Genomic DNA, 227,684 nt, shown 5'->3' with positions numbered 1-227,684 from the left:
GAAGTCGGAGGCATAGGCCAGCAGGTAGTTGTGGACCCGCTGATCGTCCGGCACCGGGCCATTGGCCTTGAACCAGGTGTAGCGAAGGGGCTCGTGGACATCCGGGCGAATGGGGTCCACCAGGGTCACGGGGCGAATTTCGATGGGCTTCTCGCACAGGATCTTGTCCCGCAGGGCCGCCGGGATCAGCTGCTCGTAGGGACGCACCAGCTCCAGCTCGCTCTTGAGCTGCTCGGGAGGCGTGATGCCGCCCGGCATCTTCGCCTGGTGCTCGAAGCCCTCGGCTTCCACCTGGAAGGAGGCGTTGAGGTAGAAGATGGGCTTGCCATTCTGGATGGCCTTGACCCGGCGGGTGGAGACGGTCTGGCCGTCGCGGATGTTCTCCACGTCGTAGACGATGGGCTTGTTGGCATCCCCGGGGCGCAGGAAGTAGGAGTGGAAACTATGGACCTGGCGGTCGCTTGCCACCGTCTGCTTGGCGGCTGACAAGGCCTGCCCCATCACCTGTCCGCCAAACACGGATCGCAACCCGAGATCCTGGCTCTGGCCCCGAAACAGGCCCTCCTCGATCTTTTCGAGCGCCAGCAACGCCAGCAGCTCATCCAGTACCTTGCTCATTGGTTTCTCCTGTCTTTGTGCGCGAAAGGCTAACAAGCCCGTCCCGACAGGGCAACCATCCTGATGCACATCCCCGTCTGCAACCACCTCCCCTTCAAAAAAGGGAAGTGTATGACGCTTTCCAGCCCGTACAGAGGGCACTCTGGCCCCCTCCCCTGGCAAGGGGAGGGCTGGGGTGGGGTCAGACGCGATCAAGCCATGCCCGAATAGAGACAACCACCCCAGGTAGATTCTCCATCACCTCCCTGTTGCTAAATCTCAGTACCGTCAGCGACAGGGCCGCCATGTAGGCATCCCGTCGCTTGTCATGACGCAAACCCCGCATGTCGAAATGGCTGTCGCCATCAACCTCAATGACCAACAACCGCTCGGGGCAGTAAAAATCCGCAATGTATGGGCCTATACCTTGCTGACGGCGAAACTTGACTCCGAGTTGCCCAGCCCGAAGCGCCTGCCACAATCGCCGTTCAGGCTCTGTTGGATTGTTTCGCTGTTCACGCCGTTTATCCAGCGTGGCCTCGCGGTTGAAAACACGAACTGGCTTCTCGTTCATGACAGTATTCCTCCGACTATGACCCCTGTCAGCATAACAACTACTCACCCCCTCCCAGCCTCCCCCTTCAAAAGGGGGAGGAGCTTGTCTGGCCCTTTCTCTCCCCTGTGCGATTCAGTCTCAAGGAGCCCGGCAGGAACAGAAAACAAAAAAGCCCGCACCTTGGGGTGCGGGCTTGTGGCGTGTCCGGGGCGAGCGGCCCGTGGTGGCGGCTTACTTGCTGCCGGTGCCGGAATTGCGGGTGGAGGAGGTCGGCTTGCGACGGGCGGTGGTGGCACGGGCGCGCGGCTCCTTGCCCTGCATCTCCTTGTGGCGCTTCACGGCGCGACGGATCTGGGCGGCCTGCTTGTGACGGGTGCTCTTGCCATCCTGCTGCAGATCGACCTTGGATTCGGTCTCGTTCGGCAGGTTGACCAGGCCGCGCAGGTAGTTCACCTCGGGCAGTTTCAGCTCCTGCCAGCCGCCGCGGGGGATGCCGCGATCCAGCTTGACGTCGCCGTAGCGGATACGCATCAGGCGGCTCACCTGTACTTCCTGGGACTCCCACAGGCGGCGCACTTCCCGGTTGCGGCCCTCGGTCAGGGTGACGTTGAACCACTGGTTCAGCCCTTCACCGCCGGCCGGCTTGATCTTGTTGAACTTGGCCATGCCGTCTTCCAGCTGCACGCCCTTGCGCAGGCGCTGCAGCATGGCTTCGGTGATCTCGCCAAAGACCCGCACCGCGTATTCCCGCTCCACTTCGTGGCTCGGGTGCATCAGCCGGTTCGCCAGCTCGCCGTCGGTGGTGAACAGCAAGAGGCCTGAGGTGTTGACGTCGAGGCGGCCGACCGCTATCCAGCGGGCGCCATCCATCTTGGGCAGACGATCAAACACGGTGGGACGTCCTTCCGGATCGTGGCGGGTGCACATCTCCCCTTCGGGCTTGTGGTAGGCCAGCACGCGGCAGATCACTTCCTCTGCGGCGCGGGTCTTGACCTGGTGGCCATCCACCCGGATCACGGCGTTCACTTCGACGCGATCCCCCAGCGTGGCGACCTTGCCATCCACGCTGACCCGACCTGCGGTGATCAGGGCCTCCATCTCACGACGGGAGCCTTGACCCGCGCGGGCCAATACTTTTTGCAGTTTTTCACTCATCGGGTTTACCTGATTGTTGATCGCTGCCCGCCGACATCGCGGACAACCTTGGCTCTTGTGAGAAGGCCCCGTTGGCCTCCCCACCATGTTCATGCTCAGCACGGCCTGCCAGAGGCTGACCGTCACCGCCCTCGCCCGGCATGAGCGACAAGGGGGCCTGCAGCTCGGGATCCAGCTCGGGGAGCTGCTCCAGACTCTGCAGGTTGAAATAGTCCAGAAATTCACGGGTGGTGGCGAGCAGCTCGGGGCGACCCGCCACCTCCTTGTGGCCGATGCTGCGCACCCAGCCACGCTCCTTGAGGGTGTTGACGATCTGGCTCGACACCGCCACCCCGCGGATGGCTTCTATCTCCGCCCGGGTGATGGGCTGACGATAGGCAATCAGCGTCAGCGTCTCCATCACGGCGCGGGAATAACGGGGAGCCCGCTCGCTCCACAGGCGCGACAGCTCCTCGGCATACTCCTGGCGGGCCTGGAAACGCCAGCCGGAGGCCACTTCTTTGAGCTCGACCCCCCTCTCGCTGTAATCCTGTCTGAGCTCTGCCAGCAGCAGCTGGACATAGCGGCCGGTGACCGGGTAGTCCGAGAGCACGCTGCCCTTGATTTCGCTCACCGTGAGGGGACGCCCCGCCACGAAGATCGCCGCCTCGATCAGGGTCTTCAATCGTTCAGCAGGCAGCGCCACGGTGGACCTCCCGGGTCCACGCCCCTGGCGCCGCACCTCGCTCAGTGTAGATGCTCATGCTCCTCCCCCTTCCCCTGACTGGCCAGGGCAAAATGGATGGGGCCCAGGGGCTCCGCCTGCAAGATCCAGATCAATTGTTCCTTGCACAGCTCCAGCAGGGCCAGGAAGGTCACCAGCACCCCCATGCGCCCCTCCTCGGCTCGCAGCACCTGCTCCAGGCGCAGGGTCTGGCCCAGGGAGAGCATGGCGAGGATCTCCGCCATCCGTACCCGGGTCGGGATCTGCTCGCGGCGGATCTGGTGATGTTCAAAATGAGTCGCGCGTTTTACCACACTTTGCATGTAAAGGGCGAGTTCAACCAGAGAAACATCGGGCGCCAATGGCTTCAAGGCACCAAAATCCGGCGCCATGGCGGCGGCGACGAAGATCTCCCGCTCCACCCTCGGCAGGGCATTGACCCGCTCCGCCCCCAGCTTGTAGCGCTCGTACTCCTGCAGGCGACGAATGAGGGTGACGCGAGGGTCTTCTCCCTCCTCCTCGTCTTCCAGCTCCGGGGCCTTGGGCAGCAGCAGGCGGGACTTTATCTCCGCGAGCCAGGCCGCCATCAGCAGGTATTCCGCCGCCAGCTCGAGGTTGAGCCCCTGCATCAGATCCACGTACTCCATGTACTGGGCGGTGATCTGCAGGATGGGCAGGTTGAGGATGTCGAGCTGCTGGCGCCGGATGAGGTAGAGCAAGAGATCCAGCGGCCCCTCGAAGGTGTCGAGAAACACCTCCAGCGCATCGGGGGGGATGAACAAGTCCTGGGGCAGCTCATGGTAGGGCTGCCCCAGCACGGTGGCGATGGGCGGGGGAAGGGAAGCCTCCCCCGTCGTGCCCGCGGGGGTTGTCAGCGCGGGCACGGGGTCGGCAAGATCACTCAAACGGCGTCGGATCCCCGGCACCGCGGCGACGCAGCACGGGCTCGTCGTCGGAGAAATCCACCACAGTGGTGGGCTGCTCGCCCAGATACCCGCCGTTGACCACCAGATCCAGCTGCTTGCCGAGCTTGTCGGCAATCTCCTCGGGGTCGAACTCCGCCATCTCGGAGCCCGGCAGGATCAGAGTGGTGGAGAGCAGCGGCTCACCGAGGGCCTCGAGCAAGGCCAGTGCGATGTTGTTGGCCGGGACCCGGATGCCGATGGTCTTCTTCTTCTCGTTCATGAGGCGACGCGGCACCTCCTTGGTGGCCTTGAAGATGAAGGTGTAGGGTCCGGGGGTGTTGTTCTTGACCAGCCGGAAGGCGGTGTTGTCCACCTTGGCATAGGTGGAGATCTCCGAGAGATCACGGCACACCAGGGTGAAGTCGTGGTTCGGCTCGATGCGACGGATGCGGCAGATGCGCTCCAGGGCATCCTTGTTGCCCATCTGGCAGCCCAGGGCGTAGCCGGAGTCGGTGGGATAGACGATGACGCCGCCGTTTTGCAGGATCTGCACCGCCTGGCTGATGAGGCGAACCTGGGGATTGTCGGGATGTACGTAAAAATGCTGACTCATATGCTCTTCTCGCGATAGGGGGCACGCTCGTTGCCCGCTTCATGGTCAAGGGCCCCTTGGCCCATGACACTACCTTAACCTGTTTGACGCAGACTCGCCTGCATCAAAGATGCCGGCCCGGGGGGTCAGCGGCTGGCCAGCAGGCCCGCATGCTCCTCGGGGGTGAGCCCGAAATGACCGGGGTGACCCAGCCACAGCGGCATCCCCTCCTTGGGGAGCCAGAGGTGGCGGCCAAGCTCGGTCCAGTTGGAGGGGAAGTGAAAATCGGACCCCACCGAAATATAGAGATCGTGCTCCCTGGCCCACTGGCCGAGATTCGCCCGCTCCTGGGGGCTCTGCTGGGGCAGGGAGACCTCCATGGCATCCCCCCCGACGGCCTTGAAGGCCACCAGCAGCCGCTTGATCCACTTGGCGGTGAGATTGTAGCGGCTCGGGTGGGCCAGCACCGCCAGCCCGCCTGCGGCGTGGATGGCCTCAATGGCCTCCCCCATCCCGGGCCACTCGGCGGGCACATAGCCCTTGTTGCCCCGGCTCAGGTACTTCTTGAACACCTTCTGCATATTGTCGGCCACCCCGCGCGCCACCAGCACCCGGGCAAAGTGGGCCCGGGTCACGGCGGCGTCACCGGCAAGCTGCTTGGCCTCTTCATAGGTCCCCGGGATGAGGCACTTCTCCAGACGACGCCCGATTTCCTCGGCGCGCGCCTCCCGGCGAGCCCGCTGCCCTGCCAGAAAGGCGAGCAACTGGGGATTTTTCTCGTCCACCCCGAGGGCCACGATGTGGATCTCGTGATGCTCCCACCCGGTGGAGATCTCCACCCCGCTCACCAGGCGCAGTGGCAACTGGTCGGCCGAGATGGTCTGGCGCACCTCCTCAAGCCCGTCGAGGGTATCGTGGTCAGTGACCGCTAACACCTCCACCCCTTTTTCGGCGGCGCGGCGCACCAGGTCGGCGGGGCTCAGCACCCCGTCCGAGGCGGTGGTGTGGCAATGCAGATCGAATCTCATCGGCGTGTTTCGCTCTTGTTTGGGACCTGCCTGGAAAAGGCCGGCAAAAAAGCGACTTGACTTGGCCGCGGCTTTATCGTTTTCTGTAGGCACTTCATTGCAAACATCTTTTTACAGGACTCAATCTCATGCAAGCGACTTCCATCCTGACCATCTGGTGGTGGCACACTCCCTGACATGCGGGCGTGTGGTCGTTGCTGTACCTGTAATCTGACAGCAAGTTAAGAACCCAAAGAAAAAGCCCGCTGACCCCAGCGGGCTTTTTTATTATCCGGCAAATGGACCTGTGATGAAACCGACAATTCAGAGAAGCACACTGACATGGCGATGGCGAACTCGCTGACGTGACCCGAACCCGACCCATTTTCAAGAGAGACAGCGCCATGACCATCGGTGACACACAACACATGCAAGGGAAGGCATTATGACAGGCAACAAGACCCGTTTGCCCCTGGGCGAATTCGATACCATCCGGCTCAATGCCCCCTATGTGACAGACCCCCTGGCACTCTATACCCGACTCTGCCAGGACAGACCCAACAACCTGCTGCTCGAATCGGTGGAGATCGACTCCAAGGCCGGCACCCAGAGCCTGCTGCTGGTGGACGCCTGCCTGCGCATCGAGTGCCGCGGCCGCGCCGTGCAGGTGCGCCCCCTCGGCGACAACGGCGCAGCTCTGCTGCGCCTGCTGGAGCAGCGCCTGCCCGCCGTCATCACCCAGACCCGGGTGGCGGACGAGCTGCACCTCGACTTCCCGGCGTCCGATCGGGAACTTGACGAAGACAGCCGCCTCAAGGGCAGCAGCGTGCTGGACGTGCTGCGTACCCTGCAGCGGGAGCTGCAATGCCAGCAGGGCAAAGAAGCCCTCTTCATGGCGGGCAGCTTCGCCTACGACCTCATCGCCTCCTTTGAAGACTTGCCCGAGGTGCCAGAGGGGAGCAACGACTGCCCTGACTACTGCTTCTATGTGGCCGAAACCCTGATCACCATCGATCACATCAAGCAGAGCACCCAGTTGGTGGCCTGCCTGTTCGGCGGCGAAGAGGATGAGCAGCTGGACGCGCGCTACGCCCGCCTGACCGCTCGCCTCGAGTCCTTCAAACAGGCCTGTCAGCAGCCGCTGCCTGCGCCGCAGGGCACGGCGCCGCTGACCGGCGCCCTGGCCGTCGACAAGGGGGACAAGCAGTTCTGCGCCGAGGTCGAGAAGCTCAAGGGCTTCATCCGCCGTGGTGACATCTTCCAGGTGGTGCCGTCCCGCAGCTTCTCCCTCCCCTGCCCGGATCCCGTCGCCGCCTATCGCCGCCTCAAGCAGACCAACCCCAGCCCCTACATGTTCTACGTGCAGGACGAGGGCTTCACCCTGTTTGGCGCCTCCCCCGAGAGCGCGGTCAAGTTCTGCGCCAACAGCCGCCAGGTGGAGATGTACCCCATCGCCGGCACCCGCCGCCGTGGGCTCAACCCGGACGGCAGCATCAACCTGGATCTGGACGGCCGCATCGAGCTGGAGCTGCGCCAGGACGAGAAAGAGGTGGCCGAGCACCTGATGCTGGTGGATCTGGGCCGCAACGACATCGCCCGCATCTCCGCCCCCGGTACCCGCTACGTCAAGGATCTGCTCAAAGTGGATCGCTACAGCCACGTCATGCACCTGGTCTCCCGGGTGGTGGGCACCCTTCGCGACGACCTTGACGCCCTGCACGCCTACCAGGCCTGCATGAACATGGGCACCCTGACCGGAGCCCCCAAGCTGCGCGCCAGCGAGCTCATCCGCATGGTGGAAGGCAAGCGTCGCGGCAGCTACGGCGGCGCCGTGGGTTACCTGAACGGCGCAGGGGAAATGGACACCTGCATCGTCATCCGCTCCGCCTTCGTGAAAGAGGGGGTCGCCCATGTCCAGGCCGGCGCCGGGGTGGTCTATGACTCCAAACCCCAGGCCGAGGCGGACGAGACCCGCGCCAAGGCGGCGGCCGTGCTGGCCGCCATCGCTGCCAGCCATGGCACCTCCCTGCAGGCCCTCAGCGCCCAGCAGGAACAACACAAGGACGTGAGCCATGACTAACATCTTCCTGCTCGACAACTTCGACTCGTTCACTTACAACGCTTTGGCCGACCAGTTCCGCACTTCGAAGGAGCAGTCCCATGACTAACATCTTCCTGCTCGACAACTTCGACTCGTTTACCTACAACCTCGTCGACCAGTTCCGCACCCTGGGCTACCCGGTGCGCATCTACCGCAACAGCCTGCCTGCGAGCCGCATCATGCAGGAGATCGACGCCTGCGAAGGGGACGCCGTGCTGGTGCTCTCCCCGGGGCCGGGCGCTCCCCATGAGGCGGGCTGCCTCATCGACCTCATCAAGCTGGCCCGGGGCCGGGTGCCCATCCTCGGCATCTGCCTCGGTCATCAGGCCCTGTGCGAAGCCTACGGCGGCACCGTCGGGGCGGCGGGGGAAATCGTCCACGGCAAGCGCTCCCTCATCGAGCACAACGGCCATGGCGCCTTCGCGGGGCTGCCGAGCCCCTTGCCGGTGGCCCGCTACCACTCCCTGGTGGCCACCTATGTGCCACAAGAGTTGCAGGTGATTGCCCACTATCAGGGCATGCCCATGGCCATCGAGCAGCGTGACGAGCGGGTGCTGGGCTTCCAGTTCCACCCGGAATCCATCATGACCAGCGAAGGGGCCCGCCTGCTCACCCAGGCCCTCGCCCATGTCACCCGTCCAGAAAGCCACGTGCGGTAAGGAAGAGACCATGCATCAACATCTCAATACCCTCTATCAGGGTCAGTCTCTCACCCGCGACGCCGCCCGCGATGCCTTCGGCCAGGTGGTTCGTGGTGAAGTGGATCCCATCGTGCTCGCGAGCCTTTTGACCGCCCTCAAGATCAAGGGGGAGACCCCGGAGGAGATCGCCGGCGCCGCCGAGGCGCTCTTGGCCGAAGCCCGCGACTTCCCGCGCCCGGACTATGCCTTCTGCGACATCGTCGGCACCGGAGGGGACGGCCTCAACACCATCAACGTCTCCACCACCTCGGCCCTGGTGGCCGCCGCCTGCGGCCTGAAAGTGGCCAAGCACGGCAACCGCTCGGTCTCGAGCAAGTCGGGGTCGAGCGATCTGCTCGATAAAATGGGCATCAAGCTCGACATGAGCCCGGCCCAGGCCCGCCGCTGCCTGGACGAGCTCGGGGTCTGCTTCCTGTTCGCCCCCCAGTACCACGCCGGGGTACGCCACGCCATGCCGGTGCGCCAGGCCCTCAAGACCCGCACCCTGTTCAACGTGCTGGGGCCGCTCATCAACCCCGCTCGCCCCAGCTTCCAGCTGATGGGGGTCTATGCCCCCGAGCTGGTGCGCCCCATCGCCGAAACCCTGCTGGCACTCGGCCTGAAAACCGGTATGGTGGTGCACGGCGCCGGTCTCGACGAGATTGCCATCCACGGCCCGACCCAGGTGGCGGAGATCCGCGACGGCGAAATTCGCGAGTACTTGCTCACCCCGGCGGACTTTGGCCTCGACACCTACCCGGTCAGCGCCATCCAGGGCGGTGAGCCCGAGGAGAACCGCGCCATCACCGCCGCCATCCTGGAAGGGCGCGGCAGCCCGGCCCACAACGCCGCCATCGCCGCCAACGTGGCGCCGCTCCTGGTGATGGCGGGCGAGGCCCCGGACTTTAGGCAGGCCGCCGCCCGGGTGCTGGCGGTGCTGGCAAGCGGCCAGGCCGCCCTCCTCGCCCGGGATCTCGCCACCCTGAGCCATCAGGAGGCATGATGTCAGCCACCACCACCGCGTGCCCCAGGGGCACTCACCCAGAACGCCCGACGGGCAACAGCCAGCTTCGCAAGGATAACGAGATGTCAGATGTCATTGCTCCCCACGCCTTTCTGAACATGGCCTCCATCAGCCAGACCATTCTCGGCAAGATCGTGGCGGCCAAGCAGGAGTGGGTCGCCGCCCACAAGGAGAGCCAGCCCCTGGCGAGCTTCCAGGACGCGCTGACCCCAAGCGATCGGGATTTCGAGGGGGATCTGCGCAAAGGCTCCACCCGCTTCATTCTGGAGTGCAAGAAGGCCTCCCCCTCCAAGGGCTTGATCCGCAACGACTTCAGCCCGGAGGCCATCGCCGACATCTATGGCCACTACGCCACCGCCATCTCGGTGCTGACGGACGAGAAGTTCTTCCAGGGGGATTTCGCCTTCCTGCCCCGGGTACGCGGCCGCGTCCAGCAGCCGGTGCTCTGCAAGGACTTCATGATTGACCCCTATCAGGTCTATCTGGCCCGCCACTATCAGGCGGACGCCATCCTCCTGATGCTCTCCGTGCTCACCGACGAGGGGTATCGCGCCCTGTTCAACGTGGCGAAAGAGTTGGGCCTCGGGGTGCTCACCGAGGTGAGCAACGAGGAGGAGCTGACCCGCGCCATCGACCTCGGCGCCCCGGTGATTGGCATCAACAACCGGGATCTGCGGGATTTGAGCGTCGATCTTGCCCGCACCCGGCAGCTGGCGGCCAGGATCCCGGGGGATCGGGTGGTGATCAGCGAATCCGGCATCAACCACCGCGCCCAGGTGGCGGCCTTGCGCCACCACGCCAAGGGCTTCCTGGTGGGATCTTCCCTCATGGCGGAGCCGGATCTGGAGGCCGCGGTGCGCAAGCTCGTGCTCGGCCAGAACAAGGTGTGCGGCCTGACTCGTCCCGAGGACGCCGCCGCCGCCCATCAGGCGGGCGCCGTGTTCGGCGGCCTTATCTTTGTGGCGAAAAGCCCGCGCTACGTGGACATTCCCGCCGCCCGCGCCGTGATGGCGGGTGCGCCGCTCTCTTACGTCGGGGTGTTTCGCAATGCCCAGCCCGCCACCATCGCCAAGACGGTGGATGCGCTGGGGCTCGCCGCCGTGCAACTGCACGGGGATGAAGATGCCGCCTATGTCGAGGCACTGCGCGCGCTGCTGCCGGCAGGCTGCCAGATCTGGAAAGCGGTTGGAGTCACAAGTGGCGAGTCCCTGCCCGCCCTAGACTACCCGGCGGATCGCCTGCTGCTGGATACGAAAGTCGGCAGCCAGAGCGGCGGCACCGGTCAGGCGTTCGACTGGACTCTTCTGGCCGGGCTCGACAAGAGCAAACTGATGCTGGCAGGGGGGCTCAACCCCGACAACGCCCTCGAGGCCGCCCGGGTGGGCTGTCTCGGCCTTGATTTCAACTCCGGGGTGGAGAGTGCCCCGGGCAGGAAGGATGCCCACAAGCTGACGGCCGCCTTTGGCGCCCTGCGCCAACTGTGAGCGCCCCCGTGACTCATTCAACGAATTAATGAACTGCGTTTGCCCATAAGCACAAGGAATAATGTATGACCCTGCTCAATCCGTTTTTTGGTGAATTTCGTCGATGACATGTATGTGCCCCAGCCATACGCCTCAGCCCGCCAAGGCTCATACCTGATCTCAATTGCAGAATGTAAAGGAAGATAACCATGACCCTGCTCAACCCGTTTTTTGGTGAATTTGGCGGTATGTATGTGCCCCAGATCCTCATCCCCGCCCTGCTCCAGCTGGAGAAGGCCTTCGTCGATGCCAAGGATGATCCGGCCTTCGTCGCCGAGTTTCAGGCGCTCCTGACCGAGTACGCCGGTCGCCCGACGCCGCTCACCCTCACCCGCAATTTGACCCAGGGCACCAAGACCCGCCTCTACCTCAAGCGTGAAGACCTGCTGCACGGCGGCGCCCACAAGACCAACCAGGTGCTGGGTCAGGCCCTGCTCGCCAAGCGCATGGGCAAGCACGAGATCATCGCCGAGACCGGCGCCGGTCAGCACGGTGTGGCCACTGCGCTGGCCTGCGCCCTGCTCGGCCTCAAGTGCCGGGTCTACATGGGGGCCAAGGATTGCGAGCGCCAGAAGCCCAACGTGTTTCGCATGAAGCTGATGGGTGCCACCGTGATCCCGGTGCACTCCGGCTCCAGCACCCTCAAAGATGCCTGCAATGAGGCACTGCGCGACTGGGCTGCCAACTATGAAACCGCCCACTACCTGCTCGGCACCGCCGCCGGCCCCCACCCCTTCCCCACTATCGTGCGGGAGTTCCAGAAGATGATCGGGGAAGAGGCCAAAGCCCAGTGCTTCGAAAAAGAAGAGCGCCTGCCGGATGCGGTGATCGCCTGCGTTGGCGGCGGCTCCAATGCCATCGGCATGTTTGCGGACTTTATCGATGAGCCTTCCGTGCGTCTTATCGGCGTCGAGCCGGGTGGTCACGGCATCGAGAGTGGCGAGCACGGTGCGCCGCTGGGTCACGGCAGCAAGGGGGTCTTCTTTGGCATGCACTCCTTCCTGATGCAGGACAACCAGGGCCAGATCCAGGAGTCCTACTCCGTCTCGGCAGGGCTGGACTTCCCCTCCGTCGGCCCGCAGCACGCCCACCTGGCCGCCATCGGCCGCGCCGAGTACCCCTCGGTGACCGACAAGGAGGCGCTGGACGCCTTCCAGGAGCTGGCCAAATCCGAAGGCATCATACCAGCGCTGGAGTCCTCCCACGCCCTGGCCCACGCCCTCAAGATGGCCCGCAGTGAACCGGAAAAAGAGCAGGTGCTCATCGTCAACCTCTCCGGCCGTGGCGACAAAGACATCTTCACCGTTGCCGACATCTTTGAAAAAGAAGGAACCTTGTCATGAACCGTTACGCACAACTCTTTTCCCGTCTGGACAAGGCCAATCAGGGCGCCTTCGTGCCCTTCGTGATGCTGGGTGACCCCACCCCCGAATTGTCCCTGGCCATCGTCGATGCCCTGGTCGAAGGGGGCGCCGACGCCCTCGAACTCGGCATTCCCTTCTCCGATCCGGTGGCAGACGGCCCCACCATTCAGGGTGCCGCCCTGCGTGCCTTTGCCAGCCACACCACCCCGGACGACTGCTTCGGCCTGCTCGCCCGCATCCGCGCCAAGTACCCACAGCTGCCCATTGGCCTCCTGGTCTACGCGAACCTGGTCTATGTGCGCCACATCGACGGCTTCTACGAGAAGTGCCAGCAGGCAGGGGTGGACTCCGTGCTGGTGGCGGACGTGCCGGTGCAGATGTGCGAGCCCTACAAGGCGGCCGCCGACAAGTTCGGCATCGACAGCATCTTTATCGCCCCGCCCAACGGCGATGCCGAGACGCTCAAGGCTGTTGCCGAGCTGGGCTCCGGTTACACCTATCTGGTGAGCCGCGCCGGCGTGACCGGTGCCGAGACCAAGGCCGGCATGCCGGTGGAGGGCCTCATCAACACCCTGCGCGAGTTCAACGCCCCACCCGCCCTGCTCGGCTTTGGCATCAGCGAACCGGCCCAAGTACGTGAAGCCATCGCCGCTGGCGCCGCCGGTGCCATCTCGGGTTCGGCCGTGGTGAAGATCATCGAGACCCACCACCAGAACCCGGAGCATATGCTCACTCGTCTGAAAGAGTTTGTGGAAGGGATGAAAGCCGCGACCAATCGATAGGGGACGGCATTGGTCAAATGCCATTGGCCGTGTCTACAGAAAAGGGAGCCTGATAGGCTCCCTTTTGTTATCCGGCGTCAGCGGTTTACTCCTCTGTAGGTCTGATTAGCGAAGCGTAATCAGACGTTCGCGGAATTGATGCTGATGCTATGGCGCGGCTCCGCCACGCAGGACACGAGGGCGCCGCCCTCGACGGGGTTTCGCCCGCAGCTTCGCGGCTGGGGCGAGTGACTTTGGAAAGACCCAAAGTCACCAAAGGTCTTCTCCCCCGCTTATTCGCCCGACTGACGTCGGGTACCTTCGGCTCATCCTCTTGTCCAACGGCACGCGCCGATGGGCCTTTGGCCTCCGCCATCCATGGCTTCGCCCAAAGCCCGCTTCGAACATCCATGTTCTCGCGCCAAATCGGGTCGAGCTGTGCTCGCCCTTTCCCGATTTTGCCCATGGCCCAGCGCCGCTCGCTCGGCATCCTGCCTCGCGGCCTGGACAAGAGGGCTCGCCTCAGCGAATAAGAGGGGGATCAATACCGTGCCAACCCACAGCCCCGTCTAACAGCAGATACACTCCCTCTCCCCTTGGGAGAGGGCTGGAGTGAGGGGGTGGTGCATTTCCAGCCAAGCAAGTTGCTCACTTAGCGCACGCCTTAATGACTAATTTATTGATCCAACACAGATTCCTGCCAAGACACGCTTCTCAACGCGCCACTCTCCCCCTTAAGATACCCGAATGACAATCAACCTCTCGGGCACACCATGAAAGCGATTGTTGCTATCTCGCGGGTTAATAACAGCGGACTGGGGGCTGGAACTCAGGGGCGGTAGCTTTGCCCACAGTTGCCATAGTCAACACCTTTCCTGTGTTTTGACACTTTGGAAAAGCCTGAGCAAAAAAAAAGCCGTGAATAGATGAAGATGTCAGAGGCTGGTCAGTAATATTGTGATTTAAATTGAATTTTTCTTGGTAGCTATCAGGACAAAGCTGAGTTATATGGAAAGCTCTGCTATCGGATTAGTACCACCTCCCATCTAATAACTTTTTGGTTAAATTATTTCAGTTAGGAGATATAACTCTATGGCAGTAGAACGAGTTGAAGCAATTAAAACAACATATAATGGTATTGAATACCGTTCACGAACAGAAGCTCGCTGGGCTGTTTTTTTTGATGGCATCGGAGTGAAATTTGAGTACGAGAAAGAATATGTAGAACTGTCAAATGGTCAAAAATACCTACCAGACTTTTTTCTTCCTGAGTTCAATGCATTTTTTGAGGTGAAGCCAAATTCAGACGCGATAGTAACTGAGGAATGTGTAAAAGCTCGTCAGCTTTCTCAGGATCTGGCTGATGAGCATATTAATGTTTGGTTAGCTACTGGTGGTCCATCAGAACAAAATGGAAATGTGATACCACTAAACCACTGGGATTTGTCAGATGACATTGAGCATATTCTATCAGTCAGAGAAAACCGCTATATGTTTTATCAGGACCGTAGAGATGAGGGTATCTACTGGCTATATGCTGTGGACTATACAGATACTATGAGATCTGCATACTATATTGGTGGTTGGGGAACTGAAACGGATCATATGAAAGAGCCAATGATGTTTGGTCAGGTTCAGGCTGCCTATAAACACGCTCGAACATATCTGTTCTAAAACCAATAAAAATAAACTTTTTAAGAATGATTCGCAACGTCTGGCATTTCCATTATTCCTTGCATTTTTGTGTTTAAGGTAGCCTGCTGAAGCTTAGAAATTGAGTTGCTCACACCTTAATATGCGTTATGTGACAGAGAAATCATCAGATTAAACAGAGAGGTAAAATGTCATTTAATATTGAAATACCTATTTTAGATAGTATCAAAACTATAACAGTTGACGCAGGCTCGTCTGTAATGATTGTAGGGGCAAATGGAGCTGGAAAAACACGACTAGCTGCTTACATTGAAGAATCAATGGGTGATAAAGCACATCGAATTGCAGCACATAGAGCGTTATCTCTCAATCCGAGCGTCACTAAAGTTAGTGAACGTCAAGCCCTTAAAGCTTTAAAGATTGGCAGTGATGGTGATTGGGCTCAAATGATACATCGAAAAGGTTCGCGTTGGGGAGATAATGCCCCAGTTTCACTGCTTAATGATTTTGATTACTTGCTGCAGGCACTGTTCGCAGAACAAACAAATAGATCTTTAGATACTCATAAAAAAGTTAGATCTGGCGACTACAGCGAAGCTATTGCTACAAAATTTGAGATATTATCTGAAACTTGGCAAGAGTTATTACCCCACAGAGAGTTGCACATAAGTGGTGATAATATTCAAGCCTCTATACGAGGAACTGACAGCTTGTATTCAGCTAGAGATATGAGTGATGGTGAACGTGCAACATTCTATATTTTAGGACAGGTACTTGTTGCTGATGAAGGCTCATTGTTGATTTTTGATGAGCCTGAGCTTCACATCCATAAATCGATCATGTCTAAACTTTGGGATAAATTGGAAGCATTGCGTCCAGATTGTGCATTCTTATTTATAACTCATGATCTAGAATTTGCATCAAGTCGAGTGGCGGATAAGTATGTTATTACTTCATACAACCCTCAACCTTATTGGGTCATAAATAGCGTTCCTAAAGATACTGGTTTTGATGAGCAATTAGTAACACTGATAATGGGAAGTCGTAAGCCAATTCTATTTATTGAAGGTAGCTCTAATAGTCTTGATATAATGACATATCGCAGTTGCTACCCTGAATGGACTGTTATTCCTCGCGGTTCTTGCGAGCAAGTGATTCATTCTGTTGTGACTATGAGACAAAACTCAGAACTGACTCGAATTTTATGCTCTGGTATTGTTGATGCTGATGACTACAGTCGCGAGGATATTGAGTACCTAGATGGGCTTGGTATCAAATCAATACCGGTATCAGAAATTGAAAATATTTTTTTACTGCCTCCCGTGAGTCAAGCAATCTTAAAATTTGAAGGCTACTCTGGATCGGATCTTGAATGTAAATACAACATGTATAGCGAAGCAATATTTAATAATATCAAATCAGAGCAAATAAATGATGTGGTTTTAAGGTACAGCAGGCGACGTATAGACAGAAACCTAAAAAAAGTTGATTTAAGTAGCGCATCCTCAGTTGAGGAGCTGTCGTCAATTCTAGATTCGAAGCTATCAGAATTAAATATTTCGGCTATTTCTGACTTCAAGAAAAAAGAAATAGATAACGCCATTGAAAATAAAGATTTGTATACCTTATTGAAGCATTTTGACAATAAGGGCTTACTGGCATTAGCTGCAACTAATTTAAAAGGTTGCAAGTTAAGTAACTTTGAACAGTGGTTGTCAAGGATACTGAGTCAGCAAGGTAACAATGCAGTCAAAATGGCAATAAGACAACAATTGCCGAACTTAGATGCAAGATAATATCACCTAAAAACCACTTCCAGTTGAATTCATAACGTGTGCCGAATTGGCTATCTCTCAGCCATAGCACACGTTTACTAACAAAACAAAAATCAGGACACCCACCTTTCTGAGTAAGACGTTGCATAGCCAAGCCACAAAAATATGGGTGTCCCAGTAATTTCTCCATCTGACCCTGGCGGAATGACAAATATAAATCGAAAAACAAAACGATTGGCCATCATCTGCACCTTCCTGTTTCTGATCCGACTCGAATTTCGCGCCTTTGGTTATGACCTGCTTTATCACAATCCAAATGAACCCTACGGCATATCGGATTTGATTGAAGGAATGTTAACCCTCATTTATCTGGTGAGCTTGGGTCTCTGCATAATGCATGCATTGCGGGTATTGCTCCGGCACTGGGATCTAGGTGCCTTTGGGGCTTCAGCCCTGCTAGCTCTCTGTGCCGCCCAGTGGCATAGCTATGACTATCTTCATCACTTGGCCGCCAGTCTCAGCAACCCCTAGGACCCCTTCCCCACACCCGCCATCCCATCAATACCAGCATCAATACAATCCCCGGCAGCCAGACCCAGTAGAGCTCGGAGAGGATCACCGCCTCACCTCGGGCGGTGAGATAGGCCTCCAGCTTGAAGGGGGCAACCCGGATCAGCTGCCAGGGGGCGAAGAAGCGCTCGTCAAACCACGGCCAGAGCCAGCCAACCCCCTTGCCGCCAGTGGTGAGGGAATCGAGCAGGCTGTGGGAGAACAAAGAGACCAGACGGTGGAATGTTTTGAGTATTCCTCTGAACAGACAGGCTTGTCACCATTCATGGCTCAAAGCGCTTGCCATGGGTATCCATCTTACGCATCATTCACCATTTATAGAGTCATACGAAAACGGAATGGTGATGAAAAAAGGGTTATTCCTGCTTTTAATGCTGTTGCAAGCACAAGTTTTAGCCGAAGGCGCACCTCTGAAAGCCAAAGACCCGCTCGATTTTGTTCCCAAGGGATATGTCGTCTTTGAGAAAATCGAGGGGGATTTAAACAAGGATGGCCAGAGTGATATGGTCATCGTCATCAAAGGCACTGACAAGCGCAATGTCATTGTTGACGAATACCGTGGTGAGCTGGATCGTAATCGGCGAGGTCTTATCATCGCGTTCAATAAGGGGGATCACTATGAGCTGGCGCTCGATAATCCAAGCTGTTTCTCCTCGGAGAATGAAGATGGTGGTGTCTATTTTGCCCCTGAGCTTTGGGTCTCCGTAGAGAAAGGGATCTTGCAGATCCACTATGGCCATGGACGTTATGGTTACTGGTCTTACAAATTCAGATATCAGAACGCCGGTTTCGAATTGATTGGCTACGACCTGAGTGAAAACCGCGGCCCCCTCGTCGAGCGGGTGACGAGCATCAACTTCTCGACCAAGAAAATATTAATAAAGGAGAACATCAATCAGAATGCGCAAGAAGATGGTGACGAGATCTTCAAGGAAACCTGGAAACGATTCACCTTGCCAGCACCGTTTACCCTAAAAACGGTTGCTGACTTTGATGGTTTTTACTATGACAAACTGTACAAAATCATTTTCTAGATACCTTGCAGGGTATCTGGATGCAAAAAATAAAGATATGAGACACTGTGAATCCAAGCAAAAGTAGCGTATGCCAAGGCTTTGTGTGAATTTGTACATACAAGGAACCGCAGTGAATAAAAACAAATTATCCAATTACTGTCAAGCGCAGTGATAGTTCAGGAAACCAGAGAATGAGAGAGTTGATCCAACGGATTGGTGAGATGGAAAACTGCAAGGTATTGCCACCTTCAGGCATTCCTGACATGGATATTCCAGATGATTTAAAAGAATTTTATTCACTCTGCGGTGGTGTCATTCTTTTTGAGGCAAGTGACTATTGTTTCAAAATCTCGACACCAGCAGAATTAATCCCTGCGAATCCATCTATACTGCCTGAAGGATATGAGCAAGACATACCCAAAGATGATATGTCCAATGATTTCTATATCATCGCAAGAAATGGCCCTGAACAAGCAATAAGCATAAATCTCGGGTATTCTCAATTTGGCTACTGTTACGATAGCTTCTGGGACCTCCATGCAACGAGTGATTCCCCCATAATCGCATACAGTTTCACATCGCTCTTGAATAACTTGGTCAAAAATAAAGGTTCTTGTCTTTATTGGCTCAATTCAAGCTTTGTTAGTTTGGGGTACTTATATGGCTAGGCGCTTTACAAGGGCTAGCAAACGACAGGGTAACGCCAATTAACATACTGGCAAACAGGTGAGGCCGGGAGCATGTGCCCACAGCCAAAAGTACCGACATATCGCACACCCGCCTTGCTGAGCAAGGCGCTGGATAGCCAGAACACAAAAGATGGGTGTCTACGTTTTTGATTTTCGACTCCCATAGGGATACAGCTGCAATCGCTGCATCACCCCGCCAGATCGACGCCCTTTCGCTTTCCTGCTTGTTGCCAATCACGGCATCGTTGTCGCCTCGCTCGACGGAAGTCGGCAGGAGCGAAGGGGCTTTTTTCATACATCTGCTCACTCAGCAGCCCGCTTAAAACAATAATTTTTCACTAATGTATTGAAGCTAATAGTATTTTTCTCCCCCCCTCTTCCCATGACCCGATCAGAGCCCTTATGATAGCCAAACGACAATCCCTCTCTCGGGAGAAGGCCATGACAGCGATTGTTGCTATCTCGCAGGTTAACAGCAGCGAACTGGGGGCTGGAACTCAGGGGCGGTAGCCTTGCCAGGATTGTGGCGCCAGACTCGAAAAAGATGGCGCTCAATGCAGGTTCAACCACTGCAAGGGCTTCGATTTCGACCAATAATCCGGCAACATAGCCGGGACTTTTTCATCGTATCGAGATCTGAGTGTGACCAAGACTCCAATTCTGCTTTTAGTCGGCCGCGACGATTGGCAAAGAGATGAAGCATTGAACCAGGCCCTGCTGACCAGATTGAGAAAAAACAATGTCGACATTCGTTGGGAGGATCCAGCGGCCAGCTTCATTTTTTCATTCAGAAAATGGGTAAAACGGCTCCGTCTTCTTCCAAAACGCCTGGAACGATTACATCTTCGGGCGGCACAGGTACTCTATGGTATCTTGCACCCATCGTATTTTTCCTATCTGTATCACAGGAAAGACAACGCTGTGTTATCTCGTTGTGATTTTCTCAAGAAGACAATCAGCAGCCAGGGTATCGCTGAACGTGTCATCGTGCTTGCACGCTCTTCAGGTGGACGGGTGTCATCATTGATCGCCGATGAACTGGGTCTCAAGAAAATAATTTGCCTGGGCTACCCTTTCAAACATCCTGATTCGCAGGATGAGCCAGAACGTTATCAGCATCTGGCACATCTCCAAACTCCCATGCTGATTATCCAGGGTGTTCATGATGAATATGGTGGTCTGGGTATAGAAGATCACTACCCTCTCAGTGAGAATATTCAGATTTCTTATTTTGATACGAATCATAATTTCACTGTCGATGATGCCACCATCACCCGATTGGTTGATGCCATTGAAAACTACTCGGGTTTGGTGAAACGGTCTTGATATTTATAAACAGATGCATGTGTTGAGACCAGGGACGGTTTGAAACAGGCGGGATAATCAGTTCACCTGCCTATTGACCAGAGGTGGTTCTTCTTTGATGATGAGACCACTTTTTTATTATTACCTCCTTTCCGGCTAATTACTATTGAGGTATTCTTGAAAAGTGAAGGATGCCCAATCTGTGGCTTTACAGATATAACCGTGTTGAATGAGTTTAATTACACCACGTTTGATATTTGCGAATGTTGTGGTGCCGAGTCAGGTTTTGATTATGATCAACACTCCACACCTGAGCATTTTTCCAAGATCCGTCATCAATGGGTTGAAACAAAAAAATTGCGCATGGTGGGGGAGTAAAAAATCGATTCCATTAAACTGGGGTCCAAAAAAGCAAATGGCGCTTGCCAACATTGAGATGTCTCTGTAGCAGCCAGTTGTTGGCAAACCATGCAGCACACCACTCACCAAAAACCGGCACTTGAAAACAGCCACGGGTTCTATATTAACCATTGAGAAAATATGAGCTACCGACTCACTGAAAAGGAAATGCAAAACGTCCTTGCTCTTCCGTCGACAGAGCGTGTCATGCATTTCATCAAACGCGTCGCAGACCAGGAGTCTGCCTGGGGATTGCGTGCATCTGACGGCTGGGTGTCTGGCGATATTGATGGTTGTGGCAAGCCAGCATTTGCCATCTGGCCTCACCCTGAATACGCCAGCGTATGTGCCACGGGTCCTTGGTCAACGGCGAAACCTGAGATCATTGGCCTGGACGACCTGATAGGCGAGTGGTTGCCTGAAATGTCCAGACTGGGCATTCCGCTCGCAATATTCCCCACCCCTCAGGACGCCGCTGTGACCATGACGGCACAAGCGTTATCGGCAGCCCTGGCATATGAGCTGGAAAACTACTAGGTGTCAGCGGTCACCCATTCCTGTCGGGCTTCTCATAACGGCGCCTGAACTCGGACCTCAGCAGATAAAAGAAAAGGAGCATCTTTTGAACCCAGACTACCTTGAAACCGGCAAACAGTTTTTTGTTGGGTGGGGGACATTGATGCTAATCAATGCTGTCCTCGCCCAAGGGAAGAATCGTAGCGGTTTGGCCTGGTTTTTTATTTCATTGCTGCTAGGCCCGGTTGCAACATTGATATTGGCTCTGGTTCCAAAAAGAACAGAAAGTCAATGACAAGACATGCTTTAACCATGATGCCTTTCAATTTTTTGATAACAGGTGGATCATGTAGCGATTCATTTTTATCAATTTGGCAGGCTCTAAAAATCAGTCAATATGCTTGGAAAAAACAAATTATATCGCTGTGAACTGGCGCTATATGAATTTTCCTGGTTGATGTTCATGTTTGCACCGCAATCCAGGCCGTGTATCAATCCCTCACCATGAATATATTTCCATCAGACATATTCGGATATCCCGGTACGGACCTGGTATCTGATGGTGCGCTCATGCTCTCAATCTGAGGCTCATCAAAAATGAACCCCCTTTTTCTATCCGAAAGACATCCTGTTTCCCATAAGGCGGCCATTCTTGCTGATGAAGGAACTTCGGTCTGGCTCTACATGACAGACTCCGGGTCTGATTACCCTGCAGCGGACTGTTGGCTGCTCAATACGGTACCATCCCCTGAACATCTGAATGAGTACTGCGGCAACAACGCACCGCCGGCAATCCTCAAGTTTGTTGTTCCTGGTAGTGAAGGTGATGCGCCCCTCGAAAGCGATATTGAGCTGCGTTGGGCGCCTGACGGTCATTCCGTCGCCCTGTTGGTCAAGGGTACGCCACTGGGGTTTATTGCACAGGGAAACAAACATGGCTACAGCAAGAATCTGGTGACTGCCAGCCCGTTTGGCATGCCATTTGAACAAGAGCTTTATGAGCGGTTGTTCCCATGATCACTCTTGTCTTGTCGGCCTGTCATTCAAGACGTTCATAGCCTTCACTGGTCTGGATTGAACACCCCATCTTGCCAACAGGTCGGGCAATATTGCAGCCAAATCCCCAACACAGAATCTGCCGCAGAAGAAATTTCTGTTATGCATGTTGACCGTGAGATAGGTTGCCGCCGCTGGATATAACACGCCATAACATAGAATCTGAGAAGGCAAAATGGACAATCTGGAAAAAATCAAAAACCTTATTCCGCTATGGTATGCACAAAGGAAGTGGGCTGAAGAGCTGCTTGTACGTGTTTTTCATCTGGCCTCCGCAGAGGAAATATTGGAGCCAAAGCATAGGGGAAGCATGACCATACCAGGGACTCATTGGGTCTATCGTACTCATGGTGTTGGTGTCGATATATACCGAACTGCTTCTGTCGGTGGAATAGACTTTGATTTCAACAAGCCAGATCCCGACGAATGGCGCTTAAAAATATTCTTTGAAAAACAGTACAATGAAGGCAACCTCTCTTTCACCGCGTACCGCGAGCTGTATGAGGACGAAGAACTGCTTGACCGCGTTATAAAAATGGCGCTTGACAGGTGATCTACAACACCTGTCGTTTATCAAACCCATATCTGGTTTTAGTGGGTCGTGTCACGACAGGGCGGCGTAGATTTCCCGGGCAAGGTGTCATTCGATCGGGAGGATAATGATGGACATTCGACATAGAGAGCCCGTCAAAGAGTATGTTATCAAGGCAGGCATGACGTCTGTTTCGAACAATTCCAAATGGAATCGTCTTTTTGCGTTGCTGCATCAGAGCAACAGGTTCTTCCAATACCGGCGAACGGATCTGGATGGTTCCACATTTCCAGAAGATGGCAAGAGCTATACACCAGAACTGGCCCAATATTGGGGCAACTTATGGACCATGGAGTTCCTGGACGTCCTGGCATACCAGGCTCACTCCAGAGGGGCATTGCTGGCACCGGATATTGAAGATTTCACGGATGAAGCGATTCATATTGCGAGCCAGGCCGGTGTCAAATTTACCATGCTGGAGCGTGGTATCCGGGTCTGGGGCTATGTGAGAAAAGAGAGCCATCCCTTTTTCGTCTGCATGCACAACCAGTCTCTACAGGCGCAGCGGCAGGACCACTGCGCGAACTAGCGTACTGTGTTGACCCTTATTTTTCTGCATTGCGCAAACGACTTGCGCCCCAAAAAGAGCGACGAATGTCTTGGTGCAAATACATGCCCTACACAGGGTTGTGTCACTGGACATATCAACCATCGTCACCACAACTGATGTTGCAGGTAAAACAATATGCTCGATGAAATACAGCTGGCATTTACGCCAGACAATGTAAAACAGGTTTTGACATGGGGCGCCCATCCAGAAAGTGCACCTCATCATCATGAGTCCATTGCTCACTGGTGTGAGGCTTTCTGGAACAAATACGCTGATATAGATGCCCCCGCAGAGATTGATGCCGTGATGCCCATACTCGCGGAGGTAGAATCGAACTGGGATATCCACGTTGCGTTGAATAAAGAGTCTGCCTCCATGCCTGCTGAATGGTTTGTCGCATGGTTATCTCAACTACCGGAGTGACAAGGCAACTCCCCGTCAGGCCGGAATCGCAAAATAGCACCTCGTGACAGAATAGGGAGCCGGAAGAAGATGACCCATCGTTGAATCACACCAACTGGCATGGCTGATTAACGCAGCGAAAGGCTCGCGACAAGCGCCTGATCCTCCATATTTCGCATCCAATAAGTGAATCGCCCCATGATAAGAACACTTATCCAACTTCTGTTGACACCGCTTCTGGCGGTTGCCTTCCTCTATCTTTGCAGCCTGCCGGAGGATCTCTATTTCGACCCGCCGCTCTTAAGCTATGTCGTCATGTTTCTTGTCACTCTGGCTGGCACCACCTATGGCAGGATCAAGGCCTGGCGCGCCTCCTGACCGACCTCATCACAGATTCTCAAGGCTGCGCAGACGCAGCCTTGAGCCCATGGCGGGCATTGCCTACAATGACCCACTTTTTATCACTCTCAGGTAAATAAAATGAGCGACAACAAACCTGCACTGCCCGACCGTCTGGCGGCCAACCCGCGCAGCCCGCACCATGTGGCGGAGTGCTTCGAGCACGAGATCGGCATTCGCGTGAACGGCAAGGAGCGCACCAATGTCGAGGAGTACTGCATCAGCGAAGGTTGGGTGAAGATCCCCTCCCCCAAGGCCAAGGATCGCTACGGCAACCCCATGCTGATCACCGTCAAGGGCACCGTCGAGGCTTTCTACGCCTAAGCGGCCCTGACCGCGCGCCCCGCCGGGCCCGCCGCCATGCTGTTCAGAACACCGGCCTTGCGCCGGTGTTCTGCTGTTAAGGGCGGCCCAGGGTTACAGGCACCTCTCTTTCTTTGCTCTCTGTTGCCTTCCTGTTTCTTCCTTTCCTTCCCTTTCTTTCGCCTTTTCCTTTTCATCTGGGCCCTGATCCGGCAGGCGAGCCGCCTTTGGCATCCAGGCAGGGCGACGCTCTTGTCATCCCTGCCGGTTTACCCAGGCCATCACCGCCCCACTCACCCTCGGGAGCGCGACTTGCCGCCCTGCCAGCGTTGCAGCGCAGCCCCCGCCAGCACCAGCAGGATGCCGAGCAGATCGCTCGCGGCCAGCCGTCCGGCCAGGGCATCGAGCAGGGCGCCCCCCGCCAGCTGGCCCGTGACGATGAGCAGGGCGCAGGCCAGGGCGCCGATCCGGCCGATGGCCCAACTGCTGATGGCGACAAACAGCGCCCCCAGCACCCCGCCGAGCAGCAGCCAGGGATCGAGCCCGGCGAGCCGCTCCCAGGGTGCCCCTTTGAGGATGAGCAGGGCGCCGAGCAGCCCGAAGCCGAGCAGGTGGTTGGCAAGGGACGCCGTCATGGCGCCCCGGGCGCTGGCGAGGCGGCCGTTGAGGGTGCGCGACAGGCTCACCGCCACGCCGTTCAGCAGTCCCAACAGGATCAGAAGGGTCATGGTGTTTCTCCTAGCCGAGCACGATAAACAGGGCGCTGGCCATCACCAGCAAGGCGGTGAGCAGTCCCATCAGGATCAATATGGTCACGGTGTTTCTCCTAGCCGAGCACGATAAGCAGGGCGCCGGCCATCACCAGCAGGGTGGCGAGCGCGTCCTTTCCCGAGGGGCGGCGGCGAGCCAGTCCGAGCCAGCCGAGGCCATCGCACAGGGCACCAAACAGCAGTTGGCCGAGCAGCAGCAGGGCCAGGGTGCCCGCCATGCCGAGGGGCGAGTTGAGGCACAGGGCCGCCAGCACCACGGTGAGCGCCCCCGGCAGACCGCCGAGCCAGGCCCAGGGCGGGGCCGCCTCCGGCGTCGGGGGCCTTGGGGAGAGCCACCACAGGAGCCCGGCCACCAGGCTGCCGACCCCGTGGGCCAGCCAACTTGCGAGCCAGGGGTCGGTGGCGCGGGACAGGGCGCCGTTCTGGGCGATCATCAGCGCCAGCAGCAGGCCGGCGGCGAAGGCGGCCAGGGCACCCAGGGTCTGGCCAAGTGTCTGGCCGAGGGCGGGGCGGCCGGGGCCGCGGTCAACAAGCGGGGGGATCATGGGGTTGCTCCTTGGTTGAACTGATGAGCAGGGTAAATTGTTTTTGATTTGGGGATAATCTACCCTCCTGGAACAACATTGTTTCCATAACGAGAACAACATGAACCAGGAAGCCTTCGCCCTGCTCCCCGCCTTCGTCGCCGTGGTGGAGTCGGGCACCTTCTCCGGCGCCGCCCGTCAACTCGGCCTCAGCAAGTCGGTGCTGAGCAAGAAGGTGAGCCAGCTCGAGCAGGCCCTCGGCTGCCAGCTCCTCTATCGCACCACCCGCTCCCTCACCCTCACCGAGGCGGGGGAGCGCTACTTCGAGACGGTGCGCCATGCAGTGCGCCTGGCCAGCGACGGGGAAGATGCCATCGGCGCCCTGCAATCGGCCCCCCGCGGCCTGCTGCGGGTGACGGTGCCTATGGTCTATGGCCGGCGCCACATCGCTCCCCTTGTCCCCGAGTTTCTCGCCCTCCACCCCGAGGTGCAGTTGCAGCTGGAGATGAGCGACGCCCGGCAGGATCTGGTGGCCGAGGGGTTCGACGTGGCGGTGCGCATCGGCGAGCTGGAGGATTCGAGCCTGGTCGCCCGCCGCCTCGCCCCCTGTCTCAGCACCCTGTGCGCCGCCCCCGCCTACCTGGCACAGGCCGGCACGCCCCGCATCCCGGCGGATCTCGAGCGCCACAACTGCCTCTTCTACTCCCTGTTTCGCGGCGGCACCCAGTGGCGGCTGCACGGGCCCGAAGGAGAGGTGGCCATCACCCCCAGGGGCAATTTCGAGGTCAACAACAGCGATGCCATCCACACCGCGCTGCTGGCGGGGCTTGGCATCGGCAACATGCCGGACTTCATCGTGGCGCGGGATCTCGCCATCGGGCGGCTGGTGCCCGTCCTGCCAGACCATGCCCTGCCCGAGCACGGCATCTGGTGCGTCTATCCCAAGCGCCGCCACCTGCCCGCCAAGGTGGAGGCCTGGCTGGCCTTCCTGCAGGCGCGTCTGGGGCTGCGCTGAGGGGGGCATCGGGATAACCGGAACGGTTCACGTTTTTTTCATCGGGAAGGGAGTAGAGTAGGCAGCAAACCAAGCATCTGTTTTTATTGGAAAAGCATTCAGGGGACGAGCCACGGCATCGCGCCCCGCACCCCACAGGGAGCCCCATGATGAAGAAAACCGCGATTGCCCTGACCCTCACCAGCCTGCTGACGCTGCCGCTCGTTGTCTCATCCGATGCCTGGGCCGCCCCGGTGCGCTCCCTGCAAAAGGAGCAGAATTACGAGCAGTTCATCAGCAAGCGCCAGGTGGTGGATCAGCTGCTGGCAGACGCCGCCCGCATCTTCCACTCCCCCGCCCGGGTCTCCGATGCGGGCTTTACCGCCAAGATGCCGAGCAACATGGAGCAGGTGACCACCCTGCTGCTGGAGGCCCACCAGCTTGAGCCCTATCGCACCGATCTGCTCATCTCGGCGGCCAACGCCCAGATCTACAACGGCAACGTGGACAGGGCCATCGCCCTGTTCGAGCAGGCCCTCACCGCCGCCCCGGACGATCTGGACATCAACACCTATCTGGCCACCTGGCAGCGCTTCAAGGGCAACCAGGCCAAATCCGATGGCTACCTCAAGCGGGTCGGCGAGCTCAATGCCGGTCGCGCCGCCGACTTGCAGCGGCTGTTCGCCACCGTGGACAGGGTGGTCGCCACCCCCCTCAAGGAACGTCAGGGACGGGGCGAGAAGAAGGGGCGCCGCGCCATCGTCACCCTGGGCTATGCCCTCAATCCCGATGGCTCCATGCACGACATCCTGCTGGGACGCCTCGAGACCACCCGCGCCCTGGCCCAGGCCGATCCGGCGGCCCTCGTCATCCTCACCGGCGGCGTGCCCCAGAACCGCCAGACCGAGGGCAAGCTGATGGCGGACTGGCTGGCGAAAAAGGGCATCGACCGCTCCCGCATCATCGAGGAGAACTACGCCACCAGCACGGTGGAGAACGCCCTCTACAGCGGCTATGCCCTCGCCCGCCACGAGATTGAGTTCGCCACCCTGGTGAGCTCGGCGAGCCATGTGCGCCGGGGCCAGACCCTGCTGGAAATAGCCTGCTGGCAGAGCGGCCCGGCGAACATCCGCATCGACAGCGTCGCCTACCCGGACAAGCCCCTCTCGGCCCTGGCCAAGGCAAGCCCGGAGGAGCTGCTTGGCATCTACCGGGACGCCCTGCGTACCTATGGCCTGTGGAGCTACCGCTCGGCCCCGCTGGTGGAGCGCTGATCCCCCGGCCCCGCCACCCTGGCGGGGCCTTTTCCTCTCTTCCCCCTGCCAGTCACTGCGCCCCCTGGGGGCTAGCCCTTGGCCCCTTGCGCCAGCCACCCGATAGACGGCGGGTGAGCAAGCTATCCACTTTCTGGCATATCTCAATCAGATCATTGATTTACCGTTCTTTTTCTAAGAACCAAACGGCATGAGAGCACCCTTCTCGTTCCTTCGCCCCCGGGGATGTTCAGATAAAGATGTGGCTTCCAACACCCCCAACAAGGAAGTGCATCATGACAGCAAAAGGCATCTCTCTGTGGCTCGCGGCCTCCATGCTGCTCGGCCAGTCCGCCCAGGCCCTCGACGTCACCGTGGCCTACCAGACCTCCGCCGAACCTGCCAAGGTAGCCCAGGCCGACAACAGCTTCGCCAGGGAGAGCGGCGCCACCGTGGATTGGCGCAAGTTTGACAGCGGCGCCAGCGTGGTACGGGCGCTCGCCTCCGGCGACGTGCAGATAGGCAACATCGGCTCCAGCCCCCTGGCAGTGGCGGCGAGCCAGAATCTGCCCATCGAGGTGTTCCTGCTCGCCTCCAAGCTCGGGGAGTCCGAGGCCCTGGTTGTGAAGCAGGGGCTCGCGAAACCCGAGGATCTCGCGGGCAAGCGCATCGCCGTGCCCTATACCTCCACCACCCACTACAGCCTGCTGGCGGCCCTCAAGCACTGGAACGTCGACCCCGCGACGCTGCAGATCGTCAACCTGCAACCACCGGCCATCATCGCCGCCTGGCAGCGGGGCGACATCGACGGCGCCTATGTCTGGGCCCCCGCCCTCAACCAGCTCACCAAGGAGGGCAAGGTGCTGACCGACTCCGCCCAGGTGGGTGACTGGGGGGCGCCGACCCTGGACGTCTGGGTGGTGCGCAAGGACTTTGCCAAGGCCCACCCCGAAGTGGTGCAGGCCTTCGTGAACAGCACCCTGGCCGCCCAGCGTGACTACCTGGCCAACCCCGACGGCTGGCTCACCAAGCCGGACAATCTCGCCAAGCTGGCCAAGCTGAGCGGCGTTCCCGAGGCGGACGTTCCCGCGCTGGTGAAGGGCAACACCTACCTCGATGCGAAGGCCCAGAGCGCCGAGCTCGGGCGCCTCGTCAACCAGACCATCATCGACACCGCCCGCTTCCTCGAGAGCCAGGGCAAGGTCGCGAACGCCGCCTCGGACTACCGCCAGTTCGTGACCGATCGCTTCGTGAAAGCCGTGGCCCAGTAAATCCAAGGAGACGACCATGCTGCTGCTCTCTCATGTGTGCGCCGAGTACGCCGGCAGGCGGGTGCTCGACAACATCAACCTCTCCCTGTCCGAGGGGGAGCTGATGGTGGTGCTGGGGCCCTCGGGCTCGGGCAAGACGACCCTCCTCAACCTGGTGGCGGGCTTCGAGCCTTGCCACCACGGCCAGATAAGCCTTGAGGGCAAGCCGGTCACCGGCCCCGGCGCCGAGCGCGGCGTGGTGTTCCAGAGCGAGGGGCTGCTGCCCTGGCGCAACGTGCGAGACAACGTGGCCCTCGGCCTGCAGCTGGCGGGTGTGCCCAGTGCCGAACGCACCGAACAGGCCCAGGCACTGCTGCGTCAGGTGGGGCTGGAGGGGGCCGGCGATCGCGCCATCTGGCAGCTCTCCGGCGGCCAACGCCAGCGGGTCGGCATCGCCCGGGCCCTGGCCACCCAACCCCGCCTGCTCCTGCTGGACGAGCCCTTCGGCGCCCTGGACGCCTTCACCCGGGAGCAGATGCAGACTCTGCTGCTGCGCCTGTGGCACGAGCACCGGCGTCAGGTGCTGCTCATCACCCACGACATCGAGGAGGCCATCTTCATGGCCACCGATCTGGTGCTGCTCTCCCCCTCCCCCGGGCGGGTGACGGAGCGGCTGACCCTGGATTTCGGTCGCCGCTTCGCCGCCGGGGAGCCCTGCCGCAGCATCAAGTCCGATCCGGCCTTCATCGAGCGCCGTGAATACGTGCTGGAACGGGTGTTCGCAGAGCGGGAGGCCTTCGCATGACTCTCGCCCTCGCCCGGCAACGGGATCTCACCCACGCACGGGCAGCGGGCTGGCCCCTGTCCCGCCGCCTGACCCTGAGCCTCGCCACCCTGATCGTGCTGCTGGCCCTGTGGTGGCTGGTGGCCCACTTCGGCTGGGTCGACCCCCTGTTCCTGCCGCCCCCACAGCGGGTGTTGGCACAGCTCATCACCATCGCAGGCCCAACGGGCTTTATGGATGCCACCCTGTGGCAACACCTGGGGGCCAGCCTGGGGCGCATCCTGGTGGCGCTCGCTGCCGCGGCGTTCTTTGGCATCACAGTGGGCATCGCCATGGGGCTCTCCCCCACGGTGCGCGGCGTGCTGGATCCCCTCATTGAGCTCTACCGCCCGGTGCCGCCGCTCGCCTACCTGCCACTCATGGTGATCTGGTTTGGCATCGGCGAGACCTCCAAGGTGCTGCTCATCTATCTGGCCATCTTCGCGCCCGTGGCCCTGGCGACCCTGGCGGGGGTGCAGAGCGCCAACGCGGTGCGAGTGCGGGCGGCCCAGGCGCTGGGCGCATCCCGGTCCCAGGTGCTCTGGCACGTGATCCTGCCAGGAGCCCTGCCGGACATCCTGACCGGGCTTCGCATCGGGCTCGGGGTGGGCTGGTCCACCCTGGTAGCGGCCGAGCTTATCGCCGCCACCCGGGGGGTGGGCTTCATGGTGCAATCCGCCGGCGAGTTTCTCGCCACCGACGTGGTGCTGGCGGGCATCCTGGTGATCGCCCTGATCGCCTTCGTACTGGAACTGGGCCTGCGCGCCCTGCAGCGCAGGCTCACCCCCTGGCATGGAGAAGGACAATGAGCCACAGGCTGACCGCTTTCCTTCGCCCTCCTTTCCTATTGGCATCGGGCCTTCACGCCCCCAGACATGGAGCAAGACCATGACCGACAAGTTGACCATTACCCCCCTCGGCCCCCACATCGGCGCCGTCATCGCCGGCGTCAATCTGGCCGAGCCCCTGAGCCAGGGGCAGTTCGAGCAGCTCCATCGCGCCCTGCTCAAATACCAGGTGCTGTTCTTTCGCAACCAGCCCATCACCCCGCGAGCCCAGCGGGCGCTGGCGAACCGCTTCGGGGATCTGCACATCCACCCCGTCTACCCCCACACGGAGGAGGCCGAGGAGATCATCGTGCTCGATACCCACGACGACAATCCGCCGGACAACGACAACTGGCACACCGACGTGACCTTTATCGAGACGCCCCCGGCACTGGCCATTCTGGCCGCCAAGCAGCTGCCCCCCACCGGGGGGGACACCCTCTGGGCCAGCGGCATCGCGGCGCTGGCGGCCCTCTCCCCGCCCCTGCAAACCCTGCTGGCAGGACTGGAAGCCGAGCACGACTTCACCAAGTCCTTCCCGGCCCATCGCCATGATGACAGCGAAGAGGCGCGCCAACGCTGGCAGGCAGCCGTGGCCCGTCACCCGCCCCTGCGCCACCCGGTGATCCGCACCCATCCGGTGAGCGGCCGTCAGGCCCTGTTCGTCAACGAGGGGTTCACCACCCGGCTGCCCGGGCTGCCCCCCAAAGAGAGCGAGGCCCTGCTCGGCTTTCTGTTCGAGCACATCACCCGCCCCGAGTTTCAGGTGCGCTGGCGCTGGCAGGAGAACGACATCGCCATCTGGGACAACAGGGTGACCCAGCACTATGCCAATGCCGACTACCTGCCGGCCCGCCGGGTGATGCACAGGGCCACCATTCTCGGGGACAAGCCCTTCTGGCGCCCGGGCTGAACGTCCCCCATGGAGAGCGACCATGAGATAACGCCCAGCAAAAAGCCCGCCGGCTGGCGGGCTTTTTCATCATCTGACGGGCCTGGGTGTTGCTATCGGCCCTTGCGCTCCGGCCACCAGGGTGAAGCCCCGATGGCCGGTCTCAGCCCTTGAGCTCCAGCACGGTGGTGAAGCCCCCGAAAATCATGCGGGCGCCGTCAAACGGCATGGTCTGGTGCAGGGGATTGGCGGGGTCCATCCTGGGGTCCTGCATCATCTTGCCCATGGCGTCGTCCCGCACCGCCTTGCTCGGCCACTCCACCCAGGAGAAGACCACGGTTTCATCCTCCCTGGCCGCCACCGCCCGGTAAAAGTCGGTCTGCTTGCCGTGAGGCACGTCGTCCCCCCAGCACTCCAGCACCCGGGTGGCGCCGTATTCGAGGAAGATGGGGTCAAACTGCCCCGCATGATCGATCAGGGCCTGCTTGTTGGCCGTCGGCACGGCGAGCACGAATCCGTCCACGTATGACATCAGAGGTTCCTCCTGTGAGTGAGGATCTCAGCATAGCAGCCGCCCTTCAGCCCGCGCTCTGCACCGCCCCGCGCAGCCCGCCATCACAAAGAGACCAGCCGCTCCAGATCGCTGCGGGTCAGGCGCTTGCTGTCCACCTTCACGTAGAGGGAGTGCTCCTCGCGCACCAGCAGCACGTCGCTTACCCCCTCGCAAGCGCGGATCCGCTGTTCCAGGGCCGGGGTGGCCTCGACCCCTTCCGGCAACACGATGCGCAGGCTGCTCACATAAGGGGGCTCGGCCATGGTGAGGCTCACCCCGAGCCAGGCGAGGGCCAGGGCGGCGCAACCGCCAAACACCAGGGGGCCGCCCCCCAGGCTGTAGAGCAGGCCGCCGAGACTGCCGCCGATGGCGACCCCGAGGAACTGACTGGTGGAGTAGATCCCCATGGCGGTGCCCTTGTAGCCCGGCGGGGACTCCTTGCTGATAAGAGACGGCAGCAGCGCCTCCATCACGTTGAAGCCGATGAAGAAGAGCTGCAACCCGGCGAGCAGACCCCACAACTGCTGGCCGCTCTGCCAGAGCACCAGCTCGGCGGCCAGCATCACCACCACGCACCCGATGAAGACCCGCTTCATCTGGCGGTGCTTCTCGGCATAGATGATGAAGGGCACCACGCTCACGAAGGCGATCAGCATGGTGACCAGATAGGCCTGCCACTGGCTGTCACGGGGCAGGCCCGCACGTTCCAGCAGGGGCGGCAGGGCCACGAAGCTCGACATCAGCAGGGTGTGGACGCAGAGGATGCCGAGGTTGAGTTTGAGCAGGCGAGGGTTGGTGAGCACGGTACGAAAGCTGCCTCGCACCATGGCGGACTCGCGATTTTGCAGGTGGGCCGCCGGGGTCGGCACCACCCAGAGCACCATGGCGATGGCGGCCAGGGCCAGCAGGGCGATGAGCCAGAAGAGGCCGGACAAGCCCAGGGCATGGGTGATGAGGGGGCCGGTCACCATGGCGATGGCGAAGGTGATGCCAAAGCTCACCCCGATGAAGGCCATCGCCTTGGTGCGATTCTGCTCCCGGGTGAGATCCGACAGGAGCGCCATGACGGCGGCGGAGATGGCGCCGCTCCCTTGCAGGGCGCGCCCGACGATGACCCCCCAGATGGCGTCGCTCAGGGCGGCGATGACGCTGCCAAGGGCAAACATCAGCAAGCCGCCGACGATGAGGGGCTTGCGCCCCACTTTGTCGGAGAGCAGGCCGAAGGGGATCTGGAACAGGGCCTGGGTCATGCCGTAGATGCCGATGGCAAGCCCGATGAGCGCCTCGGAGGCGCCCGCCAGGGACATGCCGTAGGTGGTCAGCACCGGCAGCACCATAAACATGCCTAGCATGCGCAGCGAGAAGACGGAGCCGAGCGCCCAGGTCGCGCGTCGCTCGCCCCTCGTCATGGTGAAATCATTCATGAGGGCCTCGATGAGTCAAAAAGAAGAGGGAAAGAAAGGGGTGACAGGCGCCCGGCCGCCCCCGAAAAATCGGCGATGCCCCTTGCAGGGCGGCGCCCATAATAGCAGAGCCGGGAAGATTCCCGGCTCTGGATTTCATGCATTTCAGGGGTGCAGTTCACACTATCAGGGCAGCATGCTCACCAATACAGGCGCTGCGTCCGGCTGGAAGTCCACCGACATCATCACGCTCAGGCAAGTAATGGTGACGATGGAGAACATGAACAGCTTGCGCGCCCAGAGGGAGTCGTCCACCGCCGCCTTGTAGCCCGACAGCGCCATCCCCAGCCACCAGACGCTCACCGCGGTGGCCACCACCAGATACTTGTACCCGGCGTAGCCGCCGAGGAACAGCATCAGGGTCGGCACCATGAACGCCAGGATGTAGAGGGTGATGTGGAGCTTGGCCACCGGGATCCCCTTCACCACCGGCAGCACCGGGATGTTGGCAGCCTGGTAGTCCTTGAAGCGGAAGATGGCGATCGCATAGGAGTGCGGCATCTGCCACAGGCTGAAGATCGCTAGCAGGATCAGGGCCCCCGAGTCGAACTGCCCGCTCACCGCGCAGTAGCCGATGACCGGCGGCGCGGCGCCGGAGAGGCTGCCGACCAGGGTGCCATAGACCGAGTGGCGCTTCATGTAGAGGCTGTAGACCCCCACATAAACCAGGAAGCCCAGCACCGCCAGCAAGGCGGCCAACGGATTGGCCGCAAAGTAGAGCAGTGCAATGCCCGCAACGCCCAGCGCCGTCGCATACCAGAGGGAGACACCGGGGGCGATGAGCCCCCGCACCAGGGCGCGGTTCTTGGTGCGCTCCATGATGCAGTCGATGTCCCGGTCGATGTAGTTGTTGAACACGCAACCGGAGGCCACCACCAGTGACACCCCCACCATGGTCAGGATGAACAGGGGCACATCCAGGCTCCCCTTCGAGGCCAGCAGGAATCCCCCGATAACCGAGATGAGGTTGCCGAAGATGATGCCCGGCTTGGTCACTTGCAGGTATTGCTTCATCATCATCAACCCGCTCAGTGAACCATCATGTTGATGTTGAGGTTGTACATGATCCACAGGGAACCCACGACCACGATGGCGATGATGAGCACGGTAAAGACCAGTGCCACCAGGTTCCAGCGCTCCTCGGAGGAGGTGTTCATGTGCAGGAAGTAGACCAGGTGTACGAAGATCTGCACCACCGCCATGGCCACCACGGTGCCGAGCACCACGGCGTGGGAGGCGGAGCCGTCCATCACCATCCAGAACGGCACGGCGGTCAGGATGAGTGACAGCACGAAGCCGATCATGTAGGACTTGACGCTGCCGTGGCTGGCGCCGTGATTGTCAACGGAATGACTCATTTACATGACCCCCATCAGATAGACCACGGTGAAGACGCAGATCCATACCACGTCGAGGAAGTGCCAGAACAGGCTCAGGCACATCAGGCGAGTGCGGTTGCGCTCGGTCAGCCCCTTCTTGGTGATCGACACCATCATCACGATGATCCAGACCAGGCCGCTGGTCACGTGGAGACCGTGGGTCCCCACCAGGGTGAAGAAGGCAGAGAGGAAGCCGCTGCGATCCGGGCCCGCCTCGTGCACGATCAGGTGATGGAACTCGTAGATTTCCATCGCGATGAAGCCGGCACCCAGCAGGAAGGTGACGAACAGCCAGGTGTTGACCGCCGCAATCTTGTTCTTGTTCATGGCCAGCATGCCGAACCCGAAGGTGATGGAGCTCAGCAGCAGCAGCATAGTTTCGGCGAACACGAACGGCAGTTCGAAGATGTCCTTGCCGGTGGGGCCGCCGGCAGTGCCGTTGACCAGGACCGCATAGGTCGCGAACAGGGTCGCGAACAGGATGCAGTCACTCATCAGGTAGATCCAGAAACCGAATACCTTGGTGGCACCGGCATCGTGGTGCCCATCCTCATGGGCACCGTGAGAGTGATGTAGTACGTCAGTCGCCATGGAATTAAGCCACCTTGTTGATGTTGTCGAAATGCTGACCTTCGATGCGCTCGATCTCGTCAACCTGTACGTAGTAGTCCACATTGTCGTTGAAGCTGTGGATGATCCAGGTGGCGATCATGCCGATGAAGCCGGCGATGGCCATCCACCAGATGTGCCAGATCATGGCAAAGCCGAACACCACGCTGAAGGCGGCGATGATGACACCGGCACCGGAGTTCTTCGGCATGTGAATGGGGGCATACTGGGCAGGCTTCTTGTAAGCGCTGCCGTCAGCCTTGGCTTCCCAGAAGGCGTCCAGACCGGTGACCTTCGGCTCGATGGCGAAGTTGTAGAACGGCGGCGGAGAGGACGTCGCCCACTCCAGGGTACGGCCACCCCAGGGATCGCCGGTCAGGTCGCGGTTCTTCTCGCGGTCGCGGATGCTGACCACGATCTGGATGACCTGGCACAGCACGCCCAGGGCAATCAGACCGGCGCCGCAGGCGGCGACCACCAGCCAGCCGTGGAACTCGGGATCGATGTTCTGGCTGACACGACGGGTCATGCCCATGAAGCCCAGCACGTAGAGCGGCATGAAGGCCACGAAGAAGCCGGTGATCCAGCACCAGAAGGCACGCTTGCCCCAGACGTCATCCAGCTTGAAGCCGAACGCTTTCGGGAACCAGTAGGTGATACCGGCGAAGCAGCCGAACACCACGCCGCCGATGATGACGTTGTGGAAGTGGGCGATGAGGAACAGGCTGTTGTGCAGCACGAAGTTGGCGGCCGGCACGGAGAGCAGTACCCCGGTCATGCCACCCACGGTGAAGGTGATGATGAAGCCGACGGTCCACAGCATGGGCGAGGTGAACTCGATGCGACCGCGGTACATGGTGAACAGCCAGTTGAAGATCTTCACCCCGGTCGGGATGGAGATGATCATGGTGGTGATGCCGAAGAAGGCATTCACGTTGGCGCCGGACCCCATGGTGAAGAAGTGGTGCAGCCACACGATGAAGGAGAGCACGGTGATCGCCACGGTCGCCCACACCAGGGAGGTGTAACCGAACAGCTTCTTCTTGCAGAAGGTCGCCACCACTTCGGAGAAGATCCCGAACACCGGCAGCACCAGGATGTACACCTCGGGGTGACCCCAGGCCCAGATCAGGTTGATGTACATCATCATGTTGCCACCCATGTCATTGGTAAAGAAATGGGTACCCAGGTAGCGGTCTGCGGTGAGCAGGGCGATGGTGACGGTCAGGATCGGGAAGGAGGCGATGATCAGGATGTTGGCACACAGGGCGGTCCAGGTGAAGACCGGCAGGCGCATCATGGTCATGCCAGGGGCACGCATGCGGATGATGGTGGCGAAGAAGTTCACGCCGGTCAGCAGGGTCCCCAGACCCGAAATCTGCAGACTCCATATCCAGTAATCGACCCCGACCCCGGGACTGAACTCCAGCCCCGACAAGGGCGGATAGGCCAGCCAGCCGGTCTGGGCGAATTCACCGACCCCGAGGGAGACGTTGATCAGCACCACGGCCGCGGCGGTGAACCAGAAGCTCAGGTTGTTCAGGAAGGGGAAGGCCACGTCACGGGCACCGATTTGCAGCGGCACCACGATGTTCATCAGACCGATCACCAGCGGCATGGCCACGAAGAAGATCATGATGACGCCGTGGGCGGTGAAAATCTGGTCGTAGTGATGGGCATTCAGGTAGCCTTCGCCACCCCCGGAGGCGATGACCTGCTGGCCACGCATCAGCACGGCGTCGGCAAAGCCACGCAGCAGCATGACCATGCCCAGAATGAGATACATGATACCGAGGCGTTTGTGGTCGACCGAGGTCAGCCACTCTTTCCACAGATATTGCCACTTGCCGTAGTAAGTGATGAGACCGGCGATGGCCAGGCCCCCCAGAATGATACCGGCTATCGTGACCATGATGATGGGTTCATGGTACGGAATAGCCTCGAGTGTCAATTTTCCAAACATCGATTATTCCTCGGATCCTGCTTTCACACTCTTGTCGGCCGACATGGCCATGTGTCCGGCATGGGCGTCATGGTTCATGGCCTGGTTCTCCATGGCGTCCTCTTGCGAGGCCTCATGGTTCATCCCTTCGTGGTCCATGGCACCCGCTTTCGGGGCGGCGTCATGGTTCATGGCCTCGTGGTTCATGCCCTCGTGATCCGCGGAGCCCGCAGCCGGGGTGGCGTGACCACCATGGGACATGCCGCCCATGAACTTGTTGATGATGTTGACGAACAGCTTGGGATCGGCGCTGGCGAAGTACTCCACCGGGTGGTTTTCGCTCTTCTTGGCCAGGGCATTGAACTCATCCATGGTGCTCAGGGCCTTGGAAGAGGCCTTCACCTTGGCTACCCAGGCGTCGAAACCGGCTTGGTCCTGGGTCGCGATGGCCTTGAACTTCATGCCGGAGAAACCGGCACCGCTGTAACCGCCGGAGATGCCCTTGTACTCGCCCGCTTCGTTGGCAATCAGGTGCAGCTTGGTCTGCATGCCGGCCATGGCGTAGATCTGGCCGCCCAGTTGCGGGATGAAGAAGGAGTTCATCACGGTGTCGGAGGTCACCCGGAAGTTGACCGGGGTGTTGACCGGGAAGGCCAGCTCGTTGACCGACGCAATGCCCAGCTCCGGATAGACGAACAACCACTTCCAGTCCAGGGAAATGACATCCACCTGAACCGGTTTGACGTCCGATTCCAGCGGCTTGTAGGGGTCGAGGGAGTGGGAAGTTTTCCAGGTGATCACCGCCAGGATGACGATGATGATGACGGGTACAGTCCAGACGACTGCCTCAATCTTGTTGGAGTGGGCCCAGTCCGGCGCATAGGTGGCACTGGTGTTGGACGCCCGGTATTTGTAGGCGAACGCCACCGCCATGACAATCACGGGCACCACCACGATCAGCATCAAGCCGAGTGCGGTGAGTATCAGTGACTTCTGCTCCATACCGACCTGCCCCTTGGGGCTCATCAGTGCCATGTCGCAGCCACTCAGCAAGCTGGCGGTCGCGAGCAGCAGCAAAGCGCCCAAGCCCCTCTTCACATCAAAGAGTCTCATGCAATGTCCTCATCTTTTGAAGGCTTATTGGTATAAAAAAATGCAGCATTTTATTGCATCAGACCGGCATGTGAACAACATGAAAAATTAATCCCAAAAATGTTCAAAAGGTGATGGAAAGCGGTATCAGATGTTAATCCCTTGACAATGACCAATTTATTCAAGTTACACCGCGGCAATTCATCTTCCGTTAATCTCTCGTGCCACCAAAAGTGACCACCAATTAACCAAAAATATCCATTTGGTCTGTTTTTAACCCGCCATTATGATCAAAAAAGAGCCATACAGCCCCTTTTCGACTCACAGGTCATTTCTCCACGCCTTGATCTGGATGGGTATTTTTCGGAGAAGATTAAAAAAATAATTAATCAAACAAATGTATGATTAACTTCCCATCCCCCGACAACGGTCGCAACCCCTGGCGCCAGAAGGCACACTTCGTAACAAAACGGGCCCTTGTGCGGGCCCGTTGACAATCGTTTTCTCTCCCTCACTCGGAGTCGGAGTCAGGAGTGATCATGTTCCATCCGGGTCGCCACGGCGATCCGGTTCCAGGCGTTGATGGTGACCACCTGCACCAGACACTGGGCCAGCAGGGTTTCCCCCAGTTGGGCCAGCGCCGCCTCATAGGTCTGCGTCGTGAGCCCCTTGTCGGCAATCAGGGTCACCTCGTCGGTCAGGGCCAGCACCGCCCGCTCCCGGGCGTCGAACAGCGGCGACTCCTGCCAGGCGGCCAGCGCCAGCAGACGCTGGGCGCTCTCCCCGTGCTTCATCGCCACGTCGGCGTGCATCTCGATGCAGTAGGCGCAGCCGTTGATCATGGAGGCGCGCAACTTGATGAGCTCCTTGAGCGACAGGGGAATGTCGGTGCCCCCGAGGTAGGACTCGAGGCCCATCATGGCCGAGACGGCGGCGGGCACCTGGTTGGCGAGCTGGATACGGTGTGACATGGCAAGACTCCTGTGATGGACCCCGGATGGGGCGGTGAGCTGATTGTTCACTTTTTCATTGTTGATTAGAATATCGTCATAACCTGCAACAATTTTGCGTTTATCGCAAAGGTGAATCCATGCTGGATCGCATCCGCATCCTGGCCCAGGTGGTGGAATCGGGCAGTTTCTCCCGTGCCGCCCGCGCCCTCAACCAGGCCCCCTCCTCCGTGACCCGTGCCATCGACGCCCTGGAGCAGCAGCTCGGGATCCCGCTCTTCAAGCGCAGCACCCGCCAACTGGTGCTGACCGAGCAGGGCGCCTATTTTCTCGCCCGCTCCCTGCCCCTGCTGGAGGAGGCGGATCAGCTGGTGCAATCCCTGCAACCCCTCTCGGTGGCGCCAGAGGGGCCGCTGCGGGTCTCGGTGTTCGAGAGCTTCGGCGCGTCCTGGCTCTCTCCCCGCCTGCCCGACTTCCTCGCCCGCTACCCCGGGGTGCGCCTGGAGGTTGCGCTGGACAACCGCATGGTGGATCTCGATGCCGAGAACGTGGACGTGGCGGTGCGCATCGGCAAGCCCGCTGACAGCAGCCTGCACACTCGCCATCTGCTCACCAACCGCTCGCTGCTGGTCGCCTCCCCAACCTATCTGGCCCGCCATGGCGAACCCGCCCATCCCGCCGAGCTGGCCCACCACAACTGCCTCATTCGCGGCCATGGGCGTCAGCGCCAGCACTGGTACTTCCAGCAGGGCACGGAGCGCGAGAAGGTGGCGGTGCAGGGCAACCTCGCCTCGGTCGGGGGCACGCCCCTGCTCTGCGCCGCCCTCGCGGGGTGCGGCGTGCTGCTGCTGTCGAGCTGGATGGTGCAGCAAAGCATCGACGAGGGCACCCTGCTGCCGCTGCTGCCAGAGTGGCTCGCCTCCCCCTACGAGGATCGCCAGGACGAGATCCACGCGGTGTTTCGTGGCGGCCGCTTTCTCAAACCCCAGACCCGCGCCTTCATCGACTTTCTGGTCGAGGCGATCAGGCCCCTGCAAGGGCCGCGCTGACCGCAACAGAGCCTCCTGGCGAAACCCTGAAAACGCAGACGCCGGGCACAGGGCCCGGCGTCTGGAAATGAGGGTCGCCACGGCGACCGCTCAGCGTGATTTTCGCCCGTCAGGGCTCGGGGAGAGCCCCCGGTAATCCCCGTAGGGGAAGATGTTGCGCAGGCGCTGGGCCACGGGCTCGGGGATGGAGCGGGAGAAGACCAGCCTCACCCCGTTGCCGTCCCGCAGGCCCAGGATGCGCCCGCGCACCGGCTCATGGTGCAGGATCTGGGTCGCCTGGGTCACAAAGCGCGGCGGCACCGAGCCCCGCTTCACCACCACCTTGCCCGGCGCGAGCCGGACCTCGAACAGGGCACCGCGCCCCAGCGTCATCAACCACCCGATCAGGGCTATCGCCACCAACAGAGACAACCAGGCCATTGCGTCTTCCTCCCGTCAACCCGATGTTCGCCAGTATAACCGGGGGCGCCTCACCATGACCCGGCCGCCATCACGCTTTCACTCACTGCCGGGCCTTATCGGCGCCCCTTGCCCCAGGCCACCAGGGTATCCCGATAGAGGGCGAGCAGGGCCTGATCCCGCACCGCGATCCCGACCTGCTGGGCCGGGCAGTCGGCCCACTCGTCATGGGGATGGCGGGTGTCGTCAAACTTTTGCAGGGTATGGCCGATGGCGGGCCCCTCGGTGATGACCCGCACCGGCCCCTTGCGCAGGGTGAACAGAGCAGGATCGATCACATAGGCGATGGCGGAGGGATCGTGCACATGGCACCCCGCCATGCCGATGCGCTCGGAATAGAAGCGCAGGTAGAAGCGGCTGACATCCCACAGGAAGCGGCCCGGCTCCCCCGCATCGTCCCGCAGGGCATCCAGATAGTCGGCGGTGAAGATGCTCTGCTGGGTGACGTCGAGCCCGATGATAACCAGGGGCCAGGGGGCGGTGAAGACCCGGTCCGCCGCATCGGGATCGTCGTGGATATTGGCCTCGGCATAGGGGGTCACGTTGCCGCGATGGCCGTTGACGCCAAAGGCGCCGCCCATCACGACCACTTCTTTCACCAGGGCGGCTACCTCGGGGGCCGCCTCGAGCGCCAGCGCCAGGTTGGTGAGGGGCCCGATGGTCACCAGGGTGATCTCGCCGGGATGGGCCTTCACTGTCTCGACGATGTATTGCCAGGCCGGGCGGGGATCCGGGATGAGGGTCACCTCCCCCGCCTGGACGTCACCAAAGCCGCTCGGGCCGTGCACCACCGTCGTCGGCCCCACGGGCTCGCGCAGCAGCGGCGCGGCGGCGCCCTGGGCCACGTCCGCCTTCATGCCATATTTTTGCTTGAGCCAGAGGGCGTTGCGGGTGCCGTTTTCGATGGTGGCATTGCCAAACACCGTGGTGATGGCGAGCAGGTCAATGGCGGGGTGCGCCTCGGCAAACAGAATGGCCATGGCATCGTCGATGCCGGGATCGGTATCCAGAATGATCTTGTGGGTCATGGGTCCTCCGTGAAACGAGCTGCCAGTGTAGCGGGCCCTCGCCGCTTTGACAGCACCGGGATCACAACCTCGGGGTTTCCTTTGCATCAGGCATGCTGGCGGGACCACTCGCCCCTGGGGTCAGGGCTGGGGGTCATTCGGAAGGGGCGACCACCGCCTCCTCTCCCCTGGCGGTGCGTTTCAGTTGCCCCATGAATTGCTTGAAATGGGGAAGAAACCCCTTGAACAGCTCCTCTTTGCGATGCTGCATCATGACTTCGCCAAACAGCTTCAACCCGACGATAAACGCCTGATGTTCCTGCTCCGACATGGGCAGCTTCCCCTTGCTGAGCGCCAGGATGGCAAAGATGTCGTCGTGATTCTGGCAGTCGAACTGCAACGGGGGCACATCGCGGTCCAGCGCCTGGACCTGTACACGATAGGTGTGTGGCATCTTTCATCTCCTCTCGGGCTGGGCTTTTGCTCATATGGTTGATAAAATCAATTAAACCCGTTTAAGTTGACTTTATCAACCATGAAGTTATCAAACCGCCTCTTCCGGATCCTCGATCAGTACAAAATCGCCATGACGCAGCATTTCCGGGCACAGCAGATCGCCCTTAGCCCCCTCCATTACAAGGTGCTGCAACTGATCCATGCGCTGGATCCCGCCACGCCGCAGCTCATCGCGCAGCGGTCGGGCCGCGACAAGGCGCAGGTGACGCGCCTGCTGCAGGAGATGGAGAAACAGGGGCTCATCGAGAAGCGGCCCCATCCCACTGACAGACGCAGCATCTGTCTGGCCTTGACCCCGCTGGCCTGCGAGCGGGTCAACCAGGGGGAGCAGGAGGCCGCACGGCTCGACGAACGGCTGTGTTCCCTGCTGACGCCGGCGGAGATAGCGCAGTTGCAGCAACTGCTGGACAAGATAGAAAAAGGGCTTGAGTCGACCGATTAGGGTCAGCGTCAGGGGGGCCGCTGCCTGATTTGTGGTCAACCAGCGCGGCCTGCGCTGGCGGCGCCTTGTGAGCCACTCCCGGAGATGGTATCACTGGCCCTACTCTCCCCTTCCCGCCGAGGCGCCATCGTGATCACCCTGATTAAAGAGTCCGACCAGTTGAAAATGCCCTGGAAGAACAGGCAGGGCACCACGGCCCAGATCCTGATCTCCCCCCCTGGTTCGACCCTGGACAAGCTCGACTTTGACTATCGGCTGAGCTCGGCCCCCATCAAGGAAGCAGGGAGTTTCTCCCGCTTTCCCGGCTACCAGCGCATCCTGCTGCCCGTCAGCGGTGCCGGTTTCGTGCTCAACGGCCACCCCTACGCCACCTTCGAGGCAGCCCACTTCAGCGGGGATGACGAGACCCGCTGCGAGCTGCTGAAAAAAGAGGTGACGGATCTCGGGCTCATCTACCACCCGGCGCGCATCAGCGCCAACGTGCGGGTGCTGAACCTGCCCTTCCCCCTCAGCCTCACCCTGGAGACGGACAAGTGCTACCTCTGCCACCTGCTGGAGGGCCAGCTCACCGTGCAGGGACAGCAGGTCGCACCGGGCGAGACCCTGGTGGTGCAAGGGGAGGAGAGCATCCGCTTCGAGTGCGGGAAGAAGACCACCCTCGCCTTCTTTACCCTGCAGCCCAAGCAAGCCGCCGTTTAACGCCGGGGGGCACGGCCCCCGCTGTCGAGGCAGGCCTGCATGGTGTCATAGGGGGTATAGTGCCTGGTGCGGCTGTAGTAGGTGCTGCCCTTGGGGTGACAGATGCCGCTCAGGCTCTTCTTCACCGGGGGCTCGGCGGCCAGCGCGATCGCACACAGCAGCATCAGGCAACAGCCAAGCATCCATTTCACTGCATTCATGCTCTCTTTTCCGAAGGGGCGTAGGCGGGCCACTGGCCCATTTGCGGCCTATTCTACGCCGCTCATCCCCTTGCCACCCCAGACCAGATCATGAAAGCACTGCGACGCAGCGCAAGCGAAGACAAAAAAGCCGGGACCCTCCCGGCTTTTGCTTGTGCTGGCGGCGACACGACCCTTGGCACTACCCCACCTTGAAGCTGCCCTTCATCAGGGCGAAGTGGCCCGGGAAGGAGCAGAAGAAGGTGAGATCCTTGCCCGCCAGGCCGTCGGTCTTGAAGGTGACGCTGGTGCTCTCGCCGCCCCCCACCAGCTTGGTGTGGGCCAGGATCCTGGGGTCATCCTTGGGCAGGTAGTCGTGATCGACCCCGGCGCTCATGCCGGCGGTGGCGATGGCCTGATAGTTGGCGGTGTTGGCCAGCACCCAGTTGTGGCCCATGTTGGCCACCGGCAGCTTGCCCGTGTGATTGAGGGTCACCGTCACCTCCTTGCAGGTGGCCGGCACGCTCATCGCCGTCTGGTTGAACTGCATGGCGTCATTGCCTTCGATCACCAGTGCGCACTCGTCGGCCAGGACCGGGGTGGCGAGGGAGCCAAGAAGCAGCAGGGTTAACACCTTTTTCATCACGTTCTCCTTTGATTGACGAAGGATGACAGCACAGGCATCTCGCCCCCGTGGGCGCGACCCGCAAAGATGCTGTCAGGATCGATCTTCATTGTATTCAAATGTCACCGAAGGACGACCGCTTTTGGGCCAGCCTGCGGGCCCGGTCACTTCTTTTCTCCCGACCCCGGGCCCAAAGCGGGTTGATCAAATTCCCCTCCGGCTTAATTATTTGCGGCCTTCCCGCCCACGGCCACTCGCCAGCACCACAGCCGTTGGCTAAGCTGCTCCCCCGTCGATGACTCCCGCGAGAATGAGAGATGAAGTTCCCCTTTGCGCCTGCGCTGGCGCGCACCCTGCTGCTCTCCCTGATCCTGCTGCTTGGCGCCTGCCAGCCGGCCCCGACCCAGACCCGCATCCAGGGCAACACCATGGGCACCTATTATGCGGTGACCCTGAGCGACCCCTTCCCCGGCGGACAGGGGGCTCTGCAACAGGAGGTGGAGGCGCTGCTGGCACGCCTGAACAAGGAGATCTCCACCTATGATCCGGGCTCCCTCATCTCCCGCTTCAATCAGGGAACGGGGCAGCCCCCCCAGGTCATCCCGGCCACCATGGCGAAGATTGTGCAACAGGGGATTGACGCCGGGCACCTCACCCGGGGGGTTCTCGATGTCACCGTGGGCCCCCTGGTCAATCTGTGGGGATTCGGGCCGGACAAGCGCCCGGTCAGGCGGCCCGGCGCAGAGCAGATCGCCAAGGCGCGGGAGCGGGTCGGCATCGACAAGCTCACCCTGACCCCCGAGGGGGATCACTTCCTGCTCGGCAAGGCCATCCCAGACCTCTATCTGGATCTCTCCACCCTGGGCGAGGGGGCAGCCTCCGACGAGATAGCCGGGCTGCTGGAGCAAAAAGGGGTCCACAACTACCTCATCGAAGTGGCGGGGGCGGTGCGCAGCAAGGGGCACAACGACAAGGGCAATCCCTGGCGGGTAGCCATCGTCGAGCCCTCGGACAGACCGGGCGCCATCGAGGACGTGGTGACCCCGAACGGCATGGCGGTGAGCACCGCCGGCAGCTATCGCAACTATTACGAGCTCGACGGCAAGCGCTACTCCCACATCATCGATCCCGCCACCGGCGAGCCCGTGACCCACAAGCTGGTCTCCGCCACCGTCATCACCCCCACGGCCCTGGAGGCCGATGCCCTCGACACCGCCCTCATGGTGATGGGCCCCGAGCGGGCGATGGCCTTTGCCAGGGAGCACAAGCTGGCGGTCTATCTCATCGAGAAGACCGCCACGGGCTTTGCCGCCAGCCACACCCCCGAGTTTGCCCCCTATCTGGTGCGCAAGCAGCCCTGAATGACGAGGCCCCGCAGTGCGGGGCCTCGTTCACTGACCGCCTATTCGATGGGGATGCGGTGGGGCGCGGGGCTGGCCGCCTGCTTGGGCAGGCGCAGGGTGAGGATGCCGTTGTCAAAGCGGGCGCTCACCTGCTCTGGCGACACCTCCACCGGCAGCTCGACGCTGCGCGACACGCTGCCATAGTAGCGCTCGCTGCGCAGGGCCCGTTCATCCTTGTTCTGGCTGTCAAACTGGCGGATCTCCGCCTTCAGGGTCACCAGCTTGCCGTGCACGTCCACGTGGATGTCCTCCTTCGCCACCCCGGGCAATTCCGCCTGCAGCAGGTAGTCATCCCCGCTCTCCCGCAGATCCAGCTTGATCTGGCTGGGCAACGGGTCCCCGTGCAGGGGGCGGATGTAGAAGCCGGAGGCCATGTCGTGGAACAGGTCATCAAACAGGCTGGTGCGACTCGGTAGCAAACTCATCTGATCCCTCCTTGTGAGCGGGCAAGGGAGCAGACGGGCACCCTGCCCTCTGCTGCCTCCCGCATGCTGACGCTCTTCAAGTCTAAAAACCGGGACAGCGCCTGCCAGTGCCAACTCGCCTTCCCTTGACCGGGATCAAAGGCAAGACACCCTTTTTTTCACCCAAGGTCTGCGGGAAAAACCGGGGCCCCTCCCCATGTGCAATTGCCTGCCTGCGGACTTTGGTGGCACACTTCTCCCACCAGCCCGTAGCGCCTTGATGCCAGACAGATGCAGACACCGGACTCCGTACCCGAGAAGAAACCCCAGCCCAAGCCCAAGCGCATCCTGCTGGTCAACGAACAGCGTTCCTTCCAGATGATGATGAAGGCGATGCTGATCAACATCGGCATCAACCGCATCACCTACACCAACTCCGCCGACGAGGCGCGCCGCCGCTGCCAGAAAGAGAGCTTCGACATCTATCTGCTCGACTATGAGCTGGGGGCGGGCGAGAACGGCCGCCAGTTGCTGGAAAGCCTGCGGGATCAGCAACTCATTCCGCCCCAGAGCGTGGTGATCATGGTCAGCAGCGACGGCTCCCGCGCCATGGTGCTGAGCGCGCTGGAAGCCGAGCCCGACGAATACCTGATGAAGCCCTTCTCCCAGGAGCAGTTCTCCTTTCGTCTCAAACGCGCCCTCGCCCGGCGCCAGGCGCTGGAGAGCGTCTTCAGCGCCCTCACCCGGGACGATCTGCCCGCCCTGGTGGAGGCCTGTGCCAAACAGGCGGACGCGGTGCCCCGCTTTGCCAACTTCTGCCGCTGCCTGCAGGCCGACACCCAGCTCAAGCTGGGCCAGGCCAAGGAGGCTCGCAGCCTGATGCGCCAGCTGCTGGCGGGGCAGGAGAACAGCTGGGCTCGCCTCACCCTGGGCAAGGCGTGCCATACCCTGGGTCTGCACGAGGAGGCGGTAAGCCACCTGCAAGCCACCCTGAAACACACCCCCCTGATGGTGGAGGCTTACCTCTGGCTCGCGGAGTCCCTGCTGGCGCTGGGCAATGACGAGCAGGCCCAGCAGGAGCTGCGCCGGGCGGTGGACATCTCTCCCCAGTCGGTGCAGCTCTCCCGCCGTCTGGCGGAGGTGTGCCTGCAACGGCACGACTACGCCCAGGCCAAGGACGTGCTGCTCGCCCTCATCGACTTGTCGCGCAACTCGATCCACCGCACGCCGCATTATCTCGGGGCCTATATCCAGACCCTCACCTTGTACGCCCTCAACAGCAACGACGGCTACCACATCGCCAACCTGCAAAAGCAGGTGAACTCCGCCCTGTCGCGCATCCGCGACTCCCTGATGATGTCGGAGTTCAACTACCCGGTGTTCGAGCAGATCTGCCAGGCCCGGGTGCGCATCGCCCTGGGGGAGCTGCTCAAGGGCAAGAAGATGCTCTATCGCGCCAACCAGAACTGGCTGGACGAGCCCGCCACCATGCCTCCGGCTCTCCTTGGCGAGACCATACTCGCCCTCTATCAGCTCGGGGAGTTCGAGTACGCCGAGAGCCTGCAACCCCTGCTGGCGGAGGATGAGGATCGGCTGCTCACCACCTGCATCCAGGTAACCCGGGATGACAAGACGGTGCAGGAGCGGCGCCAGCGCTATCAGCAGCTCAACGATCTGGGCATCAAGGCCTATCAGGCCGGAGAGCTGGAGCAGGCCCTCGGCCACTTTCGCGAGGCCCTGCGCCGGGCGCCCGCCAATACCGGCGCCGCCCTCAACAAGATCCAGGTGCTGCTGCAACTCATGCAGAAGAACCGCAAGAGCCCGGAGTTTGGCGCCGAGTGCAAGGAGACCCTGGAGGTGCTGGAGGGCATCCCCCTCAACCCCGCCCAGCAGGAACGTTTTCGCAAGCTGCGCCAGGAATATCATCAGCACAGCTGATATCCCCCCTCCTCCCCTCACCTATGCTGATACTGACTCAGGGAAGGGAGGGGCAACACCATGGCAATGTGCCGATACCTGGTGGCCGATGGCCGCCACTGCACCGAAGAGGCAGGGGATCATGATCTCTGCCGCTGGCACGACCCCGCTGCGGCCCACAACACCCCTGATACCGCCGAGGCGCTGGAGCGCTATGTGCGCCAGGGAGGCCTGTGCCACGGCCTGCAACTGGCCCGCGCCGAGCTGGCGGATCTCAACCTGGTGAACAGGCAGGGTCCGGAGGGATTCTTGCTGGAGCAGTGCAACCTCTATCGCGCCAACCTGCGAGGGGCACACCTCTATGGCATTCGCATCAAGGGCGGCAGCCTGATGAAGGCCGATCTGAGCGAAGCGAACCTCCATTGCGCCACCCTCGACGACGTCAACCTGCTCGGCATCCGCTGGAAGAACACCCGCCTCGACAACCTGGAGACGGGCAAGCGGCTGATGCAGGACAGAAAGGGGCGCCGCGAGCGGGACCCGGCGCAGGCCCGCGTCTGGTTCAAGGAGGCGGAGGAGACCTACCGGGATCTGCGCAAGGCCTCGGAGGCCCAGGGCATCTTCACCATGTCCGGTCGCTACATCCAGCAGGAGCTCACCATGCGCCGCCTGCAGATGCCGTTCTGGTCCTACCGCCGCTTCGCCTCCTGGATAGTGGATCTCTTCTGCGGCTACGGCGAGGCCCCCATGCGGGTGGTACTCTTCTCCCTGCTGCTCATCGTCATCTGCAGCATTTTTTACTTCTTCTGCGGCCTCAACTTCGCGGGCACCTACCTCATCTATCGCCCGGACGCCCCCCTGGAGCAGAACGCCATCTTCCTGATGGAGTGCCTCTACTACAGCGTGGTGACCTTCACCACGCTGGGGTATGGGGACTTCACCCCGGTGGGGTTGTCGCGGATCTTCGCCGCCTTCGAAGCCTTTACCGGCAGCTTCACGCTGGCGCTGTTCGTGGTGGTGTTTGTCAAGAAGATGACCCGCTAGAAACCTGTCCACTATCTTGCTGGGAAGCCGCTTCCAAGGCTCATGTGCTGCTCGCTTATGTGTCGCTAGGCGCTTCCATGTATATACACTCAGGTTCCTCTGCTGCGCGTCACCTTGCTGACAGACTCTCGCGACAGATCGTGAACAGATTCCCGAGCCGCTGCGCCAGTCACAGCCCCCGAACTTGCATCCATCGCGGATTCCTAGTCCAATAAGCGACGAACAAAAACGACATGAGCACCCCGAACATGAAGATCATCTCTTTCAATATCAATGGCCTGCGCGCCCGTCTTCATCAGTTGCAAGCCCTTATCGACAAGCACCAGCCGGACGTGATCGGCCTGCAGGAGATCAAGGTGCACGACGAAGCCTTCCCGGTCGCGGATGTGGAGGCCATGGGCTACCACGTGGTCTTCCACGGCCAGAAGGGGCACTACGGGGTCGCCATCATGAGCAAGCAGGCTCCCATCGAGGTGCAAAAGGGCTTCCCCACCGATCCGGAAGATGCCCAGCGCCGCATGATCATGGCCAGCTTCAAGCGGGAAGACGGCTCCGTCATCAAGGTGATGAACGGCTACTTCCCCCAGGGGGAGAGCCAGGATCACGAGACCAAGTTCCCGGCCAAGCAGAAGTTCTATGAAGACCTGCAGCACTACCTCGAGACCCACCACACCCCGGACGACCAGATTGCGCTGATCGGGGATATGAACATCTCCCCCACGGATCTCGACATCGGCATCGGCGAGGCGAACCGCAAGCGCTGGCTGCGGGATGGCAAGTGCTCCTTCCTGCCCATCGAGCGGGAATGGATGGAGCGCCTCAAGGGGTTCGGCCTCACCGACACCTTCCGCGCCGCCAACCCCACCGAGTGCGAGCGCTTCTCCTGGTTCGACTACCGCTCCAGGGGCTTTGACGAGAACCGGGGCCTGCGCATCGACCTCATCATGGCCTCCGACGCCCTCAAGGACAAAGTGACCGAGACCGGCATCGACTACGAGCTGCGCGGCATCGACAAGCCCTCGGATCACGCCCCAATCTGGACCTGCTTCGCCTGATCCCCACGTCAGGCTCGCCCTCGCCAAAAGAACCTGCCCCCGCCCATGCGGGGGCTTTTTTTGTTCACTGCCCCGCCCTTTCTTAATCCATGTCAATTCCCAGGCAGACGGCGCTTGCCAGGCCTTGACCTTCTCCTTTCGGCAAGGTTTAGATTCGGCCCATCCGTCACGGGGAAACCACCCATGCTCTCATCGAGATTGCCCACCACGTTCATCGCCCGGCTGTTGCTGGGGCTGATGCTCGTCTGCAATCTCACCCTGTGCATCGGCTGGCATGGGGCGGCCACCGCCCTGCCAAGTGACGCATCCGCATCCATCCTGACTCCGGCGCAGTCCCCTTTGTCTCATGGACTGCACCAGAGCGAGCCTGTGCAGCACTCCGCCATGAACCAGGCCGACACAGCCTCCCTCTCCTGCCACGGCGGCCCCCAGAGTGAGGCGGCCCCGCCCGGGGAGGAGTGCCAGATGCAGAGCGGCGTCTTCGGCGCCACCAGTGCGCCGCCCCTGCTGGGCCTGCTGCTGTCACTGCTGCTGCTTCCTTTGCTGTTGCTCCCTTCGTGGCGCCTCGCCCCCCTGCTGGACAACTGGTTGCGGGATCCCTTCCTGCGATCCCGCGGTACCCACCCTCCCTCCTGGCCGCGCCGACACCTGATGTTGTCGGTGCTGCGCCACTAGAACGATCTTCTCTCGCGGCAACAGCAAGCCTCGGCTTGCCCGTTTTCTGCCGCCTTGCCTGACCCTGCGCCCTGGCCAAACCGGCCCGCTCGCAGGGAGCCGTGCGCGCTGACACAGCTGCGCCCCGTTTGCCGTCTCGTGGTGATGCCCAGCCAGCGCACACCACCACACTGGCGGCCTGACAGAAGAGAAGAGATACCATGTCATCCACCCCCGTTACCCGGTCTGCCTGCACGCAGCCGTGCCAGCCCTCCCTTCGCCTCCCGCGCACCGGAGGCTTGTCATGAACAAGACACTGTTGATGTCCGCCCTGCTGCTGGCCTTCGGCGCCGGCGGCGGCTACTGGGCCGCCAAACAGACCACCGCTGGCCCCGCTGCCAAGGAGAAGACGCCGCTCTACTGGGTCAACCCCATGGATCCACGCGACAAGCGCGATGGCCCCGCGAAGGACAACATGGGGATGGACTTCATCCCCGTCTATGAGGAAAAACAGGGCGGCTCACCCGGCACCGTCACCATCAGCCCCGAGATCCAGCAGAACCTGGGGGTACGGCTCGCCAAGGTGGAGAAGCTCCCCATCCACCAGCAGATCGAGACGGTGGGTTACGTCGGTTATGACGAAGACAAGCTGGAAGCCGTCAACGCCCGCATGGCGGGCTGGATCCGCACCCTCGCCATCAAGAGCGAGGGGCAGCAAGTGAGCAAAGGCCGCCTGATTTACGAGCTCTACGCCCCGGATCTGGTCAACGCCCAGCACGAGTATCTGCTGGCTCTCAACACCGCCAACCCCCTGCTGCTGCGCGCCGCCGAGGGCAAGCTCAAGTCCCTGCAGGTACCGGCGGATCAGATTGCGGCCCTCAAGGGCAGCCGCCAGGTGCAGGAAACGGTGCGCATCTATGCCCCGAGCAGCGGCTATGTCTCCGAGCTGAAGGTGCGCGAGGGCCAGTATGTGGAGCCCGCCGCGGCGCTCTTTAACATCAGCACCCTCAAACAGGTGTGGGTGAGCGCCGAGGTGTTCGAGCGCCAGGCCGCCCAGCTGAAGGTGGGCGATCCGGTCACCATGACCCTCGACTATGCCCCCGGCCGCCGCTGGCAGGGCCGGGTCGATTACCTCTACCCGACGCTGGATGCCACCACCCGCACCCTCAAGGTGCGGCTGCGCTTCGCCAACCCGGACGAGTTTTTGAAACCCAATATGTTCGCCAAGGTGACGATTCAGGCGGGTAAGGGAGAGCCGCAATTGGTGGTACCGAGCGAAGCGGTGATCCGTACCGGCAGCCAGGACCGGCTGGTGCTGGCGCTGGGGGATGGCAGCTTCAAGTCGGTGGCCATCACTCTGGGCCCCCAGTTTGGCGACAAGGTGGCCATCAAGGCAGGGGTAGAGGCTGGGGACAGCATAGTCAGCTCGGCCCAGTTCCTGCTCGACTCCGAATCGGCCATCGATTCTGACTTTCAGCGCATGACGGCGGTGCGCCCCGCCCAGGTGTGGACTCAGGGCGAGGTTGAAAGTATCGATCTGGCCAACCGTACCCTGATGGTCTCCCACCAGCCCATCCCCGAGTGGCAGTGGCCCGCCATGGAGATGGAGTTCACCGTGGCCGAAGGGGTCGATATCAGCAAGCTGGCCGAGGGGCAGACCCTGCACCTGCAGGTGATGCAGGAGGGGGATGAGTACCGCATCACCACCATCCATCAGGAGCAAGCGCCGACAAGTGGCGACACAGCCAAGCCAGCAACGGATGAGATGCAGAAGATGGAAGGCATGGATCATAGCCAGCATCAGATGACGATGCCCGAGATGGAGAAGAAGTCATGATCCCTGCCATCATTCGCTGGTCCATCGGCAACCGCTTTCTGGTGCTGCTATTGACCCTCATGCTCACCGCCTGGGGGCTCTGGTCGGTCAAACAGACCCCGGTGGACGCCCTGCCGGATCTCTCCGACGTGCAGGTGATCATCAAGACCTCCTATCCGGGCCAGGCGCCCCAAGTAGTTGAGGATCAGGTCACCTACCCGCTCACCACCGCCATGCTGGCGGTGCCGGGGGCCACCACGGTGCGCGGCTACTCCTTCTTCGGCGACTCCTTCGTCTATGTGCTGTTTGACGACAACACCGACCTCTACTGGGCCCGCGCCCGGGTGCTGGAGTATCTGAGCCAGGTTGCGCCCAACCTGCCCGCCTCAGCCCGCCCCCAGCTCGGCCCCGATGCCACCGGGGTGGGCTGGGTCTATCAGTACGCACTGGTGGACAAAACCGGCAAGCATGACCTCAGCCAGCTCACCTCACTGCAGAACTGGTTCCTCAAGTACGAGTTGCAGACGGTGGACGGGGTCTCCGAGGTCGCCACCGTGGGCGGCATGGTGCGCCAGTATCAGGTGCGGGTCGATCCGGACAAGCTGCGCGCCTACGGCATCCCGCTCTCCCTTATCGAGACCGCCATCAAGCAGGGCAATCAGGAGACCGGCGCCTCCGTCATCGAGATGGCGGAAGCGGAGTACATGGTGCGCTCCAACGGCTATCTGAAAAGCGTCGAGGATCTGAAGCAGATCCCGCTCGGCACCAATGTGCGCGGCGCCCCGCTGCTGTTGGGTGACGTGGCGGATGTAGTCACCGGCCCCCAGAGCCGGCGCGGTCTGGCCGAGCTCAACGGCGAAGGGGAAGTGGTGGGCGGCATTATCGTCATGCGCTACGGCGAGAATGCCCAGCACACCATCGACGGGGTCAAGGCGCGGCTCGCCCAGCTGAAGAGCAGCCTGCCGGAAGGAGTAGAGATCGTCACCGTCTACGATCGCTCCGACCTTATCCAGCGCGCCATCGACAACCTCTCCGGCAAGCTGGTGGAGGAGTTCGCGGTGGTGGTGCTGGTCTGCCTCGCCTTCCTGTTTCACCTGCGCTCATCTCTGGTGGTGCTCATCTCCTTGCCCATCGCCATCCTGACCGCCTTTATCGTGATGCACCTGCAGGGGATCAACGCCAACATCATGTCGCTGGGGGGCATCGCTATCGCCATCGGCGCCATGGTGGATGGCGCCATCGTGATGATCGAGAACGTCCACAAGCACATGGAACGGGAAGCATTAACGGACAAGAACCGCTGGCGCATCATCACCGAGGCGAGCATCGAGGTGGGGCCCGCCATCTTCTTCTCCCTGCTGATCATCACCATCAGCTTCCTGCCGGTGTTCGCGCTGGAGGCGCAGGAGGGGCGGATGTTCCACCCGCTCGCCTACACCAAGACCTACGCCATGGCGGCGGCCGCCGGGCTCGCCATCACGCTGGTGCCGGTGATCATGGGTTACTTCATCCGTGGCAAGGTGCTGGCGGAGCAGGCCAACCCGCTCAACCGCTGGCTGAGCCAGGGCTATGTGCCACTGCTCAAGGCCGTCTTGGCCCGCCCGAAAACCACCCTGGCCATCGCCGCCGTGGTGACGGTGGCGGGCTTCTGGCCGCTCAAGTACCTGGGCTCTGAGTTCATACCGCCGCTGGATGAGGGGGACATCATGTACATGCCCACCACGGCGGCCAATATCTCAGTGGGCAAGGCGCGGGAGATTTTGCAGCAGACCGACAAGCTCATTCGTACCGTGCCCGAGGTGCAGAACGTGTTCGGCAAGGCGGGGCGCGCCGAATCGGCCACCGACCCCGCCGATCTGGTGATGATGGAGACCAGCATCCAGCTCAAGCCCCGCGATCAGTGGCGACCCGGCATGACCCCGGAGAAGCTGAAAGAGGAGCTGGATTCCCTCATCCGCTTCCCCGGCCTCACCAACGCCTGGGTGCCCCCCATCAAGACCCGTATCGACATGCTGGCCACCGGCATCAAGACCCCGGTGGGCATCAAGATAGCGGGGCCGGATCTCAAGGTGATCCAGCGGCTCGGCCAACAGCTTGAGCAAGTAGTCGGCAAGGTGGAGGGAGCCTCATCGGTCTACGCCGAACGGGTGGCCGGTGGCCGCTACGTCAAGGTGGATATCGACCGACTGAAAGCGGCCCGTTACGGCCTCAACATCGCCGATGTGCAGGCGGTGCTCGCCACCGCAGTGGGCGGCATGGAGGTGGGCCAGACCATCGAAGGGCGCGAACGTTATCCCATCAACCTGCGCTATCCCCAGAGCTATCGCGATTCGGTGGCGAGCCTCGAGCTGCTGCCGTTGGTGACCCCGAGCGGGGCGCGCATCGCCCTGGCGGACGTGGCCCGGGTTTACATCAGCGATGAGGCGCCCATGCTGCGCAGTGAAAACGCGCGCCTCAACGGTTGGGTCTACGTCGATATTCGTGGCCGCGATATCGGCTCTTTTGTAGCTGAGGCCAAGGCAGAGGTGGGCAAGCAGCTGGTGCTGCCGACGGGCTACGCCCTCACCTGGTCCGGCCAATATGAGTACATGGAGCGGGCCAAGGCGCGCCTCGCCTACGTGGTGCCGCTCACCGTCGCCATTATCGTACTGCTGCTCTATCTGGCGTTTCGCCGCTTCCAGGAGGTGTTGCTCATTCTCACCACCCTGCCGCTGGCGGTAGTGGGCGGGATCTGGACCCTCTGGCTGCTGGACTTCAACCTCTCGGTGGCGGTCGGGGTGGGCTTTATCGCCCTGGCAGGCGTCGCGGTGGAGACCGGCGTCTTGATGCTGGTCTACCTCAACCACGCCTGGGATGACCTCGTCGCCTGCGGCAAGCCGGACCAGGCGGGCCTGCACCGGGCGGTGATCCACGGCGCCGCCCTGCGCCTGCGCCCCAAGATGATGACGGTAGTGACCATCATTGCCGGCCTGTTGCCCATCATGTGGAGCCAGGGCACCGGCTCCGAGGTGATGCAGCGCATCGCCGCCCCCATGATTGGCGGCATGGTGACGGCACTGGTGCTGACCCTGCTGGTGCTGCCTGCGGCCTATTACCTCTGGCGCAGCCGCAACCTGCCTGCTTATCAACAATCCGAATGACCCGATTTCCCAACCCTTTTCGACTGAACGATTGAAGGAAAACACCATGAACTACAAGACGCTGACCCTGACATTGCTGCTGGGCCTTGCCACCCACACCAGCCTGCAGGCAGAGGAGATGATGAACCACCAGGGGCACGACATGGCGCAAATGGAGGGGATGAACCATGAGGGCCACGACATGGCCGCCATGCAAACCGAGCAGACCCTGATCAAGGGGACCATCACCCGCCTCGATGCCGCCAACGGCAAGGTCGGCATCAAGCATGAGGCCATCGCGAACCTCAAGATGCCAGCGATGACCATGGTCTTTCGGGTGGCCGATCCGGCCCTGCTCAAGGATCTGAAGGTGGGGGATGCGGTGCGCTTTCACGCCGAGAACCCGGCCGGCAAGCTCACCGTGACCGCCATCCAGAAACAGTAAGCAGACTGATTTCAGTAAAAGACGGCGGGATTATCCCGCCGTCTTTATTTATGACATCACAACATGTGGCTCTGTCAGCCACGAATATGCGCGATAAAGGCGTCGATCTGCTCGCGGGTGCAGGCGGGGTTCATAAAGACCGCCTTCTCCCCGGCGATATAGGAGTACTTGCCACGCTCGTCGTATTCCGAGTGCGCCACCGCCTCCACCCAGTTGGTGTAGAGCCCCACCTTGCCGCGTCCCTTGAACAGGCTGCGGTGGTACTCGGTGTTGCGGGCCAGCCGCGCCTTGTAGGCCGCATCCGGGCTGCGGGCCAGCTCGAAGGCGAATTCGGCTTCCGGGTCCTGCACCCACTCGGGGTTGTAGATCTTGAAGCCGACACTGGGCCCCTGATTCTCCTGGGCCACCAGCTTGACGTTGCCGAGCTGGCTTAACCGGAAGCGGAAATAGTTGGCGTTTTGCAGGCAGTGGGCCAGCACGGTGCGATACCCCTCCACCCCCAGGTAGTTGAGGGCCGCATAGGCACCGAACAGGCCGCTCGCCCCACGGGAGCACTCGATGGTGGATTGCAGGTGGGTCTGACCCTGGATGTCCCGCTCAAAGTAGGAGAAGTTCTCCGGATCGTTCTCCATCGCCTTGAGATCGCTCTGCTCTTTTATCATCACCAGGCTGGAGGTGTAGGGCACATAGCCCCACTTCTGGAAGTCCACGGTGAAGGAGTCGGCGTATCTGAGCTAGGCGAAGCGGCTCACGTTGCGCGCGATCCCCGCCAGGGTGGCGGCGTTGATGGCGAGCGGGTTGGCGGCAAAGTCGTAATCCAGGAAGAAGATCATCGACCAGCCGATGGCGGCGTCGACGTGGATGTGGGGCCTGACCGCCACCTCGAAGCGCTCGCAGAGGCGATCCCGCAGCTCGACCACGGGTTTGACCCTATCCACCCCGAAGGTGTCGGTGGTGCCCATGGTGAGCATGATGGTGGGCACCACGTGATGAAGGGCAAAGCAGGCGGTCAGGGTACGCTCGAGGTGGTCGAGATCGATGTCGTTGTTCTCGCCGACCTGGATGCGGATGGTCTTGTTCTCGATGTCCACCCCGAGCAGGGAGAGGTTGGTGATGTTGGAGTAGTGACCGCCCTGGGAGTTGATGATGCGGTAGTCCTGATAATGGCCTAGCCCCTTGTGCTTGGCCTGTGGCAGGCTCTTGCGGATGCCGAGCAGGTAGCCGTAGAGGTTACAAAACGTCCCCCCCTGGGTGAAGATGCCGGTGGCGCGGGCCGGGTCGTAACCCGCCAGCAACGCTATCTGGCGCACCACCTTCTTCTCCAGCTCCTCCGCCACCCCGGCGTATTCGGAGTAGACCAGGTTGGGGTTGGCCAATATGCCCATCTGGGCACCATAGATGGCGGGATCCGCCGACATGGTGATGACGTTCTCGACGCTGGAGGGGTTCTCCCAGTCCTTTGACAAGGCGCCGGCAAACAGCAGCTCGGCCATGGGCTCCCCCGGCGTGCGCATGGTGGCTGGCACCGGCATGGTCTCGCAGAGATCCGCCAGACGGGCGCGGCCATCGGGCCAGGCAGTGAGCCGCGAATCCGGCGCCAGTCCACGGGCGCGAAACTCGTTGAGGGTGGCAAAGCCGGGCTCGCGAAAGACCGGCCAGAGATCGGGATTGCGGGAGAAGAAGTGGGCTTTGACGGTGGCAAAACGGCGGGCGAATTCAGGGGAGACGGCGTTGACGCCCTCATCTTTCAGATAGACCAAGTGATTCATTTTTATACCATTGATACTGCTGAGGTGCGGTTTTTATACTCCAGTGACACCTCTATCAACAGAGACAATAACTAATGATCTGCCCTACTTTTTGTCATGTTGGCGCCCTGACGGGCGCCGTGCCCCCTCTCCCCTCTTTTCCCCTGTTCATCTTGTGATCCTGGGCATGGGCAAGGTCAGCGCAGGGCGGTCAGCAGCCATGCCGAAAACCCTTCCAGCTCGGGGTTGGCCGAAAACGTCGCCCGCCACTGACGCAACAACTCGTCGATGGCCTCGGGACGATATGCCACCCCGGGCAGGCGTGCGGCCAGGTCATCCAGGGGCGCAGGGTCCAGGGTGTCACTGAATATCTGTGCCCGTCCTATCACCCCCTTTTCCACGTCGAAATGAAGCTCGACCCCGCCCCAGGGGAAACGCTCCTCCAGCAGGTGGCTGAAGGCGGGAGCATGGCCGAAGTTCCACTCCCAGCTGCGTTGGCGGGCAAAAGTCTCGGCAAAGCCGGGCAGGTCGGGCATCCGCTCGGGGGAGATGTGCTCGGGCGGCACCACCTCACCGTAATGGGCAAAGAAGGCGTCGCACAGGGCCTGCACCACCTGCTCATGACCCAGGCCAGGCAACAGCTCGCCAAGGTTCGCCACCCGGCTTCTCACCGAGCTGATACCCTTGGCCGCCAGCTTCTTGGGGTCGGGATTGAGGTAGTGGGCGAGGCGGCCGAGGTCAGCGTCCAGCAGCAGGGTACCGTGGTGAAAACCGCGATCATGGGTCTCCCGGTAGGCCGAACCCGACACCTTGCGATCCCCGTCCGGGGTCGCCACCAGCAGGTCGTTGCGCCCGGAGGCAAAAGCACTCACACCGAGCCTGGCGAGGGCATCAATGACGATGGTGGTGGAGACGCTCTTGTCATAGCCGGGCTTGCCCGCCATGAAGGTGAAACAGCTGTTGCCAAGGTCGTGGAACACGGCGCCGCCCCCGCTGCTGCGCCGGGCCAGGGTCACCCCGTCCTCTTCCATGCGGCGGGTGTTGCACTCCTTCCAGGGGTTCTGGGCCCGGCCTATCACCACCGTATTGTCGTTGCGCCACAGGAACAGCACCCGCTGGGCCGGGTCCATCTGGCGAAAGATGCACTCCTCCACCGCGAGGTTGAACAGGGGATCGTGGGAGTCGGAGAGCAGCAGGCGCAAGGAAGACATGACAGGACCTTCTCGGGAAACAGGAAACGGATGACTACCATACCACCCTGAACGAAGGAAGGCGTCCCCCGACCGCCACAGGTCGACACCCGATACGGACAAGAGCATCAACTTCTGATACGACAGGAGAAGATAAGAGGGAATTGCCGAAAACACGCAGTTTGTCATTAACAGGCGAGAAGAGAGGCGGCAGCCATCCCTCCTGGAATGATACCTAATGCCCTTTTCACCGGCCGGTGACGAGTCAACAAGGTTTCAAAATGAGCCGTGACGCCCATTGACGTGATGAATGACACAAAAATGACTTTTAATGCCTCCCGCGCCCCATCTTATTGGGGCTTGCTCCCCTTGCGAATAACAGGAAATTGTTTGACTCTAGCCAGAAGAGCACCTCCCGAGAGAACAGCGGTATGACGGAGTCCGATGCATCTCGCCAGCCTGTACGCTGGCTTCTGCCCTTCTGGGTGATGATTGCCACCCTGACCACGGCTCACCTCAGGGCGGATGAGCGCGTCATCCTGCAGCTTCCCTGGCAGCACCAGTTCCAGTTTGCCGGTTACTACGCCGCCATCGCCAAGGGGTTCTACCGGGAGGCCGGCCTGCAGGTCACCCTGCGGGAGGCGGGGCCGGGCACCGACGTCATCAATGAAGTCACCACGGGTCGCGCCCAGTTCGGCATCCGCGGCAGCGATCTGCTGCTGGCCCGGGCAGCAGGTCGCCCTGTGGTGGTGCTCGCCGCCATGTTGCAGCACTCCCCCCTGATGCTCATCACCCTGGAGCGGCCGGATATCCAGACCCCGGGCGATCTGGCCAACAAGCGGCTGATGCTCGACCCCGGCTCCAACGAGCTGCTCACCTACCTGCATCGCTACACCCGCAGCCGGCAGTGGGAGACCCTGCCCTACGAGCGGGGGGTACAGGCACTGCTGAGGGGCCAGGCGGACGTCATCAGCGCTTACAGCACAACCGAGCCCTTCACCCTGCAGCAACAGGGCATTCCCTTCCGGGTGTTCAGCCCCCGCGACATCGGTTACGACTTCTACGGAGACAACCTCTTCACCTCGGAGAGTGAGGTCATCAACCAGCAGGAGCGGGTCCAGCGCTTCTTGCAGGCCAGCCTCAAGGGGTGGCGCTATGCCATGGATCATCCCGAGGAGATGATCAACCTGATCCTGGAGCACTACCCCAGCGGGGCCGGGCGCGAGGCGCTCGCCTTCGAGGCCCGTGAAACCCGGACCCTGATGCAGCCCGACATCATCGAGCCCGGTTACATGCAGCAGGATCGCTGGCAGCAGATCGTCCGCACCTACCAGGAGGCCGGGATGATCAAGGCGGTGCCCAACCTCACCTCCTTCCTCTACAACAGTACCCAGGCGAGCCTTCGTCAGCAGCGCCAACTGCTCGACAGGAGCGTGGCCATCGCCATGCTGATCTCTTTCTCCCTGCTGGCACTGCTCGGCGTCTTCCTGCACCTCTATCTGCGTCTGCGGGAAGAGGCCAGTGACCGACAGCGGCTCACCCGGGAACTGGCCCAGCGCGAGCAGCACTACCGCTTCGTGGCGGAGAACAGCGGCGACGTGATCTGGACCATGGACACCAATAGCCTGCGTTTTCGTTACATCAGCCCCGCCATCGCGTCCCTGAGCGGCTATGAGCCCGCCGAACTCTTTGCCCTCTCCCTGCGCCAGCTGCTCCCCGATGAGTCCTGGAAACAGCTTCGCGACGGCATCACCGCCTCCCTCGAGGCCTGGCAACGGGGGGATCATGGGCAGACCCGGTGCGTCATCCACTCCCAGCTGCGCCACAAGCAGGGTCATCTGGTGGCCATCGAGACGGTCACTACCTTGCATGGCAGCGCCAGCACAAGACCGGACGCCATTTTGGGGGTGACCCGGGATGTCACCGAACGTTCGGCCCGGGAGGAGATGATGCGCCGCCTCGCCTTCTATGACCCCCTCACCGGCCTGGCCAACCGCCGCCTGCTGCAACAGCGGCTCAAGGAGACCCTGGAGCAGGCTCCCCAGCAGCCCCTGGCCCTGGTCTTCATCGATCTCGACCACTTCAAGCCCATCAATGACACCTTCGGCCACGAAACCGGCGACCTGCTGCTCAAGCTGGTGGCCGAGCGCATGGGGGAGTGCGTCAGGGAAGAAGATCTGGTGGCACGCCTTGGGGGGGACGAATTCGTGATCATGCTGCCCGATACGGATGCCTCAGGCCTCGCGGTCGCCGACAAGCTGCACCACTGCCTGCATCACCCCTTCCAGCTTGAGCAGCAGGCGCTGCGCATCTCCGGCAGCATAGGGGTCGCCCTCTATCCGGATCACGGCACCGACCCCAAGACCCTGATGCACCACGCCGATCAGGCCATGTATCAAGCCAAGCACCATGGCCGGGGCAGGGTCTGCCTGTTTTCCTCCGGGCAGGAGCCCCTCCCCGGCACCCTGCAATGGCAGCCCGCCCACGCATGCGGCCACCCCCGTATCGATGCGGACCACCGCCAGCTCTACCTGCTGGCCAACCGCTTGCTCGAGCACATGCAGGATCCCGGCATCCATCCGGATGCCTTGCTGGCAGACATGGCGCAGATATTCGAGGTAGCGCGCCAGCACTTCCTCCTCGAAGAGCAAGTCCTCGCGCAATACGGCTATGAGGAGCTGGCGGCCCATCGCCAGGAGCACCAGCATCTGCTGAAAAAAGCCGGTCAGCTGATGGCGGCCGCACAGGCGGGCACCCTTGGCAACGATGCCCTGCTCAACTTCATCATCCAGGAGCTGGTCGTGGGTCACATGAGCCAGGCGGATCGCCGTTATTTCCCCCTGATGAAAACCTGCGATGCCCGCGAGGCGGTGTGATGCCAGAAAACAGGGGGCACGTGCCCCCTGTGTTTACCTCTGACTTCGGCGAACGAGCAGGCTGTAGTAGAGCAGCGGGATCACCACCAGGGTGAGCAGGGTGGAAACCAGGATCCCGAAGATAAGGCTGATGGCGAGGCCATTGAAGATGGGGTCATCCAGGATGAAAAGCGCCCCTATCATGGCCGCCAGCGCCGTCAGCATGATGGGTTTGGCTCGCACCTGCGCCGCCTCGATCACCGCCTGCTCGAACGCCACGCCACTCGCCCGCTGCTGCTCGATGAAATCCACCAGCAGGATGCTGTTGCGCACGATGATCCCGGCCAGGGCGATCATCCCGATCATCGAGGTGGCGGTAAACTGGGCCCCCAGCAGGGCATGACCCGGCATCACCCCGATGAGGGTGAGCGGAATGGGGGCCATGATGATGAGCGGCACCAGATAGGAGCGGAACTGGGCCACCACCAGCAGGTAGATGAGGATCATCCCCACTCCGTAGGCTAGCCCCATGTCGCGGAAGGTCTCGTAGGTTATCTTCCACTCCCCGTCCCACAAGAGCGCCACCTCCCCCAGCTTGTCGGGCTGATGCACGTAATACTGTGGCAGCGAGATGTCGGCACCGGCGGCAAACATGCCGTAGAGCGGGCTGTCGGCATGGCCGCCCATGTCAGCCACCACCATCACCATGGGCTGCATGTTCTTGTGCATGAGGTAGCTGGGGGCCACCTCGTCACGACGGCTCACCAGCTCGGAGACCCGCACCAGCTGGCCGCTCTGGCTGCGTACCTTGAGAGCCAGGATGCCGGTCAGATCCCGCTTGTCACCGGGGGCGAGCTCGATGCGGATCGGTACCGGATACTTGGCGCCTTGCCCCTGCAGCCAGCTGGCATCCTGATAACCCACGCCCCCGTTGAGGGTCGCCACCAGATCCCCGAGATCGACCCCGAGCAGGGCCGCCTGGGCGCGATCCACCACCAGCCGCCACTTGGGCTGAAGGTCGGTCAGATAGATGTCCACGTCCACCAGGTCCGCCGTGGCCACGAAGCGGGCCTGTACGGCGCGGGCAGCGGCTTCACGGGCGGCCTGCGTCGGGCCATACACTTCCGCGACGATGGGTGACCAGACAGGCGGTCCCGGGGGCACCTCCACTACCTTGAGGTTGCCCCCTGCCGCACTGGCGATGGCCTGCAAGGGCGCACGCACCGACCGGGCAATCTCATGACTGCTGCGATCCCGTTCATGCTTGTCCACCAGATTGACCTGGATGTCCCCCACGTTGGCGCCGCTGCGGATGAAGTAGTGGCGCACCAACCCGTTGAAGTTGATGGGGGCGGCGGTGCCGGCGTAGATCTGGTAATCCTTCACCTCGGGCACCCTGGCAAGCTCCCGACCCACCGCCAGCAGGGTGCGCTCGGTCTGCTCCAGGGTCGCCCCCTCCGGCATGTCGAGCACCAGCTGGAATTCAGACTTGTTATCAAAGGGGAGCATCTTGAGCACCACCCACTGCACCACCGGCATGGCGGCGGCGCCCGCTACCAGCAGCAGGATGGCCAGCCAGAGCTTGTGTCTCGCTCTTTTGGCACCCGCCCCCATCAGGAAAGGGGTCATCAGACGGTGAAAGAGCCCGGCCTTGGCCTCCCCGTGGGCGACATGCCCCTCGCGCTTGAGCAGGTGATTGGCCAGCCAGGGGGAGAAGATAAAGGCCACCAGCAGGGAGATAAGCATCCCCATGCTGGCATTGATGGGGATGGGGCTCATGTAGGGGCCCATCAGGCCACTGACGAAGGCCATGGGCAGCAGGGCCGCGATGACGGTCAGGGTCGCCAGTATGGTCGGCCCCCCCACCTCGTCCACCGCGCCCGGAATGAGATCCTTGAGGGACCCCTTGCCCAGGCCGCGATGGCGGTGGATGTTCTCCACCACGACGATGGCGTCATCCACCAGGATGCCGATGGAGAAGATCAGCGCAAAGAGGGACACCCGGTTGAGGGTAAAGCCCCATGCCCAGGAGGCGAACAGGGTCAGTGCGAGGGTGATGACGATGGCGACCCCCACCACCAGCGCCTCGCGCCACCCCATGCTCACCAGCACCAGCAATACCACCGCCGTGGTGGCAAAGATGAGCTTGCCGATGAGGGTGTTGGATTTGGTCTCGGCGGTGACGCCGTAGTCACGGGTCACCGTCACCTCGACGCCAGCCGGGATGAGCCGGTTCCTGAGGCTCTCGACCCGAGCCTCCACCCGCTTGGCCACCTCCACCGCGTTCTGCCCCGGCTGCTTGCCGATGGCCAGGGTCACCGCCGGGTAGCTGGCTTGCCCCTGCCCCATCCAGCTGCGCTGGACCGGGGTCTCTTCCCCAAGCGCCACCCGGGCCACCTCACCGAGATAGACGGGCTTGCCGTCGTGCAACCCCACCACCAGCTCCCGGGCCTCCTGCTCGCTTTGCAGGAACTGCCCCACCTGCACCTTGATTTCCCGGTTATCCTGCACCACGGCCTGCTCGCTGCCCACCCGGTTGGCGGCCGAGAGACGCTGGCTAAGTTCGCCCCAGCTGATGCCATGGGCGCTGAGGGCCGCCGGGTCCGGCATCACCCGCAGCACGGCGCGCTGGCCCCCCAGGCTGTAGATGTCCCGGGTACCGGGAATGCGCTTGAGTTCGGTCTCCAGCTCGTGGGCGACCCGGGTCAGATCGGGGGCCCCCAGTTGCTTGCTCCAGAGGGTCAGACTGACGATGGGCACATCATCGATCCCCCGGGGTTTTACCAGTGGCTGACCGACTCCGATCCCCTGTGGCAACCAGTCGCGGTTGGAGTCGAGCTGGTTGTTGAGATCCACGATGGCCTGCTCCCGGCTCACGCCTACCTTGAACACCACCACCAGCAGGGCACCATCGGGTTGGGAGAAGGAGTAGAGGGTATCTATCCCCTTTATCTGGGAGACCACCTGCTCGGCAGGGGTGGTGACGAGGGATTCCACCTCTGCCGGGCTGGCCCCCGGGAAGGGAATGTAGACGTCTGCGAAGGTGACATCGATCTGGGGCTCCTCCTCCTTGGGGGTCACCAGCACGGCAAAGAGGCCGAGCAAGAGCCCCACCAGCGCCAGCAACGGGGTGATGGCCGAGCCCTGAAACAGGGCCGCCAGCCGACCCGCCGGCCCCAGGCGGCCATGGCTGCCGTTCAGATCGCTACTCATGGGGCACCTCCTGTTGACGGGTCCAGGCATCGGGGGCCAGGGTGTCACCGCCCTTGAGACCCGCCAGGACCTCGCACAGCCCAGCCTCGCAGTGGCCGACCCGCACCGGGGTCAGGGCCCAGCCCTCCCCCTCTTTGAGGTAGACGCCGTTGAACTCCCCCTGCCGCAGCAGGGCGGGCTCCGGCACTTGCAACACCTGACGCTCACCCTGTTTGAGCTGCACCTTGAGCCACATGCCGGGCAGCACCCCTGTCGTGTTCGGCGGCAGATCGAGGCGCAGCCGGAAACTGTGGCTCTGGCTGTCGGCGTAGTTGAAGCAGGTCAGCTTGACGGGAGTCACGGCCTTGCTACCGGGCAGCAGCACCTGCACATCCGACGGCTGGCCGGCGAGAGCCAGCGCGGACTGGGGCAGCTCCAGCTCCACCCTCAGCTCGCCAAGGGAGAAACCGGATAGCAGCGGCGTACCGGGGGCCACCGTCTCCCCCAGCTCCACCAGCCGCCTGGTCACCACCCCGGCGTAGGGGGCGAGGATACGGGTATAGCCGTAGGCTTCCCGGGCCTGGATGAGGGCGGCCTCGGCGGCATTGACCTCGGCGCGGGCGGCCCGATCCGTTGCCTGGGCGTTGTCGAGCTGGGCCCGGGTGATCACCCCCTTGGCGATGAGGGCCTGATAACGGGTGAGCTGGCGCTCGGCCTCCACCTGCTGGGCCTGGGCCCTGGCCACCCGCGCCTCGGCGCCGGTCACGGCGGCAGACTGCTCCTTGCCGCTTATCTCGAGCAGGGGCTGCCCGGCCTGTACCTCGTCGTTCACATCCACCAGCATGCGGGAGACGCGGCCACTGGTCTGGGCCGCGACCGTCCCCTGATGAATGGCGCTCACGGTACCGCTCAGGGTGAGCCAGTCGGTGACGCGCTGCGGGGTCAGCGTCAGCGGCCCCTTGGCCTCCTCGGCCGCCACCAGGGTGGATGTCATGACCAGCAGGGTGGTCACCAGCAACCGGATTGTGTTCATCATGATTCTCCTTCCCTGGCTCATGGGCACCTTGAAAACTCAGGCAATACGGTGCTGGCGAGCCTTCTCCAGCACCCTGTTCCAGACCTTGTCCACCAGCAGGATCCCGGCCGCCATGGCCCCGATGAACAACAATATCATGGGCTGTCCGCTGGAAATGAGACTCAAGGCAGGCCCTGGACAGATGCCGACCAGGCCCCAACCGATCCCGAACAGTGCGGCCCCGCCAATCAGGCGGCGATCCAGCACGGGAGCGGGAACCCGGGCCATGGGTTCCCCCAGCAGGCTCAGGGGACGGGGTTTCACCAGCAGGAAGTAGCCCGGCATGAAGACAGCCAGGGCCCCTCCCATCACGAAGGCCAGGCTGGGATCCCAGGCACCGGCCAGATCGAGAAACCCGGTGACCCGCGCCGGATCCATCATTCCGGAGAGGGCCATTCCCAGCCCGAACAACAGACCCGCAAACACACTTGTCAGCAATTTCATGGCAATCAACCCGTCAAAACATGTGGTGAGTAAAGAACACGGTCGCCACGCCCATCCCCATAAAGGTGAGCGTCGCCACCACGGAGCGCGTCGACAGCCTCCCCATGCCGCAGATGCCGTGACCGCTGGTGCAGCCATTGCCAAGACGGGTGCCGATGCCCACCAGCAGGCCGGCCAGCAGCACCACGGGCCAGCCGGGCAAGGCATCAAAGGCGGGCATGGTGGCCCAACCCAGGGTCAGCGCCAGCCAGGCCCCCAGTCCCAATCCCAGCAGAAACAGCACCCGCCAGGGGGTCTTGTACTGCATTGCACCGGCCAGAATGCCGCTGATCCCGGCCACCCGGCCGTTGAACAACATCAGGATCAGGGCCGAGAGCCCCGCCAGCATGCCGCCCCCCAACGAGAGCAGCCATTGGCTTTCCATCATCGAATTTCCTCATCTGAGTGACAAAAATGGGTTTGCAGCGCCGCCAGCACATCGGCCGCCGCCTCGCTCACCAGGGAGTAGTAGATCTGCTGGGAGACTTTGCGCGAGCGGATAAGGCCCTGGCGCTTCAATACCGACAGTTGCTGGGAGAAGGCCGACTGCCCGAGCTGGCTGTGGGCCAGCAGCTCCCCGACCCCCTTCTCCCCTTCCACCAGCTGGCAGAGCACCATCAGGCGTTCGGGATGAGCCAGCGCCTTGAGCAGGCCGGCGGCGGCTGTCGCATGTCGGTTCATCTCGTCGAAGTGGCTCATAAGATTAAATTAGCAATTGCTGATATTTGTTCTATTGTATAAAACAACTCTAAATTAGCAATCACTAAACAAAAGGAGACGAGAAATGACCGTCGATAACGGAGTCAGAGTGGTCGCAGGTGGCATGTTGCTGCTGTCGCTGCTGCTCACGGCCTGGGTCCACCCGGGCTTTGTCTGGTTGAGCGTCTTTGTCGGGGTCAACCTGATCCAGAGCGCGTTCACCGGGGTCTGTCCCGCCGCCGCCGTGCTCAGGCGAATGGGGCTCAAATAGGCAGGCGGACATATTGGCTCACAGGAGCCGTGTAATAGAGCGGAGGCTCATTATGGCAACCATCATCATCATCGGGGCAGGGTTGGGGGGCATGTCGGCCGCCTACGAGCTCAAGGCCGAACTCGGCAAGCAGCACGACGTCATCCTGGTGAACGACAAACCTGACTTTGAATTCAACCCTTCGAACCCGTGGATTGCGGTCCGGTGGCGAGAGCGCAAGGATATCTCCCTCCCCATAGAGCCTCATGTGAAGAAGAAGGGGATCCGCTTCATCCACGCCGCCCTGACCGGGTTGCAACCCCTCGAACAGCAGATCCGCCTCTCCGATGGCCAGCACCTGCACTACGACTTTCTGGTGCTCTGCACCGGCCCCGCACTCGCCTTTGAAGAGGTGCTGGGAGCAGGCCCGACGGCGGGCGGCACCGCCAGCGTCTGTACCCTCTCCCACGCAGAGGAGTGCCTGCACAGTGTCAACGGGCTGCTCGACGAACCGGGTCCGGTGATCGTCGGTGCCATGCCCGGCGCCTCCTGCTTCGGCCCGGCCTACGAATACGCCTTCATCCTCGATCGCCACCTGCGCGACAAGAAGGTGAGAAAGGACGTGCCCATGACCTTCGTCACCAGCGAACCCTACATCGGTCACCTCGGCCTCAACGGCGTGGGGGATTCCAAGGGCATGCTGGAGAGCGAGCTGCGCATGCGCGACATGCAATGGATCTGCAATGCCCGCACCGTGGCGGCCAGGGATGGGGTGATGACGGTGGAGGAGCTGGATGAAGATGGCAACGTCAAGCGCACCCACAGCCTCCCCTACAAGCATGCCATGATGCTGCCCGCCTTCGCCGGCATCAGCCCCTTGCGGGGCCTCGAGGGGCTGGTCAATCCCCGCGGGTTCGTCATCGTCGACGAACACCAGCGCAACCCTGTCTTCCCGCAGATTTACGCCGCCGGGGTCTGCATCGCCATCCCGCCCCAGCACAAGACGCCGGTTCCGACCGGGGTGCCCAAGACCGGCTACATGATCGAAGCCATGGTGCGCACCCTGAGCCACAACATCAAGGCAGAGCTGGACGGCCAGCCCCCGGTCACCCGGGCGGTGTGGAATGCCATCTGTCTGGCGGACATGGGGGACACAGGGGCCGCCTTCGTGGCCATGCCGCAGATCCCGCCGCGCAACGTCGCCTGGTTCAAGAAAGGGAAGTGGGTCCACCTGGCCAAGATAGCGTTCGAGAAGTATTTCCTGCACAAGATGCAGGTGGGCGACACCGAACCCATCTATGAAAAACTGATGCTCAAATACCTGGGCATCGACAAGACCCGGTAACCCCCCAAGGGCCCGCCGGTGAAGGGAAGAGGGCTCCCTTCACCGGTGCTTTCATCTCTTTTTTATTATGTTTCAATATGTTGCTATCAAAGGCTCGGGGTTTACCCAGGCCGCCGTATCGGCTACCATGTCGCCTCTTTATCACTAGCGGAGACCATCGGTGGGCAACTCATCAAGTGACAGACGCACGCCGACCCTCGTCGTCGGCACCCTGGTCGCGAGCTAGCCGCAGGTTTTTCTCTGCCGCGACTCGCCACCCTGCGAGAAGTGGATCCCTCTTTTCCCCGCTTTTCACACTTGACGTCAGGTGACGCGGACTCATCCCCCGACACCTTGCCTGCATAGTTTCTGCTTCCCAAAAGGAGGCTGCTATGCGCTTGATTTCAAACAACCCTGTCGCTGACAAATCCCCTTCCCTGCTGAGCAGACTGGGGCGGGGCCTGCGACCACTCTGGCAACGTGGCAGACGACGTCAGCACCTCTATCGGCTGCACATCCGCTGCGAAGACAGAGCCGACATGGAGCAGGTGCTGGCGGCGGTGAGCCACACCCTGCAGCCGGCCGGACTCAGTCCTCTGCAGTCCCTGAAGCCCGGGCGCGGTGAAGGCCGCGTGCTGGTGCTGAGCCTCTACTGCACGCCGCCCCAGCGCCGCTATCTGGTGCAGTTCATCCACCAGGTCGGGGCTGTCCACCCGGTACGCTGGGAACTGCGCCCCCGCGCCGGGGGCGACGCCACCAGGCATTGACCCTCGAATGAGGCGAGGTCCTTCCCGGGCAACCGTGAAGGGCCTGTACCCTGTTCTGCGCCATCCCGCCCCGTCAGGAGGCGGGTCGCGCCCTTGCATTCACCACGATGTCGACCTTGCCCCCCATCTCTCACACAACCCGGGGGAGCAGGCTGGTCGGCATCCCCAGGAGGAGACCCTTCATGAGAATGTGGCAACAACTCGATTTTCTCGCCCTGCTCGACACCCTGGCCAGCCTGCTGCTCGCCTTCGTGCTGGGCAGCCTGGTCGGCCTGGAGCGCCAGTACCGCCAGCGCACCGCCGGTCTTCGCACCAACGTGCTGGTCGCCGTGGGGGCGGCCCTGTTCGTCAACCTGGCCCAGCGCATCTATGACCTGCATGGCGGCAGTTACGGGGTCGTCCACGTGGTGGCCTACATCGTCTCCGGCATCGGTTTTCTCGGCGCTGGCGTCATCATGCGGGAATCCGGTAACATCCGGGGCATCAACACAGCAGCCACCCTGTGGGGCGTCGCCGCGGTCGGGGCCGCCTGCGGCGCCGGGTTCGCCCTGGAGGCCATCCTCGGCGCCCTCTTCGTGCTGGCCGCCAACACCCTGCTGCGCCCCCTGGTCAACCAGATAAACCGTGACCCGGTGGACAACATGGACACCGAAGTGACCTATCACGTGACCGCTCTCATCGGCCGCGCTCACCAGAAGGAGGTGCTGCCCTGGCTCGAGCAGATGCTGGAGCAGGCCCACTACCCCCTGAGCGAACTCGACATCACCCCCTTCGGCGATCAGGATCTCGAGATCTCGGCGGCGCTGCTCGCCACCGCCATCGATGGCACCAAGCTCGATGCCCTGATGAACACGCTCGGGGAGCACCCTCACATCAAGCAGATCTTCTGGCGAGCCAGCATTACCGATTGACGCCCTCATACCAGTCGCAGCACAAAAAGCCCCGCCGGAACCGGCGGGGCTTTTTCACAGGAAAGGGAAGCCGTGTGCCTAGCGGCGGCTGCGCCAGCGCACCCTGGGGTTGATGACCTGGGCGGTCTGGGCTGGGGGATTGCCCGCGATGAGTTGCTGCATCATCTCGAAGGCGGCCCGGGCCAGGGCCGGGCAATCCTGGGCCACGGAATCGATGCGCATGGGGATGCAGTCGAGCAGATCGTGATCGTCGAAGGTACACAGGCGCATGCCGGTCTCCATCAGTTCCGCCTCGTTGAGGTAGCGCAGCACCCCCTCCAGCAGGGTGAAAGAGGCGGTAAAAAGCCCCTTCGGCGGTGCCCCGAGTTCGTCCACCAGCTCAGACATCAGCTGATAACCCGAGCTCGGCTGGTAGTCACGGTGGCGGACCCGGTCTGAAGTGGCCTCCAGCCCGGCCCGGTGCAATCCGAGCTCGTAACCCGCCAGCCGGTGGCGGCTGGGGGAGAGATCCAGCAGACCGCCGAAGTAGTAGATCTCCTCCCCGCAATCCTCGGCCATCTCCTGCACCAGCTCGGCGGTAGCCTTGCAGGCGTCCGAGATCACCATGGGCAGGCGCGACTCACCGATGTGGCGGTCGAGCTGCACCACCGGCAAGCGGTCGTGGATGCGGGCATAGATGTCGTCACTGTGGCCGCTGGAGGCGACGATGAGGCCATCCACCTGGCGGCTGATGAGGTTGTCCACCACCCGCTGCTCCAGGGTGGGGTCATCCTCGGAGCAGGCGATGAGCAGCTGGATCCCCGCCTCCCGACAGCGGGCCTCCAGGGCACGGGCGATGCTGGCGAAGCCGAAGTTGGTGAGATCGGGGATCACCAGCCCCCAGGTGTAGCTGCGCACCTCCCGCAGGGAGCGGGCGTGGATGCTCGGCTGATAGTGGCACTCGTCCGCCACCGCCTGGATCCGCTTGCGGGTATCGTCGGCGATGCGGTATTCCGCACTCTTGCCGTTGAGCACCAGGCTGGCGGTGGCCTTGGAGACCCCCGCGAGCGTGGCTATCTGGGCAATCGTGATCCGTTTCTTCTTCTCCACCTGACCTCCCGGCACACTGAGACCGGGCTATTGTACTAGGCAGGTCGCCAGCGGCCAGTGATCGAGGCAAATTTTGCTGCCATCACCACCACAACGTGCGGAAAGTACTGGGTTTTCGCCGGGGAAGTAACGGGTCGACAAGCTCTGGCGCCCGCCATCGACGAAGCACTCCAGGCTGGAGCGGTCACACAAGACGGTGATCTTGCCCCCAAGCCAGGGGGCGCTTCGCTCCTCCCACTCCCCGCTCTGCCAGTTCTGGCGACGCAGGACAAGACGCCCCGGCTGCCACACCAGCTCGACCACGGCCCCGAACCCGATGCGCCCTTCACCGCACAGCACCAGATCGAGCCAGGCCGAGTCGATGGCCAGGGCAGGCAGCTCATCCGGCGCCCCCTCGAAGCGGGTCTGCTCCCCTTTCAGGGCGCCCAGCTCTGCCACCGGCCGCTGGCAGAGCCACTCATCCTGCCAGAACAGCTCCCGCGGGCAGCTCATCTGGTGGATCCAGCCGTGCTCGAGAGTGGGCTGGCTCATCTCGTTCTCCTCCGGCAACCCCAGCCAGCCGAACAGCAGGCGCCGCCCCTGGCTATCCTGGGTAGTCTGGGGGGCATAGAACTCGAATCCCCGGTCCAGCTCGTGGAAGGACCCGTGGGCGAAATGCGTCCCATCGAAGTCACCCGCCAGCCAGCCGCACTGGTAGAGGTTGCGATAATCCTCTCCCTGCGGGGCAATCCCCTGGGGGCAGCTGATCAGCACATGGCGATCTCCTAGGGGGAAGAGATCCGGACACTCCCACATGTAGCCAAACTCCCCGAGACCGCCGCGCCCGCTGCCGGCGATGGGGCCCACCAGCGTCCAGGCATCCAGGGTATCACCGCGATAGAGCAGCACCTCACCCCGATCGTCCAGGGTGCGGGCCCCCAGCACCATCAGCCACTGCCGACCGTCGTGCCACACCTTGGGGTCGCGCACATGGCCGCTGTAGCCTGCGGGCAGGTCCAGCACAGGTCCCAGCTTGGCAAAGCCCCCCGCACCGTCGGCGCGGGCCAGACACTGGTAGGCGGTGCGGCTGCCGTCCGGGTATTTGACGTTGCCGGTGTAGATAAGGGTCAGACGCCCCTGCTCGTCGCTCACCGCCGAGCCCGAATAGCAGCCGTGGCTCTCATAGGCCTCGGTGGGCAGCAGCGCCACCGGCTCGTGCTGCCAGTGCAGCAGATCGGTGGAGGTGACATGCCCCCAGCCCTTGTTGCGGTGCTCGCAACCGAGCGGGTTCCACTGGTAGAAAAGATGGTAGCGCCCGTCGTGCTCGATGAAGCCGTTGGGATCGTTGAGCAGCCCCACCGGGGCTGCCAGATGCCAGCGGGGCCGATGGGGATCGGCCGCCGCCTTGAGCTGTCCGGCCAGCAGGGACCGGACAACCAGGTTCAGGAGATGGCTTTCCTTCATCACTCCACCTTGTACTTGAGCAGGTAGGAGGCGGCGAAAGCGGCGCCAAAGGCGATCACCAGACCGATGACGTAGTGGATGAGGCTCATGGGCTGGACGATGGCCATGCCCGGGATGCCGGTCAGGCCCACCGCCGTCATGCCGACCTTGGCCGCCACCACGTAGGCGCCGCCGCAGGCCCCGCCGAACAGACCGGCCAGGAAGGGCTTGATGTAGCGCAGGTTGACCCCGAAGATCGCCGCCTCGGTGATGCCGAGCAGGCAGGACATGGCCGCCGGCACCGTGATGGCCTTGATCTTCACATCGCGGGTCTTGAAGTAGACCGCGAGGCAAGCCCCACCCTGGGCCACGTTGGCCATGGCCCAGATGGGCAGCAGGAAGTTGACGCCGATGGCAGGGTTGGCCAGCAGCCCCGCCTCGATGGCGTGGAAGCTGTGGTGGATGCCGGTGATGACGATAAGGGAATAAGTCCCGCCAAACACCAGACCCGCCAGCCAGCCTGCCTGCTCATAGAGGGCGCTCAGACCGAACGAGATGCCATCCCCCAGCACCCGCCCGGCGGGGCCGATGAAAAGCAGCGCCACGAAGCCGGTGATGATGACGGTCAAAAACGGGGTGAGGATGAGATCCAGGGCGTCAGGGATGCGCTTGCGCAGCTGCTTCTCCAGGTGGGACATGAACCAGACCGCCAAGAGCACCGGGAAGACAGTGCCCTGGTAGCCGATCATGGCGACATCCAGGCCGAAGAAGTCCATGGTCTTGAAGCCCCCGGCCACGCCCCAGGCGTTGGTCAGGGCCGGGTGGGTGAGGATGCCGCCAAGGGTCGCCCCGAGGTACGGATTGCCGCCAAACTCCCGCGCCGCCGTAAAGCCGATGAGGATCGGCAGGATGATGAAGGCTGCCGAGCTGAACATGTCGAGCATGACGAACAGGGCGCTGTCGGCGTTGACCCAGCCGTAGGTGCGCACCATGCCGAGCAGCCCCATCAGCAGGCCGGAGGCGACGATGGCCGGAATGATGGGCACGAAGATGTTGGAGAGGGTCCGCGCCAGACGCTGGGCCACGTTCAGCTTGGCCGTCGCCATGTCGGTCAGCTCCGCCTTGCTGGCGGTGCCGGTCCCGGTCAGGGTGACGAACTCCGCATAGACCTTGTTGACCAGGCCGGTGCCAAAAATGACCTGGATCTGGCCGGCGTTGCTGAAGCACCCCTTGACCCCCTCCAGCTTGTCGATGGCGGCCTTGTTCACCTTGCTGTCGTCCGCCAGCACCAGCCGCAGCCGGGTGGCGCAGTGGGCGGCGCTGACGATGTTATCCTTGCCCCCGAGCAGGGGCACCAGATCCTGGGCTATCGCACTGATATTCATATTCTTCCTCTTATGACCCGCCACGCTGGCGGGCCCTTGTCACATGAGAGTAGGGGCTGTCGAGCCGGGCTTCTAGCCGCAGATCAACGGCCGCTTGCGCCTGATCGCAAAAATTCATCCAGCCGGGTGCGGGTGGGCAGTGCCGTCATCGCCCCCTTGGCGGTGGTGGCGAGCGCCCCGCAGCCGTGGGCCTGAGCCAGAATGGCGGGCAGCTCGGCCAGCGTCGGCAGCGAGGTCCATTCGGCCAAGGCCGCCAGCAGCCCGGCGACGAAGGCGTCCCCCGCCCCCGTGGTATCGAGTGGCGTCACTTTGGGCCCCACCCACTCCAGCAACTCGCCACCCAGACGGGCCACCACGCCCCCCGCCCCCCGGGTCACCAGCACCAGGGCCGGGCCTGAAAGAGTGGCGAGCCCCGCCGCCAGATCGTCCAGACCGCTCAGCAGTTGCAGCTCCTCCACGGAGAGCTTGACCACGTCTGCGAGGGCCATGGCCTCGCGCACCACGGGCAGCATCTCGGCAGGGTTGCCCCACACCTCTGGCCTCAGGTTGGGGTCGAAGCAGACCCGCCCCCCGACGGCCCGAATGGTCGCCATGGCTTGCAGGCAACTGCTGCGCACCGGCTCGTTGGCGAGCGCAATGGAGCAGGTCAGCAGCCACTGCCCGGCCTGGAAGACCGGCAGATCGGCATGGCTCAGGAACTGATCGGCGCTCGGGCGCACCATGAAGGTGAAACTGCGCTCCCCCGCCTCATCGAGATCCACCAGTACCGTGCTGGTGCGATGGGCCGGATCCAGGATCAGGTGGCGAATGTCGACCCCCTCCCTGGCCAGGGTCTCCCCCATGAAGCGGCCGAAGGGATCCGCGCCGACCCGGCCAATGAAGGCCGACTCCCCGCCGAGCCGAGCAACGCCCACCGCCACGTTGGCCGGTGCGCCACCCGGACACTTGAGGTAGTGCTGCTCCCCTTCCGGGATCAAGTCCACTACCGCATCCCCCATTACCCACACACGATTCGTCACCTTGTTGCTACTCCACTGCTGCACAGGATTTGCCGGGGTCAGCCCCGGGTTCTGGGTCCGCATTATCAGCTAAACCGTTTTAGCTAACCAACAGATCCCGGGGCCGCCTGCCATTTTTGTGATCGGGATAACGAACTAGAACCAGGTTTCCATCTGCACGCCAAAGTTCCACTCGCCCCCGGCGGTGAAGTTGCTCTGGCCCATGGCATCGGAGCTGGCGTAGTTGTCGAGCTCGGAGGACCAGTCCATCCAGGTGGCGAACACCCGAAGCTCGGGCCGCTCGAAGAAGCCGGCGGTCTGCGCCTTGAAGGTCGGCGCGAAGGTGAGCTTGGTGAAATCGCCGCTCACCGCCTGACGACCCTTGTAGCCCTTGGGATCGAGGTCCATGTACTGCCAGGTCGCCTCGTAAACCAGCTCGACGTTCTGGCTCAGCACCTGGGCCAGGCGGCCATTGAGGGTCACCCAGCGGTACTCGTCCCCTTTCACGTAACGATCCTGGCTGTGCTCGGCCAGCAGGGCCGGGGCCACACGCCAGCGGGGCGCAAGATCGGTGGCGCCAAACACGGCGACCCGCACCGCATCGGCATCCGGCAGCAGCTCGCTGTCGGAGCCCAGCCCCTTGAGCTCGGCACCCAGACCGTGGCCATACAGCACCGCCGCCTTGGAGAAACCGGGGTTGATGCCAAAGAAGCTGTCGGCGTGGTAGGCCACCAGGGTGTGGGCACCCTTGTTCGCCGCTTCGCTGCCCGCGCCGCCGTCGTTGATGCGCACCTCGTTGTCCTTGGCGGAGAGGCCGTTCAGCATCCACTGCCAGTTGCCAACGCGGTTGTTCATGGTGAGGATGTAGCTCTCGATGTCGGAGAGACCGCTCGCGCTGATGTCGCCGTAGTCGCGCCCGTAGAGGGAGAAGTTCGCCTTCCAGCTGTCGGCCAGCTGCACGTCGTAGACGCCGCCGCCGGTACCGGCCAGGAAGACCACGTCCGAGTCGAGCCAGTGGATGTCGAAGTTGTCCCGGTCAAAGCGCTTGCCCGCCCAGAGCACCGAGTGCTGGAAAGGACCGCTGAAGCTCGCCAGATCGCCGATTTCGGCAAACACCTGGCGGGTGTTGAGGCTGGAATCGCTGGCGGTCCAGTCGTTGCTGGTCTCCACCCCGTCCGCCAGCATCAGCTTGTAGCGGGCCCAGCTGCCATCGTCGAAGGTCTGGGTCTTCAGCAGGTTGGCCTCCATGTAGGTGTCATCCTCGTTGCCAAGGCGACCCACGGCGCCGCCCACCGAGCCCGCCGGGGTGATGTAGGGGCCGCCGCGGCCACCATTGCCGTTGCCGTTCACCAGCAGGCCCGAGCGGGCATAGCCGTGGAACTCGAAGCCCTGGGCCCCGGCGGTCTGCTTGTCCACCTTCTCGCTCTGAGCCTTGGCCACCACGGCCGTCTCGCGGGCTTCGTTTGCCTTGCTCTGGGCCTCATCGGCCCGCGCTTCGGCAGCGGTGGCACGCGCCTCGGCCGCCTGCACCCGCGCCTCCAGCGCCGCCAGACGAGCCTCGATACCACCATCCGCCGCCCACAGCGGGCTGCTCATTCCCAATCCCAGCGCCACGGCCAGCGCCAACTTGCTCTTGAACATCGTCATCGTCCTCACCTGTCTTCTGTCGCCCGTCCGGGCTCTGTTGTTGTTGACGAGCCGAGGATAGCTAAACCGCTTTAGCTTACTCAATACGCCAGCTAAACCGTTTCAGCAGGAGTGTGAGCGGGATAACATTTGTACAGGGGGAATTGGTGGAAGTTGTGAGGAGGATCCCTCATCGGGATCCACTCAATAAGGGGGGATCCAGGCCAGATGGCGGGCAAAAAAAAAGCCGGCACATCCGTGCCGGCTTGGGTAACGCGGGTCGCGTTTATTTGGTCAGGTCGTCGAAGAAGCGTTTCACCCCTTCGAAGAAGCCTTCCGATTTCGGCTTGTGGGTCTTGGCAGCGGCGCCGCTGAAGGAGTCGTCCAGCTGGCGCAGCAGATCTTTCTGGGTCTCGGTCAGCTTGACCGGAGTCTCGATCACCACCTTGCACATCAGATCCCCTACCTGGCCGGAGCGCACGGACTTGACGCCCTTGCCCCGCAGGCGGAACAGCTTGCCGGTCTGGGTCTCCGGGGTCACCTTGAGCTTGACCCGGCCATCCAGGGTCGGCACTTCAATCTCGCCGCCGAGCGCCGCCGTGGTGAAGCTGATGGGCACTTCGCAGTAGAGGTCGTTGCCGTCACGGACGAAGATCTCGTGCTCGCGCACATGAACCTGTACGTAGAGATCCCCCGCCGATGCGCCGGTTTCCCCCGCTTCCCCTTCGCCGGAGAGACGGATGCGATCCCCGGTATCGACCCCGGCCGGGATCTTGACCGACAGGGTCTTGGTCTTCTGATAGCGCCCTTCCCCATGGCACTTGCGGCACGGATCCTTGATGATCTTGCCGCGACCGTGACAGTGGGGGCAGGGCTGCTGCACCGCGAAGAAGCCCTGGCGCATCTGCACCTGGCCGGAGCCGTGGCAGGTGGGGCAGGTCTGGGCCTGGCTTCCGGTATGGGCACCGGAGCCGTTGCACACTTCGCAGTGGACCTGGGTCGGGATCTTGATCTCCTTGGAGACCCCACGCACCGCCTCTTCCAGCGTCAGCTCCATGTTGTAGCGCAGATCGGCGCCACGGGCCGGGCCGCGACGACCGCCCCCGCGACCACCGAAGATGTCGCCAAACACGTCGCCAAAGATGTCGCCGAAATCGGCACCACCGCCAAAGCCGCCGTGGCCGCCACCCTGGCTCGGATCCACCCCGGCATGACCGTACTGGTCATAACGGGCACGCAGGTTCTCGTCGGTCAGGACCTCGTAGGCTTCCTTGACCTCTTTGAACTTCTCTTCAGCCCCGGCATCACCCTGGTTGCGATCCGGGTGATACTTCATGGCCAGACGCTTGTACGCCTTCTTGATCTCGCGCTCGTCGGCACCTTTCGACACCCCGAGCACTTCGTAGAAATCGCGCTTCGACATACTCATCCTGTTGCTATATCAGCAGTTACGCAGACGGGCGTTGGTTACCCAACGCCCGTAAATTCATTGACGAATCTGCTCACACTCTTACTACGAAGCCGTGATCAAGGCTCATGTGCAGCTCGCTTGTTTGTAACCAAGAGTGCTCATGTATTCACATACACTCCGGTTCCTGCGCTGCTCTTTACCTTGCTGACGGCCTCTCGCGACAGACCGTGAACAGATTCTGAGCCGATGGGCGAAGCGGACTTCGCCCATCCGGGTCGGGCTTACTTCTTGTCGTCTTTCACTTCTTCGAACTCGGCGTCGACCACGTCGTCGTCAGCCTTGGCAGAAGAGGAGGACTGACCGGCGTCAGCACCGGTGGCGCCTTGCGCCTGAGCCTGCTGCTGGGCAATTTCCATCAGCTTCTGGGACGCTTCCAGCAGCGCTTGCTGCTTGGCTTCGATGGCAGCCTTGTCGTCACCCTTGATGGCGGATTCCAGCTCGCTCAGGGCAGTCTCGATCTTGGTCTTCTCGTCGGCAGGCAGAGCTTCACCGGCTTCGGTGACCTGCTTGCGCACGGAGTGGACCAGACCGTCAGCCTGGTTGCGGGCCTGCACCAGCTCTTCGAACTTTTTGTCCTCGGCCGCGTTGGCTTCGGCTTCGCGTACCATGCGTTCGATCTCGTCATCAGACAGACCGGAAGAGGCCTGGATGGTGATCTTCTGCTCCTTGTTGGTCTCCTTGTCTTTGGCGGAGACGTGCAGGATGCCGTTGGCATCGATGTCGAAGGTCACTTCGATCTGCGGCAGACCGCGCGGTGCCGGGCGGATGCCTTCCAGGTTGAACTGGCCCAGGGACTTGTTGTCGCTGGCGCGCTTGCGCTCACCCTGCAGCACGTGAATGGTCACGGCAGACTGGTTGTCTTCGGCGGTGGAGAACACCTGGGACTTCTTGGTCGGAATGGTGGTGTTCTTCTCGATGAGCGCGGTCATCACGCTGCCCATGGTCTCGATCCCCAGGGAGAGCGGAGTCACGTCCAGCAGCAGTACGTCGGTCTTGTCACCGGACAGTACGGCACCCTGGATGGCAGCACCCATGGCCACGGCTTCGTCCGGGTTGACGTCTTTGCGCGGCTCTTTACCGAAGAAGTCGGCCACGGTCTTCTGAACCAGCGGCATACGGGTCTGACCGCCCACCAGGATGACGTCGTCGATCTCGCCAACCGCCAGACCGGAGTCTTTCAGGGCGACACGAACCGGCTCCAGGGAGTCTTTCACCATGTCTTCCACCAGGGATTCCAGCTTGGCGCGGGTCACCTTGATGTTCATGTGCTTCGGACCGGTGGCATCTGCAGTGATGTACGGCAGGTTGACGTCGGTCTGCTGGGCAGAAGAGAGCTCGATCTTGGCTTTTTCGGCGGCATCTTTCAGACGCTGCAGGGCCAGCTGGTCGTTGCGCAGGTCAATGCCCTGCTCGCGCTTGAACTCGTCAACCAGGTAGTTGATGACGCGGTTGTCGAAGTCTTCACCACCCAGGTGGGTGTTACCGTTGGTTGCCAGCACTTCGAAGGTGGTTTCCCCTTCGACTTCGTCGATCTCGATGATGGAGATATCGAAGGTACCGCCACCCAGGTCGTATACAGCAACCTTGCGCTCGCCCTTGACCTTGTTGACGCCGTAGGCAAACGCAGCCGCAGTCGGCTCGTTGATGATGCGTTTTACATCCAGACCAGCGATGCGACCGGCATCCTTGGTGGCCTGACGCTGGGCGTCGTTGAAGTAGGCCGGTACGGTGATGACGGCTTCGGTCACCGGCTCGCCCAGGTAGTCCTCGGCGGTCTTCTTCATCTTTTTCAGCACTTCGGCAGAGATCTGCGGCGGTGCCATCTTCTTGCCTTTCACTTCAACCCAGGCGTCACCGTTGTCGGCCTTGGCGATGGCGTACGGCATGATTTTCAGGTCACGTTGTACTTCGTCATCTTCGAAACGACGGCCGATCAGACGCTTGATGGCGAACAGCGTGTTCTTCGGGTTGGTGATGGCTTGGCGCTTGGCCGGCTGACCAACCAGGATTTCGCCGTCATCGGCATAGGCAATGATGGACGGAGTAGTACGGTCGCCTTCCGCGTTCTCGATCACGCGAGCATGGTCGCCATCCAGAATAGCGACGCAGGAGTTGGTAGTACCCAGGTCAATACCGATGATTTTACCCATTTGACGAATCTCCAAATACTTTGAATAAACTGGCGAGGGGCTCGCCTTGATACGTTAACGGCTAGGTGGGGCCTGCCACTGTGGCTTTCAAGCTCCCGGCATCAAATTTTTTGTGCCGCCGTGGCCTTGCAACCTATATGGGGTCTCAAGTCGGCGCTTCAAGTCCGGCCCTGAAAAAACCTGCATACAGGCCACCTGACAGCCAAATGACGCCAGACACGTTTTCTGGCGCCACATCCAACAAAAAGCCCGCCAAGCGGCGGGCTTGGTGAGAACAGCGTGATCAGTCAGCGGACTTGGAGACCATCACCATGGCCGGGCGGATGACGCGGCCGTTGAGCTCGTAGCCCTTCTGCATCACGGCGATCACGGTGTTCGGCGCCACGTCGGCACTGGGCACCATGCTCATGGCCTGGTGGGCATTGGGGTCGAACGGCTGGTTGGTCGGGTCCAGCGCCACCAGGCCGAACTTGGCCACGCCGCTCTGCATGGATTTCAGGGTCAGCTCGACCCCTTCAATCATCGGCTTGAGGGTGTCGTTCTCCTTGTCCGCCAGCTCGATGGCGCGCTCCAGGTTGTCCAGCACCGGCAAGAGCTCTGCCGCGAACTTCTCCAGTGCAAACTTGTGGGCTTTCTCCACGTCCTGAGCGGCACGGCGACGCAGGTTCTCCATCTCGGCGACGGCGCGAATGGCGCGCTCGCGCTCTTCCAGGGAGGCCTGCTGGGCCGCCTCCAGCTGGGCCTCCAGCTCGGCGATGCGGGCCTGTTCGGCTGTCACTTCACTGTCTACATCGGTCGGCTCGACTGGCTGGGCTTCCACTTGCTCCATCGCTTCAACCTTTTGTTCTTCGTGGCTCATGACATCTCCAATATTCAGGGGTTGCGTGTGAGGGTGGCTGGCGTTCAGACAAGCGACACGCGCCAGCAGACCCTGTGTTGGCGCTATTATGGGGACACAGCCCCGGCTTTCAAGGGGAAAAGGGCAGATCGGGCACAATGGCGCCCATCCGCGTGCCAGGCAGCCCCTTTTCGGGGCCGATTGCACCAACCGCCACGGAGGCAGACAAATCCCCGGCAAAGCGCGGTATACTCCCCCCAAGACTCTCCCAGACCCGATAACCTATGGATTCTCCGTTCAAAACCGTTGCCCTCATCGGCAAGCCCCATCACGAGGGGGCCAACCAGACCCTGACCGGCCTGTATCAGTACCTGACCAGCCGCGGCTTTCGTGTGCTGCTGGAGAGCCGGGTGGCCCATACCCTGGGGCTGCTCGGGGAGAACGTGATGGATCTGGTGCAACTCGGCGAGCAGGCGGATCTCGCCATCGTCGTCGGCGGTGACGGCAACATGCTGGGGGCCGCCCGGGTGCTGTCACGGTTCGATGTGGCGGTGATCGGGGTGAACCGGGGCAACCTCGGCTTCCTGACCGATCTCTCGCCCCAGGATTATCTGCTGCCCCTGGAGCAGGTGCTCTCGGGTCACTTCAAGAGCGAGCATCGCTTCCTGCTGGAGGCCGCCGTCTATCGCCACGGGGAGCGCAAGTCGAGCAACCTCGCGGTCAACGAGGCGGTGCTTCACCCGGGCAAGATCGCCCACATGATCGAGTTCGAGGTCTACATCGACGGCAGCTTCATGTACAGCCAGCGCTCGGACGGCATCATAGTGGCGACACCCACCGGCTCCACCGCCTACTCCCTGTCGGCAGGGGGCGCCATTCTCACCCCCAAACTCAACGCCATCACGCTGGTGCCCATGTTCCCGCACACCCTGAGCAGCCGCCCCATCGTGCTGGATGCCGACAGCGAAGTGCGGCTGCTGGTCTCGCCGGACAACCAGGACGACGCCATGCAGGTGAGCTGCGACGGCCAGGTCACCCTGGCGGTCCACCCGGGGGACGAGATCCTCATCAAGAAGAGCAGCCACAAGCTTCATCTGGTGCATCCGCTGGATTACAGCTACTTCCACGTGCTGCGCAACAAGCTCGGTTGGGGCAGCAAGCTCTTCTAGCCAGGCAACACCGGTGGCGAGGGTCTACCCCTCGCTGCTTTCGACCAGCCGAGGCAGTGCCGGCTCGAATGCCAGATGAACCCCGTTTCTCCCCGCTTCCTTCACCCGGTACATGGCAGCATCGGCTTTGGTCAGCATCAGTGCCAGGTCAGCCTCGGCACTGGCGCACACAACCCCCATGCTCACCGTGACCCCCTCGCACGGCAGGCAGGCCCCCTGCCGGGAGCCCGTCTCTATCTGGCGGCGGATCCGGTCACAGATGTCGTGGGCCATCTGGCCGCTCACGCCCCCCATGATGATGGCGAACTCCTCGCCACCGATGCGCCCCACCAGATCATCCTTGCGTACCTCGGCCACCAGCACCCCGGCCACATAGCGAATGACTTCATCCCCGCAGCCGTGACCAAACTGGTCGTTGACCCGCTTGAAGTGATCGATGTCCAGGACCACCACGCAGCGCGTCTGGCCAGGCGTAGCCCCCTCTCCCTGCCTGAAGAGGCCGCGCCGATTAAGCACCCCGGTGAGGGGATCCCGCTCCGAGAGCGCCAGCAATGCCTCCTCCGTCTCCACATAGGCCACCAGAGGCAGCAGCAACACCGAGCCGATAGTCAGCACCATGTGCATGAAGAAGATGAGATCGAGCCAACCTCCGCCCCCCATCCGCCCTTCGACTCCCAGCAAGAGCAGCCCCCCCTGGCTCAGCAGGATGGTGAAATGCAGCAGGTAAATGAGCGCCACCGCATGGAGCACCCGCTTCTGTTGCCGGCCGAGAGAGACGATGAGGCAGGCGCACCACAGGTACAACATCGACTCCATCAGAGCCAGCACAATGCGCACGGGGGCGAGGCTGGACAACCCCAGATAGAGCAGCAGCAACACCGCCACGCCTCCCCCCACGGCACGGGGATGCCATGCGCGCTCGTAAAGCGCACAAAAACCGGCGAGCAACAGCAGGATGCTCATGAGCGAGACCAGGCCGCCGACCCGGATGCCCAGCGCCGGATACCCTCCCAATACCCCCAGACTGAGCAGCAGGATGGAGAGGGAGAAGAGAAAAGCGGAGAGGGACCAGTACAGAAAGTTGCCTCTACCTGGCTTCAGGGAGTGGATGAACAGCATGATCAGCCCCGACATCAGGTTGATTGCCAGGGAGATCAGCAGCAGGGTCGGGGTATGGATCATCGTGACGCATCCTTGCGAAGAGGTCTGTGCGCAGCCCAGGCTCAACCAGGACTGGTTCGAGTGTGTCTCAGCCAGCCACTCACCACAAGAGAGCGCCTCAAGGTGGCTTCTCGCATCGCCTCAGCCCATGCCAGGTACGCAGGTTGATTTTGCAAACCATCGGATCGGCGTCACACCCATGCCGCGGCCTTGACACCCTTGCCCTCCTCCTGTTTCGCAAAAATCCTCCCTGCCCACTTTACTGTATATAAGACCAGTATATACTGGATGCATACACAGTAATGTTGACCCATACAGGATGAGACCATGCTGACCCAGCTGACCGTCAACAACTTCGCCATCGTCAAGTTTCTCGAGCTCGATCTGCAACCGGGGATGACCTGCATCACCGGGGAGACCGGGGCGGGCAAATCCATCGCCATCGATGCTCTGGGGCTGTGCCTGGGGGAGCGCGCCGAAGCCAGCATGGTGCGCCCGGGCAGCGACAAGACCGAGGTGAGTGCCCGCTTCCTGCTGGAGGGTAATCCTGCCGCCCGGGCCTGGCTCGCCACCAACGAGCTTGAAAATGACGGTGAGTGCATCGTCCGGCGGGTACTGTCCGCCGAGGGGCGCTCTCGCAGCTATATCAACGGGGTTCCCGTCCCCCTCGCCCAGCTAAGGAACCTGGGTCAACTGCTGGTCAACGTCCACGGTCAGCACGCTCACCAGATGCTGCTCAAACCCGATTACCAGCTCGCCCTGCTGGACGGCTACGCCGGTCATCATCTGCTCCTCGACGATGTGCGCCGCCACTACCAGCAGTGGCGCCAGTTGCAAAACGAGCTCAACCGGCTCAAGGCCGAGCAGCAGCAGCGGGAAGCCCGCCGTCAACTCATCGAATACCAGGTGCAGGAGCTGGACGAATTTGCCCTTCAGCCGGGAGAGTTTGAAGAGATTGAAGAGGAGCATCAGCGGCTCGCCAATGGCACCGAGCTGATGCAGGAGTGCGGGTATTGCCTCGATCTGCTTTATGACAATGAAGAGACCACCATCGCCGGTCTGCTGCAGACGGCGGTGGACAGGGCCGAGACCCTGGTCGGCATGGACAGCCGGCTTGGCAACGTGCTCGGCATGCTCAACGAAGCGCTGATCGGCGTACAGGAGAGCCACAGCGAGCTGCGCAGCTATCTCGACCGGCTGGAACTGGATCCAGAGCGCTTCAACGAGCTGGAGAGCCGCCTCTCCAAGGCCATCAACCTGGCACGCAAGCACCATGTCAAACCGGCGGAGCTGGCCCACTACCATCAGGAGCTGGCCGCCGATCTGGCCCGCCTCAACTCCGACGAAGAGCGACTCGAGGGGATGGAGGACGAGCTGGCCTCGGCCCGCCAGGCCTTCGTGCAGGCCGCCGAGGCCCTGAGCCAGAGTCGCCAGCGCTATGCCGAGGAGCTGGGCGCGAAGGTAAGCGCCAGCATGCACGAACTGGCGATGCCAGATGGCCGCTTCGCCATCGAGGTGCGACCCGATGCCCAGAGCAGCCTCTCGCCCCTTGGCATCGATCGGGTGGAGTTCATGGTCACCACCAACCCGGGTCAGCCCATCCAACCCCTTGGCAAGGTGGCTTCTGGCGGCGAGCTGTCGCGTATCAGCCTCGCCATCGTGGTGATCAGCGCCCGCAAGATCTCCACCCCGACCCTTATCTTCGACGAAGTGGATGTGGGGATCAGCGGCCCGACCGCCGCCGTGGTGGGCCGCCTGTTGCGCCAGCTCGGCGAATCCACCCAGGTGATGGTGGTCACCCACCTGCCCCAGGTGGCAGGCAAGGGTCACCAGCACATGGTGGTGAGCAAACACACCGACGGCAAGACAACGGAAACCCAGATGCAGGCGCTCACCCCGGGCGCCCGGCTCAACGAACTGGCCCGCCTGTTGGGGGGCGATCAGATCACCGACAACACCCTGGCCAATGCCCGTGAGTTGCTCGCAAGCTGACCACGGGGCGGGCGGGACATCCTCCCGTCCATGTCGCCCCTTTTAGATTGACCGAGTCATCATCGCGGTAGCCATTTGAAGCCTCTTGCCGACGGCGCCGGCCTGGTTGACCGATGCCGTGAACCGCAAGCAAGAAAGAGGGGCTGCCCTGGCTAATCCGCGGCAAGTGTCTTGATGCTCAATCTGAGCCTGTCAGCCTGGTCATCACCCAGTCGGGCTTCCATCGCCATGGTCAGAACGCCACTCATCTTCGTTGCACTCATTCATATATCGAACGGACCCACTCCTTCATTTTCCATTCAACTCAGTCTGTTATGATGATGTAAACGGACTCGGTACCTTCAGTTGCCATCGACAGAAGATGACGCTTGATGCAAACACACCGGGTTCGTTTGAGCTGACATTTCGCGGGAAGGGAGGATGGGAGCGCGCTTCCGCCGTCTGACCCGCACCTGCCAAGGAGAACTGCTTATGAGCCCGACCAATATTGTGCTGTTGCTGGAAGGCAAGGATTACGAGCAGGAGACACTGGCCAAGGCGAGCCGTCTGGCACAAGGGCTGGGCGCCAACCTGACCTTGTTGCACCTGACCCACAGCAGCAAGACCCGTCGCAATAGTCTGTCCCTGTCACAAGAGGAGCGCAGCGCCCAGGGCACCCTGGATGCCAAGGCGATCATCAGTGAACTCATCACCCAGCTGTCTCATCCGGTGGATTACCAGTGTCTGGTGGTGGATGACGTGGTGCCGGATCTCCAGTGCTGGCTGGCCGCCCACCCCGCCGACCTCTTGCTGGTCGGCAGCCGTCATCACTGGATGGAGGGCTCGCTGGCCCGCCTGCTCCTCTACAAACTGCCCCTCGATATCCAGATCTGCCACGAGCCTCACGCCGCCTTGCTCAAAGCCGTCGGTTGACGCCACAAGACCCGCTCCCTGAGCGGGTCTTCTTGTTTCAGACGCCCCGCCGTCATCCTCCCCCAGCTTGACCTCCTCCACTGCGTCAACGCCAGAACCACACGACTTCTTACACATTGCTCGCTTCTTTTTGAGGGCCATTTGCTGCACGATATGGCCCTTGCACGCCTTCGCTCGTTTCGTTCAGGTGATAAATGAAAGCTCTTCGAAAACCCGGCAAGCTCGCCCTGCTCGCCCTTGTGCTGATCCCTCTCGTCACCTGGCTGGCCTGGCCAGGCAACACACCGGACCCGGTACTGACCGCAACGGTAACCCGCCAGGATGTGGAGCAGACGGTGCTCGCCAGTGGCGTACTGCAGGCCATCGAGCAGGTGGATGTGGGGGCCCAGGTCTCGGGTCAGGTCACCTATCTCGCGGTGGAAGCGGGTCAACAGGTCAAACAAGGAGAGCTGCTGGCGGAGATCGATCCCCTGATCGCCCAGAACAACCTCAAGACCGCCGAGGCGGAGCTGGCCAGCCGCCGCGCCCAGCTCAAGATCAAGCAGGCACAGCTCAAACAGAACGAGCTTGCCTGGCGCCGCCAGCAGCAGATGTTTCGGCAGGAAGCGAGCTCTCGTGCGGATCTGGAGAGCGCCGAAGCCCAGCTTGCCGTCACCCGGGCCGAGTTGCAAAGCGCCCAGGCCGACATCGACAACGCCATCATCAAGGTGGAGCGCGCCAAGACGGAGCTCGGCTACAACCGCATTCAGGCCCCCATGGATGGTACCGTCGTCTCCATCGTCACCCGGCAGGGGCAGACCCTGGCCGCCAGCCAGACGGTACCGACCCTGCTCAAGCTCGCCAATCTCGACACCATGACGGTCAAGGCCCAGATCTCCGAAGCGGACGTCACCCGTGTCAAGGCGGGCATGCCGGTCTATTTCACCCTGATAGGGGATCCGGATACTCGCTACCACGGTACCCTGCGCACGGTCGAGCTGGCCCCCACCAACATCAATGAGCAGACGGCCAGCACCATGGCCACCAGCAATGCGGCCATCTACTACTATGCCCTGTTCGATGTGCCCAACCCCGGCCATCAGTTGAGGGTCGCCATGACGACCCAGGTCACCATCGTACTCGGCGAGCGCAAGCAGGTACTGGCCATTCCCCAGACCGCCCTCGGCAAGAAGACTGGCGACAACGAGTACGAGGTCAGCCTGCTCAAGGCAGGGGACCAGAGAGAGATCCGCCGCATCAAGACCGGCATGAAGGATGACATCAAGATTGAGGTGGTGAGCGGCCTGACCGAGCATGAGAAGGTGATCCTGGAGCAGGGCAAGCCGGCCCTGCACGATGAAGGGGAGATGGAGCCGTGAGCGAGCCCCTGATCCGTCTCAAGGGCATCGAGCGGCGCTACCAGAGCGGAGAGCACGAAGTGACCGTGCTGCACCCGCTGGATCTCGCCATCGATGCCGGGGAGATGGTGGCCATCGTCGGCGCCTCCGGCTCCGGCAAATCGACCCTGATGAACCTGCTGGGCTGCCTCGATCACCCGAGCGGCGGCCAGTATCTGTTTCGCGGCCAGGATACCGCGACCCTGGATGCCCTCTCCCTGGCACGGCTGCGCTGCCACCACTTCGGCTTCATCTTCCAGCGCTATCACCTGCTGCCCCATCTGGATGCGGCCGCCAACGTGGAGATCCCCGCCATCTATGCCGGCACTGCCCGCCTTGATCGCCAGGCCCGAGCCCGCACCTTGCTGACCCGCCTGGGACTGCAGGATCGCAGCCACCACAGACCCGGCCAGCTCTCCGGCGGTCAGCAGCAGCGGGTCAGTATTGCCCGGGCGCTCGCCAACGGCGGCGAGGTGATCCTGGCGGACGAACCCACCGGCGCTCTCGACAGCCAGAGCGGCAAAGAGGTGATGGCCATCCTCAAGGAGCTGCACGCCCAGGGCCACACCATCATTCTGGTGACCCACGACATGGCGGTGGCAAGCCATGCGGATCGCATCATCACCCTGCGTGACGGGCGGGTAGTGGAGGACAGCGGCCATCGGGCGACCGATGACAACGCACCCTCCCCATCCGGGGCGCCGGCCCACCCGCTGCCAGGTGATGGCAGCCAGTTGGCCCCTCCCCCTGTCGGGCAAGATGCACAGGGCACAGGCGCCGCCGTCCGCACCGCAAGCCGGGGCTGGGATCGCTACCGGGAGGCGGGGCGCATGGCCCTGCACGCCATGCTGGCCCATCGCATGCGCACCTTCCTCACCATGCTCGGCATCATCATCGGCATCGCCGCCGTGGTCAGCGTGGTGGCGCTGGGTCAGGGGGCGCGCGCCAAGGTGATCGACGACATCAACGCCATGGGCACCAACACCATCGACATCTTCCCCGGCAAGGACTGGGGAGACGAGAAGGCCGCCAGCATCCAGACCCTGAACGAGCGGGATCTCGACGCGCTGCTCGGCCAGCCCTATCTGGAGGGGGCCAGCCCCCAGATAGCGACGTCGGGCCAGCTTCGCTATCGCAACAAGACCAGCAGCGGCAGCGTGATCGGGGTCGGCAACGACTTTTTCCGGGTCAAGGGGATGACGCTCACCCAGGGGCGCCTGCTTGATGAGCGGGACATCCGAAACCGGACGGCAGTCGCCGTGGTGGATGGCAAGACCATAGAGAGCCTGCTCGGCAAGGTGGACCCGGTCGGCCAGGTGGTGCTGGTCGGCACCCTGCCGGTGCGCATCGTGGGGGTGGTCACCCAGGAGACCGGCTTTGGCCGCAGCAGCCAGTCGGTCAATGTCTGGCTCCCCTACAGCGCCGTCATGAGCCGTCTCCTCTCCCAGCAGCACTTCACCCAGATCACCATCCGGGTCAAGGACGGCGTCCAGCCCGCCCTGGCCGAGCAGGCGGCAGTCGCCCTGCTGACCCAGCGCCACGGCGTGAAGGACTTCTTCACCTTCAGCAGCGACAGCATCGTCAAATCGGTGGAGAAGACCACCGCCACCCTGACACTGCTGGTCTCCGCCATCGCGGTGATCTCCCTCATCGTCGGCGGCGTCGGGGTGATGAACATCATGCTGGTCTCGGTGGTGGAGCGTACCCGGGAGATAGGGATCCGCATCGCCGTCGGCGCCCGCCAGTCCGATATATTGCAGCAGTTCCTCATCGAGGCGGTGATGGTCAGCCTGCTGGGGGGGCTGCTCGGTATCGGCCTCGCCCTGCTCATCGGCGCTCTCTTCTCCCTGCTCGTGGAAAGCTTCCAGATGCGCTTCTCGCTCTTCTCCATCCTGATGGCCTTCGGGTGCTCCTCCCTCATCGGGATCCTGTTTGGTTACCTGCCCGCCCGCAATGCGGCCAGGCTCGATCCGGTGGAGGCACTGGCGAGGGAATGACGATGCACAACCTATCAAGGCTCGGGCTAAGCCTGATGCTCACCGCCAGCCTCGGTGCCTGCAGCCAGCAGAGCACCTATCACAGACCCGATCTCGACGTGGCGCCAGCATGGCAGCAGGAGAGCCGGGGTCTCACCGCGCAGCAGGCTGGCCCCTGGTGGCAGGGATTCCAGGATCCCGCACTCGATCGCCTGGTCGAGGCGGTGCTGGCCGCCAACCCGGACATGCGGGTGGCCGGGCTCAAGCTCAAGAATGCCCTGCTCGGCGCCGATCTGGCTGACACCAACCTCACCCCCTCGGTCAGCGCCAATCTCGGGGCCAGCGGCACCAAGAACATGAAAGATGGCAGCGCCAGCAGCAACCTGGGCCCTTCCCTCAACCTCAGCTACGAAGTGGATCTCTGGGGCAGACTGGCCGCGGCAAGGGATCAGGCGAGCTGGGAGGCACAGGCCAGCGAACAGGATCTGGCCGCCACCCGGTTGCTGCTCATCGGCAAGACCCTGGAGCAATACTGGCAACTGGCCTACCTCGGTTCGGCCATGACCCTGGGCACCCAGCAACTGGCCAATCTGGAGCGCATTGAACGCCTGACCCGCGCCAAATACGAGGCGGGCGCCGTGACCCGACTCGATCTGGTACAGGCCAGCCAGCAGAAGGCGGGCAAGCAGGCGGAGCTCGCCACCCTCACCCAGCAGCGGGCACAGGCGGGCAATGCTCTTCGCCTGCTGCTGGGCCGCAGCAGCGGGCCGCTCGCTGACGCTCCCGACGCCCTGATCATGGGCCCGATCCCGTCCGTGGCGGCCGGCATCCCCGCCGATGTGCTGGCGCGGCGCCCCGACGTACGGGCCGCCGAGCTGCGCCTTCGCAAGACCCTTGCGAGGGGAGACGAGATCCGCACCGGCTTTTATCCCACCCTGAGCCTGACCGGCGGTGCCAGCACCACCTCGGATACCCTGACCCAGGTGCTGCAAAATCCGGTTGGCACCCTGGGCGCCACGCTGGCGCTCCCTTTCCTCGAGTACAACAAGACCCGGCTCTCCATCGCCAGCGCCGACATCGACTACCAGATTGCCGAAACCGAGTTTCGCAAGCAGCTCTATACCGCGCTGCTGGAAGTGGAGGATGGCCTGGCCGCCCGTCAGCAAGGGGATCAGCGGCTGCGCTATCTGGAGCAGCAGAGGGCCTATGCCCGGGAGGCCGAGAGGCTGGCAGGCGCCCGTTTCCTGGCCGGAGCCACCGGGGTGCAACCCTGGCTGGATGAGCAGAACCGCCTGTGGGATGCCGAGCTCGCCCTGCTGGCACAGCAGCAGGCCCAGCTCAACAACATGGCAGGCATCTATCGGGCGCTGGGGGGAAGCGATCGAACCTGACCCAGGCAGAGAGTGTGGGATCGCGATGGACATCCCGAGGAGGTCAATCGCGACCCATTCTGCCCACAAACCAATTGATAATAGTTTTCATTTCATCAAGAATGGGCGCCATCATCAGCCAGGAGTATGCCCATGTCTCAACCCGCCCCGGCCAATCGCCCCCGCCTGCTCACCGTCAAGCATGTTCAGGATGTGAGCCCGCACCTGCGCCGAATCTGCCTGACCAGCCCCGAGCTTGTGGACTACCCCTTCAGCTGTGGCGGTGCTCATGTCAAGATCATGCTGCCCCGACCGGATCAGCGCGAGATAGTGTTGCCCACCCCCACCGACAAGGGGCCTCGCTGGCTCGATCCCGCCCAGAAACCCGTCATTCGCACCTTCACCATACGCGCGTTTCGCCGGGAGGCGCTGGAGCTCGACATCGACTTCGCCCTGCACGGCGAGGCCGGCCCCGCCAGTCGTTTCGCCCTGCACGCCAAACCGGGTGACAGGCTCGCCATCTCGGGCCCGGGTGGTCCCTACCCCATGCTGCAAACGGCCGAGCACTATTACATGGCGGGGGATCTCACCGCCCTGCCCGCCATCAGCGCCATGGTGGAGGTGATGCCGGCCCATGCCCTCGGCCATATCGCTCTGCTGGTCCCCCATCAGGACGACGTGCAGGATCTGTCGCTGCCGGCCGGCGTCGACCTGCGCTGGTTCGTGGGCAATCCGGAACAGGCCGCGACCCTGGTGGCGCATTTCACCGCCCAGCCTATGGTCGCCGAGGGGAGCTATTTCTGGTTTGGCGGGGAAGAGAGCCTGGTCGTGCCGCTGCGCCGCCACGTCAGACGCGCCCTGGATGCCGAGCGCCAGCGGGTCTACGCAGTCCCCTACTGGCGCAGCGGCAAGGATGAAGACGCCTACCACCAGGACAGGCACGCCGTGATGGACAGCTGACCCCCTCTTTATCTTGTGACTGGCGGGCTTCTTCCCTCGGGGAGCGGCCTGCTTTTTCTGCGGTTCCCCCGCCATCGTTCTCTCTCCCCCCATCTTCGCCTGGCGATTTCATTGCACTTGCATTTGAGACAAACACCAAGATAATGACAATCATTCTCAACAACTACGATGAGCCGTGAATCTGTCTGCTCCCAACAGGATGCCGCATACGGGTTCCCCATCGCACACATGCACAGCAAGGTAACTCCAGATGGCAGTTTTGAATTCGGTCATGCGCGCCTTCGCCATAGAGGCGCTACCCACCCCTGCCGAGCTGCTGGCGCAGCACCCCTGTCCGGCCGACATGGCCCGGCACATCGACAACCAGCGCCATCAGGCACGCCGGATCCTGGCAGGTGAAGACGATCGCCTGCTGGTCGTGATTGGCCCCTGCTCCATCCATGATCCCGTCGCGGCCCTGGACTATGCCGGACGGCTGGCACGACTCGCCACCGCCTATGAAGACAGCCTTCAGATAGTCATGCGAGCCTATTTTGAAAAGCCGCGCACCACGGTGGGCTGGAAGGGGCTGGTCTTCGATCCGCACCTGGACGGCAGCAACGACATCAATCGGGGATTGCATCTGGCACGCCAGGTGCTGCTCGACATCAATGGACTGGGGCTCGCCACCGCCACCGAATTCCTCGACACCACCAGCTTTCTCTATCTCGCCGATCTCGTCAGCTGGGGCGCCATCGGGGCACGCACCACGGAGTCTCAGGTCCACCGGCAATTGGCCTCCGCCCTGCCCTGCCCCGTGGGATTCAAGAACGGTACGGACGGCAATATCCGGGTCGCCATCGATGCCATCCAGGCCAGTACCGCCTCCCATCTCTTCACCGCCCCCGGCAGCCAGGGCGGCATGGTAGTGATCAAGAGCGAAGGCAATCCCGACGGCCATATCATTCTGCGTGGCGGCACCCTGCCCAACTACCACCAGAGCGATGTGGCGGAGGCAGCAGACCGCCTCACCCGCCAGGGACTCCCCCCTCGCCTGATGGTGGATTGCAGCCATGGCAACAGCCAGAAGCTGCACACGAACCAGCTGAAGGTCGCCAAAGAGCTCTGTCGCCAGCTGAGCGAAGGGAGCCAAGCCGTCGCCGCCGTCATGGTCGAGAGCTTCTTGCTGGGAGGAAACCAGAAACCGGCTCCTCTGGGTGAACTGCAATACGGTCTGTCAGTGACCGATGCCTGCCTCTGCTGGGAAGAGAGTGAACACCTGCTTGCCATGCTGGCAGAGGCGGTCCAGGCCCGTCGCCGCACCCGGAGAAAATACACACACGCCGTTCAGTCTGAACTCGGACAACCCGTCATCTAGCATTCGGTTTATTTGTTTGCCACCAATTGGTGTCTGCCTCATCCGCACATTGTCCGGCATCGTGCGGATATATCGCAGAAGAGCGGTGTCAAACAGACCATAAATAGAGGGGATAAATTAATAGGCGGTGGGCGTCATGCATCAGCATGAAAAAGAGACGGGCCGCTCAGGCATACAGATGAGGATCCACCGCCGCTATTTCATTCTGTCACAGCAGGTATCCATGATCGTTTCTCACAAGGGACGAAGAAACACGGGCTGTATGAGTCCTCAGTGCGTATAAGTGGCGAGGTGGCGTGGAAGATGATGCGCCAACTTTATTGGGCACATGATGGTTATGGCTATTCCAGACGAGGCTCTCCAATTAACCGGAGTAACCTGCGCAATTGGGTTTTACTGCGACATCCTCTGAACCCTGAAAATAATAATGCCGCCCTGCAGGCGGCATTATCGAGATCCGGATCCGGCGATCAGATCAGGAAATCGTTCAGATCCTTGCCCAGCGCAACTTGCTCGGCGATGGCCTTGGGCATACGACCCTGACCGGTCCAGGTCTTCTCCTGACCGTCTTCCTGGTACTTGTATTTCGCAGGACGGGGAGCACGCTTGCTCTTGGTGGTGCCCGCCGCAGCCGGAGCCGCCACGCTGCCGATCAGCTCACGGGGATCGATACCAGCCTGTTGCAGCATTTCGGTGAATTCATTCAGTTTGCGCTGACGCTCTTCCTGTTCGGCACGTTCCTGTTCAACGGACTCGGCACGCTCGTTATATACCAGGTCAAACTTTTCTTTCGCTTCTTGCAGTTGCTCAAACGGCAGTTCACGAATGGCAGCGCGCAAGCTGCGAATGTTCAGCAGAACCTTCAGAAACTCGTTCATTACTTCCTCACAGAATTATTTTTGTATGTCACAGGGATAACACGATTTGAGAATAGCATGCCCATTGGATAACAACATAATGTTTTTATACCATCCGGCAGCGCGCTGACACCATATGGACATTATTCACCGTGGTTAATTCCCTGCCTGATACTTATTGGGAATACCCTCACGGACTTTATTTTCTATTTTCCCCGGTTAATCTCTGGTTCACCTCATCCGTTGCACACGCTGTTATCTCTTACCCGCGACGCTCTGCGCCAAGTCATTTAGCAGCAGTGCCGGCCCTTATTGTACAAATAGTGCGCTCATGGGCATCACCTTCGCGGACAATAAACCAGGTCCCGTTTCAGGATGCCCCTTGCGCCTGATCCTGTATCCAGCGGATGAATGCCTGGATCTTGGGACACTGGCGATGAGGGAGGGTCGCCAGGTAATAACGCGGCTCGCAGCGCACCGCCATATCCGGGAAGGGCATCACCAGCGCTCCGCTCGCCAGCGCCTGGCTTGCCAGCTGCCTGCGCCCCATGGCGACACCGGCGTGGTGGGTGGCGGCAAGGATCGCCAGATCCGCTCGATCAAATCCCATGTGTGACGAGCAGGCCTCCAGGGAGAGATGCCAGTGGCTCCCCCAGGTGCGCCACTCGTCGCTGTCGGTGTCCAGGCCCCAGGCCTGCCTGTCATGGAGCAGGCGGCACTGCTGCAGATTCCCCACCTCCCCCATCAGACCGTGGTCGCTGGCGTATTGAGGGCTGCACACCGGCACCATGTATTCATCCATCAGGGGGTGGATGGCCAGGCCCGTCGGGGTTCTGGCATCGAAGTTGAGGGTCAGATCGATGCCGTAGCCGTGCAGGTTTATGTGCTCGTTGCCCGTCAGCAGGTTGAGCTCGATGTGAGGATGCAGACGGGAAAAATCGGCGAGCCTTGGCACCAGCCAGCACTGGGCGATGGAGGGGCGCGAGTGCAGCGTCAGGGAGCCCGACAGCGCCTGCTCCCTGATCTCCAGCACCTCCTGATTGATGAACTCCAGGGAGGAGGTGAGGGCCCAGAAGATGCGCTGCCCCTCCGTGGTCAAGGCCACCTTGCGGTGAAAGCGCTGGAACAGCAAAAAACCGAGCGCCTCTTCCAGGGCCGAGATGCGGTGGCTCACCGCGCTTGGGCTCAAGGAGAGCTCGTCGGCGGCGAGCGCAAAGGAGCCGTGGCGGGCCGCCGCCTCGAAGGTGTGGAGCCTGGCGAGCTGATGGCTGCTGAGCAGCTTGCTCCTCACCCCCGGGTGCTCATCGCGTTGCATGGTTGGGCCTCCCTCTCTTTTATCTGGCAGATGATACCAGAAGGGCGAGGTTTGCATTCACCAGGAAGACTCAACTCACCCGTATGCGAAGACACAGCAAGGTAGATGACCATTTGCATCAACTGGGCTCATCCAAGCGACGCGTTTTATCATTTGTCACGGCAACGCTGGTGCCATTCAATGGGATGATTCCGTCACCACCCCGAGAGGCTTTCATGACACACACCGACATTGCCGGGCTCATCGCCCGCTTCCCCCTGCTCGAACCGCTGATCGCCCTCACCCCTGTGACCTGGTTCAATCCGGGGGCCACCTCCCTCGCGGAAGGATTGCCCCATGTGGGGCTCACCCGGCACGATGTGGCCGCCGCCTCCGCCCGGCTCGCCCGCTTCGCCCCCTACCTGTGCGAGGCCTTCCCCGAGACCCGCACCAGCAACGGCATTCTGGAGTCCGAGATCGCCGCTATTCCGGCGATGCAGGCTACGCTCAATCAGCGCTACGAGGTTGAGGTCACCGGTCGACTGCTGCTGAAAAAAGACAGTCACCTGCCCATCTCCGGCTCCATCAAGGCGCGCGGCGGCATCCACGAGGTGCTGGCCCATGCCGAACACCTGGCCATCCAGGCTGGGCTGCTGCGCGAGACGGATGACTATCGCACGCTGTTCTCGGACGACTTCCGCCACTTCTTCGGCCAGTACAGCATCGCGGTGGGGTCGACCGGCAACCTCGGCATGTCCATCGGCATCATGAGCGCCCGCCTCGGCTTTCGCGTCACCGTCCACATGTCGGCTGATGCGCGGGAGTGGAAGAAGCGCAAGTTGCGCGAACATGGCGCCATCGTGGTGGAATACGCCGAGGATTACGGGGTGGCGGTGGAGCAGGGACGCAAGGAAGCCGAGCGCGATCCCAACTGCTTCTTCATCGATGACGAGCACTCCCGCACCCTGTTCCTCGGCTATGCGGTGGCGGGCGAGCGGGTGAAAAAGCAGTTCGACGAGATGGGCATCAGGGTGGACGCCGACCATCCGCTCTTCGTCTACCTGCCTTGCGGCGTCGGCGGTGGCCCCGGCGGGGTGGCCTTTGGTCTCAAGCTGGCGTTTGGGGACAACGTGCACTGCTTCTTCGCCGAACCTACCCACTCCCCCTGCATGCTGCTCGGGGTCCACACCGGGTTGCACGATGCCATTGCGGTGCAAGACCTTGGCATCGACAACCTCACCGCCGCCGACGGCCTCGCGGTGGGACGCGCCTCCGGTTTTGTCGGCCGCGCCATGGAACGCCTGCTTGCGGGCTTCTACACCCTGAGCGATCAGGAGATGTACGACCTGCTGGGGCTCCTGGCCCGGGATGAAGAGATCCGGCTCGAGCCCTCGGCACTGGCGGGCATGGCAGGCCCCTGGCGAGTGGCCACCAACCTTGAGTGGCAGAGTGGGCAGGGACTGGATGCTGCCAAGATGGCCGGGGCCACCCACCTGGTGTGGGCCACCGGCGGCGGCATGGTGCCCGCCGAGGAGATGGAAAAATACCTGGCCTGCGCCCGGATCTGATCTTTTTTTCGCCCCCGTGACCCGCCGACCTGGCGGGTTTTTCTACTGCGAGATCAGCAAGATGGCACCTCAGTCCTCGCCACCATGACACAGACGGCCAGACTGCTGGACAGCCTGATTTGTCATCCAGCCCCACTGACTGGTTATTTTGTGATACGATAGAGACCGTTTTTTGACATCTGCGCCCCGTTGTCCCCTTTTTCCGGTGAGATAACCACCGGATCCGGCGACCAACACCTGCCGGGCGCAGCACAACATGTGCCCAGTTCGAATCGCTCCTGCGCGACCTTGACGCCAGGAGCACTCCCCTCTGGGCACCTTAGATAAGGAGATCGGGCGATGAAACAATATCAAAGCTGGTTGGGACAATATCTGATGAGCCGCCGTGACGGAGACCACGCCATGGCATCCGAGCTCGCCAACTCCATCTGCGAATTCTGGCAGGCCCGTGGAGATGAGGCCGAGACCAGCAAATGGCAGCAGATCTACGAGCAGCACGTGGAAAAAACCACCTGACGACCTGCTCTCCTCCATAAAAAAACCGGCGCTCATGGCGCCGGTTTTGCATTTCAACGACCCGGATCACATCTGGTCGATCATGTCCTGGGCGAACTGGGAGCAGGAACGCAGGGTGGCTCCTTCCATCAGACGCTCGAAGTCATAGGTGACGGTCTTGTTGGCGATGGCCGCTTCCATCCCCTTGACGATGAGGTCAGCCGCCTCGGTCCAGCCCAAGTGGCGCAGCATCATCTCGGCAGAGAGGATGAGGGAGCCCGGGTTGACCTTGTCCTGGCCAGCGTATTTCGGCGCGGTGCCGTGGGTGGCTTCGAACAGGGCAACGCCATCGCCGATGTTGGCGCCCGGCGCGATGCCGATGCCGCCGACCTGGGCCGCCAGCGCGTCGGAGATGTAGTCACCGTTGAGGTTCATACAGGCAATGACGTCATACTCGGCCGGACGCAGCAGGATCTGTTGCAGGAAGGCATCGGCGATGACGTCCTTGACGACGATGGTCTTGCCGGTCTTCGGGTTCTTGAAGGAGCACCAGGGGCCGCCGTCGATGAGCTGGGCATCGTACTCTTTCTGGGCCAGGGCATAGCCCCAATCCTTGAAGGCACCCTCGGTGAACTTCATGATGTTGCCCTTGTGCACCAGGGTCACGGAGTCGCGATCGTTGTCGATGGCGTACTCGATGGCGGCACGGACCAGACGCTCGGTACCGGCCTTGGACATGGGCTTGATGCCGATGCCGCAGGACTCGGGGAAGCGAATTTTCTTCACGCCCATCTCGTTTTGCAGGAAAGCAATCACCTTCTTGGCTTCATCGCTGTCTGCCTTCCACTCGATGCCGGCGTAGATGTCTTCGGCGTTCTCGCGGAAGATCACCATGTCGGTCAGCTCGGGGTGCTTGACCGGGCTCGGGGTCCCTTCGTAGTAACGGACCGGGCGCAGGCAGACGTAGAGGTCCAGCTCCTGGCGCAGGGCCACGTTGAGGGAGCGAATACCACCGCCGACCGGGGTGGTCAGCGGGCCCTTGATGGCCACGCAGTATTCACGAATGAAATCCAGGGTTTCGGCCGGCAGCCAGGCACCTTCGCCATAGACATGAGTCGATTTCTCGCCGGTATAGATCTCCATCCAGGCGATCTTGCGCTCGCCTTTGTAGGCTTTCTCGACCGCAGCATTCACCACATTCAACATGGCCGGGGTCACGTCCACACCGATACCATCCCCTTCGATAAACGGAATGATGGGATTGTGGGGAACCTGCAGCTTGCCGCTGGCATCGACTGTGATTTTCTGGCCCTGGGTCGGGATAACTACTTTGCTTTCCATCGGCATCTCCTAACTTCCGTTTGTTATCAATCTGATCGTTGCGCGCGGCCATCTTAAGCCCATCCATTTGCATAATCAAATAGCGGGCGTGCATGTCAGACCATAGTCGGGGAGTGGATCACAGTGCGCCTGAGGATCCCCTACTCCCTCGCCGCCCTCTGGTCCTGACGAGGCGCAGGCCCCGTCCATCCGGGCCTCTTCCTCTAGTGATGACAGCGTCTCCCTGCCCTCGCCGCCCCGAAGGAGCCTTTCCCCCAAATCCCGTTCGCCTTTACATCGTCGTAACCCCTTTGGCGAGGCAAGGCGCGCCGGGGGACAGGCTGCCGGATCCGGACTAGGCTCTTTGCCAGTGATCGGGGCGCCCGGGGCGTGGCCGGTCATGAAGAGAGCACGACAACAAGGAGAACACCATGTTTATCGTCACCAACCGGATGGTCAACGAGCAGGGCAAGACCCCCAGCGAGATCTTTGGCGAAAAACCCGCAGAGGGCCCCAACGAACTGCGCCTCGCCGAGGCCCGGCGTCAGGGCAAGCAGTGGCAGCTGGACCTGCTGCCGGATCAGATCACCGCCGAGATGGCCGCCAGCGTCGGCCTTGACCCCGACCTCCCCCACCCGGCCAGCGCCTATGTGGCGCGCAAGCTGCTGGAGCGCTGCGCCGGGACCGGCAGCACGGCCAAGCAGAAGCTCAAGACCGGCAAACACCTGCTGCTGTTCGTACACGGCTTCAACAACGATCTTGACGATGTGCTGGAGCGGGCCGCGGGGCTCGAGGCCCGGTACGGCGTCGAGGTGCTCTGCTTCAGCTGGCCCGCCAATGGCGGCGGCGCCCGGGGTGTGCTGAGCTACAAGAGCGACAAGCGCGATGCCCTGGCCTCGGCCGGGGCCCTTGACCGGGTGCTGGAGAAGATGAAGGGGCTGCTCGACGAGTTCAACGGCCAGTATGTGACGCAACTGGAAGAGAAAGCCCAGAAGAAGTTCGCCGACAACGGCGAGGCCTGGGATCGCTACTTTGCCAAGGAGGTGAACAAGCGCTGCCCCTTCACCATCAACCTGCTGCTGCACAGCATGGGCAACTACCTGTTCAAGCACCTGCTGGGCAGCACCACCTACCACGCCAACCAGCTGCTGTTCGACAACATCATCATGGCCGCCGCCGACACCAACAACGAGCTTCACGCCCAGTGGGTCGATCGCATCCAGTGTCGCAACCGCCTCTACATCACCATCAATGAGCGCGATGGTGCCCTGATGGCATCGCGCATGAAGATGGGGGAGCAGCAAAAGGCGAGGCTCGGCCACTACACCCGGCGGCTGGACGCCAGAACGGCCACCTACGTGGACGTGACCAATCAGCCCCATGTGGGGGACTCTCACGCCTACTTCGAAGGGGATGCCCTCGCCAACGAGAAGGTGCTGCGCTTCTTCCACACCGTCTTCAACGGCGGCACCGGCGAGCGCGCGGAGCTGTTCGATGCGGCCCAGAACCTCTATCGCCTCTAGCCACTGCGCAAAAAAACCACCGCCCCGAACAGGGCGGTGGTTTTTCATTATGCGCTCACTTGGTGGCTACAAGGCCGCCAGGGGCTAGTGTTCTGCCGCTTCCGGCTGGGGCGCTTCGCTGCGCTCCCGTTGCAGTTCATCGACCCTGGCCTGCCATCTGTCCTGGGCCTGTTTTTGCCCCTGGGACTCGAATTCCTGGCGCATGGTGTCGATTTTTTGGTCAAGTTTTTCCATCAGGATGTCTCCTTACATCTCGGGTTACACACTGGCTGACGGCACTGTTTGGCCAACCTGCTCACCCGATTGGACACCAGGTTTTCCCCAATTGTCCAACAAAATAAACGATTGATTATGCAAAAACCAATCTAGAAAATGGGTTGAAGCTCCTTATGAAACCCCATTATTCACCCTGAAAACGCCTGATAAAAACACTATTTTTACCATTGATATCAATATCTTGATATTTATCACTAGCTCAATGACTCCCTTGAGATCGGCATGACGAGTGTATGCACATTTTTTTTCACAAAAACACCCCGCTCTCCGAGTTTTGCGACCGGAAAGGCCCCCATTTCCATCCAAAAATGCGATGGGTTATGACACAACCCATCTCTTTAATGGATAGATAATCCCCAACCCCGGCCCTGCGGCTTGCCAACCCGACCACCAGCAGGTTCGCTTGTTACCCATCCGGGCATATCCCGCCCCACTCCCGCCCCGATAAAATGAAGCCGCACCACGCCTGCTGAGCGGGTTGTTGCCGCCCTCATCCCCTCTCGTCGGAGTCATGACATGGATCTCTTCTGGTGGTTTGCCCTGCCCGTCGCCGCAGGCACCTTCTATGGGTGCTATTTCTGGAACCAGCGCCATGCCCAGCCCGACTGGCTGCGCCTGCCCACCCGCGCCGACTACCTGCACCAGCATCCCGAATGCGCCATCGACGATGAACATGGGGCGCGCTGCTGCGCCTGCGGCTCCGACAAGGTGCTGGGCCACCCCCAGACCGGCTGGCCTGATCATCGCTTTCGCCACACCTGCCTCGCCTGCGGCAAGGCGCTCTTTCGCACCGAAGAGCCCCCGATATAAGCATCCACATTCTCTCTTTTTGTATGGCGATGTATGGCGATGGCAGATGCTGACATCCGCGAAGCAGCAAAGAGCACGCGCTCGGGACAGGGAGACATCTCAGATGGAAAAGGATTTAACCGCACTGAAGCGCAAGTGGCTCAAGAAGCATCTGCAAGCGCTACGGGCAGTAAAAGACGAGGAACAAGAGAAAGAGACCATGCTGGCATTTGTCGGCATTCTGTGTGCACTTTTGCCAATACTGACTGCGGCTGTCTACTTTGTGGGTATGCGTTATTACCACGGCTACCTAGGACAGTTCGGATTGAAGAGCGATGAGTTCTCTCTCCCCCCAGACACCACCTTATTCCACGGGTTTTATCTTCTCATTCAACTGTTCTTACCCTATGTGCTACCGCTCGTTACGGCGGTAGCCGGACTGTTTCTCTCGCTCACATTTTTATTTTTCAAAGTGAAATGGCGGCTGAGGCTCTCATGGTGGTTATTTCGCTTTGTCGAGCGGCTTCCCATTGTGCAAGAAGGAGGCAAGATTGCTCATCACTATCCTGCTCCGTTTACCTTCCACTGTTTGAGCTGGTTAAAACGTACTTACTTCAAATTTACTGTTTTTATACTGCCTCCCTTGCTGGTCATCATGGCGTCAGAACACATCAAACCTATGGGGGAAGAGCTCGCTAAAGACCAAATCACCCTCCTCGAACAAGGCAACTGGCCAGAGAGTAAGGCCCATAGCCAGTCCCCTCTGCTGGGGGATGAACCCCATATCCGCATCGGCTGTAACACCGCCCACTGCGCCTATCGCCTCAAGGGGGGTGACACCCTGATCCTGCGCCTCGACCAGATAACCGAAACCCGCTACCGGCCTGACAAGGCCGCCCCGAAATAGACGGCATGGCGCAGGCGTCCTGACAGGGAGAGCGCCGACCAGGTCATAATGGGTTGTCGTTTGTGACCCTGTTTCGTACTATTGCCCGCCACTGCGAACCCCCTTTTCCGGCCCGGGCGTCACGCACGGCGCGGGCCCACAAACGGATAGCGATCCCATGACATCTCTGACCCACTGCTCGGTGCTGGCGATGACGCTGGTTGCACTGCCCGCCCTCGCCTCCGGCGACGGTGACGGGTGCGGCTTCTGGCTCACCGACTGCCCTCTCCCCACCTATCCGCTCTATCTCAACGAGAACGACACCCGGGGCAACCTGCTGATGCTGCTGGGGGATGCCCAGCATCACCCCCTCCCCTTCACCCTGCCGGCGGATCCGCTGAACGAGCGCAGCCAGCCGCTGTTCTACCTCACCCGCCTCCCCCAGCCGGAGGAGGTGGAGGACCCGGCGCTGCGCGAGCAGCTCGGCAGCCGGCTGGCCGCCTACGACCCGTCCCTCCCCCCGCTGCTCGAGCACTACGCGGGCCACGACTCCCTCTACGGCCACGCCATCTCCAACTCCCTCTCCTCGGTCAGCGCGTTTCTGGACGCCCTCGAGCAGAGCGAGGTGCCCGCCCCGGAGCGCACGTCGCTGCTGCGAAGCCGTCTGCTGATCCTGGGGCAGCAGGAGAGCCCGGCCCCCGCTACCGAAATGAGCGGTGCTGCCCTGGAGTGGCAGGGGTATCTGCAGGCTGCCCGGCACTTCTACGAGAGCCGCTTCGAGGAGGCCCGCGCAGGCTTTGCCGCCTTGCAGCAGGCCAAGGCCCCCTGGGTGGCCGAGAGCGCGACCTACATGGTGATGCGCACGGAGATCAACCTCGCGATGAAGGAGGCGAAGGACGAATACGGTGATCAGGACGTCACCAGGAGTGACAAGGAGGCCCTTCGCCGCGCCATGGCCCAGGGTCAGGCCTATCTGGCGGCCTACCCGCAAGGGCGCTACGCCAGCTCGACCAGAGGACTGTTCAGACGCATCCAGTGGATGGCCGGTGATCTCGGCGCCCTGCGGGATGCCTATGACGAGGCCATGGCAACCCGCCAGCCCTTGCCGGCGCTGGAGGCCCTGGTCAACGAGATCGATCTCACCCTGCTCAGTGGCGATGCCTATCGCCATCAGGCGGCCTATCAGGACTCGGCCCAGCCGGCGCTGCTGTTCGTCAATGCCCTGCGGGGTCTCAGACCGACCTATGAGCGGCCGCGGGACTGGCAAGATGCCCAGCTGGACGACGCCATCGCGCACCTGCAAAAAACCGGTCACCAGGCGCAGGCGGCCTATCTCAAGGCCTATGCCCTCTTTTTGGACAAGCAGTTCGAGCAGGTGCTGGCCCTGCCCTCCCCCGGGCAGGAGGACGCCACCCTGGCATTCAGCCACCAGATGCTGCGCATCTGGGCCTGGCAGGGCATGAAGGCCTTCGACAAGGCCGAGCAGGCCCTGATGGCGCTGGTGGCCTCCCCCCTGGGTCAGGCCCAGCAGGCGTTCGTGGAGAACGTGCTGGCGGATCACTGGGTACGCACCGGCAACACGGCCGCCATCTTCCAGCCCGGCAGCCCCATCACCCAGCTGCGCATCCGCGCGGCCGTGCTCAAGCAGGAGGCCGAACCCGCCCTGTTGCGCCAGCAAGCCAGTCAGGGCCCGAGCGCGGCGGAGCGGCAGATTGCGCTCCATACCCTGCTGGTGCGGGATCTCATCGCCAGCGACCCGGCCACCTTCTTGCAGGATGTGGCCCTCATCCCCGCCGATTACAAGGAGGCGACCCCTCCCGCCGACGCGCCCTGGGAACCCGTGCCCAACGGGGATGTGCGCCTCTCGGCGTTCCAGTGGCGCGGAGAGGGGACGCCCCAGGGCTACCACTGCCGGGATCTGGCCCAGACCCTTGGCACCCTGGTGCAGCGCCCCGACGATGGTCATGCCCTCAACTGCTTCGGGGAGTACCTGCGCAGCCGGGATCCCCATATCGACCTGTGGCAGGATCGCGAGATGATCTGGGGGCTGGCGCAAGACGAGCGCCCCACGTTCCCGAGTCGCCTCGCCCTCTATCAGGCCGTGATGGCCAACCCCAAGGCGGAGCCCGAAGACAAGAGCTATGCCCTCTATCGCGCCATCCAGTGCTATGCCCCCTCCGGCTACAACAGTTGCGACAGCCAGGAGATCCCCAAACGCACCCGGCAGGCCTGGTTCAACACCCTCAAGCAGCGCTATGGCAACTCGGTGTGGGCCAGATCCCTCAAATACTACTGGTGAGCCATGAGCAGACCCCCTGAACGCGCCCTGCTGGCGCTGCTGCTGACGACCCTGGCCACCCCCCTTGAGGCCAGTGTCGATGCCAGCGCCTATGACGCCTTCTGGCTCTGGTCCGCCACCCGCCACCAGCCGGTACTGGAACAGGCCAGCACCCTCTATCTGCATCAGGGGGAGATCCTGGACAGGCCCGGCGGCTCCCGCTTCGTCAAGCTGGGGCGGGTTCCCTCCCCCCTCAAGGCCGGGCAGGTCTGGCTGGTGGTGCGTGTCAACGCCCTCCCCCTCTCCCCCGCCCACGAGCAGGTGCTGGTGCGCCTCTACGAGGGGTGGCGCGCGGCCGGGGCCAGGGTGGCGGGCATCCAGATCGACTTCGATGCGGCGACCCGCCAGCTCGATCGCTATGGCAACGCCCTGCAACAACTGCGGCGCGCCCTGCCTCCCGGGTGCAAGCTCAGCGTGACGGGGCTGCTCGACTGGGCGAAAACGGGGGACGTGGCAGAGCTCAATCGCCTGCCCGTGGACGAGCTGGTGATCCAGACCTATCAGGGCACGCGCACGGTGCCGGGCTATCAGGCCTATCTGCCCGCCATGGCGCACCTGACCATCCCGTTCAAGGTAGGGCTGGTGCAGGATGGGGAGTGGGATCCCGCCTGGCAGACAACACTGGCCGCCTCCCCCCATTACCGGGGCGAGGTGGTCTTCCTGCTCAACCGCCCGGCGCCGATCCCGGGGACCAGTCCCCCTGTTCCCCGGCATGACGCCCACTGAGACGCGGGTGAACCCCATCGGGACACAGGGGCAAGGGCGTGCCCACGGCAAGCAGCAGTGGCAGACCCTGATCCGGCTGGTGGCATCCACACCGGGCGAGATGCCGTGCGAGAGGAACGCCGTCCGGGCCACCACATCGGTCAAGCCCGCCATCGTGCTGCGCGGCGCGCGGCGTCACAAACAGGGAGAGAAACAAGGATGACGTTTGTCGAGATGGACCCCGCCCACCTGCCGCTGGCCCTGCTGCTGGAGGCCGATCCCGCCGCGTCGCGCATCGCCGCCTACCTGCCCGGGGCCTGGGGCTTTGCCGCCCTGGCGGACAACGAGGTCGTGGGGGCCTGCGTGGCGGGCCTGGTGGGGGAGCAAACCGCCGAGATCTTCAACATCGCCGTTGCCCCCAACCGCCAGCAGCAGGGCATCGGCTCCGGCCTGCTGCGCTTCGTGCTGGAGAACCTGGCCGGGAAGGGGATAGGCCGCGTCGAGCTCGGTACCGGCAGCTTCGGCCACCAGCTCACCTATTACCAGCGCCACGGCTTTCGCGTCCATGCCGTCGTGAAGGATCACTTCCTCATCCACTATCCCGAGCCCCTGATGGAGCACGGCATCCAGCACAAGGACATGCTGCGCCTCTCCCTCGCACTGGCGCCGGACACCGCCTCCCCCTGACCAGAGAGGGTGAGCCCCGCTCTCCCCCTGATGGCCGCCCCCTGTGGTACACTCCGCCATCCCCTGTTTTTGGTAGGCATGCGATGAAATCAGCCCGTCCCCGTCTCTCCCTCTCCGCCCGCCCTGACGCAGGCCGCACGGCCAGCGGGCCCACCACGGTGCGCCCATCCCAACGCCGGGAGGCCCGGCACGCAGGGAGAGTCAACGAGCGCAAACCGGCCCCCGCCCCGGCGGATCGCAAGCTGCTGCTCCTGAACAAGCCCTACATGGTGCTCTGCCAGTTCACCGACGAAGGGGGCCGCGAGACCCTCAAGGATTACATCAAAGAGCCCGGCATCTATGCCGCGGGCAGGCTGGATCGAGACAGCGAAGGGCTCTTGCTGCTCACCAACGACGGCAAGTTGCAGGCACGCCTCACCCAGCCGGGAGAGAAGACCCCCAAGACCTACTGGGTGCAGGTGGAAGGCATCCCGAGCGAGGAGAAACTGGCCGCCCTTCGCGCCGGTGTGGAACTCAACGACGGCATGACCCTGCCCGCCGGGGCGCGCATCATGGATGACCCTGTGGTGTGGCCACGCAATCCGCCCATTCGCGAGCGCAGGGAGATCCCCACCTGCTGGCTCGAGATAACAATCGTGGAGGGGCGCAACCGCCAGGTGCGGCGCATGACCGCCCATATCGGCCACCCCACCTTGCGCCTCATCCGCTACGCCATCGGGGAGTGGACCCTCGATGGTCTGGCGCCGGGAGAGAGCCGCGCCCTGCCCGCCCCCGAGCTGGCACCCGCGCCACGACCAGCCGCCACGCAAGGCAAACCACGGGCATCCGCCGCAGCCGGGGGCACTGGCCGCAGTGCCCCCCGCACCGCCCGGCCAACAGATCAGGATCCAGCCCAGGGGCGGGACCGCCGCGGGGCAGACCCGCGCCAGGCCAATCGCAGCGGCGGGCGCACCACCGCCCGCCGTCCGGCTCGCACCAAGCCCTCTGAATGAAGGCGACAGCGGATCTGCATCGAGCGCCCCCGCCGGGGCACAGCCAACAAGACAAGGAGTCCTTATGAGCGATCACCCACCGCTGCCCACCCGCCTCACCGTGGCCGCCCTGGTGCACTGGCAGGGGCGTTTCTTGCTGGTGGAAGAGGAGATTGCGGGCAAGCGCCGCTTCAACCAGCCCGCCGGCCACGTGGAGCCGGGAGAAGATCTCATCCAGGCGGCCTGCCGCGAGCTGAAGGAGGAGACCGGACTCACCGCCGCGCCCACCGGCTGGCTTGGGGTCTACCTCTTCAAACCGGCGGACAGCGAGGCCACCTTTGTGCGCACCGCCGTCATCTTCGACCTTGAAAAGTCGCCCGGTCAGCACCATCCAGAGGATCCCGACGGTGACGTACTGGCCTGTCACTGGCTTAGCCTGGAGGAGATTGCCGAGTGCAAGCCCGCCCTGCGAAGCCCCCTGGTGTGGCAGTGTATCCAGGACTATCTGGCAGGCACCCGCCTGCCGCTGTCGGCACTCAAGGCCTTTATCTAAGCGCCATTGGACGCTCTTTTTGACGCGATGGGGCCGAGACAAGAAAAACGATTTCCCGCCGCCGGGCTTCCAAGGGGAACGGCGGCAGGGAGATGTGACCGGGGGCGCAAAACTCTGGTAGAATACGCCCCGTTTAAACGAACTGGTAACTTCGACTAATGACAGACAACAGCCAAATCAAGGTGATCGTCGGCATGTCCGGCGGCGTGGATTCTTCCGTCTCGGCCTACCTGCTCCAGCAGCAGGGCTATCAGGTCGAAGGCTTGTTCATGAAGAACTGGGAAGAAGACGACACGGACGAGTACTGCTCTGCCGCCCAGGATTTGGCTGATGCCAAGGCCGTCTGCGACAAGCTGGGGATGAAACTTCACACCATCAACTTCGCCGCCGAATACTGGGACAACGTCTTCGAACACTTCCTGGAAGAGTACAAGGCGGGTCGCACCCCGAACCCGGACATCCTGTGCAACAAGGAGATCAAGTTCAAGGCGTTCCTGGAATTCGCCGCCGAAGAGCTGGGGGCCACCTACATCGCCACCGGCCACTATGTGCGTCGTGACGACAGCACCGGCCGCCCTCGCCTGCTGCGCGGCCTCGATACCAACAAGGATCAGAGCTACTTCCTCTATACCCTGAGCGAAGCCCAGGTGGGTCAGAGCCTGTTCCCGGTCGGGGATCTGGAAAAACCCGAGGTGCGCCGCATCGCCGAGCAGCTGGATCTCATCACCGCCAAGAAGAAAGACTCCACCGGCATCTGCTTCATCGGTGAGCGCAAGTTCAAGGACTTCCTGGCCAAGTTCCTGCCCGCCCAGCCCGGCCCCATCGAAACCGTGGACGGCAAGATCATCGGCGAGCATCAGGGGCTGATGTACCACACCCTGGGCCAGCGCAAGGGGCTTGGCATCGGTGGTCGCAAAGATGCCACCGAAGAGGCCTGGTACGTGGTGGACAAAGAGGTGGAGCGCAACACGCTCGTGGTGGCGCAAGGGGAGCACCCCCGCCTCTACTCCGACGGCCTGGTCGCGAGCCAGCTGCACTGGGTGGATCGCACCCCCATTCGCGCGCCGCGCCGCTGCACCGTCAAGACCCGTTACCGTCAGGAAGATATCCCCTGCCTGATCCAGCCCATCGACGATGAGACCATCCGGGTCATCTTCGACGAGAAACAGGCTGCGGTGACCCCGGGCCAGTCCGCCGTCTTCTACGACGGGGAAGTGTGTCTGGGCGGCGGCATCATCGAACAACGTTTCAGCCATCCGGTCTAAGGGCTGGACGCTCACGAGCGTCCGCGCTGTACTCCCTTCTCCCCTCGCGGGAGAAGGGTTGGGGATGAGGGGGTAACCACCCTCACCCTGACCCTCTCCCTGAGGGAGAGGGGACAAAGAAAAACAGTACCAGGCAGCGATGCATGATTGGCAACGTCCAGGCCGGATCATGGCATCGGCCGGTGAATGAACAGAACAGGGCCGTGAAGACATGGCCGACACATTCCAGGCCGGATCATGGCATCGGCCGGTGAAAGAACAGAACAGGGCTGTGAAGACATGGCCGACACATTCCAGGCCGGATAATGGCATCGGCCGGTGAAAGAACAGAACAGGGCTGTGAAGATATGAGCGACAAATTCCAAGACAGAACCATGGCCTTTGCAGGCATCTGCCAGGCCGCCTATCTGGTGCAGAAAGTGGCCCGTGACGGCTCCTGCGACGAAGCCTCCCTGCGCGAGAGCCTGCAAAGCATTCTGGTCACCAACCCCACGCAGCCGCTGGAAGTGTTCGGCAGCCACCTGGCCATTCGCGACGGCTATCGCGCCCTGGCGGAACAGCTGGGGGCCGACGGCAGCCAGAAGAATGCCGAGCTGACCCGCTACGTGGTGAGCCTGATCGCGCTGGAGCGCAAGCTCGCCAAGCGCAAGGACATCCTCAACATGCTGGGGGAGCGGATCAGCCAGATCGGCCGCCAGCAACAGCATTTCGATCTGCTCGACGAGCAGATCCTGGCCAACATGGCGAGCATCTACAGCGACCTTATCAGCCCCATCGGGCCGCGCATCCAGGTGGCGGGCACCCCGCTGTTCCTGCAGCAGCCCCTGGTGCAGCACAAGGTGCGCGCCCTGCTGCTCGCAGGCATCCGCGCCGTGGTGCTGTGGCGCCAGCTCGGCGGCAGCCGTACCCAGATCATCTTCGCCCGCAAGAAGATGGTGGAACTGGCCAAACGATTTTAACCCCCACACCAATCATCAGGAGTTCACCCCATGGAGCTGTCCGCGCTGACTGCCGTTTCCCCGATTGACGGTCGTTATGGCGACAAGGCCGATGCCCTGCGCCCTATCTTCTCCGAATTCGGTCTGCTGCGTTTTCGCGTCGAAGTCGAGGTGCGCTGGTTGCAAAAACTGGCCAGCCACGCCGGGATCCCGGAAGTCCCTGCCCTGAGCGAGGCAGCCAATGCCGTGCTTGACGGCATCGTCAGCAACTTCAACGAGCAGGATGCCGCCCGCATCAAACAGATCGAGCGCACCACCAACCATGATGTGAAAGCGGTGGAGTACTTCCTGAAAGAGAAGGTGGAAGTGAACCCGGAGCTGGCCGCCGTCAGCGAATTCATTCACTTCGCCTGCACCTCGGAAGACATCAACAACAACTCCCACGGCCTGATGCTGAAGACCGCCCGGGAAGAGGTGATCAAGCCTTATTGCGAAAAGCTCATCAGCGAGATCAAGCGCCTGGCCGTCGAGTACCGCGACATGCCGCTGCTGTCACGCACCCACGGTCAGCCGGCGACCCCGAGCACCATGGGCAAGGAGATGGCCAACGTCGCCTACCGTCTGGAGCGCCAGCTCAAGCAGATCATGGCGGTGGAGCTGCTGGGCAAGATCAACGGTGCCGTGGGCAACTACAACGCCCACATCAGCGCCTACCCGGATGTGGACTGGCACCAGTTCTCCGAGGAGTTCGTCACTTCTCTCGGCCTGACCTGGAACCCCTACACCACCCAGATCGAGCCCCACGACTATATCGCCGAGCTGTTCGACGCCCTGGCCCGCTTCAACACCATCCTGATCGACTTTGACCGTGACGTCTGGGGTTACATCTCCCTGGGTCACTTCAAGCAGCGCACCATCGCCGGCGAAATCGGCTCCTCCACCATGCCCCACAAGGTCAACCCCATCGACTTCGAGAACTCCGAAGGCAACCTGGGTCTGGCCAACGCCGTGTTCCAGCACCTGGCGAGCAAACTGCCCATCTCCCGCTGGCAGCGTGATCTCACCGACTCGACTGTGCTGCGCAACCTGGGTGTGGCGGTGGGTTACTCCCTGATTGCCTATCAGGCGACCCTGAAGGGCATCTCCAAGCTGGAAGCCAACGCGGACGCCATGGCCGCCGATCTGGACGCCAACTGGGAAGTGCTGGCGGAACCCATCCAGACCGTGATGCGCCGCTACGGCATCGAGAAGCCCTACGAGAAGCTCAAAGAGCTGACCCGTGGTCGCCGCGTCGACGCCGAAGGGATGCGCACCTTCATCGACACCCTGGAGTTGCCGGAAGCGGTCAAGGTCGAGCTCAAGAAGCTGACCCCGGCCAACTACATCGGCGACGCCCAGCGTCTGGTCGATCTGCTGAAATAAGTGATGTAACCGAACCGGCGGGGGCTCTGTCATGACGGCAGGGCCCCCGTTGATTTTGGCCCATTTGATATGATCACCCTCTATCGGGCCATTTCAGAGCCCTTGCCCAAGCCCGCCTTGGGCAAGCCCTCTCACAAGATACGAGAAGCACCATGTACCAACTCAATCTGGATATCGCTCACTTCCTCGAGCACTACTGGCAGAAGCGCCCGCTCCTCATCAAGGGCGGTTTCACCGACTTTCAGGATCCCATCAGCCCGGACGAGCTGGCGGGTCTGGCCATGGAGGAGGTGATCGAATCGCGCCTGGTCACCCGCTTCAACAACCAGTGGGAGGCGGCCCACGGCCCCTTCGAATCCTACGATCACCTGGGGGAAGAGAACTGGACCGTGCTGGTGCAGGCGTGCAACCACTGGGTACCCGAGGTGCACGAGCTGGCGGTGCCCTTCCAGTTCATCCCGGGCTGGCGCTTTGACGATGTTATGGTGAGCTTCTCCACCCCTCACGGCGGTGTCGGCCCCCACATCGACAACTACGACGTCTTCATCACCCAGGGGCAGGGCAAGCGCCACTGGCGGGTTGGCGATGCCAAGCCACTCAACGAGTTTGCCGCCCACGCCGCCCTGCTGCACTGCGAGCCGTTCGAGGCGATCATCGACGTCATCATGGAGCCGGGCGATATCCTCTACATCCCGCCTGGATTCCCCCACGAGGGCTACGCCATCGAGCCCTCCCTGAACTTCTCGGTGGGTTTCCGCGCACCGGACGCCAAGGCCCTTGTCTCCTCCTTTGCCGATCACCTGATCGACAACGAGATCCGCACCGAACGTTACGGCGACCCGGACCTCCAGCCCCGCGCCCGCCACGGGGAGATCCAGCCCCATGAGCTGCACCGCCTGCGGGAGCTGATGCAACAGGCCCTCGACGACGAGACCCTGTTCAAGGAGTGGTTCGGCACCATGATCTCCGAGGCCAAGCACGATCTGGACGTCAATCCGGTGGAGCCGGACTACAGCGCCGACGAGGTGGCCGACCTGCTGAGTCAGGGGGAGCCCGCCATCAAGGTGCCGGGGTTGCGCAGCGTCTGGTTCAGCGGCGAGAGCCGCACCTGCTACATCGACGGCGAAGCCTGGACCCTGCCAAGCGAGGATCCGGCCGCCATCGTGCTCCTGTGCGACAAGGACATCATCACCCAGGACGCGCTGGTGGAACTGGCCGATCAGGCGGGCTTCCTGCAACTGCTGACCCGGCTGGTCAACCGCGGCTACTGGTTCTTCGGCTGATCCAGAGGGCTGCCGCCCCTCCCGACGTGCCGGGAGGGGCGGCGTTTTTTTCCGCTGTAGGCCAACCGGCTCCTGCCTTGCGCTGCTTCGCCCTGACGCCACGGGAGGGAGTGACTACACTGGATGACGGCCAACGGCATCGGGCCGGATCGCCCCCGCAATGGGGCCCTGTTGTTTGTCATTTAACAACATGGGATCGGGCAGGATGCGAGGCCAGAAATGGGAACCAAATGGCCTCAGTTGCGGAAAATCAATTATTTTAGCCCCTAAAATGAGCTGTGAGCGAAAACGTTATCTTTCAAATTGAGGCCGTTTTCGCTCAAAACGTTGTTTCTGGATCATAAAAAGTATCCAAAAACTGGTGTATATTGCACGGCGGAAATTCCTTAACCATGAAGACTGACATGAAAAAGACCAAAATCGTCTGCACCATCGGTCCCAAGACCGAATCCAAAGAAATGCTGGGCAAGATGCTGGATGCCGGCATGAACGTCATGCGCCTGAACTTCTCCCACGGCGACTACGCCGAACACGGTGGTCGCATCAGCAACCTGCGCGCTGTCATGGCCGAAACCGGCAAGCACGCAGCCATCCTGCTGGACACCAAGGGTCCGGAAATCCGCACCATCAAGCTCGAAGGCGGCAACGACGTCTCCCTGGTCGCCGGCCAGACCTTCACCTTCACCACCGACCAGACCGTGGTGGGCAACAAAGACAAAGTCGCCGTCACCTATGCCGGCTTTGCCAGCGACCTGCGCGTCGGCAACCGCATCCTGGTTGACGACGGCCTGATTGGCCTGGACGTCATCGAAATCACCGAGCGCGAAGTGATCTGTAAAGTGCTCAACAACGGTGACCTGGGCGAGAACAAGGGCATCAACCTGCCGGGCGTCTCCATCAAGCTGCCGGCCCTGGCCGAGAAAGACAAGCGCGACCTCATCTTCGGTTGCGAGCAAGGCGTTGATTTCGTTGCTGCCTCCTTCATTCGCAAGAAAGAAGACGTGCTGGAAATCCGTGAGCACCTGAAAGCCCACGGCGGCGAGAACATCCAGATCATCTCCAAGATCGAAAACCAGGAAGGCCTGGACAACTTCGACGAGATCCTGGCTGTCTCCGACGGCATCATGGTTGCCCGTGGCGACATGGGTGTCGAGATCCCGGTAGAAGAAGTAATCTTCGCCCAGAAGATGATCATCGAGAAGTGCAACAAGGCCCGCAAAGTGGTCATCACCGCCACCCAGATGCTGGACTCCATGATCAAGAACCCGCGTCCGACCCGCGCCGAAGCTGGCGACGTGGCCAACGCCATCCTGGACGGTACCGACGCAGTCATGCTGTCCGGTGAGTCCGCCAAGGGCAAGTACCCGCTGGAAGCCGTGACCATCATGGCCACCATCTGCGAGCGTACCGATGCCGTGATGCCGTCCAACCTGTCCGCTGCCAACGACAGCAACAAGCTGCGCATCACCGAAGCAGTCTGCAAAGGCGCGGTAGAGACCTCCGAGAAGCTGGACGCCCCGCTGATCGTGGTTGCCACCGAAGGCGGCAAGTCTGCCAAGGCCATTCGCAAATACTTCCCGAAAGCCTGGATCCTGGCCATCACCACCAACAAGAAGACCGCTGCCCAGCTGGTGCTGACCAAGGGTGTGGTTGCTCACGTGGTTGACTCCATCGCCTCCACCGACGACTTCTATCGCATCGGCAAAGAAGCCGCGCTGGAAATCGGCATGGGCGTGAAGGGTGACGTGGTTGTCATGGTCTCCGGTGCCCTGGTACCGAGCGGTACCACCAACACCGCCTCCGTTCACGTACTGTAATCAGTCCTGAACCGATGAAAGCGGCGCCTGCGGGCGCCGTTTTTTTTTATCTCTCCCCCTGCTGCCCCTCTTGCGCCGGTGCTAGAATCCACGCGGATTTTACCCTGGTGGAAAATCCCCCGAACATCGCATAATCACCCGGACGCTTTATGCTCTCAACACGCTTCAAAAGAGCCTCGGCCACCCTGCTGCCGCTGCTCTGTTTACTCATCACCTTCTGGACCCCGAGCACCCTGGCGCAGGATCTGCCCCAGCGCGCCACCGTGCAGCGGGCGCTCGACGCCCTCGGCAAGTCGGACACCCCTACGGCCAGCCAGCAGGCGGACCAGAAGTTCCTGACTGACACCCTCTCCCTCCTCGACAGCATCGACAAGGAGAAGAGCAAGGCCAAAACCCAGAGCGAACGCCTGCGCACCCTGCCGGCAGAGCTCAAGGAGATCGGCGCCAAGCTCGACGCCCTGACCCAGGGCAAGAGCCCGGAGCAGCTCAAGAGCGAATACGCCACCATGAGCCTGGCGGAGCTCGATGCCCGCCAACCCGAGATCATGGCCAACATGCAGGCGGCCCAGGAGGCCCTTGGCACCATCGGCAGCCAGATCACCAACCTGCAGACCCTGCCGGAGCGGGCCCAGGCCAGCATGAGCCGCGCCTATCAGCGCAGCCAGGAGATCCGCACCCGCCTCAACGCCGGGGACGGGGTGAGCAGCGCCGAGAAAATGAAGCTTAATGCCGAACTGGCCCTGCTGGATCTGCAACTGGCCAACCTGCAAAAGGAGCTGGACAACCGCACCAGCATGCAGGACCTGGTGGTCAAGCAACGGGACTACCAGAGTGCCCGTCTCGCCAGTGAAGAGCAGAAACTGCAGGCATTGCAGGAACAGAGCAGCGCCAAGCGCCTGGGGGATACCGAAAAGACCGCCGAAGAGACCGGCGAACTGGTGGCCGCCGAAGACAACCCCCTGGTGCAAAAAGAGCAGGAGCTCAACTACCAGCTCAGCCAGCAGCTCATCAGCTCCACCAACAGCCTCAACACCCTGGCCCAGAAGAACCTGCAGGCGAAAAGCATGCTGGAGCGCGGCACCCAGACCGAGCGCAACCTCAACGAACAGGTGCAGATGCTCAAGGGCAACCTGCTGCTCTCGCGCATCCTCTATCAGCTCTACCAGCAACTGGAAGCGGCCCCCTCCACCCTGGTGAAGAACCTGGAGGAGCAGATCGCCGACCTGCACCTGGCCCAGTTCGAACTGAGCCAGCAGCGTGACCAGCTGTTCCAGAAGAACCAGTATCTGGACAACCTCATCGCCAGCAGCGGCGAGACGGTGAGCGACGAAGACAGGGCCAGCCTTGCCAAGCTCATCGACACCCGCATCGGCCTGCTGGATCAGCTCAACCGCCAGATGGATGCCCAGCTCACCAACGCCATCAGCCTGCAACTGACCCAGCAGCAGCTGACCCGGGTCTATGCCTCCATCGAGTTCACCCTGCAGCAGCACATCTTCTGGGTGAGCAGCAACAAGCCCATCGATGCCAAGTGGTTCATCACCTGGCCGGCCCAGGCCTTCAAGCAGGCCTCCGACTGGGTGCTGAAACCGGACTGGAACGGCTGGGGCGACATGCTGCTGGCGGTCTCCCTGCTCTCCCTGCCGCTGCTGCTGGTGGGCGGCCTGCTGCTGTGGAAGCGCGGCACCCTGCTCGAGCGCCAGAAGAAGATCGTCAAGGATCTGGGACGTTTTCGTCAGGACAGCCAGTGGCACACCCCCCGTGCCCTGCTGTTCACCGTGCTGCAACGCCTGCCGGGCACCCTCTTCATCCTGGCCGCCGGCCTGCTGCTCGCCTATTGCGGTCTGCTGAGCCCGAGACTCATCTTCCAGATCACCCTGAACCTGGCCCTCGGCTACCTGGTGTTCAGCGTCTACCTGTCTGTGATGCGACCAGGGGGCATCGGCGAGACCCACTTCCGCATGCCGCGGGACGAACTGCAGGCCAAGCGCAACAGCATGCGCTACCTCTGGCTGCCCCTGCTGCCCCTCATCATGCTGTCGACCAAGGCGGTGGTGGAGCCCTCCTCCCTTGGCAACGACGTCATCGGCCAGGGCATGACCATGCTGCTGCTGGGGCTGACCGCCTACCTGGTGCTGCCCATCTCCCGCGCCCGCATCAAGGGCGAGGCGAGCATGTTGCAGACCCTGACCGCCGTCGCCCTGGCGCTGGCGCCGGTGGCCCTGATGGTGCTGGCAGCCCTTGGCTACTACTACACGGCCCTGAAACTCACCGGCAGGCTCATCGAGTCCTTCTACCTCATCATCATCTGGGGTCTGGTCTATCGCACCGCCCTGCGCGGTCTTGAGCTGGCGGCCCGTCGTCTGGCCTATCGCCGCGCGGTCGCCAAGCGGGAACACAAGACCCAGGAGGATGCGGAAGGGGGCGAAGCCATCGAAGAGCAGCCCATGGATCTGGAAGAGGTCAGCCAGCAGTCCCTGCGTCTGACCCGCATCATGCTGCTACTGGTGTTCGGCGTCGCCTTCTACTGGCTCTGGTCTGATCTGGTGGCGGTCTTCACCTACCTCGACAGCGTGGTGCTGTGGCACAAGAGCGAGGGGACCGGGGCCAACGCCGTGCTCTATCCCATCAGCCTGAGCGACGTGCTGACCGGCCTCTTCGTGTTTGGTGCGGCTCTGTCGCTGGCCCGCAACCTGCCGGGCCTGCTGGAGGTGCTGGTGCTCTCCAAGCTGCGCCTCGCCCAGGGCACGGCCTACGCCTTCACCACCATGCTCAACTACGCCCTGATCGGGGTGGGCAGCCTGACGGCGCTGGCCATGCTCGGGGTCCAGTGGGAGAAGCTGCAGTGGCTGGCCGCCGGTCTCTCGGTCGGTATCGGTTTCGGCATGCAGCAGATCGTCTCCAACTTCATCTCCGGCATCATCATCCTGTTCGAGCGCCCGGTGCGGATCGGCGACACCGTCACCATCGGCACCATCTCGGGCACGGTCAACAAGATCAGGATCCGCTCCACCACCCTCACCGACTTCGACCGCAAGGAGGTGATCATCCCGAACCAGCAGCTGATGATAGAGCGCCTCATCAACTGGTCCCTGTCCGACACCGTCACCCGGGTCATCGCCCGGGTCGGGGTGGCCTATGGCTCGGATCTGGATCTGACCCGCAAGCTGTTGATGCAGGCCGCCATGGAGAACAGCCGGGTGCTGAAAGACCCGGCCCCCATCGTCTACTTCCTCACCTTCGGGCCCAGCACCCTGGATCACGAGCTGCGCTTCTTCGTGAGCGAGCTGGGGGATCGCAACCCGGCCATCGACGAGCTGAACCGCCGCATCGACGTGCTGTTCCGCGAGCATGGCATCGAGATCGCGTTCAACCAGATGGACGTCTACATCAAGAACATGCAGGGAGACGAACAGAAGGTGGAATCCCGCCCGGCGCTGCCGCCGGCAGGGAACCAGCCCGTCTGATCCCGCCCACTTCACAGGCCCCGTCACGGGGCCTGTTTTTTTTCTGCCCGCCCCCCGCCTTGGAAAGCGCAGATCGCCCCCAATATAGGGAAGACAACGGACTGTCTGCACGAGGAACCCTATGGACTCGCTCTACGCCGTGGTGCTCTTTGCCATCTCGGCATCAGTCACCCCCGGCCCCAACAACATCATGGTGATGAGCGCCGGCGCCAGCGTCGGGATACGCAAGAGCCTGCCCCTGCTCATGGGGATCTGCGTCGGCTTCACCCTGATGCTGTTGCTGGTGGGGCTGGGCTTTGGCCAGCTCTTTACCCGCTTCCCCGAACTCCACATGTTCATCAAATGCGCGGGCACCCTCTATCTGCTCTACCTTGCCTGGCTCATCGCCCGCCCGACGGACGGGATGGCTGACAGCAACGGGACCCGCCCGTTCGGCTTTTTCAAGGGTGCCCTGTTCCAGTGGGTCAATGCCAAGGCCTGGGTGGTTGCCACCGGCGCCATCGCCGCCTTCACCAGCGCGGGGAGCGACCCCTTTGAGCAGCACCTCGTCATCGCCCTGACCTTCTTCATCGTCTCTTTCCCCTGCGTCGGACTCTGGCTCCTGTGCGGTTCCCTGCTCAAGCGCTGGCTGGCAAACGATCTTGCCCGTCGCCGCTTCAACCAGGTGATGGCGGCCCTGCTGGTACTGTCAGTGGTGCCCGTCATTCGCGAGATCCTGATCCCCGCCTGAGACGCCGGGACTCCCCTTTCCCTTGACCCGACGGATGGCCGTCGCAAAGGAGATGCAATGCAACAAGTGGTCTATGTGGCCAACCCGGTGAGCGGGTTGATCCATGTGTTTCGCCTCGAAGCAGGCACCCTCGCCCCGCTGCAGGAAGTGCAGACCGGCGGCGAGGTGCAGCCCCTGGTCATCAGCCCGGACCGGCGCTGGCTCCATGCGGGGGTGCGTCCCGATTTTCGGGTGCTGAGCTTTCCCATCGCCGCCGATGGGCGGCTCGGGGCCCCGACCTCGGCGCCCCTCGAGGGCAGCGCCTCCCATACCTGCATGGACGGCAGCGGCCGCCTCTTCTTTGCCGCCTCCTACGCCTTCAACCACGTCACCGTCTCCCGCCAGGATCAGGCGGGCCGGATGCAGCCCCCTCACCAGCGTCTCGACCACCTGATGGCGGCCCACTCGGTCACCTGGCTCCCAGGGCAAAACGGGGAGCAGGAGCTGCTGGTGGCCTGCCTGAAAGAGGACAGGGTGCGCCGCTTTGCCCTGGTGGACGAGAGGCTGGTTCCCCATCCGTTGGGGGACATTCACACCGCCCCCGGCGCCGGGCCCCGCCATCTGGCACTGCACCCGGACAACGGCGATCTCTATTGCCTCAACGAACTCGACGCCACCCTCAATCGCTACCACAGGGAGGCGGACGGACAGATAGTGGCGCGCGAGAGCCTGGACATGCTGCCCCCAGGCTATGAGGGGGAGCGCTGGGGCGCCGACCTGCACCTGACCCCGGATGGACGTTTTCTCTACACCAGCGAACGGGCCAGCAGCCTGCTCACCCTGTTCGGCGTCTCCCCCCAAGATGGCGCCCTCACCCCCCTCGGCCACTTCCCGACCGAGGCCTGTCCCCGGGGCTTTGCCATCGACCACAGCGGCCACTGGCTCATCGCGACCGGGCAGCAATCCCATGAGGTGGCACTGCATGCCATCGACCCCGAAAGCGGCCAGCTCACCCCGGGCCCACGGAGCGAGGTGGGCAAGGGGGCCATGTGGGTGAGGGTGCTCGCCCTCCCCTGAGATGGCGAAAAACGGGCATAAAAAAAGCCATGGCACTGCCATGGCCTGCGTGAGCCGGCCCCCTCAGGAGCCGGTCACCTCCTTCAGGAAACCGGTGAAACGCTGCCAGGACTTGGCATCGGCATCGGCGCGGTAGTTGTCCGAGCCAAAAACGCTGAACGCGTGGGGGGCGCCGCTGTAGCTGGTCGCCTCGTGCTTCACCCCGGCGCTCTCCAGCTCGGCCACCAGCGCCGCAAACTGACCCAGAGAGACCGCCTCGTCGGCGCTGCCGTGCTGGACAAGCAACTCTCCCTTCACCTCTTTGTAGTCCTGCCCGGCCGGGGTCTCCAGCCCGCCGTGTACGCTCACCACCCCTTTGAGATCCGCCCCGCTGCGGGCCAGCTCCAGCACGGCGGCGCCGCCGAAGCAGTAACCGAGGGCCACCGCATTGTCGAGCCGCCCCCCCTGCCTGCCCGCCTCCGCCAATCCCCCTTGCAGCAGGGTGCGCATCCTGGTCCTGTCCTGATAGAGGGCTCCGGTGAGGCGCTTCTTGTCTTCCACCGTGCTCGGCCTGACCCCGGCACCGAACAAATCTACGGCAAAGACACTGTAGCCCAGGGCCACCAGCATCTCGGCCCGCTTGATCTCGTAACCGTTGAGCCCGTCCCAGTCGTGCACCAGCACCACCAGAGGGGCATCCTTGTCGGCAGCCGCCAGGTAATAGCCCTCGAACGGCTTGCCTTCGACCTCGTAGCGCACCGCACCGGCCTCGGCCGCGCCGCTCCCCATCAGCCCCAGCAGGGCCAGGATCCATGCCCTCTTCATCCTTTCGTCCTCTCCCGTCAATGGTGCCCCTGAGTGTAGCCGCTTCACATGGGGAGCCCGGGTTCAGTGGTACGCAGGCCAAAAGAGAGAGGCCACCCGAAGGTGGCCTCTTTTTCATCATCTCAACGTACAGCAAGCCAGGCGCTTAATCCTTGGCGCTCTCCATGGCACCCGTTTCGGAGTGCTGGGGCAGGATGAGGTTGAGCAGGATCGCCGCCACCGAAGCCAGCCCCACACCCGCCAGGGCGAAGTCGCCAATCTTCATCTCCAGGGCGCCGACACCCACGGTCAGGGTCACCGCCACGATGGCGATGTTGCGGGACAGCCCCAAATCCACCTTGGACTCCACCAGGGTCTTGAGACCGATGGCGGCGATGGATCCGAACAGCAGCAGCATGATGCCGCCCATCACCGGCATGGGGATGGAGGTGAGCAGGGCGTTGAACTTGCCGAAGAAGGCCAGAATGATGGCGAACACCGCCGCCCAGGTCATGGTGACCGGGTTGAAGTTGCGGGTGATCATCACGGCGCCGGTCACTTCCGCATAGGTGGTGACGGGGGGACCACCGATGAAACCGGCGAAGCAGACGCCGATGCCGTCACCGGCCAGGGTGCGGTGCAGGCCCGGATCCTTGGTGTAGTCCTTGCCGGTCACGCCGCCGATGGCCAGCACGCCGCCGATGTGCTCGATGCAGGGGGCGATGGCCACCGGCAGCATGAAGAGGGCCGCGGCCCAGTTGATCTCCGGGGTCTCGAAGTGGGGCAGCGCCAGCCAGGGGGCGTTGACCATCCCATCGAAACTCACCTGGCCCATCAGCACGGCAGAGACATAACCGGCGATGACACCGCACAGGATGGGGATGAGCTTGATCCAACCCTTGCAGAACACGGCGGCAATCAGGGTGACCGCCAGGGAGATGCCCGCCAGGGTCAGCGCCGTGGTGGCAGGCACCACCTGCTCACCGCCGGCACGGCCCATGGCCATGTTGCAGGCTACCTGAGCCACCGACAGGCCGATCACCATGATGACGGGACCGATGACCACGGGGGGCAGCAGCTTGTGCACGAAGCCCATGCCACGAGCGCGGATGATGGCCGCCAGGATGAAATACATGAAGCCTGCGGCAAACAGACCGAACATGGTGGAGGGCAGGCCCCAGGTCTGGGTGGCATAGATGATGGGGGCGATGAAGGCGAAGCTGGAGCCGAGGAAGATCGGCACCTGACGACGGGTGCAGAGCTGGAACAGCAGGGTGCCTACACCGGCGCCAAGCAGGGCCATGGAGGGGTTCAGACCGGTGAGCAGGGGCACCAGCACCATGGCACCGAAGGCGACAAACAGAATTTGCAGCCCGGCGACGCTTTGCTTGACCAAGGAAAACATGGGTATCCTTAATTTTTTGATAACTGACAGGGATATTTGACACTTTTCAGTCATCACAAGACGTTTTCAAGGCAGCCAACGGGCCAAACGGCGTCATTTGTTGCCTTTTACTGCTTGGGGAGGGCATGAAACTGGCTTTTTAGGCGGGATTCGCTGCTACAAGCATCGAGGAAGCGATTTTACGCACTTTTATGGCCAACGCCAATCGTTTTTCCGGCGAGTTGACATGACAAGGCTTTCAACTGGTCGACGCAGATGCCCCCCCAATCCCCTCTCTATACTCGAAGGCGTGACCCCACACCGACAAGGAGTTCCCCATGTCACTGCCCTCGTTCAAACCCAGCCAGCGCCGACTGCTGCTGGGTTCGGCCATCGCCCTGGCCCTGTTCGCCACCCCGCTGAGCTATGACTTCGACCACCACCAGTGGCAGGCAAACCAGGCCCATGCCAAGTCCTGCTTCATCGCCGGTACCCGCATCCTGATGGCCGATGGCAGCGAACGCCCCATCGAGACCCTGCGGGTCGGCGATCGGGTGCGGGACAGGCACGGGCAGAGCAACCGCATCCAGGCCATCGAGCGGGTGGCGCTGGGGGCGCGCAGGCTCTACGGGCTCAATCATCTGCCCCCCTTCTTTACCGCCGAGCACCCCTTCCTCACCACCCGGGGCTGGGCGGCCATCGCACCGGCCATGACCCGCACCGAAAACCCGGCCCTCGCCGTGCTGCCGCTCTTTACCGGCATGCACCTACTGGGTTGGTCAGAGGGGGGCTGCGCGGGCAACCTGGCGCTGGCGCCGCACCCTGTCGAACTGCCGGTGGCCTCCCTCTCCTGGGTTGATGCCCCGCCCGCCACGGCGCTGTTCAACCTGATCCTCGATGGCAGCCACAGCTATGTGGCCAATGGGCTGATCGTGCACAACAAAGGGGGGGATGGCGGCGGCAACAGCGGCGGCGGAGGCAGCAACAGCAGCGGCGGAGGCGGCAACAGCAGCGGTGGGGGCAATAGTAGCCACAGTGGAAACAATAGCGGAAATGGAGGCGATAGTAGCCATAATGGAAACAATGGCGGGGACGACAGCGGCCACGGCGGCGATGACCGTGGTCAGGGCGAACATGCCGGTGGCGACCAGCACGCTGGCGGCGATCGCCACGGCGGTGGCGACAAGCATGCAGGCGGGGAGCGTCATGCCGGTGGCCGGGTGGACGACAACGGCGTGGACGCCGTCGATGCCAATGGCAACAAGCTTCGAGGCGATGGCAGCGTGGATGACAACGGCGTGGACGCCGTCGATGCCAATGGCAACAAGCTTCGGGGCGATGGCAGCGTGGACGACAACGGCGTGGACACCGTCGACGCCAATGGCAACAAGCTTCGGGGCGATGGCAGCGTCGACGACAACGGCGTGGACGCCGTCGATGCCAGTGGCAACAAGCTTCGGGGCGATGGCAGCGTCGATGACCGCCTGGTGCCCCCGCCCGCTCAATAGGTGGCAGCGTCCTGCCCCGCACACACAGCAGGGCAGAAAACAGAGAGGGTGGCCTGGGCCACTCTCTCTGTTTCTATGGCATCGTCATGCCCGCGACACGTGCGGGCAGGTCGCACCTCAGACCCGGCGATAGGGCAGGTAGACCGGCTCCCACATATGGCTCAGGATGTGCTCTTGCAGATCCTGACCGATGAGCGGATGGGAGGGATCCCGGCGCACGATGTCCTTGAGCACCGCGGTCGCCACGTGCACCGAGATGTTGCGCAGCTCGCTGATCCTCGGGTAGACGGTGCCCCGGGCGAGATCCGCCTCGCTCACGCACTCCGCGAGCGCAAAGGCGGCGGTAGTGAAGATGTCCGGGCTTATCTCGCGGATCTGGCTGACGATGGCCGCCAGCCCCACGCCGGGGAAGATGAAGACGTTGTTGCCCTGACCGATGCGATAATCCTGCCCCTCATGGTGCACGTCCTTGAACGGGCTACCGGTGGCGACGATGGCGCGTCCCTGGCTCCAGCGGAAGATGTCTTCCGGCAGGGCCTCGCAGTTGGCGGTGGGGTTGGAGAGGGGGAACACCATGGGGCGCTCGCAGTGGGTCAGCATCAGCTGGATGTGCTCCTCCTGGAAGGCGCCACCGGCGCCGCTGGTGCCGAGCAGCACTGTGATGGGCACGTGGCGCAGCACCTCGGTCAGCCCCGCCTTGCCCTGCAGATCCCACTGGGCCAGCAAGAGGCCCGGCTTGGCGTAGCGGCGCTTGTACTCATCCAGCCCCTCGCGGTTGTCACACACCAGCCCCTGGGTATCCAGGATATAGATGCGATCCCGCGCCGCCTGCGGGTCAAGCCCCTCGCGGATCATCCCCGCGCAGATCTGATCCGCCACCCCGACCCCGCCAGCCCCGGCCCCGTAGACCAGGTAGTGCTGCTGGCCCAGGGTTTCCCCCTTGGATTTGACGGCCCCAATGATACCCGCCAGCACCACGGCCCCGGTGCCCTGGATGTCGTCATTGAACGACGGCAGCGCCTGCTGGTAGCGGGCCAGGTTGTTGAAGGCGTTGGACTTGCTGAAGTCCTCCCACTGCAACACGGCGTTGGGGAAGTGGCGCTTGACCCCGGTCACGAACTTGTCGATGAAGTCGTCGTACTCCTTGCCGCGAATGCGCCTGTGGGGCTGGCCCAGGTACATGGGGTCATCCAGCAGCGCCTGGTTGTCGGTGCCCACGTCCAGCGCGATGGGCAGGCAGCAGGCGGGGTGGATGCCCGCCCCCAGGGTATAGAGGGCGAGCTTGCCGATGGGAATGCCCATGCCCCCCACCCCCTGATCGCCGATGCCGAGGATCCCCTGGCTGTCGGTCACGACGATGATGCGCACCGCCTTGGCATCCATGTGGCGGGCGAGGGAGCCCATGTCATCGACGTTCTTCGGGGTGATGTAGAGGCCGCGCGGCTTCTGGAAGCGGTGGCTGAACTCCTGGCACGCCTTGCCCACGGTCGGGGTGTAGATGTAGGGAGTCATCTCCTCCACGTGGCGGGACAGGAGGGCGTAGAACAGGGTTTCGTTGCGATCCTGCAGGGCTCGCAGGTTCTGGTACTTCTCGATGTCGCTACAGGCGCTCAGGAAGGCCTCATAGACCCGCTCCAGCTGGGCTTCGAAGGTCTGCACCTGGGGCGGCAAGAGGCCGCCCAGCTCAAAATCGGCCCGTTCCTGTTCGGTGAAGGCGGTACCCTTGTTGAGGTTGCGATCGTTGAGCAGATTGGTGCCCGTCAGTGCAACGGGGCGAAAATCGTGACCCTGTGCATCTTTCCACAGCAGATATTGTCCGGTAGCCATAGTCATTCTCTTTGATTTACATGAAGTTGCCATCAGGCAGGAGAGCAAGACTCAGAATGCTGGGGATCATATGACGTTTGCCGATCCGGTTTTGTGAGCTTGGACAAACCCTGCGGCCAAAGGCGCCTTTGCCGGGACAGCCGAAGGTTGCTCCCACGCCCGCCTTGGCGCAAGATCCCGACACGCCCCTGTGGGCATCCCTTTGCGAGTAACGGAGCACCATGACCCCTTCCTCTTCCCCCGCTTTTCTCGTCAGCGGCGTCATCCTCGCGGGCGGTCGCGCCACCCGCATGGGGGGCGATGACAAGGGCTGGGTGCCCCTCGCGGGCACTCCCCTGATCGAGCACGTGCTGACCCGCCTGCGCCCCCAGGTGGACGAGGTGCTGATCAACGCCAACCGCAGCCAGGCTCGCTACCGGCAGCTTGCTCCCGTCATCGGGGACGCGCAGGCCGACTTCCAGGGGCCGCTGGCCGGCATGCTGGCGGGGCTGACGGCGGCCCGTCACGACTGGGTGCTGTTCGTCCCATGTGACTGCCCCGCCCTGCCCCTTGATCTGATGACCCGCTTTCGCGCCGCCATCACCCCGGACACCGATCTGGTGGTGGCCCACGACGGAGAGCACCTCCAGCCCGTGGTCGCCCTGCTGCGCCGCGCCCTGCGCCCCTCTCTGCAACAGGCGCTGGCGGACGGGGAGCGCAAGACCGGGGCCTGGTTTGCCCGCCACCGGATGGCGGTGGTGCCCTTTGCCGATCTGCCCGACGCCTTCGTCAACCTCAACAGCCCGGCCGAACTCGCCGCCTGGGAGGCGAGGCTGCGGGAAGGGGGCGCGCCATGAGCCCCCTGCCCCTGCTCGGCTTCGTCGCCTGGAGCGGCACCGGCAAGACCACCCTGCTGGAGCGCCTCATCCCGCGCCTGGTGGCGCGCGGTCTGCGCCTCGGGGTGCTCAAGCACACCCATCACGCCTTTGACATGGACCAGCCCGGCAAGGACAGCCACCGCCTGCGCCAGGCGGGCGCCACCCAGGTGATGGCGGCCTCCGACCGGCGCCACGCCCTGATCCGGGAGACCCCGGAGGGGGAGCCCCCCTTCGAGGCACTGCTGGCCCGCTTCGACTGGGACAGGCTCGATCTGCTGCTGGTCGAGGGGTTCAAGCACAGGCGCTTTCCCAAGGTGGAGCTGTATCGCGCCGCCATCGGCCGGCCCCTGCTCTTCCCCGATGATCCTGACATCGTCGCCCTCGTGAGCGACGCTCCCCAGGCCACGACCCTGCCCCGGTTCCCCTTCGAGGATCTGGAGGCCATCGCCGACTTCATCTGCGCCTGGTTGCCCCCGCACGCCCCCCGTCAGGCCCCGCCGCCCCTTCGCCTCTACGCCCGGCTGCTGGCGGCCTTGCCCCCATCGGCAGAGCAGGGCTTTGTGCCCGGCTTGCTCAGTCAGGACGAGGCGGGCACCCTGCTGGTGCGCCCGGTGGATGGGGGCCACGACAGTGCCAACTGCCGCATCGAACGGACGCCGGGTAGCGCGGCCCTTCCCCCCGGCGAGCGGGTCATGGTGCGCCTGCCGACAGGTGCGCCCGCATGAACCGGAGAAACGACGCAGGTCAAGGCGAATGCCGTCCCCCTTGCTATCCTCACCACCCTGACCCGAGATAAGAGAACGCCCTTGCGCCTCAATGCCCCGCTCTCCCGCTTCGATCTGCTCATCTATGGCCGCTACCGCCTGGTCCACGGCCTGCGCATCGCCCTGGCCTTCACCCTCACCTTCCTGCTGACCCGGGAGCTCAAGCTGCCGGAGAGCACCTGGCCCCTCATCACCCTGGTGGTGGTGATGGGCCCCATCTCGTTCTGGGGCAACGTGCTGTCGCGCGCCCTGCAACGGGTGGTGGGCACCGTCTTTGGCGCCGCCTGCGGGGTGGTGGCCCTCTATCTGGAGCTCTACTCCCTGCCCCTGATGCTGGCCTGGTGCTGCACCATCATGTTCCTGTGCGGCTACCTGGCGCTCGGCAAGCGCCCCTATGTGGGGCTGCTCATCGGCATCACCCTGGGGGTCATCGTCGGCGGGGTGCCCGGGGACATCGAGACCGCGCTCTGGCGCAGCGGCGACGTCATCCTGGGATCGGTGCTGGCCCTGCTGTTTTGCAGCATCTACCCCCAGCGGGCCTATACCCACTGGCGTCTGCAGATGCACGACACCCTGCAGCAGGCCGGGCGGCTCTACCACACCCACCTCTCCCCCAACGTGCTGGAGCGCCCCAAGCTCACCCGAAGCCATGCCCGCCTGCTCGCCAAAATAGTCAGCCTGCGCCCCCTGCTGGCCCCGGCGGTCAAGGAGACCCGCCTTGGCAGCCCGCTGTTCGAGGCGACCCAGACCACCCTTCGCAACAGCGTCTGCACACTGGAGATGCTGGCCAACACCTATTGGCGGGATCGCCAGAGCCACTTCCTGATGCAGAGCCACCCGGGGCTTCGCGCCTGCCAGCAGGCGACAGAGTCAGTGCTCACCGAACTCGCCCTCATGCTCAAGAGCGGTGATACCACGGCGGCCGACCAGGCCATCGGCCGCCTGCAAGAGGCCGCCGCCCGGCTCGATGGAGACGCAAGCCAGGCGCCAGGCCAGGGACACGACCCCACCCTTGGCGGCTACCTCTGGCTCAATCTCCATCTCATCGAGCAGCTCGCCCACCTCCATCGCCTGCTGGGGCTGGTGCTGCAACCCTATGCCAAGCCCTCGGCCCGCCCCTGATCACGCCTCCTGCAACCACCCACAAAAAAGCCCCGCCGATGCGGGGCTTGCTTGTCTCGGGCTCGCGCCTTAACTTGCACGAGCCAGGGGCTGCTCCGGAGCGAGGTAGAGGGAGAAGTCCTCTATCCCCGCCTTCAGGGCGGCAAAGCAGTCGGGGTCGATGGCCGTGCCCAGGTTTTCCGCCATCATCTCCAGGGCCCGCGGCACCGGGATGGCATCCCGATAGGGGCGCTTGGCGGTGATGGCATCGAAGATGTCGGCGGTGGTGATGATGCGCGTCTCCAGGGTGATCGCCTCCCCCTTGAGCCCCTTGGGGTAGCCCTTGCCGTCGAGCCGCTCATGGTGGGCGCCAGCCACCTGGGCCAGCTCCTCGAAGGCGCCGATGCGGCTCAGGATCTCCTCGGTGTAGGCGGCATGCATCTGCACCGCCGCCCACTCCTGCTCGTCAAGCTTGCCCGGCTTGTCGAGGATGGCGTTGCTCACCCCGAGCTTGCCCACGTCGTGGAGCAGGGCACCCCGCTTGAGCCAGCGTCGCCGCGCCTCGGACAGCCCCATCTGGGCGGCGAGGATGTCGGTATAGAGCGCCACCCTGCCGCTGTGCCCCGCGGTATAGGGGCTCTTGGAGTCCACCACCTGGCCGAAGGCCGCCGCTATCTCGTCCAGATAATCCTCATCCAGCGCCACTTCCCCCTGCCCCGCCGGGTGGGCGAAGACCCGCTCCGCCAATGCGGGATCCGCCAGTCCTTGCCAGAAGGCGTCGTCGGCCAGCGCCTCGAAGGCCTTGACCAGGGCGGGATCAAACCAGTTGCCGCTGCGCTCGCGCAGCTCCCTCATCGCCGCGTCCGGCCCGGCGGCGGCGTGAAACACGTCCACCACCTGACAGAGCAGGGCGATGCGGGAGAAGAGCGGGATGGCCTCTCCCGCCAGTTGTTGCGGCCGCCCTTTGCCGCTCCAGTGCTCATCCAGGGAGAGGATCCCCTGGGCCACCTCGTCGCTGAAACGCAACTGGCGGGCGATGTCCGCCCCCCGGTGGCAGCGGGTCAGGATCAGCTCGTTGGCTATCTGATCCCCGTTGCGAAAGATGTGGAACAGGCTGCGAAAACGGCCCAGCAGATCCGCCTGCAAGCCGGTGTGGCCCAGCACGAAGTTGACCACCTCGGAGAGGGAGCCATCCACCAGCTTGAAGTCGCGCTTGAAGTGAAGATCGTCGGTGAGATAGAGCTCGCAGATGCGGGCGGCATTGCTGCTGCACCCCAGATCCTTGAGCAACAGGGTGTAGTAGAGGTCGTGGCGCTGCCGGGCATCCAGTCCCAGTTGCTCCCCCAGACGAGAGCCTATCCAGCAGCAGCGGATGCAGTGGCCTCTCGGCTGCCCTTCCGTCATGTCCAGGGCATGGCTGAGAGAACCAATCAGCTCTGCCAAACGCAATCCATTTACCGTCATAGCCCACTCCCTCTACATCGGGGCGTACTTGCCCGCAGGCATGTATAGCATTTGTCGGGAGTAAAGGATCAGGGGCGCGACAAATTATACCTGCCCCGCTCCCCGACTTGCCGCCGCATCGCGCTGCTCGCGGCTCAGGGTCGAGACCAGTCTGTCGTCCAGATAGAGATCCAGTCGCTCCCCGCGCATCTCCCCCCGCATCAGGCTGCGCTGACCGTCGATGTAGTGGATCTCCATCTGGGCGGTGCGCTCGTCCGGGTAGCTCACCTCTACCTCGCGCACCCCTTGGGGCAGCAGGGCCAGCGGCACCTGGTTGAGGGCAGGATCCAGGTGCTGGTTCACCTTGATGATCGCATCGCTCTTCTGATCCACCAGGGCGGGCGCCTTGCCGGTGATGGGGTTCTTGCCGGACCAGAATTCGATGGTGTTGAACACGAAGAGATCCGCCGTGGCCGCCAGGCCATAGACGGGGGAAAGGAGCACGAAGACGCCGGCACGACCGTAGCGGTTGTCCACCACGCTGAGGTTGCCCTTGGTCACCATGGAAGAGAGGCCCATCTGACCCATGCAACCACCGAGCCCCAGGCTCGCCCCCACTCCCAGCAGCAGGGCCAGTGCCCTGCCTCTCTGTCGTACTGCCATTGTTGTCTACCTGCTCAATAAAAAGGAGGCGGCAGCCTAAACAAGGGGGCCGGGCGGCACAATGACGAAGGGGGGCCTCATACAGCCAGGGTTCAGCCTGGCCGTCCGATCGCTCACTCTGTTGGCAATCTTGCGGTCAGCCCCTCAGATGGAGAGGGCGGACACCGTCTGGGAGACCCTGTCCGCCTCCTGGTGGATCTCGCTCATCAGCTTGTCCACGCCGGCGATCTGCTGCTTGCCGAGTTCGGCGCTGCCCGCCACCCCGGCCATGTCGTCGGTCACCCTGGCGGTCAGCTCGCGGTTCTTCTGCACCACCCTGGCGATCTCGTCGGTAGAGAGCGACGTGCGGGCGGCCAGCTGGCGCACCTCGTCCGCCACCACCGCAAACCCGCGCCCCTGCTCCCCCGCCCGCGCCGCCTCGATGGCGGCGTTCAGGGCCAGCAGATTGGTCTGATCGGCGATGGCGCTGATGGTCGAGACGATGGCCTCGATGCTTCTGGACTGCTCGTTGAGCTGGCCGATGAGGGCGATGGCCTCATCCACCTGGGAAGCGATGAGGGAAGAGGTCTGCACCACGGCGCGCAGCAAGCCCGCCCCCTCCTCTGCGCTGTGCAGGGTCTCCTGGGCGGTGCTGTGGGCCAGGCGGGCGGCCTCCCGGGTCGCGTGGTTCTGCTCGATGCGCGCGGTGATGTCGCTGGCGAACTTCACCACCCGCACCACCTTGCCGCTACCATCCCGGATGGGGTTGTAGGTCGCCTCCAGCCAGACGGCCTGCCCCCGGCTGTTGTGGCGCATGAAGAGGCCGGATTTGAACTGACCCCGGGCCAGTTCTTCCCAGAAACGGGGCTGCTCGCGCAGAAAGGCCTCGTCACAGAAGATCCTGTGGTGCCTGCCCGCGATCTCACTCAGGGTGTAACCCATGACGCTCAGGAAGTTGGTATTGGCATGGAGGATGTCGCCGTTCGGGGTGAACTCGATCATGGCCCGGGAGCGGTCCAGTGCCTCGGTCAGCGCCTCGAGCCGCCCAAGCCGCTGGTGCTGTTCGGTGACGTCGCTGGCAATCTTGAGTACCCGGGTCACCCGGCCCTGGTGCTTCACCGGGAAATAGGTCGCCTCCAGCCAGCGCGTCTCCCCCTGCCGGTTCACGCGCTCGAAGGTGCCTGACTGCACCTCCCCCTGGGCCAGGCGGCGCCAGAACTGGCGATAGTCACCGGACTCCCCCCAGGCCCTTGGACAGAGCTGGCTGTGGGGCTGCCCAATCAGTTCGGCGGCACCATATCCCATCAGGGCCAGGAAAGGGGGGCTCGCCTCCTGGATGATCCCCTCCGGGCTGAAGATGACGGTGGCGGCACCCGCCTTGATCGCCTCTATGATGCCCTGCTCCTCGTCGAGCCGGGTCTGGCATGCCTGCAACTGCGCTTTGAGCTTCTGATTGAACATGACACTTCTTCCTCGTTGACCATCCCCATGGGCACCACGGCCTCACCCACAGAGGGTATCGGCACCGCCAGCGCCGACATAAGTGGTCGGACGACTGAAACGAATGGGGCGCGCAGTGTATAGAAAAGCGGCGATGCCGCCAAGGGCTCCCAGTACGCAGCCCTTGTGAAAGAGGATCAACTCGGTGCAGAAAAAGAGGAGGCTAACGGCCAGGTACGCACTCGAGGCAGGCGGGATTGCCGGCAAAGCCGAACCGTTCGTAGATCGCGCGCCCATCACTGCTGGCATGGAGCCACAGCTTGCCCAGTTGCTGCTCGCGGGCATACGCCACCATGGCCACCAGCAGGGCATTCGCCATTCCCCGTCTGCGCCAGGCCGGCTGGGTGTAGATGTTGAGCAGGTACCCTTCCCGCCCCGCCAGATTGCCCGGGTAGGGCGGGCGCACGAAGAGTGCCAGGGTGGCGCACGCCACCACCTCGCCCTCCTCTTCCACCACCCAGCTACGGGCGCTGCCCTCTTCCTGCGCCTGAATGAAGTAGGCCTGCGTCGCCTCCCTGAGGACCGGATCCTCATCGGGCCGGGCAAGTTCCCCCACCTCGCAAAAGAGCGCCATGCGCAGTGTCGTCAGGGCAGGAATATCGGCCGCCAGGGCCTCGCGTACCTTCATCTCTTCTCCTTTGCATTCCTTTCCCACCCGTCAGTCAGGCAGGGCTCGTGTGCGGCCACCTTACGCCGGAGGCGAGCGACGGGCAAGGCGCCAGCTGTCGAGCCCCAGGGGGCCCGCCCCCCACACGGCCAGGGTCAGCAGCATCCAGCCCCACAACTGGTGATCGTGAAAGCCCCCCGCCCAGAGGGCCGGGTAGGAGATGACCGCCATGGCGTTGAAGCCAAAGAGCAGCAAGGCGACCGGACGGGTGAAGAGGCCCGCCAGCAGGAAGAGGGGCAGCAACAGCTCGGTCGCCGTGCCCGCATAGGCCGCCCACTGCCAGGGCAGCAGGGGCACCTGATATTCGAACTCGAACAGATAGAGGGTGCTGTCCCAGGCCGTTAACTTGAGCCAGCCGGATCGCAGAAAAATGGTGGCGACCCAGAGCCTGGCAAGCAGCAACAGGCCACCGCTGCACCAGGGCAAGATGCGTTCAACAAGGGGGCCAAGGGGCCTGGCAAGGGTTTGCATTGTCATGGGGCAAGCTCCAGATCGACCAGCAGGTCGAGGGTGATGAGGGGGGCTAGGTGTTCGGCCATGGCGGGATCCTGAGCCAGCAGGCTGGCCAGCGGCCTGCCCTGCAGGCAGCCTTGCAGCAGACGCCAGGCGGCGGCATCCAGGGGAATGGGGTCGACCCGGTGTCCGGGGCGTTTCTTGAGTGCTAGGGAGCAGACAGCATCCAGTTCCCTGACCGTCTCACCGCCGTGCAGGGCCATCTGCCAGAGCGCCAGCACCGGATGGGGGCTCTCCAGGAGTTGCAGATCGCAGGCAGGATGCAGCACCAGCCGCTCCCAGTGGTCAGGGGTCATGGCGGCAAGCCGCTCGGCGGGCCAGCGCCGCGTCTCTGGCGCAAGCAGCGAGACCCGCTCCAGCCCCCACTCGAAGCGGGCCAGATCCCCGAGCCAGGGCAACGCGGCCGTGGTGGGCAAGCGTACCAACCAGTCGCCAAAGCCCTCCCCGTAGTCCATGACGCTCCCCTCCTCCAGAGGTGCCGCCAGCACGAACCCTCGTGCCGCCGCCTCAAAGAAGGTCTCGCCAACCATGGCGCGTACCGCGGGGTAGCTGCTGGCGAGCACCTCGGTGAGGCCGAGGATGAAGTTGTTGCGATAGATCTGCAACAGGGCGTCGGGGGCAAAGCGTCCCGGCTGGATGTGCCCGAGGATGGCATCATCCTGGCCGAGCAGACCGCTCGCAAAAGCGCGTTGCAGGGAAGCAAGCTCACACATGGGCTGCCTCCCCGAGCAGACCGCTCGCAAAAGTACCTTGCGGGGAAACACGCTCAGACATGGGCGGCCTCCCTGGATGTTTGCTGCGCCGTGCTCAGGATCTCGCTGGCACGCTGCGCCTCTCCCAGCAGCACCGGCAGCGGGGGGATCGCCAGATCCCATTCAATCAGGGTGGGGATGGCGCGCTGCTGGCAGACCTGCTCGTAGAGCGCCCAGACGGACTCGGCCACGGGGGTGCTGTGGGTGTCGATATAGAGGGGCCCCTGGGGCAGGTGCTTCTCGGTAAAACCGGCCAGGTGAATTTCGCCGACCGTGTCGAGGTCGATAGTCGCCAGATAGTCGTCCACTTCCAGGCCGTGATTGACCGCGCTCACATGGAGGTTGTTGAGATCGAGCAGGACGCCGCAACCGCTGCGCCCAGCCAGCTCGGCCAGAAACTCGGCCTCCCCCATCTCCCCCGCCAGTTGCAGGTAGGAGGAGGGATTCTCGATGAGCAGTTGTCTGCCCAGTGTCTGCTGCACCCGATCTATCTTGTCGCTCATGTGCAAAAGAGCGGCCCGGGTGTAGGGCATGGGCAACAGATCGTTGAAATAGCGCCCGCCGATGCTGCCCCAGCTCAGGTGCTCCGACACCCGCACCGGCGAGATGGCCGCCACCAGGGCTGCCAGCTGGCGCAGGTGCCCGGCATCGAGCGGATCGGCGGAGCCCAGCGACATGCCGACTCCGTGAAGGCTCACGGGGTAGTGCCTCGCAAGCTCCGCCAGCACCTCGAAGCCCTGGCTGTGGCGCTCGAAGTAGTTTTCGCTGTGTACCTCAAGCCAACCCACTCCGGGCAGGGTGTGGCGGATCTCGTCGTAGTGCGGGGGGCGTAAACCGATACCGATCAAGGGGTTCATGGCTGGGCTCTCAATAGATAGGGCCATGATGTGGCGGGCGCCACACCATGGCATGCGGCTTACTTGGGTTGCAGGGACCCGCCAGCGAGCTTCTCGCACAGCCCCTTGGGCACTACCACGAAGGCATCCCCCTGGGCATCCATCTTGGCGGTGCCGGCGCAGGATCCGCCCTTGGTGGCGCAATCGTTCTTGCCCGCCTTGACCACGCCGTAGCACTTCTCCTTGTCATCCGCAGCCATGGCCGGCGCGGCGATGAACTGGGCACCCAGGGCCAGCAGACCCGTCATGGCAGAGGCGATGGCAGTACTTTTTTTCACGTTCATGTCTCTATTCCTTGTTGTCGAGAGTGATGTCTCCGGCGCATCTCATCCGGCTACGTTCAATAGAACCGGACGAGGGGGGAAAAGATTTCCCAAAAAACGGCACTAACTCGCTATTAACAAACAAGAAATCAGTAACCATCTGATTTAAAGGCATAAAATACGATGAAAAAAACAGGACGATGAGTTCCTCTCCCATGGTGTTCATGGCCGTTGACCCCGTCACTCGCCGTCCACCCCTTGTCTGCTTTGCACCCGAGGGGCCTATAGTGTCTTGAGTCCTTCCACCCAAAGGTGTCCCATGAACGCTCCCCGTCCCCCCAGATGCACCCTGTCGCTGCCCATCTTCATCCCGGGTCTGCTCTTCATCCTGGCGCTGCTGGCCATCTGCTCCCTGGCCCCGGAGGCCGCCGCCCGCTTCTTCGGCAGCGGCCAGAGCTGGATAGCCCAGCACTTCAGCTGGTTCTATGTGCTGGTGGTCGGCATGTTCCTGATCCTGCTGCTGGTGATCGCCTTCAGCCACTTTGGCAACATTCGCCTCGGGCCGGACGATGCCCGCCCGGAGTTCAGCTTCACCTCCTGGCTCGCCATGCTGTTCGCCGCCGGCATGGGGATAGGGCTCATGTATTTCGGGGTGGGCGAGCCCATGAGCCACTTCGTCTCCCCGCCCCAGGCGACGCCCCTGACCCAGTTGGCCGCCCGCGAGGCCATGGTCACCACCTTCTTCCACTGGGGCTTTCACGCCTGGGCCGTCTACGCCATCGTCGGCCTGGTGCTGGCCTACTTCGGCTTTCGCTACAACCTGCCCCTGACCATCCGCTCCGGCCTCTATCCCATCTTCAAGGAGAAGATCCACGGGCCGCTCGGCCACGCGGTGGACGTCTTCGCCCTGGTGGGCACCATCTTCGGCATCGCCACCACCTTGGGCTATGGCGTGATGCAACTCTCGGCGGGGATCACCCGCCTCACCGGCATGGACACCTCGGGGGAGCTGTTTCGCTTCGGCCTCATCGGGGTCGTCATCGCCCTCGCCGGCATCTCGGCGGTCACCGGTCTCGACAAGGGGGTGAAGCGCCTCTCCGAGCTCAACCTCTTTCTCGCCATCGTGCTCCTGCTGTTCGTGCTGGTAGCCGGCCCCACCCAGTACCTGCTGGGAGCCCTCTCGGAGAACATTGGCAACTATGTCTCCTCTTTAAGCCAGCTCACCTTCCGCACCTTCACCTACAGCGAGACCCGCCAGGCGGGCTGGTTCGGCAACTGGACCCTGCTCTACTGGGCCTGGTGGATCTCCTGGTCCCCCTTCGTCGGCCTCTTCATCGCCCGCATCTCCCGCGGACGCACCCTGCGCGAATTCATCCTCGGCGTCCTGTTCGTGCCCACCGCCTTCAACCTGCTCTGGATGACGGTGTTCGGCAACGCCGCCATCTGGGCCAGCCAGCATGAGGGGGGCACAAGCCTCATCGACTCGGTCGGCAACATCGACACCCTGCTGTTCAACTTCTTTGACCTCTTGCCGGGAGCGGACATCACCTCGGCCCTCGCGGTGATCCTCATCAGCGTCTTCTTCGTCACCTCCGCCGACTCGGGCGCCTTCGTCATCGACAACATCGCTACCCAGGGCAAGGAGGGCTCACCGATCTGGCAGCGCCTGTTCTGGGCTCTGCTGCTCGGGGTCACCGCGGGTACCCTGATGAGCACAGGGGGGCTGGCGGCGCTCCAGTCCATGACCCTCATCGCCGCCCTGCCGTTTGCCTTCATCATGGTGCTGCTCTGCCTCGGACTCTGCCGCGGCCTTGTCGCAGACAAGGAGCACTCGGCCAGGCGCCTCTCCCCCGCCACTGACTTCTGGAACGGCAAGCAGTGGCGCACCCGGATGGATCACCTGTTGCGCCCCTCCACCGAGCAGGAGGCCCGCGCCTTTGTGGACAAGGTCGCCCTGCCCGCCCTGACGGCCCTGAGTCAGGAGTTCGCTGCCCGGGGCATCACCAGCCGGGTCGAAGAGGATGGGCCGGATCAGTGCCATCTGCTGGTGCCCCAGCAAGGTCGCCGGGACTTCTGCTACGGGGTGCGCATCGAGGCCCGCCCCGCTCCCGCCTTCAACCCCCTGGAGGCGGCCCACAACCACGATCCCGAGGCCCGCATCTTCGAGCCCATCACCTATTTTGCCGATGGCCGCGCCGGTTACGACATCCAGTACCTGACCCGGGACGAGCTGAGTGCCGACGTCTTGCGCCAGTACGAGCGCTATCTGGTGCTGAGCCAGGACGAGGGGCAGGATCTGCTGAGCAGCGCCCCCGAACATACCCAGCCAACCCAGGGAGAGTGATGACCAGGCAGGGGTCAAGTCAGCTCCCCGCCCGGGGCTTATGGCCGAGCACACTGGCGGCGAGGGCTGCCCCCACCACCCATCACAACAGAGAAAGGGGCCCCAGGGCCCCTTTCTCGTCACTGCCTCAACCAGCGTTGATTTCAGAGCCTCAACCGGCTCAGGCGGTTTTCACGCACTTCTGGATAAAGCTGTTCTTGGCCGCCCCGGCGAGCTTTTTATCCGCCGCCGCCTTCTCGCACTGGGTCGCCTTGTCGGCGGCCCCGTCCGTCTTCAGGCACTTTTGAACGAAACTGTTCTTGGCCGCACCGGCCAGCTTCTTGTCGGCGGCCGCTTTCTCACACTGACTCGCCTTGGCACTGGCGGAGGCATCCTTGACACACTTGCCCACAAAGCTGGTCTTGGCGGCGCCCGCCAGCTTCTTCACCACCGCCTGGGCCTCGCACTCTTGCTGCGCGCCAGAGGTCGCGCTCTGGGCTACCCCCATTCCCATGCCCATGACCGTCACACACAGACTCAACACCATCAGGATCCGCTTCATATGTCACACTCCCATCGTTCTATCCATTGTGGTTGGCCCCCACTCACGCGGGCCAAACGAGGCACTCTCGCCTCGCTGCACTATAGTCCCCCCGCCCCGTGACAACAAAAAGCCCCTTCCTTGCCGACAACCCCATCCTTGCCCCCGCTCCGGCCACCCGGCGCCTTCGCTTCAATTGTTGAGCTGGCGCAAAAAATCCAGTCATTCCCTGCGGTTGCGTCAACTTTTGACTGGTTTGCGTATGAGGCTTGAGGATATGCTGGTCATTCGGCGCCTACAGCACCATCCGGGCCCCGCCCGCTGGTCCATGGAGCGCATTGGAAGCTGTAATCCAAAGGGAGGTAGCGTGGATTTAATTAAATATCTATTAAGGAGAAAGGTAGGTGTCTGATATTTTTGGAATAATTGAAGATTAATAGAAGGAGCATTTAGATTAATAAACCCCATGCAATTTAATTTGTTAAATAAAAACAATATGACACTCCAAAAACTAACGTCAGGATATTAATATGCTACCATCTTCATTAAGGTTAACAAAAATAAATTTAACGAATTTTAAGGCTTTCGATGAGCTTAGTGTCTCATTCCCACAAAAAATAAATTTAATAATGGGTGAAAACAGCTCAGGGAAATCATCTATTATTAAATCAATTATTGCTATGAAACAGACCTTTTCTGTTACAAATGAATATGAAGTATTCGCAGCAAATGGCGACTATGTCGAGCTTGGAATTTATGGTGACTATGTTCATTCACATGATGACAAGAAAGATATTATTTTCGGATTTGAATTCCATGGCGAAAAATATGAGCAAGAAATAACAAGGTGGTGGGTACCGCACCCTCATATAGATTGGGAACATCTTGAGTACGAGCCACTAGATAATAACAATATTATAGAGAATCATGAGCCCCCTCTATCAAGCTTAATCGAAATAACTTATGATAAAGATTATAAAACCAGTCAAGCTCGTCTAAAATCTATAAAAATCACGACTCATATAAAATCATATGGCCCAGCATCTTTCTATGTGGATCGAGCAAAAACTAGAAGCCACTACTATTTAAAAGCTGACCGTAGTCTTGTGGACTGGATAATAGATAATCATGAGCATATAGACATAGAGAAAAATAAACGCTCTGACTTCCTGCTAAAAAATTACCTGAGAATGGAAAAAGCAAACAGATTAGATTTTGAGTTAATGAGTCCATCTCCACAATTTGACTCCCTATCTGACTCATATGAATTCAACTATCTTTCTGATGAGATATTTGAAATATTCAATGAGGCATTAAAAAAAATGTTATCTACTTTAGATAGTAACACCTATTATTTAGCACCAATTCGTTCCAGTCCTCTTAGAAGCTATAAACGCTCTTCGCATAGTAAATCAATTGGTATCAGTGGTGCTTACTCAGCAAGTGTACTTGCGAATCTACAAGCTGCTGCATCGAGAGGGTCCACCATTGAGCGTGAAAAGCTTACAAAACTTAATAGCTGGTTACACATTATATTTCCCAATACAAGAATAAAAGCACAAACAATTGACGAACTTGTTAAAATAAAACTTGAAAATAATACGCTCCAAAGCGAAGACACGATTACTGATGTTGGGTTTGGATTCTCTCAAGTCTTACCAATTTTGATTCAAGGTGCACTGCTAAACCCAAATGAATTGCTAATAATTGAACAACCAGAATTACACCTACATCCAAATGCTCAATTCTTGTTCGCTCAGGTACTGTGTTCAATGGCAAACAGTGGAGTGAAATTACTGATCGAAACCCATAGCGAACATTTACTTCGAGGGATACAGCTGGAGATCTCTAAACACCGCATAAACAACTCTACAGGTATTAGTCATAAAGACTTAAATATTATGTATATAAACAAGAATGAAAAGGATATAAATTATATACATGTGAATGAGTTTGGGGAAGTAACATCAAATTGGCCTTCTGGTTTTTTAGATGCTGCGTATAACGCAACTATGGAAATCATGAAGAATAAAAGCATGAAGGTAAAATCATGATTTGTGCTGTCAGCTCATCATCAATTACCACATTGATGCTAAATCAACAAATGAACTCCAGTGTTAATGCCTTCAAATTTGTATTGAGCCATCATTTCATTGAGCATATTAATGTAAAATTTCAAAATGACCCTGCACGATTAGATTTATTTAAGCAATGGCTTGCATACAGAGCGAATTTTGAAAATAGAGTTAGATATATTGGTGAGGATGAAGTTCTTGAATACTTTAATATTCAGGGGGAGGATGACATCTATGCTTCGTGTGCATACTTCGCTGGCCACTTTATATTTGATGAACTAACTCATCAAAGCCAAACATATGCTGATTATGGAATTGATGTAAGTAGCATAATCAATTATCAAAACTTCCTCGGACGTGGTGATAACCCTATTTTTGAAAAAACTCTGACTGATGGTGGGAATGAATCACCAAATGCCTTATGTAAATATTTTAAAAATGAAAGCAATGTCACTTTCATTGATAACTATATAAACAAAAAATCTATTGACTTCATTAAACATGTCATTATGGGACTACGTAATGGTGCTCATGTAACGATAGTTACAAAAAAAGCCTCCTTTAATAAAGCCAAGAGCTTTGTTTGCAATGACATTGCAGCTGTGAGAAGTGACTTAAATATTTATTTCTATTATCTAGATGAGGATAAAGAATTCCATGATAGACATATACTAATCGGGAATAGAATATATATTCGTTCAACATCTGGGCTTGATGCATTTTCATATAATGGCTTATGGAATAACCGAGAAGGAACTTTTAGCGTCTACGATGTGCATGAGTCGACCACCGTAAAAAACTTCAATGCAAGGGATATATCAGGGAGCTTGATCGCAATGAAAATAAAGAGAGTAGATGTTTAATAGCCTGAAATCTGGGGCCCATATTTGTCTAAATATACCATAGCGATTATCACATAGAGTGGCTTAGGGAAAAACAACAGCAACCGGGCTACTGCTCATGGTTACCGGGAATAAAAAACCATCCCGCCCGGGATGGTTTTTTATTGGATGGCTTGAAGGGCAAGGACCTTCTTACCACCGTCCCTGGGGTGGCTGCTGGTTTCGCGACTCCACCATGGCAATGAGGATGGCCATCAGGCTCGATATCAGCATCAGCCCAATGGCGATGGGAAACGTCACCAGGATGTAAGAGAAACGCCCGATCTCTGCCGCCGGAGAGTCCGATAGCATGATCATTGGCAGGGGGAAGACCAATAACAGGGCCAGGTAAAACATGATCCTGGCGATCATCAAGGGGGTTTTGAGGGACTGGGTCACTATTTTTCGGTACGGCCACATGATGGTTTGCTCCCTGCACTGTGGTGTTGTTGTCGATAAGCCGCGCCGTCGAGGCATCTGCGGCTCTGCTCGTCCATGAAGGGTGTCAAGCAGTCCCCTGATTAGCAGCCACGGCAGACCGGGTCAACGGGCCACGGGGGGCCGGAAATGACCCACAGACAGGGTTGTGCTGCCAGGGGCGAACTAACAACGAGAGTGCAAACCAGATTCGTAAAAATGTCGCAGCAATCACTGTCGGTGCACTTTCTGCCAGCAGGTTGTGAGGCACAACCAAAACGGGGAGTTGCGCCGTTGGCAGCGCTGTGATGCCCCCTCCCAGGCAGAGCGGTGCCCTGCGTGCGGCTCGGGTTCTCCGGCCTGCATGGCTTGGCTCTTGCTATTCAATCTGGCTAGCCTATCTGGCTGCACGGCCTTGATGGTAAGCCTTGATTACGCACACTATACACGCACTCTGGCTACGCCGAGCCAGTGTGACTGCGCTAGTCAGTTGGCCGATAGCAGGGCTGCTGCGCCACCAGCAGCGTGGTGCCGTAGGAGTTGTCCACCGTGCAGCGCCACTGCCCGCCAGGCTCTTTGCGAAACACATAGGTGGCGCGCCGGGTTTCATCGATCCACCCCTCCCCGCCCGGGTAGCGCAGCCGGGTCTCCATGATCACCAGGGCATTGTCGGCCCCCTCGATCACCTCCATGGCCCCCTGGGTCACCTCAAGCTGACCGTCAAAGTAATCGGAGATGGCACTGAAGGCGCGGCGGATGGCGGGAATGCCACGCACCACCATGCCGGGTTTGACCACCAGGGCGGCGTCTTCGGCGTAGAAGGCCATCAGGGAGTCGAAGTCGCACCGGGAGATGGCGGCGTCACAGGTCTCGATCAGGGTGCGAAGGGGATGCGGGCTCATGCCGTGCTCCTTGTTTCAGGGGTATAGGGCGGGTTCCCCGCCCTATACCGGACATCAATACCGGACATAAAAAAATCCCCCGCTCTCGTGAAAAAGCGGGGGATCGTCAGCGTCTCATGACGGCTTAACCGAGCAGGAAGGCCTTGAGGCGGCCAAAGTCAGCGGGCAGATCGTGGGACAGGAGCGGGAGCGCGGCATGCTTGGCGAGCGGGCCCGGCAGCGGCACATCCAGATTCAGGATCTCGTCCACCGACTCCTTGAACTTGGCCGGATGGGCGGTGCAGAGGAATACACCGACCTCGTCTTGCCCAAGCTGCTCGTTCAGCAGATCCCAGGCAATCGCCCCGTGGGGCTCGCACAGGTAATCCAGCTGATGCAGGCGTTTGAGCGCATCGCGGGTCTGGGCATCGTCACGCATCCCTGAGCCCAAGGTTTCCAGCGCCCAGCCCTTGCGACGGCACAGCTCTTCCACGCGAGGCCAGTTGTTGGGGCGGCTCACGTCCATGGCGTTCGACAGGGTCGCGACCGTCTGGTGCGGCTCCCACTGGCCGGTTTTCAGGTAGCGCGGCACGGTGTCGTTGGCGTTGGTGGCGGCGATAAAGCGCTTCACCGGCAGCCCCAGCGCCTTGGCGATGAGACCCGCGGTGAGGTTGCCAAAGTTGCCGGACGGCACACTGATGACCGCCTTGGCCCGTTGGGCTTTCGGCAACTGGGCCACGGCTTCGAAGTAGTAGCAGACCTGGGCCAGCAGGCGGCTGATGTTGATGGAGTTGGCGGAGTTGAGGCCGATGGCGGTCTTGAGCCCTTCATCGTCGAAGGCATCTTTGACCAGTGCCTGACAGGCATCGAAGTCACCGTCGATGGCGAGGGTACGGATGTTTCCGCCGAGGGTGCAGAAGAGCGCCTCCTGCAAAGGGCTTATCTTGCCCTTGGGGTAGAGGATCACCACTTCAATCCCCTCCAGGCCGTAGAAGGCGTGGGCCACGGCGGCACCGGTGTCGCCGGAGGTGGCGGTGAGGATGGTGATCTTGTCATTGGTTCTGAACGCAGCCAGACACTGGGCCATAAAGCGGCCGCCGAAATCCTTGAACGCCAGGGTCGGGCCGTGGAACAGCTCGAGGGCATAGGTGCCATCTTTGAGCTTCACCAGGGGCGCCGGGAAGGTGAAAGCAGCATCGATAAGCTCGCTCACCTTGGCAGTCGGCACTTCGTCACCCAGCAGGTGGCTCAGGATGCGGGCCGAGCGCTCGGCCAGCGGCAGATCCAGCAGGGCATCCACGTCGGCCAGCGGCTCCAGGGTCTCTGGGAAGAACAGCCCCTGCTCGCGGCCCAGACCCTGACGCACCGCCTGGGCGAAGCTCACCTGTTCACTCTTGTCCTTGATGTTGTAAAGATTCATAGCTCGCTTCCTGTTACCCGTGCCCCGGCCATGTCCAGTTTGCAGACCCGGGCAAATCCATCTTCATTGCGCACGAAGTGCGCTTCCATCCACTCTTTCATGCGTTCGGCCTGGGCCAGATCCTTCATCACCACGAACACGGTGGGACCGGACCCCGAGATGCCAGTGGCGAGCGCCCCGTTCTGGGCCCCCTGGGCCCGCACCTCGTTGAAGCCTTCAATCAGGGCCGCGCGATAAGGCTCGGCGATCACGTCTTTCAGGACGCTGGCGGCCAGCCCTTCCTGGCGGCTGTAGCTGGCATGCACGAAGGCGGCAAGCCGGCGGCCATAGGTGAGGCAGTCCTGGCGGCGATACTGGGCCGGCAGGATGGCGCGGGCGGCAGCGGTGGAGACCACGGTGCCCGGGTAGCAGACCACCCAGTACCACTCGTCAAACACCGGGATGCCCTGGCTGATGACGCCCCCCTCCTCCAGCACCAGCTGCATGCCGCCCAGATAACAGGGCGCCACGTTGTCGTAATGGACGGAGCCGGAGATCTTCCCTTCCATCTCCCCCATCAACAGCAGCAGGTCGTGTTCATTCAGGGGCGCGCCGTGGAAGGCGTTGAGCCCTTCCAGCGCCGCCACCACGCTGCAGGCGCTCGATCCCAGGCCCGAGCCCACCGGCAGGTTCTTCTCCAGCACCATTTCCAGCGGCTTGAGACCCAGGCCGCGCTTCTCCAGCGCCTCGCCATAGGCGACCCAGCAGTCGTGGAGGATGTTCTTTTTCGGGTCGTCCGGCAACTTGTGGGCGTAACGGCCCACAGAGGAGAGAGCGAAAGGCACCTCTGCCGATTTGACCTGGACGCGGTCCCCCAGCAGGGAGCCATCCACGGGGGCGAGCGCCGCCCCCAGGACGTCAAAACCCACGCTCAGGTTGGCGCTGGAGGCCGGGGCATAGGCCACCACGCTGCCGCCGATTTCTACATTCGGGTTCATCTCTGAACTCATGTTACAGCTCCTGCTTCCAGTTCTGGGTGCGCAGCACGTCGGCGAAGACACCGGCGGCGGTCACTTCGGTCCCTGCGCCATAGCCGCGCAGTACCAGGGGGATGGGCTGGTAATAGGTGGAGAAGAAGGCGAGCGCGTTCTCCCCGTCTTTTACCTTGAACAGGGGCTCGTCGCCACCCACCGCCTTGATGGCCACCTTGCACTTGCCACCCTCGATGGAGCCGACGTAACGCAGCACCTTGCCTTCACGCTGGGCCGCCGCGAACTGGTCGCGGAACCAGCCGTCGGCTTCCGGCAGGCGGGCCATGAAGGCTTCCACGTCGCCGCTCACGTCAAAGCCCGGCGGCAGTGCCTGCTCCACCTCCACATCGGAGAGCTCCAGCGCCATGCCGGCCTCGCGGGCCAGGATCAGGAGCTTGCGAGCCACGTCCATGCCATTCAGGTCATCGCGGGGATCCGGCTCGGTGAAGCCGTTGCCGCGGGCGATCTGGGTAGCCTCAGAGAAGGCCATCCCCTCGTCCAGCTTGCCGAAGATGAAGGAGAGCGACCCGGACAGGATGCCGTCGAAGGCGCGCAGCTTGTCGCCGGCCTTGATGAGGTTTTGCAGGTTCTCGATGACCGGCAGGCCCGCGCCCACGTTGGTCTCGTACAGGAACTTGCGACGGGTCTGGCGGGCGGTGCGACGCAGCGCCTTGTAGTAATCGAGCGACCCGGTGTTGGCCTTCTTGTTCGGGGTGACCACGTGGAAGCCTGCCCCCAGGAAATCGGCGTACTGGACGGCCACGGCTTCGCTCGAGGTGCAATCGACGATCACCGGGTTGATGAGGTGGCTCTCTTCCACCAGCTTCTTCACCGCCTCCAGGCTGAAACTGCCTTGTGCTTCCACCAACTGTTCACGCCAGTTGGCGAGGGCCAGGCCATCCTTGTTGACCGCCATCTGACGGCTGTTGGCGATGCCGACCACCCGCAGGCCGGTGCCCTGCTCGGCCAGTACTGGCTGCTGGCGGGCAATCTGATCCACCAGGGCCGCACCGACGCCGCCCACCCCGACCACGAAGAGATCGATGAACTGCTGGCTGCCGAAGAAGTTCTGATGGCACGCCTTGATGGCTTCCGCCACCTTGCCGGAGCGCACGACCGCGGAGATGGAACGCTCGCTCGACCCTTGCGCGATGGCGACGATGTTGATGGAGGCCTGGGCCAGGGAGGTGAAGAAGCGCGCCGCCATCCCCTTGGAGGTACGCATGCCGTCGCCGATGAGGGAGATGATAGCCAGATCGGTCATGATCTCGAGCGGGTCCAGCAACTGGTTCTTGAACTCCAGCTCGAACTCGCGCTCCAGCACCTTGCGGGTCTTGTCGCTGTCGTAGCTGTGGATACAGAAGCTGACGCTGTACTCGGAGGACGACTGGGTGATCAGCACGATGCTGACCCCGGCGCGGGAGACGGCGGAGAAGATGCGGCCGGCCATGCCCACCATGCCCTTCATGCCGGGACCGGAGACGTTGAACATGCACATGCCGGAGAGATCCGAGATGGCCTTCACCTTCAGATCGTCATCCCCCTGATCGACCCCGATGAGGGTACCCGGACCCTGGGGGTTGAAGCTGTTCTTGATGAGGCAGGGGATGTGGAACTGGGCCACGGGGGCGATGGTCTTCGGGTGCAGCACCTTGGCACCGAAGTAGGAGAGCTCCATCGCCTCTTTATAGGAGAGGGTTTTGAGCAGGTAGGCATCCGGTACCAGGCGCGGGTCGCAGTTGTAGCAGCCCTCCACGTCGGTCCAGATCTCGCAGCACTCGGCATCGACGCAGGCGGCCAAGACGGCTGCGGAATAGTCGGAGCCGTTGCGGCCCAGCAGCACGGTCTCGCCCTTGTCGCTGCCACCGGTAAAGCCCGGCATCAGGTAGAGACAATCAGAGCGCAGGCCCTTGGCGGCGAAGCGCACCCGGGAGGCTTCGATGTCCACATGGGCTTCGAGGTAGCCGCCATCGGTGACCAGCAACTGCTCGGGCACGATGAGATCCAGCTCGATGCCACGCACCCGCAAGAGCTCGTGCATGAAGGCGATGGAGAGGTTCTCGCCACGGCTCAGGATGCGGGCCTGGACGTTGTCCGGGCACAGCCCCAGCAGACGAATGCCCTGCATCAGCCGCTCGACCTGATCCAGCTCGGCGGTGAGACGGGCCTGCAGCGCCTTGTCATCCAGCGCGGGATAGGCGGCTTTGAGCCCCGCCAGCAGGCGGGAGAAGATGCCGTTGATCTCGAACAGGGTACTGCTTGCATCCATGCCGCGACTGGTCTGTTCCACCAGGGCGACCAAGTGATTGGTCACCTTGGCCGGTGCCGACAGCACCAGGGCCACCTGGGATTGGCCGTGGGTATTCACCGCGATATCGGCAACCCGCAAGAAACGCTCTGCGTCGGCCAGTGACGACCCGCCAAATTTCAACACTCTCATCGCTATCTCCCTGTATTCCCTGCAAATTGATCTGCTAATAGGTCTAAAAACAATCCAACAAAAAAGGCCCGTACTGGGTGGGTACGGGCCTTTTTCTGATTTCTGTGCTTGTTCGTCAGCGCATCAACCGGCCCCAGTGCCACCTGTGGTGGTACCGGTAATAATGGTGGTGGTGATGATGTTGGTGAATAGCTGCATGACGAACACTCTTGAACGAATCTGGTTGTTAGCAATACCGCGCCCGGCGAGGGGCTGTCAACCTAAACCTCCTTGCCAAACTTGCGGGCAAGGTCTTTACAGAGCAGATGGAGCATATTGAGATCCCGCTGCGGCAGCATGGGCACCCGGTCCATCACCCATTGATGCAGTTTTTCATCCTGAGAAACTCCGAGTTCACCAAGCAATTCTGCTGTTTTTGATTTCAGCACGCGAACCTGCCCGGCACTCTCGAAATTTTCTGCTACGTCCTGCTCGTCGCTCACTTTCTGGTCATCGAGCAGCGGACTCAGCTCATAGGCATACAGCATGATCGCCTGACCCAGGTTCAGGGACGGGTATGAGACCTTGAGAGGCAGGTAGCTGATGAGATCCACCTGGGCGAGCTGTTCGTTGGAGAGTCCGGACTCCTCGCAGCCAAACACGATGGCCACCTTCTCGAGGGAGGGCTTGGCCCGGATCTGGTCGCGAATGTCCGCCGGCGTGAGGTAGTGCTGATAACGACCGCGCTGCCGGGCGGTGGTGGCGACCACCAAATCCATGTCCGCCAGGGCCTCTTCCAGGGTGTCGAAGGCTTGCGCATCCGTCAGGATCTCCTGCGCCCCGTGGGCAACCCAGCTTGCCTCCTCCTCTTCGTGTACCCGGCTCCCCACCAGTCGCATGGCGTCGAAGCCCATGGTCTTCATGGCGCGAGCAGCAGCCCCCACGTTGGCGGCACGGGCTGGCGACACCAGCACAAAATAGAGTTTCATCGGGTTCTCTCCAGGATGAGGCCGACGCCGCGAACTGCGGCGAACCGTCGGCAAAACAGGGGCGCAATCTACCGTTTATCCCGAAATATTGCCACTTGAACAGATGTTTGGATGTTGCCATAGTGGCCTTGGACGCGAGTCCGCCGCCTCAGGGCACTGACGCCATGGGCCCGACAGTTCACAAGGAAGAGAGAGATGCAGCAGCCATTGGAGCAGGCGGTCGCCGAGACGATCCTGCAACGTTTTGAGTCGTTTTACAGCCGCTTTCTCGAGATAACCCAGGGCAGCAAGAGCCGTTTCGAGAACAGCGACTGGCTGGGGGTGCAGCTCGCCGGTCGAGAGCGCATCCGCCTCTATGATCACCATGTCGGCGCCACCACGGCGCAGATCAAACAGATGATGGGGGAGCAGCTGCCGACCCAGGCCCTGCTCAAGCAGGTGAAAGGCGCCTTCAGCGATCTCCTGCCCCGCTGCGAGAACTTCGAGGTGGCGGAGTCCTTCTTCAATTCCGTCTATCGCCGCATCTTCCGCCATCGCAACATCCGCGACGAGAACCTTTATATCCACCCCTTCGTGAGCCGGGGCGACAAGCCTGACCTGGGATCCTTGCTGCGTATCTATCGCACCGATCTCTCCCACCTGCCCCAGACCCTGAGCCAGTTGCTCGGGGATTACAGCTTCACCCTCCCTTTCGAAGACAAGCAGCGGGACATCATGGACATCCACCGCCACCTGGCGGAGAGCGGCCCGGCCATCCTGCACGAGGAGCCCTTCGCCATCGAGCTGCTCAGGGAAGTGTTCTATCGCAACAAGGGAGCCTATCTGGTGGGGCTCATCCGGGTGAAGGGAGAAGTCTATCCCTTCATCCTGCCCCTGCTCAGCACCGGTCAGAGCATCTATGTGGACACCGTCATCTTCGAGCCGGAGCTGGCCTCCATCGTGTTCGGCTTCGCCCGCGCCTACTTCATGGTCTATGCCCCGGTACCGGCGCTCTTTGTGGCCTTCCTTCGCCAGATCATGCCCCGCAAACCGGACTATGAAATCTACAACGCCATCGGCTGCCAGAAGCACGGCAAGACCGAGCTCTATCGCCACTATCAGCAGCACCTGGCCCAGAGCCGGGAGCAGTTCGTCATTGCGCCCGGCATCAAGGGGATGGTGATGAGCGTGTTCACCCTCCCCTCCTACGATGTGGTGTTCAAGGTGATAAAAGACGAGTTCACCCCGCCCAAGGAGGTGAGCCACGAGCAGGTGAAGGAGAAATACCGGCTGGTAAAACAGCACGATAGAGTGGGCCGCATGGCAGATACCCAGGAGTTCACCAACTTCGAGTTTCCCCTCGATCGCATCTCGCCGGAGCTGTTGGCCGAGCTCAAGGCGGTGGCGCCCTCTGCGCTTACCCTCACCGCCGACAAGCTGGTGATCAAACACCTCTACACCGAGCGCAAGATGATCCCGCTCAACCTCTATCTGGATCAGGCGGACGAACAGCAGACCCGCCTCGCCCTGGAGGAGTACGGCAACGCCATCCGCCAGCTCGCGGCGGCCAACATCTTCCCCGGCGACATGCTGTTCAAGAACTTCGGGGTGACTCGCCATGGCCGGGTGGTCTTCTATGACTACGACGAGATCTGCTACATGACGGAGTGCAACTTCCGCCAGATCCCGCCGCCGCGCTACCCGGAGGACGAGTGGAGCGCCGAACCCTGGTATTCGGTGGCACCCAACGACATCTTCCCGGAAGAGTTCGCCACCTTCCTGCTGCAAAAACCTCAGGTGCGGGAGATCATGATGCAGTTGCACAAGGAGCTCTTCGATGCCAACTACTGGAAGATGCTGCAGAGCAACATCAAGGAGGGGATGTTCGAGGATGTCTATCCCTACCGACGCAAGAAGCGGTTTCGCTTCCAGCGAGGGGGATGACCCGGCATCAGGCACAAAAAGGGACGCTATGGCGTCCCTTTTCACATTCTCCTGCACGCTGGCGCAGGGGTCGCCTGCGACAGCCTTTGACGAGATCCCGGCTTATTTCACGGCGTCAAAGGTCAGCAAGGTGGCCTTGTCGGCATCCTTGAGTACCAGCTGTTTGCCGCTGATCTGGAAGCTCGCCACCTTCTCCAGGGTCTGCAGGTAGTTCATCTCCTTGCCGGCCAGATCCCCCGCACACATCATGCGCGTCGAACCCATGGTGCCCAGCGTCAACACGCCGTCACCCTGCTCTGTGATGCCGCCAAAGTAGCGGTTGCAGCCGCCCTTGCCCGCCACCTTGTCACCGGCGACCTGCAGGGTGAAGGTGTCACCGCTCGCCCCTTGCAGTTGCCAGGTCGATGCCTGCAATTGTGCCAGCGTGGAACCCGTAGTCATGGTGCAGCCTCCCAGGGCCAGAGCGGCCAGCAGGATCAGTTTGTTGTTCATCAGTTCACCTCGTGATAGAGCGTGTCGTAACGACACGGAGTGAGGGGCCTGTGTACCATGACTGCAGCGTCAATCAAAACTCTTTTATTGTGATCTGGGTTCCCTTTACTCCCCGCTGGCATGTGCCATGCTTGTAGTCCTGTTCGGACCCAGGGAGGGGAAACGAATGGTCAAGTCTCTCGTCATCGCCATGGCATCCAGCCTCGTCTTTTCGGCTCAGGCCGCCGACTGGAGTTTTCTCCAGACCGAATCGGACAACCCGCTCTACGTCAAAAGCTATTCCGGCGTATTGCTCGGCAACCAGAGCCACCTGGGCGACAACTTCGACCTCTGGCTTATCAATACCGGCTATCAATACCCGCTTCAGGATGACATCAGCCTCTACATGGAGGCCGGCCCCGCCATCGGCCCCCAAAGCGGGCAGGCCGGGTTCAACATCAGCTCAGGGGTGCGCTATCGCCTCTCCCCGTCACTCAACATCGGCAGCCAGCTCAAGCAACTGGAGGTGAGCAAGGCCAGCACCCTGGTTGAGCTCAACAGCAGCCTGCTGGTGACCCCCTCCCTGGCCATCACCGCCAATTACGGACTCAGTGCCTTCAGCACGGAACACTTTCTCACCCTGGGCGTGGGCTTCAACTTCTGAGGTTCAGAGGAGCCTGGCGCCGCTCACCAGCACACCGTTGAGGTCGGCGTAGACATAGTCGCCGGGCGCTATGGTCACACCGGCAAAAGAGACCACGGTGTCCAGCGTCCCCAGGCCCCGTTTCTCGGTCTTGACCGGGCAGGGGGCCAGGGCCTTGATCCCCAGCGCCAGGGTCGCCAGCGTCCCCACATCCCGCACGGCCCCGTTGATGAGGATCCCCTCCCACCCCTGCTCCACCGCCTTGATGGCCAGCTGATCCCCGAGCAGCGCCCGACGCAGGGAGCCGCCCCCGTCGATCACCATCACCTTGCCATGGCCGGGACGATTGACCAGCTCACGCACCAGGCTGTTGTCTTCAAAGCAGGAGAGGGTCACGGCCTCGCCGTAAAACAGCGCCTTGCCGCCATAGTCCTGAAACAGGGGGTCAGCGATCCTAAGGGCATCGCCATGCTCATCGCAAAGGTCGGGCAGCAGGTCCAGCATGATCATCATCCTTCCATGGAGTGAAATGTGTCCGCTCATTCTTTCATCATGTCGGGGCGCTGACAATCCACCGGCCGGGTGCCCTGTCCGGATGGCGGGGGGACCATGTCAGCCCTAAGGCCTGAACCGCCAGCGGGACGCAAGCGCCCCCAGATGACAGGGCGTCCCTTCCAGCAACACGGGCACCAGCCAGAGCTCTCCTTCACGCACCCAATAGAGGGCATTCTGGCCAAATCGGGCGGCCATCCGGATCGCCTCTGGCTGCGAAAGCGGCAACAACAGAGACGCCTCCTGCCAGCGCTCATCCTCATCGCTCCCCCAGACCTCTCCCATGACGGGACACTCGCCCACTTGCCGGACAAGGGCTCGCTGGCGACGGGCATTGCGGCGCAGCCCCACCCACTGGCTGGCCGGGTTCCAGGCCGTGACAATGGCATAGGCTGGGCAGTGGGGGGGCGCAAAGGGGGCGATGAAGCACACTTTTCTGTAGTTTTCCCACAAAGTCATGTCAACCACATGTTACATCCCATTACATTTATTAAGGGCGAAAAAGCGGGTCAGCCCAAGTATGATGCTGCGAACTCGGGGATTGACTTATATCAAAGCTGAGTTAAAAAGTTGCTATCTGACGGCAAAGAGTGTTGTTATGCGCCTGTTAACTGATAAAATGCAGCAACTTTTGTAATGGACTACCTCTCCGGGCTTCTCTTGTTCAAACTTGTTGAGAGCCCATGTACGGCACAGGGATGCTTGCCGACATAGTTACCAAATTCGCGATGATTCGACCTGATATTCATACCCAGGATGACGTAATAAATTTTCAGGACCGGTCGGATAACGCCAAAGAGTGTTAAAATTTCGATAATTAACTGATAAGAATCTGGGAATACTCATGCAAACACCACATATTCTGATCGTCGAAGACGAGCTGGTCACCCGCAACACCCTCAAGAGCATCTTCGAAGCCGAAGGCTACATCGTGCTGGAAGCCAACAACGGTGACGAGATGCACCAGGCCCTGACCAGCCACACCATCAACCTGGTGATCATGGACATCAACCTGCCGGGCAAGAACGGCCTGCTGCTGGCGCGCGAGTTGCGTGAAGATGACAACATCGCCCTGATGTTCCTGACCGGTCGCGACAACGAAGTGGACAAGATCCTGGGGCTGGAGATCGGCGCAGATGACTACATCACCAAGCCGTTCAACCCCCGTGAACTGACCATCCGTGCCCGCAACCTGCTGAGCCGCACCATGAACGTGGCCGCCGGTGGCGAAGAGAAGAAGCTGGTGGAACGTTATCTGTTCAATGGCTGGGCCCTGGACATCAACAGCCGCGCCCTGGTCAGCCCGGCTGGCGACATGTTCAAGCTGCCCCGCTCCGAGTTCCGCGCCATGCTGCACTTCTGCGAAAACCCGGGCCAGATCCAGACCCGTGCCGAGCTGCTCAAGAAGATGACCGGCCGCGAACTCAAGCCCCACGACCGCACCGTGGACGTGACCATCCGCCGTATTCGCAAGCACTTCGAAAGCGTGGGCGACACCCCGGAGATCATCGCCACTATCCATGGCGAAGGCTATCGCTTCTGCGGCGAGCTGGAGCAGGAGTAATCCTCCCCACTCCCGAGTTGAAAAGGCGCCCTGTGGCGCCTTTTCCATGTCTGCAAGGCTCCCCCCAGGCAACTTGCCCCCTCGAAAAATGCACAACAAAAAGCCCACTCGCAGGAGTGGGCTTTTTGTGTGAAGACTGGAGCGGGCAGCGGGAATCGAACCCGCATCATCAGCTTGGAAGGCTGAGGTAATAGCCATTATACGATGCCCGCTAGGCATCAAAACGTACTTGGTGTGATGGGGAATCCCCACGACAGACAGCCATCTGGCTGATATGGACAACGGCGCGTGCCGCTATCTGGAATGTGGAGCGGGTGATGGGAATCGAACCCACGTATGCAGCTTGGGAAGCTACCGTTCTACCATTGAACTACACCCGCGTCAGTGGCCTCTACTATATGCATTTTGCCGCCGAGCGCAATCACCGACCTCGCATTTTTTGCCATAAATCAAGCTGTTCGGCCAACTAATGAGCATGAAGCCGATTTTTCACACAATGATGTTCCTCCGCCCGGTTCTGCAAGGTTGCCAAGCCGTGGGGGCGACGATAGTCTTGCGCCACTCGTTTGAGGAGGGTGGTAATGGACAAGAACAGACAGAAACATCTCTATGGCTGGTTGCGCAAACAATCGGGCCATGGTCGGCGCTGGATCGGCATCTCCATCGCCTTCGGGCTGGGTCAGGGCGTCCTGATGGTGATGCAGGCCTGGTTGCTGGCGACCCTGCTGCACGGTTTCATCATCGAAGGCTCCACGCCGGAGCACTCCGCTCCCCTCTTCATCAGTCTGTTGCTGGTGACCCTGACCAAGGCGGCCCTGGCCTATGGCCGCGAGGTGGCGAGTTTCAAGGCGGGCAGTGCGGTGCGCCAGGCCATCCGCGAGCTGGTGCTCACCCGCCTCGCCAGGCTCGGCCCTGCCTATATCCAGCGTCGCCCCGCCGGTAGCTGGGCCAGCCTGCTGCTCGAGCAGATCGAAGAGATGCAGGACTTCTTCTCCCGCTATCTGCCCCAGATGGCCATCGCCGTCTTTATTCCCCTGGTGATCCTGGTCTCCGTGTTCCCGGTCAACTGGGCGGCGGGCCTCATTCTGCTCGGCACCGCCCCCCTCATTCCCCTCTTCATGATCCTGGTAGGGGTGGGCGCCGCCGATGCCAACCGCCGCAACTTCCAGTCGCTGGCGCGCCTCTCAGGCCACTTCCTCGATCGCCTCAAGGGGCTGCGCACCCTGCAGCTTTTCATGCGCACCCGGGCGGAAGGGGAGGCCATCCGCGATGCATCGGAAGATTTTCGCGAGCGCACCATGGAGGTGCTGCGCCTCGCCTTCCTGAGCACGGCCGTGCTGGAGTTCTTCGCCGCCATCGCGGTGGCCCTGGTGGCCGTCTACTTCGGTTTCTCCTACATCGATCACCTCAACTTTGGCAGCTATGGCGTCAAGGTCACCCTCTTTACCGGCCTGTTCGTGCTCTTCCTCGCCCCCGAGTTCTACGCGCCGCTGCGGGAACTCGGTGCCCACTATCACGCCAAGGCACAGGCCATTGGCGCCGCCGAACAACTGCTGGAATTTCTCGAGGCCGACGTGAGCGAACCCGCCTCCGGGACGCTCCCCTTCCATGCGGATGGCCCCGTCAAGGTAGAAGCCCGCAGCCTGGAAGTGCTGAGCGCCGAGGGCAAGGTGCTGGTCGGTCCCCTCGATTTCACGTTGGAAGCCGGCACGCGCACCGCCCTGGTCGGCATCAGCGGCGCGGGCAAGAGCTCCCTGGTCAATGCCCTGCTCGGTTTTGCCCCCTATCGCGGTTCCCTGTACGTCAACGGAGTGGAGCTTCGTACCCTGGACATCAGCCAGTGGCGCCAGCAGCTAGGCTGGCTCTCCCAGAATCCCCAACTCTTCCACAGCTCCCTGCGGGACAACCTGCTGCTGGCCAGACCATCCGCCAGCGACGCCGAGCTGGAAGCCGCGCTCAAGCGCGCCCAGGCCTGGGAGTTCGTCAATGAGAAAGGGCTGGACTATCGGGTCGGGGATCAGGCGGGCGGTCTCTCCGTCGGCCAGGCCCAGCGCATCGCCCTTGCCCGCACCCTGCTCAAGACGACCCAGATGATGGTGCTGGATGAACCCACTGCCAGCCTGGATCGCCATTCTGAGCGGGCCGTCATGAGCGCCCTCGAGCAGGCCGCACAAGGTCAGACCCTGCTGATGATCACCCACCGCCTCGATCAGCTCAGCCAGATGGACAACATCCTGGTGCTGGCGCACGGCAAGCTGGTGGAGCAGGGACGTTTTGCCGCACTCGGCGAGGCCCAGGGCCCCTTCGCCCGCCTCCTGTCGCAATCCCAAGGTTTCGGAGACTCTCTCGATGACTGATCTATTGCCGTTCCTGCGCCTTTATCGCCAGCACTGGCTCAGCCTCTCCATCGGCCTGCTGCTGGCCCTGGTCACCCTGGTGGCCGGCATGGGCCTGCTCTCCCTCTCCGGCTGGTTCCTCTCCGCCGCCGCCGTCGCCGGGCTGGCGGTCGCCACCCGAGACACCTTCAACTACATGACCCCTGCGGGGGGCGTGCGTTTCTTCTCCATCGTGCGCACCGCCAGTCGCTGGGGCGAGCGGGTCGTGAGCCACGACGCCACCTTCCGGGTGCTGACCCGGCTGCGGGTCTGGTTCTGGCAAAAGCTCTCCCCTCTCTCCCCCGGCTCCCTTGCCGGTTTTCGCCAGGCTGACCTGCTCAACCGTCTGGTGGCCGACATCGATGCCATGGATCACGTCTATCTGCGCCTCATCACCCCCATTGGGGCGGCGCTGCTGAGCTGCGCCGGGCTGGTCTTCTTCCTCTCCTTCTTCGATGGTCGCCTGGCGCTGACGCTGGGAGCCATTCTGCTCTTTGGCATGCTGGCCTTGCCCCTGGTCTTCTATTTTGCCGGGCGCGCACCGGGCCGCCAGCTCATCGCCGAGAAGTCCAACCTGCGCACCCGCATGGTGGACTATCTGGACGGCCAGGCCGAACTGCAGATGTTCGCCGCCGCTCCCGAGGCGCTCACCGGATTGCAGCAGGCGGAGCAGGCCCTGATCCGGGCCCAGGCCCGCATGGCCCGCGTCAGCGGCCTGGCCGCCTTCTCGGTGCAATTGCTGAGCGGCTGGACTCTGACCCTGATGCTCTGGCTGGCCGGTCACGGCGTCGGTGGCAGTGCCCCTGACCCCATCACGGCACTCATGGTGTTCGCTACCCTGGCGAGCTTCGAGGCGCTGCTGCCGCTGGCCGGTGCCTTCCAGCACCTCTCCACCAGCCTCACCTCCGCCCGCCGTCTCAACGAGATCCTGCAAGAGGCCAAGGCGCCGGAGTGGGGAGCACAGCAAGCCCCCGCTGCCCGGGGTGCCGTGCAGATAAACGACCTGCATTTCACCTATCTAGGCCAGGATGTTCCCGTGCTGCAAGGGTGCACCCTGCAACTGCATGCCGGGGAGAAGCTGGCGCTGCTGGGGCAGACCGGCTGTGGCAAGTCCACCCTGATGGGGTTGCTGACCCGGGAATGGACGGCCCTATCGGGGGAGATCCTGCTCGATGGCAAGCCCCTCACCGATTACAGCGAAGAGGCGCTGCGCGCCTCCTGCTCCGTGGTGAGCCAGCGGGTCCACCTGTTTGCCGATACCCTGCGTGGCAACCTCACCCTGGCCGCCCCCGGAGCCAGCGACGAACGGCTCATCGAGGTGCTCACACAGGTGGGGCTCGGGACTCTGCTGCGCGATGAGGGTGAGCAGGCCGAACAGGGACTGGATGCCTGGCTCGGGGATGGCGGGCGTCCGCTCTCCGGCGGGGAGCGCCGCCGCATCGGCATCGCCCGCGCCCTGCTCCACGATGCACCGCTCTGGCTGCTGGACGAGCCCACCGAAGGGCTCGATACCCAGACCGAACGGGAGATCATGGATCTGCTGCTGACCCTGGGGGCGGATCGCACCCTGCTGCTCATCTCCCACCGCCTGCTGGGGCTGGAACGGATGGACAGGGTAGCCCTGATGGAAGAGGGTCGCATCCGTCTGTGTGCCCCCCACCAGGAGCTGCTGGAAGATGATCACTACCGCAGCCTGCACCGGCGGCTGGCCCCCGCCTGATCCGGGATCGTCTCGCTACAATCCATTGATATGGCTAAAAATGGGGCTGGTCGCCATCGGCGACTGCCCCCTATAATGGCCCACTCGCCACCCAACAAGATGCCGATATGAAACGCCTGATCCTGATGATGCCCCTGATTGCCTCCGGTTGCGCCGACTTCGCCTTCAACAGCAATCTGGACAAGGAAAACTTCGACGAGTACTTCAAGCCGGGGAGCGTGCGGATCTACGAGCAGAGCGAGCTCGCCGACCTCAACTACCTCTATCTCGGCACTGTCGAGGGGGAATCCTGCCAGAGCGATGCCAATCAGGCGGTGCCCAATGCCGGTGAAGCCCGCACCCTGGCCCGCCGCCGCGTGGCGGACATGGGGGGCAACGGCGTCAGCTTCGACAAGTGCGCTGAGTTCAGCGACGTGCCCGGCTGCCTGAAGCAGGTGATCTGCTACGGTCAGGCGCTGAAAGTGGCCGAAGAGAAGTAAGTCCTGCCATGGCGATCGCCATCGTGCGACTCGGCAGCCCCCGCCTCGAGGATGAGGGGCTTCGCATCGGCACCGTGCGTCGCCCCCCTCGCGGCGTGCCCAAAGCGGCGTTCGCCAGCCAGGATTGGTACGACGTCTGGTTCCCCAATCTGGCCCCCAGCGCCGAGACCATGAAACTCGGTCAGACTGCCGACACCCCGGCCCGGTGGACCGCCTTCTGCAAGCAGTACAAGGCCGAGATGGCCGCCCCGGCCGCGAGGCACGATCTGGCCCTGCTGGCCGCCCTCTCCCACACCACCCATTTCTCGGTGGGGTGCTACTGCGAACAGGAGTCCCGCTGCCATCGCAGTGTGCTGAAGACCCTGCTGACCGACGCGGGGGCATTGCTGCGCTGAGCCCCGTCATGGACGAACACTCCACATGAGAAGAGAGCACCCCGGGGTGCCCTCTTCTTTATGAGGTCAGCTAGTACGCATTCGATGACAGGGGAAGCGCCCCCCGTCGTCGCAGGGCCTGTTCCTCATCAGGGGTCATGCCTGGCAGCGGCCCCCGGGGGTTGCTGGCAAGCCATACCACCAGATCGTCAACCGTCTCCTCCAGAGGGCGAAAGTTCAGCCCATGGACGATGGCGGCCTCGGCGCTGATGGTGCCATACCCTGCATACTCGGGCAGCTCGTTTGGCAGCAGCGTGGGATAGCTTTGCCAGGGCGCCACCCCTGCCGCCATCAGGTCACACCAGGGAGCCCACTCGAGCTGCAAGGGGGTCACTGGCGTCAGCCGGGCAGCGAGGCGCTCCACCCAGTCGTTCAGTGCAATGCCGGGCTTGATCAGGTTGAAGCACCCAGCGAGTCGCTGCTCGGCAGCCCGCAGCACGAACTCGGCGCAGTCGCGCACATCCAGGTATTGCAGCCTGTCCTCCCCCAGCCCCGGCAAGAGCCAGAGCCCGCCCCGCTGCACCCGCCTCACCCACCAGGCAAGACGAGCTGTCGGGTCAAAGGGGCCGCAGAGCACACCGGGGCGCAGGGTGCACAGGCGATCTCCCCAGCGGGCGCGATACACCGACTCGCACAGCACCTTGAGGGGGCCGTAGTCGGTGGGCGCTCCTGCCATCTCGTGCAGGGGGGCCGACTCATCCATGCCGGGTTGGGAAAAATCGCGATAGACACTGATGGTGGAGATGAAGATGAGCCGATCGCAGCGCCCCAGCAGGGCGTCAGAGAGCCCTTCGGCCTGTTCGGGGCGATAGCAGCAGGTGTCGATGACCAGATCCCAGTGCCGCCCTTCGCCCCGCAAGGGGGCCAGGTCCCCGTCTCTGTCCCCGTGAAGCTGGGTCAGCTCCCGCCAATCCGGGTGCTGGCGGTGGCCGCGATTGAACAGCGTCACCTCGTGCCCCCAATCCAGGGCCAGCGTGGTCAGGTGGCGACCCAGAAAGCCGGTGCCGCCGACAATCAACAATTTCATCCCTGTCTCTCCTCTATGGCGCCCTCTCCTTGCAGCCCCTCCACGGGCAGCCGAAACGGCCATGGCCTGGCATGGTGAGCACACGCCCTGATGCCGCCAGGCATATCGTCATGGTGCGGGCAGCAGATTCCTTGTCCGCTCCCCCGCCACCCCTTTTGCCGCCCCACCCTACGCAAGTTGGCACCAGGACACAGCCCCCGGGCTCCGGGTCTGCGATCGGGATCACAGGGGCTGCGTCCTGGTACTCCCCCTGCGTTTTCGGCGTGCCTGTGCTACATTGCCCGGGTTTTCAGCCAGGATCCGCCATGAAGTTCGATATCGATACCCTAGGGATCATCCGCTCTCCCTACAAGGAGAAGTTCGCCATACCCCGCCAGCCCGGCCTAGTCAGCGCGGCTCGCGCTCGCCTCGAACTGCTTCCTCCCTATGATCAGCCCGATGCGCTGCGCGGCATCGAGCAATTTTCCCATCTCTGGATCAGCTTCGTGTTTCACCAGACCATGGATCAGGGCTGGCACCCGACGGTGCGCCCGCCGCGCCTCGGCGGCAACCAGCGGGTCGGGGTCTTTGCCACCCGCTCCACCTTCCGCCCCAACCCCCTTGGCCTCTCCGTGGTCGAGCTGCACGGGGTGGGACGTGAGCGCGGCAAGCTCTGGCTCGAGCTGGGCGCCGTGGACTTGCTCGACGGCACCCCCGTCGTCGACATCAAGCCCTATGTCCCCTATGCCGACAGCCTGCCCCACGCCCGTGGCGGTTTCGCCCCCGATGCCCCCACCCCGCCGCTGGCGGTGAGCTTCAGCGCCCAGGCCGAGCAGCAGCTCGCCCCCTGGCTCAAGGCCCACCCGGAGCTGCGTGAACTGGTGAGGGAGGTGCTGGCTCAGGATCCCCGCCCTGCTTACAAGAAGGGCAAGCCGGATGACAAGGTGTACGGTGTCAGATTGTTCGATGTGAACGTGCGATTTCAGATAAAAGAGCCGCAATGTCAGGTACTGGCCATCGAACCCGCTTGAAAAAAGCCTCTCGGGCAGCATGAAAAAAGCCACCCTCCCGGGTGGCTTTTTTATGGGCAAAACAGGGTGCTCAGCGCCGCTGCAACAGCAGGCTGCCGATGGAGTAACCGGCACCAAAGGAGCAGAGCACCCCGCGAGCCCCGCTCGGCAGATCCTGGTTGAAGAGGTGGAAGGCGATGATGGAACCCGCCGAGCTGGTGTTGCCGTAGCGATCGAGGATGACAGGCGCCTCCTGCTGGCTGGCGTCATGGCCCAGCAACTTGCGGCCGATGAACTGGTTCATGGTGAGGTTGGCCTGATGGAGCCAGAGCCGGCTCAAGCCATCGGCCGCCCATCCCTGCTCCGCCAGCTGGGAGGCTATCTGATCGCACACCAGGGGCAGCACCTCCTTGAACACCTTGCGCCCCTGCTGGCGGAACAGCTTGTCGTCGCCGTAGCGGGTGCGCGGGCTGAGCCGGTTCAGGAAGCCGAAGTTGTTGCGGATGTTGTTGGAGTACTGGGTCACCAGCTTGCTGGCCACCAGTTGCCAGGGGTTGGCCACCTGGCAATCGGCCTCCCGCTCCAGCAGCACGGCGGTACAGGCGTCGCCGAAGATGAAGTGACTGTCCCGATCGCGGAAGTTGAGGTGACCCGAGCAGATCTCCGGATTGACCACCAGCGCCAGCCGGGCGGTGCCTGCCGCCAGCATGTCTGCGGCGGTCTTGATCCCGAAGGTGGCGGAAGAGCAGGCCACGTTCATGTCGAATGCCAGGCCGCTGGCGCCGAGATAGTGCTGCAATTCAATGGCCAGCGCCGGGTAGGGGCGCGGCATGTTGGAGGCGGCGACGATGACAAGATCGATCTCCCCCGGTTCACGACCGGCGGCGATCAGCGCCTGCTCGGCGGCCGCCACCGCCATCTCCACCATGATGGAGGGCTGATCGTCCGGGCGCTCCGCCATGAGCGGTTGCATGATGTCGGGATCCAGCACCCCCTCGCTGCTCACCAGATAGCGGCTCTTGATGCCGGAGGCCTTCTCGATGAACTCGCAGCTCGAGTGCTGCTTGGCAGGCAGCTGCCCTGCATCGATGGCGGAGGCGTTCTCCTCGTTGTAGAGATCCACGTACTGGTTGAAGGCCGCCACCAGCGCTTCATTGCTGACGGCAAAGGGAGGGGTATAGAGGCCTGAGCCACTGATTACGATAGAGGTCATCTTTGCTCCTGGCCGGGTGCAATCCCGGCTTGTCTGTTTTTTAGGGTTCAGAGGGTCACAGCTGGTCGATGGCCGCAGCCAGACCCGCCAGGGTCAGCGGGTGCATCCGCCCGCCGATCAATTCGTTCATCAACTTGATGGAGGGGTGCCACAGCCACTCCTGCCTTGGCAGCGGATTGACCCACACCATCTTGGGGAAATGTTGTTGCAGGCGCCCGAGCCACACCTGGCCGGGCTCCTCGTTCCAGTACTCTACGCTGCCACCTGGCCAGGTGATTTCATAGGGGCCCATCTTCGCATCCCCCACCACCATCACCCTGTAGTCGCTGCCATAGGTGCGCAGCAGCCGCAGGGTATCGAACCGATCATCAAGGCGCCTGGCATTGTCCTGCCAGACGAAGTCGTAGAGGCAGTTGTGAAAATAGAAGAACACCAGGTGCTTGAACTCGTGGCGCAGGGCCGAAAAGAGGCGCTGCACCTCGGCCACATGGGCATCCATGGAGCCCCCTACGTCGAAGAAGACCAGCAGTTTGACCCCGTTGTGGCGCTCGGGCCGCAGCTTCACATCGAGCCAGCCTTGCCTGGCCGAGCTTTGGATGGTGTCGTCGAGATCCAACTCGTCGGGATTGCCCCGGCGCACCCAGCGTCTGAGCTTGCGCAGGGCGAGTTGGATGGCGCGCTGCCCCAGGGGCGAGTCGTCACTGAAGTTGCGAAAGTGGCGCGCTTCCCACACCTTGGTCGCCCGCCCGTGCCGGCCCTCTCCCCCCATGCGGATCCCTTCCGGGTGATAGCCGCCGTGACCGAACGGGCTGCTGCCCACGGTGCCGACCCACTTGTTGCCGCCGGCGTGACGCTCCTTCTGCTCGCTTAGCCGCTGATTGAGGGTCTCCAGCAGCTTGTCCAGCCCGCCAAGGGATTGGAGCAACGCCTTCTCCTCGGCGCTCAATAGCCGCTCGAACTCCTTGCGCAGCCAGTCGTCAGGCAGGCTCTCCGGCAACAGGGGGATGGCGGCCAATCCCTCGTAATACTCGGCGAAGGCGCGATCGAAGCGATCGTAGTGCGCCTCATCCTTCACCAGCAGGCAGCGGGATAGCTGGTAGAACTCGTCCATGTCGAGGCTGGCCAGTCTGGCTGCCAGCGCCCCGTGCAGGTCGAGCAACTCCCGCAGGCTGCAAGGAAGCTTGTGGCGGCGCAGGTGAAGGAAGAAGTCGATGAGCATTCAGCCGCCGCGGCGCGCCAGAAAGGCGAGCTTCTCGAAGAGGTGCAAGTCCTGCTCCGTCTTGAGCAGGGCACCGTAGAGAGCGGGCACCAGCTTGCCGGGCTCACGGGTGCGCAGGGCTTCGGGGGCGATGTCGTCGGCCAACAACAGCCGGATCCAGTCCAGCAGCTCGGAGGTGGACGGCTTCTTGCGCAGCCCCTCTACCGCACGCAGCTCGAAGAAGAGATCCATCGCCTCACCGAGCAAGCTCTCCTTGAGGTTTGGGTAGTGGAGCTTGACGATGGCCTGCATCTCGGCCTTGTCGGGAAAGCGGATGTAGTGGAAGAAACAGCGGCGCAGGAAGGCGTCCGGCAGCTCTTTTTCGTTGTTGGAGGTGATGATGACCACGGGGCGCTGGCGCGCCTTCACGCGCTCGCCGGTCTCGTAGACATCGAACTCCATCCGATCCAGCTCCAGCAGCAGATCGTTGGGAAACTCGATGTCCGCCTTGTCGATTTCATCGATAAGCAGCACTGGCCGCTGATCTGCGCTGAAGGCCTGCCACAGCTTGCCCCGGCGGATGTAGTGGCCTATCTCCCCTACCCTGGGGTCGCCGAGCTGGGAGTCTCGCAGCCGGGCGACGGCATCATATTCGTAGAGCCCCTGCTGGGCCTTGGTGGTGGACTTGATGTGCCAGCTGATGAGCTCGGCGCCCAGGGATTCGGCCACCGCCTCCGCCAGCACTGTCTTGCCCGTACCGGGCTCCCCCTTGATGAGCAGCGGCTTCTCCAGCACGATGGCGGCATCGATGGCCATCTTCAGTGCCTGTGATGCGAGATAGCGGTCGCTTCCTGCAAATCCCATGAGATCCCTTCCATTGGATGCCCAGGCAGCGGGAGCCCCCTCGGCAAGAGAGAATAAGTTCTATATGTTGTAATAACATATTGTTATAACGATTCGTCACTTCTCATTCAGAAACCACAGGGTAATCTTGTTTCATCGCCTTAACAAACACAGGGATAGCACCATGAGCAAAATTTTTGAGGACAACAGCCAGACCATAGGCAACACCCCGCTTGTTCGTCTCAACCGTGTTACCAAGGGCCGCGTGCTGGCCAAGATCGAGAGCCGCAACCCAAGCTTCAGCGTCAAGTGCCGGATCGGTGCCAACCTCATCTGGGATGCCGAGAAACGCGGCGTGCTGACCAAGGGCAAGGAGATCATCGAGCCCACCAGCGGCAACACGGGCATTGCCCTGGCATTCGTGGCTGCGGCCCGCGGCTATCCCATCACCCTGACCATGCCGGCCACCATGAGCCTCGAGCGCCGCAAGCTGCTCAAGGCCCTGGGTGCCAACCTGGTGCTGACCGAAGGTCCCCTCGGCATGAAGGGCGCCATTGCCAAGGCCAACGAGATCCTCGAATCCGAGCCGGGCAAGTACGTGCTGCTGCAACAGTTTGAAAACCCGGCCAACCCGGAAATCCACGAGCAGACCACTGGCCCCGAGATCTGGGACGCCACCGATGGCGAGGTGGATGTGTTCGTGGCGGGCGTCGGCACCGGCGGCACCATCACCGGGGTCTCCCGCTACATCAAGAAGACCAAAGGCAAGGCCATCGTCTCCGTGGCGGTCGAGCCCAGCGAATCTCCCGTCATCAGCCAGAAACTGGCGGGTGAAGAGATCAAACCGGGTCCGCACAAGATCCAGGGCATCGGCGCCGGCTTCATCCCGGGCAACCTGGATTTGAGCCTGCTGGACCGCGTCGAGCAGGTGAGCAGTGACGAAGCCATCGAGATGGCCCGCCGCCTGATGGAAGAGGAAGGGATCCTGGCCGGTATCAGCTCCGGCGCTGCCGTGGTCGCCGCCAACCGTCTGGCCGAGCAGCCGGAGTTCGAAGGGAAAACGATTGTCGTCATCCTGCCAAGCGCCGCCGAGCGTTACCTCTCCAGCGCCCTCTTCGCCGGTGTGTTCAGCGAGCAGGAATTGCAGCAGTAGTTGATCAGCCAACACCAAAACGACGGCGCTCCTCGGAGCGCCGTTTTCATTATGCGCTAAACTCTCTAGCCACCAGTGCCACTCGGCCCCTTATTTTTTGGGGTAAAATAACAAAATTGGATATGACAAAAAAAGCAGACATTCTGTGATAAATCTCATATCCTGTGCGGCGTCACGAGGTGTTTGCTGGCAAGGTATCACAAGGTAACAAAGTGTTATTTTTCGTTATAAAATAATTTCAGGCCAGTCCTGACGCGGCTTGCAGCCTGATAGCGAAAAAATACCTGGCCACGACGCCGAATACTGCACAGAAAATTGACCTGGATTAAACCATTGCAGGTCTGATTTCGTTACTTTACAACATATCCATACTGACACGGTGAGACAGGAAGCCTCATTGGCGACCATCTCTCCAAACAATATCAATAATATGGGGTGAAACCATGTACGAGAAGTCTGTTGTTATTACTGCTGAAAACGGCCTGCACACCCGTCCTGCAGCTCAGTTCGTGAAAGAAGCCAAAGAATTCCAAAGCGAGATCACTGTGGTCTCCGGTGGCAAATCCGCCAGCGCCAAGAGCCTGTTCAAGCTCCAGACCCTGGGTCTGACCAAAGGCACCAACGTGACCATCCAGGCTGACGGCCCGGACGCTCAGAAAGCCGTTGAGAAGCTGGTTGCCCTGATGGACGAGCTGGAGTAATCCAGCTTTATTCCTCCCCCACAGTCGTTTTAATAGGAAGGATTATGATATCTGGCATTCTTGCGTCCCCCGGTATCGCATTCGGCAAGGCGCTTCTTCTGAAAGAAGATGAAATCGTTATCAATCAGGGCAAGATTCCCGCCGAACAGATTGATGCCGAGATCAACCGCTTCCTCGAAGCCCGCACCAAGTCAGCCGCACAGCTGGAAGCCATCAAAGAGATGGCCGGTCGCACCTTCGGTGAAGAAAAAGAGGCCATCTTCGAAGGCCACATCATGCTGCTCGAAGATGAAGAGCTGGAAGGGGATATCAGATCCTTCATCAAAGAACACAAGGCCTCTGCCGACAGAGCCGTTCACGAGGTGATCGAACAGTACGCCAAGATGATGGCCGATCTGGATGACCCCTATCTGCGTGAGCGCGCCACCGACTTCCGTGACATCGGCACCCGTCTGGTCAAGAACGTACTGGGCATCGCCGTTGTCAACCTGAGCACCATCGACGAAGAGGTCATCCTGGTCGCCAAAGACCTGACCCCATCTGAAACCGCTCAGATCAACCTGAAATACGTGCTGGGCTTCGTCACCGACATCGGTGGCCGTACCTCCCACACCTCCATCATGGCCCGCTCCCTGGAGCTGCCGGCCGTCGTGGGCACCAACGACATCACCGAGCGCGTCAAGAACGGTGACATGCTGGTGCTGGATGCGATCAACAACCAGGTCATCATCAACCCGACCGCCGACCAGTTGAACGAAGCCAAGAAGTTCCAGGCCCAGTTCCAGGCCGAGAAGGACGAGCTGGCCAAGCTCAAAGACCTGCCTGCCATCACTCTGGATGGCCACCAGGTCGAAGTGTGCGCCAACATCGGGACCGTCAAGGATACCGAGGGTGCCATCCGCAACGGCGCCGAAGGCGTGGGTCTGTACCGTACCGAGTTCCTGTTCATGGACCGTGACGCGCTGCCGACCGAAGACGAGCAGTTCAAGGCTTACAAAGAAGTGGCCGAAGCCATGCCGGATCAACCGATCATCGTCCGTACCATGGACATCGGCGGCGACAAAGAACTGCCCTACATGAATTTCCCGAAAGAGATGAATCCCTTCCTGGGCTGGCGTGCCGTGCGTATCTTCTTCGATCGCACCGACATCATGCACGCCCAGCTGCGGGCCATCCTGCGTGCGTCTGCCTTCGGCAAACTGCGCATCATGTTCCCGATGATCATCTCCGTCGAAGAGTTCCGCAGCCTGAAGGCCACCGTGGAGACGCTGAAAGCCGAACTGCGTGCCGAAGGCAAAGCCTTTGATGAATCCATCGAAGTGGGTATCATGATCGAGACCCCGGCCGCGGCCGTGATGGCTCATCATCTGGCCAAGGAAGTGGACTTCTTCAGTATCGGTACCAACGACCTGACCCAGTACACCCTGGCTGTCGACCGTGGTAACGAGATGATTTCCGCCATGTACAACCCGCTGTCACCCTCCGTCCTGACCCTGATCAAGATGGTGATCGACGCTTCCCATGACAATGGCAAGTGGACCGGTATGTGCGGTGAACTGGCTGGTGACGAACGCGCCACCCTGCTGCTGCTGGGTATGGGTCTGGATGAGTTCTCCATGAGCGCCATCTCTGTACCGCGTATCAAGAAGCTTATCCGCAACACCAACTTCGAAGATGTGAAGGCCATGGCCGACCAGGCGCTGAGCTTTGCCACCGCCGCCGAAATCGAAGCGTGCGTAGATAACTTTATTAAGCAGAAGGCAGTCTGCTAAGATCGGCTGCAAACAGCGACAATCATCTCTAGGAGCTTTTACTATGGGTCTGTTCGACAAACTGAAGAAACTGGTTTCCGACGACAGTTCTGACACTGGCGGCATCGAAATCTTTGCTCCGCTGTCCGGCGAAATCGTCCCCATCGAAGATGTGCCTGACGTCGTCTTCGCCGAGAAGATCGTCGGCGACGGCATCGCCATCAAGCCGGCCGGCAACAAGATGGTTGCTCCGTGCGACGGCACCATCGGCAAAATCTTCGAGACCAACCACGCGTTCTCTCTGGAGTCCGACTCTGGTATCGAGCTGTTCGTTCACTTCGGTATCGACACCGTCGAGCTGAAGGGTGAAGGTTTCACCCGTATCGCTCAGGAAGGTCAACAGGTCAAGCGCGGTGACACCATCATCGAGTTCGATCTGGCCGTTCTGGAAGCCAAAGCCAAGTCTACCCTGACGCCTGTGGTCATCTCCAACATGGACGAGATCAAAGAGCTGGTGAAGATGACTGGCGCCGTGACCGTGGGCGAAACCCCGGTGATCCGCATCAAGAAATAATGCGCCCTGGCCTGACGCCAGTGACCGCCAAAAACCGAAGCCTGGTGCTTCGGTTTTTTTTTGCCCCTTCCATCTCCCGATACTCCATGGGCTCCCGCACAGGTCAGCATGACGGCAAACAGGCAGAAATGTTATCGAGATCAACACGGGCATAAGCAAGCCGAGTACCCTCAAGAGGGATACCTGCGGGTCCTTTGGCTCGATATGAGACGGGATGAAAAGAGATAAGCCGCTTAAGTGGCGAGGAGACAACGATGCTGAGAAATACCGAACAACGTTATGGCAGCCTGAGCATAGGGCTGCACTGGTTGACCCTGCTGCTGATGATCGCCGTCTATGCGCTGATGGAGTTCAGGGACATCTTCCCCAAAGGGTCGGCCGGCCGCGACCTGATGAAGGAGTTTCACTTCATGGTGGGTCTGCTGATCCTGGCGCTGGTGGTCGTGCGCCTGCTGGTGCGCGTGGGTAGCCCCTCACCGCGTATCGTGCCCGAGCTCTCTCCCCTGATGCTCACACTGGCCAAGCTCGCCCACCTGGCGCTTTATGGCTTCCTGATCCTCACCCCGCTGCTGGGCTGGCTGTTGTTGAGCGCGGGCGGCAAGCCCATCCCCTTCTTCGGCCTGGCGCTCCCCGCCCTCATCGCCCCCGACGACGGCCTGAAGGTCACCATCAAGGAGCTGCACGAGACGCTGGCCAACATTGGCTATGCCCTGATTGCCCTGCACGCGGCGGCAGCCATCTACCACCACCATGTGCTCAAGGACAACACCCTGACCAATATGCTGCCCGAGCGCAAATAACCAGCAACAAGTTGCGCGCCAACAAAAAGGCCCCTGTGACAGGGGCCTTTTTGTTCATGGAGGGTCATGGGCGACACGTCGTCAGCCGGGCAATACCACCCGGCTTTCGCCGCCACCGAGGGCCTCCACCCGCACCTGCACGCCGATCCGCTCCACCAGGGTCTGCACGTGGGAGATGACCCCGATCTGGCGACCGGCCGCCTGCAGGGAATCGAGGCTGGCAAGCGCCAGATCCAGGCTGTCGGGGTCGAGGGTACCGAAGCCTTCGTCGATGAACAGCGATTCGACCTGGGTCTGGCGCGACGACAGGCTGGATAGGGCCAGCGCCAGCGCCAGCGACACCAGGAAGCTTTCACCGCCGGAGAGGGAATCCACCGAGCGCACCTCATCCCCCATGTCGAGATCCACCACCTGCAGCGCCAGATCGGTGCCGGGCACTCGCTCCAGCCGATAGCGGGGGGAGAGCTCGGCGAGCTGGGCGTTGGCCTCCAGCAGCAGCCGCTCCAGGGTGAGGCTCTGGGCGAAGGTGCGCAGCTTGGCGCCGCTGGCCGAGCCGATAAGGTCACAGAGGCGCTGCCAGTGATCCGCCACCGCCTGCTGGGCAGCCAGTTCCTCCTGCAAGGTGCCCGCTTTGAGGGCCGCCGCCTCCGCCTGGGCCAGCGTGCTCTTGCACTGGAACAACTGCTCGTCGAGAGCGCGGCAGTGCGCCTCCAGCGCCGTCAGCCGGCTGTCGAGCTCCGGCGGCGCCAACGCGGCCAGCTCGGGGTGATGCTCGCGGTAACGATCCCGCTTGCTCTCCTCCAGTGCCAGCGCCCGCTGCCGCTCGGTCAAACGGGTACGCGCCTCGGCGCGGGCATCCTCCAGCGCCTGCAAGGCGGCGCGGCGCCCCTTGAGCTCATCCGGGCTCATGGCCAGCAGGCGGCGCAGGTCATATTCGGCGATGCCGAGGCTGCTGGCGTGGGCAGCCCAGCGCCCCAGCACCTCCCGTCGCCGCCGACTGCTCACCTGTTTCTCCTGCTCCAGATGGCTGAGACGGGTCTTGAGCTCGGTCTGACGCTCGCGCAGGGCGCGGGCCGCCCCCTGCATCGTCTCCAGCTCGCTGGCCAGCTGCAGCAGCCGCTGCTGCCAGCGGCTCTCGACCAGGGCAATCTCCTCGCCCCCCAGACAGGCCACGCGGCTGGTGACCAGCCCCTGTCGTTGCTGTTCATGCTCCTTGTAGTCACGCTCGAGCTTGTGCAGCAGCTCGCGCTGGGTCTGCAGACGCGCCTCCTGGGCGCTCAGGGCCGGGGTGAGGCTGGCAATCTCGCCGGTCAGCCGCTCCCACTCGCTCTGGCCGTGCAGCCAGGCCTCGCAGGCCCGCTGCCACTCGTGCCACTGCTGGCTGCCCAGCCACTGGCGCCAGGGCTGGCCTCCCATCTGCTCATCGAGCCGGCTGCCTCCCTGCTCAAGGCGCTGGCGCAGGGTCGTTTCCTGCTCGCCCATTGCCTTCACCTCCCCTTCCAGGGCGATGCGCTGGCGGTCGGCCTCCTGCCACTGCTGCTCGAACTGCTGGTGCTGGCTGGCCAGCTGACTCAGCTGCTGGCGCACGGCCTGCAACTGCTGCTGCCCCTGCTGGGCCTCGCGCAGTTGCTGCTGGCTGCGGACCAGCCCCTGCTCCAGACTCTGGCCGCGACCGAGCAGGGTACTCATCAATTCGTTCCACTCGATCGGGCTCTGACGCAGCGGCAACGGATGGCCCAGCAGCTCGGCACCGCCCAGCTGCTGCCAGCGCTGGGTCAGCTGCTCGGCGCGCGTCTCCAGCTCAGGCAGATGCTGCTGGCGCACCGCCAGCTGGCGGGCCAGCTCCTGGCGCTCGCTCTCGCACTGAATGTATTGGTGATTGAGCCGCTCCCACTCAAGCTCCAGGCTGCGGACACGCTCCGCCAGTTGCCCCAGAATGCCCGCCACCTGTGGCTGGCTCTGGTGATAGGGGTGCTCCTCGGCGCCGCAGAGCGGGCAAGGTTCACCGTCGCGCAGGATGTGGCGATGCTGCTCGAAACTGGCGATGGCACGGGACTGTTCCAGTGCGTGACGCGCCTCGTCCCGTTGCAGGGCGAGCCGCTCGCGGGCCGGCGTCAGCTCGTCGCCAAGGATGGCCAGCTTGCCGAGCGCCTGCTCCAGCTGGACGATCTCCTGCTGCAGGCGACCATGCTGCTCACCGTGATTGCGGCCATAGTCCGCCAGCTCCAACAGCTGGCGCAGCTGGCCCAGCTGCTCAGTCTGCCCTTGCCACTGCTCCTGCGCCTTGGCCAGACGCCCCTCCCACTGCTGCTCCTGCAGCTCGTGCTGTTGCTGCTGCAGTCGCTCCTGCTCGCGCTGCCAATAGTCGCGCTCCTGCTGCCCCTGTTCCAGCTGATGTTGCAACTGCCTGAGGGCGCGCAGCTTGTGTTCGCGCAGGGTGAGCAGTTGCTGCAGCCTGTCGGCATCCTCGGCCCAATCCTGCATGGCGGTGAGCAGGGGCTGCCACTGGCGGGCCACCGGCGCCAGCTCCTTGTGCTCCTCAAGCCAGGCACCCCACTGCTGGTGCTGGCCCTTGAGCTGCTCCACCTGCTGGCGCTGCTGGCGCCAGCCTTGCTCCAGGGTGAGCTGCACCTCCCGCTCCTGCGCCCCCTCCTGCTGGATCTTCTGCAGTTGCTGCTGCTTTTCCCGAATGCGGGTGTCGAGCTCCTGCGCCCGTTTGAGTTCAGGCTGCAGGGCGCCCCACTCGCGCTCGGCGGCGATCTTCTCCGCCAGCAGTTGCTGTTCGGTGAGGGCGCTCTGCTGGGTCTTCTCCTCCAGCTTGCCAAGTTCAGGGCCAAGCTCGGCCAGCGCCTTCTCCTGCTGCTGCACCTCCAGGGTGAGGCGAGCCAGTTCGTCGTGATCCGCGCGGGCCACCTGGGCCTGCTCGGCGCGGACGAACTCCTCGCGCTCGGGGGCGGCCGCAGCGTGGGCCGCCTCGGCCGCGGCAAGGGCCTCCTCTCCCTCCTGACAGGCCTGCAACTGGGCAGCGATACGGCCGTTGAGATCGCGCAAGTCCTGCATCAGCTGCTGTTGCTGCTGCTCGTGCTTGAGGCTGGTGGCGAGGCTGACCTGCTGGCTCACCCACTGCTCGCGGGTCGCCTCGTCCATCAGCGCCACGTCACCGAGCCGCTGGCTGATGGCAGCCAGTTTCTGCTGCTCCTCCCGCGCCCGCTCATGGGTCTGGACCGAAATAGCGGAGTAGAGCTCGGTGCCGGTCATCCGTTCGAGCAGGGCCGAACGCTCGTCGGCGCTCGACTTGAGGAAGGCGGCAAACTCCCCCTGCGGCAGGATGACGGCGCGGCGAAACTGCTCCCAGGAGAGTCCCACCAGCTCGTCGATGCGATCCTGCAGCTCCCGCTTGCTGCCACTGAACACCTGGCCCGACGCCACGTCGGTCAGGCTGCGCTCCTGGGCCTGAAAGCGCCCCTCGGCGCGGTTGCGGGCACGGCGTACCGCCCAGCGGGCCAGCCAGATGCGGCCGTCATAGCCGCGAAACTGCACCTCGGCAAAACCGCTGGCGTGGCCGCGGCTGAGGATGCCGCGCACATCGTTGGCCTTGAGCTTCTCCTCGTCATCCATGCGGCCCACTTCGGCCACGTTCTTGCGATTGGCGATAAAGCGCGGCATCTCGTCGTAGAGTGCCAGACAGATGGCATCGAGCAGGGTACTCTTGCCCGCGCCGGTATTGCCGGTGATGGCAAACAGGCCGGCGGCCCCCAGGGCGCCACCGGCAAAATCGATGGTGAATTGACCGGTCAGGCTGGCCAGATTCTCCCCTGACAGCGACAAGATTTTCATTGGCTGGACTCCTTCACCTGCTCCAGGATCTCTTCAAACGACGCCACCAGCTCGGCCTCCGGCTCCCCGTCGAACTGACGCTGATAGCAGAGGCGAAACACCTCGGTGGGGGAGAGCTCATCGAGCCTGCGCTGGCCGGCACCATCCGCCAGCCCCAGGCCCGAGCCCTGATAACTGGTCGTGATGCGGGCAAGGCGCACCGGCTTGTCGCCGATGGCGGCCAGCACGCGCTCGCGGATGCGGGCCTCGGGTTTGGGCAGCAGCAGCCGCACCTCGAGGAAGGGCTGCGCCTGCTGCGGGCAAGCAGGTAGCGCCAGCGCCTCGATGGCCTGGAGCGCCTCGTCAAGGCCGCTCTGGGGCAGCCGGATCATCTCCACCGCGCGGGGCACCGGGATCCGCTCTAGCCGGGCCAGCTTGCCCCCCTCAAACGTCACCTCCAGCACCTGATGGTTGTAATTCGCCTCGGCCAGCGAGAGCGGCAGCGGCGAGCCGCTGTAGTGCACCCCCTCGGCCGGACTCTGGGCCAGGTGCAGGTGACCCAGCGCCGTGTAGTCGGCGGCGGCAAACAGCTCGGCAGGCAGGGCATGCTGGTTGCCGCCGAGCACCCGCCGCTCGGAGAGCTCGGAGAGCTGGCCCGTCGCCAGATAGGCGTGGCCCATGGCGATGAGGGCCTGATCCGGATTGCAGCGCGCACGCCCCTCGCTCAGCACCGCCTCATAGACCTGGCGTACCCCTTCGATGAGTCTGTCCTGCCCTTCACTGATCCCGTCGGGGCGCAGATCGCTGCTGCGCAGAAACGGCACGGCGGCGCACCAGGCTGCCACCTCGCCGTTCTTGCCTCGCAGCGGCACCAGCAGGCGCTCGGTCTCGAGGCGCCCCTCGTCGTCCCGGCTGATGCTGCCCACCAGATGGAGGTCGAAAGCGCGCAGCAGCTCGTGGGGGGCATCCAGCTTGGAGGGAGAGTCGTGGTTGCCGCCGATGAGCACCATCTCCAGTGCCGGGTGCTCGGCGCGCAGCCGCGCCAGGAAGCGGTAGAGCTGCTGCCAGGCACTGGCGGGAGGGTTGGCGGTGTCGAACAGATCGCCCGCCACCAGCAGGGTGTCGATGTCGCGGGTCTTGATGGTGTCGGCCAGCCAGTCGAGGAAGGCGTCGTGTTCGAAGCGGCGGTCGTGGCCGTGAAGCTGATGACCGAGGTGCCAGTCGGCGGTGTGCAGGATCTTCATGGAAAACGGCTCGATAAGGAGAAGAGAGCGGGGGCGAAGGCGCCCCGGGATGGAGACAAGATGAGGATGGTGCCCCCCGTTTTCAACCGGGGCAGCCCCAGACGTCAGATTCAGACGGCTTGGTAATGCATCTGGTACTGAAGATGGCCGGTGAGGGGATCGGGCACCTCCCCCCCGATTTCAAAGCCGTGGCGGCGGTAGAAACGCACCGCCGGCTCGTTCTCCACGAAGACCCGGGTATGCAGCTCGGCACATCTGGATCTGGCTTCCTGCAACAGGGCGTGCCCCACCCCCCGCCCCTGCCTATCGGGGCGCACGAAGAGTGCAGCCAGGTAATCATCCACCAGTGCCATGAAGCCGAGCAGGTCCCCTCGCTCCTCGAACACCCAGATGCGGGCGTGATCGAGGTAGCGGGTACGCAGCTCCTCCTGAGCCTGCCACCAGCAGGAGGCATCGACGAAATCGTGGGCCTGCAGGGAGGCCAGGAGCCAGATTTCGACGATCTCTTCCATGTCTTCCGGCCGACTCTGTCTCAACATGGTCGCCTCCTTGTCAGCAATGTGAACACTCGCAGTCTAGGGGAGTTGGGCCCGCTCCCGGGGGATCAAGGTGGGGCCCTGTGAGGTCGATCGCCCTTTATTTAGCGAGAATGATTGGCTGATCACAAAGCGCCTCTCTAGTACAATGCCCGCCGGACAATCTAGAGACCGAGGACGCCATGTGGTTTAAAAACCTGCAGATTTACCGCTTTACCCGCCCCTTCGACCTGACCGTTGAGCAGCTGGAAACCCAGCTGGAAGCCTGCGCCTTCACCCCGTGCGGCAGCCAGGACATCTCCCGGTTCGGGTGGGTCAAGCCCCTTGGCAAATTCGGCTCCACCCTGACCCACGCCGCCTCTGGCCACATCCTGCTGTGCGCTCGCAAGGAAGAGAAGATGCTGCCCGGTACCGTGGTCAAGGAGATGCTGGCGGAGAAGGTAGAGGCCATTGAATTCGAGCAGGGCCGCGCCCTCAAGAAGAAAGAGAAGGAGGCGCTGAAAGAGGAGATCATGCACACCCTGCTGCCCCGCGCCTTCAGCCGCACCAGCCAGACCTTCGCCTGGATAAACCCTGCCGACAACCTGATGGTGGTGGATGCAGGCTCCGCCAAGAAGGCGGACGATCTGCTGGCGCTCCTGCGCAAATCCATCGGCTCCCTGCCGGTAGTGCCGGTGGCCCTCAAGAACCCGCCCGAGATCACCATGACCGAGTGGCTGAACGAGGGCAACCTGCCCGCCGCCTTCACCCTGGAGGACGAAGCCGAGCTGCGCAGCGCCATGGAGCACGGCGGCATCATCCGCTGCAAGCAGCAGGATCTGATGAGCGAGGAGATCAAGAATCACCTGGCCAACGACAAGCTGGTGACCAAGCTGGCCCTCAACTGGGGCGAAACCCTGAGCTTCGTGCTGGGGGATGATCTCTCCATCAAGCGCCTCAAGTTCAGCGAAGAGCTGCGCGAGCAGAACGACGACGTCACCAGTGAAGATCCCGCCGCCCGCCTGGACGCCGACTTCGCCCTGGTCACCGCCGAGCTCTCCCAGTTCATCCCGGCCCTGTTTGCTGCCCTGGGCGGTGAAGAGCAGTCCATCTAAGCTAATTGGCTCAGCCTGATTGCAAAAAACCGCCTTCACGGCGGTTTTTTCATCTCCATCGGCATCATCGCCACGGGCTGGTCCCCTCCGGGGTAGCGCCGCCGCGCAATACCCTGACCCCATTGATTGCGGCAGCATGGCGCACTGCCCCGGCAGCATGACACCTCGCTAGAGTGCCCCCCTTTCCTGCAACAGTCGATGAAGTCGCTGCGCCAGGGTGCGGTAACCCTCGGCATTGAAATGCACCGCATCGGACTTCAGGGCCGGGTCTCGCAGCAACTCACCGATGCTGTCGTTGTCCAGCACCAGCCCGTACTGCTCTGCCAGCTCCTCGTAGAGGGGAGCGCCATCGGCAAACAGGGATTTTCGGGGCACCCCGACAAGCAGGATCTGGGCCCCGCTCCCCTGCACCGCCTCTATCATGGCAGCGAGATTGGCCTTGAGGGCCGCCTCCCCGCTGCCACGCAGGATGTCGTTGCCCCCCTCCAGCAGGATGACCAGAGCGGGTCTGTGCCGAGCCAGCAACCCGGGCAGGCGGGCCCTGCCGGCCTGGCTCAGCTCTCCGGACACCCCGCCATTGACCACGGGATGGCCGCTCAGGTTCGCCAGCACGCTGGGGTAGCTTTGGGACGGGCTCACCCCGCGCCCCTCGGTCAGACTGTCCCCGAAGGCGAGCAGGGTCTCCCCCTGGGCCAGCGGTCTGAAGGTCGGCTCCCCGCAGGCCGTCAGCAACAGGCAGAGCAGCCCCGCCATGCAAGGTTTCGCCAGCGTCCCCCGGTGTGTCATGAGCGCCTCCTTGATAGTTTTGTAACCATATGAGTATTAAGACAAACTTTTAATCAAGCTCCAAGTGTGACACATTTCGGCAGGTGAACAAGAAACCGACAAGGAGCCTGTCATGTCCCTCAAACCCCTCGGCCTGCTGGTCGCCCTCGGCCTGCTTGGCGGCTGCGCCTCCCAGGATGGCTTTCACTATGTCCCTCCTCCCCAGACCCTGATCGCCCCGGAGGCGGCCAGCGGCTGGATTGACAAACCGGGCTGGCAGGGCCGTGACTTCATGGTGGCGGCGGCCAACCCGCTGGCGGTGGACGCGGGCTACCAGATCATCAAGGCGGGGGGCAGCGCCGTCGATGCGGCCATCGCCGTTCAGCTGGTATTGACCCTGGTGGAACCTCAATCCTCGGGCATCGGCGGCGGCTCCCTCATGCTGGTGTGGGACGGCAAGCAGGTGGCGGCGGTGGATGGCCGGGAAACAGCCCCCGCCGCTGCCACCGATCAGCTCTTCATGAAGGAGGGCAAACCCATGGCCTTCTATGAGGGGGTGGTGGGCGGGCGCTCCGTCGGCGCCCCCGGCACGGTGCGAGCCCTGGCCCTGGCGCACGAGCGCTATGGCAAGCTGCCCTGGGCCACGCTGTTCGAACCCGCCATCACCCTCGCAGAGCAAGGGTTCGTGATAAGCCCCCGCCTCGCCACCCTGCTGGCAAAAGATCCCTATCTGGCCGGGGATCCGGACGCCCGCGCCTACTTCTATCAGGCGGATGGCACTCCCAAGACGGCAGGTACCCGGCTCACCAACCCGGCCCTGGCCAGGGTGCTGCGTACCCTGGCAAGCGACGGCCCCGACGCCTTCTATCGCGGCCCGCTGGCCGAGGCCATGGTGGCCAAGGTGCACGCCCACCCGACCAACCCCGGGGTACTGAGCGCCGCCGATCTCGCCAGCTACCGGGCCAAGCTGCGGGACGGGCTCTGCTTTGACTATCGCCAGAGCGAGATCTGCGGCTTCCCGACCCCCTCCTCCGGCACCCTGGCCCTTGGCCAGATCTTCGGCATGCTGGAAAGCCGGGACATGGCCGCCCTCAAACCGGTACAGGGGGAGCAGGGCCAACTGGCCGCCTCCAGCGAGGCCATTCACCTCTACAGCGAGGCGGCACGCCTCGCCTTCGCCGATCGCAACCAGTACGTGGCCGACGGCGACGTCGTCGACGTGCCGGTGACAGGCCTGCTGGACAAGGGCTATCTGGCGCAGCGGGGGCACCTTATCGGCAACCGCTCCATGGGCGTTGCCCAGCCCGGCAACCCGCCCCGGGCGCTGGCCAGGGGCCGGGACGCCACCCCGGAGCTGCCCTCCACCAGCCACATCTCCATCGTGGACAAGAGCGGTATGGCGGTGGCCATGACCAGCTCCATCGAGGATGGCTTCGGCTCGCGGCTGATGGTCAACGGCTACCTGCTGAACAACCAGCTCACCGACTTCTCCTTCACCTCGGTGGACGCCGCCGGCCTGCCGGTGGCCAACCGGGTGGAGCCCGGCAAGCGCCCCCGCTCCTCCATGTCTCCCCTGCTGGTGTTTGACAAGGCAAGCGGCGAGCTCGAGATGAGCCTGGGATCCCCGGGAGGCTCGGCCATCATCAACTACGTGGGCAAGGCGCTGCTCGGCACCCAGGATTGGGGGCTCGACCTGCAGCAGGCCATCAACCTGCCCAATTTCGGCAGTCGCAACGGCCCCACCGAGCTGGAGCAGGGGCGCACGCCCGACGCCGTGGTACAGGGGCTCAAGGCCAGAGGGCACGAGATCCTGCTTAACGAGCAGACCTCCGGGCTGCAGGGCGTCCAGCGCCATGCCGGCGGCTGGCTGGGGGCCGCAGACCCCAGACGTGAGGGGGTCGCCAGGGGGGAGTGATGCCCCTTCAGCACCCTCGTTCACCATGGAGGAGGCCAGCCTCCTCCATGCCGTGTGCTCATAGGTGTTCTCCCTTGCCTCCCAATATCATCATCGATTGATTATTCCTGCCAATTTTTCTTTAACTGCACACTCTTTTCACCCAATCGCAATGCATTAAAGATGCTTTTCATCAAAACCAACGCAAAAACTGGAACAGTGTTGCTCATGGCATATAAATGCATTACTTTTCAATAGAAACGGCATCTGTTGCCCTCAAGATTTCCCCTTGATACGGCCAACTTCTGTCTCTTTCGCCCCCTGCTCATTGACAGCTGCCCTCTTCACCTTCGGGTGATCTGGTAGCCCCTGACTGCCATTAGCGAGGTGACGACATGGACCACTCACTCCCCCTTATCACCACCCTGGTAGGCGGCCTCGTGCTGGCCTACCTCTTCGGCATGCTGGCAAGCCGCCTGCGCATCTCCCCCATGGTGGGCTACCTCGCGGCCGGCGTGGTATGCGGCCCCTTTACGCCGGGCTATGTCGCCGACCTGCGGCTCGCCCCCGAGCTGGCCGAAATCGGCGTCATCCTGCTGATGTTTGGTGTCGGCCTGCATTTTTCCGTGAAAGACCTGCTGTCGGTGAAACACATCGCCATCCCGGGAGCCATCGTCCAGATAACGCTTGCGACCCTGCTCGGCCTTGGCCTCTCCCAACTGCTCGACTGGACCGTGACCGCCGGCCTGGTGTTTGGCCTGGCCCTCTCCACCGCCAGTACCGTGGTGCTGCTGCGCGCCCTGGAGAGCCGCGGCCAGCTCGACACCAACGAGGGACGCATCGCCATCGGCTGGCTCATCGTGGAGGATCTGGTGATGGTGCTGGCCCTGGTACTGCTCCCCATCCTCGCCAACCTGCAGCAGGGGGGCGAGGCACTGACCCCGGCCCAGGTGATGGCGGATATCGGCCTGACCCTGGCCAAGGTGGCTGCCTTCATCGCCCTGATGGTCATCGGCGGGCGACGCCTCATCCCCTGGCTGCTGGCCCGCACCGCCGCCACCGGCTCCCGCGAGCTGTTCACCCTGGCCGTCCTCTCCTGCTCCCTTGGCATCGCTTTTGGCGCCGTCAAGCTGTTTGGCGTCTCCTTTGCCCTCGGCGCCTTCTTCGCCGGCGTCGTGATGAACAGCTCCCATCTGAGCCACAAGGCGGCCAACGACACCCTGCCCCTGCAGGACGCCTTCGCCGTGCTCTTCTTCGTCTCCGTGGGCATGCTGTTCGACCCCGTCATCCTGCTGCGCGAGCCCCTGGCCGTGCTGGCCACCCTGTTCGTCATCGTGATCGGCAAATCCGTGGCCGCCTTCGCCATCGTGCGGCTCTTTGGCCACAGCCAGCGCACGGCGCTGACCATCTCCGCCAGCCTGGCACAGGTGGGGGAGTTCTCCTTCATCCTGATGGGTCTCGGAGTCATGCTCGAGCTGGTCCCCGGAGTCGCCCGTGATCTGGTGCTGGTCGGCGCCTGTTTCTCCATCGTGCTCAATCCGCTGGTCTTCAACCAGGCGGAGCGCTGGCTGAGGCGCCATCCCGATCCACGCACCGATGGGTCACCTCACCTCTGCCCCTTGCAGGGCCATGTGGTGGTAGTGGGCGCCGACGAGATAGGTCAGCACCTCATCCGGCAGTTGCATGAACAAGGCAGGGAGATGGTGGTGATCGACACCGACGAGCGACTGCTGGCCCCCTGGCGCGCCATGGGGATCACCTGTCTGGCGGGCCATCCCATCCAGCAGGATCTGCTGACGGCGGCGCTGCCCAACGCCAGCTGGCTGCTGATCACCCTGGATGACAGCCTGCTGGCCGGTGAGATAGCCATCAGGGCGCAGGAATACGGCGCCCTGATGCGCATCGCCGCCTGTGCCCACCAGCACGAGGAGGTGCATCATCTGCGCGTGCGCGGCGTGCATCAGGTGGTCAAGAGCGAGGAGGAGGCTGCGCGGCGACTCTGTCACCTCGCCATGGAGATGGCCTGAAGCTCATCGGAAGTAACGAGTCCCCACGACGGGGCCAGACAAGAAGCCCGGGCCTGCTGCCCGGGCATTTTGCATGACGGGGCGATACTGCCGTCCCCTCACAGCAGATCGTGCTTGTCCAGCAGGCGATAGAGGGTGGCCCGGGAGATGTCGAGCGTGCGGGCCACCTCCTCGAGCTGATCGGGGAAGCGGGCCAGCGTCCGTTGCAAGGCCTGACGCTCCGCCGCTTCGCGCACCGCCTTGAGCGAGCCGTCGAGCAGCAGGCTGTCCATGTTGGTCAGCTCCATGTCATCGGCTTCGATGAAGGGGCCGCTGCACATGACCACCGCCCGCTGCACTCGGTTGCGCAGCTCCCTCACATTCCCCGGCCAGCCATAGGACTGCATGGCCTGGCGCGCCTTGCGGGTGAAGCTGAGCACCCGCCCGCCCCGCACTTCCGCCAGAATGTCATCGGCAAGGAGCTGGATGTCTTCCGCCCGCTCGCACAAGGCCGGGGTGCGCAGGCGCACCACGTTGAGCCGGTAGTAGAGATCCATGCGAAATCCGCCGCTGGCCACCGCCTGCTCCACATCGATATTGGTGGCCGCGATGATCCGCACATCCACACGACGCGTCAGGTGGCTGCCCACCGCCTCTATGCACTGCTCCTGCAAGAAGCGCAGCAGGGTTGCCTGATCCTCCAGTGGCAGCTCCCCTATCTCGTCGAGAAACAGGGTGCCGCCATCGGCGGCCTCTATCTTGCCTATCTTGTGGTGCTGTGCCCCGGTGAAGGCCCCCTTGACGTGGCCGAACAGCTCGGACTGGATGAGCTGATGGGGCATGGCCCCGCAATTGACCGCCACGAAAGGGCTCTCCTCCCCGAACGTGCTGTAGTGCAGCTCCCGGGCCACCAGCTCCTTGCCCGTGCCGCTCGGTCCCGTCACCAGTACGGGCAGGCGGCAATGCTGCAACCGCACGATCTGGTCGCGCAACTGGCGGATGGGGGCGCTCTCCCCCTGGATGAAACGAAGTTGGGGTTGCAGTCGGGGGCGGTGTCGCCGGATGAGGCGCGCCATCCCCAGGGCATGTCCCAGGCTGTGGGAGAGCCTGTCTCTGTCCAGGGGAAAGGTGTGAAAATCATGAAAACAGGCTGCCAGCAAATTGCGAAGGGCTTCGCTGGCGAGACAGTCCCGCTGGATGAGGCCGATCCACAAGGCGCCGGAGTGCTGCGCAATCAGGTTGTAGAGGGCTTCGTGCTGCTGATGCTCGATCACCACCAGCACCAGGGGATAGTCCTTTTCCTGCAGTTTTTTCTCTGCCACCACCAGGGAGCTTGCCTGCTCCACCTGCCACTCGCCTTGTTCCAGCAGGCTTTCCAGTACGGCACATGAATTGATGAGCAACAATGCCGTTTCTGTCATAGGGACAACTCCTTGTTATCGCCACTGCACGAAGGAGTCTGACGACTTGTCCAGATAACTCCCTTTATCATCAAATGGCGCCATTTAATATGGCCAGACGATGATAACTATAAACCATCCCGCCTTTAGATTGATGGCACCACAATATTGAGACAGCCAAATTATCCGTGAGAAAAAATAAATCCATTGATAAATAAGCGCTTACTTCACGACATAATATGTCGCTCTCAATATTGAGACGTAAAAACAATTATATCAAATAAAAAATAACTAAAAATCATATGGTTGTAAATTGGCATGGTCGTTGCTCTCTCCAATAAGCCCTCCTGGCATATGGAGACAGAACATGAAAATATATATTGCATTGGCAGCATTTCCTTTTCTGGCATTTGCCACCCCCTCAATGGCACAAAACCGGGTCGATCTCGGTGCTCAGGCATTGAGCAATATTCGTGGTTCCATGGGCGTCAATATGGTTGCCGGCAATAACAACCAACAAGGCAATCTTGCCGCCATCGCCATTTCGGGTCCGGCCGTCATTCAATTTGGTCAGCTGAATCAATCCACCACCAATCTGAACGGCAGCCAGAGCGTCGCCATCCTGGGCTCGGCCCTGAGCCAGAACCGGGGACTGGTCGGCATCAATCAGGGGGCGGGTGAGGGCAACCAGCAACTGAACGCCTTCGCCCTGTCCCTCGATGACAGCGGCCTGGGTGTCGTGACCGACATCAATCTCAGCTCCAGCGTCGCGAAGACCCCAGGGGGAAAGCCCCCCGCCAACACCACTACCAGCATCTATCTGGATGACACCGCCCTCACGGGCAGCAAGGGGGTCATTCAGGTGAACCAGGTCACGGGACAGGGAAACCAGTCAGTCAACATGGTTTCCCTGCCCCTGGCTGGCGCAGTAACGGCATCCCCATGATGCCGCAGGGATAGGAAGCCAGGCCCGGGGGTATCAGCCGATGGGCATATCTTCCGCTGAAAGTTCAATGGAGAGACTCATTATGCGTGGACTTATTTATAGCTCATTAGCCGCCGCGGTCATCATGGCCATGTCGGGCACTGCATCCGCCGATTACCGCGGTGACAGAGATGAGACAGGGGCAACCTTGACCAAGAAGGTCAAGGCAGAAGTCGATGTGGAATACGAAGGCAGGGTCAATGTCGGCGGCTACATCAACGTCAACAAACTCGGCATGGCCGTCGTGGACAACCAGCAGTCCAGTTCCATGATAGGCACCGCCAATACAAGAACGGAGAACACGAGCAAGATCGACGGCTCGTTCAAGGGTGCATCCGGTAACATCGGCGCCAACGTCGCAGCCGGTGACTCCAACGTACAGGGCAACAGCGCTTCCCTGGCCGCCTATGACGAGGTCGATGCCGAGTTCATCATGGGTCGTGGTCAACAACAACATGGCGCCCCTGGCGGATCGTCGGATGCCGAGGTCTTCTCCACCCAGAGCGCCAGCAACAACTGGACGACCAATCACGGCCATCAGAACAAGGCCGGTGTGGGCGATGGGGCCTTCAAGGATGCCGCAGGCAACATCGGGGTCAACGTGACCTCGGGCTCGGGTAACGTCCAGGCCAACAACATGGCAGCCTCCGTGTCCACCGGCAACATGGCCGTGGCCACCGTGGCCAACAGCCAGAGCGTCTCCAAGAACATGACCGAAAACCAAAGCCTGAGTGCAACCAAGACGGTTGACAAGGCGGGTGTGTTCCTCGGTCTCAAGGCTTGGGGCGATTACGAGGGGGGCGGTACCGGTCATGATGTCAAGAAAGGACATGACCACGACAATGACAACGACAGGTACGGCAACAACAACCCGAAAGATGATGGCAAGTTCGAGTTCAAGGAAGAGGGTGACATCAAGCTCAGTGGGTACGCCGTCGGGTATATTCCCGTGGTCAACACCTACACCAGCCGCGAAACCTTCAACCGGGCAACCATCGATGGCGGCGCCTTCAACGGTGCCGTGGGCAACATCGGGGTGAACGTCTCCTCGGGGACCAACAACCTGCAAGCGAACAATCTCTCGCTGGCCGCAGGGTTTGCCAAGTAAGTCGATGCGAGGGGGCCCAGTGCCCCCTTTTTCCCTGACACTGGAGGTCTGAATGCGCTGGCTGTTGCTGTTGCTGTGCTGTCCTGCCGTCTGGGCAGGCTCGGTGCCACTGGGGGAGCATCTCCCGGCGCTGGGGGATCTCAACAAACCGGTACAGAGCATTCTGGAGCGCCGGTACGCCAACATCGAGCGCCAACATACGGATTTCAGCTGCGGGGCCGCCGCCGTCGCCACCATCTTGCGCTACGCCTACGGCCATGCAACCAATGAACGCTGGGTCATGGATGGCATGCTTGCCATGGCAGACCCGGAGCAGGTCAAGCACTACGGCTTCTCCATGCTCGACATGAAGCAGTACCTGCAAATGCTCGGCATGCGGGTCAGAGGGTATCGACTGGGCGATGAAAAACTGCGCCAGGTGAGGGTGCCCACCATCGTCCTGCTCAACATTCGCGGCTATCAGCACTTTGCCGTGCTGCGGGCCATCGATCGCCACGATCGCGTCTATCTGGCAGACCCGGCCCTCGGCAACCGGGTGATCACGTTCAAGGAGTTCAAGGAGAGCTGGAACGGCATCCTCCTCGCCGTCATCGGCGCGGGCTATCGTCCCGATGCCCCCCTTGCCAACCCCTCTCCCCCGCTCTCTGTCAGAGGCAAGGATGGGCTCTTCGCCCCGGTCAATGAAACATCCCTGCTGGAATTCGGTTTTCAGCACAAAGAGCTAATGTGAGGTCATCATGAATACCCGACCCGCCCTATGCCTCCTCTGCAGCCTGGGTGGCATCGCCTCTCCGCTGCTGGCAGCACCGGACCCGCTGGCCCATCTGTCAGACCACTTTGCGCCCGAACTGGCGGACGGGGAGCTGGCCCACCTGCGCGGCCGCTATGTCAGCAGCCATGGCATCAGCTACTTCGGCATCGAGTTCATCTCGTCACTGACCACGGCCCAGGCCCAGCAGACGGCGGCCATGAACCTGGCACTGAGCATTGTGCAAAACAAACCCAAGCTGGATGTGCGCGTCAAGGATGAGGTCAAGCCCGCGGCCACGCCCGCCAAGGAGGCCCAGGTGCAGGGGGCCGGGCTGGTGCAGGTCGTTCAACTGGAGGGGAGCGGCAACAGCTCGGTCAACCAGACCGGTATTGAACTGACCACCCCGACCATGACGGGACACCTGGTTCAGGCGGGCAGCTACGAGCATCAGGGCGATCTTGGTACCGCCACCTATCGGGTCTCGGGGAATTATGCCGGCTTGCAACTACACTCTTCCGACGGCCGGGTCCTGCTGGAGCAGAGCCTGCGCGGTACCGACTTCAGCCGGGGGCTGCTGCAGTTCAACAAGGTCAGAGGGGACGGTTTGCAGACGCTCAATCAGACCCGCATCTGGTTTTCGCGCTGAGCACCGGTGAGCCCGGGGGCTGAACCATCAGAAAGGATGATAAACAACAAGGACGTATCCCGATGAAACAGTCTCGCATGCTGTTGATTGCCCTCGCCCCCTTCGCCTGCTGGGGGGCCACGGCCGAGGAGGAGGCCCTGCAACAACAGCTGGATCTCCTGCGCCAGCAACTGATCCAGCAAAACCAGGCCCTTCATCAGCTCCAGGCTCGCCTGGAGGCCGTCAAGGCCGCCGGTGCCACGACGGCAACCGCCGGGGTCGGAGCCGGGGCCGCCGTCGCCTCCACCCAGCAGGACGCCTCACGGCGCACGCCGGAAGTCGGCCGCAGCACCGAAGACCTGATGATCGAACAGCACAATGTGTTCGACCGCGCCCTGACCGTCGATGTGGGCCTCTCCTACCAGCACTACAACCGCAAGGATCTCGCCCTGCGCGGCTTCCTCGCCCTGGACGCCATCTTCCTTGGCGAAATCAACCTGGATCGGGTTCGCTCCGATCAGTGGACGGCGGATGTCATCACCCGCTACACCCTCAACGATCGCTGGCAACTGGAGCTGGCCCTCCCCTACATGTTCCGCAACACCAACTACCAGAGCACCGGCAAGGAGAACTCCAGCCGCGACTTCGAGGAGCAGAGCGTCAGCGATGGCGGTCTGGGGGATCTCAGCCTCGCCATCTACTACAGGGTCATGGCAGAGAGCGAGGATTGGCCGGATCTGGTATGGAACTTCCGGGCCAAGGCGCCGACCGGCAAGGATCCTTACGGCATCGAGATCAACACCTCGGAATCGGGCAACCTGGTGACCCCCAAGGAGCTCGCCACCGGCAACGGGCTTTGGCAGCTCTCCACCGGCTTCTCCCTGGTCAAGACCATGGATCCCGCCATCCTGTTTGCCAGCCTCAACTATGGTCACAGCCTCCAGCAGGACTTTGACGATATCTCCTACCAGCCCGGCAACCAGCCCGGCAGCATCCAGCTGGGGGACTGGTATGAATATGGCCTGGGGGTCGCATTCGCCCTCAACGAACGCTTCAGCCTCTCCTTCAACATCAACCAGCGCGTCACCATGGAGTCCGAGCAGGGGTCCGAAGGCTTTGCCATGGAGAAGGTCACCGGCTCCGATGCCAACGCCGCCAGCTTTGGCATGGGGTCGACCTGGGCCATCACCGACAACCTCTCCATGGCGGTCAACTGGTCTGCCGGGCTCACCACGGACGCACCGGACTACACCATCGGGATCCGCTTCCCCTACCGCTTCTAGCCCCGTCAGGACCCCGGCAGGTTGACGACAAAAAACGAGGGAGGCATAACGCCTCCCTCTTCTTGTTGCCGCCAGCCTGCCTGGCGGGCCACCTTGTCATCACACCCCCAGGCGATCGCGCAGGGTGTACCAGGCGGCGCCGGCGGCGGTGAAGGGGATGCGCAGCAGGCGGCCACCCGGGAAGGGGTAGTGCGGCAGCCTGGCGAACGCATCGAAGCGCTCCGCCTGACCGCTCAGCACCTCGGAGAGCAGCTTGCCCGCCAGATGGGTACAGGTGACGCCGTGGCCGCTGTAGCCCTGCATGTAGTAGATGTTGTGACCGATGCGGCCAAACTGCGGCAGGCGCGACAGGGTGAGCAGGAAGTTGCCGGTCCAGGTGTACTCCACCTTGACGTCGGCCAGCTGCGGGAAAGTCTTGAGCATCTTGGGGATGATCAGCCGCTCGATGTCCGCCGGATCCCGCGCCCCGTAGACCACGCCGCCGCCATAGATGAGCCGGTGATCGCCGGAGGTACGGTAGTAGTCGAGCAGGTAGTTGCAATCCTCCAGACAGTAGTTCTGTGGCAAGAGTGAACGGGCCCGCTCCTCTCCCAGCACCTCGGTGGCGATCACCTGGGTGCCGCAAGGCATGCTCTTGCTGGCCAGTTCCGGCACCAGATTGCCGAGGTAGGCGTTGCCGGCCACCACGATAAAGCGTGCCTTCACCGCCCCTTTGGCGGTCTTGACCAACGCCGGCTGACCCGGAGTAATGCTGGTGACGGCGGACTGCTCGAAGATAAGCCCCCCCTGCATGCGGATGGCTTCCGCCTCTCCCAGCGCCAGATTGAGAGGGTGAATATGGCCGCCGCTCTTGTCCAGCAGGGCGCCGACGTAGCGATCGCTCGCGACCACCTCGCGCACCCCCTTGGCATCGAGCAGCTCCAGCTGGTCGTTGCCCCACTTCTCCCAGCGCGCCTTCTGCGCCTTGAGCTCGTGCAGCTGCTTCTCGGTCTCGGCGGCAAAGACGCCCCCCTCCTGCAGATCGCACTGGATGTTGTAGCGCTTGATCCGCTCGCGGATGATCTGGCCCCCCTCAAACAACATGGAGCCGAGCAGCCTGGCCTGATCCGGCGGGCAGTTCGCTTCGATGGTGTCGATGTCGCGGCTGTAGGAGTTGACGATCTGGCCGCCGTTGCGGCCGCTGGCGCCAAAGCCGACCCTGGCCGCCTCCAGCACCACCACCTTGTACCCCTTCTCCACCAGATGCAGCGCACTGGAGAGGCCGGTGTAGCCTGCGCCTATGACGCAGACGTCGCACTCCAGCTGCTCGGTGAGCATGGGATAGGGCGCGTGTTTGTTGGCACTGGCTGCGTAGTAACTCTTTACATGTTCGGTCATGATCCCTGTTTCCTTACCGGTTCGTTTCCAACACAACGGGTTGTTCACATTAAAAGCTGGCCGGGGTGTGGGCGCTGACGATGCGGCAGACCTGCCCCGAGGGATTGCTGAAACTGTGGGGCTCGCCGGTGTCGATGACATAGCTGTCCCCGGCGCACAGTTCATAGGTCTGGCCGGCCAGGGTCAGCAGCACCGACCCTTCCAGCACGGTGCCCACCTCCTCCCCCTGATGCTTCACCACGCCGCCGGTGTCGGTGCCGGGGGCATAGGTCTCCAGCATGAAGCCGAGCTGGCGCCGATTGTTGCCGTTGTGCACCAGCTTCATGGAGACCCCCTGGCTGCCGAGCTCGATGAGCTGCTCCGCCTTGATCACCACGCTGGGCGTGCTCGCCACCTCCTCTTCGGCGAAGAAGCGCGACAACGGCAGCTCGTAGACGCTCAGCAGCTTTTGCAGGGAGGCCACCGAGGGGCTCACCTTGTTCTGCTCTATCATGCAGATGGCGCCGTGGGTCAGGCCGCTCAGCTCCGCCACCCGGCGCTGGGAGAGCCCGAGCTCCCTGCGGATCCGGGCAAGCCGCTCCCCCATGTTTCTCTCGTGCTCCGCCAGGGGGTTGTCCGTCATGGTCCGCCACCGGACCTCGCCACGGGATTGCTCCATCGCCCACCTCCTTCCATGGTCATTCGAATACCTGGGGCCGACTGGTCAATATAGTGAGTCAGGAACGTCAGCCCCGTTCACTATCCTGCACAACCCAGAGCGTTCATTATTTTGCACACCCTGCGCAATGAAAACCGCTACAATCGCGCTAACAGCCCCATTTCTAGCATGTGACGCCCAGTTCACTCAAATATATTTAACACTTGAAAAACATTTCGGCTCATTTTATGGTCGTTACGTGCTTATTATTCTATACGGCGGTGCCCACATAGACGCGCCACCCAGACCCACTATCGAGGCCCCTTACTTATGTCAGCATCACAACCTGCTCTCTCCCTGATCAAATCCCTGGCCTATGTCGACGGCCGCTGGTGCGAGTCCCTGGGCGGGCGCCGGTTCGAGGTCCTGAACCCGGCCACCGGCCAGGTCATCACCCAGGTGCCCGACATGGACGGGGAGGATACCCGCCTCGCCATCGCGGCCGCCCACGCGGCGCAACCCGCCTGGGCGGCCCTCACCGCCAAGGAGCGCAGCAGCAAACTCTACGCCTGGTTCGAGCGCATCATGGCCAACCAGGAGGAGCTCGCCCGTATCATGACCTGCGAGCAGGGCAAGCCGCTGGCGGAAGCCAAAGGAGAGGTGGCCTACGGCGCCAGCTTCATCCAGTGGTTCGCGGAAGAGGGCAAGCGTGCCTATGGCCGCACCATCCCCGGCTTCTCCGCCGATCGGCGCCTGGCCACCATCAAGCAGCCGGTGGGGGTCGTGGCCGCCATCACCCCCTGGAACTTCCCCATCGCCATGATCACCCGCAAGGCGGGTCCGGCGCTGGCCGCCGGTTGTACCATCGTCATCAAGCCCGCCGCCGAAACGCCCCTCTGCGCCCTGGCGCTGGCGGTACTGGCGGAGCAGGCGGGCATTCCCGCCGGGGTCATCAACATCGTCACCTCCCATCAGGCGAGCGCGGTGGGCAACGAGCTGTGCAGCAACCCCGTGGTGCGCAAGCTCTCCTTCACCGGCTCCACCCGCATCGGCAAACTGCTGATGCGCCAGTGCGCCGACACCATGAAGCGCCTCTCCCTGGAGCTGGGCGGCAACGCCCCCTTCATCGTCTTTGACGACGCCGACCTCGACGCCGCCGTGGCCGGGGCCCTGGCGTCCAAATACCGCAACGCCGGCCAGACCTGCGTCTGCGCCAACCGCATCCTGGTGCAGGCCAGCGTCTACGACGCCTTCGCCGAGAAGCTCGCCGCCGCGGTCAAAGCCTTCAAGGTCGGGGACGGCATGGGCGAGGGCGTCCAGATCGGGCCCCTCATCAACCCGGCCGCCGCCAGCAAGGTGGCCGAGCTGGTGCAGCAATCGGTCGCCGCCGGTGCCCGGGTGCTGGTGGGGGGCGACGCCCACCCCGCCGGTCCCCTCTTCTATCACCCCACCATCCTGACCGGGGTCACCCGGGGCAACCCCATTCTGGACGAGGAGATCTTCGGGCCCGTCGCCCCCCTGGTGCGCTTCGAGACGGAAGCCGAGGCCATTGCGCTTGCCAACGACACCCCCTATGGCCTGGCCGCCTACTTCTATGGCCGCGACATCGCCCGGGTGTGGCGAGTGGCCGAGGGGCTCGAATACGGCATGGTGGGGATCAACGAGGGGATCATCTCCACCGAACTGGCCCCCTTTGGCGGGATCAAGGAGTCGGGACTGGGCCGGGAAGGGGCGGCCGAAGGGCTGGAGGAGTACCTGGAGACCAAATACCTCTGCTTTGGCGGCATTCGCTGAGGGGAGTGAAGGGGCAATCGCATCGTTAAAACAGATGCGTTATGACGCAGCCCATCGTTTTTACAGATAGAAAGAGGGGGTCGCCGGTCACGACCGAGCGCCTTGTGGGCCCTGAGGGCACGCCCGGGGCCCCCTTTTGCGAACAGGCCGCCCTGCCCGAGGGCAGTTGGCGGCACACATATGGCCAGATGGCACAGGAACAGCGGGGGCCCATGCCCCTCAGGGAGGAAAGATGAGTCATTCAAGCAACAACCAGCAGTGGCAGGCCCGCCGCGAAGCGGCCGTGGTCCAGGGGGTCGGCACCCTGCTGCCGGTCTTCATCGACCGGGCGCACAACGCCGAGCTGTGGGACGTGGAGGGCAACCGCTACATCGACTTTGCCTCCGGCATCGCCGTGCTCAACACCGGCCACAACCACCCCAAGGTGGTGGCGGCGGTGCGCGAGCAGCTCGAGAAGTTCAGCCACACCTGCTTCCAGGTCACCCCCTACTCCGGCTATATCGAGCTGGCGGAAAAATTGAATGCCCTGGTGCCCGGCCCCACCCCCAAGCGCACCCTCTTCCTCTCCACCGGCGCCGAGGCGGTGGAGAACGCCATCAAGATCGCCCGCGCCCACACCGGTCGCAGCGGCACCATCGCCTTCAAGGGGGGCTTCCACGGCCGCACCATGATGGGCATGGCCCTCACCGGCAAGGTGGTGCCCTACAAGACCGGCTTCGGCCCCTTCCCGGGGGAGGTCTATCACCTCCCCTTCCCCGCCGATTACCTGGGAGTGAGTGAAGACGATGCCCTGGCCGCGCTGGATCTCTGCTTCAGCGCCGACATCGAACCCACCCGGGTGGCCGCCATCATCATCGAGCCGGTGCAGGGGGAAGGGGGTTTCTACCCCGCCTCCGCCAGCTTCATGCAGCGCCTGCGCCAGGTGTGCGACCAGCACGGCATCCTGCTCATCTGCGACGAGATCCAGACCGGTTTCTGTCGCACCGGCAAGACCTTCGCCACCGAATACAGCGGTGTCGAACCCGACATCATGACCCTCGCCAAAAGCCTGGCCGGCGGCTTCCCGCTCTCTGCCGTGGTGGGCAAGAGCGAGGTGATGAACGCCGCCAAGCCCGGTGGCCTGGGGGGCACCTATGCGGGCTCCCCCATCGCCTGCGCCGCCGCCCTGGCGGTGCTGGAGGTGATCGAGGAGGAGCGTCTGAACCAGAAGGCCCTGGCCCAGGGGGAGCAGATCAAGGCACGCCTGCACCAGCTGGCGACACGGTTTGACTGCATCGGCAACATCCGCGGCCCCGGCGCCATGGTGGCCATGGAGCTGGTGAAGGAGGGGGATGCCGCCAGACCGGACCCGGATCTCACCAAGCGGCTGGTGGCCGAGGCGGGCAAGCGGGGGCTGGTGCTGCTGGCCTGCGGTGTGCGTGGCAACGTGATCCGTTTCCTCGCCCCCCTGACCGCCCCGGCGGCCATCGTCGACGAGGGACTGGACCTGCTGGAGCAGGCCCTGTCCGCCTCCCTGGCCTGATCCGGAAGACCGCGTTCGCCCACGTGCAAAAAAATGCGTTTTTGCTCCCTTGATATGCTTGTCAAGGGGGCATCACGAATGCACAATGCGCCGCCGTATTCAAGGACCGTCCGCTCATCGGAGCCCGGTTCTTTTTTTGCGCCAAACAAATCCATAACGAGGCCGGAACAGACCGGAAATGATAACGAGGTGGCACGCCATCTCACGACACCCGCTTCTTAGTGAGGAACTCCATGGGGCATATCATCGCTTTCCTGCCGGCCCGCGCCGGTCTGCGCCATCCGTCCGCATCCCGGACTGGCGCCCCCACCGTGCAGGATGACCTCACCGTCAGCCTGATCCCGTCAGCCTGCCTGCGGGGGATCGCCTGATGCACCCGCACCCCGCCGGTCTGAAAAAAAGCCTGAAACTCTGGCACGTGGTCATCATGGGGCTGGCCTATCTCACCCCCATGGCGGTGTTCGACACCTTCGGCATCGTCACCGAAATCACCGAAGGCCATGTGCCGACCGCCTACCTGCTCGCCCTCATCGGCATGCTGTTCACCGCCATGAGCTACGGCCACCTGGTGCGCAAGTTCCCCTCGGCAGGCTCCGCCTACACCTATGCCCAGAAGGTGTTCCACCCCTATGTGGGTTTCATGGTGGGCTGGGTCTCCCTGCTCGACTACATGTTCATGCCCATGATCAACATGCTGCTGGCCAAGATCTACATGGAGGCCCTCTTCCCCGGCGTGGCCCCCTGGACCTACATCCTGGCCCTGGCCGCCGTCATGACCTTCCTGAACCTGCGGGGCATCAAGCTGGTGGCGAACTTCAACAGCCTGATCGTCATCATGCAGTTCAGCATCATCGCCGTCTTCATCGGCCTCATCGCCTGGGGCGTGAGCCACGGCGAGGGGCTGGGCACGGTGGCGAGCAGCCGCCCCTTCTTCTCCGAGCAGATGCACATCAATCCCCTGCTGACCGGCGCCTCCATCCTCTGCCTGTCGTTCCTCGGGTTTGACGCCATCACCACCCTGTCGGAGGAGACCCCAAACGCGGATCGGGTGATCCCCCGGGCCATCGTGCTCACCGCCCTCATCGGCGGCGTGCTCTTCATCTCGGTCTCCTATTTCCTGCAGCTCTTCTTCCCGGACATCTCCCGCTTCCAGCAGCCGGATGCGGTGCTGCCGGAGATCGCCCTCTATGTGGGCGGCAAGCTGTTCCAGGCGGTGGTGCTGGTCTGCACCACGGTGGCGGTGCTCGCCTCGGGGCTCGCCTCCCACGCCGGGGTGTCGCGCCTGCTCTATGTGATGGGCCGGGATCGCGCCCTGCCGAGCCGCGTCTTCGGCTACATCCACCCCACCTGGCAGACCCCGGCTCTCAACGTGCTGCTGGTGGGCATGCTGGCCCTCTCGGCGGTGGCCTTCGATCTGGAGATGGCGCTGGCGCTCATCAACTTCGGCGCCCTGGTGGCCTTCACCTTCGTCAACCTGGCGGTGATTGCCCACTTCTATCTCAGGCTGGGTCACAACAAGACCCTGAAGGATCACCTGCTGTTCCTCGCCCTGCCCCTGTGCGGCGCCGCCTGCATCGGGGTGCTCTGGCTCAACCTGGAGCCCGCCTCCTTCGAGCTGGGGCTGATCTGGGCCGCCCTCGGCGCCATCTACCTGCTGCTGCGCCTCACCGTGTTCCGGGTCCGCCTCGGCCGCCCCGAGCAGGACGCCTCCTGAGCGAAACCGGCGCCCCCAGGGCGCCGGTTTCACATGGCGGCAAAGCAGGGCCCCGCCTGATGACAAGGTTGTCATCGACTTTCCGGCAGCGGTGGCGAAGTGATCGCTCACGGGGGGAACAAATTCCCCGCTGGCGGCCTTTTTCGCTTGTCTCCTCCCCCCCCTGAGGGCACAATACGGCGCCCCTTGAGAGCCGATGTTTCAACAACATCGGTTCTTTGCTTTTCTGGGGCACACCACCATTCACCAAGAGGCCGGCCATGTGCCGGAATTGATACCCAGATTGCCAAGCAATCTCCCGACGTTGTGAGGAAAAACATGGGGCATTTCACTGCTTTCCTGCCGGTCCCCGCCGGCGTGCGCCACGCATCTGTGCCACAGATGGGCGCCCCCTGTGTCCAGCGACGCGTTTCCGCGTCCCTGATCCCGTCCCATCTCGCCCACGGGGCCTGTGCAGAGGAGAAAGCGTGATGGCCGGTGCCAAGCTGCTCAAGACCCTCACCCTGTTCCAGGTCGTGGTGATGGGTCTGGCTTACCTCACGCCCATGGCGGTATTCGATACCTTCGCCATCGTCGGTGACATCACGGATGGTCGCGTGGCCACCGCCTACCTGCTGGCGCTCGGCGGCATCCTGCTGACCGCGTTCAGCTACGGCCACCTGGTGCGCCGCTTCCCGTCCGCAGGCTCCGCCTACACCTATGCCCAGAAGGTGTTCCACCCCTATGTGGGCTTCATGGTGGGCTGGTCTTCCCTGCTGGACTACATGTTCATGCCGATGATCAACATCCTGCTGGCCAAGATCTACCTGACCGCCATGTTCCCCACCGTGGAGCCCTGGATCTTCATCTTCGGTCTGGTGACCGTGATGACCTTCCTGAACCTGCGCGGCATCAAGCTGGTGGCGAACCTCAACGGCTTCATCGTCTTCATCCAGATCGCCATCATCGTCACCTTCCTCGGCCTCATCGCCTGGGGCCTGAGTCACGGTGAAGGGGCCGGCACCCTGATGAGCAGCCGTCCGTTCCATGTGGAGTCTGCCAGCATGCTGCCGCTGTTCACCGGCGCCACCATCCTCTGCTTCTCGTTCCTGGGCTTCGACGGCCTGAGCTCCCTCTCCGAAGAGACCCCGAATGCCGGCAAGGTGATCCCCCGCGCCATCGTGCTCACCGCCCTCATCGGCGGCATCATCTTCGTCACCGTCTCCTACAGCCTGCAGCTCTTCTTCCCGGATCTGGCCCGCTTCAAGGAGCCGGACGCCGTGCTGCCGGAGATCGCCCTCTACGTGGGTGGCACCCTGTTCCAGAGCGTGGTGCTGGTGTGCACCACCGCGGCCGTGCTCGCCTCCGGCATGGCGGCCCACGCCGGCGTGTCGCGCATCCTCTACGTGATGGGGCGCGATCGCATGATCCCGGAGCGGGTGTTCGGCTATATCCACCCCACCTGGCGCACCCCGGCCATCAACGTGCTGCTGGTGGGGGCCCTGGCCCTCTCCGCGGTCTCCTTCGATCTGGACATGGCCCTGGCCCTGGTGAACTTCGGCGCCCTGGTGGCCTTCACCTTCGTCAACCTCTCGGTGATCGGCCAGTTCTGGGTGCGCGAGAAGCGCAACAAGAGCCTCAAGGAACACCTGCTGTTCCTGGTGCTGCCGCTGCTGGGGGCCGCCACCATAGGGGCGCTGTGGATCAACCTGGAGCAGAGCTCTCTGGAGCTTGGCCTCATCTGGGCGGGGATCGGGGTCACCTACCTCTTCCTGCGCCTCGCCGTGTTCCGCATCCCCTTCCGTCAGTACGAGGAAGCGGCCGACGGCCAGTAAGGCGGCACACACGCCCAAACAGAAGGGGAGCCCATGGCTCCCCTTCTTGCATTCAGACGTCCGGTGCGCGGACCCTCACCCCTGATTGAGCACGGCCGTGGCGGCCGCCTTGACCGGATCCCTGGTCACGGCGTTGACATCCTTGCGGGTCTGGTTGACCTTGTCCTGCGCCTGCTTCACACCGGCACTCTGCTTGTTCAGGGCCGCATTGGTGTGCTGCCTGGTCTCTTTCAGTCCCGCCGTCTTCTTGTCCAGCACGTCCGTGGTGTGTTTCTTCACCTCGGCATTGGCCTTCTCCTTCTGCTTGCGCACCAGCTTGTCGGCATCGCAGTTGCCCTTGACCCCCAGGGTGGCGTTCATCGCCTCGTTCCTGACCGCCTTGTCGAGGTTGCACTCGGACTTGAACACGCTGGCCTGCGCACCGGCAGACAGCAGACCCAGGGAGAGGCACAAAACCCATGCACGCATCATCACTTCCTCAGTTTCAAGACAGGAAAGTCCGGCAGCATATAACCCTGGGATCCCAGTGCAAGGGCGGGGGCCGGTGATGAGCCGGATGGCGTCATATCGGCGTTTGCTCCGACACCTTTTGTCTGCGACGCCCCCTGCCGCCCTGTCACCAAAGCATCATAAAAGTGTCACGTTGTCATATTTCTGTCATGGAGCCTTGTTGTAATGCGCCCGTCCATTTTCAACGCAGAACGACCCCAAGAGGCCATATGCACAGCACCGCATCTTCCGCACCCCAGCAGATCCGTCGTCCCGGCCCCCTGTTCAACTGGCTCGCGGTGATCACGCTGATCTACCTGATCCTGGTCGCCGTTGGCGCCGTCTCCCACGGCTTCAAGGGCTTCTCCGGCGGCGCCGAGGGCGCGGCCCAGATCTTCGCCTTTGCCAACAACCCCTTCGTCGCGCTGCTGCTCGGCATCCTGGCCACCGCCCTGGTGCAATCCTCCAGCACCGTCACCTCGGTGATCGTCGGCCTGGTGGCAGGGGGCCTGCCCATGGCCATGGCCATCCCCATGGTGATGGGGGCTAACCTCGGCACCACCATCACCAACACCATCGTCTCCCTGGGGCACATCCGGGACAGAGGCGAGTTCCGCCGCGCCTTCGCCGCCGCCACCGTGCACGACTTCTTCAACCTGCTGGCGGTCTTCATCTTCCTGCCCCTGGAGCTGATGTTCGGTCTGCTGCAAAAGAGTGCGGAAGGGATTGCCAGCCTGCTGCTGGGCTCCGCCGACATGTCAATGAAGGGGATGGATTTCATGAAGCCCCTCATCTCCCCGTCCCTGGATCTCATCGACGGTGCCGTCGCCTTCCTGCCGGGCAAGGGGGGCGCCATCGCCACCATTCTCATCGGGATTCTGCTCATCCTGTTCTGCGTCACCGCCCTTGGCAAGGTGCTGCAACAGGTCATGGTGGGCCGTGCCAAGGAGCTGCTGCACAAGGCCCTGGGCCGTGGCCCGCTCACCGGCATCGCCTCCGGCACCCTGGTCACCGTGATGGTGCAGTCCTCCTCCACCACCACCAGCCTGATGATCCCCCTGGCGGGAGGCGGCGTGTTCAACACCCGCCAGCTCTATCCCTTCACCCTGGGGGCCAACATCGGCACCACCATCACCGCCCTGCTGGCCGCCACCGCCATCAGCGGTGCCGGTGCCCAGCTCGCCCTGACCATCGCCCTGGTCCACGTGCTGTTCAACCTCTTCGCCGTGGTGCTCATCTACGGGGTGCCCTTCCTGCGGGAGCTGCCCATCAAGGCCGCCGAAGCCCTGGCCCGGGTCGGCAGCGAGAACAAGCTGCTGGCGCTGGGTTACGTGGCCGGGCTCTTCTTCGCCCTGCCCGCCCTGATGATGGTGGCCGTCAAGTAACCCCGCGGCGGGGGCACTCAGCTGCCCCCGCCCCCTTGCCCGCCAGGTCACATCCCGGGGCGCCTCCCCTCGCCCTCTCCCCCTGGCTGGGATAAGATGCCCCCTCACTCGCACTCTGATTTCAAGGAACAGGAAAACCCGATGAAATTCATTCTGATAGCCCTTCTTATCGCCGGCGCCGCCTACTACTTCTACTCCAGCAGCAACAACCGGAAGCTGGCGGAAGAGAACGTGCGCAAGGGGGCCGAGTTCCTCGCCAGCAACCAGGAAAAACCCCTGGTGACCACCACCGCCTCCGGCCTGCAGTACGAAGTGCTGACACCGGGCACCGGCACCGTTCACCCCACCGCCACCAGCAAGGTGAAGGTGCACTACGAGGGCAAGCTGCTGGATGGCACCGTGTTCGACAGCTCCGTCGCCCGTGGCGAACCCATCGAGTTCGGCCTCAACCAGGTGATCAAGGGGTGGACCGAAGGGGTGCAACTGATGGTGGAAGGGGAGAAGACCCGCTTCTACATCCCCGCCAACCTGGCCTATGGCGATCGCGCCGCCGGCAAGATCCCGCCGGGCTCAGTCCTCATCTTCGACGTGGAGCTGCTGGGCATTCAATAAACCCGCCCTGGGCCCGCGTTGATCTTGGAGGCGGCGCTGCGGGGCATCCCGTCAGAGGCCACGTCCGACGGACCCTGATCACAACGCCGGCGCACTGCGCCGGCGTTGTCGTTTCTGCCCCGGTCTCCCTCGCCCTGATGCCAGACTATCAACCAAAAGTGAAGAGTGCTTATCCATAAAGCCTGATTGTTAACCCATTAATAGGGGCAGATAATGACCACATCGTCAGCGGCATGTCGCCCTGGCCTCGGGTTGTCGGTGCGCCGCGCGCATCGGCACAACGCATATGGAGTCTGTCATGTCTATCGCCCCTGTCTGGTTCATCTCCCACGGCGCCCCGGATCTGGTCCTGCGCGATCAGCCCGCGACCCGGTTCCTGAAGCAACTGCGCCTCGAGGGTGCCAGAGGGCTGGTGGTGATCTCGGCCCACTGGTTCAGCCGAAGCGAGCTGCAGATCAACGTCGAGCCCAGCCCGGCCCTGATGTACGACTTCTACGGCTTCCCCGAGCCCCTCTACCAGATCCGCTGGCCCGCGACGAGCCCGCAATGGTTGCAGGAAGCGGTGAGCGATCAGCTGCTGCTGGCCGGCCTGCCCACCACCCCGGTGCGCCGCGAGCTGGATCACGGGGTCTGGTCCCCCCTCTCCCTGATGGATCCGGACAGTGAACTCCCCCTGGTGCAGATCGCCATCCCGGCCAACTTCACCCCGGCCCAGCTGTGGCAACTGGGGGAGGCATTGCAGGGGCTGCGCGAGCAAGGGATCGGCATCCTCGCCTCCGGCGCCATCACCCACAACCTGCGTGCCCTCGGGCCGGACGGCTCGCCGGTTCCCCAGTGGGCGAGCCAGTTTGCCCGCTGGCTGGAGCAGACCATGGCAGAGGGAGACAGGGGGGCGCTGGAAGATTACCGGGCCCGGGCGCCGGGCGCGGTGGAATCCCATCCCCACGACGATCACCTGCGCCCCCTGTTTGTGGCGCTCGGCGCGGCGGGGGCCGACAGACCCCGAAAGCTGCACGACAGCTGGGATTACGGCAGCCTCTACATGGGGGCCTACCAGTTCGGTTGAGGGCGGGGCGGCCAGGCCGCCCTGCTTGACGTGCTCTCGCCGACGCGCGTGGAGAAATAGCGGACTCGTTATAGCCATTTTCCGGTAGAATGGCCGCCATTGGATGAGGCTTGGCAGGGATGGCTGTCGCGTCGGGTGGCTAGATGAACCTATATCGAACACTGATCCTGCTCTGTCTGCTCTGCCTTCAACCTGTGCAGGCCCTGACCCTGCACAGCCGCTACGATCCCGCCCCGCTGCCTCCCCGCTGGTCGGAGGCGGAGCTCGGATGGCTGCGCCAGCAGTCCCAACTGCGGGTCGGCATCCTGCAAGAGGACTACCGCCCCTTCACCATGATCGCTCGCCAGCGCGTCGAGGGGCTCAGTGCCGACTACATCGACCTGCTGGCCCGGATGCTGGACAAACCCGTTGCCCTGAGCGCCTTCCCCGACAAGGCGCACCTGCTCCGTGCTCTGGCACGGGGGGAGATACACCTCGCCAGCCTCGGCAATCTCACCCTGGCGGACAGTGACACCCGGGCGATCCGCCTGAGCAACCCCTATTTCAGCAGCCCCCTCGTCTTCTCCGTGCCCAGACGTTATCGGGGGGCACTGCTCACACCGGGACAGCGGGTGGCCGCCGTCCGGGATCAGATAGACAGGGCGCGCTTTGGCCGCTACTACCCCACCCTCACCCTGGTGACCTATCCCTCCAACATGGAGGCGTTCGATGCAGTCTTCTTCGGCCGCGACGACATCCTGCTGGGGGATGCCCACGCCACCCACTACCTCAACAGCGAGCGCTTCGACAACCTTCGCCAGCGGGGCGAGGCCCCGCCCGATCTGGCGCCTGCCGAGTTCCGCTTTGCCGTCCCGGCCACCGAGCCCGCCCTGCTCAGCCTGGTCAACCGGGGGCTGGCGGCCATCGACGACCGGGCGCGCAACACCCTCTTCACCCAGTGGAACGGGCCCATCCGCGACATGAGCGAGCGAAGCGCCGATCTCTATGATGCCGCCGAGCGGGCCTGGATGCGGCAAGCCCCCCCCATCAGGGTGTGGCTGATGGACAACCTCTACCCCTATGGCGCCCTGGATCATGACGGCCAGCTGGTCGGCATGACGGTGGACATGCTGGACAAGATCCGCACACGCACCGGCCTCACCTTCGAGTTCGTGCGGGCAGACTCCGAGCGCCAGTTGGCAAAAGCCATGCAGTCAGGCGCCATCGACCTCATCGGCGCCATCTCCCAGCAGGTGGCCGAACACTACGGGCTGCGCACCTCGGTGCCCTACGCCACCGACAACATCTATGTGATCCTCACCCGCCAGGAGGAACAAGGGATCGACACCCTCCGGAGTCTGGCGGGCAAGACGGTGGCGATGACGCACCATGTGCCCCTCGCACAGAGACTGGAGGGCAGCCGCATCACCCAGGTGGAGAGTGCCGCAGAAGCGATGGAGGTGCTCGCCCAGGGACGGGTGGATGCCGCCATCGTGCCCCTCTATTTTGCCCGCCATGCGCTGGACAATGATCCCCAGAGCCCGCTGCGCATCGCCGGCCCCGCCGATGACGAGCCAATCCGGATGGGGTTTGCCAGCCTGCCCGGACAGGGGATGCTGATGGGGATCCTCGACAAGACCATCCTCGCCATCCCCCCCAACGAGCTCGCCATGATGAGTTACGAGTGGCGCAACCGCAAACTGCCGGTGCCCGGCTTCATGGATCGCCACGCCCACATCGTCTACCTGGTGTTCGTGGGGCTCCTCACCCTGGCGCTGGTGCTGCTCTATCGCAACCGCATGTTCAAGCGGATGGCCAGCGCCGAGCAGGCGTCCCGCCAGCAACTGGAGGCCCATGTCAGGTTCATCCGGGCGCTGGGGGAGAGCCTGCCCCACCCCATCGTCGTGCGGGACAAGAGCGGCAAGGTGCTGCTGTGCAACAGCAAATACCTGACCCAGCTCGGCGCCGAGCCAAAGGCCATCCTGGGTCAGCCCTTCGCCCAGGGGCTGTCAGGGGTGCTTGATGCAGGCAGCATCGCCGTGCTGGAGCAGGACTTTGCCAGGGTATTGCAGGAGGGGCAGCCCATCTTTGCGGATCGCCTCTTCCATCACAGGGGAACCCAGAGCGACATCTATCACTGGATGGTGCCCTATTTCGACGGGGAGGGGGCCATCAGCGGAGTGATCGACGGCTGGATAGACATCACGGACCGCAAGCGGCTGGAAGAGGCGCTGCGCGAGGCCAAACAGCAGGCCGACAGCGCCAGCCGCGCCAAGAGCGACTTCCTCGCCACCATGAGCCACGAGATCCGCACCCCCATGAACGCCATCCTCGGCATGCTGGAGCTGGCCACCGAGGATCCCGCTCTCAGCCGTCACAGCGGCGAGCTGCTGCGCATCGCCGCCGACTCCGCCAACGGCCTGCTGGATCTGCTGGGGGACAGCCTGGATATCGCCTCCATAGAGGCGGGCCAGATGACCCTGACTCCCACCCCCTGCGATCTCGCTCCCCTGCTCTCGTCCGTCACCCGGGTCTTTGCGGGCATGGCCGAGCAGAAGGGGCTGCTCTATGAGGTCAGGCTGCCCGACACCCCCATGCCAAGGGTGCTGATCGATCCCCTTCGCCTGCGCCAGATCCTCTTCAATCTCATCGGCAACGCCATCAAGTTCACCGAGCAGGGCCGGGTCGCCATTACCGCCACCCTGACCGGGGGCGAGCAGCCTCCTGTGCTGCACCTCACCATCACCGACACCGGAGCCGGCATTCCCGCGGACAAGCTGCCCCGGCTCTTCACCCCCTTCTATCGCGCCCACGGCCAGGGCCAGTTCCCCGGCAGCGGGCTGGGCCTCAACATCGCCCGCATCCTGTGCCAGATGATGGGGGGGGAGATAGCCGTTCACAGCCAGGTCGGCGAAGGCACCCGGCTCGAGATAAGGCTGCCCCTCACGCTCGCCCAGCAACCCCCCGCCCCGATCACGGCAATGCCGGCGCCCCAGCCCCACCAGGCTCAACCCCTCCCCCATCGGCTGCATATCCTGGTGGTCGATGACAATCACGCCAACCAGATCCTGCTGCGCCAGCAGCTCAAGCACCTGGGACACGACGTCAGTGTGCGCAGCAATGGCCTGGAGGCCCTGCGCGCCCTCGCCAGCCACCCCTTCGATCTGGTCATCACCGACTGCCAGATGCCGGTGATGGACGGCTTCGAGCTGACCCGCAGCCTGCGTGCCCTTGGCCATGACCTGCCCGTCTGGGGCTTCACCGCCCATGCCCAGCCTCGCGAGCGGGAGCTTTGCCTCGCCGCCGGCATGAACGACTGCCTGTTCAAGCCCATCGGCCTCGCCCGTCTGCGCGCGGCGCTGGCCACCCTGGGGCCAGCGCCCTGAGTACCGCCAGCCTTTCCTCCCGTCATGTCGCACGGGCGCGGCTGAGAATGCGGCTGAGAGTGCGGCTGAGAGTGCGCCGGCGTTTGCCGCATAAAGGGTCGCCCACAGGGACAAGAGACAACGTGGACCAGCCATGGATACAAGGCCGGTGGCGGTTCGAGCCCCATAAAAAAACCGACACCAGGGTGTCGGTTTTTTTATATCGGGAGGTGCGCCCTGCCTGTCACGCCAGTCTGGCGCCGGGTGAAGCGGGCGTCACGGGGAGGATCAGTAGAAGATCCGCTCCCCTCGCTCGCTCATCTTGAGCCAGACCGGCTTGGTGCTGGTCTTGCTCCAGATGCGGTGCAGGTAACTGTAGAAACGGGCGCGATCCCGGCGAAACAGCATCACCGGGAAGGCGAGCAGACCCGCCATCAGGACAAAGATGCGGCGAAGGATTATCTGAGTCAGGGAGAAGGGATGAAACATGATGTAACGCCTCACTGGTAAGACCACTGAACAAAGATTACGCCAATCATTGTAGGATTACTACACCGACAGCGCCATTTTTTGATAAAAAATGGGGCTAAAAGCCTAAAAATGAAACCGGGTTACATTCTTTAACTAAAAAACAACAAAGGTGGAAGAACGCGGCCCCTGTTCCAGAGTTAACGAGGACTGGACCAGAACGGGAGAACACAGGATGAAACTTGTGGATGCAGTGCTGCTGGGGGCATTGGGCGTGCTCGCCTGGAGCCAGTGGCAGGAGTGGCGGCTCAATCGTGACGTCGCCATCGACATCCCCTATCACGGGGTCCCCACCGCCAGCCTGTGGCAATGCGGTTTGCTGATAAAGGAGATGGCCGCGCTGGCAGAACAGGGGGGCGAAGAGAGGTCCGGATCCAGGGGCGAGGCATTGGCCGAGATGGATCAGCATCTGCACAAGACGTGGCAACGGGAGGGTTGTTCACGGCTGACTGATATGCAATGAAGCATCATCCTGGGCCGCCATGGCGGATGGACAAGGTCAGGGATATGGAAAACAGGCAGAAGATGGAGGCACGTTCCGGAGTCGAACCGGACTAAACGGATTTGCAATCCGCTGCATAACCGCTTTGCTAACGCGCCATGCTGACAAGGCATTGCCTTGAGAGTGATGTCCATGGTTGGTGCCATGGAGTATTGGAGCGGGAAACGAGACTCGAACTCGCGACCCCGACCTTGGCAAGGTCGTGCTCTACCAACTGAGCTATTCCCGCATTACTGCTTGCGTGCCAGTTGCCTGACAACGAGGCGCATTATACGTACCCCGAGCCCGGGCACAACCCTTTTTTCTCACTTTGAGCCCTTTCCCGTGCTGTTTGCTCACCCTTTAGACGCCTTGGTCAAAAATCCCCCCGCTCCCTGTGACCCGACGAGCGAATTTAAGATAAAGCCATTGAAATAGTTAGCCTTTAGTCAGAAACTCATCGCGCTTAGTAACTGGATTCTCAATTGAAAATCATGCGATGAAATGGAACTTCAGGCCTCAGGGGCTCAGACCGCAGCTGATGCTGGCTTTTTTCATGTTGGGCCTGGTGCCCTTCCTGGTCGTCACCCTGTTTTTCCTCTATAGCCACGGCAAGGATCTCACCACCCAGACCTCCAACCATCTGGTCTCGGTGCGCAACATCAAGAAAAACCAGCTGCAAGACTACTTCGGCAACCTCAAGGAGCAGATCATCAACTTCTCCCAGCAGGACTTTGCCGGCAACAGTATCGGTCGCTTCTACGGTTTCACCGGTGCCTTCGAGAAGCTCGGCACCACGCCGCAGGAGGCCCGCGCACGCGCCCAGGCCCGCTATGTGCCGGGCTCCTGGGACAAGCTGCAACAACCTGACAGTCAGGTGGAGATAGAGCCCTCCATCAGCGCCCTCATCCTGGCGGACGAGATGTATGGCCGCGTCCACCAGCGCTTCCATCGCGGCTACGCCGACATGGTGCGCAAATCCAACTACAGCGACATCTTCCTGGTCGACCTCAACGGTGACGTGGTCTACTCGGTCACCAAGCAGGCCAACTTCGCCACCAACCTGCTCTCGGGCCCCTACCAGTCCAGCGGTCTTGGCAACACCTTCGCCAAGATCAAGCGCCGCCTCGATGGCGGCCAGAAGCCCCAGCAGATCTTCGAGTTCACCGATTTTGGCCGCAACGAGCTGACCGGCCAGGTGGTCGCCTACCTCGCCGCTCCCGTGATGCAGTACGACTATGTGCGCGGCGTGGTCATCTTCGAGCTGCTGCCGGACAAGCTCAACCAGATCATGGCGGAGCGGGAGGGGCTCGGCGCAACCGGCGAGACCATTCTCATCGGCCCGGACAAGCGGATGCGCGCCAACGCCTGGCTCGCCCCCGAATTCAGCGTGGAGAACAGCTTCAGCCCCGACTTCCGGCCGCTGCAGACCCCCCTCATCATCAAGGCCCTCTCCGGGGAGCAGGGGGTCGGCCCCTTCCTCTCCTACCACGATGACGAGGTGCTGGCCGCCTATACCCAGGTGAAGGTGTTCGATACCGAGTGGGCCTTCATCGCCGAGATCTCCACCAGCGAGGCCTATGCCCCCATCCGCCAGCTCGAGACCCTGGTGATCCTGCTGGGGGCAGGCTCACTGCTGCTGCTGATCCTCTTCTCCCGCTGGCTCTCCCACTCCATCACGGCGCCCCTGCGATCCCTCACCGCCGCCGCCGAACAGGTGGCGGACGGCGCTCTGGATCACCCCATCACCATCCCCCGCACCGACGACGACATCGACCGGCTGGCCCAGGCGTTTCGCCACATGCAGCGTTCGGTGAAGGACAAGATCGAGCTCATCGAACGCCAGACCCAGGAGCTGCAACAGCAGGTCAAGCTGACCCACAAGCAGAACCTCAGCCTGCAACAGGCGGACAAGCTCAAAGACGAGCTCCTGGCCAACACCTCCCACGAGCTGCGCACCCCCATCCACGGCATCAAGGGGATGGCCGAGTCCATGCTCGCCAGCCAGCAGGACCTGACCGAAGGGCAGCAGAAACAACTCGGCCTCATCATCAAGAGCGCCGACGGTCTGGCCCGCCTCGTGGACGACTTGCTCGACTACCACCAGATGCGCTACGGCCAGCTGGAGATCCACCCCCAGCCGGTCTCCTCCAAGGGGGTCATCCGGCTGGTGCTGGATCTCTGCCAGCACCTGGTACAGGCCAAGCCCCTCACCCTGGTGGACAAGAGCCCCGCCGAGCTGCCCCCTGTGCTGGCGGACGAGCAGCGCCTCGAGCAGGTGCTCTACAACCTGGTGGGCAACGCCATCAAGTACACCCCCCAGGGCAAGGTGGTGCTGAGCGCCCTGGTGGAGGGCAACTTCCTGCGCATCAAGGTGACCGACACCGGCATCGGCATCGCCAGGGACCATCTGGAGCACATCTTCGAGCCCCTGGTGCAGATGAGCCCGGAAGTGAGCAAGCAGGGAGCAGGCCTCGGTCTCTCCATCACCCGCCAGCTGGTGCACCTGATGGGGGGGGAGCTGTTCGTGGAGAGCGAGCCGAGCGTCGGCTCCACCTTCGCCTTCACCCTGCCGCTCGCCAGCGGCAAGGCGGGCAGTCTGACCCTCGACAGCCGCCAGATAGAGCACCAGCTGGTGCGCCAGCAACCCGTCATCCTGCCGGACTGGGAGAGCGAGGATCTGCCGCCCCCGCCGCAAGATGCCCCCGTCATCCTGGTGGTGGATGACGAGCCCATCAATTTGCACATACTGCGCCACCTGCTGCAGCCCTGCGGTTATCGCATCCTGCCCAGCAGTGACGGTCACGACGCCCTGACCAAGCTGGCTCAGGAGCCGGTGGATCTCATCCTGCTTGACGTGATGATGCCCACCCTCTCGGGCTTCGACGTCTGCCGCCGTCTGCGCCAGCAGCACCCCAAGGAGAAGCTGCCGGTGCTGCTGCTCACCGCCCTCAACCAGCCCAAGGAGATTGAAGAGGGTTTCAACGCCGGGGCCAACGACTATCTGGTCAAACCCTTCTGCAAGGAGGAGCTGTTCGCCCGGGTGAGGGCCCTGCTGGAGGCCTGCGCCGGGCGCGCCTCCCTGGTGGAGAACCGCCTGCTCAAACAGGAGATAGAGCACCGTCTGCTGCTCCAGGAGCAACTGCACCAGGATCAGGAACGGCTCCTCGCCCTGCTTGGCGAGGGGGCCGACCCCATGGTCTTCCTCGATGAGCAAGGAGGAGTGCTGTTTGCCTCCCGGGCCCTGGCTCGCCTGTTGGGTCAGGAGCCGGAAGCCATGGAGGGGCAGAGGCTGGACGAGTGGCTGGCCACCCCGCTGGCAAGCCAGTGGCCCGACATGACCGCGCAGCCGGAGCGGGAGCTGGACTTCCTGGTGGCGGGCCAGCGAGACACCCTCAACGCCCGCGCCCTGCCCATCAACCTGGGGGGGCAGCACGCCTATGCGCTGACCCTTGGCACAGAACCGCGTCAGGACGACAATCGCATGGCTGCACTGGAGAACGCCCTCAAGAGCCTCTCTCGCCAGGCCATCATCGAGGATGGCCAGTTGCTGGGGGAACTGAGCCGGCTGGGAGGGGAGTTCAGGTCGCTGGCCGACGATCTCATTCGCCAGCAGGATGACGAACCTCTGCGCCGCGCCCTAGTGGACACCATGCGTCTCACCCTGGAGACCTGGCAGCAGAGCACCGGCAAGGGCAAGATAGTGCTGGCGGAGAAGAGCAAGCTGTGGCGGGTCTACATGGACCGCTCCAGTCCCCAGACCCGCACCCTCGACAAGTACCTGAACCTCGACACCCTGCCCAAGGCACCGCGCTGGAAGACGGTGGTGGCCAGCGCCGAGTACGTGCTCAAGCACTGCGCCCTGAACGAGGTGCAGCACCAGAGTCTGCACCAGAGCACCCAGCGCCTTCGCCAGCTCGCCAGCCGCAAGGCATGAGTCTCCAACCCGCAGCCACGTTGCTCTGATGATGGCTGCGGGATAGAAAACCAAGCACCAATAGCCAACTCTGGACACATCGACTCGCAGGCTTTCTGCGCCTATCAGGGGGATCGCGATGGCTGAGCTCGCGGGGTCGGCCAGATGACCCTGCAGGTGCGGGCCCATGCCCCATCACCATGTTGGTGATGAACCCGGGAGACCTGTCTGGGCCGGCAAGTGGCTAATCAGGTGAATGGACATTCGAGAGAATGGGGTGAGACTTCGCTACCCCGTGACCACAGGCCTCAAATCGGAAAAGACATTGGGAGATGGCTGAGGCGGGGGATGGACTAGAAATGACAAACCCGCGACGGACGCGGGCTTGAGGGGAATAAATGGCGGAGAGACAGGGATTCGAACCCTGGGTGGCATTGCTGCCACAATTGATTTCGAGTCAATCCCGTTCGGCCACTCCGGCATCTCTCCACGGGCACTCATATTGACCCAACCCTAGCCGGGAAATCAATGTAAATCTCGTTGCAGATCAGACGACTGGCGATAAAACCGCCATCCGGCGATCCCGCCCCTCCCAACGCCAGTGACGTTCACCCGGCAGCGCCTCCTCGCTCACTGTCTCCACCCTGTACCCGGTTCCGGGCGGGCGAATACGGCGAGCCTGATGGGCCAGTGACACCCTGTGACGCGCTCGCCACCGCCCTCCCGGCAGTCATGGTGCCGGACTGGTAATCCCCGCGGGATTCGTTGACAATCTCTGCTCATTTTTTGGAAGGGAACCCGTCCCTCGCCCCAGCCGATAGGAACAACCATGCTCAACACTCGTATCGTCTCACTGCTGCTGGCCGCCGCCAGCCTCTGGGCCGCACCTGTCTGGTCCAACACCTATCCCCTGCCGCCAGCGGACAGCCGTCTCATCGGCGCCCTGGAAGATTACATCGTACAGCCTGGCGATCATCTGGAACTGGTCGGCAAGCATACCCGGACAGGCTTTCTGGCACTGCTCGAAGCCAATCCCGGCGTAGACCCCTATCTGCCCACCCCGGGCACCCGGCTCACTCTGCCGACCCAGATGCTGCTGCCCGACGTGCCGCGAGAAGGCATCGTCATCAACCTGCCTGAACTTCGCCTCTACTACTTCCCTAAGGGCAAGCAGGAGGTGATGGTGCTGCCCATCGGGATCGGTGACATCGGCCGCGAGACGCCGGAGATGACCACCACCGTCATCGCGAAAAATCCCAACCCGACCTGGGTGCCCGGCCCCATGGTCCGCAAATCCTGGCTGGAGCAGAAGGGGATCGATCTGCCCGCCGTGGTCCCCCCCGGCCCCGACAATCCCCTCGGCAAGTTCGCCATGCGTCTTGGCTATGGCAACAAGGACTACCTCATCCACGGCACCAACAAGGATTTCGGGGTCGGTCTGCGAGTCAGCGCGGGTTGTATCCGGCTGCGCCCGGATGACATCGAAACCCTGTTTGGTCTTGTTCCCGTCGGCACCCCGGTCCGTGTCATCAACCAGCCGGTCAAGATGGCGGTGGAACCCGACGGTCGTCGCTGGCTGGAGGTACACTCCCCCCTCTCCCGCACCGAAGCGGAGATGGCACAGGGGGCGCCGCTGGTGCTCTCCCCCGAAGCCGAGCAGTTCATCGCTGTCCCCGACATCGACAGTGCCCGGGTGACCGCCCTGCTCGAGCACAAGAGCGGGCTGCCCAAGCCCGTGAGCGGCTGAAGGCCTGACCACCATGAACAGAATCAGTCATGTGGTTTGCCTGTTGCTTCTGCTGCCTGGCTCCGCGGCGATGGCGGACATCCTCTGGATGCGCAACGGCGATCGTCTGAGCGGGACCATAGAGGAGATCACGGACGAGCAGATCCGTATCAAGCCCGCCTACAGCCAGGCCATGACGGTCCCGCGCCACGCCATCAAGCGCTGGCGTCTGGACAAGCAGGAGAAACCCAAGCCGCTCACCAAGACGGGGATCCCCCTGCTGGACTCTCCTGACGAGGCCAATGCCTGGCTGCTGACGGGGAACGGGGATCTCAACATCAAGCTCAAGGAGAACACCAAGAAGACCAACAACGTCAATCTCAAGGTCTCCACCGAGTTTGCCAATCTGGACTGGCGTTACAGCCTGGATGGCGAGTACATCTACGAAACGGCGAACAACATCACCGACAGCCACGAGTACAAGCTCAAACCCAAGCTCGACTTCTTCTTCGACGATCACTGGTTCCTGCGATCTTCCGTCGACATCGATTACAACATGATCGAGGCAGGCTATCTGGAGATTGACTATGCCTCCGGTCCCGGATACCGCTTCTGGAATGACAGACAACGCCGGCTGGAGATCATCAGCCAGCTCGGCCTGGAGCGGGCCTATTTCAGGCCGGAGGTGTGGAGCAACTCAGACCTGTTTGACGACAGGATCATCAATTACCCCTTCGTCAGCCTGGGTTGGGACTACCGGCAGTCCTTGGCACTCTGGGAAGAGAAGTTCGAGCTGTTTGGCAAGGGCAGTTATGAAAGGTTCGTCGACCAACCATCCCCCTATCTGACCAGAAAGCAGTCTGTCAGCGGCAGCCTGGGCCTCAGGTATTACTTCAGCGATCATTTGCGTCTCTCCTGGTCAAGCGAGCTGGATTGGGACGATGCCTGGCTCGACTACCATGGCCTGAACATGGATGTGAGCGAGAAGGAGTGGCGTCACCTCATCACCCTGGGGGCGAGTTTTTGACCCGCCAGAAACGACACAGGCCCACCGAAGTGGGCCTGTGTTCATGGGTGCAAGACGAGCGCGTCAGAAATAGATCCGGGTGACCGACTCGATGACGCAGCCAGGGCGACGGATCCCCTCGATCTCTATCTTGATCTCCTTGAGGAGCTCGATGCCTCCCTTGATGGGCGTGACACGCGACAGCTTGGTACGTGCACGGATGTTGCTGTCCACCTTGATAGGATAAGGGAAGCGGACCTGTTCCAGGCCGAAATTCACCACCATGCGAGCGGTCGGGAACTCCGGCGTGCTCTCGTCCACCGAACCGGTCAACTGGGGCAGCAGGGCCAGAGTCAGGAAGCCGTGGGCAATGGTGGTTTTGAAGGGAGACTCGGCTGCCGCACGCTCGGGATCGGTGTGGATCCACTGATGATCGCCGGTCACGGTCGCGAACTGGTTGATCAACGCCTGGGTGACCTGCAACCACTCACCCACATGGGTCTCTTCACCGATGCGGGTCTGCAACTCGGCATAGAGTGCCGCCGCTTCGCCTTCGAGCTCCACCACGGGATCCTGCGCCAGGGCAGGCTGGCCATTGGCCACCTGGGTTACTCTGGCAGCCTCTTGCTGGCGGGCATCCTGGGACTCCCCCTGCAGATCCAGCACTCTTCCCAGCAAGGGGTGAAGGTGTGCCTTTTGCTGAAACTCACGCCAGTAGTCGCGGATCGCCGGAGAGAGCCAATCCTTGAGCTCAAAGGGGTGTTGCGCCAGAATTTCGCGCTTGTGCTTCAGAAAATCGACAACTTTCATTTACCGATCCCTATTCGATTCAAAGCCTGTAAAGAGGTCTAACCAGTCCTATTTTATGAAAGTTTCATCAGCAAGTACAAAAAAATCTCGGCGTACACCTGTACCAGGCGCGAGAGTGGTCACTAACATGTGAGCAAACACGGGCAGGAAAACGATTGAATGAAAGGCTGCAAACGAATCAACATCTGATCTGAAAAAGAGACGGGGCCCGTGTCGCCACTGAGCCCCGTCCTCGATCATCTCCCCTGGGCTGTCCACCAGGACTTGCGCTGCCCATCGTCCAGGAAACTCCAGGCGAGGACCCGGCTCACCTTGTTGCCTTGCGCCATGTCGATCACCCTGACATCCTGCGCCCCCACCCGAGCCAACGCCTTTCGTGCGGCAGGCAGGTTTTCCTTTTTCGACACCAGCGAGCTGAACCAGAGGCATTGGCTGGCAAACTCCTTGCTCTGCTCTATCATGGCCGCCAGAAACGCCGCCTCGCCCCCCTCGCACCAGAGCTCGGCCTTCTGGCCGCCGAAATTGAGCACGGGCGCCCCGGCCACTGCCTGGCCCTTGCCCAGGTTGCGCAGCTTTCGCTCCGTCCCCTTGCTCGCTTCCGCCAGAGAAGCATGAAACGGCGGGTTGCACAGAGTCAGGGCAAAGTGCTCCTTCGGCCCCAGGATCCCGCGAAAGACATGCTTGGGGTTACCCTGATGACGGCATGTGATCTGGTTGCCCAATCCATTGCTGGTGGCCAGCAGGGTCGCCGCCTTCACCGACACAGGATCGATGTCTGAGCCCACGAAGCGCCAGCCATACTCCCGGGCGCCCAGCAAGGGATAGATGCAGTTGGCCCCGACACCGACATCCAGCACTCGAACCTGCTTGCCCGTCGGTACGCATCCCGCGCTCTCGGCCAGCAGATCCGCGGCTCGATGCAGGTAGTCTACCCGGCCCGGAATGGGCGGGCAGAGATAGCCGGGGGGCAGATCCCAATGCGCAATGCCATAGTGCAGTGCCAGCAATGCCCGGTTGAGCGTCTTGACGGCGGCCGGATCGGCAAAGTCCAGGGTTCGGGTGCCGTGCTCGTTGGTGAACACGAAAGGCGTCAACGCCGGGGTACGCTGGCAGAGCGCGTCGAAGTCGTAGGGTGCCTGATGGCGATTGCGCGGGTGTAATCCGGTTTTCTGCTGGGGTGTCATGCTGGACCTGCCGAGGATCAAGGGGGCCACACTATAGAGAGTCGACCAGGGAAAGTCTAAACGAGAGTCATAAAAAAACCGGGCCCTGAGGGCCCGGTTCAAGTGAGGTTGGAAAAACAGTCCGTACTGCGAGCCGTTTGTCCAGCCTGACTCAGATGTCTATCCGGCGTGCCTGCCAGAATTTGCTGCGCCAGTAACTGCTGTCGAGCTTGGAGCGTGTCACCCCGGCGCGGGTGGAGGCATGGATGAATTCGCCATTGCCGACATAGATGCCCACGTGATTGAGGCGGCGGTTGATCTTGAAGAAGACCAGGTCTCCTTCGACCAGATCCTGTTTGGAAACCCGAGTGCCTTCATGGACCTGGGAGCGGGTATCACGGGGTAATTCGATGCCGACGGCATTGCGGAACACTTCACGGGCGAAGGCGGAGCAATCGATGCCTCGCTGGCTGCTGCCTCCCATCCGGTAAGGAACGCCGCGCCACTCTTTGTATACGGTCAGGATTTCGTTGACGTCAGGGGTTGGTGAAACTTCGGGTTCAATCACGGGTTCCATCATGGAAACCTCGATCTTGCTCGCGACCTCGGGTTGGGGTGCCGATGCACAACCCACCATTCCGAGCGCGACCAGCAGTAGCATCAGGTGGCGCAATCCTTTATCCCCGCAAAAAGAGTGAAACTTGTTAAAATGCAGCCCGAAAGGGCAATTTATAAGGCAACAGCACCCGACTATATCCAAGAATTCTATCGAGGCAAGCGAAAATCCCAATCGACCTCACATTTTTGCAAGGAAATGCTCTGTTTAGCGCAATTTATGTGATCATGCCCAAACAATATACAATCTTGAAAGCATCGGTTTTGAGCGCATCAAACGGACTATTATCGCTATTTCACCCCCATTTTTAAGTGAAATATTATGCTATCTGCGGATCTCTATTTGTTAAATACGGCAAGCGTTGATGCAGACCTGGTGATCAGGCTGGCATCCGAACTCGCCCCGGATGAACGCCGTCACTGGCACGAGATCCACCAGGCGGGGCGCCAGCATGAGTACCTGCTCGGCCGGGTGCTGCTGCGCCGCCTGCTGGCCGAGCGACTCCATTGCCGGGCCGATGCCCTGACTTTTGGCATCGGTGCGCATGGCAAACCGACACTGCTCAGTCATCGCTGGCAGTTCAACCTCAGCCACAGCGGAGAGTGGCTGGTGATCGCCCTCTGTGAGGAGGGCCCCCTTGGGGTGGACATCGAGATGGGATTGCGTCACCGCCCCATACTGCCGCTGGCCAAACGCTTCTATGCGCCAAGCGAATACCAATGGTTGAACACCCAGCCTCGAGAGGAGCAACATTCGGCCTTCTATCGGCTATGGTCTCGCAAGGAAGCTGTGCTCAAGGCGCATGGCGACGGTATTTCCGCCGGACTCGACAAGATCTGCTTCCTTCCGGAGCAGGCATGGCAGCTCAAAAATCATCTCGACAATCGCCACTATGAAATCCGCGACTGGCCCGCGGGCAGCGGATGGCTCAGCCTGGCTGCCCCGACTCGCCGGGTCGATGCCCATCTGCTGGATGCGCGCTTGAATTCCACCCCGCTGGACCCCATGTTGATCCACACCATTTTTCGAGAGTCAGCCTCATGATCGTCGACATCACTCCCCAGAACTTCCACGCAGAATTGCTCGATGCGTCCATGAAAAAGCCGGTCGTCATCTATTTCCACGCCCCCCAGATGCCGGAGTGCCAAGCCATGACCCCGCAAGTGGAAGCGCTGGTCGGCCCGGCCAATGCGGCGGTGACCCTTGCCAAAGTCGACATGAACGACCCCCAGTTGCAACCTCTGGCCAGCCAGCTTGCCCTGCGCGCACTGCCCGCGCTGGTGCTGTTCCATCAGGGGCGCCCGGATGAGCAGGCCATTCTGGAAGGGCCGCAGGATGAAGCCACATTGCGCCAGTATTTCGCCGCCTTTGCCCCCAAAGAGGAGGAGTTGCTGCTCGATCAGGCAAAGCAGGCGCTGGAGAACGGGCAAGCCGATGTGGCGCACACCCATCTTGGCCAGGCCCATCGCCTCGCCCCCGAGCGTCACGACATCACGCTCTGGCTGATACAGGCCTCGCTGGATCTCAATCTCCTTGACGAGGCGCAGAGCCTGCTTTCGACCATCCCCATGGTGGCACAGGATGACCATTACCAGACCCTGAGCTCCCGCCTCTCGCTGGCGCTGCAGGCCAGCGACAGTCCTGAGCTGCGCGCCCTGGAGCTGCGCCACGCTGAACAGCCGGATGACCATGCCCTCGCTCAGGAGCTGGCGGTGCTTTACAGCCAGGTTGGTCGACAAGAGGAGGCGTTGGCTCTGTTGTTCACCATCCTCAAACGTGATCTCGCCTTTGGCGATGCCAAGAAGATCTATCTCGATGTGCTGGCAACCATGGGCGCGCACCCGGCGGCGCAGAGTTATCGTCGCAAGCTCTACAGCCTGCTCTATTGAGCGACAGGAAAATCAGAAGAGGGGATGCCGATTCGTCGGCATTGCCTTGTCAGGCGGGTTTCAGCGGGGAAACGCGGTAATTTGATGAATTTCAGGCAAAAAAAATGGCGCATTGAAATGCGCCATTTTTTCGCATGGATTACTTCTTGTAGGAAGTAGCCATGTTGTCGATGCGCTGGTTAGCACGCATAGCTTCTTGCTTGGCTTCTGCAACATCAGCAGCGATCTTGGACTGATCAGCACGAACAGCGCTAACATCTTGAGCCAGTTGGTCAACTTTGTTAGACAGATTCTGAACGGAAGTTTCCAGTTCGCTGGTGTTTGCACAACCGCCCAGCAGAGCGGACAGACCAACAACACCTACCAACAACATTTTTTTCATTTTTAAAAGCTCCCTTTAACTCGCCAGACGTTTAGCAAGCGGCGTGATTATGGCACAAAAAAATCATAGTTTGGATAGGCCTCATCACAGATAAATGCGTTAAAACCCTCATTTTTTTTTAGTTGCACACTTTCCGTACAAACTTTAAGCAAAAATGAGTGTCCCTGGATGAGGTTCGCACAAAGCGTAACCAAAATTTGGGCTTATTACAATTTCGTATGAGGCTCAGGCTGAACGTTCTGACAGCAATTGACGATATTGCACCAGATCTTCGATGGTCAGGACCGGCATCCGGTGCTGGCGACCGAAGGCCACCAGGTCCGGCAACCTGGCCATGGAGCCATCTTCCTTGGTCAACTCGCACAATACTCCGTAAGGTTTGAGCCCGGCGAGCTGCATCAGATCGACGGTCGCTTCGGTGTGACCACGGCGGGTCAGCACCCCACCCGTGCGGGCGCGCAGCGGGAAGACATGGCCGGGTCGATGCAGATCGGAGGGCCGGGCACCGTCGGCGATGGCCGCGCGGATGGTGGTGATGCGATCGGCGGCGGACACCCCGGTGGTCACCCCCTGCGCCGCTTCAATGGTCACGGTGAAGGCAGTCTGATAGTGGCTGGAGTTGGCCTCCACCATCATCGGCAGCTCGAGCTGGCGAACCCGCTCGTCGGTCAGACAGAGGCAGACGATGCCGGAGCACTCGCGGATCATCATGGCCATCTGCTCGTTGGTCATGGTTTCTGCGGCAAAGATGAGATCACCTTCGTTCTCGCGATCTTCATCATCGGCCACCAGCACACCCTGGCCGGCACGCAGGGCGGCCAGCGCGGCTTCGACGCGAGCAATGGGATCACCGAATTCACTGAGTAGAGACTGATTCATGGTAAGACTCCTAAAAAAGACAAGGACCAGAATCAGGGCATGGAAAGGCAGACAGAAGTAGCCATGCGGCGGCCAACCCGGCAGGGTCTGGCCAGCAATATCTGTCTTATCCTCTTTCATCCGGACTATGACCGTCGGCTCCGGCATCTCACCGGATCTGCTGACCCCGTCCCGAATGAATGCCGGGTCGGGCGCTCGCGGGCTCCCCGAGTCACATCGGGATACCGCCGGTGGGGAATTTCGCCCCGCCCTGAGAATAAGCGCAGACAGCCTAAAGAAAAAAGACGCAGGATGCCAGCCAAAAACCCATCAAAGACAAACCGGGTGCTGGCTGCACTGCAATTTTCGCGCGAGCACCACCCGATACACGGCGCGCTGTCCTTTCTGAATTCGTTTGTGGCATAGTGCCAGCAAAAACGCGCGCGCCCGCGCAGACCGGGTGCCAACATCACAAACGGAATCATGACAGAGATGGAAAAGAAAATACTGCTGACCGATTGCCCCGATGCCAAGGGTCTCATCGCCAAGATCACCAACATCTGCTACAAGCACCAGCTCAACATCAACAAGAACGACGAGTTCGTGGATCACGAAAACGGCCGCTTCTTCATGCGCACCGAGCTGGAAGGGCGCTTCAACGACGAGACCCTGCTGGCCGACCTCGATGATGCCCTGCCTGCCGGCGCCCAGCGTCGTCTCGTCAAGGCGGGCAAGAAGCGCATCGTCATCCTGGTGACCAAGGAGACCCACTGCCTCGGCGACATCCTGATGAAGAACTATGCCGGCGCCCTGGACATGGACATCGTCGCGGTCATCGGCAACTACGACACCCTCGCCGAGCTGACCGGCAAGTTCGACATCCCCTTCCACTGCGTGAGCCACGAGGATCTCAGCCGCACCGAGCATGAGGAGCAAGTGCGCACGCTCATCGATGGCTACCAGCCGGATTACGTCATCCTGGCCAAATACATGCGTGTGCTGACCCCAAGCTTCGTGGAAGCCTATCCGCGCAAGATCATCAATATCCACCACTCCTTCCTGCCAGCCTTCATCGGTGCCCGCCCCTATCGTCAGGCCTTCGACCGCGGGGTCAAGCTGATTGGTGCCACCGCCCACTTCGTCACCGACGATCTGGATGAAGGCCCCATCGTCGAGCAGGACGTGATCCACGTTGATCACACCTTCAGTGCCGATGACATGGCCAAGGCCGGACGCGACGTGGAGAAATCCGTGCTGAGCCGGGCGCTGGAACTGGTGCTGAACGAGCGGGTCTTCGTCTACGGCAACAAGACCGTCGTGTTCAAATAAGCGGCTGCGCGCACCCCAGAAAAAAGGCTCCCGAGGGAGCCTTTTTCATTGCGCGGCACTCACGGGTGCAGCGGCAGACCATTGACGGTCACGACCCCTTTGTCGAGCTTGAGCTCGGCCTGAAGCTGTGACTCCTGCGCCTTCAGATATCCCATGGCAGTGAATTGCTCCAGCATGGGGGCCAACTGGGGAACGGCCTGGCCCAGCTTCTCCCCAAGGTGGGCATGAAGCAGACCGGAGAGTGCCTGCATCCCCTCCTCGCTGCCCATCAACTGTGCCAGGGTAGTGGGCGCCAGCTTGGCCTCCCCTTGCAGGCTGACAGGCTCACCGTTCAATCGCGCACTCAGATCCGCCAGTTCCAGCGTGGCCCCTCTCTGGAGCATCTTGTCCAGCGCTTCCTGGATGGCCGCTTCGTCCACCCGTTTGCTGCTGGCCTCTTGCAGCGTCTGATACCCCTCGAGATCCAGCCCCTTGAGGGAGAGATCCAGATTTCCCTGGGTCAGCGCGAGCCGGTCTTCCTCGCTCTCCATGTTGAGGGTCGCCACCTTCATCTGATAGCGAGTGGAGAGCGTCTGAAGATCGTCCCCCGCCAGCTCGGTGGCCGTGGTCAGCCCCTCCAGCGTGATCTTGACGTTCCCCGGCTGGGTCAGGGTGAAGGCCGTGAGGGTCGCATCGCTGCGGGGAGAGAGCCAGAGCCCGCTGATCTCGGCCATGTCGGCACTGCCCTTGAGATCCGCCAAGGCCAGATCTGTCTTGCTCTGGGCATCGTGGACCGTCATCCCCAACCAGTGGGCGGTGAGATGGCCATTGCCGTCGAGATCCCCGCGATAGTCGCCGTTCAAGGGCAGGAAGGTGAACTCGTTGAGCCCCTCCTTGACCTTGAAGTCACTCACCCAGAAGCGGGAACTGTTGCTCATGGTCCAGAGGCTGCTAGCCGATTCTGCCCCCAGTTGCCACTGCTGCATCCCCAGAGAGGTCAGGATGGGCGCCAGCGTGCCCTGTGCGGTATCAAGCTGGAGGTGACTCTTGATATAGAGCGGCAACAGGCGGCTGTTGAACGCGAACTGCATCTCGATGGGTTCGCTTCCCGCCAGCTGGGGATCAAAACTCGCCAGCGTCTGGGGCGGCACCACCACCTTAAGCACACCGTCGCGGGTAAACAGATTCTCCGCCTCCGGGCTCCAGGTGACTTCGATTCCGCTCTCCTGCTGCGCCCTGGCGATCTGCTCGGCCAGGATCCGGTCGAACGTATTGCCCGTGTACCAGCAGGCGCCAAGCCCTCCCACCACCAACACGGCTCCGACGGCCAAGGCCACTTTTTTCTTCATCAGTTCTGTTTCTCCACAATGGTTCAATGGCGGGTGCATGGGCGCACTCTACGGGGAGGATGGGCATCAGCACAAGCCAGACAACGGCTTGGGTTCCACGCTCTGGCTGTCACAGCAGGGGGCTGAACAGGTAGAAGATGTTCTCAAGCAATTTTTTGTACCAGGGGCGGGCACGCCACCTGGTCAGTGACATGGGGGTCGCCTCCAGCATGTAGCCCTGCACCAGCTGGTTCATCTCGGCGACAAACACCGGGTTGTCGATGAGCAGGGTGATCTCGAAATTGAGCCAGAGACTGCGCCGGTCGAGGTTGACCGTGCCCACCAGGGCGAAATCATCGTCCACCAGCACGCTCTTGGTGTGCAGCAGTCCGGCATCATAGCGGTATATCTCCACTCCTGCCGCCAGCAGATCCTCCATGAAGGAGTTGCTGGCGTGGTTGGCCATCAGGGAGTCGTTGCGCGCAGGCAGAACTAACTGCACCAGCACGCCGCGGGCCGCCGCCGAAGAGAGGGCCGCAGCAAGCGGATCGTCCGGCACGAAATAGGGGGTGGTCAGCACCAGATGGTGACGAGCCTGGTAGATGGCGAGCAGCAGGCTCTGCTGGATGCAGTCACCGCCGACAAAGGGGCCTGAGGGAATGAGCTGGGCTCGATAGTTGGTCTGTGGCCAGGCTTCCGGCTCATGTTGCAGACTGTCGAGCAGCCGCTCGCCGGTCTCCATCTCCCAGTCCCAGACGAAGGTGGACCACATCAACGGCACCACGGGGCCCTGCACCCGGATCATGATGTCGACCCACTGGCCGACCCCGGCATCCTGCTTGAAGAAACGGGGATCCACCATGTTCATGGAGCCGGTGTAACCAACCTTGTCATCGATCACCACCAGCTTGCGGTGCATGCGCAAGTCCTGGCGCTGAAACGGGATGCGCCAGGCGCCGACCGGCAACACTTCCACGACTTTGACACCAGCGGCACGCAGGGTTTTAGGCCAGGAGGAGCGGAAGAAAGTCTTGCTGCCGATGGAGTCGAGCAAGACACGACAATCCACGCCGCGTGCCGCCACCTCCATCAACGCCTCGCACACCTCGTCCACATCCCCGCCGGGGTGCCAGATGTAGAACTCCAGATAACAGGATTGGGAGGAGCCCCGGATGTCGCGCACTATCTCCTCTACGATGCTCTTGGGCTTGTGCAGCAGAGTCATCCGGTTACCCGAGAGCATGGGCATGGCCAAGCGCCCCTGGATCAGATCGTGGAGCGGGCGTGCCTTGCTGCCCACCTCGCAGCAGTGCTGGGGGAAGAGGCGCGCGAGCTGGCGGATCCAGATGGCGTAAGGACGGTACATGGCCTGGGCCCGCTCCGCCCGCTTGCGACCGAGGCGTATCTCGCCAAACAGCACGTAGAAACCGACCCCGGCGAAGGGGATGGCATAGATGAGGGCCAACCAGGCTAGGGATACCCCGATGGGACGCCGCTTCATCACCACCCGCAGGGAGATCCCTGCCACGATCACGGTGTGAAACAACAGCAACAACCAGCCGAGAAAGCGGGAAAACAGCAACTGAATGTCGTATTCCAGACCGTCGAGCAAGGCGACTCCTTGGTGTATTGGACAGATGGCACGGGCAGACCCCACAGGGTCGGGATGGTATGCTATGGGGCACACCCATTCTATCAGGTCGTTAGCATGATCCTGCAATCTATGCTGCTGAGTCTGGCCATGCTAGGTCAAGGCTCATATGACATCAATGAGCAGCAGATAAATCAGTACCTGCAGTCCCAGGTGCAAGTGGACAAACAGCTGGAGTTGCCCGGCATCATCAAGGCCCATGTGCAACTCGAGCAGAGCGATGTGCAGATTGGTCGCCAGAGCCCGGATACCGCCAGGGTGTTTGGCAAAGGCAAGTTGAAAATCGCGCTCCCGGATCAGACCGAGTACGACGCGCGCCTCAACATGACCTATGAGGCGAGGCCCCGCTACGACAAGGCTAAGAGTGCGCTCTTCCTCGACAACATGAAGCTCATCGATTACAAGCTGGAGCCTGCCGCGGCGGAACAGAAGTTTGGTTTCATGCTGAGGATGCTGCTGCAGAGCATGGAGAAACGGCTGGAGACCCAGCCTGTCTACAAGCTGGATGACAAGGACCCCAATCAGGCCTGGCTCAAGGAAAATCTGCTGGGGCTGGAGCTGTCACCAGGCAAGATCCACCTGCTGACCAAACCCCAATAAGACGTCAGTTGAAAACAGGCGCCTTCGCCTGACGCACCAGCAGCTCGATCTGGTAACCCTGTTCGTGCTGCTGGTGATAGTGGGAGTGAAGGGGCCCGTCGAGTTCATGCAGGGGAAGGTGGTCAAATCCCGCCTTGAGGTAGAAGGGTTTCTCGAACGGCAGGGCGTGACAGATCACGGGCTTGTCGGAAAGATCGCGGCAGGCATGCTGCAGCAGGCGGGACCCCAGCCCCAGGGACTGGTAGTGCGGGAGCAGACGAAAGCCGCACAAGTGGTAATAATCCTGTTCATCGCGCAGGCGCACCGCCCCCACCAGCCAGTGCGCGTCACGGACCACAAAAATCCGTTCTGCCAAATCCGGCACATAGTGGGAAAACGTCGTCTCGTAATAGTCTCTGATGAGGGAAAGATCCGCATCACAGTACTCTTCGAATCTGAGCTCCATCGCTCGCCTGCTTGTCATGCCCATTTCGCTCTGGCCATACCGGCCCTCTCCTGCTCGCTCTCTGGCTCCACGAAGAGATCTGACCAGAGTGGAGCAACAGCAAGATAACACGCCTTTAACTTACAAAAAAGCCAATAACTAGATGGAAAAGACGAGGTTGCGATCATGCGTCCCTTGACGCCATGAGCCGCGCCCCTTGTCCTGAGTGAGCACACAGGCGGGACGTCCCTCTGCCATCACATTTCCAGCCTCCCCTGTTCACGGGAACTTGTTCTGCGCCATCCCGAATGCTTTACTCAACGTGGCTAACGAGGCTTAAGGAGCAAGCCGTTGAAAGCATGGATGTTGCTGGGCATGATGCCGCTGTTTTCCCACGCAGCCCCGGCTCAGATACCGCCACCGGCAGAGGTGGTGATCCTGACCCCGGAGACGGCTGTCTCCTCCCCGGTTCCCACGCCGCGTACCGTGGCACTCACCACGGCGCCGCTCCCCTCCCCTGAACCCGCTAAGCCTGCAAGCCGTCAGATCCAGGTCTACAAGTCGGTACAAAAGAACGGGGTCATACGCTATTCCGACATGATGCCGGAGCAGGGTCACTACGAACTGCTGTTGTTCAACGACTGCTATGCCTGCGATCCGGCGTCCAAGGTCAACTGGCGCACGACAGGCCTCTTCCTCTATGACTACGCCAGCACCATACAGGCGGCAGCCAAGGCTTATCAGGTCGAGCCTGCCCTCATCCGGGCACTTATCCATGCCGAGTCCGCTTTCAATCCTCTGGCCGTCTCCCGCAAGGGCGCCATGGGACTGACCCAACTGATGCCCGCCACGGCGCGCGAGCTCGGGGTCGGCAACGCCCTGCTGGCGGAGCAGAACATCTTTGGCGGTGTGAAATACCTGGCGGGTCTGCTCAAGCAGTATGACGGCAATGTGGCCCTGGCCACCGCCGCCTACAATGCAGGCGCCGGTGCGGTGCAAAAACACGGCGGCATACCACCCTATGCCGAAACCCGGGCCTATGTGGAACGGGTCAAGCTCCTGCATCAGCGCTACAAAGAGATGCTGAGCGCCAAGGGACTGTGATCATTCCGCCCCCTGTCAGCATGGCGCCCTGCCCGGTATTCCTTCAGGCATAAAAAAACACGCCCGGGGGCGTGTCGATACCACACGTTAACTAGCAACACATCACTCTTTCGTGGCGATCACACGATAGGCCAATGCACCCAGAATGGCACCGACAATGGGGGCAACCCAGAACAGCCAGAGCTGGCCCACGGCCCAGTCACCGACAAAAAGCGCCACGCCAGTGCTGCGCGCCGGGTTGACCGAGGTGTTGGTCACCGGAATGCTGATGAGGTGGATGAGGGTCAGGCACAGACCGATGGCGATGGGAGCAAACCCGGCCGGCGCACGGCTGTCGGTGGCCCCCATGATGACAAACAGGAAGAAACCGGTCATCACCACTTCACACACCAGTGCGGCCAGCAGGCTGTAACCACCGGGGGAATGCTCGCCATAGCCGTTGGAAGCAAAGCCTGCGCTCACATCAAAACCCGCCTGTCCGCTGGCAATGACATAGAGCACGCCACCTGCCACGATCCCGCCAAGCACCTGGGCCACGATGTAGGGCAGCACGTTGGAGGCCGGGAAGCGGCCACCGGCCCAGAGCCCGACGGTCACGGCCGGGTTAAGGTGGCAACCCGAGATATGACCGATGGCATAGGCCATGGTCAGCACGGTCAGACCGAACGCCAGGGCGACGCCCAGCAGGCCGATCCCCACATTGGGGAAGGCGGCAGCCAGCACGGCGCTCCCGCAGCCTCCCAGTACCAGCCAGAAGGTTCCCATAAATTCAGCAGCAAAAGGTTTCACTCTTGTCTCTCCCATGATGATTAACACGAGAGCCAGAAAGGCTCATACGGACACTGTTATTGAACAGGCGCCATATTATGGGAGTGTGGCGGAGCAAGACGAAACCGACCCGGCTCATCGCGGATATGTGATGAAGGTCACAAGTTATTGATAAAGTAGAAAGATATCCCCCCGCCCGGTGCGCTTCTCCACGGGAGTCCTATGGAGGGACGCGACAGATTGTGACCCTACCAGCGATTTTGCCAGCAGCTCCGGCACCCGGCGCTCCCCTGCCAACACCGGGTAGCCCTCCTCCAGGGATCAGCGATAACGGCCGCGCACCGATCCGCTGGCCCGCCCGGCCATGCGAATGAGGCTCTGACGGGTGTGGAAGTGGCAGAGCGCCACCCCGAGGGCATCCGCCGCATCCGCCTGGGGGGTGGCAGAGAGCTTGAGCAGATGGGTCACCATGTGCTGCACCTGCTCCTTGGCGGCGCCACCGGTGCCCACCACCGCCTGTTTGATCTGGGTCGCCGAGTACTCGCTCACCGGCAGCAGGGCGTTGACCGCCGCGACGATGGCGCTGCCACGGGCCTGGCCGAGCTTCAGGGCAGAGTCCGCGTTGCGCGCCATGAAGACCCGCTCGATGGCGAACTCGTCCGGCTTGAACTGGGTGATGATCTCGCTCACCCCGTCATAGACCTGCTTCAGGCGAGACGGCAGCTCCCCCAGATCGGTGCGGATGCAGCCCGATCCCAGGTATTCCGCCTTGCCCGCGACGATGCGAATGACCCCGTAACCGGTGATGCGCGAACCGGGATCGATCCCCAGAATGATGCTCATGAACGGAATACCCCGCCCACTGCGGTCAGCCATCTCATCTTCGACACCTTCTTCATTGCGATCTCTTGCCCTGCTGCTCTTGATGGCCGCCAAGATAACAAACCCGCCTTCGCTTGGCTCGCTCGCTGGCACCTTTCCCGGCTGACTGCGCAAGGAGCCACCATCTCATACAGTGCTCTGCCGCTTCTCTGGCCAGTGATGCCTGCAGGTGTCACACAGCCCCTTGCCTTCGGGTCATCCCTTTGCCAGGGCGACGAGGCGCTCTGCCAGTCGATGGCTTTGCAGGTAGCTCTCGACCAGCGCCCCGTCTGCCCGCCCGACGTCAATCTGCCCATACCAGTGCTCGAGCATGGCGACAAAGCCTCGGCTCGCCAGCACGGGCTGCCAGTCGCCCGGAGCCAGAGTCTGCACTGTGTTGTCTCGCGCAAGCAGGCCACGGGTGCAGTTCTCGATATGCAATGAGAGGTTGTCGCCATAGGCATCGATGCGCTCCTCGGTCATGCCGGCGCTGCGATTCATGCTGCCGCTCACCGCCATCTGCCCGCTCTGCCAGGCGACGCTCACCCCGGCCAGCAGCTCGGGCTGCTCACTGCTGCGTCGCAGCACCGCATGCAGCTCCCCGTCCGGCTCGCCGCCATAACAGCAGAGGCTGTCGAGCACATGGATACAGTCGTCGAACAGGAACTGGCGAGGCGCCCCCGGCAGGGCGTGCCTGTGCTTTTGCCAATGGAGCTCGGTCAGCGGCTGGCCGCGTGCGGCGGCCATGGCGGGCAGATAGCGACGGTTGAAGCCCACAAACAGCGGGCAGTCTCTGGCGATGGCGAGATTGGCGAGTGCCTCCACCTCTCCTGCGTTGTCACACAGCGGCTTGTCCACAAAGGTGGGAATGCCGGCACGCAGGCACAGCTCCGCCAGTTTGCCGTGCACGGCGGTGGCAGCGTGGATCATCACCGCATCAGGTCGGCTCGCCAGCAGCGCATCGACCTCGGTAAAACACTCGCCAATCCGGTACTGGCGCGCCAGTTTGCCGAGCACCGAGGGACTCCGGGTACAGAGCAGCGGGGTGACTCGCTCGTCGTTTGCCAGCAGCGGCAGATAGGCCTTCCGGGCGATATCGCCAAGGCCAATCAGGGCAATGCGCATGGGCACTCCTCTCAAGGGGATAACCAGATAACTGCCTGCACGATCTCAGGATTTCCCTCGCAGATCCAGCCTTGGCGCCATCTCGCTCCAGGCGCCTTCTGATGCAATGCGGCATCGCCCCGCGACACCCTGGCCACCTTCCTCCATCGAAGCGACCCCCGGCGGCGCGGCGCTTGAGCGGCACACCGCGATAGCAAAACAGGCAGGGCGACAACTGTCGCCCTGCCTGTTACACCCGCACACACCGCCGCACTCGGGCGATTGGCGCTCTTCTCACGTCGAGTTACTCTGCCGATCCGGCCTGCTCTTTGGCATCCCACCACTTGCCAATCCTGGCGCCCAGCTCGGCGCAAAGCATGGCGCTGACCATGGCACCTATCATCCGGGTCATATCCGACATCTCTGTTGCAACCGGAAGCAGGGGCACGATCAGGTTAAAGGCGATGAGCCCCATCACCAGCCCGAGCCCGCTGCCTACCTTCTCTCTTCGGGATCGCGTTGTTATCGCCATCTGATTGCTCCTGACCAAACCCTTTCGACAATATTATCAAACAATGCGTTCAACAGAGGTCTTGCAATGCTTCGCACTGCCTGTGCCCCACTCTATAAACTGTTATCAGACATATTTATCGACAATTAATCCATTATATAAACGGGCTGCCAGACGTTATTCTGCCCATGAACATTATTTCGCCAGCACTGTCAGTGGAGGCAACCACATACTTCCCCCAACAGCCCTCATCCTCAATAGCGATAATCGGCCTGCGCCTTTCACAAATCACAAGAGCGTCACAATAACCCTCTTTGTGTTCAGCGTCGGGGAGATGGGCAAAGATATTGGAAAGTTGATGTTTTTCCTATGGTTGCATCACTTTTCCACTCGCATGATCAGGCTCGTTTGGCTTATCATAGCCACTCGATACCTATTGAACCGCATAGATAATTGCCTCTTCTGACACTCAGGACATATCAGACACAGCCGCTTGCGAGAATGAGCACGCCTGGCGCCGATATTAAACATCAGCCCGCGTTAATATCTTTTATATCAGCAGGTGTCGATATTTCACTCCATCCGAAGACGCTTTTCTCTGGCCTCACTGGCATGTCTGAATCTCGCTATTAAATATAAATGGCAAGGAATCGCTATGGATAAATCGTTTCGTCTTGCACCTCTCAGCTGTGTATTGATTGCCGCCGTGGGTTGCAGCTCTCAGCAGATGCAGAATTTCAAATCCACGGTCAATGATATCGGCAAGGATTACGGCATGCCGGTGCTTTGTGGGGCTGGCATGATTGCAGGAGGAGCTGCGGGCTACGCCATCAACGGGAAAAAAGGGGCTGTCGCGGGGGTTGCCCTCGGTGGGGCGCTGGGCTGCGCGGCAGGCTATATGTGGCAGTCCAGGCTACAAGAGCTTGACCGGATAGCAAAGGAAGAGAATCTCAACATCGCTACCGAGAAACTGACCGTTGCCGAGCCAGCCGCAGTGACCGGTGTCCCTCAGGACGCCGGCCTTGTGGCCCAGATCCCCGATTCCGGCATGTTCTCGAGTGGTTCTGCCCAGCTCACAGAAAGCGGCCTGCGAGTGGTCACGAAACTGGCCCAGCTCTATGCCAAACCCGCAGCCGCAGACGCCTCGGATCAGCGCCGTATCCTCCTCGTCGGCCACAGTGACGCCACCGGCCCTGCAGAACTCAACCTGCGACTCTCCGAGCAACGTGCGCGAGCCGTCGGCAAGGTCCTGGTCGCATCGGGGATCCCGGCCTCTTCCATTTACTATCAAGGCGCAGGTTCGTCGCGCCCCATCGCAGACAACAGCGACCCCTTGCTTCGCGGTCAGAATCGCCGGGTCGAAATTGTAGAACTGGCGAACGAGCAGGCTCTGGTCATGCGGGCCCAATCCGAAGAGAACAACACCCGCTATCTGCGTTACGGGGCTTCCGATACCGCCAAACCGCGTGTGGCGGCGACCAAACCGGCGGCTCAGTCCGCAAGCGGTTCAAGCAAGGTGGCGGCCACGTCGCAAACCGCCCCTCGCCAACCCGCCGCCAAGCAGAGCGCCTCAAACACCAGCACAACCAAGGCCCTGCCCGATGCCAAGGCCGCAGTGGACTTCGGCGGCAAGCCTGCCGGCACCTATCAATGGAACATGGCTCAGAACATCAAACCCAAGGCGAGTGGTTTTGCACTGATCAGCAGCGCATACGCAAGCGACATGCCGATGTCGAGCTGTGAGGCAGATAAGCCACGCAGTGCAGGCCAGGTGCTGAGCATGGCAGACGACAAGCCTCTCCCGCGCCATGCCACCAAGGAGTACATGCCCGGCTATAACAATCGCGTCTGGGCCAATACCGTCAACGGCCACCTGGTGACTGTCTCTCCGGTTTCCATCTTGCGTGACAACGCCCAGGTCGATCGTCAACCGATCCTGCAAGTCGTTCAGGGTTACAAATCCTCGAATCAGAAGAAGCCCCAGACCCTCAAGGCGGTGGCCAACACCTATGAGGGCGAGAGTGAGGTGCTATACCGCGTCTTCACCAGCGATCCCAAGGCGTCGGTGTCCTGCATGGATCTCGTGTTCAGCAAAGGCAACGCCAAGGTAAGCCAGGGAGCCCTGTTCTATCCGGCAGGTTCCGAGGCTTATGTGGCTTCGTACATGCCCATTCCCGCCACCCATTCCAAATAAGAAAACGGAGAAACTTAGTGGAAGACTTTTCTTTGGCAGCGCTCAAGACGCTGATCCTCGCCAACCAGATGCTGACCGTTGGCATTGTTTCATTCCTCGTCAGCGCCGTGGTGGTGTGGCGGCATTGGGAGCATGTCTCCTACTTCCTGATCCGGGTATGGCACAGCCTGCCGCTGATCGGCACAGTAGCCCGTCTCGCCCGCAAGCCGGCCTCGGTCGATGGCGATGGCTGGATCAACCATGAAGTGACCCTGTCAAATGTGTACTACCGCGAATACAAGAAGCATTTAAAGGGGACAGATACCTACAACGCCTCCCTCGACTACCTTGCCAAGGCAGGAGAGGCCGGCCGCTCCCCGCGCCCGGCGTGGGTGCTTGCTCTGGTGCTGGTGCTGGTGCTGGTCGAGGCAATGGGCTTTGCCTACGTGCTGGCAGGCTGGATGAACATGGATGCCTCCACCAATGACCGTCACCTGCTGGCAGCCGCAACGGCTCTGCTGCTCGCCGTCGCATCCGCATTCCTGGCTGAAGTGGCCGGACACTCCCTGCATCACAACAGCCTGATCGCCCGGGCGCGTCACTGGTGGCAAGGGGAA

Annotated in this window: 205 protein-coding genes, 5 tRNA genes, 2 pseudogenes, 1 riboswitch and 1 other annotated feature (2 of these 214 cut by a window edge); of the genes and pseudogenes, 117 read left to right on the top strand and 95 right to left on the bottom strand. The window is 62.1% G+C overall.

Annotated elements, in window-relative coordinates:
- From tesB to rnm, 7 genes are all read right to left on the bottom strand, one after another.
- Positions 1-618, bottom strand: partial view of an acyl-CoA thioesterase II gene (tesB, locus tag AB7E19_RS03010; RefSeq protein ID WP_041213207.1) — the 5' portion only. It extends 246 nt beyond the left edge of the window; the window shows 618 of its 864 coding nt (coding positions 1-618); the start codon lies at positions 616-618; its stop codon lies beyond the left edge, outside the window.
- A 181-nt stretch (positions 619-799) separates the two neighbouring features.
- Positions 800-1,171 (bottom strand): endonuclease domain-containing protein, encoded by a 372-nt coding sequence (locus tag AB7E19_RS03005; protein ID WP_322131157.1) that lies wholly within the window; start codon positions 1,169-1,171, stop codon positions 800-802.
- A gap of 213 nt (positions 1,172-1,384) precedes the next feature.
- Positions 1,385-2,308 carry a 23S rRNA pseudouridine(2605) synthase RluB gene (gene rluB, locus AB7E19_RS03000; RefSeq protein ID WP_039039190.1) on the bottom strand — a complete coding sequence of 308 codons (924 nt, stop codon included), beginning with the start codon at positions 2,306-2,308 and terminating at the stop codon, positions 1,385-1,387.
- Positions 2,301-2,993 carry an SMC-Scp complex subunit ScpB gene (gene scpB / locus AB7E19_RS02995; protein ID WP_102948670.1) on the bottom strand — a complete coding sequence of 231 codons (693 nt, stop codon included), beginning with the start codon at positions 2,991-2,993 and terminating at the stop codon, positions 2,301-2,303. The genes rluB and scpB overlap by 8 nt, the downstream gene beginning before the upstream one ends.
- Positions 2,994-3,034: 41 nt before the next feature.
- Entirely contained in the window at positions 3,035-3,916 is an 882-nt protein-coding gene (locus tag AB7E19_RS02990) for a segregation and condensation protein A (protein WP_010673703.1), read from the bottom strand.
- Entirely contained in the window at positions 3,909-4,529 is a 621-nt protein-coding gene (locus AB7E19_RS02985; RefSeq protein ID WP_010673702.1) for an L-threonylcarbamoyladenylate synthase, read from the bottom strand. Before AB7E19_RS02985 ends, AB7E19_RS02990 begins: the two co-directional genes overlap by 8 nt.
- 125 nt (positions 4,530-4,654) lie before the next feature.
- Positions 4,655-5,536 carry an RNase RNM gene (rnm, locus tag AB7E19_RS02980; protein ID WP_039039192.1) on the bottom strand — a complete coding sequence of 294 codons (882 nt, stop codon included), beginning with the start codon at positions 5,534-5,536 and terminating at the stop codon, positions 4,655-4,657.
- Positions 5,537-5,960: 424 nt separating this feature from the next.
- On the opposite strand from rnm, the gene AB7E19_RS02975 reads away from it, so the two are divergent.
- The 8 genes from AB7E19_RS02975 (at position 5,961) to AB7E19_RS02940 (ending at position 16,417) form a co-directional block, all read left to right on the top strand.
- Positions 5,961-7,595 (top strand): anthranilate synthase component 1, encoded by a 1,635-nt coding sequence (locus tag AB7E19_RS02975; protein ID WP_427934603.1) that lies wholly within the window; start codon positions 5,961-5,963, stop codon positions 7,593-7,595.
- Positions 7,596-7,675: 80 nt separating this feature from the next.
- Entirely contained in the window at positions 7,676-8,275 is a 600-nt protein-coding gene (locus tag AB7E19_RS02970) for an aminodeoxychorismate/anthranilate synthase component II (RefSeq protein WP_039039194.1), read from the top strand.
- Positions 8,276-8,285: 10 nt separating this feature from the next.
- A complete protein-coding gene (trpD, locus tag AB7E19_RS02965; RefSeq protein ID WP_010673697.1) occupies positions 8,286-9,299 on the top strand; it encodes an anthranilate phosphoribosyltransferase in 1,014 nt (337 codons plus the stop codon).
- Positions 9,299-10,804: a bifunctional indole-3-glycerol-phosphate synthase TrpC/phosphoribosylanthranilate isomerase TrpF gene (gene trpCF / locus AB7E19_RS02960; RefSeq protein ID WP_427934602.1), complete on the top strand. Its 1,506-nt coding sequence runs from the start codon at positions 9,299-9,301 to the stop codon at positions 10,802-10,804. The genes trpD and trpCF overlap by 1 nt, the downstream gene beginning before the upstream one ends.
- Before the next feature lie 188 nt (positions 10,805-10,992).
- Positions 10,993-12,186 (top strand): tryptophan synthase subunit beta, encoded by a 1,194-nt coding sequence (gene trpB, locus AB7E19_RS02955; RefSeq protein ID WP_257713699.1) that lies wholly within the window; start codon positions 10,993-10,995, stop codon positions 12,184-12,186.
- A complete protein-coding gene (gene trpA / locus AB7E19_RS02950; RefSeq protein WP_113725446.1) occupies positions 12,183-12,989 on the top strand; it encodes a tryptophan synthase subunit alpha in 807 nt (268 codons plus the stop codon). Before trpB ends, trpA begins: the two co-directional genes overlap by 4 nt.
- Before the next feature lie 1,071 nt (positions 12,990-14,060).
- Entirely contained in the window at positions 14,061-14,642 is a 582-nt protein-coding gene (locus AB7E19_RS02945; protein WP_319892767.1) for a hypothetical protein, read from the top strand.
- Positions 14,643-14,809: 167 nt separating this feature from the next.
- Positions 14,810-16,417 carry an AAA family ATPase gene (locus AB7E19_RS02940; protein ID WP_427934600.1) on the top strand — a complete coding sequence of 536 codons (1,608 nt, stop codon included), beginning with the start codon at positions 14,810-14,812 and terminating at the stop codon, positions 16,415-16,417.
- Between the two features lie 496 nt (positions 16,418-16,913).
- Here AB7E19_RS02940 and AB7E19_RS02935 read toward each other — a convergent pair.
- Positions 16,914-17,180 (bottom strand): annotated as a pseudogene (locus AB7E19_RS02935) (metal-dependent hydrolase); the annotation flags it as partial.
- A 13-nt stretch (positions 17,181-17,193) separates the two neighbouring features.
- Between AB7E19_RS02935 and AB7E19_RS02930 the strand changes: the two are divergent.
- From AB7E19_RS02930 to AB7E19_RS02875, 12 genes are all read left to right on the top strand, one after another.
- Complete coding sequence (locus tag AB7E19_RS02930; RefSeq protein WP_427934599.1) at positions 17,194-18,000, top strand: hypothetical protein; 807 nt, start codon at positions 17,194-17,196, stop codon at positions 17,998-18,000.
- Positions 18,001-18,173: 173 nt separating this feature from the next.
- A complete protein-coding gene (locus tag AB7E19_RS02925) occupies positions 18,174-18,650 on the top strand; it encodes an SMI1/KNR4 family protein (protein ID WP_427934598.1) in 477 nt (158 codons plus the stop codon).
- A gap of 663 nt (positions 18,651-19,313) precedes the next feature.
- Entirely contained in the window at positions 19,314-19,997 is a 684-nt protein-coding gene (locus AB7E19_RS02920; protein WP_161646853.1) for an alpha/beta family hydrolase, read from the top strand.
- Between the two features lie 156 nt (positions 19,998-20,153).
- Positions 20,154-20,354 (top strand): hypothetical protein, encoded by a 201-nt coding sequence (locus tag AB7E19_RS02915; protein WP_427934597.1) that lies wholly within the window; start codon positions 20,154-20,156, stop codon positions 20,352-20,354.
- Positions 20,355-20,516: 162 nt separating this feature from the next.
- Complete coding sequence (locus tag AB7E19_RS02910; RefSeq protein ID WP_368220009.1) at positions 20,517-20,912, top strand: DUF2750 domain-containing protein; 396 nt, start codon at positions 20,517-20,519, stop codon at positions 20,910-20,912.
- Between the two features lie 85 nt (positions 20,913-20,997).
- Positions 20,998-21,186: a hypothetical protein gene (locus AB7E19_RS02905; protein WP_048208017.1), complete on the top strand. Its 189-nt coding sequence runs from the start codon at positions 20,998-21,000 to the stop codon at positions 21,184-21,186.
- Positions 21,187-21,488: 302 nt separating this feature from the next.
- The gene (locus AB7E19_RS02900; protein ID WP_144034704.1) at positions 21,489-21,908 is read left to right on the top strand and encodes a hypothetical protein; all 420 of its coding nucleotides are present in this window, start codon (positions 21,489-21,491) and stop codon (positions 21,906-21,908) included.
- Between the two features lie 214 nt (positions 21,909-22,122).
- Positions 22,123-22,500 (top strand): DUF6896 domain-containing protein, encoded by a 378-nt coding sequence (locus tag AB7E19_RS02895; protein ID WP_113725068.1) that lies wholly within the window; start codon positions 22,123-22,125, stop codon positions 22,498-22,500.
- 109 nt (positions 22,501-22,609) lie between these two features.
- A complete protein-coding gene (locus AB7E19_RS02890; RefSeq protein ID WP_323900169.1) occupies positions 22,610-23,068 on the top strand; it encodes a DUF6678 family protein in 459 nt (152 codons plus the stop codon).
- A gap of 156 nt (positions 23,069-23,224) precedes the next feature.
- On the top strand, positions 23,225-23,512 hold the full coding sequence (locus AB7E19_RS02885) for a hypothetical protein (protein ID WP_048208020.1): 288 nt from the start codon (positions 23,225-23,227) through the stop codon (positions 23,510-23,512).
- A 177-nt stretch (positions 23,513-23,689) separates the two neighbouring features.
- On the top strand, positions 23,690-23,869 hold the full coding sequence (locus AB7E19_RS02880; RefSeq protein ID WP_139736969.1) for a hypothetical protein: 180 nt from the start codon (positions 23,690-23,692) through the stop codon (positions 23,867-23,869).
- Between the two features lie 102 nt (positions 23,870-23,971).
- The gene (locus AB7E19_RS02875) at positions 23,972-24,214 is read left to right on the top strand and encodes a DUF3297 family protein (protein ID WP_010673692.1); all 243 of its coding nucleotides are present in this window, start codon (positions 23,972-23,974) and stop codon (positions 24,212-24,214) included.
- 272 nt (positions 24,215-24,486) lie between these two features.
- On the opposite strand, the gene AB7E19_RS02870 is transcribed toward AB7E19_RS02875, so the two are convergent.
- Together AB7E19_RS02870 and AB7E19_RS02865 are read right to left on the bottom strand one after the other, a co-directional pair.
- Positions 24,487-24,921, bottom strand: a complete 435-nt coding sequence (locus AB7E19_RS02870; RefSeq protein ID WP_045524056.1) for a DMT family transporter — start codon at positions 24,919-24,921, stop codon at positions 24,487-24,489.
- 98 nt (positions 24,922-25,019) lie between these two features.
- Complete coding sequence (locus AB7E19_RS02865; RefSeq protein ID WP_274449800.1) at positions 25,020-25,508, bottom strand: DMT family transporter; 489 nt, start codon at positions 25,506-25,508, stop codon at positions 25,020-25,022.
- A gap of 100 nt (positions 25,509-25,608) precedes the next feature.
- Between AB7E19_RS02865 and AB7E19_RS02860 the strand changes: the two genes are divergently transcribed.
- From AB7E19_RS02860 to tauD, 6 genes are all read left to right on the top strand, one after another.
- A complete protein-coding gene (locus AB7E19_RS02860) occupies positions 25,609-26,502 on the top strand; it encodes a LysR family transcriptional regulator (RefSeq protein WP_161653013.1) in 894 nt (297 codons plus the stop codon).
- Between the two features lie 149 nt (positions 26,503-26,651).
- The gene (locus AB7E19_RS02855) at positions 26,652-27,755 is read left to right on the top strand and encodes an ElyC/SanA/YdcF family protein (protein ID WP_010673688.1); all 1,104 of its coding nucleotides are present in this window, start codon (positions 26,652-26,654) and stop codon (positions 27,753-27,755) included.
- A 275-nt stretch (positions 27,756-28,030) separates the two neighbouring features.
- Positions 28,031-29,005 carry a taurine ABC transporter substrate-binding protein gene (tauA, locus tag AB7E19_RS02850; protein WP_042014206.1) on the top strand — a complete coding sequence of 325 codons (975 nt, stop codon included), beginning with the start codon at positions 28,031-28,033 and terminating at the stop codon, positions 29,003-29,005.
- Between the two features lie 16 nt (positions 29,006-29,021).
- Positions 29,022-29,789 (top strand): taurine ABC transporter ATP-binding subunit, encoded by a 768-nt coding sequence (tauB, locus tag AB7E19_RS02845; protein WP_319887487.1) that lies wholly within the window; start codon positions 29,022-29,024, stop codon positions 29,787-29,789.
- Positions 29,786-30,616 (top strand): taurine ABC transporter permease TauC, encoded by an 831-nt coding sequence (tauC, locus tag AB7E19_RS02840; protein ID WP_042864156.1) that lies wholly within the window; start codon positions 29,786-29,788, stop codon positions 30,614-30,616. The genes tauB and tauC overlap by 4 nt, the downstream gene beginning before the upstream one ends.
- Before the next feature lie 79 nt (positions 30,617-30,695).
- The gene (gene tauD, locus AB7E19_RS02835; RefSeq protein WP_043155533.1) at positions 30,696-31,547 is read left to right on the top strand and encodes a taurine dioxygenase; all 852 of its coding nucleotides are present in this window, start codon (positions 30,696-30,698) and stop codon (positions 31,545-31,547) included.
- Positions 31,548-31,689: 142 nt separating this feature from the next.
- Here the strand turns inward: tauD and AB7E19_RS02830 are convergent, their stop codons facing one another.
- The 8 genes from AB7E19_RS02830 to AB7E19_RS02795 form a co-directional block, all read right to left on the bottom strand.
- A complete protein-coding gene (locus AB7E19_RS02830) occupies positions 31,690-32,058 on the bottom strand; it encodes a DUF1428 domain-containing protein (protein ID WP_010673687.1) in 369 nt (122 codons plus the stop codon).
- Positions 32,059-32,141: 83 nt separating this feature from the next.
- Entirely contained in the window at positions 32,142-33,503 is a 1,362-nt protein-coding gene (locus AB7E19_RS02825; protein ID WP_253585211.1) for an MFS transporter, read from the bottom strand.
- Between the two features lie 165 nt (positions 33,504-33,668).
- Entirely contained in the window at positions 33,669-34,562 is an 894-nt protein-coding gene (cyoE, locus tag AB7E19_RS02820) for a heme o synthase (RefSeq protein ID WP_010673685.1), read from the bottom strand.
- Between the two features lie 8 nt (positions 34,563-34,570).
- A complete protein-coding gene (locus AB7E19_RS02815) occupies positions 34,571-34,900 on the bottom strand; it encodes a cytochrome o ubiquinol oxidase subunit IV (protein WP_010673684.1) in 330 nt (109 codons plus the stop codon).
- Positions 34,901-35,596 carry a cytochrome o ubiquinol oxidase subunit III gene (locus AB7E19_RS02810; RefSeq protein WP_322131922.1) on the bottom strand — a complete coding sequence of 232 codons (696 nt, stop codon included), beginning with the start codon at positions 35,594-35,596 and terminating at the stop codon, positions 34,901-34,903.
- The gene (cyoB, locus tag AB7E19_RS02805; protein WP_322131923.1) at positions 35,517-37,493 is read right to left on the bottom strand and encodes a cytochrome o ubiquinol oxidase subunit I; all 1,977 of its coding nucleotides are present in this window, start codon (positions 37,491-37,493) and stop codon (positions 35,517-35,519) included. Before cyoB ends, AB7E19_RS02810 begins: the two co-directional genes overlap by 80 nt.
- Before the next feature lie 3 nt (positions 37,494-37,496).
- The gene (gene cyoA, locus AB7E19_RS02800) at positions 37,497-38,585 is read right to left on the bottom strand and encodes a cytochrome o ubiquinol oxidase subunit II (RefSeq protein ID WP_080767819.1); all 1,089 of its coding nucleotides are present in this window, start codon (positions 38,583-38,585) and stop codon (positions 37,497-37,499) included.
- 506 nt (positions 38,586-39,091) lie between these two features.
- Entirely contained in the window at positions 39,092-39,535 is a 444-nt protein-coding gene (locus tag AB7E19_RS02795) for a carboxymuconolactone decarboxylase family protein (RefSeq protein WP_010673680.1), read from the bottom strand.
- A 119-nt stretch (positions 39,536-39,654) separates the two neighbouring features.
- On the opposite strand from AB7E19_RS02795, the gene AB7E19_RS02790 reads away from it, so the two are divergent.
- Positions 39,655-40,563, top strand: coding sequence for a LysR family transcriptional regulator (locus tag AB7E19_RS02790; protein WP_042014213.1), 909 nt, complete (start codon positions 39,655-39,657; stop codon positions 40,561-40,563).
- A 90-nt stretch (positions 40,564-40,653) separates the two neighbouring features.
- Here AB7E19_RS02790 and AB7E19_RS02785 read toward each other — a convergent pair whose 3' ends face one another.
- From AB7E19_RS02785 to AB7E19_RS02775, 3 genes are all read right to left on the bottom strand, one after another.
- Positions 40,654-40,983, bottom strand: a complete 330-nt coding sequence (locus AB7E19_RS02785; RefSeq protein WP_039039207.1) for a DUF3634 family protein — start codon at positions 40,981-40,983, stop codon at positions 40,654-40,656.
- Positions 40,984-41,078: 95 nt separating this feature from the next.
- Entirely contained in the window at positions 41,079-42,050 is a 972-nt protein-coding gene (locus AB7E19_RS02780) for a nucleoside hydrolase (protein WP_427934596.1), read from the bottom strand.
- 133 nt (positions 42,051-42,183) lie between these two features.
- Positions 42,184-42,483 carry a DUF3861 domain-containing protein gene (locus AB7E19_RS02775; RefSeq protein ID WP_202044366.1) on the bottom strand — a complete coding sequence of 100 codons (300 nt, stop codon included), beginning with the start codon at positions 42,481-42,483 and terminating at the stop codon, positions 42,184-42,186.
- A gap of 81 nt (positions 42,484-42,564) precedes the next feature.
- Here AB7E19_RS02775 and AB7E19_RS02770 point away from each other — a divergent pair, with 81 nt between their 5' ends.
- Positions 42,565-42,987, top strand: coding sequence for a MarR family winged helix-turn-helix transcriptional regulator (locus AB7E19_RS02770; protein ID WP_050498310.1), 423 nt, complete (start codon positions 42,565-42,567; stop codon positions 42,985-42,987).
- Positions 42,988-43,116: 129 nt separating this feature from the next.
- The gene (locus AB7E19_RS02765; protein ID WP_043155563.1) at positions 43,117-43,686 is read left to right on the top strand and encodes a HutD family protein; all 570 of its coding nucleotides are present in this window, start codon (positions 43,117-43,119) and stop codon (positions 43,684-43,686) included.
- Here the strand turns inward: AB7E19_RS02765 and AB7E19_RS02760 are convergent.
- Together AB7E19_RS02760 and azu are read right to left on the bottom strand one after the other, a co-directional pair.
- A complete protein-coding gene (locus AB7E19_RS02760) occupies positions 43,683-43,886 on the bottom strand; it encodes a hypothetical protein (RefSeq protein ID WP_322131925.1) in 204 nt (67 codons plus the stop codon). The genes AB7E19_RS02765 and AB7E19_RS02760 overlap by 4 nt on opposite strands.
- 181 nt (positions 43,887-44,067) lie before the next feature.
- The gene (gene azu, locus AB7E19_RS02755; protein ID WP_427934595.1) at positions 44,068-44,508 is read right to left on the bottom strand and encodes an azurin; all 441 of its coding nucleotides are present in this window, start codon (positions 44,506-44,508) and stop codon (positions 44,068-44,070) included.
- Between the two features lie 299 nt (positions 44,509-44,807).
- Between azu and AB7E19_RS02750 the strand changes: the two genes are divergently transcribed.
- Complete coding sequence (locus AB7E19_RS02750; protein WP_319869667.1) at positions 44,808-45,851, top strand: FAD:protein FMN transferase; 1,044 nt, start codon at positions 44,808-44,810, stop codon at positions 45,849-45,851.
- 41 nt (positions 45,852-45,892) lie between these two features.
- Here the strand turns inward: AB7E19_RS02750 and AB7E19_RS02745 are convergent, their stop codons facing one another.
- Entirely contained in the window at positions 45,893-46,318 is a 426-nt protein-coding gene (locus AB7E19_RS02745) for an Hsp20/alpha crystallin family protein (RefSeq protein WP_039039212.1), read from the bottom strand.
- 270 nt (positions 46,319-46,588) lie between these two features.
- Here AB7E19_RS02745 and AB7E19_RS02740 point away from each other — a divergent pair, with 270 nt between their 5' ends.
- From AB7E19_RS02740 to AB7E19_RS02710, 7 genes are all read left to right on the top strand, one after another.
- Positions 46,589-48,235: a response regulator gene (locus AB7E19_RS02740; protein WP_010673669.1), complete on the top strand. Its 1,647-nt coding sequence runs from the start codon at positions 46,589-46,591 to the stop codon at positions 48,233-48,235.
- Between the two features lie 60 nt (positions 48,236-48,295).
- Positions 48,296-49,258, top strand: a complete 963-nt coding sequence (locus AB7E19_RS02735; RefSeq protein ID WP_427934594.1) for an ion channel — start codon at positions 48,296-48,298, stop codon at positions 49,256-49,258.
- A gap of 248 nt (positions 49,259-49,506) precedes the next feature.
- Positions 49,507-50,313 carry an exodeoxyribonuclease III gene (xthA, locus tag AB7E19_RS02730; RefSeq protein ID WP_010673667.1) on the top strand — a complete coding sequence of 269 codons (807 nt, stop codon included), beginning with the start codon at positions 49,507-49,509 and terminating at the stop codon, positions 50,311-50,313.
- A gap of 183 nt (positions 50,314-50,496) precedes the next feature.
- Entirely contained in the window at positions 50,497-50,988 is a 492-nt protein-coding gene (locus AB7E19_RS02725) for a hypothetical protein (RefSeq protein WP_427934593.1), read from the top strand.
- A gap of 283 nt (positions 50,989-51,271) precedes the next feature.
- On the top strand, positions 51,272-52,804 hold the full coding sequence (locus AB7E19_RS02720) for an efflux RND transporter periplasmic adaptor subunit (RefSeq protein ID WP_427934592.1): 1,533 nt from the start codon (positions 51,272-51,274) through the stop codon (positions 52,802-52,804).
- Positions 52,801-55,923, top strand: coding sequence for an efflux RND transporter permease subunit (locus AB7E19_RS02715; protein ID WP_427934591.1), 3,123 nt, complete (start codon positions 52,801-52,803; stop codon positions 55,921-55,923). Before AB7E19_RS02720 ends, AB7E19_RS02715 begins: the two co-directional genes overlap by 4 nt.
- Positions 55,924-55,969: 46 nt before the next feature.
- The gene (locus tag AB7E19_RS02710) at positions 55,970-56,347 is read left to right on the top strand and encodes a copper-binding protein (protein ID WP_368178301.1); all 378 of its coding nucleotides are present in this window, start codon (positions 55,970-55,972) and stop codon (positions 56,345-56,347) included.
- A gap of 74 nt (positions 56,348-56,421) precedes the next feature.
- On the opposite strand, the pseudogene AB7E19_RS02705 reads toward AB7E19_RS02710, so the two are convergent.
- Together AB7E19_RS02705 and AB7E19_RS02700 are read right to left on the bottom strand one after the other, a co-directional pair.
- A pseudogene (locus AB7E19_RS02705) lies at positions 56,422-58,116 on the bottom strand (pyridoxal phosphate-dependent decarboxylase family protein).
- A gap of 176 nt (positions 58,117-58,292) precedes the next feature.
- Positions 58,293-59,306, bottom strand: a complete 1,014-nt coding sequence (locus AB7E19_RS02700; protein WP_336590482.1) for a lipoate--protein ligase — start codon at positions 59,304-59,306, stop codon at positions 58,293-58,295.
- A 410-nt stretch (positions 59,307-59,716) separates the two neighbouring features.
- On the opposite strand from AB7E19_RS02700, the gene AB7E19_RS02695 reads away from it, so the two are divergent.
- Positions 59,717-62,161 carry a diguanylate cyclase domain-containing protein gene (locus AB7E19_RS02695; RefSeq protein WP_427934590.1) on the top strand — a complete coding sequence of 815 codons (2,445 nt, stop codon included), beginning with the start codon at positions 59,717-59,719 and terminating at the stop codon, positions 62,159-62,161.
- A gap of 33 nt (positions 62,162-62,194) precedes the next feature.
- On the opposite strand, the gene AB7E19_RS02690 is transcribed toward AB7E19_RS02695, so the two are convergent.
- From AB7E19_RS02690 to AB7E19_RS02670, 5 genes are read right to left on the bottom strand one after another with little or no spacing between them, the layout of a single operon-like run.
- Positions 62,195-65,353, bottom strand: a complete 3,159-nt coding sequence (locus AB7E19_RS02690) for an efflux RND transporter permease subunit (RefSeq protein WP_427934589.1) — start codon at positions 65,351-65,353, stop codon at positions 62,195-62,197.
- The gene (locus tag AB7E19_RS02685) at positions 65,346-66,365 is read right to left on the bottom strand and encodes an efflux RND transporter periplasmic adaptor subunit (protein ID WP_427934631.1); all 1,020 of its coding nucleotides are present in this window, start codon (positions 66,363-66,365) and stop codon (positions 65,346-65,348) included. Before AB7E19_RS02685 ends, AB7E19_RS02690 begins: the two co-directional genes overlap by 8 nt.
- Positions 66,366-66,404: 39 nt before the next feature.
- Entirely contained in the window at positions 66,405-66,851 is a 447-nt protein-coding gene (locus AB7E19_RS02680) for a YeeE/YedE family protein (RefSeq protein WP_322131465.1), read from the bottom strand.
- 13 nt (positions 66,852-66,864) lie between these two features.
- Positions 66,865-67,278 (bottom strand): YeeE/YedE family protein, encoded by a 414-nt coding sequence (locus tag AB7E19_RS02675; protein ID WP_042881673.1) that lies wholly within the window; start codon positions 67,276-67,278, stop codon positions 66,865-66,867.
- On the bottom strand, positions 67,275-67,589 hold the full coding sequence (locus AB7E19_RS02670; protein ID WP_039039225.1) for an ArsR/SmtB family transcription factor: 315 nt from the start codon (positions 67,587-67,589) through the stop codon (positions 67,275-67,277). The genes AB7E19_RS02675 and AB7E19_RS02670 overlap by 4 nt, the downstream gene beginning before the upstream one ends.
- A gap of 85 nt (positions 67,590-67,674) precedes the next feature.
- Here AB7E19_RS02670 and AB7E19_RS02665 point away from each other — a divergent pair, with 85 nt between their 5' ends.
- From AB7E19_RS02665 to AB7E19_RS02650, 4 genes are all read left to right on the top strand, one after another.
- Entirely contained in the window at positions 67,675-67,860 is a 186-nt protein-coding gene (locus AB7E19_RS02665; RefSeq protein WP_041213243.1) for a YgaP family membrane protein, read from the top strand.
- Between the two features lie 52 nt (positions 67,861-67,912).
- Positions 67,913-69,184 carry an NAD(P)/FAD-dependent oxidoreductase gene (locus AB7E19_RS02660; RefSeq protein WP_041214806.1) on the top strand — a complete coding sequence of 424 codons (1,272 nt, stop codon included), beginning with the start codon at positions 67,913-67,915 and terminating at the stop codon, positions 69,182-69,184.
- Positions 69,185-69,555: 371 nt separating this feature from the next.
- Positions 69,556-69,930 carry a hypothetical protein gene (locus AB7E19_RS02655; protein WP_244060698.1) on the top strand — a complete coding sequence of 125 codons (375 nt, stop codon included), beginning with the start codon at positions 69,556-69,558 and terminating at the stop codon, positions 69,928-69,930.
- A 182-nt stretch (positions 69,931-70,112) separates the two neighbouring features.
- Complete coding sequence (locus AB7E19_RS02650) at positions 70,113-70,841, top strand: MgtC/SapB family protein (RefSeq protein ID WP_041213246.1); 729 nt, start codon at positions 70,113-70,115, stop codon at positions 70,839-70,841.
- A gap of 78 nt (positions 70,842-70,919) precedes the next feature.
- On the opposite strand, the gene AB7E19_RS02645 is transcribed toward AB7E19_RS02650, so the two are convergent.
- The 8 genes from AB7E19_RS02645 to grpE form a co-directional block, all read right to left on the bottom strand.
- Positions 70,920-71,930 (bottom strand): substrate-binding domain-containing protein, encoded by a 1,011-nt coding sequence (locus AB7E19_RS02645; RefSeq protein ID WP_427934588.1) that lies wholly within the window; start codon positions 71,928-71,930, stop codon positions 70,920-70,922.
- A gap of 27 nt (positions 71,931-71,957) precedes the next feature.
- Entirely contained in the window at positions 71,958-73,373 is a 1,416-nt protein-coding gene (locus AB7E19_RS02640; protein WP_427934587.1) for a glycoside hydrolase family 32 protein, read from the bottom strand.
- Entirely contained in the window at positions 73,373-74,737 is a 1,365-nt protein-coding gene (locus tag AB7E19_RS02635) for a sucrose-specific PTS transporter subunit IIBC (RefSeq protein ID WP_408818090.1), read from the bottom strand. Before AB7E19_RS02635 ends, AB7E19_RS02640 begins: the two co-directional genes overlap by 1 nt.
- Positions 74,738-74,820: 83 nt before the next feature.
- Positions 74,821-75,780, bottom strand: a complete 960-nt coding sequence (locus AB7E19_RS02630; RefSeq protein ID WP_427934585.1) for an aminoimidazole riboside kinase — start codon at positions 75,778-75,780, stop codon at positions 74,821-74,823.
- A 111-nt stretch (positions 75,781-75,891) separates the two neighbouring features.
- Positions 75,892-77,382, bottom strand: a complete 1,491-nt coding sequence (locus tag AB7E19_RS02625) for a carbohydrate porin (protein WP_427934584.1) — start codon at positions 77,380-77,382, stop codon at positions 75,892-75,894.
- A gap of 265 nt (positions 77,383-77,647) precedes the next feature.
- The gene (gene dnaJ, locus AB7E19_RS02620) at positions 77,648-78,784 is read right to left on the bottom strand and encodes a molecular chaperone DnaJ (protein WP_010673647.1); all 1,137 of its coding nucleotides are present in this window, start codon (positions 78,782-78,784) and stop codon (positions 77,648-77,650) included.
- A gap of 269 nt (positions 78,785-79,053) precedes the next feature.
- The gene (dnaK, locus tag AB7E19_RS02615; protein ID WP_069651638.1) at positions 79,054-80,982 is read right to left on the bottom strand and encodes a molecular chaperone DnaK; all 1,929 of its coding nucleotides are present in this window, start codon (positions 80,980-80,982) and stop codon (positions 79,054-79,056) included.
- Positions 80,983-81,265: 283 nt separating this feature from the next.
- Entirely contained in the window at positions 81,266-81,841 is a 576-nt protein-coding gene (grpE, locus tag AB7E19_RS02610) for a nucleotide exchange factor GrpE (protein WP_029314044.1), read from the bottom strand.
- Positions 81,842-82,104: 263 nt separating this feature from the next.
- On the opposite strand from grpE, the gene nadK reads away from it, so the two are divergent.
- Positions 82,105-82,989 (top strand): NAD(+) kinase, encoded by an 885-nt coding sequence (nadK, locus tag AB7E19_RS02605; protein WP_010673644.1) that lies wholly within the window; start codon positions 82,105-82,107, stop codon positions 82,987-82,989.
- Between the two features lie 24 nt (positions 82,990-83,013).
- On the opposite strand, the gene AB7E19_RS02600 is transcribed toward nadK, so the two are convergent.
- Entirely contained in the window at positions 83,014-84,171 is a 1,158-nt protein-coding gene (locus tag AB7E19_RS02600) for a GGDEF domain-containing protein (RefSeq protein ID WP_322131468.1), read from the bottom strand.
- A gap of 306 nt (positions 84,172-84,477) precedes the next feature.
- Between AB7E19_RS02600 and recN the strand changes: the two genes are divergently transcribed.
- The 7 genes from recN to AB7E19_RS02565 all read left to right on the top strand — a co-directional run bounded on the left by recN (position 84,478) and on the right by AB7E19_RS02565 (position 94,093).
- The gene (gene recN / locus AB7E19_RS02595; RefSeq protein WP_041213253.1) at positions 84,478-86,142 is read left to right on the top strand and encodes a DNA repair protein RecN; all 1,665 of its coding nucleotides are present in this window, start codon (positions 84,478-84,480) and stop codon (positions 86,140-86,142) included.
- A 471-nt stretch (positions 86,143-86,613) separates the two neighbouring features.
- Positions 86,614-87,054, top strand: a complete 441-nt coding sequence (locus AB7E19_RS02590) for a universal stress protein (protein ID WP_322131469.1) — start codon at positions 86,614-86,616, stop codon at positions 87,052-87,054.
- 194 nt (positions 87,055-87,248) lie between these two features.
- Positions 87,249-88,412, top strand: coding sequence for an efflux RND transporter periplasmic adaptor subunit (locus AB7E19_RS02585; protein WP_322131470.1), 1,164 nt, complete (start codon positions 87,249-87,251; stop codon positions 88,410-88,412).
- Entirely contained in the window at positions 88,409-90,427 is a 2,019-nt protein-coding gene (locus tag AB7E19_RS02580) for a MacB family efflux pump subunit (protein ID WP_322131471.1), read from the top strand. The genes AB7E19_RS02585 and AB7E19_RS02580 overlap by 4 nt, the downstream gene beginning before the upstream one ends.
- On the top strand, positions 90,424-91,797 hold the full coding sequence (locus AB7E19_RS02575) for an efflux transporter outer membrane subunit (RefSeq protein WP_427934582.1): 1,374 nt from the start codon (positions 90,424-90,426) through the stop codon (positions 91,795-91,797). Before AB7E19_RS02580 ends, AB7E19_RS02575 begins: the two co-directional genes overlap by 4 nt.
- Positions 91,798-91,929: 132 nt before the next feature.
- Positions 91,930-92,736: a siderophore-interacting protein gene (locus AB7E19_RS02570; protein ID WP_322131473.1), complete on the top strand. Its 807-nt coding sequence runs from the start codon at positions 91,930-91,932 to the stop codon at positions 92,734-92,736.
- 250 nt (positions 92,737-92,986) lie between these two features.
- Positions 92,987-94,093 carry a 3-deoxy-7-phosphoheptulonate synthase gene (locus AB7E19_RS02565; RefSeq protein ID WP_045524002.1) on the top strand — a complete coding sequence of 369 codons (1,107 nt, stop codon included), beginning with the start codon at positions 92,987-92,989 and terminating at the stop codon, positions 94,091-94,093.
- 470 nt (positions 94,094-94,563) lie between these two features.
- On the opposite strand, the gene AB7E19_RS02560 is transcribed toward AB7E19_RS02565, so the two are convergent.
- Both AB7E19_RS02560 and dsdC read right to left on the bottom strand, forming a co-directional pair.
- Positions 94,564-94,971, bottom strand: a complete 408-nt coding sequence (locus AB7E19_RS02560; RefSeq protein WP_010673634.1) for an H-NS family nucleoid-associated regulatory protein — start codon at positions 94,969-94,971, stop codon at positions 94,564-94,566.
- Positions 94,972-95,320: 349 nt separating this feature from the next.
- Complete coding sequence (gene dsdC, locus AB7E19_RS02555; protein WP_052814981.1) at positions 95,321-96,265, bottom strand: DNA-binding transcriptional regulator DsdC; 945 nt, start codon at positions 96,263-96,265, stop codon at positions 95,321-95,323.
- A 215-nt stretch (positions 96,266-96,480) separates the two neighbouring features.
- Between dsdC and dsdA the strand changes: the two genes are divergently transcribed.
- Both dsdA and AB7E19_RS02545 read left to right on the top strand, forming a co-directional pair.
- Complete coding sequence (gene dsdA, locus AB7E19_RS02550; protein ID WP_427934581.1) at positions 96,481-97,812, top strand: D-serine ammonia-lyase; 1,332 nt, start codon at positions 96,481-96,483, stop codon at positions 97,810-97,812.
- Positions 97,813-98,151: 339 nt separating this feature from the next.
- Entirely contained in the window at positions 98,152-98,328 is a 177-nt protein-coding gene (locus AB7E19_RS02545; protein WP_080944224.1) for a hypothetical protein, read from the top strand.
- A gap of 66 nt (positions 98,329-98,394) precedes the next feature.
- On the opposite strand, the gene icd is transcribed toward AB7E19_RS02545, so the two are convergent.
- Positions 98,395-99,648, bottom strand: a complete 1,254-nt coding sequence (icd, locus tag AB7E19_RS02540) for an NADP-dependent isocitrate dehydrogenase (RefSeq protein WP_010673630.1) — start codon at positions 99,646-99,648, stop codon at positions 98,395-98,397.
- A gap of 410 nt (positions 99,649-100,058) precedes the next feature.
- Here icd and AB7E19_RS02535 point away from each other — a divergent pair, with 410 nt between their 5' ends.
- A complete protein-coding gene (locus AB7E19_RS02535) occupies positions 100,059-101,150 on the top strand; it encodes an alpha/beta hydrolase (RefSeq protein WP_042864175.1) in 1,092 nt (363 codons plus the stop codon).
- 84 nt (positions 101,151-101,234) lie between these two features.
- On the opposite strand, the gene AB7E19_RS02530 is transcribed toward AB7E19_RS02535, so the two are convergent.
- A complete protein-coding gene (locus AB7E19_RS02530) occupies positions 101,235-101,384 on the bottom strand; it encodes a hypothetical protein (protein WP_010673628.1) in 150 nt (49 codons plus the stop codon).
- Positions 101,385-101,942: 558 nt separating this feature from the next.
- Between AB7E19_RS02530 and AB7E19_RS02525 the strand changes: the two genes are divergently transcribed.
- The 16 genes from AB7E19_RS02525 to pgl all read left to right on the top strand — a co-directional run bounded on the left by AB7E19_RS02525 (position 101,943) and on the right by pgl (position 120,333).
- Positions 101,943-102,236 carry a hypothetical protein gene (locus tag AB7E19_RS02525; RefSeq protein ID WP_039039249.1) on the top strand — a complete coding sequence of 98 codons (294 nt, stop codon included), beginning with the start codon at positions 101,943-101,945 and terminating at the stop codon, positions 102,234-102,236.
- Between the two features lie 103 nt (positions 102,237-102,339).
- The gene (locus AB7E19_RS02520) at positions 102,340-103,122 is read left to right on the top strand and encodes a hypothetical protein (RefSeq protein WP_322131477.1); all 783 of its coding nucleotides are present in this window, start codon (positions 102,340-102,342) and stop codon (positions 103,120-103,122) included.
- A 157-nt stretch (positions 103,123-103,279) separates the two neighbouring features.
- Positions 103,280-105,400 (top strand): hypothetical protein, encoded by a 2,121-nt coding sequence (locus AB7E19_RS02515; RefSeq protein WP_427934580.1) that lies wholly within the window; start codon positions 103,280-103,282, stop codon positions 105,398-105,400.
- Between the two features lie 3 nt (positions 105,401-105,403).
- Complete coding sequence (locus AB7E19_RS02510) at positions 105,404-106,165, top strand: DUF3142 domain-containing protein (RefSeq protein ID WP_216986810.1); 762 nt, start codon at positions 105,404-105,406, stop codon at positions 106,163-106,165.
- Between the two features lie 7 nt (positions 106,166-106,172).
- Positions 106,173-106,367, top strand: a complete 195-nt coding sequence (locus AB7E19_RS02505) for a hypothetical protein (protein WP_052688017.1) — start codon at positions 106,173-106,175, stop codon at positions 106,365-106,367.
- Positions 106,364-106,831: a GNAT family N-acetyltransferase gene (locus AB7E19_RS02500; RefSeq protein ID WP_041213262.1), complete on the top strand. Its 468-nt coding sequence runs from the start codon at positions 106,364-106,366 to the stop codon at positions 106,829-106,831. Before AB7E19_RS02505 ends, AB7E19_RS02500 begins: the two co-directional genes overlap by 4 nt.
- Before the next feature lie 83 nt (positions 106,832-106,914).
- The gene (locus AB7E19_RS02495; protein ID WP_322131479.1) at positions 106,915-107,823 is read left to right on the top strand and encodes a pseudouridine synthase; all 909 of its coding nucleotides are present in this window, start codon (positions 106,915-106,917) and stop codon (positions 107,821-107,823) included.
- 64 nt (positions 107,824-107,887) lie between these two features.
- Entirely contained in the window at positions 107,888-108,355 is a 468-nt protein-coding gene (locus tag AB7E19_RS02490; RefSeq protein ID WP_010673620.1) for an NUDIX hydrolase, read from the top strand.
- Between the two features lie 158 nt (positions 108,356-108,513).
- On the top strand, positions 108,514-109,620 hold the full coding sequence (gene mnmA / locus AB7E19_RS02485) for a tRNA 2-thiouridine(34) synthase MnmA (protein WP_010673619.1): 1,107 nt from the start codon (positions 108,514-108,516) through the stop codon (positions 109,618-109,620).
- A 347-nt stretch (positions 109,621-109,967) separates the two neighbouring features.
- A complete protein-coding gene (gene hflD / locus AB7E19_RS02480; protein ID WP_322131480.1) occupies positions 109,968-110,579 on the top strand; it encodes a high frequency lysogenization protein HflD in 612 nt (203 codons plus the stop codon).
- A gap of 30 nt (positions 110,580-110,609) precedes the next feature.
- On the top strand, positions 110,610-111,980 hold the full coding sequence (gene purB / locus AB7E19_RS02475) for an adenylosuccinate lyase (protein ID WP_010673617.1): 1,371 nt from the start codon (positions 110,610-110,612) through the stop codon (positions 111,978-111,980).
- Positions 111,981-112,132: 152 nt separating this feature from the next.
- Positions 112,133-113,263 carry a JmjC domain-containing protein gene (locus AB7E19_RS02470; protein ID WP_427934579.1) on the top strand — a complete coding sequence of 377 codons (1,131 nt, stop codon included), beginning with the start codon at positions 112,133-112,135 and terminating at the stop codon, positions 113,261-113,263.
- A gap of 404 nt (positions 113,264-113,667) precedes the next feature.
- The gene (gene pykF / locus AB7E19_RS02465; RefSeq protein WP_010673615.1) at positions 113,668-115,080 is read left to right on the top strand and encodes a pyruvate kinase PykF; all 1,413 of its coding nucleotides are present in this window, start codon (positions 113,668-113,670) and stop codon (positions 115,078-115,080) included.
- A 149-nt stretch (positions 115,081-115,229) separates the two neighbouring features.
- Positions 115,230-118,547, top strand: a complete 3,318-nt coding sequence (gene mscK, locus AB7E19_RS02460; RefSeq protein ID WP_427934578.1) for a mechanosensitive channel MscK — start codon at positions 115,230-115,232, stop codon at positions 118,545-118,547.
- Between the two features lie 121 nt (positions 118,548-118,668).
- Positions 118,669-119,277 (top strand): LysE family translocator, encoded by a 609-nt coding sequence (locus tag AB7E19_RS02455; RefSeq protein ID WP_010673613.1) that lies wholly within the window; start codon positions 118,669-118,671, stop codon positions 119,275-119,277.
- Between the two features lie 57 nt (positions 119,278-119,334).
- Positions 119,335-120,333 (top strand): 6-phosphogluconolactonase, encoded by a 999-nt coding sequence (gene pgl, locus AB7E19_RS02450; protein ID WP_049636806.1) that lies wholly within the window; start codon positions 119,335-119,337, stop codon positions 120,331-120,333.
- A gap of 63 nt (positions 120,334-120,396) precedes the next feature.
- Here the strand turns inward: pgl and AB7E19_RS02445 are convergent, their stop codons facing one another.
- Positions 120,397-121,137 (bottom strand): dienelactone hydrolase family protein, encoded by a 741-nt coding sequence (locus tag AB7E19_RS02445; protein WP_201901366.1) that lies wholly within the window; start codon positions 121,135-121,137, stop codon positions 120,397-120,399.
- 145 nt (positions 121,138-121,282) lie between these two features.
- The gene (locus AB7E19_RS02440) at positions 121,283-122,521 is read right to left on the bottom strand and encodes a uracil-xanthine permease family protein (RefSeq protein WP_041213272.1); all 1,239 of its coding nucleotides are present in this window, start codon (positions 122,519-122,521) and stop codon (positions 121,283-121,285) included.
- A gap of 317 nt (positions 122,522-122,838) precedes the next feature.
- On the opposite strand from AB7E19_RS02440, the gene AB7E19_RS02435 reads away from it, so the two are divergent.
- A complete protein-coding gene (locus AB7E19_RS02435; RefSeq protein ID WP_427934577.1) occupies positions 122,839-124,008 on the top strand; it encodes a Hint domain-containing homing endonuclease in 1,170 nt (389 codons plus the stop codon).
- A gap of 117 nt (positions 124,009-124,125) precedes the next feature.
- Here AB7E19_RS02435 and AB7E19_RS02430 read toward each other — a convergent pair whose 3' ends face one another.
- Entirely contained in the window at positions 124,126-125,835 is a 1,710-nt protein-coding gene (locus AB7E19_RS02430) for an NAD-dependent malic enzyme (protein WP_041213273.1), read from the bottom strand.
- Positions 125,836-126,056: 221 nt separating this feature from the next.
- On the opposite strand from AB7E19_RS02430, the gene mobA reads away from it, so the two are divergent.
- The 3 genes from mobA to AB7E19_RS02415 all read left to right on the top strand — a co-directional run bounded on the left by mobA (position 126,057) and on the right by AB7E19_RS02415 (position 128,578).
- On the top strand, positions 126,057-126,671 hold the full coding sequence (gene mobA / locus AB7E19_RS02425; RefSeq protein ID WP_427934576.1) for a molybdenum cofactor guanylyltransferase MobA: 615 nt from the start codon (positions 126,057-126,059) through the stop codon (positions 126,669-126,671).
- Positions 126,668-127,417, top strand: coding sequence for a molybdopterin-guanine dinucleotide biosynthesis protein B (gene mobB, locus AB7E19_RS02420; protein WP_427934575.1), 750 nt, complete (start codon positions 126,668-126,670; stop codon positions 127,415-127,417). Before mobA ends, mobB begins: the two co-directional genes overlap by 4 nt.
- Positions 127,418-127,498: 81 nt before the next feature.
- Positions 127,499-128,578 (top strand): FUSC family protein, encoded by a 1,080-nt coding sequence (locus AB7E19_RS02415; RefSeq protein WP_427934574.1) that lies wholly within the window; start codon positions 127,499-127,501, stop codon positions 128,576-128,578.
- Between the two features lie 69 nt (positions 128,579-128,647).
- On the opposite strand, the gene AB7E19_RS02410 is transcribed toward AB7E19_RS02415, so the two are convergent.
- From AB7E19_RS02410 to AB7E19_RS02375, 8 genes are all read right to left on the bottom strand, one after another.
- Positions 128,648-130,021, bottom strand: a complete 1,374-nt coding sequence (locus AB7E19_RS02410) for an HD-GYP domain-containing protein (RefSeq protein ID WP_427934572.1) — start codon at positions 130,019-130,021, stop codon at positions 128,648-128,650.
- Between the two features lie 84 nt (positions 130,022-130,105).
- Entirely contained in the window at positions 130,106-130,663 is a 558-nt protein-coding gene (locus AB7E19_RS02405) for a DUF3332 domain-containing protein (protein WP_427934571.1), read from the bottom strand.
- Positions 130,664-130,807: 144 nt separating this feature from the next.
- Complete coding sequence (locus AB7E19_RS02400; protein WP_427934570.1) at positions 130,808-132,103, bottom strand: methyl-accepting chemotaxis protein; 1,296 nt, start codon at positions 132,101-132,103, stop codon at positions 130,808-130,810.
- Between the two features lie 202 nt (positions 132,104-132,305).
- Positions 132,306-132,770 (bottom strand): GNAT family N-acetyltransferase, encoded by a 465-nt coding sequence (locus AB7E19_RS02395; RefSeq protein WP_336583167.1) that lies wholly within the window; start codon positions 132,768-132,770, stop codon positions 132,306-132,308.
- A 60-nt stretch (positions 132,771-132,830) separates the two neighbouring features.
- The gene (locus AB7E19_RS02390) at positions 132,831-133,286 is read right to left on the bottom strand and encodes a DoxX family protein (protein ID WP_270668152.1); all 456 of its coding nucleotides are present in this window, start codon (positions 133,284-133,286) and stop codon (positions 132,831-132,833) included.
- Entirely contained in the window at positions 133,283-134,035 is a 753-nt protein-coding gene (locus AB7E19_RS02385; protein ID WP_202042204.1) for a DNA-binding domain-containing protein, read from the bottom strand. Before AB7E19_RS02385 ends, AB7E19_RS02390 begins: the two co-directional genes overlap by 4 nt.
- A 53-nt stretch (positions 134,036-134,088) precedes the next feature.
- Positions 134,089-134,931: a DUF692 domain-containing protein gene (locus AB7E19_RS02380; RefSeq protein ID WP_427934569.1), complete on the bottom strand. Its 843-nt coding sequence runs from the start codon at positions 134,929-134,931 to the stop codon at positions 134,089-134,091.
- A gap of 59 nt (positions 134,932-134,990) precedes the next feature.
- Complete coding sequence (locus AB7E19_RS02375) at positions 134,991-135,254, bottom strand: BufA1 family periplasmic bufferin-type metallophore (protein WP_010673595.1); 264 nt, start codon at positions 135,252-135,254, stop codon at positions 134,991-134,993.
- Positions 135,255-135,552: 298 nt separating this feature from the next.
- Here AB7E19_RS02375 and AB7E19_RS02370 point away from each other — a divergent pair, with 298 nt between their 5' ends.
- Entirely contained in the window at positions 135,553-137,577 is a 2,025-nt protein-coding gene (locus AB7E19_RS02370; protein ID WP_427934568.1) for a BCCT family transporter, read from the top strand.
- A 160-nt stretch (positions 137,578-137,737) separates the two neighbouring features.
- Here AB7E19_RS02370 and AB7E19_RS02365 read toward each other — a convergent pair whose 3' ends face one another.
- Positions 137,738-138,118: a hypothetical protein gene (locus AB7E19_RS02365; RefSeq protein WP_427934567.1), complete on the bottom strand. Its 381-nt coding sequence runs from the start codon at positions 138,116-138,118 to the stop codon at positions 137,738-137,740.
- A gap of 509 nt (positions 138,119-138,627) precedes the next feature.
- Here AB7E19_RS02365 and AB7E19_RS02360 point away from each other — a divergent pair.
- Both AB7E19_RS02360 and AB7E19_RS02355 read left to right on the top strand, forming a co-directional pair.
- A complete protein-coding gene (locus AB7E19_RS02360; RefSeq protein WP_279977862.1) occupies positions 138,628-140,151 on the top strand; it encodes a DUF3696 domain-containing protein in 1,524 nt (507 codons plus the stop codon).
- Positions 140,148-141,035 (top strand): MIT C-terminal domain-containing protein, encoded by an 888-nt coding sequence (locus AB7E19_RS02355; RefSeq protein ID WP_427934565.1) that lies wholly within the window; start codon positions 140,148-140,150, stop codon positions 141,033-141,035. Before AB7E19_RS02360 ends, AB7E19_RS02355 begins: the two co-directional genes overlap by 4 nt.
- Before the next feature lie 171 nt (positions 141,036-141,206).
- On the opposite strand, the gene AB7E19_RS02350 is transcribed toward AB7E19_RS02355, so the two are convergent.
- From AB7E19_RS02350 to AB7E19_RS02325, 6 genes are all read right to left on the bottom strand, one after another.
- Entirely contained in the window at positions 141,207-141,473 is a 267-nt protein-coding gene (locus AB7E19_RS02350) for a hypothetical protein (protein WP_041214771.1), read from the bottom strand.
- Between the two features lie 479 nt (positions 141,474-141,952).
- Complete coding sequence (locus AB7E19_RS02345; RefSeq protein WP_427934564.1) at positions 141,953-142,372, bottom strand: YybH family protein; 420 nt, start codon at positions 142,370-142,372, stop codon at positions 141,953-141,955.
- Between the two features lie 124 nt (positions 142,373-142,496).
- Positions 142,497-143,771, bottom strand: coding sequence for a threonine synthase (gene thrC, locus AB7E19_RS02340; protein ID WP_427934563.1), 1,275 nt, complete (start codon positions 143,769-143,771; stop codon positions 142,497-142,499).
- Positions 143,768-144,748 carry a homoserine kinase gene (thrB, locus tag AB7E19_RS02335; protein ID WP_010673589.1) on the bottom strand — a complete coding sequence of 327 codons (981 nt, stop codon included), beginning with the start codon at positions 144,746-144,748 and terminating at the stop codon, positions 143,768-143,770. Before thrB ends, thrC begins: the two co-directional genes overlap by 4 nt.
- A gap of 13 nt (positions 144,749-144,761) precedes the next feature.
- Positions 144,762-147,221, bottom strand: a complete 2,460-nt coding sequence (thrA, locus tag AB7E19_RS02330) for a bifunctional aspartate kinase/homoserine dehydrogenase I (protein WP_104451710.1) — start codon at positions 147,219-147,221, stop codon at positions 144,762-144,764.
- Between the two features lie 57 nt (positions 147,222-147,278).
- Positions 147,279-147,412, bottom strand: a sequence feature (Thr leader region).
- Between the two features lie 69 nt (positions 147,413-147,481).
- Positions 147,482-148,189: a tRNA/rRNA methyltransferase gene (locus AB7E19_RS02325; RefSeq protein ID WP_039039357.1), complete on the bottom strand. Its 708-nt coding sequence runs from the start codon at positions 148,187-148,189 to the stop codon at positions 147,482-147,484.
- A 195-nt stretch (positions 148,190-148,384) separates the two neighbouring features.
- On the opposite strand from AB7E19_RS02325, the gene aceK reads away from it, so the two are divergent.
- Positions 148,385-150,112, top strand: a complete 1,728-nt coding sequence (aceK, locus tag AB7E19_RS02320) for a bifunctional isocitrate dehydrogenase kinase/phosphatase (protein ID WP_104454506.1) — start codon at positions 148,385-148,387, stop codon at positions 150,110-150,112.
- Positions 150,113-150,214: 102 nt separating this feature from the next.
- Here aceK and AB7E19_RS02315 read toward each other — a convergent pair whose 3' ends face one another.
- Complete coding sequence (locus AB7E19_RS02315) at positions 150,215-150,604, bottom strand: META domain-containing protein (protein WP_139737427.1); 390 nt, start codon at positions 150,602-150,604, stop codon at positions 150,215-150,217.
- Positions 150,605-150,770: 166 nt separating this feature from the next.
- Between AB7E19_RS02315 and AB7E19_RS02310 the strand changes: the two genes are divergently transcribed.
- Positions 150,771-151,247 (top strand): hypothetical protein, encoded by a 477-nt coding sequence (locus AB7E19_RS02310; protein WP_039039355.1) that lies wholly within the window; start codon positions 150,771-150,773, stop codon positions 151,245-151,247.
- Between the two features lie 3 nt (positions 151,248-151,250).
- Here AB7E19_RS02310 and AB7E19_RS02305 read toward each other — a convergent pair whose 3' ends face one another.
- Positions 151,251-151,730 (bottom strand): putative 4-hydroxy-4-methyl-2-oxoglutarate aldolase, encoded by a 480-nt coding sequence (locus tag AB7E19_RS02305; protein WP_322131617.1) that lies wholly within the window; start codon positions 151,728-151,730, stop codon positions 151,251-151,253.
- A gap of 114 nt (positions 151,731-151,844) precedes the next feature.
- Positions 151,845-152,237, bottom strand: coding sequence for a DUF3293 domain-containing protein (locus AB7E19_RS02300; protein WP_427934562.1), 393 nt, complete (start codon positions 152,235-152,237; stop codon positions 151,845-151,847).
- Between the two features lie 385 nt (positions 152,238-152,622).
- On the opposite strand from AB7E19_RS02300, the gene arcA reads away from it, so the two are divergent.
- A complete protein-coding gene (gene arcA, locus AB7E19_RS02295) occupies positions 152,623-153,342 on the top strand; it encodes a two-component system response regulator ArcA (protein WP_010673581.1) in 720 nt (239 codons plus the stop codon).
- Positions 153,343-153,479: 137 nt separating this feature from the next.
- Here arcA and AB7E19_RS02290 read toward each other — a convergent pair.
- Both AB7E19_RS02290 and AB7E19_RS02285 read right to left on the bottom strand, forming a co-directional pair.
- Positions 153,480-153,554 (bottom strand) — tRNA-Gly (locus AB7E19_RS02290).
- Between the two features lie 94 nt (positions 153,555-153,648).
- A tRNA-Gly gene (locus AB7E19_RS02285) sits at positions 153,649-153,722 on the bottom strand.
- Between the two features lie 201 nt (positions 153,723-153,923).
- Between AB7E19_RS02285 and cydD the strand changes: the two genes are divergently transcribed.
- The 4 genes from cydD to AB7E19_RS02265 all read left to right on the top strand — a co-directional run bounded on the left by cydD (position 153,924) and on the right by AB7E19_RS02265 (position 158,311).
- On the top strand, positions 153,924-155,699 hold the full coding sequence (gene cydD, locus AB7E19_RS02280; RefSeq protein ID WP_427934561.1) for a heme ABC transporter permease/ATP-binding protein CydD: 1,776 nt from the start codon (positions 153,924-153,926) through the stop codon (positions 155,697-155,699).
- Positions 155,692-157,437, top strand: coding sequence for a heme ABC transporter ATP-binding protein/permease CydC (gene cydC / locus AB7E19_RS02275; RefSeq protein WP_427934560.1), 1,746 nt, complete (start codon positions 155,692-155,694; stop codon positions 157,435-157,437). Before cydD ends, cydC begins: the two co-directional genes overlap by 8 nt.
- A gap of 107 nt (positions 157,438-157,544) precedes the next feature.
- The gene (gene rcsF / locus AB7E19_RS02270) at positions 157,545-157,916 is read left to right on the top strand and encodes an Rcs stress response system protein RcsF (RefSeq protein ID WP_010673578.1); all 372 of its coding nucleotides are present in this window, start codon (positions 157,545-157,547) and stop codon (positions 157,914-157,916) included.
- 8 nt (positions 157,917-157,924) lie between these two features.
- Positions 157,925-158,311 (top strand): DUF488 domain-containing protein, encoded by a 387-nt coding sequence (locus tag AB7E19_RS02265; protein WP_319921413.1) that lies wholly within the window; start codon positions 157,925-157,927, stop codon positions 158,309-158,311.
- A 70-nt stretch (positions 158,312-158,381) separates the two neighbouring features.
- On the opposite strand, the gene AB7E19_RS02260 is transcribed toward AB7E19_RS02265, so the two are convergent.
- Complete coding sequence (locus tag AB7E19_RS02260; RefSeq protein WP_427934559.1) at positions 158,382-159,377, bottom strand: NAD-dependent epimerase/dehydratase family protein; 996 nt, start codon at positions 159,375-159,377, stop codon at positions 158,382-158,384.
- A gap of 305 nt (positions 159,378-159,682) precedes the next feature.
- Here AB7E19_RS02260 and tsaA point away from each other — a divergent pair, with 305 nt between their 5' ends.
- Positions 159,683-160,387: a tRNA (N6-threonylcarbamoyladenosine(37)-N6)-methyltransferase TrmO gene (gene tsaA / locus AB7E19_RS02255; protein ID WP_368222951.1), complete on the top strand. Its 705-nt coding sequence runs from the start codon at positions 159,683-159,685 to the stop codon at positions 160,385-160,387.
- 70 nt (positions 160,388-160,457) lie between these two features.
- Here tsaA and AB7E19_RS02250 read toward each other — a convergent pair whose 3' ends face one another.
- From AB7E19_RS02250 to AB7E19_RS02240, 3 genes are read right to left on the bottom strand one after another with little or no spacing between them, the layout of a single operon-like run.
- Entirely contained in the window at positions 160,458-161,579 is a 1,122-nt protein-coding gene (locus AB7E19_RS02250) for a beta-ketoacyl-ACP synthase III (protein WP_039039348.1), read from the bottom strand.
- A 55-nt stretch (positions 161,580-161,634) separates the two neighbouring features.
- Positions 161,635-162,798: a vWA domain-containing protein gene (locus tag AB7E19_RS02245; protein WP_322131443.1), complete on the bottom strand. Its 1,164-nt coding sequence runs from the start codon at positions 162,796-162,798 to the stop codon at positions 161,635-161,637.
- The gene (locus tag AB7E19_RS02240) at positions 162,799-163,641 is read right to left on the bottom strand and encodes a MoxR family ATPase (RefSeq protein WP_322131444.1); all 843 of its coding nucleotides are present in this window, start codon (positions 163,639-163,641) and stop codon (positions 162,799-162,801) included.
- A 163-nt stretch (positions 163,642-163,804) separates the two neighbouring features.
- Between AB7E19_RS02240 and cysK the strand changes: the two genes are divergently transcribed.
- The 5 genes from cysK to AB7E19_RS02215 all read left to right on the top strand — a co-directional run bounded on the left by cysK (position 163,805) and on the right by AB7E19_RS02215 (position 168,599).
- Positions 163,805-164,773: a cysteine synthase A gene (gene cysK / locus AB7E19_RS02235; RefSeq protein WP_010673571.1), complete on the top strand. Its 969-nt coding sequence runs from the start codon at positions 163,805-163,807 to the stop codon at positions 164,771-164,773.
- Between the two features lie 443 nt (positions 164,774-165,216).
- Complete coding sequence (locus AB7E19_RS02230) at positions 165,217-165,474, top strand: HPr family phosphocarrier protein (RefSeq protein ID WP_005303128.1); 258 nt, start codon at positions 165,217-165,219, stop codon at positions 165,472-165,474.
- 44 nt (positions 165,475-165,518) lie between these two features.
- A complete protein-coding gene (gene ptsI, locus AB7E19_RS02225) occupies positions 165,519-167,246 on the top strand; it encodes a phosphoenolpyruvate-protein phosphotransferase PtsI (protein ID WP_041213301.1) in 1,728 nt (575 codons plus the stop codon).
- A gap of 43 nt (positions 167,247-167,289) precedes the next feature.
- Positions 167,290-167,799: a PTS glucose transporter subunit IIA gene (gene crr / locus AB7E19_RS02220; protein ID WP_010673569.1), complete on the top strand. Its 510-nt coding sequence runs from the start codon at positions 167,290-167,292 to the stop codon at positions 167,797-167,799.
- A gap of 254 nt (positions 167,800-168,053) precedes the next feature.
- Positions 168,054-168,599: a cytochrome b gene (locus AB7E19_RS02215; protein WP_143237856.1), complete on the top strand. Its 546-nt coding sequence runs from the start codon at positions 168,054-168,056 to the stop codon at positions 168,597-168,599.
- 81 nt (positions 168,600-168,680) lie between these two features.
- Here AB7E19_RS02215 and AB7E19_RS02210 read toward each other — a convergent pair whose 3' ends face one another.
- The 3 genes from AB7E19_RS02210 to AB7E19_RS02200 all read right to left on the bottom strand — a co-directional run bounded on the left by AB7E19_RS02210 (position 168,681) and on the right by AB7E19_RS02200 (position 174,198).
- Positions 168,681-172,436: an AAA family ATPase gene (locus tag AB7E19_RS02210; RefSeq protein ID WP_427934558.1), complete on the bottom strand. Its 3,756-nt coding sequence runs from the start codon at positions 172,434-172,436 to the stop codon at positions 168,681-168,683.
- Complete coding sequence (locus tag AB7E19_RS02205) at positions 172,433-173,659, bottom strand: exonuclease SbcCD subunit D C-terminal domain-containing protein (protein WP_322131447.1); 1,227 nt, start codon at positions 173,657-173,659, stop codon at positions 172,433-172,435. The genes AB7E19_RS02210 and AB7E19_RS02205 overlap by 4 nt, the downstream gene beginning before the upstream one ends.
- A gap of 110 nt (positions 173,660-173,769) precedes the next feature.
- Entirely contained in the window at positions 173,770-174,198 is a 429-nt protein-coding gene (locus AB7E19_RS02200) for a GNAT family N-acetyltransferase (RefSeq protein WP_010673565.1), read from the bottom strand.
- A gap of 179 nt (positions 174,199-174,377) precedes the next feature.
- Between AB7E19_RS02200 and rdgC the strand changes: the two genes are divergently transcribed.
- The gene (gene rdgC / locus AB7E19_RS02195; protein WP_010673564.1) at positions 174,378-175,289 is read left to right on the top strand and encodes a recombination-associated protein RdgC; all 912 of its coding nucleotides are present in this window, start codon (positions 174,378-174,380) and stop codon (positions 175,287-175,289) included.
- Positions 175,290-175,457: 168 nt separating this feature from the next.
- On the opposite strand, the gene AB7E19_RS02190 is transcribed toward rdgC, so the two are convergent.
- Complete coding sequence (locus AB7E19_RS02190) at positions 175,458-176,075, bottom strand: arylesterase (protein ID WP_069651678.1); 618 nt, start codon at positions 176,073-176,075, stop codon at positions 175,458-175,460.
- A gap of 112 nt (positions 176,076-176,187) precedes the next feature.
- On the opposite strand from AB7E19_RS02190, the gene ggt reads away from it, so the two are divergent.
- On the top strand, positions 176,188-177,969 hold the full coding sequence (ggt, locus tag AB7E19_RS02185; RefSeq protein WP_322131448.1) for a gamma-glutamyltransferase: 1,782 nt from the start codon (positions 176,188-176,190) through the stop codon (positions 177,967-177,969).
- Positions 177,970-178,343: 374 nt separating this feature from the next.
- Positions 178,344-179,975 (top strand): YbaL family putative K(+) efflux transporter, encoded by a 1,632-nt coding sequence (ybaL, locus tag AB7E19_RS02180; RefSeq protein WP_139737264.1) that lies wholly within the window; start codon positions 178,344-178,346, stop codon positions 179,973-179,975.
- A gap of 98 nt (positions 179,976-180,073) precedes the next feature.
- Here ybaL and AB7E19_RS02175 read toward each other — a convergent pair whose 3' ends face one another.
- Positions 180,074-181,375, bottom strand: a complete 1,302-nt coding sequence (locus tag AB7E19_RS02175) for a sigma-54 dependent transcriptional regulator (RefSeq protein ID WP_010673560.1) — start codon at positions 181,373-181,375, stop codon at positions 180,074-180,076.
- Positions 181,376-181,721: 346 nt separating this feature from the next.
- Between AB7E19_RS02175 and AB7E19_RS02170 the strand changes: the two genes are divergently transcribed.
- From AB7E19_RS02170 to AB7E19_RS02150, 5 genes are all read left to right on the top strand, one after another.
- The gene (locus AB7E19_RS02170; RefSeq protein ID WP_223924172.1) at positions 181,722-182,300 is read left to right on the top strand and encodes a hypothetical protein; all 579 of its coding nucleotides are present in this window, start codon (positions 181,722-181,724) and stop codon (positions 182,298-182,300) included.
- Between the two features lie 187 nt (positions 182,301-182,487).
- Positions 182,488-183,447 (top strand): hypothetical protein, encoded by a 960-nt coding sequence (locus tag AB7E19_RS02165; RefSeq protein WP_081331937.1) that lies wholly within the window; start codon positions 182,488-182,490, stop codon positions 183,445-183,447.
- Positions 183,448-183,499: 52 nt separating this feature from the next.
- Complete coding sequence (locus AB7E19_RS02160) at positions 183,500-184,177, top strand: C39 family peptidase (protein WP_039039335.1); 678 nt, start codon at positions 183,500-183,502, stop codon at positions 184,175-184,177.
- A gap of 7 nt (positions 184,178-184,184) precedes the next feature.
- Positions 184,185-184,844: a hypothetical protein gene (locus tag AB7E19_RS02155; RefSeq protein WP_010673556.1), complete on the top strand. Its 660-nt coding sequence runs from the start codon at positions 184,185-184,187 to the stop codon at positions 184,842-184,844.
- 62 nt (positions 184,845-184,906) lie between these two features.
- Positions 184,907-186,106, top strand: coding sequence for a transporter (locus AB7E19_RS02150; RefSeq protein ID WP_427934557.1), 1,200 nt, complete (start codon positions 184,907-184,909; stop codon positions 186,104-186,106).
- Positions 186,107-186,205: 99 nt separating this feature from the next.
- Here the strand turns inward: AB7E19_RS02150 and AB7E19_RS02145 are convergent, their stop codons facing one another.
- Both AB7E19_RS02145 and puuR read right to left on the bottom strand, forming a co-directional pair.
- A complete protein-coding gene (locus AB7E19_RS02145; protein WP_427934556.1) occupies positions 186,206-187,483 on the bottom strand; it encodes an NAD(P)/FAD-dependent oxidoreductase in 1,278 nt (425 codons plus the stop codon).
- 49 nt (positions 187,484-187,532) lie between these two features.
- Entirely contained in the window at positions 187,533-188,141 is a 609-nt protein-coding gene (puuR, locus tag AB7E19_RS02140) for an HTH-type transcriptional regulator PuuR (protein WP_029314011.1), read from the bottom strand.
- A 309-nt stretch (positions 188,142-188,450) separates the two neighbouring features.
- On the opposite strand from puuR, the gene AB7E19_RS02135 reads away from it, so the two are divergent.
- The 5 genes from AB7E19_RS02135 (at position 188,451) to AB7E19_RS02115 (ending at position 194,964) form a co-directional block, all read left to right on the top strand.
- Positions 188,451-189,914, top strand: coding sequence for an NAD-dependent succinate-semialdehyde dehydrogenase (locus AB7E19_RS02135; protein WP_010673552.1), 1,464 nt, complete (start codon positions 188,451-188,453; stop codon positions 189,912-189,914).
- 232 nt (positions 189,915-190,146) lie between these two features.
- The gene (gene gabT, locus AB7E19_RS02130) at positions 190,147-191,436 is read left to right on the top strand and encodes a 4-aminobutyrate--2-oxoglutarate transaminase (protein WP_042014742.1); all 1,290 of its coding nucleotides are present in this window, start codon (positions 190,147-190,149) and stop codon (positions 191,434-191,436) included.
- A gap of 233 nt (positions 191,437-191,669) precedes the next feature.
- Positions 191,670-191,807 (top strand): hypothetical protein, encoded by a 138-nt coding sequence (locus AB7E19_RS02125; protein ID WP_010673549.1) that lies wholly within the window; start codon positions 191,670-191,672, stop codon positions 191,805-191,807.
- Complete coding sequence (locus AB7E19_RS02120; RefSeq protein WP_041214747.1) at positions 191,807-193,150, top strand: APC family permease; 1,344 nt, start codon at positions 191,807-191,809, stop codon at positions 193,148-193,150. Before AB7E19_RS02125 ends, AB7E19_RS02120 begins: the two co-directional genes overlap by 1 nt.
- 470 nt (positions 193,151-193,620) lie before the next feature.
- Entirely contained in the window at positions 193,621-194,964 is a 1,344-nt protein-coding gene (locus AB7E19_RS02115; protein ID WP_039039328.1) for an APC family permease, read from the top strand.
- A 75-nt stretch (positions 194,965-195,039) separates the two neighbouring features.
- Here AB7E19_RS02115 and AB7E19_RS02110 read toward each other — a convergent pair whose 3' ends face one another.
- Positions 195,040-195,432, bottom strand: a complete 393-nt coding sequence (locus tag AB7E19_RS02110; protein ID WP_029314009.1) for a hypothetical protein — start codon at positions 195,430-195,432, stop codon at positions 195,040-195,042.
- A gap of 251 nt (positions 195,433-195,683) precedes the next feature.
- On the opposite strand from AB7E19_RS02110, the gene AB7E19_RS02105 reads away from it, so the two are divergent.
- The 4 genes from AB7E19_RS02105 to AB7E19_RS02090 all read left to right on the top strand — a co-directional run bounded on the left by AB7E19_RS02105 (position 195,684) and on the right by AB7E19_RS02090 (position 201,881).
- The gene (locus AB7E19_RS02105) at positions 195,684-196,838 is read left to right on the top strand and encodes a Na/Pi symporter (protein ID WP_049636607.1); all 1,155 of its coding nucleotides are present in this window, start codon (positions 195,684-195,686) and stop codon (positions 196,836-196,838) included.
- A gap of 141 nt (positions 196,839-196,979) precedes the next feature.
- Complete coding sequence (locus tag AB7E19_RS02100; protein ID WP_010673545.1) at positions 196,980-197,450, top strand: FKBP-type peptidyl-prolyl cis-trans isomerase; 471 nt, start codon at positions 196,980-196,982, stop codon at positions 197,448-197,450.
- A gap of 298 nt (positions 197,451-197,748) precedes the next feature.
- Positions 197,749-198,516, top strand: coding sequence for a DODA-type extradiol aromatic ring-opening family dioxygenase (locus AB7E19_RS02095; protein ID WP_124245421.1), 768 nt, complete (start codon positions 197,749-197,751; stop codon positions 198,514-198,516).
- 143 nt (positions 198,517-198,659) lie between these two features.
- On the top strand, positions 198,660-201,881 hold the full coding sequence (locus tag AB7E19_RS02090) for an ATP-binding protein (protein ID WP_319883994.1): 3,222 nt from the start codon (positions 198,660-198,662) through the stop codon (positions 201,879-201,881).
- A 267-nt stretch (positions 201,882-202,148) separates the two neighbouring features.
- Here the strand turns inward: AB7E19_RS02090 and AB7E19_RS02085 are convergent, their stop codons facing one another.
- The gene (locus tag AB7E19_RS02085; RefSeq protein ID WP_010673543.1) at positions 202,149-202,349 is read right to left on the bottom strand and encodes a YbfA family protein; all 201 of its coding nucleotides are present in this window, start codon (positions 202,347-202,349) and stop codon (positions 202,149-202,151) included.
- Between the two features lie 214 nt (positions 202,350-202,563).
- Here AB7E19_RS02085 and AB7E19_RS02080 point away from each other — a divergent pair, with 214 nt between their 5' ends.
- Positions 202,564-202,851 carry a hypothetical protein gene (locus tag AB7E19_RS02080; protein WP_102948758.1) on the top strand — a complete coding sequence of 96 codons (288 nt, stop codon included), beginning with the start codon at positions 202,564-202,566 and terminating at the stop codon, positions 202,849-202,851.
- A gap of 63 nt (positions 202,852-202,914) precedes the next feature.
- Here the strand turns inward: AB7E19_RS02080 and AB7E19_RS02075 are convergent.
- Together AB7E19_RS02075 and AB7E19_RS02070 are read right to left on the bottom strand one after the other, a co-directional pair.
- Positions 202,915-202,988, bottom strand: a tRNA-Cys gene (locus AB7E19_RS02075).
- A 55-nt stretch (positions 202,989-203,043) separates the two neighbouring features.
- Positions 203,044-203,119 (bottom strand) — tRNA-Gly (locus AB7E19_RS02070).
- Between the two features lie 249 nt (positions 203,120-203,368).
- Here AB7E19_RS02070 and AB7E19_RS02065 point away from each other — a divergent pair.
- Positions 203,369-206,806, top strand: coding sequence for an ATP-binding protein (locus AB7E19_RS02065; RefSeq protein ID WP_124245380.1), 3,438 nt, complete (start codon positions 203,369-203,371; stop codon positions 206,804-206,806).
- 378 nt (positions 206,807-207,184) lie between these two features.
- Here AB7E19_RS02065 and AB7E19_RS02060 read toward each other — a convergent pair.
- Positions 207,185-207,274 (bottom strand) — tRNA-Ser (locus AB7E19_RS02060).
- Positions 207,275-207,614: 340 nt separating this feature from the next.
- Here AB7E19_RS02060 and AB7E19_RS02055 point away from each other — a divergent pair.
- Together AB7E19_RS02055 and AB7E19_RS02050 are read left to right on the top strand one after the other, a co-directional pair.
- A complete protein-coding gene (locus AB7E19_RS02055) occupies positions 207,615-208,532 on the top strand; it encodes a L,D-transpeptidase family protein (RefSeq protein ID WP_427934555.1) in 918 nt (305 codons plus the stop codon).
- A 13-nt stretch (positions 208,533-208,545) separates the two neighbouring features.
- Entirely contained in the window at positions 208,546-209,538 is a 993-nt protein-coding gene (locus tag AB7E19_RS02050; protein WP_427934554.1) for a DUF481 domain-containing protein, read from the top strand.
- Positions 209,539-209,601: 63 nt separating this feature from the next.
- On the opposite strand, the gene AB7E19_RS02045 is transcribed toward AB7E19_RS02050, so the two are convergent.
- The 3 genes from AB7E19_RS02045 to AB7E19_RS02035 form a co-directional block, all read right to left on the bottom strand.
- Positions 209,602-210,327, bottom strand: coding sequence for a MaoC family dehydratase (locus AB7E19_RS02045; RefSeq protein WP_010673529.1), 726 nt, complete (start codon positions 210,325-210,327; stop codon positions 209,602-209,604).
- Between the two features lie 236 nt (positions 210,328-210,563).
- Positions 210,564-211,511, bottom strand: a complete 948-nt coding sequence (gene rlmF, locus AB7E19_RS02040; RefSeq protein WP_104454529.1) for a 23S rRNA (adenine(1618)-N(6))-methyltransferase RlmF — start codon at positions 211,509-211,511, stop codon at positions 210,564-210,566.
- A gap of 151 nt (positions 211,512-211,662) precedes the next feature.
- Positions 211,663-212,151 carry a C40 family peptidase gene (locus AB7E19_RS02035; RefSeq protein WP_039039319.1) on the bottom strand — a complete coding sequence of 163 codons (489 nt, stop codon included), beginning with the start codon at positions 212,149-212,151 and terminating at the stop codon, positions 211,663-211,665.
- A gap of 276 nt (positions 212,152-212,427) precedes the next feature.
- On the opposite strand from AB7E19_RS02035, the gene AB7E19_RS02030 reads away from it, so the two are divergent.
- Positions 212,428-213,150: a 4'-phosphopantetheinyl transferase family protein gene (locus AB7E19_RS02030; RefSeq protein ID WP_069651693.1), complete on the top strand. Its 723-nt coding sequence runs from the start codon at positions 212,428-212,430 to the stop codon at positions 213,148-213,150.
- Positions 213,147-213,995, top strand: a complete 849-nt coding sequence (locus AB7E19_RS02025; protein WP_049636693.1) for a tetratricopeptide repeat protein — start codon at positions 213,147-213,149, stop codon at positions 213,993-213,995. The genes AB7E19_RS02030 and AB7E19_RS02025 overlap by 4 nt, the downstream gene beginning before the upstream one ends.
- Before the next feature lie 139 nt (positions 213,996-214,134).
- On the opposite strand, the gene AB7E19_RS02020 is transcribed toward AB7E19_RS02025, so the two are convergent.
- On the bottom strand, positions 214,135-214,377 hold the full coding sequence (locus AB7E19_RS02020; protein WP_010634682.1) for an Lpp/OprI family alanine-zipper lipoprotein: 243 nt from the start codon (positions 214,375-214,377) through the stop codon (positions 214,135-214,137).
- Between the two features lie 225 nt (positions 214,378-214,602).
- On the bottom strand, positions 214,603-215,256 hold the full coding sequence (ribB, locus tag AB7E19_RS02015) for a 3,4-dihydroxy-2-butanone-4-phosphate synthase (RefSeq protein ID WP_010673523.1): 654 nt from the start codon (positions 215,254-215,256) through the stop codon (positions 214,603-214,605).
- A 104-nt stretch (positions 215,257-215,360) separates the two neighbouring features.
- A riboswitch (FMN riboswitch) is annotated at positions 215,361-215,518 on the bottom strand.
- Positions 215,519-215,727: 209 nt separating this feature from the next.
- Here ribB and purU point away from each other — a divergent pair.
- On the top strand, positions 215,728-216,564 hold the full coding sequence (purU, locus tag AB7E19_RS02010; protein WP_029313992.1) for a formyltetrahydrofolate deformylase: 837 nt from the start codon (positions 215,728-215,730) through the stop codon (positions 216,562-216,564).
- A gap of 59 nt (positions 216,565-216,623) precedes the next feature.
- Here the strand turns inward: purU and AB7E19_RS02005 are convergent, their stop codons facing one another.
- Together AB7E19_RS02005 and cls are read right to left on the bottom strand one after the other, a co-directional pair.
- Complete coding sequence (locus AB7E19_RS02005) at positions 216,624-217,892, bottom strand: DUF945 family protein (protein ID WP_427934553.1); 1,269 nt, start codon at positions 217,890-217,892, stop codon at positions 216,624-216,626.
- Positions 217,893-218,001: 109 nt separating this feature from the next.
- Entirely contained in the window at positions 218,002-219,483 is a 1,482-nt protein-coding gene (gene cls, locus AB7E19_RS02000) for a cardiolipin synthase (RefSeq protein ID WP_010673520.1), read from the bottom strand.
- Positions 219,484-219,579: 96 nt separating this feature from the next.
- Between cls and AB7E19_RS01995 the strand changes: the two genes are divergently transcribed.
- Positions 219,580-220,122 (top strand): DUF1439 domain-containing protein, encoded by a 543-nt coding sequence (locus AB7E19_RS01995; protein ID WP_042017301.1) that lies wholly within the window; start codon positions 219,580-219,582, stop codon positions 220,120-220,122.
- Between the two features lie 4 nt (positions 220,123-220,126).
- Here AB7E19_RS01995 and AB7E19_RS01990 read toward each other — a convergent pair whose 3' ends face one another.
- Positions 220,127-220,567, bottom strand: coding sequence for a GNAT family N-acetyltransferase (locus AB7E19_RS01990; protein ID WP_223919618.1), 441 nt, complete (start codon positions 220,565-220,567; stop codon positions 220,127-220,129).
- A gap of 342 nt (positions 220,568-220,909) precedes the next feature.
- On the opposite strand from AB7E19_RS01990, the gene AB7E19_RS01985 reads away from it, so the two are divergent.
- Complete coding sequence (locus tag AB7E19_RS01985) at positions 220,910-221,650, top strand: lytic transglycosylase domain-containing protein (protein ID WP_041213327.1); 741 nt, start codon at positions 220,910-220,912, stop codon at positions 221,648-221,650.
- Positions 221,651-221,752: 102 nt separating this feature from the next.
- Here AB7E19_RS01985 and aqpZ read toward each other — a convergent pair whose 3' ends face one another.
- From aqpZ to AB7E19_RS01965, 4 genes are all read right to left on the bottom strand, one after another.
- Positions 221,753-222,439: an aquaporin Z gene (gene aqpZ / locus AB7E19_RS01980; RefSeq protein ID WP_010673516.1), complete on the bottom strand. Its 687-nt coding sequence runs from the start codon at positions 222,437-222,439 to the stop codon at positions 221,753-221,755.
- A 300-nt stretch (positions 222,440-222,739) separates the two neighbouring features.
- Positions 222,740-223,261: a crossover junction endodeoxyribonuclease RuvC gene (gene ruvC / locus AB7E19_RS01975; protein WP_010673515.1), complete on the bottom strand. Its 522-nt coding sequence runs from the start codon at positions 223,259-223,261 to the stop codon at positions 222,740-222,742.
- A gap of 234 nt (positions 223,262-223,495) precedes the next feature.
- Entirely contained in the window at positions 223,496-224,404 is a 909-nt protein-coding gene (locus AB7E19_RS01970) for a Gfo/Idh/MocA family protein (protein ID WP_109422100.1), read from the bottom strand.
- Positions 224,405-224,687: 283 nt separating this feature from the next.
- On the bottom strand, positions 224,688-224,915 hold the full coding sequence (locus AB7E19_RS01965; protein ID WP_039039312.1) for a hypothetical protein: 228 nt from the start codon (positions 224,913-224,915) through the stop codon (positions 224,688-224,690).
- 634 nt (positions 224,916-225,549) lie between these two features.
- On the opposite strand from AB7E19_RS01965, the gene AB7E19_RS01960 reads away from it, so the two are divergent.
- Complete coding sequence (locus AB7E19_RS01960; RefSeq protein WP_319883988.1) at positions 225,550-227,088, top strand: OmpA family protein; 1,539 nt, start codon at positions 225,550-225,552, stop codon at positions 227,086-227,088.
- Between the two features lie 17 nt (positions 227,089-227,105).
- A protein-coding gene (locus tag AB7E19_RS01955; RefSeq protein ID WP_322131454.1) for a hypothetical protein crosses the window boundary here: on the top strand, positions 227,106-227,684 show its start. Its footprint extends 1,017 nt past the window's final position; the window shows 579 of its 1,596 coding nt (coding positions 1-579); it begins with the start codon at positions 227,106-227,108; the stop codon falls past the right edge of the window.

Origin of the sequence: Aeromonas sp. (assembly GCF_050252055.1) — a bacterium.
GTDB lineage: Bacteria > Pseudomonadota > Gammaproteobacteria > Enterobacterales > Aeromonadaceae > Aeromonas > Aeromonas caviae.
Note: the sequence above shows the minus strand (reverse complement) of the source record. Positions and strands in the feature narration are given on the sequence as shown.

What these genes read in the sequence shown, in the direction of transcription:
- AB7E19_RS03005 (WP_322131157.1), bottom strand. Translation starts at nt 1,171, where the DNA reads ATGAACGAGAAGCCAGTTCGTGTTTTCAACCGCGAGGCCACGCTGGAT.
- rluB (WP_039039190.1), bottom strand. Translation starts at nt 2,308, where the DNA reads ATGAGTGAAAAACTGCAAAAAGTATTGGCCCGCGCGGGTCAAGGCTCC.
- AB7E19_RS02985 (WP_010673702.1), bottom strand. Translation starts at nt 4,529, where the DNA reads ATGAGTCAGCATTTTTACGTACATCCCGACAATCCCCAGGTTCGCCTC.
- rnm (WP_039039192.1), bottom strand. Translation starts at nt 5,536, where the DNA reads ATGAGATTCGATCTGCATTGCCACACCACCGCCTCGGACGGGGTGCTG.
- AB7E19_RS02975 (WP_427934603.1), top strand. Translation starts at nt 5,961, where the DNA reads ATGACAGGCAACAAGACCCGTTTGCCCCTGGGCGAATTCGATACCATC.
- AB7E19_RS02970 (WP_039039194.1), top strand. Translation starts at nt 7,676, where the DNA reads ATGACTAACATCTTCCTGCTCGACAACTTCGACTCGTTTACCTACAAC.
- trpD (WP_010673697.1), top strand. Translation starts at nt 8,286, where the DNA reads ATGCATCAACATCTCAATACCCTCTATCAGGGTCAGTCTCTCACCCGC.
- trpCF (WP_427934602.1), top strand. Translation starts at nt 9,299, where the DNA reads ATGTCAGCCACCACCACCGCGTGCCCCAGGGGCACTCACCCAGAACGC.
- trpB (WP_257713699.1), top strand. Translation starts at nt 10,993, where the DNA reads ATGACCCTGCTCAACCCGTTTTTTGGTGAATTTGGCGGTATGTATGTG.
- trpA (WP_113725446.1), top strand. Translation starts at nt 12,183, where the DNA reads ATGAACCGTTACGCACAACTCTTTTCCCGTCTGGACAAGGCCAATCAG.
- AB7E19_RS02945 (WP_319892767.1), top strand. Translation starts at nt 14,061, where the DNA reads ATGGCAGTAGAACGAGTTGAAGCAATTAAAACAACATATAATGGTATT.
- AB7E19_RS02940 (WP_427934600.1), top strand. Translation starts at nt 14,810, where the DNA reads ATGTCATTTAATATTGAAATACCTATTTTAGATAGTATCAAAACTATA.
- AB7E19_RS02925 (WP_427934598.1), top strand. Translation starts at nt 18,174, where the DNA reads ATGAGAGAGTTGATCCAACGGATTGGTGAGATGGAAAACTGCAAGGTA.
- AB7E19_RS02910 (WP_368220009.1), top strand. Translation starts at nt 20,517, where the DNA reads ATGAGCTACCGACTCACTGAAAAGGAAATGCAAAACGTCCTTGCTCTT.
- AB7E19_RS02900 (WP_144034704.1), top strand. Translation starts at nt 21,489, where the DNA reads ATGAACCCCCTTTTTCTATCCGAAAGACATCCTGTTTCCCATAAGGCG.
- AB7E19_RS02895 (WP_113725068.1), top strand. Translation starts at nt 22,123, where the DNA reads ATGGACAATCTGGAAAAAATCAAAAACCTTATTCCGCTATGGTATGCA.
- AB7E19_RS02890 (WP_323900169.1), top strand. Translation starts at nt 22,610, where the DNA reads ATGGACATTCGACATAGAGAGCCCGTCAAAGAGTATGTTATCAAGGCA.
- AB7E19_RS02885 (WP_048208020.1), top strand. Translation starts at nt 23,225, where the DNA reads ATGCTCGATGAAATACAGCTGGCATTTACGCCAGACAATGTAAAACAG.
- AB7E19_RS02880 (WP_139736969.1), top strand. Translation starts at nt 23,690, where the DNA reads ATGATAAGAACACTTATCCAACTTCTGTTGACACCGCTTCTGGCGGTT.
- AB7E19_RS02875 (WP_010673692.1), top strand. Translation starts at nt 23,972, where the DNA reads ATGAGCGACAACAAACCTGCACTGCCCGACCGTCTGGCGGCCAACCCG.
- AB7E19_RS02870 (WP_045524056.1), bottom strand. Translation starts at nt 24,921, where the DNA reads ATGACCCTTCTGATCCTGTTGGGACTGCTGAACGGCGTGGCGGTGAGC.
- AB7E19_RS02865 (WP_274449800.1), bottom strand. Translation starts at nt 25,508, where the DNA reads ATGATCCCCCCGCTTGTTGACCGCGGCCCCGGCCGCCCCGCCCTCGGC.
- AB7E19_RS02860 (WP_161653013.1), top strand. Translation starts at nt 25,609, where the DNA reads ATGAACCAGGAAGCCTTCGCCCTGCTCCCCGCCTTCGTCGCCGTGGTG.
- AB7E19_RS02855 (WP_010673688.1), top strand. Translation starts at nt 26,652, where the DNA reads ATGAAGAAAACCGCGATTGCCCTGACCCTCACCAGCCTGCTGACGCTG.
- tauA (WP_042014206.1), top strand. Translation starts at nt 28,031, where the DNA reads ATGACAGCAAAAGGCATCTCTCTGTGGCTCGCGGCCTCCATGCTGCTC.
- tauB (WP_319887487.1), top strand. Translation starts at nt 29,022, where the DNA reads ATGCTGCTGCTCTCTCATGTGTGCGCCGAGTACGCCGGCAGGCGGGTG.
- tauC (WP_042864156.1), top strand. Translation starts at nt 29,786, where the DNA reads ATGACTCTCGCCCTCGCCCGGCAACGGGATCTCACCCACGCACGGGCA.
- tauD (WP_043155533.1), top strand. Translation starts at nt 30,696, where the DNA reads ATGACCGACAAGTTGACCATTACCCCCCTCGGCCCCCACATCGGCGCC.
- AB7E19_RS02830 (WP_010673687.1), bottom strand. Translation starts at nt 32,058, where the DNA reads ATGTCATACGTGGACGGATTCGTGCTCGCCGTGCCGACGGCCAACAAG.
- AB7E19_RS02825 (WP_253585211.1), bottom strand. Translation starts at nt 33,503, where the DNA reads ATGAATGATTTCACCATGACGAGGGGCGAGCGACGCGCGACCTGGGCG.
- cyoE (WP_010673685.1), bottom strand. Translation starts at nt 34,562, where the DNA reads ATGATGATGAAGCAATACCTGCAAGTGACCAAGCCGGGCATCATCTTC.
- AB7E19_RS02815 (WP_010673684.1), bottom strand. Translation starts at nt 34,900, where the DNA reads ATGAGTCATTCCGTTGACAATCACGGCGCCAGCCACGGCAGCGTCAAG.
- AB7E19_RS02810 (WP_322131922.1), bottom strand. Translation starts at nt 35,596, where the DNA reads ATGTGGACTACTACGTACAGGTTGACGAGATCGAGCGCATCGAAGGTC.
- cyoB (WP_322131923.1), bottom strand. Translation starts at nt 37,493, where the DNA reads ATGTTTGGAAAATTGACACTCGAGGCTATTCCGTACCATGAACCCATC.
- cyoA (WP_080767819.1), bottom strand. Translation starts at nt 38,585, where the DNA reads ATGAGACTCTTTGATGTGAAGAGGGGCTTGGGCGCTTTGCTGCTGCTC.
- AB7E19_RS02795 (WP_010673680.1), bottom strand. Translation starts at nt 39,535, where the DNA reads ATGTCACACCGTATCCAGCTCGCCAACCAGGTGCCCGCCGCCGTCTCG.
- AB7E19_RS02790 (WP_042014213.1), top strand. Translation starts at nt 39,655, where the DNA reads ATGCTGGATCGCATCCGCATCCTGGCCCAGGTGGTGGAATCGGGCAGT.
- AB7E19_RS02785 (WP_039039207.1), bottom strand. Translation starts at nt 40,983, where the DNA reads ATGGCCTGGTTGTCTCTGTTGGTGGCGATAGCCCTGATCGGGTGGTTG.
- AB7E19_RS02780 (WP_427934596.1), bottom strand. Translation starts at nt 42,050, where the DNA reads ATGACCCACAAGATCATTCTGGATACCGATCCCGGCATCGACGATGCC.
- AB7E19_RS02775 (WP_202044366.1), bottom strand. Translation starts at nt 42,483, where the DNA reads ATGCCACACACCTATCGTGTACAGGTCCAGGCGCTGGACCGCGATGTG.
- AB7E19_RS02770 (WP_050498310.1), top strand. Translation starts at nt 42,565, where the DNA reads ATGAAGTTATCAAACCGCCTCTTCCGGATCCTCGATCAGTACAAAATC.
- AB7E19_RS02760 (WP_322131925.1), bottom strand. Translation starts at nt 43,886, where the DNA reads ATGAATGCAGTGAAATGGATGCTTGGCTGTTGCCTGATGCTGCTGTGT.
- azu (WP_427934595.1), bottom strand. Translation starts at nt 44,508, where the DNA reads ATGAAAAAGGTGTTAACCCTGCTGCTTCTTGGCTCCCTCGCCACCCCG.
- AB7E19_RS02750 (WP_319869667.1), top strand. Translation starts at nt 44,808, where the DNA reads ATGAAGTTCCCCTTTGCGCCTGCGCTGGCGCGCACCCTGCTGCTCTCC.
- AB7E19_RS02745 (WP_039039212.1), bottom strand. Translation starts at nt 46,318, where the DNA reads ATGAGTTTGCTACCGAGTCGCACCAGCCTGTTTGATGACCTGTTCCAC.
- AB7E19_RS02740 (WP_010673669.1), top strand. Translation starts at nt 46,589, where the DNA reads ATGCAGACACCGGACTCCGTACCCGAGAAGAAACCCCAGCCCAAGCCC.
- AB7E19_RS02735 (WP_427934594.1), top strand. Translation starts at nt 48,296, where the DNA reads ATGGCAATGTGCCGATACCTGGTGGCCGATGGCCGCCACTGCACCGAA.
- xthA (WP_010673667.1), top strand. Translation starts at nt 49,507, where the DNA reads ATGAAGATCATCTCTTTCAATATCAATGGCCTGCGCGCCCGTCTTCAT.
- AB7E19_RS02725 (WP_427934593.1), top strand. Translation starts at nt 50,497, where the DNA reads ATGCTCTCATCGAGATTGCCCACCACGTTCATCGCCCGGCTGTTGCTG.
- AB7E19_RS02720 (WP_427934592.1), top strand. Translation starts at nt 51,272, where the DNA reads ATGAACAAGACACTGTTGATGTCCGCCCTGCTGCTGGCCTTCGGCGCC.
- AB7E19_RS02715 (WP_427934591.1), top strand. Translation starts at nt 52,801, where the DNA reads ATGATCCCTGCCATCATTCGCTGGTCCATCGGCAACCGCTTTCTGGTG.
- AB7E19_RS02710 (WP_368178301.1), top strand. Translation starts at nt 55,970, where the DNA reads ATGAACTACAAGACGCTGACCCTGACATTGCTGCTGGGCCTTGCCACC.
- AB7E19_RS02700 (WP_336590482.1), bottom strand. Translation starts at nt 59,306, where the DNA reads ATGTCTTCCTTGCGCCTGCTGCTCTCCGACTCCCACGATCCCCTGTTC.
- AB7E19_RS02695 (WP_427934590.1), top strand. Translation starts at nt 59,717, where the DNA reads ATGACGGAGTCCGATGCATCTCGCCAGCCTGTACGCTGGCTTCTGCCC.
- AB7E19_RS02690 (WP_427934589.1), bottom strand. Translation starts at nt 65,353, where the DNA reads ATGAGTAGCGATCTGAACGGCAGCCATGGCCGCCTGGGGCCGGCGGGT.
- AB7E19_RS02685 (WP_427934631.1), bottom strand. Translation starts at nt 66,365, where the DNA reads ATGAACACAATCCGGTTGCTGGTGACCACCCTGCTGGTCATGACATCC.
- AB7E19_RS02680 (WP_322131465.1), bottom strand. Translation starts at nt 66,851, where the DNA reads ATGAAATTGCTGACAAGTGTGTTTGCGGGTCTGTTGTTCGGGCTGGGA.
- AB7E19_RS02675 (WP_042881673.1), bottom strand. Translation starts at nt 67,278, where the DNA reads ATGATGGAAAGCCAATGGCTGCTCTCGTTGGGGGGCGGCATGCTGGCG.
- AB7E19_RS02670 (WP_039039225.1), bottom strand. Translation starts at nt 67,589, where the DNA reads ATGAGCCACTTCGACGAGATGAACCGACATGCGACAGCCGCCGCCGGC.
- AB7E19_RS02665 (WP_041213243.1), top strand. Translation starts at nt 67,675, where the DNA reads ATGACCGTCGATAACGGAGTCAGAGTGGTCGCAGGTGGCATGTTGCTG.
- AB7E19_RS02660 (WP_041214806.1), top strand. Translation starts at nt 67,913, where the DNA reads ATGGCAACCATCATCATCATCGGGGCAGGGTTGGGGGGCATGTCGGCC.
- AB7E19_RS02655 (WP_244060698.1), top strand. Translation starts at nt 69,556, where the DNA reads ATGCGCTTGATTTCAAACAACCCTGTCGCTGACAAATCCCCTTCCCTG.
- AB7E19_RS02650 (WP_041213246.1), top strand. Translation starts at nt 70,113, where the DNA reads ATGAGAATGTGGCAACAACTCGATTTTCTCGCCCTGCTCGACACCCTG.
- AB7E19_RS02640 (WP_427934587.1), bottom strand. Translation starts at nt 73,373, where the DNA reads ATGAAGGAAAGCCATCTCCTGAACCTGGTTGTCCGGTCCCTGCTGGCC.
- AB7E19_RS02635 (WP_408818090.1), bottom strand. Translation starts at nt 74,737, where the DNA reads ATGAATATCAGTGCGATAGCCCAGGATCTGGTGCCCCTGCTCGGGGGC.
- AB7E19_RS02625 (WP_427934584.1), bottom strand. Translation starts at nt 77,382, where the DNA reads ATGACGATGTTCAAGAGCAAGTTGGCGCTGGCCGTGGCGCTGGGATTG.
- dnaJ (WP_010673647.1), bottom strand. Translation starts at nt 78,784, where the DNA reads ATGTCGAAGCGCGATTTCTACGAAGTGCTCGGGGTGTCGAAAGGTGCC.
- dnaK (WP_069651638.1), bottom strand. Translation starts at nt 80,982, where the DNA reads ATGGGTAAAATCATCGGTATTGACCTGGGTACTACCAACTCCTGCGTC.
- grpE (WP_029314044.1), bottom strand. Translation starts at nt 81,841, where the DNA reads ATGAGCCACGAAGAACAAAAGGTTGAAGCGATGGAGCAAGTGGAAGCC.
- nadK (WP_010673644.1), top strand. Translation starts at nt 82,105, where the DNA reads ATGGATTCTCCGTTCAAAACCGTTGCCCTCATCGGCAAGCCCCATCAC.
- AB7E19_RS02600 (WP_322131468.1), bottom strand. Translation starts at nt 84,171, where the DNA reads ATGATCCATACCCCGACCCTGCTGCTGATCTCCCTGGCAATCAACCTG.
- recN (WP_041213253.1), top strand. Translation starts at nt 84,478, where the DNA reads ATGCTGACCCAGCTGACCGTCAACAACTTCGCCATCGTCAAGTTTCTC.
- AB7E19_RS02590 (WP_322131469.1), top strand. Translation starts at nt 86,614, where the DNA reads ATGAGCCCGACCAATATTGTGCTGTTGCTGGAAGGCAAGGATTACGAG.
- AB7E19_RS02585 (WP_322131470.1), top strand. Translation starts at nt 87,249, where the DNA reads ATGAAAGCTCTTCGAAAACCCGGCAAGCTCGCCCTGCTCGCCCTTGTG.
- AB7E19_RS02575 (WP_427934582.1), top strand. Translation starts at nt 90,424, where the DNA reads ATGACGATGCACAACCTATCAAGGCTCGGGCTAAGCCTGATGCTCACC.
- AB7E19_RS02570 (WP_322131473.1), top strand. Translation starts at nt 91,930, where the DNA reads ATGTCTCAACCCGCCCCGGCCAATCGCCCCCGCCTGCTCACCGTCAAG.
- AB7E19_RS02565 (WP_045524002.1), top strand. Translation starts at nt 92,987, where the DNA reads ATGGCAGTTTTGAATTCGGTCATGCGCGCCTTCGCCATAGAGGCGCTA.
- AB7E19_RS02560 (WP_010673634.1), bottom strand. Translation starts at nt 94,971, where the DNA reads ATGAACGAGTTTCTGAAGGTTCTGCTGAACATTCGCAGCTTGCGCGCT.
- dsdC (WP_052814981.1), bottom strand. Translation starts at nt 96,265, where the DNA reads ATGCAACGCGATGAGCACCCGGGGGTGAGGAGCAAGCTGCTCAGCAGC.
- dsdA (WP_427934581.1), top strand. Translation starts at nt 96,481, where the DNA reads ATGACACACACCGACATTGCCGGGCTCATCGCCCGCTTCCCCCTGCTC.
- AB7E19_RS02545 (WP_080944224.1), top strand. Translation starts at nt 98,152, where the DNA reads ATGAAACAATATCAAAGCTGGTTGGGACAATATCTGATGAGCCGCCGT.
- icd (WP_010673630.1), bottom strand. Translation starts at nt 99,648, where the DNA reads ATGGAAAGCAAAGTAGTTATCCCGACCCAGGGCCAGAAAATCACAGTC.
- AB7E19_RS02535 (WP_042864175.1), top strand. Translation starts at nt 100,059, where the DNA reads ATGTTTATCGTCACCAACCGGATGGTCAACGAGCAGGGCAAGACCCCC.
- AB7E19_RS02530 (WP_010673628.1), bottom strand. Translation starts at nt 101,384, where the DNA reads ATGGAAAAACTTGACCAAAAAATCGACACCATGCGCCAGGAATTCGAG.
- AB7E19_RS02525 (WP_039039249.1), top strand. Translation starts at nt 101,943, where the DNA reads ATGGATCTCTTCTGGTGGTTTGCCCTGCCCGTCGCCGCAGGCACCTTC.
- AB7E19_RS02520 (WP_322131477.1), top strand. Translation starts at nt 102,340, where the DNA reads ATGGAAAAGGATTTAACCGCACTGAAGCGCAAGTGGCTCAAGAAGCAT.
- AB7E19_RS02515 (WP_427934580.1), top strand. Translation starts at nt 103,280, where the DNA reads ATGACATCTCTGACCCACTGCTCGGTGCTGGCGATGACGCTGGTTGCA.
- AB7E19_RS02510 (WP_216986810.1), top strand. Translation starts at nt 105,404, where the DNA reads ATGAGCAGACCCCCTGAACGCGCCCTGCTGGCGCTGCTGCTGACGACC.
- AB7E19_RS02500 (WP_041213262.1), top strand. Translation starts at nt 106,364, where the DNA reads ATGACGTTTGTCGAGATGGACCCCGCCCACCTGCCGCTGGCCCTGCTG.
- AB7E19_RS02495 (WP_322131479.1), top strand. Translation starts at nt 106,915, where the DNA reads ATGAAATCAGCCCGTCCCCGTCTCTCCCTCTCCGCCCGCCCTGACGCA.
- AB7E19_RS02490 (WP_010673620.1), top strand. Translation starts at nt 107,888, where the DNA reads ATGAGCGATCACCCACCGCTGCCCACCCGCCTCACCGTGGCCGCCCTG.
- mnmA (WP_010673619.1), top strand. Translation starts at nt 108,514, where the DNA reads ATGACAGACAACAGCCAAATCAAGGTGATCGTCGGCATGTCCGGCGGC.
- hflD (WP_322131480.1), top strand. Translation starts at nt 109,968, where the DNA reads ATGAGCGACAAATTCCAAGACAGAACCATGGCCTTTGCAGGCATCTGC.
- purB (WP_010673617.1), top strand. Translation starts at nt 110,610, where the DNA reads ATGGAGCTGTCCGCGCTGACTGCCGTTTCCCCGATTGACGGTCGTTAT.
- AB7E19_RS02470 (WP_427934579.1), top strand. Translation starts at nt 112,133, where the DNA reads ATGTACCAACTCAATCTGGATATCGCTCACTTCCTCGAGCACTACTGG.
- pykF (WP_010673615.1), top strand. Translation starts at nt 113,668, where the DNA reads ATGAAAAAGACCAAAATCGTCTGCACCATCGGTCCCAAGACCGAATCC.
- mscK (WP_427934578.1), top strand. Translation starts at nt 115,230, where the DNA reads ATGCTCTCAACACGCTTCAAAAGAGCCTCGGCCACCCTGCTGCCGCTG.
- AB7E19_RS02455 (WP_010673613.1), top strand. Translation starts at nt 118,669, where the DNA reads ATGGACTCGCTCTACGCCGTGGTGCTCTTTGCCATCTCGGCATCAGTC.
- pgl (WP_049636806.1), top strand. Translation starts at nt 119,335, where the DNA reads ATGCAACAAGTGGTCTATGTGGCCAACCCGGTGAGCGGGTTGATCCAT.
- AB7E19_RS02445 (WP_201901366.1), bottom strand. Translation starts at nt 121,137, where the DNA reads ATGAAGAGGGCATGGATCCTGGCCCTGCTGGGGCTGATGGGGAGCGGC.
- AB7E19_RS02440 (WP_041213272.1), bottom strand. Translation starts at nt 122,521, where the DNA reads ATGTTTTCCTTGGTCAAGCAAAGCGTCGCCGGGCTGCAAATTCTGTTT.
- AB7E19_RS02435 (WP_427934577.1), top strand. Translation starts at nt 122,839, where the DNA reads ATGTCACTGCCCTCGTTCAAACCCAGCCAGCGCCGACTGCTGCTGGGT.
- AB7E19_RS02430 (WP_041213273.1), bottom strand. Translation starts at nt 125,835, where the DNA reads ATGGCTACCGGACAATATCTGCTGTGGAAAGATGCACAGGGTCACGAT.
- mobA (WP_427934576.1), top strand. Translation starts at nt 126,057, where the DNA reads ATGACCCCTTCCTCTTCCCCCGCTTTTCTCGTCAGCGGCGTCATCCTC.
- mobB (WP_427934575.1), top strand. Translation starts at nt 126,668, where the DNA reads ATGAGCCCCCTGCCCCTGCTCGGCTTCGTCGCCTGGAGCGGCACCGGC.
- AB7E19_RS02410 (WP_427934572.1), bottom strand. Translation starts at nt 130,021, where the DNA reads ATGACGGTAAATGGATTGCGTTTGGCAGAGCTGATTGGTTCTCTCAGC.
- AB7E19_RS02405 (WP_427934571.1), bottom strand. Translation starts at nt 130,663, where the DNA reads ATGGCAGTACGACAGAGAGGCAGGGCACTGGCCCTGCTGCTGGGAGTG.
- AB7E19_RS02400 (WP_427934570.1), bottom strand. Translation starts at nt 132,103, where the DNA reads ATGTTCAATCAGAAGCTCAAAGCGCAGTTGCAGGCATGCCAGACCCGG.
- AB7E19_RS02395 (WP_336583167.1), bottom strand. Translation starts at nt 132,770, where the DNA reads ATGAAGGTACGCGAGGCCCTGGCGGCCGATATTCCTGCCCTGACGACA.
- AB7E19_RS02390 (WP_270668152.1), bottom strand. Translation starts at nt 133,286, where the DNA reads ATGACAATGCAAACCCTTGCCAGGCCCCTTGGCCCCCTTGTTGAACGC.
- AB7E19_RS02385 (WP_202042204.1), bottom strand. Translation starts at nt 134,035, where the DNA reads ATGTGTGAGCTTGCTTCCCTGCAACGCGCTTTTGCGAGCGGTCTGCTC.
- AB7E19_RS02380 (WP_427934569.1), bottom strand. Translation starts at nt 134,931, where the DNA reads ATGAACCCCTTGATCGGTATCGGTTTACGCCCCCCGCACTACGACGAG.
- AB7E19_RS02375 (WP_010673595.1), bottom strand. Translation starts at nt 135,254, where the DNA reads ATGAACGTGAAAAAAAGTACTGCCATCGCCTCTGCCATGACGGGTCTG.
- AB7E19_RS02370 (WP_427934568.1), top strand. Translation starts at nt 135,553, where the DNA reads ATGAACGCTCCCCGTCCCCCCAGATGCACCCTGTCGCTGCCCATCTTC.
- AB7E19_RS02365 (WP_427934567.1), bottom strand. Translation starts at nt 138,118, where the DNA reads ATGAAGCGGATCCTGATGGTGTTGAGTCTGTGTGTGACGGTCATGGGC.
- AB7E19_RS02360 (WP_279977862.1), top strand. Translation starts at nt 138,628, where the DNA reads ATGCTACCATCTTCATTAAGGTTAACAAAAATAAATTTAACGAATTTT.
- AB7E19_RS02355 (WP_427934565.1), top strand. Translation starts at nt 140,148, where the DNA reads ATGATTTGTGCTGTCAGCTCATCATCAATTACCACATTGATGCTAAAT.
- AB7E19_RS02350 (WP_041214771.1), bottom strand. Translation starts at nt 141,473, where the DNA reads ATGTGGCCGTACCGAAAAATAGTGACCCAGTCCCTCAAAACCCCCTTG.
- AB7E19_RS02345 (WP_427934564.1), bottom strand. Translation starts at nt 142,372, where the DNA reads ATGAGCCCGCATCCCCTTCGCACCCTGATCGAGACCTGTGACGCCGCC.
- thrC (WP_427934563.1), bottom strand. Translation starts at nt 143,771, where the DNA reads ATGAATCTTTACAACATCAAGGACAAGAGTGAACAGGTGAGCTTCGCC.
- thrB (WP_010673589.1), bottom strand. Translation starts at nt 144,748, where the DNA reads ATGAACCCGAATGTAGAAATCGGCGGCAGCGTGGTGGCCTATGCCCCG.
- thrA (WP_104451710.1), bottom strand. Translation starts at nt 147,221, where the DNA reads ATGAGAGTGTTGAAATTTGGCGGGTCGTCACTGGCCGACGCAGAGCGT.
- AB7E19_RS02325 (WP_039039357.1), bottom strand. Translation starts at nt 148,189, where the DNA reads ATGAAACTCTATTTTGTGCTGGTGTCGCCAGCCCGTGCCGCCAACGTG.
- aceK (WP_104454506.1), top strand. Translation starts at nt 148,385, where the DNA reads ATGCAGCAGCCATTGGAGCAGGCGGTCGCCGAGACGATCCTGCAACGT.
- AB7E19_RS02315 (WP_139737427.1), bottom strand. Translation starts at nt 150,604, where the DNA reads ATGAACAACAAACTGATCCTGCTGGCCGCTCTGGCCCTGGGAGGCTGC.
- AB7E19_RS02310 (WP_039039355.1), top strand. Translation starts at nt 150,771, where the DNA reads ATGGTCAAGTCTCTCGTCATCGCCATGGCATCCAGCCTCGTCTTTTCG.
- AB7E19_RS02305 (WP_322131617.1), bottom strand. Translation starts at nt 151,730, where the DNA reads ATGCTGGACCTGCTGCCCGACCTTTGCGATGAGCATGGCGATGCCCTT.
- AB7E19_RS02300 (WP_427934562.1), bottom strand. Translation starts at nt 152,237, where the DNA reads ATGACTTTGTGGGAAAACTACAGAAAAGTGTGCTTCATCGCCCCCTTT.
- arcA (WP_010673581.1), top strand. Translation starts at nt 152,623, where the DNA reads ATGCAAACACCACATATTCTGATCGTCGAAGACGAGCTGGTCACCCGC.
- cydD (WP_427934561.1), top strand. Translation starts at nt 153,924, where the DNA reads ATGGACAAGAACAGACAGAAACATCTCTATGGCTGGTTGCGCAAACAA.
- cydC (WP_427934560.1), top strand. Translation starts at nt 155,692, where the DNA reads ATGACTGATCTATTGCCGTTCCTGCGCCTTTATCGCCAGCACTGGCTC.
- rcsF (WP_010673578.1), top strand. Translation starts at nt 157,545, where the DNA reads ATGAAACGCCTGATCCTGATGATGCCCCTGATTGCCTCCGGTTGCGCC.
- AB7E19_RS02265 (WP_319921413.1), top strand. Translation starts at nt 157,925, where the DNA reads ATGGCGATCGCCATCGTGCGACTCGGCAGCCCCCGCCTCGAGGATGAG.
- AB7E19_RS02260 (WP_427934559.1), bottom strand. Translation starts at nt 159,377, where the DNA reads ATGAAATTGTTGATTGTCGGCGGCACCGGCTTTCTGGGTCGCCACCTG.
- tsaA (WP_368222951.1), top strand. Translation starts at nt 159,683, where the DNA reads ATGAAGTTCGATATCGATACCCTAGGGATCATCCGCTCTCCCTACAAG.
- AB7E19_RS02250 (WP_039039348.1), bottom strand. Translation starts at nt 161,579, where the DNA reads ATGACCTCTATCGTAATCAGTGGCTCAGGCCTCTATACCCCTCCCTTT.
- AB7E19_RS02245 (WP_322131443.1), bottom strand. Translation starts at nt 162,798, where the DNA reads ATGCTCATCGACTTCTTCCTTCACCTGCGCCGCCACAAGCTTCCTTGC.
- AB7E19_RS02240 (WP_322131444.1), bottom strand. Translation starts at nt 163,641, where the DNA reads ATGGGATTTGCAGGAAGCGACCGCTATCTCGCATCACAGGCACTGAAG.
- cysK (WP_010673571.1), top strand. Translation starts at nt 163,805, where the DNA reads ATGAGCAAAATTTTTGAGGACAACAGCCAGACCATAGGCAACACCCCG.
- AB7E19_RS02230 (WP_005303128.1), top strand. Translation starts at nt 165,217, where the DNA reads ATGTACGAGAAGTCTGTTGTTATTACTGCTGAAAACGGCCTGCACACC.
- ptsI (WP_041213301.1), top strand. Translation starts at nt 165,519, where the DNA reads ATGATATCTGGCATTCTTGCGTCCCCCGGTATCGCATTCGGCAAGGCG.
- crr (WP_010673569.1), top strand. Translation starts at nt 167,290, where the DNA reads ATGGGTCTGTTCGACAAACTGAAGAAACTGGTTTCCGACGACAGTTCT.
- AB7E19_RS02215 (WP_143237856.1), top strand. Translation starts at nt 168,054, where the DNA reads ATGCTGAGAAATACCGAACAACGTTATGGCAGCCTGAGCATAGGGCTG.
- AB7E19_RS02210 (WP_427934558.1), bottom strand. Translation starts at nt 172,436, where the DNA reads ATGAAAATCTTGTCGCTGTCAGGGGAGAATCTGGCCAGCCTGACCGGT.
- AB7E19_RS02205 (WP_322131447.1), bottom strand. Translation starts at nt 173,659, where the DNA reads ATGAAGATCCTGCACACCGCCGACTGGCACCTCGGTCATCAGCTTCAC.
- AB7E19_RS02200 (WP_010673565.1), bottom strand. Translation starts at nt 174,198, where the DNA reads ATGTTGAGACAGAGTCGGCCGGAAGACATGGAAGAGATCGTCGAAATC.
- rdgC (WP_010673564.1), top strand. Translation starts at nt 174,378, where the DNA reads ATGTGGTTTAAAAACCTGCAGATTTACCGCTTTACCCGCCCCTTCGAC.
- AB7E19_RS02190 (WP_069651678.1), bottom strand. Translation starts at nt 176,075, where the DNA reads ATGACACACCGGGGGACGCTGGCGAAACCTTGCATGGCGGGGCTGCTC.
- ggt (WP_322131448.1), top strand. Translation starts at nt 176,188, where the DNA reads ATGTCCCTCAAACCCCTCGGCCTGCTGGTCGCCCTCGGCCTGCTTGGC.
- ybaL (WP_139737264.1), top strand. Translation starts at nt 178,344, where the DNA reads ATGGACCACTCACTCCCCCTTATCACCACCCTGGTAGGCGGCCTCGTG.
- AB7E19_RS02175 (WP_010673560.1), bottom strand. Translation starts at nt 181,375, where the DNA reads ATGACAGAAACGGCATTGTTGCTCATCAATTCATGTGCCGTACTGGAA.
- AB7E19_RS02170 (WP_223924172.1), top strand. Translation starts at nt 181,722, where the DNA reads ATGAAAATATATATTGCATTGGCAGCATTTCCTTTTCTGGCATTTGCC.
- AB7E19_RS02160 (WP_039039335.1), top strand. Translation starts at nt 183,500, where the DNA reads ATGCGCTGGCTGTTGCTGTTGCTGTGCTGTCCTGCCGTCTGGGCAGGC.
- AB7E19_RS02155 (WP_010673556.1), top strand. Translation starts at nt 184,185, where the DNA reads ATGAATACCCGACCCGCCCTATGCCTCCTCTGCAGCCTGGGTGGCATC.
- AB7E19_RS02150 (WP_427934557.1), top strand. Translation starts at nt 184,907, where the DNA reads ATGAAACAGTCTCGCATGCTGTTGATTGCCCTCGCCCCCTTCGCCTGC.
- AB7E19_RS02145 (WP_427934556.1), bottom strand. Translation starts at nt 187,483, where the DNA reads ATGACCGAACATGTAAAGAGTTACTACGCAGCCAGTGCCAACAAACAC.
- puuR (WP_029314011.1), bottom strand. Translation starts at nt 188,141, where the DNA reads ATGGAGCAATCCCGTGGCGAGGTCCGGTGGCGGACCATGACGGACAAC.
- AB7E19_RS02135 (WP_010673552.1), top strand. Translation starts at nt 188,451, where the DNA reads ATGTCAGCATCACAACCTGCTCTCTCCCTGATCAAATCCCTGGCCTAT.
- gabT (WP_042014742.1), top strand. Translation starts at nt 190,147, where the DNA reads ATGAGTCATTCAAGCAACAACCAGCAGTGGCAGGCCCGCCGCGAAGCG.
- AB7E19_RS02125 (WP_010673549.1), top strand. Translation starts at nt 191,670, where the DNA reads ATGGGGCATATCATCGCTTTCCTGCCGGCCCGCGCCGGTCTGCGCCAT.
- AB7E19_RS02120 (WP_041214747.1), top strand. Translation starts at nt 191,807, where the DNA reads ATGCACCCGCACCCCGCCGGTCTGAAAAAAAGCCTGAAACTCTGGCAC.
- AB7E19_RS02115 (WP_039039328.1), top strand. Translation starts at nt 193,621, where the DNA reads ATGGCCGGTGCCAAGCTGCTCAAGACCCTCACCCTGTTCCAGGTCGTG.
- AB7E19_RS02110 (WP_029314009.1), bottom strand. Translation starts at nt 195,432, where the DNA reads ATGCGTGCATGGGTTTTGTGCCTCTCCCTGGGTCTGCTGTCTGCCGGT.
- AB7E19_RS02105 (WP_049636607.1), top strand. Translation starts at nt 195,684, where the DNA reads ATGCACAGCACCGCATCTTCCGCACCCCAGCAGATCCGTCGTCCCGGC.
- AB7E19_RS02100 (WP_010673545.1), top strand. Translation starts at nt 196,980, where the DNA reads ATGAAATTCATTCTGATAGCCCTTCTTATCGCCGGCGCCGCCTACTAC.
- AB7E19_RS02095 (WP_124245421.1), top strand. Translation starts at nt 197,749, where the DNA reads ATGTCTATCGCCCCTGTCTGGTTCATCTCCCACGGCGCCCCGGATCTG.
- AB7E19_RS02090 (WP_319883994.1), top strand. Translation starts at nt 198,660, where the DNA reads ATGAACCTATATCGAACACTGATCCTGCTCTGTCTGCTCTGCCTTCAA.
- AB7E19_RS02085 (WP_010673543.1), bottom strand. Translation starts at nt 202,349, where the DNA reads ATGTTTCATCCCTTCTCCCTGACTCAGATAATCCTTCGCCGCATCTTT.
- AB7E19_RS02080 (WP_102948758.1), top strand. Translation starts at nt 202,564, where the DNA reads ATGAAACTTGTGGATGCAGTGCTGCTGGGGGCATTGGGCGTGCTCGCC.
- AB7E19_RS02065 (WP_124245380.1), top strand. Translation starts at nt 203,369, where the DNA reads ATGAAATGGAACTTCAGGCCTCAGGGGCTCAGACCGCAGCTGATGCTG.
- AB7E19_RS02055 (WP_427934555.1), top strand. Translation starts at nt 207,615, where the DNA reads ATGCTCAACACTCGTATCGTCTCACTGCTGCTGGCCGCCGCCAGCCTC.
- AB7E19_RS02050 (WP_427934554.1), top strand. Translation starts at nt 208,546, where the DNA reads ATGAACAGAATCAGTCATGTGGTTTGCCTGTTGCTTCTGCTGCCTGGC.
- AB7E19_RS02045 (WP_010673529.1), bottom strand. Translation starts at nt 210,327, where the DNA reads ATGAAAGTTGTCGATTTTCTGAAGCACAAGCGCGAAATTCTGGCGCAA.
- rlmF (WP_104454529.1), bottom strand. Translation starts at nt 211,511, where the DNA reads ATGACACCCCAGCAGAAAACCGGATTACACCCGCGCAATCGCCATCAG.
- AB7E19_RS02035 (WP_039039319.1), bottom strand. Translation starts at nt 212,151, where the DNA reads ATGCTACTGCTGGTCGCGCTCGGAATGGTGGGTTGTGCATCGGCACCC.
- AB7E19_RS02030 (WP_069651693.1), top strand. Translation starts at nt 212,428, where the DNA reads ATGCTATCTGCGGATCTCTATTTGTTAAATACGGCAAGCGTTGATGCA.
- AB7E19_RS02025 (WP_049636693.1), top strand. Translation starts at nt 213,147, where the DNA reads ATGATCGTCGACATCACTCCCCAGAACTTCCACGCAGAATTGCTCGAT.
- AB7E19_RS02020 (WP_010634682.1), bottom strand. Translation starts at nt 214,377, where the DNA reads ATGAAAAAAATGTTGTTGGTAGGTGTTGTTGGTCTGTCCGCTCTGCTG.
- ribB (WP_010673523.1), bottom strand. Translation starts at nt 215,256, where the DNA reads ATGAATCAGTCTCTACTCAGTGAATTCGGTGATCCCATTGCTCGCGTC.
- purU (WP_029313992.1), top strand. Translation starts at nt 215,728, where the DNA reads ATGGAAAAGAAAATACTGCTGACCGATTGCCCCGATGCCAAGGGTCTC.
- AB7E19_RS02005 (WP_427934553.1), bottom strand. Translation starts at nt 217,892, where the DNA reads ATGAAGAAAAAAGTGGCCTTGGCCGTCGGAGCCGTGTTGGTGGTGGGA.
- AB7E19_RS01995 (WP_042017301.1), top strand. Translation starts at nt 219,580, where the DNA reads ATGATCCTGCAATCTATGCTGCTGAGTCTGGCCATGCTAGGTCAAGGC.
- AB7E19_RS01990 (WP_223919618.1), bottom strand. Translation starts at nt 220,567, where the DNA reads ATGGAGCTCAGATTCGAAGAGTACTGTGATGCGGATCTTTCCCTCATC.
- AB7E19_RS01985 (WP_041213327.1), top strand. Translation starts at nt 220,910, where the DNA reads ATGTTGCTGGGCATGATGCCGCTGTTTTCCCACGCAGCCCCGGCTCAG.
- ruvC (WP_010673515.1), bottom strand. Translation starts at nt 223,261, where the DNA reads ATGAGCATCATTCTGGGGATCGATCCCGGTTCGCGCATCACCGGTTAC.
- AB7E19_RS01970 (WP_109422100.1), bottom strand. Translation starts at nt 224,404, where the DNA reads ATGCGCATTGCCCTGATTGGCCTTGGCGATATCGCCCGGAAGGCCTAT.
- AB7E19_RS01965 (WP_039039312.1), bottom strand. Translation starts at nt 224,915, where the DNA reads ATGGCGATAACAACGCGATCCCGAAGAGAGAAGGTAGGCAGCGGGCTC.
- AB7E19_RS01960 (WP_319883988.1), top strand. Translation starts at nt 225,550, where the DNA reads ATGGATAAATCGTTTCGTCTTGCACCTCTCAGCTGTGTATTGATTGCC.